Here is a 230686-nt window from a genome sequence, read left to right on the forward strand (position 1 = left end):
TATGAAATTTATCGACAGATAGAATTGATTGAGGACGGCGGGGAAGTGGTACAACAAACCCGGCTTTGGGATACCACTAAAATGCAAAGCAGGCCTATGCGCTCTAAGGAAGAAGCACACGATTATCGCTACTTCCCGGAACCTGATTTACCTCCCATTATTGTAACGGATGCCATGCTGGATGATATCCGGGAAGAATTGCCTGAATTGGCAGATGTGCGCCGCAAAAGATTTATGGAAGATTATGGAATGAGTACAGATGATGCGGTTACTCTTACAGATAGTCGTTATCTTGCAGACTATTACGAAGAAGTAGTAGGATATCTTGGCGATCCTAAAGCTGCTTCCAATATTGTACTAAGTGAAGTGCTTCGGGTGCTGAATGAACAAAGTATTGATATCCGGGAGTTTTCGATTTCAGCGGAAAGAATATCTGAGTTGGTGAAACTGAAAGAAGAGGATAAAATCAATTCTTCGGCAATGCAGCAAATATTCAATGCGATGCTAAAGGAGGATAAGGAACCCGAGATGTTGGCAAAAGAGATGAACCTGATTCAAGTTTCAGACTCAGGATTCCTTGACCCGATTGTTGAGAATATTATCAAAGAAAATCCTGATGAAGTGAAACGGTACAAGGAAGGAAAAAAACAGTTAATTGGATTTTTTATAGGCCAGGCGATGAAAGCTTCTAAAGGCAAAGCAAATCCGAAGTTGGTTAAAGATTTAATTACTGAAAAATTAAACGACTGAAAACAGTTTTTGGGTAAACATGAAAAACTATACACTTATAGCGGCATTAATAGTATTAATGTTGGCAGCGGCTTGTTCAAATGAACCTAAGCCTCTGGAAACTATAGTAAAAGGAACCATCACGGTTTCTGATTCAATAGATAATAGCGGTGATTATTCCGATATAGGAATTACCATTGTTAACAGGGATTCTGTGAATGCGCCGGTTGATACACTTTTTCATACCGTAACTGATGAAAGTGGCTATTTCTCAGGAAATGTGAGATTCCCTGTTAAAAACTATTACATACTTGTAATCAGCCGAAATAATAATGATTTGGCAAATGTAAGGGTAATTCTGGCAGACAATGATACACTTACAGTCAATGCTGAACTTCCCGATATAAGTGAAAATCTGACATTAGATTCTCGGGAACATGAAGCTATGCAGACGCTTTCAAGGGTGGATAGAAACTTTCAAAGAGTGAGTGCATTTGTGAGAGGCGGTGCATTGCCTGACTCACAAATTGTAGATGAAGTTAAAAAGTGGACGAGCCTTTACTGGCAAGTTTATGAAGCACACGAAAATACTATGGCTTCATATATCGCTGCAGAAAAAACAGCAGAGTTATTGAATAGCTGGGATCAGGAAGAAATGTTGAATCGTATTGATGCGGCTTTACCGGAAGATTACATGGTTGCCGTGGCACTTAATCTTGGAAAACCCTATATCGCCCAGAGCAAAGGCTTCGAAGCAGCTTCTGAGTATTTGGATTCTTTGGTGCAGATTTCCAACAGCGAATCGGTTCGCGAGTTTGTAGAACGCGACAAAATTCAAATGTATTTTGACAGTTCAAGAGTCAGGGAAGCAAAGAACTTGTTAGATAAGTATGAGCAAAATTACTCCGAAAAGCCGTCATCAAAAAAATGGGCTCGCAGAATTCGTTATGATCTGAATTATCTGGCACCGGGTGTGACAGCACCTGAGTTTTCCTTTGTTACGATGGAAGGAGATACCATTAATAATCAGGCATTAAAAGGCAGTACATATATTCTTGAAATATCGCCGCTGGCCAATTATGAATATCAAAATGATTATGATCGTACTCTCATCATAAATGAGATTTACAAAAATTACGGCCTAAAGATTTTCACAATTCCGCTTGACCAAAGTGAAGTAACGGTTAATGCATTTTTTGATGAACGACGAAAAGCTTGGTCTGTAGCTGAATTGGGCACTTTTGATGTACAGCAGATCATACAAAAATTTAATGTTGTTCAAGTTCCAACCCGATTGCTGATCGATAAAAACGGTGTTTTAATTCGAAAATATGAGCGAAATGAATTCAGTGATGTAATCCAGGGATTAAACAGAGCTTTCAGAGAAGGAAATTCACCAAGTTAAATAAATTAAACTCACTCCTGCCATGCGAAGATTATTAATAGCCGGTAACTGGAAAATGAATTGTGGCCCATATGATGCCGCTGAATTGCTGGAAGGATTGAAGGCTAAAAAGTCAGAGGTTAACGAAAATGTGGACGTGTTGGTTTGCCCGCCTTTTGTATCTATTGGGATGGCAGTAAAATATTTGTACGATACAGATATTCAGGTGGGTGCCCAAAACTTACATTTTGAAGAAAACGGAGCTTTTACCGGCGAGATTAGCGGGAGCATGCTAACAGAGAGTGGCTGTAATTATGTGATTATTGGTCATTCGGAACGGCGTCAATATTTTGGGGAAACTGATGAGACGGTAAATCAGCGAACTAAAAAAGCACTCGAACATAAGCTAGCTCCAATTATTTGTGTAGGAGAGAGTCTGAGTCAACGTAAGGCGGATGAACATTACGATTTGGTTAAGGATCAAATAACGAATGCCCTGAATGGTGTTTCTGCAGAAGAAGTTTTGGATATTGTCATTGCCTATGAACCTATTTGGGCCATTGGGACAGGAGAAACTGCTTCGCCCGAACAAGCTCAGGAAATGCATGAACATATCCGGAATGTTGTAGCTAATCTTTATTCTCAGGATGCTGCGGATTCCATCAATATTTTATATGGCGGCAGCATGAAGCCGGCTAATGCTCAGGAACTATTAAGTCAGGCTGATGTGGATGGCGGACTGATAGGAGGAGCTAGCTTGGATGCTGACAGCTTTTCTGAAATTATCACTATTGCTGAAGAATTGGCCTGAGTCATGAAATATACTGTTCTTTTATTAGGAAGCGGAGGCAGGGAACATGCACTTGCATGGAGCTTAAAAAAATCAGCTCAACTGAAAAAGCTATTTATTGCTCCCGGGAACCCCGGTACTGCCGAAGTTGGAGAGAATGTACATCTGGATATTTCAGACTTCAACAAGGTGTGGAATTTTATTCAGGAAAATGAGATTGATCTTACAATAGTTGGACCTGAACAGCCTTTGGTTGATGGAATAGCTAATTTCCTGGAAGCTAAACATCACCCGGTTTTTGGGCCTAAGCTACAAGCTGCAATGTTGGAAGGAAGCAAAGAGTTTGCCAAAGAATTTATGCGGCGCCATAACATTCCTACTGCAGCGTATGAAGTGTTTGAGCAAGATGATTTTGATAAAGCTGCCGATTATATCCGTAGTCAGAATAAATACCCGGTAGTGTTAAAAGCCGATGGGCTTGCAGGTGGAAAAGGTGTTTTTATTCCTGAAACAGAAGATGAAGCCATGGGAGTGCTGGAAGAGCTGAAAACCAGTTCTTCTCTTAAAGAAGCCGCCAGTAAGCTGGTGATTGAAGAATTTATGGTAGGGGAAGAAGCTTCCGTTTTTGCAATCTGTGACGGAGACTCATATAAAATAATAGGCAATGCCCAGGATCATAAACGTATCGGTGAAGGCGATACCGGGCTTAATACCGGGGGAATGGGGGCGTATTCACCGGCTCCCGTGGTTACGGATGAAGTTTTGCAAAGGGTAGAGAGTGAGATTATTGAACCTACGGTTTCAGGTATGAAAGCTGAAGGAAATCCCTACATTGGAATTTTATACTGTGGGTTGATGATTACTGAAAACGGGCCAAAAGTAGTTGAATATAACTGTCGTTTTGGTGATCCGGAATGTCAGGTGATTTTACCGCGGCTGGAATCTGATTTGCTGGAAATTATTGTTGCCTGCACACAAGTTCAGTTGAATACGGTTGATATTCATTTTGAGGATGAAGTGAAGTGTTGCGTGGTGCTGGCTTCAGGAGGATATCCTGAGAGTTATGAAAAAGGAAAAGAGATTTCTGGATTGGATACTGTTGAGGACGCTATTGTATTTCATGCGGGAACAAGGGCTGAAAATGACAAAATATTGACGAACGGAGGCAGGGTTTTAAATATCGTGGGTTCAGGAAAGTCATTGGAATCAGCCATAAAAAATACCTACAAAGAAGTAGCAAAAATTGATTTTGAGAAAGCCTATTATCGCAGTGATATTGGTGCTAAAGGCCTCAGGCACTAGAAAATAGGAGCTGAGTATTGAGCCGGGGATCAAATGACGCAGGCCAGAAACAAGTTTATTATTTTCCTCAGGCAAGTTATTCACAATCATAGATAAAAAGTGATGATATCTCCGGCTGAAGTTTTTGACGCTTCAATATCTTTTGAGGAAAAAGCCGTTCAAGTCTTTGAATTTCAGAAAAAAAATAATCCGGTTTACCATCGTTTTTGCGAGGCACTTGGAGTCCGGAAGCATCCGTCTCTATCTGAAATACCATTACTCCCTATACAAGCTTTCAAGGATACCGAAGTTCTCACCGCTGCTGAGAATTCAAAATTTAAAATTCAGAATTTAGAATTCCGCAGCAGTGGAACGTCGGGTATGCAACGAAGCAGACACATTGTTGCAAATCCCGAACTTTACCGCCAATCCATCATCAAAGGGATGCAGCATTTTTATGATCTGGATAAATATGTGATTTGGGCATATACGCCGGGCTATAATTCTAACCCTGAATCTTCTTTAATATGGATGTTAAATACACTGATTGAAAGAGAGGAATCAGGGCTTAGTAAATTTCTGGAATTAGGGAGGCCCCCGGATGAATCAGAACTGAATGAAATTCGAAAATCAGGGAAGAAATTGATGCTTTTCGGTGCCGCTTTTGGTTTGATGGATATTTTGGAACAACAATCTGTCCGGTTGCCCGAAGATTCGATTATCCTGGAAACAGGAGGCATGAAAACGCACCGGCGTGAAGTCACCAAAACAGAACTCCATCACCGGTTAGCCGAGGGCTTCGGTTTAGCAAAGTCGCAGATTCATTCCGAATATGGAATGACGGAATTATTGAGTCAGGCTTACAGTCTGGGAGATGAATGGTTTGCATGCGTGCCGTGGATGGAAGTGAGTATACGCAATCCTAAAGCCCCCATGGAAGAAATGCCGAAAGGCGAAGAGGGGGTGATTGGAGTCATGGATTTAGCCAACCTGTATTCCTGCTCATTTATTTTGACAGGCGACAAAGGTATTCAAAGAGAAGACGGTAAATTTCAAGTATTGGGAAGATGGAACCCCCAAAACCTTCGTGGCTGCAATTTCCTGATCGACCAAGATTAGGATCGCAGATTTCACGGATTACAGGGACTTCGGATAAGTAGTTGTAAACCAGTGTGATTAGAACTCATAAATATTAAATTGCCCATTAATCATATAAGATGTAATCCAAAAATCAGCGCAATCCGTGAAATCTGTGATCGAAATAACCCAAACTGTTAAAAACTGGCTCGATCCTAAGAACCCGGCTCTGCAACAAGCCGTAGATAAAACCGTTTCAGAGGGATTATTCAGCGCCGAAGACATTCAGCATCAGCTTTCTGTTTTAAGGGGAAATGTGGAGTCCGGAGACATTGAAGAGTGGGTAAAACGAGTGGGACTGAGTGACCAAACTCATGCAAAAGGAAATAAAGTCCTCTGTCTTCATGCCGGAAATTTGCCTCTGGTGGGATTCCAAACGGCACTTGGGGTACTCCTGTCCGGTGCTGATTATTATGGAAAGCTCTCCCGCAAAGATCCTTACCTGTTAACTTCATTTTTAGAGGAAGTGGAAAATTCAGGTTTGGAACAGGAAATTCAGTTTTCAACCGATTTGAATTCTTTTGGAGACCTTGAGGCTGATAAGGTAATATTCGCCGGCTCACAGGAATCGGTTCCTGAGGTAAAAAAAGAAATCAACAAGCTTAATGTTGCTAAGAATGATGCAAAATACATCATTCGTACGGCTAAATTTTCGATCGCATATTTGGATCAATGGAATGAATCGACTAAAAGAGAATTGGCGGAGGCCATGCTGCGCTATGGTGGGAAAGGATGTCGTTCGGTGGCTGTGGTTGTAGCTGATTTTGGATTAGAGGACGTAAAAGCAGAATTAAAGCAAGCTATCAGGTCCTTTTGGAAAGAAAATCCCCAACATGAAAAACCGATGCCCGAGCTGAAGTATCAATATGCTTACAACGAAGGGATTCAACGTAATCAGCTTTGGCTGGAGGATTTTTTAATACAGGAAACCGATGAATTGCCCGAAACGGATTTTACGGTGAATTGGGTGAAGGGAGATCAGGAGAAAGCAAGAGAACTCAGGATGAAATTTGGTGAGGTTGTGCAATCAGTTTATACAACAGATACAGAAATTGATGGATTGAAAACAGAACCGTTATCACAAGCTCAAAAACCGCCTCTTTACTGGAAGCCAGATGGGGTGGATGTGGTGGACAAACTTATCGTTTAGTTTTATCAAGTAGTATTTTTTATTTTTGGATAGAATAGGTTGATGCAATACATAGTAATTATTCCATAAAAACTTCTTTCCATTCTTCTTTGAATGTTAAGATATCTATGAAGTCATAATATCCACTAGTATGACTTTTTCTTAGGTCCAAGATCAAATTATTATTTTCAAGACTTAGGTTAACCAACCCAGCGGCATTAAGTCTACTACTTTCTGGGCAATGTTTATCTATGATTGGATAATGATTTAATTTCATATCTATCAAATAAGTACAATATTGGCCTTGTAGTATGATGTGTTCATCTGGCAGTAGTTGAACATTACTACAACAATAATTACTTAATGAGTAATGTTCAAAATGCCAGTATCTTTCCCCGGTATTAACATTAAAAAGTGATAGATCATCCTGTCCTACAACAATAGCAGTATCAAGATCAGGAGAAAAGTTTGTTGTATAAAAAGAATTTAGATCTCTTTTATTAAAAATTAATTCTGCATCATTTGTAATTGAATAATGGTCATAACTGTATTGGAGCCCTGATTGATAAGATATTAATAAAAGATTTTCTCCAGCTTTATCAATTACTAACTGTGGATTATCTGGGCCAATTGAATCACTACTTTCTACAACATGGGTTGTGAGATTAATGGTAATAAGTTCATAACCTGTATGGTCTGTATGAACAGTTGCTACTAATTTGTCTGGGTTAAGAAGCTTAAAATCATATATACCTGAGTATTCTAAATTAACTGAGTCTATGATCGCACCGGTTTCAAAATCATAAACATATATATTAGAGTTTTCATTATTGGTGGTATAGATTTTTGTTTCGTTTTTATCAAAAGCAATTTTATTGGGAAATATTGCTAGATCAAACTTCAATAAAATATTTTCTGTTAGAATATCATAGATTGTAGCTTCTAATCGATCGTAACTTGAGGGAAATACTAATTTGCTCGAGTCATAGCGGTAAGCAAGTCTACCTTCCTCAATAGTAACCTCTGTTAGTTCGTCTGATTCTATGATTGTTTTAACTTGTTCAAAACTTTTAGCGAAGTATACATTTATTGGGTTAGAATCTTCTGAAAGTGCAGTAGAAGCATAATATGTATAAATTTCTGTGGGATCTACTGCGGCGTCAACAAATATCGTGTCACCTTTTTCGACAGTACCAATTTCCTGGAAAGCAGAATTTTTTGTTTTTCTAAAGATGTTAATCTCTCTACGGACTTGAGAGGGGTCAGAAATTAAAACAGTAAATTCGTTAATGGAGACATGTTGAATTTGTTCTAAAGTTGGTGGATCAAGGGTAGTATTTAAAGACTTTGTTACAAATGGTGACAGTAGACTATTGTTACGTGCTTTCAAGCTAACTTCTACTTTGTCATTCATGACAAACTGTTTAGCAAAAATATGAGATGAAACGTCATTTTCTAAAAATACAGTTTCTTCTCCCGTTTGATCAATAAGTGTAAGCTGAAAGCTTTTTTCAAAATCGGATATAGATTTCCATGTGACATGTAAAGAATCAGGGGTTAAAAGTTTCAGTTCTAAGTTTTTTGGTTCGGTGGATAAAAATGGAACTGTATTACTTTCAAATGAAGTTGTATCAGAGCTATAGAGATTAAAAGCAGATAGTTTGAACTCATGAACAAAACCGTCCTGAGGAGTTGGTATTGAATACTGACTGACTGAATTTGGAATAACTTTTTCTAGTTTAAATTTTGAGTCCTTATCAGTTTTTTTTGATAAAATAAATCCATCCACGTTGATAAAAAAGAACTCACTTTGCCATGAAAAATTCACGCTATCATAACCTGCTGAAAATTCAGCTTCAAAATTGCTGATTTTTCCAAAATCTATATTAACTGTTGTGGTATCAGACTCTTTTTCATTGGAGTAAGAAACAATATGATAATGGGTAGGGAAAGCAAATATCTTTGAAGTATCAGAGTATGATGTAGAATTTTCTTCTAGTTCTGCCAACAGTCTAAATGTTTTATTCTCTCCTAAAGATTTATATATCCGATAACCCAATTCAAAGTCAGTTTTATCTTCCCAAAAAAGTGAGACATTGCCATTGTTATCCATTTGGTAATTCAGTCCTGACGGTGGATTAGGTGTAAAGTTTTTAGCTAAAGGATCATTTATATTATCCCGCTCAAAATCAGGCCCTGTGCTACAATTAGCTAAAAAGAGAGAAAACGCTATGACGATCAGTATTCTAAAATACATACTTAAGGGTCATTGAAGTAAAGGGTTGGTCCGAAATTGAGTTTTGTTGGAAATAAAATTCAATGTCAGTTTTTTCCTGGAATCCTGATTCCGGTACATCAAAGAAAGCATCATATAGATTGAAAACGTATAAAAGAGAAGTCAAGCTGAAAAAAGCAATACGTTGATTGTCTACTCGCTTAGTTACTTCTTGTTGGTCTTCCAATTGATCGCCCAGCTTTAAGGCTCTTTCTTCTGTATCAGCAGCGCTGTATAATTTTTCAATTCTGTTGAATTCTGAAAGTTCTTGGTTGTAAAGGTTATTTCTTTGGAGTGTAATGCCCCCTAAGACAAGAAACCCTCCACTAATGAGTGCAGACTTTAATTTTTGGCGCTTATACCACTGGCTGGCTCCGGGGAAAACTCCATACATTCTTGAATATGATCTTAAAGGTTTGGTATAAGCATTTATTACTACAGCTTTTTCTGAGGATATATTGGTAATTTTATCAGTAAAAGCATGTTTTCCGGTCTTCGAATTATTAATTGAAACATGGACCGGGCCGGTACGGTAATTTAACTTTACCGCTCCTGAACCTATTTCTTCTCCATCTATAATTATTTCTGAATCATCGTCAGAAACAATAAAGAGATTTGAGCCATAATGAGGTTTCGTTGCTATATTTGCACTTAGGGTTTCAATGGAAGGTTCCATTAGGTCAAAATTGTGTTCTATAACGGTTGTTTTACCCTCTTCTATTGTTTTTCTTGTGCTCCATTCTTTACTGTAGGGATGTGATATTCTAATGAGTCTATTCCCGGGTTGATATAAAATGGAATCACCGCTCGCTATACGAAGTATGCCGTTTCTATTATTTGAGGATTGTACATAAAATGAATCTGTGTTTGTGTTTACCTTCAAATAGGTACTCATGTAGTCAATTTCTTCGATTTTGTGCCTGTTGGCAAACTGTTGTCGGTTATAAGTACGAATATCCATAAAACCGATTCCTAAACTTGAAGGAGTAATATTTCCAATATCACCGTCTTTTGATTCAATTCGTTTATAAGCCGGATTCACTTCATCCAAAATTAAACCGAATTGCACATTTACAACGTAAATTGAATCTGCTTCAAAAATATTATCAAATGAAATAGTAGGAGCATACTTTGGAATAAGTATAATTTGCTGCTCCACCGGTTCAACCCTCAATAAATCATTTTTACCAGCCTTTATAAACGTAGAATCCTGAATAAACAGAACATAAAGGGAATCAAAATTGGAGGAGATATTGACATAACTGCTATCCGGGTCTGGACCATTTTGCTGGGCATTTGCTTCATTTGTACCAAACAGGAAAAGCAAAACTATAATGCAGAAACCTACAGAAAAGTAAAGATCATAAGTTTTGCACATAAGATTTCTATTAGTGTAATTCCAATATTTTTAAAAGAATAGATAATTTTTTGTAAATAATCACCTAGATTTATTTAAATGTAATTTTGTACTTAAAGTTAGTTCTATTTCATCATTTTCCCTTTGGTGGAAACCGGACGGAGTGGATGTGATAGAAGCGCTAATTGATTACAGCTAAGTAACATTTTGAATCTTAAAACATCCGCAAAAACCATTTCAATGGTTTTGCATTAATGTCTTATCTTTGAGGCTCGCAAAAGAAGAAAAAACTCAAACATTCATTAATGCACTCCTACAATCCGGATAAAATCGAGACCAAATGGCAAAAGTACTGGCTCGAAAATAAAACCTTTGAAACGCCCACCAATACTTCAAAACCCAAATATTATGTGTTGGATATGTTTCCCTATCCAAGTGGCTCAGGACTTCATGTAGGCCATCCTGAGGGGTATACGGCTACGGATATCATCGCACGGTATAAGCGCATGAATGGATTTAATGTACTGCACCCGATCGGATGGGATGCTTTTGGATTACCGGCGGAACAATATGCGGTGAAGACCGGAACACATCCGCGAATTACTACTGAGAAAAATGTGAACAAATTCCGGGAACAACTGCAAGCTATCGGCTTTAGTTATGACTGGGATCGCGAGGTAAATACTACGGACCCGAATTACTACAAGTGGACGCAGTGGATCTTTCTTCAGCTTTATAAAAAAGGGCTCGCATACGAAGATGAAGTAGCGGTGAATTGGTGCCCCGAGTTGGGAACCGTACTTGCCAACGAGGAAGTGGTGGATGGAAAGAGTGAAGTAGGCGGATACCCTGTAGTTCGTAAACCCATGCGCCAATGGGTGCTCAAGATCACCGAATATGCCGAAGAATTACTTCAGGATTTGGAAGATCTGGACTGGCCGGAATCGCTCAAAGAAATGCAGCGCAACTGGATTGGTAAATCCATCGGGGCTGAGATTGATTTTGAGATAGCCGCGCATGATGAAAAACTGCGGGTATTTACGACCCGTCCGGATACTATTTTTGGAGCAACCTATATGGTTTTGGCTCCGGAGCATCATCTGGTAGAGAAAATTACAACGGATGAGCAGAATGAAGCGATCAACAATTACCGGGAGGAAGCAGCCAAGAAATCTGATTTAGAGCGACAGGAACTTAACAAAGAAAAAACGGGGGCTTTTACCGGAGCTTATGCAATTAATCCGGCTAATGGTAAAGAGATTCCGATTTGGATTGCTGATTACGTGCTGGCCAGTTATGGAACCGGGGCCATCATGGCAGTACCGGGACAAGATGAACGGGATTGGGAATTTGCGGAAAAATTTGACCTGGAAATAGTACGTACGGTAGAGCCGCCGGAAGATTTCGAGGGGAAAGCCTACACAGGTGAAGGCCCGGCCATCAATAGTGATTTTCTGAATGGACTGGATATTAAAAAAGCCAAAAAGAAGATCATCTCCTGGCTGGAAGAGAAAGGAGCCGGTAAGAAATCGGTGAATTATAAACTGCGTGACTGGCTGTTCTCCCGTCAGCGTTATTGGGGGGAACCGTTTCCGATCATCCATGTGGATGGCGAACATAAAGCGCTGCCGGAATCCGAATTGCCTGTAACACTTCCAGAAGTTGATAAATATCAGCCTACCGGAGACGGGGAGCCGCCTTTGGCTAATGCTACAGACTGGGTGAATACCACTGATCCCGAAACCGGGAAGCCGGCCAAACGCGAAACCAACACCATGCCTCAATGGGCCGGTTCCTGCTGGTACTACCTGCGCTACATCAGTCCGGAATTTGATGGCGGTCCCGTTGATCCCGATTATGAAAAATACTGGATGCCGGTGGATCTTTATGTGGGAGGTGCAGAACATGCCGTGCTTCACCTGTTGTATGCCCGCTTCTGGCACAAAGTGTTGTATGATATCGGTGTGGTTTCAACCAAAGAGCCGTTTCAGAAATTGGTGAATCAAGGTATGATCCTGGGTGAAATGGAATTCACGGGCCCTGATGGTGAGAAAGTTGCCGAAGACAAAGTGGAGAAAAAGGGCGAAGGATTTGTTCTTAAGGGCACCGATACGAAAGTGGAAGCCCGGGCTCATAAAATGTCTAAAAGCCGTGGAAATGTTATCAATCCGGATAATGTGATTGCACAATACGGAGCTGATTCACTGCGATTGTATGAAATGTTTATGGGTCCATTGGAGCAGGTGAAGCCGTGGAGTACCAAAGGGGTGGAAGGGGTGAACCGATTCTTGAACCGCGTATGGCGCTTACTGGTGGATGACGATTCCGGTGAGATCTCTGATAAAGTGAAAGACATCGAAGCTCAAAAAGAACACCTGAAACCACTGCATGAGGCTATTAAAAAAGTAACAGAAGACATTGAAAGTTTACGCTTCAATACTGCGATTTCTGCACTGATGATCTTTGTGAATGAGGCGAACGGCTGGAAGGAAATTCCCCTTTCGGTAGCCCGGGAATTTGTACAGATCCTGAATCCGTTTGCCCCCCATATTACTGAAGAGTTATGGAGAATGCTTGGTCATGAAGACACCCTTGCATATGAAGAGTGGCCTGAATTCAATGAAGAATTCCTGAAAGCGGATACGGTCACCTATCCGGTGCAGGTTAATGGGAAAGTCCGCGCCGACATCGAAGTGGATGCTGCCAAAGCTAAGGATAAAGATTACGTTTTGGGATTAGCCAAGGAAGAAGAGAACGTAGCTAAATACCTGGAAGAAGGTAATTTGGTAAAGGAGATCTTTGTACCCGGAAGAATCGTTAATTTGGTGGTGAAGTAAAACGGCTCGCTGAGCCGTTTATACTTTTTTTGGAACCGGAGGTTCCGGTAGGTATTCCGAATGGGGACGTTCGGAACGAGTAGAATCCAAACAGGTTTGGTAAGCTCAATAAAAATTGTTTAAAGAAAAACGCTCCGACGCGGAGCATCAGAGCGAGTAAAGTAGGGGCGAATCACATTCGCCCAATAGCTTAATTATTTACCGTTTTTCAACAGGCACCCAATCAAGATGCTTCTCACCAACGTAAAGGGCACGAGGACGAATCAGGCGATTGTTGGCAGCCTGTTCCATAAAGTGACCGGTCCAGCCGGAAACACGGCTCATGGTAAAGATGCAGGTGTAGAGATCTGGCTGAATTCCAATGGAGTAATATACCGTTGCAGAAAAGAAATCCACGTTGGGATCAATGTTTTTCTCACTTTTCATCGTGTTTAACATGTCCATCGACCATGTGTACAATTCCTGATGGCCGGTCTCTTCGGAAAGATCTTCGGACATGTGTTGAAGGAGCCGGGCACGAGGATCAAAGGTCTTATAAACCCGGTGTCCGAATCCGGATATTTTTTCTTTGTTTGCAAGCTTTTCTTTTGTGAAAGCTACGGCGTCGGCTTTGTCACCTTGTTCTTCAAGTTCGAGCAAAGTATTCATAACAGCCGTATTTGCCCCGCCATGTAGAGGGCCTTTCAGGGCACCAATCGCACCGGTTACTGCAGAATACATATCAGACTGTGTAGCACAAATGGTTCTGCAGGTGAAGGTAGAAGCATTCATTCCGTGCTCGGCATGAAGAATCAGGCACAGGTCCATGGTTTTTTCAGCTTGCTCACCGGGTTTCTCACCATTCAGCATATATAAAAAGTTGAATGCAGTGCTTCCGTCTTTAAGTGGAGCAACCACATCTTTTCCGTGCCTTACGCGATCAAAAGCTGCAATGATGGTTGGGATCTTAGCTGTGATGTCAATAGCCTGTCCTTCAAATAAAGTATCATCAAACTTACCTTTGGTATCATCAAAATCAGCCAGCATGGAAACAGCTGTTCTGAGTACGGCCATTGGTTCTGCATCTTTGTCGGTTGCTTTGATGTAATCTAAAACCGGTTGTGGAATGTCCCGGTGTTCAATCAATAATTTCTTTAGACTTTCTAATTCGTCAGAATTTGGAAGGCGGTCATGCCACAGCAAAAAGCACACTTCTTCAAAAGTTGCGTTTTCAGCCAAAGTATCAATCAGGTAACCCGAATAGATTAATTCACCTTTTTGGCCGTCTATAAAACTTTTAGTAGTCGAAAATGCTACGATACCATCAAGACCTCTGTTGATATGGGGATATTGTTGCTCGTCAAAGCCTGTGTGAATGCCTTCTGACATTGTTACTCCAAATTTTGTTAATGATAAATTACTCGATAAGAACCAACTTAACGCCGTTAACGAATTTCACTTCCGGAGCGTTTAAAGCCGGTAAAAAATTCCGATTCTCATATTTGAGAAGAGCACCGAATATACTAAAACCGACGCACAATTTTAAGTCAAAATGATTAAAATCACTTTAATAAAGCAACTGGATTTGAAGAAAATATGAAGATTCGTTGCGGAAATCTTTATCGTGTCTATTATAACGACTTTGCCTCATTCCAATACTTATCCATTTCTTCCAGCGTAGATTCCTTCAGGGTTTTATTCTGTTCTTTTAGCTTCTTTTCGATGTATCGAAACCGTTCTTCAAATTTAGCATTGGTTTTGCGGAGGCTGTCTTCGGCATTCAGTTCAAAGTACCGGCTTACGTTTACGAGGGAGAACAGCACATCACCAAATTCATCCGATAGTTTTTCAAAATCATTTTCCTCAAGAGCTTCTTTGAATTCTTGCAGCTCCTCGTCCAGCTTTTCCCATGCTAGTTTCCATTCCGGCCAGTCAAAACCTACATTAGCAGCTTTCTCCTGCATCCGCTGTGCACGGATGAGGGCCGGAAGTTGTGAAGGCAGTCCGTCCAGTGTCGATTTCTTCCCTTCTTTTAACTTAATGTTTTCCCAGTTTTCAGAAACTTCGCTTTCTCCATTCACCTCGGTTTCACCAAAAACATGAGGATGCCGGCGAATCAGTTTTTCCATGAGTGTATAAATCACATCCCCAATATCAAATGTCTTGGCTTCGGTGGCCATCCGGGAATGAAATATAACGTGAAGAAGCAGGTCCCCAAGCTCTTTTTTGAATTCATCAAAATCTTGATTGTCCAATGCTTCGATGGCTTCATAGGCCTCTTCAATCAGGTTATCTTTGATGGATTCGTGTGTTTGTTTCCGATCCCACGGGCACTCCTTTCTTAGAATAGCTATGAGTTCTACGAGATCTTCAAACTTCCTGCTTGGCTTCATTTTAATTTTAAATGTTAAATTCTAAAATGCTTAATGAAGTATAATTTAACATATAAAATTCATCCATTTAACATTAACTACGTTTTTTTCTTTTTCTTTTTGGCGGCAGGAAACAGGATGTTATTCAGGATTAAACGGTAGCCGGGACTGGTAGGGTGAAGTTCCAAATCGGTGGGCGGATCATTTACACGGTGGGTATAATCTTCAGGATCATGACCGGCATAAAAGGTAAACGTCCCATTTCCATAATTTCCGTGCAGATATTTAACTTGTTCACGGCCCGGGGACTCTCCTAAAATCACAACCGACGATTTTACTTTGTCTTTTTGGAATGCTGTGGTTTGCCCGTAAAACCCACGCACACTGCTTACATGATTTTGGGTAAGCATGGTAGGAACCGGATCCCACTTAGCGGAAAATTCAAAGAGTGTAAAGAAATCAAGAGATTGATCTACTTGATCAATGGTTACTGGTACGTCAATATCGGCATGTTCATATTCGCCGGGGTTAAGTTTAATATCAAAATCTTCAAACGCCAGGGTCTTATTAAAGTCTAGTTTTTCCTGTGCGTTAGGATCTGCAGGGTCTCCGTCAAATTGCTCGGGGGCAATATCAACCCCTTCGGCAGCAAGGGCGATGTCAAAGGTATCGGTTCCGGAACACATTGCGAATAGAAAACCACCGTTACCTACATATCGTTTTATGGTTCGGGCAACTTCTTTCTTTTGTTCACTAACCGATGAGTAGCCTAATTCAGCGGCCATAGCTTCCATTTGTTTAACCTGGGCTATGTACCAAGGCATATTGCGATAGCTGGCCCAAAATTTCCCAAATTGTCCGGTAAAATCTTCATGATGCAGGTGAAGCCAATCATATTCGTCCAATTTCCCTTCCAGCACTTCTACGTCCCATATTTTGTCATATTCTACCTCAGCATAAGTGAGAGCAAGAGTTACGGCATCATCCCATGGCAAAGCCTGATCAGGAGTATAGACAGCAATTTTAGGTGCTTTTTCTAAATTAACGACGGCAGTATTGCTGCTGTTACTTTCGACATCTGCAACAATTTGCCGGGCTTCAGAAGCACTGATGGTTTCCAGGTTTACATTGCGCAAACGGCTTTTTCGGACAATATCATTTTCTACTTGAGCTAAAAAACTGCCGCCCCTGTAGTTAAGCAGCCATTGTGCAGTATATCCATCCGTTATATGATTAAAAATCACACCATACGCTTTGAGATGATTAGTCTGGGAAGCGTCCATGGAAATAAGTACATGCTGTTGCGCTTGAGTTGCCAGAAGTGGTACTAATGCAAATAAACCTATGATGAAAATTCTCTTGAACATATCAGGAGTTTCGGTCTGTTAATTTAGTTAAACGTTCTCGTGCGTAAGGTGCATAAAAACCTTGTGGAAAGGAAAGAATCAATTCCTCATATATTTCTCTTGCTGATACTGATGGCATTACAGCAGTATTTTGAGCTTCAATACAATTTTCCTTGTCTGAACAACCATCTGCATTTACAGAGTAATCGGTTTGTTCTGCAAGTTTAGCCTGTTCCCAAAGTAATTTTTCTTTAATGGGAGTATTGGTGTTTGTGGTTAGAAAATTACTCAGTTGAATAAATTTCTCTACTTTCTCCACATGTGATGATTGTACAAAAAATAACATGGCATCATCCTTAAGCGCATAGAAGTCAGGATCATTGATCATTTGTAAAAATAGCTGGGCGCTTTCAGAAGATTTTCCATTATTTTCTTTAAAAACAGCATCGGCAAACCTCGATAAATTGGTTCCGGTGGTATCTGCTGAAAGTCCTTCTTGTAACCACAGCCTCAGCTCAAGAGCATTGTTTGCGTAATATGAAGTGTTATTTCTGCCAAGAGATTTAAGTTGTATGGTGGCAAATTCATAATCGCCTGAATAGAAGTCGGTGAGTGCGAGAAAATACCGTGTTTTTTCAGCTATTTCACCAATTTCAGCTTCTTTGTTTGCTCTTGTGAAATTGATGCGTGCTTGTGGATATTCTTTTTTAGAAAGATGGATACGACCTTCCAGGTATAGAACTTCAGGAGAGCCATCCGTTCCGGGTATTGACTTCAGTTTGCGCAATGCAGATTCTGCTTTTTCTAAATCAAAGACATAGTCCAGAGCAAGTTCTGCCCTTTTAAGCTGAACATTTTTTCTGCCGCTGTAACTGTTGGTCTCTGTTTCAATAGAATCAAGCATAACGGTAGCAAGTTGAAAAAGACTGTCACGTTGATTTTTGAAATCAAGGTTGTAGTCATCAATGTATTTAGCCCATTTAGAATACGTATCTGAAAGTTCTTCCAATCCCCGCCATTTTATTTCTCCATAGGTTTTATCAGTGTAATAGGTGAAGGCTTCTTCAGCCAGTTCAAATTCATTATTACTTACCAGCTGTTGACCTAAGTTGAATAATGAATAATTATATGATTCAGTGCGGTTTTCATATTCTTTAGCTACTGATAAAGCTCTCCGGTAGAGTTCATTTTCCTGGAGCAGCCAAATTTCAAGCTGATAGAATGTTTGGTACAGCGGGTTGGAAACAGACATAGAAGAAAGACGTTCGTCCAGTTCTATGATTGTAATGTCATATAAAATGGGGTCATTATATCTCAATAAGCTCCGTTGAATAAATGAGATTTGATTTGGAGAATCTTCAAGCAGGGAAAGCCACTCATCGATAGCCAATTCATATTCACCGGCTTGCATATAAGCGTTGGCAATATCACTAAAAAAGATGCGGTTATTCTGAAACGCCTTTCTGGCCTGTTTATAGATATCCACGGCTTCCATGTACTCACGCCGACTAACCATAACCCGGGCAGTTGTTATATAGAGCTGCAGTTGGTTCTGATTTGATTGTAAGTTGGTTTTCCAAATTTCAAGAGCTCTTTCTTTTTCATTTTTATAATGATAAAGTTCTCCTATGCGGACCTGTATCTGACTATCAAACTCCGGATTTCCTTTATACTGATCGGTGATTTCAAGAGCCTTGTCGTATTGTTTAAGCTGAATAAGACAGTCTATCAACTGATTGGCATAGACAAAGGTTTCGGGATTGCTCTCATTAAGCTCTTGAAGAAGAGGTAAGGCCTCGGAGTATTTTTGCTGTTGCATCAGCTGCACGGCTACTTGATATTTACTGTTATTCTGAGCCAACAGATTTAATGACAGCAGCAGTACGGCAAATATGGTAAAAAGTAATTTCTTAAAATTCATCATTTTAATGCCATTAAAGTCAGTTTGGGCATAATTTTTTTTAACTCTCGATAAAATCGGTTCAGGGGAAAGCCGACTACATTATAGTAGTCACCTTCAATCCTTTCTACAAATAAAGCTCCTAAATCGTCTTGGATACCATAAGCTCCTGCTTTATCCAAAGGATTTCCACTTTTTATATATGTATGGATATCCTGTTTATCTAACGTACTGAAGGTTACTTTTGTTTGCTCAAAAAATGTATGACCGCTTTCCTGATGTCCTTTTTTATCACTTTTAACAAGAGCTACCCCGGTATAGACAGTATGAGTAGAATTACTGAGGGATGTTAAAAATTCTGCCGCCTCTTCCTCATTTTCCGGCTTCCCCACAATTTTCCCTTTATGCACTACTACGGTATCCGCACCTATTACTAAACTGTCCTGGAAGCGAGCACTGACTTCCCGGGCCTTCAATAAAGCCAATTCTTTCACTAAAAGAGCCGGATCTTGTTGGGAACTGTTTTCCTCAACGTCACTGGGAAAGACTTCAAATGAAAGCCCAATTTGCTCAAGCAGTTTTTTTCTTCGGGGACTTTGTGAAGCCAAAATGATTCGAGTCATGTGGTGTTTTGTGTTTTTGGGTTTAACAGATAATTAAATAACTTTGCGAGGCGTTTCAATCACAATCATATTATCAAAGTTAAACAAAACAACATGGCAAAACGAAAGGGTAAAACGGCAGATAACCAACCTATGTTTTTTTCTGCTTATAATTATAAAATGATTGGGACAGCAATTTTCTTGATTTTTGCAGGTTTCACCGCCATGTATCTTGAAAACGAAGTAAACGGCTTTATTTCGTTGTTTGTCTCACCTATTGCCATCATGGCCGGTTATATATTGGTTGTATTTGCGATTATGAAACACGACCGTGATGAGGAACCGGAAGCAGCATCGAACTGAACGAGTGCTTGACCGTTGGGTAAATATCTTCTTCACATTAGCTCTGATTTTTGTTTTCATTTTATATGGAGATGCACAAGATCATCAACAAATTCTAACCGGTGTATTTCTCGCGGCTTTATTCTCAATACTTGCCTTTATTATAAATTGGTTGACGATTGACGGAGCCATATCTGCCGCCATATTTGGCAGTATTGCGTATGGTTTAGGAGGGATGCAGGGAGCCGCAATTGTACTGGCATTTTTTATTTCGGGATCTATTCTTTCAAAAGATTTAATTTCAAAGGAAGGATTTTTAGAAAAAAAATTCCGCAGGGATGGAAAGCAGGTATGGGCCAATGGGTTTTGGTTTGCTATCTGGATTTTATGCTGGTTTCTAACTGAGAAGGAGATCTTTTTGATTGCAGGTGTGACGGCTATTGCAATGTCTGCTTCCGACACCTGGGCTACAGAAATAGGGGATAAGCGTATAAAAGGAAAAACCTGGCTTATGACCAATTGGCAAAGGGTTCAGCCCGGTACAGACGGAGGAGTGAGTATTTTCGGAACCTTAGCAGCCCTGCTTGGAGCAGTATTTATAGCTGGAATATTTTGGGTGTTGAAAATGAGTATCAGCTTTTCATCAATAATTGTAATTTCTTTAATTGGGTTTTCAGGTTGTCTTGTTGATTCTTACATTGGCGCCCGATTTCAGAACAGAGATTATAAATTTTCCTGGCTTACTTTATTTGGAAGGGAGAATATGTATGTTAGCAACAATTTTGTAAACTGGATTTCGGCAGGAATCGCTTCATTAATCAGTTTGATATTAATCTTAATTATTGGCGTATGAAATGGTATAGAAAGTTACACTGGCAAATTATAATCGGGTTAATTTTAGGTTTGATTTGGGGACTAGTCGCCAATTTTGCCGGTTTGAATGAATTTACAACCGACTATATCAAACCCATTGGCACTATTTTTATCAAATTATTGGTTTTAATTGCTGTACCGTTGGTGTTGGTATCGTTAGTTACCGGGGTAACCAGTTTAAACGATACTGCTCAGCTTTCCCGGATGGGGGGTAAAACAGTAGCAATTTATGCCATAACTACCGTTTTGGCTATTAGCATTGGGTTGGCGACGGTGAACATTATGAAGCCGGGGAAATCCCTTCCTGCTGAGACACGGGATCAACTGCAGGCCACATACAGTGAAAACATTGATGAAAGGAGCGAGTCAGCCATGGAAGTTATGGATCGCGGGCCTCTGGATTTCTTCGTAGATATTGTCCCTGAAAATTTCTTTAGCGCAGCTTCAGACAATTCTAATATGCTGCAGGTTGTTTTTGTAGCCATTTTATTGGGAATTGGAATTATTCAAATAGGAGGAAAAAAGGCGGAGACATTAACCAATTTCTTTGATGCCTTTAATGATGTCATTATTCGAATTGTTGAATTGATAATGCTGACGGCACCCTATGGAGTATTTGCGCTTATGGCCTCGTTGCTCATAGATCTTGCAGGAGACGATTTAGGCAAAGCCCTTGAGTTACTTTATGCGCTGGGCTGGTATTGTCTTGCTGTGGTGATCGGTTTAACAATTCATGTATTTGTAGTATATGCGAGCTTATTTAAGGCAACCAGTAATATGAAGTTAACTACTTTTTTCCGTGCTATTCAGCCGGCTATGTTATTAGGGTTCAGTACAAGCTCAAGTGCCGCCACCCTTCCGGTAACCATGGAGCGTGTTGAGAAAAACTTAGGTGTTAAAGAGGAAGTAGCAAGTTTTGTATTGCCTATCGGGGCTACCGTTAACATGGACGGAACCAGCCTTTATCAAGCTGTTGCTGCAGTATTTATTGCTCAGGCTCTCGGAATGGATCTGACACTTGTCCAGCAATTGACCATTGTTCTCACTGCCACTGCCGCATCAATTGGAGCAGCAGGGGTGCCCGGAGCCGGTATTATCATGCTGGTTATAGTATTGGAATCTGTGCAGGTACCTACGGCGGGTATAGCGTTAATACTTGGGGTTGATCGAATTTTGGATATGTTCCGGACCATGGTCAATATAACAGGGGATGCAGCTGTATCGGTTGCAGTAGCCTCTTCAGAGGGATTATTAGGGGAAGCACATCTTGATGATTAGAATTTTAAAAATTAGGAAACTTTACATGCCTTTATGCTCTAAAATCTGTTAATTACGGTAAACCAGTACAGATGTAACACAGGTGCCTATGGCTCAAAAGTTACTATCCAATAAAACCCTGAAAAAACTACATATCGCCCTTTTTCTTTTGATCGCCTTATTTGGCTTTCAGGCTAAAGCTCAGTCTGTAATGCTCCCGGGTGATGTGGTAGTGGTGTCTGCTAATGCAGATACCCCCTCTGTCGATTTTATACCTTTAATCGATCTGGATAAAGGAACGACTCTTTATTTTTCGGATGGATTGTGGGATAGTAATACTCAAATTTTAACCGGCAATGAGTTTAAATTAACCTTTTTGGAGTCCGTACCGGCAGGCACTAATATCCATATTAACAATTCAACAGAGGACACTCGGTTTACAATCACCGGTGATCTTAAATTCCGGGGGGATAATTATCGCCTTTTCGTTTATCAGAGAGACCAAAAGGTTTATCGCTTTATTTTCGCAATGGGATGGGGTGAAGGGCCTGTTTGGAATACACAGGAACAGCCTGAAAAGGGATCAGATTTACCAATAAACCTGAGAGAAACCCCTCATACCCAGCTTACCTTAGGTAAAGAACCTAACCAACAATACTACATTAGAAATGGAGCCAGTGGAACCAGAAATATGCTTCTGTCATTTGTTGGAGATGCGACAAATTGGAGAGGCAATGACACTGAACCATTTCCTGTATTTGGAACTTCATTCAACTTAAAAGCCCCTCCTGTTATTGTATTTGATAGCAGCATATCAACCGTTCAGGAAAGTGATTCATCCACTATTTTAAAAGTGGCTATTTATGAACATGATGGCTCTCGAATTTCTGTGGATATGGCCTTTGATTCCCTTCGAAGTATTGCTTCGGCAGAAGATTTTGGCGGTTTTGAAAGAAAAACCATTAATTTCACAGGTTTAGTGGGAGATTATATTCATGAGGTAAGCATCCCTATTATTGATGATGGAATATACGAAGGTCGCAGAACGGGAATATTTACTCTTGAAAACCTTTCCGGAGGTAATTTTGGCGACTTTTTATCCCATAATCTTATAATTGAAGATAATGAACAACCTGAAGTGCTTATTTCTAGAGTTGTAAATGGTATCGGCAGCCCGGGTTTTATTGAAATCAAAAATATGGAAAAAGAGATCGTTTCATTGTCAAATTGGACCCTGTCCGGAAAGGATATGACTTTCACATTTACAGATGATGTGGTTCTTCTCCCGGGAGAACTATTGAAATGGTTTGATACTTCAGAAATTTCATTACCGGATCCCGCTGTAAAAGTAATTGCTTCTGATCTTAATAAACAGTTGTTGGACACTGAAGGGGGGATCTTAACATTAAAAAATTATGCGGGCAAAATAGCTCATCAGGTGAGTTACTCCAGAGCGAGAAGAGTAAATGGAAATGGAGCAGTTGGAAATGATTTGGCCGTGTCGGATGTAAGCAGAAGCAACCAATCCGAACAGGTAACGAGTAATTTATTAAACACAACTACAACGGCTATACAGTTGGCTAATTCCGGTTGGAAAGTAATGCCAAATTCGGAAGATCTTAAAACAAAATTTTCTGATAAAAGCTTTTACGTCTGGAGTGAAGAACAGCAGGGATTTCTAAGAGATGACGAATCGGCAATACCTGATAAGGATCAAGTAGTCTTTGGATACTTTGAAAAAGATGAATCGGATGAGCTGACGACTGTAATCGCACAATCTTTTAAAAAACAAGTAAGCGATGAAGACCTTTCTTTTACTGTTTCAGCAACAGATAAAAATGACAATGGTGTATTAGATGGTTTGGAAGGATTGAATTTAGTTTATAACAATCTTAGCAAAGATATAACAATTCATAGTTTTCTGGAATTAGCTGAATCGGAATATCCCGATCTTCCGCTGAGTGCCGTTGTTTATGGGATAAAACAAGAAGCTTCCGGGGAAATAAACTTCATAAAGTTAGACAAGGAACAAAAAATAGCGGCCAAAACCCCATTTTGGTTAATGCTGGACTCTTCTTATCCTTCCAAAGAGATTTTTTTAAATAAAGATGAATTGAATAGTAACATTGATTTACTTGAAACCTCAAGTGGTCAGGATGAACAGAGGTTATTAGAATTGACACTCAAAACTGAATCCCAAGATGAAGTTGTTCAAGTTCATTTCTCTGAAGAAAAGGAAGTAAACAGAGTTAAAGATTTAAATTCTTATCCGGAATTAATTTTATCAGACCAGTCATTCTTGAATTTTTCCATCAAGCAGGGAGAGGATTTCTTTAATGCTATAACCTTGCCATCAGAAATTGAACAGCCAATAAACCTTCCTGTTCACATCAACAGTTCTAACAGCGGCGAAATAACTTTCTCGGTTACCGAATGGGATTACATACCTGCTGAATGGAATATTACTCTTCGGGACTTAACCACAGATAAAGAATATAATTTGAGAAGAGATTTTTCTGTGACGGTAGCGCATGAGTTTCCGGTTTTAAAGACAAATAATGAAAAAGAAATATCATTTTCAGAATATCAGAGCGGAGATGACGGACGTTTTATATTGACTATTACTCCATTGAATTCAAGTACCGGAAATGACGAAGAGATTTCAGATAAGCCCCGTGAATTAGAGCTTCATCAAAATTATCCTAATCCTTTTAATCCTGTCACAACCATTTCGTTTTATTTGCCTCAGCCTGAAGAAGTTAAACTTTCTGTATTTAATATTGTGGGGCAGCCGGTAGCGGTTATTGTAGAGGGAACGCTTTCTGCAGGGCAGAAACAATTTGAATGGGATGCAACGGATAAACCTAGCGGTATGTACATTTATCAGTTAGAAGTTGGGAAAAAAGTTATGACTCGAAAAATGACATTAGTAAAATAGTGAACATATTTCGTGTGATAACAGTTATTTAAACAACAAATCATAAATCAAAAAAAGGATAGCACTTAATACCAATCATGCAGTTTAAAACAATTCAAGGGGTAGAAGTACCCGAAATAGGGTTAGGAACACATCGATTAATTGGAAGAGAAGGCGAGAATACCATAAAGTTGGCCCTGAATCTCGGGTATCGGCACATTGATACCGCACAAAGTTATAAAAATGAAAGGGAGGTTGGGGAGGCAATAAAGAGATCACATATTGACAGGGAAGAGATTTTTCTAACCACCAAAATTTGGCATACGCATCTTGAAAAGGAAGATGTGTTAAAAGTAGCAGAAGACGCTCTCAGAGTACTTGATACTCCTTATATCGACTTATTACTTGTTCATTGGCCTAACCCGGATGTAAACATCGAGAAAACCATGGAAGCATTTCTTTCTTTGCGTGATCAGGGCAAAGCATTGAATATTGGAGTGGCGAATTACCCGCTGAAATTACTCAAAGAGTTGAACGAAGAGTTAGCGGCACCGCTATTTTGCAACCAGGTGGAATATCATCCATTCCTAAGTCAGTTTGACTTGCTGGATTATACGGCAGAGCATGATTTACTTTTCACAGCCTACTCACCTTTAGCACAGGGTAAGGTAAATGAAAATCCATTACTCAAGAAATTGGGCGAAAAATATGGTAAATCGCCGGCTCAAATTGCACTTCGTTGGTTGATTGAGCAAGAACAAGTAGTGGCTATTCCCAAAGCTTCAACTGAGGAGCATCTTAAGGAAAATATAGATATCTACGACTTTGCGTTGGAAGATGATGATTTTTACGCCATCGATGATATGGACAAATCAACCCGGCTGGTTGATCCTGATTTTGCACCGGAGTGGGATAACTAAATACTTAGCTGCATGTGGCTAGCACCAAAATTTTACCTTCCTGATTTTTAAGCTGATGTCGATAATTCTGATATTCCTCATCTTTGCGCTCTGAGATGATGATATCGCCGAAGTGACTTTCCTGCATAAACATAATATCGAGGTTTTTGATCAGGTAAGCTTTGTCATTGTTATAAGTTTCCATCAGCCATTCTACGAAACGGGCATTATTTACGTGCTTATTCATATCCAGGTCAGATTCACGGACTACAAACTTTTTTTCCACGTTGGTTTCTTCGAAAGGCATGATTCGATCGGATTTAACCGGGAGCACGTGGTCAATATCTGACAGCCTGAGATCTAATACATCTTTGGGCATTCGGGTTGGTTTTCGGGTCTTCAGATTAATCATCATCCAATAGCTGAGACAGACCCCGATCAGGTTGCCTTCTTCATTGAGAATTCGATAGTTGCGATAAGCACGGAGGGCATCGCCGGCAGCCGGCCAGGTTTCAATAGTGATTTTCTCCCGCCAGTTTGGATAACGGTCTATTTTAATATCCATGCGATGCAGTACCCACGTGAGGTTTTGGTCATGAAGCTGAGTAATATCGAAATTGAGCTTCAAGGCATGATTTCCGGCTACTTCTTGAAAAAGAGAACAAATGGCCGGTAAAGTAGCCTTACCATTTTGATCTACTTCACTGGCACGGATTTTAAAAGATTCTGAATGAATGGTGATGTCGTCAGTCATAATTAATGCCCTGAATAAAAAGACTATAAACATAAACCAAAAAAAGCAATGATGTCACATTCGGGGATTAATAATAATTTTCAGAAGAAACGATCTATTTTGCGGCATGTAATATTCGTGTTGCCCAAATTCGAGTGTCATCCAGAATTACATAAATAGACGGAAGTACCAATAAGGTAACGATGGTTGAAAATGTTAATCCCCCAACGATAGCACGAGCCATTGGAAAATAGGGAGGGCCGTTACCGCCAATTTGAGTCGTACCGATACATAAAGGGATAAGCCCCAAAACAGTGGTTGCGGCCGTCATTAGGATTGGACGAATGCGGTCTTTTCCTCCTTGAATCACGGCGTCACGCCTGGAGAGACCTTCCCGTCTTAAGTGATTGATGTGATCAATAAGTACAATGCCGTTATTCACTACAATTCCCATCAAGATGAGTATCCCGATAAAAGCCATTAAATCAAAAGTAGTACCGGTGATGAAGAAGAACCAGAAAATCCCGACTACTCCAAAAAAGATACAGGATAACACACTGGTGGGGTATAACAGGGACTCAAACAGGGAGGCCATGATCAGATAAATTAAAAAGAAAGCAATGGCGATATTAAACAACATCGTGCTCATTACATCTTCATTCATTCCAAAACTTCGGCCATAACTCCAGGAATAGCCGGTAGGATAGGCGATCTGGTCCATTATTTTTGAAATTTCTTCTTTTGCTTCTTCCGAAGTAAGCCCATCCAGGTTTATGGCTATACCAAGTGAAGTTTTTCGGTTTTGCCGGAAAATCCGCCCGGGGCCTTTACTTTGTTCAAATTCAGCCAGGGATGCTAACTTCACTGTTTGGTCGCCAATTGATATTGGTAGATTTTTTAAGTCATCTATAGTCTGGCGGTTCACATCCTGAAAAGCCAGTACCACATCAATTTCCCCATCGGTTCCGCGAATACGTTGCACGGTTTGTCCGCGTACAGAACCGGAAACCATTTGGGCTACGGCCGAGGATGTTAACCCAAAGTTTCGTGCCCGATCATGATTTACGGTGAGGCGGACTTCGTCGCTGCCGGTTTCAGCTTCAGATCGCACATCCGCGAAACCTTCAATTTGTTCCAATCTCCAGGCCACTTGTTCAGCTAAATCTTCCAGTGTTTCCATGGATTCCCCTTGTACAAAAACACGTACCTGCTCGGCATTGTTTCGGCTGATGTATTCAAACGCCGGCCGGCCGATAGCAATTTGCGGGAGGTTTTCCTGAATTTCTTCTTTTATTTGGGTGACCGGTTTCTTTGCATCTTCATCGGGTATTAAGTTCAGGGTAGATTCCGCATGATCAGGAGTGTAATAGGTATAGACAGATTTAATCTCGAAATCTTCCTGATTGTCATAGAGGTATTGCTCAATTCGATCTACCGATTCTTTTACAGTCTCGAGCGTATAGGCGGCATTCAGATTATATTGTAATCTCAATTGCCGTTCTTCAATTCTTGGGAACATATCTACCGACATAAAAGCGGCGGGTATTATACCGCTTAAGAACAGCAAGGTGATAAAAAGGACAGATATTTTTCTTCGTTCCAGAAACCAGCCCAACAAAGCCGCATATTTAACTGAAAGCTTATCGATCAGTGTTTCTTTATTATTTTTTTCGGGCGGCTTGATTTTAGTGGCCAATAATGGAATCACGGTTAATGAAATTACCAGAGAGGCTAAAAGTGCAATAATAATAGCCATTCCGATATAATACATGTGCTGTGAAATGAAGCTCTCGTTCACCACATTCGGAAGAAAAACAATGATGGAGGTAAGGGTGCCGGCGGTAACAGCAATGGAAACTTCCTTCGCTCCCAGAATGGCAGATTTCCAGGCACTGTTTCCCATTCGTTGATAACGGTGAATATTTTCGGTTACCACCACGGCATTATCAACAAGCATCCCAATGGCGAGCATCAATCCCATCATGGATAATATATTCAGGGAAATATCCAGGAAGAAAAAGAAACCGAGGGTGACAATCAGTGAAAAGGGGACAGCGGTAGCTACGATCAGCGTGGTGCTAATCTGACGCAGAAAAATATACAGCACGAAAATGGACAATAAAGCTCCGATCATACCGGCATTAAATAATTCTTTGAGGGAGCTTAAGATGCCATCCGCTTCATTAAACATCTCATAGATTTCAATCCCTTGCATTTCGGGCAGTTTATTAATTTCCTGAATTTCCGCCAGTACTTCATTAACAACCTCAACTGAATTAGCCGTAGATTCTTTTGTGATATCCAGCCCGATGGCATATTTCATATCCAGATGCCGGGCATAATCTCGTTCAGGAGTTGTATGTGAGACTTGTGCAATGTCTTTTACCCGGAGGTTGTTATCGGCTATGATCAGGTTTTCAATGTCTTCTACTCCATTTAAATCACCAATCGGCCGTACCATATACCGCATACCTGAATCGGTGATTTTTCCGGCAGAAATGGAAAAATTGGACCGGCGCAATGTATTGCTGAGCCTGTTAAGGTCAATGTTATATTGGGTGAGACGATCCGGGTCAAGTTCAATGCGGATTTCCTTTTTCTCAACCCCATACAAATTAACCTGTCCAACACCTGAAATGCGTTCAAGGCGTTGCTGAAGGTTTCGGTTCAAGAGTTCATAAGCATCCGACAGGTCTCGATTACTGGAGATGCGAAGCTGAAGAGTGGCATTGGCACCATCGCGAAATTTGTTGATGTTATAATACTCAAAATCATCAGGAAGTTGATTGCGAATACTTTCAATTTTTTCCTTGATTTCAATGGCTTTCAGATCAATGTCATTTCCTTGCTTAAAGGTAATTAGCACCCCGGCATTGTTCTCTCCGGAATTGGAACTGATTTGTTCAACACCGCTGATGGTTGCCAGCACCTCCTCGATGGGGCGGGCTATATTTTCATTCACCTCAGCAGGGGTGGAATTAGGATACGGAATTTGAATAAAAGCACCCGGAAAGGTGATATTCGGCATAAACTCCATGGGAACCATGCGGGTGGCAATGACCCCAACAACCAGCATGCTCACAAAAACCATGAGTGTGGTTACCGGTCGGCGCAGTGATAGTTCGGTAATATTCATGGTATTGAGTTAAACAGTTTCAATTTCCGGTCGAACCGTATATTTTTTTCGGTCAAGGAGGTCGTACATAACAGGAATTACCACAAGGGTAAGAAGGGTTGAAATCAACAGCCCCCCTATAACAGTAATACCCATCGGTGCACGAAGTTCAGCTCCGTCTCCAAATCCAATGGCCAGTGGGAGGAGTCCAAGGGTAGTCGTCATGGTAGTCATTAGAATGGGGCGAAGCCGGGACTTGCCACCTTCTTTAATGGCTTCCAGCTTTTCCATGCCCTTCATACGCATCTGGTTGATAATGTCGATAAGAATGATGGCGTTATTAACCACAATTCCAATGAGTAAAATTAATCCAATGAATACCACAACACTAATGGTGGTTTTTGTGATATATAAAGCAATAATAGCTCCAACCAATGCCAAGGGGATGGTGAACAAAATGATAAAAGGATGAAGGAGTGATTCAAATTGCGAGGCCATGACTAAATACACAAGGAATACAGCCAGTAAAAGAGCGAAAATGAGTGACTGAAATGATTCGGACATTTCTTCGTTTTGTCCGGCTATCTGGGCAAGCACACCGGTAGGCATGGTTACTTCAGCCAGTGCTTTTTCCACTTCTTGTGCGGCTTCACCCAAGTCGCCGTAATTCAAGTTCGCAGAAACAATTGCCACCCGTTGTTGGGCTACCCGGCGGATTTCGCCGGGCCCGTTGGTAATTTGTACGGTTGCAATAGCATTTAAAGGAATAGGACGCTCACTTTCGGGATTAACCACCAATCGCTGAATTTCATCAATCGAGGTCCGGTCAACTTCCCTGGCCCGGACCAAAACATCAATTTTCCGGTCTCTCCACGAGTATCTTGTGGCTACATTACCCCGGATGTTGTTCACAATGCGGTCGGCCACATCATGTACCTGCAATCCGAGAGAAGCGGCTTTATCACGGTCAAATATGATTTGAATTTCGGGGCTTCCCGTTTCCATCGTACTCTTTACATCAGCAAAGCGGTTATTGGAGGAAAGTTTGCGGGCTACGGCATCACCGGCTTCTTTCAGTTTATCTAAATCGAATCCGGAGATCTCAATCTCAATGGGAGTACTGAAGGAAAACAGGGCAGGGCGCTCAAATTTGTATTCCAGTCCGGGAATCTGGCTGAGTGAGGTGCGCAATTGATTCATTGCAACTTCTTCCTCTGCTGCAGAAGAACCGGAGGCGAGAGTAACATTCATTTCTCCCCAGTTTTCGCCGCCTTCATCAGGATTGGCATCCATACGATTACCGGTTCCGGCCACGGCAAAGGTAGTTTGAATGTGGTTTTGATCTCGGGCGGAAGTCTGCACGACCCTCAAGGCAGCATCTGTTTTCTCGATTGGAGTTCCCGGAGGAAGCTTAAATTCTACGGAAAATTCTCCTTGTGAAAGTTGCGGAATAAGTTCAATTCCGATTTTGGGAATTAAAGTTAAGGAACCTGCAAAAATTAAAACAGCTGAAGCCATGACGATGAATTTGTGGTCGAGTGACCAACGCAGCATTCGGGCATATACTTTTTCAACCACCCGGTAGGATTTATCGAACACATACACAAAAGGTGAAAACAGTGCTTTGGTGATTTTAGCAATCCACTTGAAAATAAATTTTAAACCCTTTGTAATAGCAGTGGGGATGGTGTAGAACAAGAACATCCGAATGGAACGTAAGCCCCGCCCAAATTTGGTCTTGGGATCCTCTAGTTGGAGGGACGTGTTTTCAGACTTGGAACCTCCAATAGAAGACATCATCGGAATCAAAGTAATAGCTACGACCAGGGATGCCAGCAAGGAAAATGTTACGGTCAGGGCTTGGTCACGGAATAATTGCCCTGCAATTCCTTGTACAAAAACCAGCGGAAAGAACACGGCTATGGTGGTAAGAGTTGAAGCAATAACCGCCATTCCTACTTCTCCGGCACCTTCACGGGCCGATTCTATAATTCCTTTTCCCATTTCTTTGTGCCTCGCAATATTTTCCAATACCACGATAGAATTATCCACCAGCATTCCGATACCAAGTGCAATTCCACCCAATGACATGATGTTGAGCGAAATATCATTTCCATACATTAAATTAAATGTAGCGATGATGGAAACAGGTATAGAAACAGAAATAATAACTGTAGTCCAGAAATTTCGAAGGAAGAGATAAAGCACGATTACGGCCAAAATACCACCGATAATTCCTGCATTCTTAACTTCATTCACGGCAGAAGCAATGAACACCGATTGGTCATATACTTTCACCATTTTCATTTCATCAGGAAGCATATCCCGGATTTGGGATATGCGGGCTTCTACAGCTTCAGCGGTTGCGACGGTGTTGGCATCCCCTTCTTTATAAATAGCAATTTCCACCGCTTCTGAGCCGTTCAACCGGGTTATGGCTTCCCGTTCTTTGTAAGATTGTTCGACATCGGCCACATCTTTCAGGTAGGTGGTATTTTTGCCATTGTGGCTAATTACCACATTTCTGATTTGATCTACCGTTTTAAATTCATTCAGTGTTCTCACCAGATATTGTTGTGAGCCTTCCTCCAGCCGACCGCTGGAAAGGTTTATATTTTCCGCACTTAGTATCTGTGATACGGTCTCAATAGGGATATTCAGATAGGAAAGTCGGCGCTGATCAATATTTACCTGTATTTCTTCTTGAAGTCCTCCGCTGATTTTGACGGAAGCCACACCAAGGGAAGATTCCAAATTCTTCTTCAGCTGTTCATCGGCCAGAACCCGCAGTGCTTTCAGGCGGGCAATAGCATCGGGACTTGAAAGATCTTCATAAGCAGCATAATCAACCGCCGCGTTATCCGGGGATTTTTGTCCGGCTTCATTGTTATAATAAAGGGCATAACGCATAATGGGGTCAAGAGTGGGGTCAAAGCGCAGAGTAACCGGTTTTTCAGCCTCGAATGGAAGTTGGACAGCATCCAGCTTTGACATCACATCCAGATTGGCAATGTTCATATCGGTACCCCAGGCAAATTCCAGCACTACATCCGACTGTCCGGCGCGGGAAATAGAGCGAACTTGCTGTACACCTTTAACTACCCCCACAGCTTCTTCTACGGGTTTGGTAATCAGGTTTTCAACTTCAATAGGTGCTGCTCCCTGAAATTCGGTACGGATTGTCAGAGTAGGATAACTCAGCTCCGGAAGCAGGTTGACGTTCAGGCGGGAGAGAGAGACAATACCGAAAAGCAAAATCCCTACTGTAAACATAGCAATGGTAACTTTTCGGCGTATAGACAGCTCGATAATTTTCATAGCGGGATCCTGCTTACAGGTTTATAATGTTGACTTTAGAGCTGTCTTGCAGGCTGCTTTGCCCTATGGTGACTACAGTTTCACCGTCTTCAAGTCCGTCGATAACCTCTACATTCAATCCATTGGTGTAGCCGGTTTGAATTTGCTTTTTGAAAGCCAGTGAATCCCGAATTACATATACAGTTTGTGCCAGATCTTCTGACATTATCGCTGACTTTGGAATCATTCGGGTATTTTTGCGGGTATCATATACAATTTTAACCCGTCCAAACATTCCTGGGCGCAGCAGGTTTTTGGTTTCATCCACAAAAACAGTGACTTTGAAAGTTCCGGTTTGAGAATCCACAACGGGGCTGATTCGCTCAACATGCCCGGCAAAAATTTGGTTGGGAAGGGCATCTACACGTAATTCAGCAGGCTGGTCTTTGCGGATTTTCGCCATCTCATGTTCAGGTACATATAAAATAGCCTGAAGCGGGCTGAAATCAGTAACCCTGAAGATCTGCTGATCGGTGCCAATCATATTGCCTCTTTTAACGAAACGCTCAGAGACGACTCCGCCAATAGGAGATTTAATAGAAGTATGCTCCAGGTTCAGTTGAGCCAGGTCGTAAGCGGCTTTTTGGGACTCATACTCGTATTGTGAATTTTGAAAGGTTTCGGCCGCAATCAGATTTTTCTCAAATAATTCTCTATTTCTGCGGAATTCATTTTGAAGGCGGTCGAGCGTAGCTTTGGCGCGAGCGGCTTCAATACGGTATTGTTCGTCTTCAATTTTAGCAATGACTTGCCCCGCTTTTACTTCATCGCCTTCTTCCACATAAATTTCATTTATAATTCCGCGTACTTTGGAAACCACGGTAGCTTCCTGTTCGGCATCAAGGGTGGCTGTGTTGGCATAATAAGCAGAAATATCGCCACGACTGACATTACTGACTTCAACCGGAATGACCAGCTTTTCTTCTTCGTCATTTTCGTTTTGATCTTCATTGTTGTTGCAAGCCGTTGCACCGAACAGCGTTGCAATAAGTAAAAATATTGGCAGTGAGTAGCGTAATGTTTTCATTTGAATTCCAACCGTTTTGATTTTGACTGACAGTAAGCCTTTACGCCGAACTGAATACTTTGTTACGGAAGGAATTTTTAGGATAGAGGTTTTGGCAAATAGCTCTTACTTCCTATAGGTAGATGGTATTTTTATTTATAAATGATGAGTCTAAATGAAAACAGGAAAAGCCCGAAAACGCATATCATTTCGGGCTTTTCCTCTTATGTAAATATTTGATTATAGAATCTGGTCGATCGGTGGATTAGTCCTCGTCTTCATCATCGAAATCTTCTTCGTCGACTTCAACTTCCAGTAGGCCTTCTTTGAACTTGGCACTGAATTCAAGCAGTTCTTCCCGTTCACCCCAGTTATAATCTGTCAGGTTTATAACTGATCCGTCTTCTTGTAGCACCCACTGTGTGGGATCAATGTTGACAGATACAACATGTTCCATGTCTTCAGTGACTTCAAGAGGCGGTTCAAACTCAAGCTCTACTTCGATTTCGGCTTTGGCAAACACCATAAACGCTTGGGATTCACCTCCGGTGGGTGTAAAACTGCCTATAATTATCATACTGGCTTCTTCCGGCCATTCGGGGAACTCCGATCGAATGGAATCGGCCAGCGCCTGGTGATCCTCTTCTTCTTCATCAAATTCAAAGTCGAGATCCTTAACTTCGAATTCAAACTCTTCATAGAACCCGGCTTTTATCTGATTGTTACCAAGATTCAGCGTATCATCCGTGAGTGGCAGATCGATGAAGAACGGTTCTGCTTCAAACTCTTCGTACTCGATTTCAACCGTATCGTTCTCCACATCGGCGGGTTCCAGCTTAAACTTTTCGACAATAAATCGAATATCGTTGATAGTCAGGGTACCGTTCGAGCCTTCCACAATCAGAGAGTCGTGCTGTGACATCAAACTGTTTCCCGAGGCGAGTGCTTTGGCTGCAGTACCTGAAGTGCCGGTGGCCGTTTTGAATTGCAATTTTACATTGCCCTCACTTGATTTGGTATCCGTACTGGTGGTATCGCAACCGGCCATGATGATAATTAAGAGAGTAAATGTGGTAAGTGGTGAAAATATTTTCTTGAGTATCATAGCTTACAGGGTTAATTGGTAATTGAAAATTACTGATGAGTGTTATTCAATTTTTACTTTAATGAGGGGTAAATTCTCTCGTTTTTTTGTATAACTATTGAAAGCTTAGAATGTTCCAGATTTGGCGTCTTCTTCAAAACTTTTCTAATGGGATCAGGGCTCCGCAACTTTAATGATCTTGAACTATAGTATCTACTTTTCTTTTTTATTACACATTTACATTTAAGGTGATTAGCATATTAATGATGATCATTTCATCATCCCTAAATTGCGCATAAATATATTGTTAACCCGGAACTTAAATCCAATATGTTCAACATAGTTGTTCAAATAAAAAAGGAGAAGCGTTTTAAGGCTTCTCCTTTAGAACTTTTTTGATGTTCAGCTTGTATTAATTTTCAATAGGAGGAGCTCCGGCTGCTTCTAGGGCTTCTTCAAGAGGTGGCATTACAGACTCGATGAATGAGTCAATGCGTTGCTTAATGTCTTGAAGTTCCTTTTTGCCTGCTTCTACGGTTTTTTCGTGTGTAGGTGTTGGTCCGTAGGTGGTGCTGAGCGCCCGGAAGCCAACATACATGCGTTGACTTGGCGTTGGCGGATTTCTTTCACCTATTTCACCTTTGGCTTCACTTCCGCTCATTTCTTTGTCGAATTCCAATAGCTGCATTCGAGCTTCGTGAATGCGCTTGCGAAGCTCAGGATCTTCAGTATCAGCACGATTTAAAGCCGTTTTCATTACTTCTATTCGATCCAGTTGCTCTTCCAGTTTGTCAGAGGTTGCAGTTAAATCCTGCTGGAATGCAATCAAATTGTCCATAAATGCTTTACGCTTTTGATTCGGTTTTCGATCCAATGCACCGTCGCGCAATGGCACCACATCAAAATTAATGGGTTCGGAAAGCTCACGAACTTCCCCGTTTTTGACCAGTGACATGCTTGCCGAATACGTTCCAGGCACTACTGGGAAGGCATCACTGAACCATCCGCCCCCACCGGCTGACTCCAGTGTTATTAAATCTTTGGAAGCGTGACGCAACTCCCAGTTCACGCGATGGAATCCTTTTTTGGCAGGACCTTTAACCCGGTTAATCACCGTTCCATTATTATCTTTGATAGTGATTTGTATGTAGGGATCTTCTTCCGCTATTTCCTCGTCGAGCGCATCCCATCCTGGGAATGGAACGTCTTCATCTGCATCAAGCTGTCGTTCACGTTGTTTTCGCTGAGCTTCTTTAGACAAGTGGTCCTCTTTTAGGTAATAAGTAAATACGGCACCATAAGGAGGGTTTTTAGCTACATATTCGGTATCTCCCTGTGAGTCCACTTTACCAGTAGGGACGTACCAAAATGCATCTCGGGTAGAGAATAATTTTGCCTCCTGATTAAGGGTTTCTGAGTTAACTTCACGCAGTGGCGTGTAGTCGTCTAAGATAAAGAAACCACGGCCGAATGAGGCTGCAACAAGATCTTCATGATCCCGCTGTATCGTGATGTCTCGAAAAGAAATGGTTGGGGCACCGCCTTTCAGTTGTACCCATTCGTTTCCCCCGTCAACCGTAAAGAAGATGCCAAATTCGGTGGCTGCAAAAAGTAAGTCAGGGTTTACATGATCCTGAACTACTCGCCAAACCAGGTGCCGGTCAGGCAGGTTATTGGAAATAGATTCCCAGGATCGCCCTCTGTCCGTACTCTTAATGAGATAGGGCGTATAATCTCCGTTTTTGTGATTATCCATTGCAACATATACAGTGTTGGCATCAAATAGGTCAGCTTTAATGTCATTGACAAAAGCAGTGGATGGAATACCTCTTATATTACCTAATTCAATGCGGCGCCAGTTCTCGCCACCATCTTCGGTTACTTGCAGGAGTCCGTCATCAGTTCCGGCGTAAATGAGTCCTTCTTGTTGTGGTGATTCTGCCAGAGAAGTAATAGTATTATAATTGGACATGGCACTGACATCCCACGGATTGTCCCAACTTTGTTGTTTACCCATGATGGGAAGGGTAATTCGTTCCTGATTTCGGGTTAAATCACCTGAAATGGGAGTCCAGCTGTCTCCGCGATCTTCGGTTCTCCACACTCTGTGGGAAGCAAAATAGAGGCGGGTTGGTTTGTGTGGGCTTACCTCAATCGGTGCATCCCAGTTGAAGCGCTCGTAATCTTCTCCCTCAGCCGGTTGGGGCTGAATGAAAACAGACTCACCTGTGGTGCGGTCTACCCGATGAAGGGCTCCTTGTTGAAATTCTCCATATATAATATCCGGATTCCCGGGTTCGGTTGCAGAGTCGTGGCCATCAGCGCCCAGGGTTTTAAAGAAATCCCGGTTTCGAATACCGTCATCATCAGTAGTGCGCGAGGGGCCGCCGTTAGAGCCGTTATCCTGAGTTCCACCAAAGACATTGTAAAATGGTTTGGCATCATCCACGGAAACCTTATAATACTGCATAACCGGCAGGTTTCTGATAAATCTCCATGTCTTCATAAAGTCATGACTCTCAAATAGCCCTCCATCGGTACCGATCATAATGAAATTGGGATCATCTTTTTTGAAGGCGACGGCATGATCATCAACGTGTTTATTTGTGTTATTTATCCTTCTGAAATTAGCCCCGTGATCATCAGAAATAAGGGTGTAATTACTTACAAGAATGATTTGGCCAAAGTTATGGGGCGAGGCGTATAATTCCTGGTAATAATGCGGACCGGTTCCGCCGGATACGGCATCGGACATTTTTTTCCATGATTCACCTTTGTTTTCTGACATATATAAACCACCTGTTCTCCGATCAAGCTCTATGGCGGCATAAACAATATCAGGTTGCTGCGGAGATATGGCTAGTCCGATTTTTCCCAAATTGGAATTTGGCAATCCGCTGTTAAGTTGTTTCCATGTTTCGCCGCCGTCGGTACTTTTATGAATACCGGAGCCTGGTCCACCACCCATATAAGCTGCTACCGTACGGTGTCGTTGCCAGGTTGCAGCATAAAGTACATCGGGGTTACGCGGGTCAATCAAAATGTCAGTAACTCCGGTCCATTCGTTGCCGCTCAATTTATTTTCCCATGTTTCACCGCCATCGGTAGTTTTATAGAGTCCACGCTGACCTCCGCTACTCCAAAGCGGACCTTCTGCAGCAACCCAAACAATGTCAGGATTTTCGGGATGTACAATGATGGTAGAAAGGTGTTCAGATTCTTCAAGCCCCATGTTTTTCCAGCTTCTTCCGCTGTCGGTACTTTTATAGATACCATCGCCGTAGCCAACGTGTCGGCCTCCGACATCTTCTCCTGTTCCAACCCATATAGTGTTTGGATTATTGGGGTCTATGGTAACTGAACCAATGGAATAAGATCCTTCATTATCAAAAATCGGATCCCATGTGGTGCCGGCATTAGTCGTTTTCCAAACATTTCCTGAACCAACGGCTACGTACCAGATATTTTGATCCTTAGGGTGGAAATCGATATCAGCGATACGCCCGCTATTAAGAGCAGGCCCGATATTTCGAAGTTCAAGTGCATTATAATTTGTTTCTGAAACGGTTTTTTGACCTTGTGCTTTCATCGGTAAACTGAATAGCAACAAGAGTAAAACCAATGGTAAATATTTCAATTTCATAGTACAGAAGTTTAATTATGAGTTATAATTGTATAAGGTTGAACTCAAACTTGATGAACAATAGGCTTTATACTACAAAAAATCGTCGATCGCCAATAATTTAGCTTTCAGTCGGGTAAAATCATGTAATTTCAGCAATAAAAAAGCCACAAACTTTATTTCAAATTTGTGGCTTCGTTGTTTTATATAATTAAAAAATCATTCTAAAAAATTAACGCCTTTTTCAGGGATCAATACTTCGGTGTCTGTAAGAGCTTCTAGAATTTCTTTGAATTCCTCAGGATCACTGTCAATAGGCGGCCACGTTCCATAGTGAATGGGAATTGCATACTCACAGCCAATCATTTCGACAGCATAAGCAGCTTCTTCTGGCCCCATTGTAAAGTGGTCGCCGGTTGGCGCAAGTACCACGTGCGGTTGATACAACTCTCCATACAGTTCAAGGTCAGAAAAAATATTGGTATCCCCCATGTGGTATACGCATATGTCATCTTCAAAGGAAAGAATGAGTCCTCCGGGATCGCCGGCATATTTACCTTGATAAGAAGAACTGTGATTGGCTGAAACCAGCGTTACTGAAAAATCTTCAAAGTGTACGGTTCCGCCTTTATTAAAAGCTACGGCTTGGTCTTCAGGTAATCCTTCATCCTTCAGAAGCCCGATAAGTTCTACAATACCAACTACCTTAGCTCCGGTATTTTTGGCAATTTCCACAGTATCACCCACGTGATCTTCGTGTCCATGAGTGAGCAAGACGTAGTCGGCTTCTTTTACCTCTTTGAATTTATCGGGAGTCATGGGATTATTTTTTAGGAAAGGGTCGATATAAATAATTTTCCCGCTTTGGCTTTCTAATTTGAAGGCAGAATGACCGAGCCATTGTGCTTTTATTTGTGTATTCATGGAACTCCTTATATTGATTTTATTAAATCTTTAACTATAACTTGTTAATTAACTAAATGAATTCCGTGCAAAAAAGATTCGTAAAAACTGAAAATAGTTGACAATACATTGATGAGCTTGGGAATTCAATCTGGAATTAATATTTAAAAAGATATAAACGAATGGGCATTTTTAAGGTATTGGGAAATTTATTTGAAGGAGATAATGAAACAGAATCAGTGTTGAATTGGAAGGCCATTTCGGCAAGGGAGGAGATAGAAAATATTCTGGCTGTTTCCAATGAGAAACCGCAGGTTTTATATAAGCATAGTACTCGTTGTGCGACCAGTTATTTTGCTTTAAAAAGTTTGCAGAATATTTCTGATGCAAAAAGGGAGAAGGCCGAATTCTATATGATAGATGTTATTTCCCAACGCGAGCTTTCATTTTATATAGCTGATAAGCTGGGTATAAGGCATGAATCTCCCCAGTTGATAATTTTAAATAAAGGTGAGGTTACCTGGCATGGCTCTCATCAGCTTGTTCAGGCTGATTCATTGCACTCAAATTTGTGATTTTTAAACAAAAAGGGGTATTAAGGATAACTTTTTTAAAATCTCGTTTCTTCTCATGTGTTTCACCTTTGAGAATTGTATATTTTCATCAACAAAATTTCTGAAGCGTTGCCAAATGCTTTAGTCTCAACGTAGTAAAAGATTAGTAAAAACTGGAGTATGAATGGAGGTTAAAGATCAAAATGGTGTAACCCCCCAAGCTTATCAGCCCCTTACCATGGATTTTCTTCTTGGCAAGTTGGGTATAACAAGCGGTAAATTTTTAAGCCTCTTGAGTATTTGGATCCTACTGATTGGGGGTAGCATTTCTTCAGTTTTTATAGTCGAGCATTTTTTTGGTTTTTCTGACATTCTGAATCAAGACAAGATTGGCCAGGTCTTTTTAATTCAGATTCCCATGCTTATCGGCCTGTTGTTAGTGCTTTGGATTGGCTTTGAATGGGGATTCATTCCTGTTTTTGTATCTACCTTTGTTTTGGCTTTTACAGCTTCTATGACTTGGTATTGGTCCCTGTTATATTCGATGTCGTTTACATTGGGACTTTCAGTATATGCGCTTTCCTATTATTGTGTTTCTTTTGATTTGAGCCTCCGAACGCTGAGGAGCTTTACTTTTTATATTGTAGTTTCCCTTTTCGCAGCATTAGCTTGTTCGCTGGGTGCTTTTGTATGGAGTCGGTTTTATAACCTCCCTCTTTTTGAGACCCTTGTGATTTGGAAAAGCTGGTGGGTTAGTTTATTTCTTCAGTCTTTTCTGATCGGGGGGCCGTTATTGTACTTCTTCACTCCGGCTGTATATCGCTTTAGAAATAAACAATTTGATATTCCGCCAAGAAATGAAGTTTCCATAAAGTGGATTTATTCAGCCATTACTACTGTTGTATTGGTTTTAGCTATGTTTATTATTTCCGCGAAGCTTTTGGGGTCGCAGTCTATTGAGCAAGAAATAGCAGGGTCGGGCATGTCTGCCCAGGTTTTTAATAGTATGATGAGTGTGAATGAATCGTTTGAGATTGTAACGTGGATTTCAATTGCACTGGTGTTTTTTATTGGTGTGGGCAGTATTTATTTGGTGGGAAGCTGGAACCGCACACTTCAGGAGGAAGTGGATCAACAAACTCTGACTTTGCGAGAAAATCAGGTAAAATTAAACATAGCCCTGGATGAGAGAGATCAACTCCTGAATGTAATTCATGACAGGGTTCGCACAAATTTGACGATGGTATTGGCTGTGCTCGAATTGCAGCTTAAAAGTGATACAAATAAATCAAATGAGCAGATTCTTAAAGATTCACATTCTCTAATTCGTTCGCTTACCATTGTCCATGAGTCAATGTCACAGACTAAGAAGGCTAATCACGTGGATTTAAAGAACTATGCCATCAAGTTGAGTAATCGCATAGAGCAATCCCTTCGTAAAGATCATAAAAATATACAGCTTATAGTTCATGCTGAGGATGGAATTACATTGGATATGGATCGGGCAATTCCTTTTGCATTAATTGTCAATGAGTTAGTCATGAATGCCTGTACACATGGTTTCCAGTCAGGCGATAAAGGGCATATTGTAATAGATATATTCAAAAATGAAGAAGGGTTGTTTTTGAAAATCACGAATAATGGTACGGCATTGCCAGGTAATTTTGAACAAAAAATTGCTACCGGAATTGGAATGCGTATTATCCGTGCCTTCAGTAAACAATTAGAGGCTGATCTTGACTATTCATCAAACGAGAGCAGTACATCTTTTAAGCTCAAAGTACCGTTTAAAAATAACGAGGGTAAATAGAGATCAATATCAGGTTATAAAACCATGAAAAGCGTACTGATTTGGTTATCCGCTGTTGTTATAGGAGGAGGTATTGGGTACGGGATTGGTGTTTTCAATGACCTGAATATTTATTTGACTGTCGGGTTGGGGATTATTGTAGGAAGTTCAATAGGGGTGACTATAAATATCCACAGGGAGCGAGACTTTGATTTCTTTGAGGATGAAATAAATATTCTTGAAACAGAAGAAAGAAATTCTCCGGAAGAAAGAATCAATCAAAAAGCTTCTTAATATTTTTTTTGAAATTCGGTTCAACAATTCCTTTTTCTGTAATAAATCCGGTTATGTATTTGTTCGGAGTAATATCAAAAGCCGGATTATAAGCTTTGGTTTTCTTTGGAGTAATTTGTGTTTTATTTAGATGGGTGATTTCTTCAGGCTCTCTTTCTTCAATTTCAATTTCCTCTCCGGTATCGGTTTCCAAATCGAAGCTTGAAAGAGGTAAAGCTACATAAAAGGGGATATTGTTTTCTTTGGCAAGTACGGCGAGAGAATAAGTTCCTATTTTATTGGCGGTATCTCCATTAGCCGTTACCCGATCCGCTCCTACAACCACGATATCTACCTTTCCGGTATTCATTAAAGAACCGGCCATAGAATCAGTAATCAGGTGAAAGGGAATTTCAGCTTTTTGTAATTCCCAGGTGGTAAGACGAGCCCCCTGAAGGAGCGGGCGTGTTTCATCTACCCAAACATGAATGTCTTTATCGTCATCATTTGCATGAAGTAACACTGAAAATGCGGTGCCGTAAGCGCCAGTAGCCAAGCCGCCGGTATTGCAATGTGTGAGGATATTCGATCCCTTTTTAACAAGTTTGGCTCCGTTTTGCCCAATTTTCCGACATACCCGCTTATCTTCGGAGTGAATGGTTTCTGCGGTCTTCAGAATAATTTCCTTAATCTCTTCCAGATCCTTGTCTTTATTGGCATACACGGTTTGATTGACTCGCTCTAAAGCCCAGCTGAGATTTACAGCCGTCGGACGGGAAGATTTCAGGTATTCAATCCAACGGTTTAATTCTACATTAAAGCTGGTGAAGTTTTTTGACTTGAGGTCTCGAACGCCAAGATATAGTCCATAAGCTGCTGCAATGCCAATGGCGGGAGCTCCGCGTATCTTCAGCTTTTTGATGGCATCCCAAACCTGACCAACGGTATTTACGTCAGAATAAATTTCACGCAATGGGAGCTGTGTTTGATCTAGAATTACTAAATGATCTTCTTGCCAGGCGATAGATTCGTATGCTTGCTTCATTTATTCTGTATGTTACTTTGCTCTAAAGAGAGTGGTAAAATGGCTATTTAGGATAATTGTTGAAAGAAAATAATCTTAAAGGAAATAAACTAATTTGCGGCATCAAATTGCGTTTTAATATCCAGCCGCATAGCCGTCGCCCCGGGGATCTACACCACTAGTCAGGTTTCCATTTCTATCAACAAATATATTATGTGCCCGGCCTATTGTAGGAAGGGGGAAAATCGTGTGCCCTCTTTCTTCCAACAGCTGTTGAGTATCAGGACTCAAACCAAAATCATCAATGAAAAGTCTGTCAGGAAGCCATTGATGGTGGAAGCGAGGTTGAGCGGTAGCTTGCTGTGATCTCATGTCAAATACAGCACGGTTCAAAAAACTTTGTAACGTGGCGGTTATGATTCTTGGTCCTCCGGCTGCACCAATCACCATTTCTACTTTTCCATCTTTGCTGACAATAGTAGGGGTCATACTGCTCAACATTCTTTTTCCGGGTTCAATAGCATTGGCATCGGCACCCAGTAATCCGTAAGCATTGGGTTCCCCCGGTTGAGCTGAAAAGTCGTCCATTTCATTATTGAGTAAAAACCCAGCTCCGCCCACAGCCACATGGCTTCCAAATGATCCATTTAAGGTAGTTGTGACTGCAACGGCATTTCCTTCGTTATCTACGATCGAGAAATGTGTGGTTTCTGAAGCCTCGGTATATTCGGAAATACGGCCATGTGAAAGGGAGGAAGAAGTAGTCACAGTATCATCCCGAAAACTAACCATACGTTCATTGTTGTATTCCTCACTCATCAATTCATTCATGGGGATGTCAACAAAATCAGGATCACCCAGATAGTAAGAGCGGTCAGCAAAAGCCCTGCGCATGGCCTCACTTACTAAATGCACGTACTCCGCCGAATTATGCCCCATCTCAGCCAGAGGGTAATCATCAATCATTTCCAGAATTTGGGCAAAGGCCACACTTCCGCTGCTGGGAGGTGGCATAATATGCAGTTTATAACCATTGAATTCGACTTCAACCGGTTCTCTCCATTTACTTTCATAGTTTCGAAGATCACGATATCCGATTAATCCATCATAGCGTTTCATTTCATTTACGATGGCATCGGCTACGGGTCCGGAATAAAAACCTTCTCTTCCAAATCTCGCTATCCGCTCCAGTGTTTCAGCTAAATCTTTTTGAATAAATAAATCTCCTTCCTTAAACGAGGTGTTATCCCCGGTAGTGAAATATTTTTCTGAAGATTGATATTTTTTAAATCTATCCTTGCGGTTATTAAGGTCTTCTGCTTGCGAGAAAGAAAGTGGATATCCTTTACGAGCAAGTTTTATTGCGGGTTGAATGACCAGGTCCAGAGGCATTTTACCGTAGCGTTCAATTGCTTTAATCATTCCATCCACGGTTCCCGGAACACCAACTGCCAGAACACCTTCCCAGCTTAAGTCGGATTGAAATTCTCCGTTACGGATGTACATATTCCGTGTAGCGAGTTCCGGGGCTTTTTCCCTGAAATCGAGAGCCGCAGTTTCACCGTTTGCCAAATGGATAACCATAAATCCGCCCCCGCCGATATTTCCTGCCCGGGGCAAAGTTACCGCCAATGCAAACTGAACAGCTACAGCAGCATCCACTGCATTTCCACCTTGTTGCAAAATTTCCTTTCCTATCTCAGACGCATATTTATCGGCCGAAACGACCATGCCGTTTTCATAGGATTTTGAATTAAGGACTTGTGCTGTTAATGAATGGGTAGTGAAGAATAGAGTGAGTATCAGGCAAAGAAAACGAGTAAAGGTCATGAAATAAAATTTTTTAGGTTTAATGCTAAAATAGCAGAAGTAAAAACTTAATGCTGAACGAAAAAATAATCGAATTATTTAGTCTGAAAATTTTAAGCTCGGGGGTGAAATTCTTTGTGCACTTGATGTAGAAATGAACGGTCTACATGGGTATAAATTTCCGTAGTTAAAATAGAAGAATGTCCCAACATTTCCTGAACCGCTCTTAAATCAGCACCACCTTCCAATAAATGGGTAGCAAAGGAATGTCTGAAGATATGAGGATAAACATTTTTCTTAATCTCGGCTTTTTTGGATGCTTTCTCTACAATGTTCCAGATACTCATGCGTGAAAGAGCACTTCCCCGCATGCTCAAAAATACTTTGTTTTTAGCTTTTTTAGGATTATCCGGGTTTAAAAACTGTGGGCGCACAAATTCGGTATAATGAGAAATGGCATCCTGAGCAATTTCACCTACAGGAACAAGTCGCTCCTTATTTCCTTTTCCGACCACACGAATAAAGCCAATTTCAAAAATAAGCCGGTCTTGTTCTAATCCGGTGAGTTCACTTACCCGCATTCCTGTTCCATATAAGGTTTCAAGAATAGCTTTATCTCTTATACCGGCAGGGGTGGTGAGATCGGGGGTTTTTAAAATGGCTTCAATTTCATCCCGGTCCAGAACTTCGGGAAGTTTGGAAGCTTTTTTGGGAAGTTCTACTAATTCGGCGGGATTGGCTTTGGTGATGCCTTCAACTACTGCAAATTCATGAAAGCCGCGAATACTGGAGATATTACGAGCCAATGAGCTGGCAGAAAGCAATTCTTCATCTACCAAAAAATTCAGAAAATCTTCGATATGACTTAAGGTTACACCACCGAGATCGGTAATTTTCTTTTCAGTAACAAGAAATAAAAAGTAACGTTCAAGGTCATTTTTATAGGAAACAACAGAGTTTTTACTTAATCCTTTTTCAAGCTTAACAAACTGTAGATATAAATCCAGTTCCTGCTTGAAGGCCACTTGCTATTCCCCGGTTTTCTCTTCTTTCTGTTGCTGTTTTGAGCCATTCTCAGAGGTTAGTTTATTAGCAGATTTCTCTTCTCTGGCTTTTTCCTCCGCTTCCCTTTCTTTGTCTTCAGGATATTCAACCCGGCTGTGATATACCCCGACTAATATATTCAGGAAGGTTTCTTTAATCACTTGGAGGTGACGGAAAGTAAGGGGAGAGTGGCTAAGCTGCCCTTCGGCTACACGGTCGTCGACCATGCGGTTTACGAGGTTTTCAAGCTTGCTGTAAGTAGGGTTTTTCATGGAACGGGATGCTGCCTCTATACCATCTGCCAATAATAAAATACCGGTTTCTTTGGAAGCCGGAAGAGGACCTTCATAACGGAATTGATCTTCCTGCAGCATACTTTTCAAGTTCTCATCTTCTTTCGCTTTTTCATAAAAATAACGAATAACAGACGTCCCATGGTGAGTTTTGATGAAGTCAATAATAATTTGCGGAAGATCTTCTTCCTGGGCCATTTTAACACCTTCACTCACATGTGCTTTGATAACCATTGCACTCATTTGAGGCTTCAGCTTGTCATGTTCGTTATTTCCCTTGGTTTGATTTTCTACAAAATATTCCGGTTTTACCATCTTGCCAATATCGTGATATAATGCACCTACACGGCAGAGCAATGAATTAGCTCCAATGGCTGACGCTGCAGCTTCTGAAAGATTAGCTACCTGAAGGCTGTGATGGAAAGTACCCGGTGCTTTGTTCATCAATTCTTTCAAAATAGGCTGATTGGTGTCGCCTAATTCGATTAGTGTAAAGTCGGTAGTTACCCCAAAAATTTTCTCAAACAGAAGAATAATAGGATAGGTGAAGAGTATGAAAACGGAACTGATGGCTATATACATTAAGTCTGAGATGAACATCTCAAAACCGCTGAGTGTGGCAACGTTGAAAGATCCAACGACCAGTATATAGGAAATAAAAACAATACCGGGTGTGGTAAAAAAGAATTGAGAACGGTCTTTAATATCTCGTACGGAAAACACCCCTAAGCTACAAGCTGTAAAGGTGGCTATCACAAATTCAAAGCTATTTCCATTAATCAACCCTAAAAGGCTGGCCAACATAATGGAAGAAACCAATCCCACCCGGGAATCAAAAATAATGGTTAGCACAATGGGAGCTATGGCTACAGGAATTATGTAGGGGTCGGCTATATCCAGGTAGTTAATTAACCCCGCTGCAAATGAAACCAAGCCCAAGGTGATAAAAACAAGAAAGAAAAGGGCATTGTTGGAGGTAATGGTACGTCGGTACAAATAAATATACATGAAGAAGACAAAGGTAACGGCAATGATAATGACCAGCTGACCGCCGAAACGAATCCATTTCTCAATATTGCTGGCATTTTCAGAACGAGCTTCAGCAAGGCTTTCTAAAATATTGGCGCGTTCAGGTGAGACAAGATCACCCCGACGGATGATTACTTGTCCCTGAGCAATAGCTCCTTTAGTCTCAGAAATATTGGATAATGCTTCATTTAAGCGATTTTGGGTGTCTTCCTGACTAAATCGAAGATTTGGCTGTATTACCCGGTTATAAATTTCCATTGCAAGGCGAGCTTGCTGTTCGTCAAACATCCGGTTTAAACGAAATTGTACAAACTCATTGGCCTCTTTAAGATCTCGAATGCGTGCAATGTCTACAGATTGCTCGGTACTTGCACGGTTATCTCGTATCGTTATTTTATCGGTTTGCAGGTTGTTTTTGTTTTGATTGATGACTCCTTGATCCATCAGTTGATCTATAAGTAATTCCAGCTGCTGTTTAATACTGACCCCGATAAATTGGCTTGGGGCGAGATCAGAACTCTGCACCCGGTCATAGTTTTCAAGAAGTGTTTGCCAGGATGACTCAGTGAAATCAATATCTGACTCATTTAAAGCCTGTTCAAAATTGGAACTGTCTAAATCAGCGGTTGAAGCAGAGTTACGCACGGCTGACTGCCATTCATAATAGGCTTCCATAACGGGCTGAATTTCCCGATAAATAGAATCAAGTCGGGTTTGTATGGTGATGGGTACATTTGCATCGACCTTAAAAATCGGAGGAGTCTTATCTTGGATTTCTTGTCTTTCTTCTTCTAGCTCAGAAGCAGTTTTATTAATTGAAAAAGTAAATGGAGCTGTTAAGTCGGCATTTCGCCAAGGTTGGCCCTGAGAATAATTTAAACCGGAATGGACCGGGTTTCGGGGAAGTGAAAAAGCACTAATGACAATAAAAAATATAAGAATCAGAATGCGAATGTACGGATTCCTCTTCAGCGAATATTTTTCCTGTTCTTTTTTCTTTTTTTCGCCAATAAGAGGTGAAAGCTCTTTTTTCTTTTGGCCTAAACCGATTTTTTCAAGAAAACTCATTAATTGGAATGTATGAGGATTTACTTAGAAGGTTACTAAGAGTGGGCTAATTTACAAATCTATTTGATAGAATGAGATGTTAGTTTTTAGATGCAAGGTGAAAGGGGTTAGAAATGAAAGTTTGAGTTAAGATTGATAACTACGATCTTAAAACTGTCAACTGTCAACTGTCAACTGTCAATCATACACATTGTCTTTCAAAACTAAAAAAAGTCTCGGTCAGCATTTTCTTACCGACAAAAATATTGTTTTTAAAATAATTGATGCCATAGTCGCAGAAAAAAGCGATCGCATTATAGAAATAGGCCCGGGCACCGGTGCATTAACGAAATGGCTGGTTGAAAAGTTTGATGATGTACATGCCATTGAAATTGATCAACGGGCAGTAGAAGTATTGAAAGAAGAAGTAAAGAACTTAACTCTTCATGAAAAAGATGTGTTGAAGATTGACTGGAATGAAATGATCGATCCGGCTAAGCAAAATATCGTAGTGGGCAACCTTCCCTATTATATTACAACTCCTATTTTGTTTGCCCTGTTGGAAAACCGGACAATTTTTTCAGAGGCTATACTTATGATGCAGAAAGAAGTAGCAGAGCGGTTGGTTTCAGCTCCTTCATCCAAGCAGTATGGTATTTTGAGTGTGCAAACCCAGCTATTTTGCACACCTGAAATATTATTTGAAGTGTCCCGAAATTCATTCAGCCCTCCCCCAAAAGTGACAAGCGCTGTCATTAAACTAAAATTTGATAAGCCTCAACTTTCCTTTAGTGATCAAACCTTAAAGTCTATAGTACGGACGGCTTTTAACCAACGCCGGAAAAAATTAAGCAATTCTTTGAAGCCGGTTTTGGGAGATTATCAACCTGAAGGTTTTAATTTTGATGATCGCGCTGAACACTGGTCTCCCCAAATCTATGCAAAGTTGGCAGAGCATTTAGAACAAACTGACAAGTTATCCTAATAGTTGAGTGCATCTTTCCATTATTCGACTAAAATAGAGTGATTAACCTGCCCTTATCGTTTTTTATTCTGTTTGGTACGGAACTTGCATCAAGTACTGCGAAACGGATAGGGCATAGCCCAATAAAAATTTAACTATTAACTAAAACGAACAGGAGTCATAAAAATGGCTAAGATTAAACCTTTAGGCGACCGTGTGTTGGTTCAGGCAGAACCTGCTGAAGAAAAAACCAGCTCCGGCATTATCATACCAGATACGGCTAAAGAAAAACCGCAACAGGGTACTGTAGTAGCGGTTGGTGCCGGCAAAGTAGAAAACGGCAACAAAATTGAAATGACTGTAAAGAAAGGGGACAAAGTCCTCTATGGAAAATACGCAGGTACAGAAGTAACTCTTGACGGAGAAGAATACCTGATTATGCGCGAATCTGATATTATGGGAATTGTCGCGTAACCCACCTTTTAAAGAAATTAAATCATAAACTTAAAAATATAGATAATTATGTCTGCTAAGTTAGTTCACTACGATATTGAAGCTCGCGACGCACTAAAGAAAGGCGTTGATAAGCTCGCCAATGCTGTTAAAGTTACGCTTGGTCCTCGTGGACGAAATGTTGTTATAGAAAAATCATTCGGTTCACCTACAGTAACCAAAGACGGTGTAACCGTTGCCAAGGAAATTGAGCTGTCCGACAAAGTACAGAATATGGGTGCTCAGATGGTTAAAGAAGTAGCTTCCAAAACCAGCGATAATGCCGGTGATGGTACTACCACAGCAACTGTTCTTGCACAAGCAATCCTCAGCGAGGGTTTGAAAAATGTAACTGCAGGTGCCAACCCAATGGATTTGAAGGCCGGTATCGAGAAAGCAGTTAAAGCGATTGTTGAAGATCTCAAGAAAATGAGCCGTGATATAGATGACCGCAAAGAAATTGCTCAGATCGGAACCATTTCTGCTAACAACGATGAAACCATCGGAAACTTAATTGCCGATGCAATGGAAAAAGTTGGAAAAGATGGTGTGATCACCGTTGAAGAAGCCAAAGGAACTGAAACCTACCTCGAAACAGTAGAAGGTATGCAGTTCGACCGGGGTTATCTTTCTCCTTACTTCGTGACTGATTCTGAGAAAATGATCACCGAAATGGAAGATCCTTACATCCTGATCTTTGACAAGAAGATCTCTGCGATGAAAGATCTGCTTCCGATTCTTGAGAAAGTAGTTCAAAATGGCAATCCATTATTGATCATTGCTGAAGATATTGAAGGCGAAGCGTTGGCTACTCTGGTAGTTAACAAGCTGCGCGGTTCACTCAAAATTGCAGCTGTTAAAGCTCCCGGTTTTGGCGACAGAAGAAAAGCCATGCTGGAAGATATTGCCATCCTTACCGGTGGTACGGTAATTTCTGAAGAGCGCGGTTACAAGCTTGAGAATGCTACTCTTGATTTCTTAGGCCGTGCATCTCGCATTACTATCGACAAAGACAATACCACTATTGTTGATGGAAACGGAAAAGATGACGACATCAAGGCGAGAGTAAATCAGCTTAAATCTCAAATTGAAAACACAACTTCCGATTACGATCGTGAGAAACTGCAGGAACGTCTTGCCAAGTTAAGCGGCGGTGTTGCAGTACTTTATATCGGTGCGGCATCTGAAGTTGAAATGAAAGAGAAGAAAGCCCGCGTAGAAGACGCATTGCACGCAACACGTGCTGCCGTTGAAGAAGGTATTGTACCCGGTGGTGGCGTTGCCCTGCTTCGTACTATTGCCTCTCTTGATAAGATAAAAGGTGATACTGACGATGAGAATGTTGGTATTCAAATTATTCGCAGAGCTCTTGAATCACCACTGCGCACCATTGCAAATAATGCCGGTGCCGAAGGTGCTATTGTAGTACAGAAAGTACTCGACGGCAAAGGCGCATTTGGATACAATGCCCGTACTGAGGTTTATGAAGACCTTATTAAAGCCGGTGTAATTGATCCAACCAAAGTTACACGAACAGCACTTCAGAATGCTGCTTCTGTATCCGCATTAATGCTTACTACCGAAGCCGTAATATCTGAGAAGCCTTCTAAAGGTGACGATGATGATAACGGTGGCGGCGGAATGCCAGGCGGAATGGGCGGCGGAATGCCAGGAATGGGAGGCATGGGCGGAATGATGTAATTCATCCCCTCATAGATCTCTGAGAAGATTTAAACCCCACACATTAAGTTGTGTGGGGTTTTTTTATGTCTTTGATTTCCCTATAATCTGCTCTCCCGTTAAATTAAATCAATATATATGAAACCGTTTTTTAAAAATGCTTTAGCTACATTAGCGGGGATAATAATTGGGGGTGCTGTGAATATGGGTATTATTATGATCAGCGGTGCCATTATTCCACCTCCGGAAGGTGCGGATGTAACCACCATGGAAGGATTACAGGAAGCTATGCACTTATTTCAGCCGCAGCATTTTGTAATGCCTTTTTTAGCTCATGCTTTGGGAACGTTGGTTGGAGCATTTCTAACGGCTTATTTTGTAGTATCTGAACCGAAAAAATGGGCATTTTTTATTGGATGCTTTTTTCTTTTGGGAGGGGTGAGTAATGTGGTGATGCTGCCGGCTCCGCTTTGGTTTAGTATTGTTGATCTTGTTGGAGCTTATATTCCAATGGCGTATTTGGGGGCCATTTTAACAGCAAAAATTAAAGATAAGTACTCATGAAGATTTCAGGAGAATTTGACGTCAAAACAAAACCAATGGATGGATATGTTTTGGGAAAAGATGGAGTCAGTATGAACCGTATGTCCATAGATAAAATCTTTATCGGAGAATTGGATGCAACAAGTAAAGGTGAGATGCTAAGTGCAATGACTCCGGTAAAAGGATCGGCCGGTTATGTTGCTTTAGAACAAGTTCGGGGAAGCTTGCAAGGAAAGAAAGGAAGCTTTGTACTTCAGCATTTTGGTACAATGGACAAAGGAGCAGAACGGCTCATTCTGGAAGTAGTACCGGATTCAGGAACCGGAGAATTGGAAGGATTATCCGGAAAAATGGTGATCATTATCGAGGATGGAAAACATTTTTATGAGTTTGAGTATGAACTTAGTTAGGTTTTTTAAGCCCAAGTTTTCAGAATGATGTTATTTAAAAGTGACTTGATTGGGACTTAATGCTTCTATCTGTGGCGTTCCCTCATGAGATTCGATCCTTCCGGTTACGCATACTTCATTTTTGGGATAGATATTTTCCGGAAGTTGTTCCCATTTCGTGCGATTTTCACCCCAAATAACCACTGTAAAATCCTGATTGGGATTGGGTTGACCAAAGTTGACGAATGTAGGTTGCCCACTAATTTGTGGTATAAAACGGGCGTTAGCCACTTCTCCGCAAACCTCTGCCGCTTCGCCGATATGGTCATTGGCTTCGCTTGCATTGATCTTAACCTCAGGTCTTGGAATACCGGGTTCAGGCTGGAATACTCTTGAAAATATCAATCCTACTACCATGATGAGTATCACAACAGGGAGAATAATTTTGAGGTTTTTGCGGAAAGAAGAGATCATCGGAATGACTATTTCTGATATTTGTCATTCAGTCCAACGCCTTTCTTAATCATGGGGATGATTTTATCCACTCGCCGTTGTTTGGTAGCGTTTTGTTTAGCTGTAGAGATGTACTCCGCATATTCGCGTTGCCGGCCCGGGGTGAGTTTATCAAATTTTGATTTTAACTCGTTATCTTTAGAAAACGATTCTTCCAAAAAAGGAGGGATGTCGGCTTCACGGGTTGGGTTTATCTTCACTTCCTTCCCGGCTTTTTGATTTTTAATGGCTTGATTTACAAAATCCATCACCATGTCATCATGAATCTCCTTAAAAGAGGAAAACCTAAGTTGCCGCATAGCCTTGGTTTTTCCTTCCTGGGCGTTATGCAGGTAATTATGTGGATCATTCAACAAGGCGCCATTAAAAAACCAGATCCCAAAGTGTTCTTTGAATGCTCCAATGGCAAGCACATTTTTGTCATTGAGGGTATAGGTGGGTTGCCCCCATTTGATTGTTTCACTAAGCTCGGTATCGCTGATCAAATCTTTTAAATAGTTCAGGCTTTTCTGCCATTTTTTGTGTCTGGCAATATATTCGTCAACAGACTTGGGTTTAGCCATGATCTATGAATTAAGGGTTGATACGACCGAAAGAAACGAATTCTCTAAAAAAATGAAAGTCTGCAAAAACAAATTGGCAGACTTGTAAGAAAACAATATAGTAATCTTTACTTCAGACCAATGGGTAATCGCTCGATTTGAATGATATTGATTTCAGGATAGATAGTGCCCCATCCTCTCACCGTCTTTTCACCTGTTAGCAGGAAATCTACACGAACGTCCACTTGGTTGGTATCTGGAGAGAAGAGGTGATCAAAAGCGGATTTATCTCCCGGCACCCCATAAGTTTTATTACCGGTATAAAATAATAAACCCGATCCATCCACCTCCGGGGACCCACCCCAACTTAAAGTTCCCGTATGTGCCCGGTACAAAACGGGATATTCAGAATTTGAACTTTCACAAGAATTAAAAACAAGTACAAATAACAAAGCAAAAAGTGTTAGAGACTTTGTCGTATTCATAACTTGTGGGTTTATTTTATGTTCATCGCATCTTCAACGAGTTTGTTTTGCTCTGCTTCATGGATCTTTTTCTGTCCTGCAGCAGGAGACGCAGAAGCTTGCCGGCCGATATAGCTCAATTTTTGACCTTTTTGAAGTAATTCCACAAATCTTGGAGCAACAAAACTCCAGGCTCCCATATTTTTGGGCTCTTCCTGACACCAAACGATGTCTTTCACATTACTAAAATCTTTGAGTTGCTCTTTGATTTCATCATCTGCAAAAGGATAGAATTGTTCAAGCCGGGCGATGGCCACGTTTTCAATCTCATTTTCCTGACGGTATTTGAGCAAGTCGTAATAGACTTTTCCTGAACAGATAACCAAGCGTTTCAGGGCTTTGGAATCCGTAAAATCTTCATCCAAGATAAATGGACTAAACTTACCTTTGGCTAAATCATCAGTATTGGAAGTGGCCATTGGATGGCGAAGCAAGCTCTTTGGTGTCATTAAAATAGCCGGCTTTTTATTTTCTTGAAGGGCCTGGCGCCGCAACATATGATAATATTGAGCAGGTGTGGTCACATTCATTACCTGCATATTATCTTCGGCACAAAGCTGAAGGAATCTTTCAAGGCGGGCGGAAGAGTGCTCAGGGCCCTGGCCTTCATATCCATGAGGCAGGTTCATTACCAATGCAGATTTTTGCCCCCATTTGGCTTCGCTCGAGGAAACAAATTGATCGATAACGACCTGTGCACCGTTGGCAAAATCACCAAATTGAGCTTCCCAGATAACCAAGGCTGACAGTTTTTCGGCACTGTATCCAAATTCAAAACCAAGAGCTGCAAATTCACTTAATAAACTGTTGTGAACATGAAAACGGGCCTGATCATCAGAAAGATTATTTAAAGGCACAAATTTCTGACTGGTATTGGTACCGTGAAGTACAGCGTGCCGGTGAGAAAAGGTTCCGCGTTCCACATCCTGACCGGTAAGCCTAATCGTAGTCCCTGTTTTCAGGAGTGAGCCGAACGCAAGCAATTCTGCAAAGCCCCAGTCGATTTTTTTCTCATTGTTGTTTACAATCTCTGCTCTTTTGGCAAGCTGCTTCAAGAGTTTTGGATTGGCGTCAAAGTCTTTCGGAACGGTGTTTAATTTTACTGCGATTTCCTTAAGATCTTCCGCCGGATAAGTAGTATCCGGATAAGCTTTCCATTCATCCTGAGGAGTTTCAGTACGATCAATCAGCTTGTCGGTTACTTCCAGGTTTGGAGCTTTTTTGGCATCCTCGAAAGCTTCCTGCAAAAGTAGGTCGAACTCATCAAAAATCTGTTGGGTTTCTTCTTTTGTGAGCTCCCCGTTTTTAACCAAATATTCGGTGTAAAGATCTCGTACGGGAGCATGATCATTAATTTCTTTATACATTCCGGGTTGAGTGAAAGCAGGTTCGTCTCCTTCATTATGACCGTGCTTGCGATACCCAATCAGGTCAATGACCACATCTTTACCAAATTTTTGACGGTAATCAAGAGCCATTTGAATGGCATGAACAGCGGCTTCCGGAGTATCACCATTTATATGGAAAATAGGGGCTAAAACGGTTTTTGCGATGTCAGATGCATATTCCGTAGAACGGCCATCCTTGGGCAGGGTAGTAAATCCAATTTGGTTATTTATGATAATATGAACCGTTCCTCCGGTACTGTAACCCTCCAGTTGAGACATGTTAAGTGTTTCAGCAACTACGCCTTGTCCGGCAAAAGCCGCATCACCGTGCATAAGTACGGGTACTACTCGTTTTGAAGCGTCTTCCTTTTCATGGTGATCTTGCATTGCTCTTACCGCACCTTCTACCACAGGGTTTACTGCTTCCAGGTGCGAGGGGTTAGGCATTAACTGCAGTTCAATTTCAGAACCGTTGGTTGCTTTATGTACGCCTTTTGCCCCAAGGTGATATTTCACATCTCCGGAGCCTTGAATAGAATCAGGGTCTATATTGCCTTCAAACTCGGCAAATACCCGGTGGTAGGGTTTGTTCATGATGTTGACGAGCATATTCAAGCGCCCGCGGTGAGCCATCCCAAGGAAGAACTTCTCAATTCCGTGTTCACCGGCTTTTTCAAGCAGGAAGTGAATCATCGGGATTAAAGTATCCGCCCCTTCTAATGAAAAACGCTTGTGGCCGATATATTTTTTGTGCAAAAATTCTTCAAAAGCCATGGCCTGATTTAGCTTATGCAGAATTTCGCGTTTATCATCTTTGCTTAGCTGAGCATTGTTCCCGGTAGATTCCATGGCTTCACGCAACCATTTGCGTTCTTCCAGATCCAAAAGGTGCATGTATTCCACCCCGATATTTCCACAATAGGTATCTCGGAGCAGGCTGATGATTTCACGAAGACTGGCACGTTCTTTTCCGCCTAAGCCGCCACAGTAAAACTCACGATCCAGATCCCAAAGTGAAAGTCCGTAATAATCCAGATCGAGTTCTGGGTTTTTTCCAGGCTCTTTTCCAAGCGGGTCAAGGTCTGCTAATACGTGACCACGCATTCGGTACATATTGATAAGCCTCCAAACACCCACAGAGCGCTGGTCATGCTCCAGGGTGTTTTGGGAACCGGCAAATGGACCTGTATAATTATCTTCACCATAGGGAAGAGGCTCGTAAGGAATATCCAGATCAGAAAAAATCTGCTCATAAAAATCTTCTTGCCCGCTTAACAGATCATCCATCTTCTTCAGAAACATGCCGGATTCGGCACCCTGAATTACCCGGTGATCATAAGTAGAAGAAACGGTCATCACTTTACTCACACCCAGTTGATTTAGAATTTCTTTCGACATAGCACGATACTCGGCAGGGTAATCAATAGCACCGGTTGCTATAATGGCGCCTTGTGTTTTCATCAATCGTGGTACGGAGGAAACTGTGCCAATCGTGCCGGGGTTAGTAATGCTTATGGTAGTTCCCTGAAAGTCTTCAATTTGTAAATTTCCATTTCTGGCTTTATCAATAAGCTCAGCATAAGCGTGTAGGAACTCTTTGAAGTTCATTTTGTCGACACCCTTAATATTTGGAACAACTAAATTCCGGGACCCGTCTTTACCAGCTAAATCTACCGCAATACCCAAGTTTACCGAATCAGGAACTACACGGTAGTGGTTGTTATCTTTGTAAAGATAAGAGCTGTTAAGAGTGGGGAATTCTTTGAGTGCCCGAATAATGGCCCATGAAATAAAATGAGTAAAAGAGGCTTTGGGCTCATTCCTCTTTAATAAATGACGGTTGATGATCGCGCGATCTTCCACCATCATTTTGACCGGAAGCACCCTAAGGGAAGTAGCTGTAGGTACTTCCAGGCTTTCATCCATATTCTCTACAATCTTAGTAGCAACACCCTTGATTTTTTCTAAACTGGCATTTTTCGGCGCCTCAGCTTCTTTTTTTGCTTCTTTCTGAACCGGAGCTTTTTTAGCTGTTTCGGCAGCCTCTTTTCCATTGGGCACCGTTTCTTCTTTTGTTGCCGAGGGTTGAAGTTTTTCAGGTTTTGCCTCATCTACAGGTTTCCCTTCAAGCTCGTCAAAGTAGCGTTTCCAGTGCGGTGGGACCGATTCCGGCTCATTTTGATATTGATCGTATAATTCTTCTACAAGAGCTGAATTGGGGCCGAATACGGCTTCAAGTGATTTCAATGGTTTGTTAACCTCGTACGGTATTTTGGCAGCGATTTTTTATACTAATGAAAATTCCTTTAAAATGGTTCAGAAACAACCAATTTGTTGTGAATTGATCAGCATCAAAATTAAGGATTAGATTCTTAAAAAACGATATTTTCTGAGGACTGTTATTTTTGAATTTTAAGGAGATAATTGAAGCGTATTTTTCTTCAAAATAAAGCTTCATTTCCCCTTTAATTCGCTTAGCTCAAACCCTATATTCAATATCTAAATTTTCAGGTAAGATTACTCACTCGTATATCAAATAATCAAGGAATGAGCGAAACTTCAGCAAAGAAACAAACCGGTGCGGAAAATATAAACTGGGATCTTTCCGATCTCTATTCGTCCAACAACGATCCTCAATTATCTAAAGACAAGAAGAAAGTACTTGAAGAAGCGCAAGCTTTTGCAGATAAATATCGCGGAAAGGTTTCCAAACTTGATGCGAAAGCTTTTAAGGAAATGCTGGATGAGTATGAAGGCATTTTAGATTTGTCCGGAAAGATTGGGTCGTTTGCATATTTGCAATGGTCTACTGACACAGGTAATACCGACTATGGAAAACTGGTTGCTGAAACAAATGAATTATCTTCGGAAATCAGCCAAAAGCTTGTTTTTTTAGATGTTGAATGGCTGAAAATATCAGAAAAGGATGCCCGAAAATTAATCGAAGATGAGCACCTCAAAAAATATAAGCATCATCTGGAGAGTTCGCGTCGATATAAAGACCATGTGCTGGAAGAAAAGCAGGAGCAAATCCTGTCAGCTAAATCAGTGACGGGACGGAGTGCCTGGGTTCGCTTTTTTGATGAGACTTTAGGGGCCGCTAAGTTTGAACTGGATGGAAAAGAACTGAGCGAGCAGGAAGTGTTGAGCAAACTCCATGAAAGCGACCGGGACTTAAGAATCAGGGCTCATGCCTCATTAACAAATAAATTCAGGGACTTAAGCCGACAACTTACTTTTGTTTTTAATACTCTGTTGGCGGATAAGTCTACCAATGATAAACTTCGTAAGTATGAAAGCTGGATAGATTCAAGAAATTTGGCAAATCAAACCGATCATAAAACGGTGAATGCCTTGATTGAATCAGTGACTTCCAAATATGACCTGGTTCAGCGTTATTATAAGTTAAAACGAGATTTGCTTGGACTGGATGAAATGATGGATTACGATCGCTATGCCCCCATACTGAAAAATGAGGCAACGATTGACTGGAAGTCGGCTGAGAAAATGGTACTGGATTCGTATTCAAATTTCCATCCTGAAATGGGGGTAATCACCAAAGAGTTTTTTGATAAGAATTGGATAGATGCTGCCATCAAGCCCGGTAAACGAGGAGGAGCTTATTCTGCAAGCACGGTTCCGTCGGTTCATCCATATGTATTTATGAACTTTGATGGTAAAATCCGTGACGTTCAAACACTGGCACATGAATTGGGGCATGGGGTGCACCAGTATCTTTCTCGGAAGCAAGGGGTACTCCAGTCATCTACTCCGTTAACTACTGCGGAAACGGCATCGGTTTTCGGTGAAATGCTCGTTTTCCAAAAGTTGATGAAGGAACTGGATGATCCTAAAGAAAAACTAGCTCTGCTAATTGGTAAGATTGATGACACCATTGCTACCGTGTTCCGTCAGATATCGATGAATCGTTTTGAGCATGCAATGCATACAGCCCGGCGCGAAGAAGGAGAGCTTACAGCAGAGCGGTTCTCGGAGTTATGGATGGAACAGCAGGAAGCTCTTTATGGAGATTCAGTAACTTTAACTGAAGAGTATGGTATTTGGTGGAGCTACATTCCTCACTTCTTGCATACCCCCGGTTATGTATATGCATATGCATTTGGAGAATTGCTGGTATTGGCTTTATATGAGGAATATATTCAACGTCCGGAGGGGTTTTCTGAACGTTATTTGGAATTACTGAGTGCAGGTGGCTCTGAGTGGCCGCAGGATTTAGTAGCAAAAATGGGGCTAGACATCACTCAACCTGATTTTTGGAATAAAGGCCTCGCATCTTTTGAGCGAATGGTAGAAGAAGCTGAAGAAATGGCGAAAAGTATCTAAGTTGCTGGCCGCAATTTGGTAATCATAAGTAACTATGGGTGAAAATCCATACACTCCAACAGTTTAATCCACTTATTAACTAACTACAGCTAATGTCTTTAGACCGACAAGAAAAGGCTTTACGGGAATTCAAACAAATCATTGAGGATTTGGTTCATCTGCTGCAAACTTCAACCAAAGTAGAGCTTTCCTATATGTGCTGGGTAAATCGGGCCCGAGAACAATTTGTATGGGAGACGAATAGCACCGGCTTGCCAAACGTAATGTTTCAGGATCGCGTAGCATTTGAAAATCATTTTTTAGATGAATTCAAAGACGCTGAGGAAGTCATTCAATTGGTTGTAGGAGAGGATGTTTCTAAAGCTAAGCTGATTCATTACTTTGATTTTGTACAGGCTAAAAACATTTTGATCATCCCCTTTATTAACAAAGGAGAAACGGTCGCACTTACGGTGCTTGAAAGTGAAAATGACATCGATCAAGAGGTGATTCAAGATCAGGTAATGTCATATAATAACGCCTTGGTCAGTGTGCTTGATACGTATCTGGAAGTGGTGGATTTACATGAAAATCAGCAGGAGTGGGAAGAATATGAGGCTTCAGTAAATCGATTGGATTATCGCCTGCACCGGGTCGAGATTTTTGATAAGATGCTGGAAGAAATGCAAAGATGCCTGCCTAATGGCGGCGCCATATTTTTAGCTCCCGGAATGGATTCATGGAATGTGGTGCTACGTGCAAAACAATCAAATCTTGCTCCAAATCTGGGCTTGCAACTCGAGGAAAAAAGCGTTGCATATGAAGCCCTTGAGAAAGGGGAGCCGGTTTTTACGATGCATTTTAACAATAACCCCCGGCGCATTACATCTGCTGAAAGAAGAACCGAAGGGGCTTCATTTGCCATTCCTATTCTGATTCATGACCGCCGGCAAGGAGTGGTAGTTTGTTACGATAATGATCCGTTGACGTTCAAAGAGTCGACAAAGCACAAACTTTCAAATTTGGCGCGTATTGCAGCGCTTAGTATTCAATCTTCAGTAAAAAAATCCGGAATGGTACATGAACTTTTAACACAGAACTTTGGGGCTTTTATGCCTGAGTTGTGGGAAGTTTCTTTAGAAAATGAACTTGCCAAGCTAAAAAAAGGCACAGGAACGGCAACATGGTTTGGCTTGGTAGCTCCGGATGATGTTTCCGGCCTTCGCACGAAATACAGGCTGGAAGACCTTCAGAGTATTCAAACGGATTTCGTGACAGCACTAAATCCATCCCGTTATGGAATACCGGGTTTCATTGGCTATAATTCAGATTATGTGTATTCATTTTTGATTCAAAGTGATGATGAAGAAGCAGTCTCTTTCTGGGTGGAAAAAATGAAATCGAAATTGGAATCGGGAATGGATCTTTCTATCGGCGGCACTATAAGAGCACAGTTTAAGGTAGGATACACCAGAATATCAGATCAATCTGTAAACGCATACCAGGTCAAAGAGAAGGCTAAAAAAGCTCTTTCAAAAGTGATGAATGATGATGAAGCAGAATTAGTGGAAGGGTAATGGGAAATGCTTACGTAATTGTAGTTGATGGATTAGGGGTCGGAGCTCAGGAAGATGCTGATCAGTATGGTGATGAGAGCATGAATACTCTTGGCCATGTATCTGAAGAAACAGGGGTTAAACTTCCAAATTTACAAAAAATGGGAATCGGTAATATCATACCACTTGCTTCGGTTCCTGAAAATGGACAGCCGTTGGCTGCTTTTGGAAAATTGAGGGAAGTATCGGCCGGAAAAGATTCTACTACCGGTCACTGGGAAATAGCCGGGATTCAGCTTGAAAAACCATTTCCAACTTATCCGAATGGATTTCCGAAAGATTTAATTGACGCCTTTTGTGAAGGGACAGGAGTCAAAAAGGTGTTATGTAATAAACCTTATTCAGGAACGGATGTGATACAGGATTATGGAGAAGAGCATATAAAAACCGGGTATCCCATTGTCTATACTTCGGCTGATAGTGTGTTTCAGGTTGCTTGCCATGAAGAGTTGGTATCAATCCAGAAATTATATGAATGGTGTGAGTTTGCCCGTCATAATGCAACTATAGGTGAACACGAAGTGGGGAGAGTAATAGCCCGCCCGTTTACCGGAACTCCTGGAAATTTTGAACGAATTTCTGAGAAACGTCACGATTATTCCTCTATTCCTCCCAAAAACAATCTCGTGCAAAAGCTATATGACTCGGGAATCAAGACATACTCAATTGGTAAAGTGAGTGATTTATTTGCCGAAAATGGGTTTACTCAATACAGGCCCACCAAAAGCAATGCAGAAGGAATTTCACAGTTATTGAGTTTGATGTCGGCCCAACTTGATAACAGTTTTGTATTTGTAAACCTCATTGATACTGATCAATTATTTGGGCATAGGTTAGATCCGGAAGGGTATGCCGGTAGCCTTGAAGAATTTGATCGTGCGATTCCCGCCATTGTTTCAAAAATACGAAAAGAAGATTTGCTCATAATTACCGGTGATCATGGCAATGATCCATGTTCTGCCAGCACCGATCATTCGCGTGAATTTGTACCGCTAATTGTATTTCCAAAAGCAGCAGCAAAAGCTGAAAACCTCGGAACAGGAGATACTTTTTCAAATATTGCTTGTAGTATCGCAGGTTTTTTTGGAATGGATCACGATTTTCCGGGAAAATCTTTTTTAGATTAGATTTTTCAAAGAATGCCTTTGAACCTTAAAAACATGCTTCTGCGTATTTAAAATTGAGTCAATAATTACGTATATTATCCAATTGTATAATTCATTAAGTCGCAGACGCAATATCTAAGCTTTTCACACGTGTTTTTAAAGCTTGAAGGACAATCATCTGCGCAATCGCGTACGCAAACATTCATTAAAAGGTATATACAGTGGCAAAAAGTTCTGGAATCTCTACTCGTGAGTCAGAGTCATTAGATCGCTATCTGCACGAAATTGGAAAAGAGAAACTTATTACCCCGGATGATGAGGTCCGGTTGGCCAAAGAAATTCAAAAGGGAAGTCAGAGAGCACTCGAAGATCTTACCAAAGCAAATCTTCGATTTGTAGTTTCTGTAGCAAAACAATATCAAAATCAGGGGCTTTCTCTTGGTGATTTGATTAACGAAGGAAATCTTGGTTTGATTAAAGCAGCAAAACGTTTTGATGAAACCCGTGGATTTAAATTTATTTCATATGCTGTTTGGTGGATTCGTCAGTCTATTTTACAGGCATTAGCCGAGCAAAGCCGTATAGTGCGTCTTCCGTTGAACCGTGTAGGAGCACTGAACAAAATTGGTAAAGAACTTTCCAAATTAGAGCAGGAATATGAACGAGTGCCATCTGCTCATGAGCTTGCGGAAAGCCTGGAGATGACCGTCGGTGAAGTAGCTGACACACTCAAAATTTCCGGACGTCACCTTTCAATGGATGCTCCATTTGCACAAGGTGAAGACAATCGCTTGCTGGATGTTCTGGAAAATGAAGAGATTCCTAATCCGGATTTCGATTTGATGGGAGAGTCTCTGAAAGTGGAAATTGAAAGAGCACTTTCAAAACTGACTACTCGCGAAGCAGAAGTCATTCGATTATATTTTGGTATTGGGCGCGAACACTCGCTTACCCTTGAAGAAATTGGAGAACGTTTTGATTTGACCCGTGAACGCGTGCGTCAGATTAAAGAAAAAGCACTCCGAAAATTGAGACATCATAACCGAAGTGCTGCATTAAGAGCCTATCTTGGTTAAAATGATTTTATAATACGTGAGATATAGCCCTTCACATGTTTTCATGTGGAGGGCTTTTTTACTTAAAGGCATTTCTACCCTACTAATCTATTCCACTTTACGTTACATTAGGGTAATGAAAAGACTTTTATTCATATCGTTGCTTTTTTTGGGTATCACTGAAACTGTGACGGCTCAAAGCTATCCATTTCGAACATTTTCTATTGAGCAGGGATTAAGCGAGTCAGTGGTCTATGATATAGTCCAGGATAATGAGGGATATATATGGCTGGGAACCGGTTTCGGGTTGAATCGTTTTGACGGTATACGTTTCGAAAATTATTTTGAAGAGCAGGGGCTTAACAGCAGTCGAATTCGTTCACTTTATAAAGATGCTGAGGGCAGAATTTGGATTGGCTCTGAAGCCGGAGTCAATTATATGGAATCGGACAGCATTTACTCCAGCCCGTATCACGAACCCCTGATTAATTCAACTGTGATTAGCATTTTTCAAGACCGAGTTGGAGATATGTGGTTTGGCACGGATGGGAACGGAGTATGGCATTATTCAAATGGTGAACTTGTAGCTCAGTACACAACTTCAAACGGAATGGGGAATGACCGAGTCCGTGCTATAGCGGAAAGTAAAGAAGGTGATTTATGGTTTGCAACCAGAGGAGGGGCAACTGTTCTGAGAGGCGGAAGTTTCAGGACGTATACGGTCAGTGACGGGCTTCCTGCCAATCGGATTCGTGATATAAAAGTAGATGATAAAGGAACCGTCTGGATTGGCAGCAGAAGCGGATTGGTTCGGTTTAATGGGCAAGGTTTTGAGATTTATAATACCTCAGACGGCTTAATAAATAATCTGATTCGCTCAATCACCATTACCAAAAACAATACAGTATGGATTGGTACAGAAGGCGGTGTAAGTTTTTTTAATGGAGAAAATTTTCAAAACTATACGGTAGCATCCGGGCTTTCCAATAACATTATATACTCTTCAATGATGGACCTGGAAGGTAATATGTGGTTTGGAACTTTCGGAGGGGGGGTGAACTTGTTTATCGGAGACTATTTTGCCAATTACAGTACCGCACAGGGCCTCCCAAATAACCTGGTTACCACGTTTACCGAAGACCGGAGAGGCCGAATCTGGATAGGTACCTATGGCGGGGGTATGAACTCAATTAATGATGGGAGATTTGATGATCTGGGGCTAAATGACAAGCTTCCTGATAATCAGATTTATAAGTTATTCACGGACTCTAGGCAACGTATATGGATAGGTATGAGAGAGGGATTAGCCATCCTGGAGGGAGAGGACTTATACGTTTTTAGTGACGATGTTTTTCCATTCAGGAAAGTAAGGGATATCATGGAGGCATCGGATGGAAGTTTTTGGATAAGTACTTATGATGATGGCATTATTCACTACCGGGAAGGGGAATTTGAGCAAATTACTTCGGATGAGGGATTGGCAAGTAATCGTGTCTTAAACTCAGCTGAAGGAGAAGATGGCTCCATTTGGATAGCTACATATGGCGGCATTACACGATATAAAGAAGGAGAGTTTCAAAGTTTTGCTATTCAGGAAGGCCTTCCAAATAATGCGGTCATGAATTTACTTATAGATGATGAAGGACAAATTTGGGCTTCAACTTTTGGAGGCATTGCCTGGTTTGACGGCCTTCGGTTTCAAAGTATTACAACTAGTGACGGTTTGCCCGATGATGTATGCTATTTTATTCACCAAAGTGAAGATGGATTATATTGGATTGGAACTACAAACGGTGTGGTAAGATTCAATGCTGAAGAATATTTTAATTTACCGGATCGTGATCGGACCCGGGCTTTTCAGGTTTTAAATAAGGAACAGGGTTTAGTTGCAAATGAGCTGAACCTGGGGGCAGTTTATGAAGATAGTAACGGTTATTTATGGTTTGGCACGGTAGAAGGTTTCAGCCGTTTTAACCCGGATTCCTATGAAGGGAATCCTGTTCCTCCTAAAGTTCATATTGTAGGGGTGAATGCATCGGGAAGAGAATATCAGGTGGGAAAACGTTTTACACTTTCTCATGATGAGAATTACCTCGAAATACACTATGCTGGAATTAACTTTACTGCCCCAAATCAGATTCTGTATGAATATAAGTTGAGCGGTATTGACCCGGACTGGCAACAAACAACTTCTCGTTCGGTTAAATACCCGTCGTTGCCTCCTGGTGAGTATAAATTTCTGGTTCATGCCCGAAATATTAATGGAGCCTGGAGCACCGAATTGGAAGAGATAAGATTCAGTATTATGGCTCCTTTTTGGATGCAGTGGTGGTTTTGGATGTTAGTTCCGGCAGTGGTGATTGGGATCATATATCTTTTTTATAATTACTATCGTGCCCGAAAAATAATAGATATTGAACGCATGAGAGTACGTATTGCCAGTGATTTACATGATGATGTGGGGGCAAGCCTCACTGAAATAGCTCTTCAATCAGATTTCCTGCAAGCAGGAGATGCAGACAAAGAATTTAAGAAGTCATTGCAGCAAATTGGCCAGCAGTGCCGAAAAATTGTATCTAGCCTGGATGATATCGTTTGGTCGATCGATGCCCGCAACGATACCTTAGGTGATTTAACAGACCGCATGCAGGATTATATCCTTAATACACTTGAATCGAAAAATATGACGGTAAACTATAATTTCGATAATCTGAATATGGATAATAAATTACCGGTATCTGTAAAAGAAAATGTATATCTGATTTTTAAAGAAGCCGTGAATAACATAGCAAAATATTCGAATGGAGACCGCGTAGACATCAGAATGGAAAACCATAATGGATATTTTGAATTCAATATCAGTGATAATGGAACTACCGGCAAAGGAACGAAAAAAACAGGTCATGGATTGCGTAACATGGACATGCGAGCGAAGCGTATTGGCGCAGATTTTAACATTGAAAGTACGGATGGGTTTTCCATAAAAGTGAAAGGGAAACTAAATGCTAACTAAGGAAAAGAGACAATGGCAGTTATAGGAATAGTTGAGGACAATAAAAAAATCAGAGATTTAATACAGCGTTATTTGGACATGCAGAAAGATATGGAATGTCCGGTTGCTGTAGATTCAGTGGAGGAAATGCTGGAACATCTTGAAGAGCATCAAAAACCAAATGTGATACTGATGGATATTCAACTTCCGGGAATGTCCGGCATAAAGGGAATGGAAATTATTAAGTCAAAATACCCTGAAATAGAAATTATTATGCTTACGGTATATCACGACTCGCATAAAATATTTGATTCTCTTAAAGCGGGTGCCTCCGGTTATCTATTAAAACATACTTCACTCCCTGAAATTAAAGAGTCAATTGAAAATTTACTGAAAGGCGGGGCCCCAATGTCTCCTCAAATAGCCCGGAAAGTGATTTCACATTTCAATGAAGAAGCTCCCAAAAAGAATGAAGACAGTATGCTCACAAACAGAGAGCAGGATATTGTAAATGGTTTGGTGGATGGGCTCAGTTATAAACTAATAGCCGATCGTTATGATATTTCCATTGACACGGTTAGAGCACATATAAGGAATATTTATAAGAAACTTCATGTTAACTCTAAAGCAGAAGTAATTGCAAAGTCTTTGCGGGGAGAAATATGAAGCTAACATTAACATGTGATAAAATGTGAGTAGCAAATGACTCATATTCATGGTGTAAACTGAAATGAAGTCCTGAAAAAGGTATTTGTCATGAAAAGTTCAAAAGTCATCAACCGGTTTCTCTTACTAATTGTACCCTTCTTATTCACAGGTTGCTATACCCAGTTTCAAACCTATGACAGGTTTCCTATAACCGATCGTTATGATGGCTATTCTGCCTGGGATGGATTTGAAGAAGGGCGGGATGCGCAGGCACCACGTTCTAATTACAATAATGAACAGGATGAATACCTTGAAGATGAATATGCCCTCGAAGAAGCTGGTATTTATTATAAAGATTATGAAACCGAACAATGGTATAAAGATCATTATGCTGATCGTTATTACTGGAAAGGGTATGATGACGGATTTGATGATGGATATTATAAAGGATACCGAAATGGCATAAATGACAGCTACGTTTACGGCTATACTCCATGGTATCATGACAGCTGGTGGTATAGACATCACCGCTATGTTCATAGAAGTAATGTATGGTTTGGATATGCAGGTTTTGGTTTTCATTACAGCAGTCCGTTTTATGCTTATCACTCACCTTACTGGTATGCTTATCATCCTTCTTATTACAATTATGGATATTACTATTATCCTTTCTACGACAGTTGGGGGTATTATGGCAGACACTCTTATTATTCAAATGTTTACGTCTATAATAATTACCACCGGGAAAAAAAGTATAGGAGAAGTGCAGACTTATACCGAAAAGGTCCCAGAAGCAGTGGCCTGGTAAACAGAAGTGATACAAGAACACGTTCCGGCCTGAAAAGTAATAACTCGGGAATACGGTCTCGAGGTACTACCGGTACGGGTATGACAAGAAGTCGTGGTACTACTAACAGTGGGTCCCGAGTACGAGGATCCGGAAGGTCAGTGGGTAAAAGTTCTTCAGGTTCTGTAGGACGTAGCTCTACTCGTTCTCGAGGTTCTTCTTCAGTTGGAAAGGGCCGAACAAATTCCGGTGGCAGTAAAAGCAGGGGCAGCGGATCATCGGTAGGAAAAAAACGCTCGTCAAGCGGTAATAATGGTACAGCACGTACCCGTGGCTCTGGCTCAAATCTGAGTAGCTCAAGAACAAATTTTTCCCCGAATATATATAAGAACACATATTCTATACCGACCCGTAAGGTTAACGTGAAAAGTAAAATCGAGAGTAAACGCAAAGTTAGTAGAAGTGATTTATTTTCTCCCACTAACAATAGAAGTTCAATATTTGACAGACGTTCAAGTATTAAGTCTCATTCACGCTCTACAAGCCGGGTAAAAAGCAGTTCTTCTTCTCGATCTCGAGTATCCAGAGCTAAATCTTCTTCAGGGACAAAGAGCCGAGGTTCTTCAAGTTCCAGTTCCGGCAAAAAAAGAAGCCGGGGAAATAACTAAAAGTCCGGCCCAACCCTAACAATTTATTTGGTGATACAATGATGAAGAGGACTGTATTATTTCTCTTAGCACCCTTTCTGCTAACTTCAGGAGCTGTTTTAGCCCAAGATGGCAATAACCCGGTTAACTATTCGAATCTTGCTTTACAGTTTAGCGAACAAAGCTTTAACGGTGATGCCGGAACCGGTTTGTTTCCGTCCGTTGCCTCAGCTCACGGTTATGGCAGTTTTGTTGATAATCCGGCAACCGTCGGATTGATTGAAAAAAATTATTTTAGCTTTAGTTTAGCAAATAATCGATATGAATTTGAAAATTCGTATTTAGGTAACACCCTGTCTTCAGAAGATAATTCAACAAGCTTGGGGAATATTGGTTTTGTCTATAAGCTGCCTACTAAACAAGGGAGTTTTGTGATAGGGGGAGGGTACAACAGTACATCAAATCAAAAAGGTTTAGCCCATCTGAGTGCCAGGAATAATGAAAGTACCATTACGGATCAGTTTAAAGATCCTGCAAGTGATTACTATGATATCGCTTTTAATGCCTACGCTATTGATTGGGGAGATGTAGATTCAACATATCTCGAATCTATCTTCCGGATTGGACTGCCAAATTTCCCCGGGATTACTCAGGAGGCTGATATCTCATATAAAATAAATATGGGAGAATACTCAGCCTTTTTCGGTACCGAATTTCAAGAGAATTTATTTTTAGGGATTTCTGCCGGATTAACAACTGGGAATTATACGTATCGGCGAGATTTTCTGGAAGTGGATGATCAAAATGATTACAACTATAACTTCATCCCATCTGATACCCCGGGTGACAGTACCGATATTGATAACATTTTAACTCATGATGAGATTGATGCAGATATATTTGGATTCACTGTACGAACGGGTTTGTTATATAAAGTAAGCCAAAACTTCAATGTTGGCTTGAGCTATCAAATACCGTCTACATTAGTTGTAAGAGAAGGATATTATTCTTCAATAAAGACGGAACTTGACGACGGATCTACTCCTTTTGAATCAGACTTTGCCAGCGAGGTAGATTATGAATATCGCATCAACAAGCCGGGTCAATTAAATGTAGGTATTGCCCTAATTGATATCGGTGGCTTCGATCTTTCTGTTTCAGGAGAGTTCATTAACTATTCAAACTTAAGCCTTGATTTGATTAAGGGTAATGATCTCAATTTTAATGACGAGGTAGAAATAAGAGACCAAGAGGAAGAACTTGACAGTTTCATGAAAGAAAATTATAACTCCGTGGTTAACTATAAGGCAGGCTTAGGCTATCAGATTACAGGCCTAATAAAATTAAAAGCAGGTTACGCCTTTTTTGAAGGGAAAAGTGAAGTATATGAAGCAGACCGCAATGTATTTTCAGGGGGTCTTACAGCAAATATTACCAAAAATATTGTTTTAGACTTAACCGGACAATATTCATTTTGGGACGATCGCTCGGTAGCATATAGCTATTATGATTTCGACACAGGTCAGAATCGTGCAGAAACTATTTCCCATGATATAACAAATACCAGGATTTTAGCAGGTGTAAGGTTTCTTTTTTAAATGATTTTATTCCCGTTAAAGATCAAATAACACTCCGTAGTTAGTATAAAAAAGGCCCCGTGATTGAGGCTTTTTTTATACCTGTCAAAGCCATTTCTTTTTCCTGAAATAGACAACCATGCCTAAAGTTGTTAAAATCATTACTCCCCAAACTGCCGGATATGCCCAGTCCCAGTGAAGTTCAGGCATCTTTTCAAAATTCATTCCATAGACCCCGGCAATAAAAGTAAGCGGGATGAAAATGGTGGCGATAATAGTAAGTACTTTCATGACTTCATTCATCCTGTTACTTACTTGCGACATGTGCATGTCTAACATACCTATTATCATATCCCGGTAGTTTTCAATTCCGTCATTTATTTGAACCAAATGATCATAGACATCCCGGTAGTAGATTTTATTATCATCTTGAATAAGATGAGACTCATCGCGGATTAAAGAATTGAGGCTATCTCTTAAAGGCCAAACCGATTTCCTGAAATAAATAAGTTTTCGGCGAAGGGCATGAATTTGTTCAGGAATGGATTCATCAAAATCTTCCAGAATCTTATCTTCAAGAGCCTCTATTTCATCCCCAAAGTGCTCTAAGACTTTAAAGTAATAATCTACAATAGTATCAATCAGGGCGTATGCAAGGTAATCGGGTCCATGACTTCGAAGCATTGGTGCACCGTTCCGAAGCCGATGCAGAACCGGTTCAAAAATAGGGTAATCACTTTCCTGGAATGACAACACAGAATTTTTGGATAATACAATGCTAACTTGTTCAACATTAAGTTGCCCGGTAGCTTCATTAACCACCATCATACGCAATACAAAAAACATGTGGTTGGGATACTCTTCAATTTTAGCACGCTGATTGGTACTGATGATATCCTCTTGAATGAGTGGGTGAAGCTCAAAGTAATTCCATATTTCTTTTAATTTGTTAACATTGTGCAAGCCGGATACATTTATCCATGTTTTTGAAGGAGAATCCAGGTAAGGTTTACTGGCATCTATGTGAGTAAGGTCATGTTCACTTATTTGCTCACTGTCGTAATCATATAAATTGACATTGACCTGATCCACCCGCTGATCGCCGGTAAAATGAAGTGTACCGGGAGCTTCACCCGGCTTTTTGGATCGCTTTTTATGTTGCAGGAAGGAGGGACGCGGAATTTTCTTAGTAATTTTTTTCATGGATAAAATCGGTATGATTTTTAACTCCTGTTAGGATCGTAATACTTTTTGACAAATAGAAATAAAAAAGGCCCGCATAATAAATATGCAGGCCGTAAAGTATCAATGTATCTAAATTATTTAATCAGTTTCCAATACGACCTTCTTCTGCTGCTTTCTTTAACTCTTCGTTAGCCCAAATGGCAATTTCAACACGTCGGTTTTGCTGCCTTCCCGCTTCTGTATCATTTGTAGCTATAGGCTGATTTTCACCATATCCTACAATGGTCATTCGCTCAGCATCTACTCCTGTAAATGCTGCGTATTCAGCTACTGATTTTGCTCTGTTCTCAGAAAGTTCCTGGTTATACTCCTCTGTACCACGGCTGTCGGTATGTCCACCAAACATAATATTGGTGTCTTCATATTTTTTAAGAACTTCGGCAAGGTTAGCTATATCCTCTTTTGAGGCATCTTTTAAGGCATATGACTCAGTATCAAAAAGGATACCGGAATCAAAAGTAATTTTGATACCTTCACCAACACGCTCAACCGTAGCATTCTCAAGGTCTTCTTCCAGCTCCCGGGCCTGACGATCCATGTAATTACCTATGGCTGCGCCGGTAGCTCCCCCGACGGCTGCCCCAACAATAGCTCCGGTTACAGTGTTACCGGCGGCTTTTCCAATAATGGATCCTGCTAATGCTCCGGCACCTGCACCAATTGTTGTTCCCTTAGCCGTTTTGCTCCAGTTTTGACAAGCTGTGAAGGGTAATAATAAAACTATTGCTGTAACTAAAATTTTTGAACTTAGGGGTTTCATATGGTTGAATTATATTTGTTGTTTATTCTTTTACACATACAATGTAACGTATTGTTCCTTCTAATAATTCTATTCGAAAATTTAGGCCACTTCAGCTCTTAATACTTCTAAAGGTGGTTTGTTGTGTACACCTCGGGTATTCAGGAGTCCAATAATGAGCACCAAAACGGTAAGTATTAATATTTCCATACCAATGATGAAGAAATTGGGCACGAATGAGATATCAAAGTAAAATTGTCCGATAAGAGTGCTGGCTCCTAAAGAAAGGATAAGCCCGGTGATGGAAGCCATCACTCCAAGCAGTACGTATTCTATTACCTGAATTTTAATAACCTGTTTTTTAGCGGCTCCGAGTGTCCGTAACAGAACAGCTTCCCTGATGCGTTGATAGCGACTGGTGGCGGCAGAACCTGCTAATACAATTAAACCGGTTATAATGCTGAAAAGGCCGATAAACTGAATTACAAATGTTATTTTATCTAAAAATGATCGTACTGTTTCCAGAACCTGACCGATATCAATGGCGGAAACATTCGGATAGCTTTGAACCAGTTCTTGCTGAAGCAGCAGAGATGCTTCTCTGCTTTGCGTGTTGATAGTGGTTGCAAAAAATTGTGGTGCGTTTTCGAGTACTCCGTCTGGAAATACTACAAAAAAGTTAGGTTGGGGCTGGTCCCACTCTACCGTACGCGTGCTTGCTATATAGGTATCAATTGGAATTCCCTGTACATCCCATGTAAGTGTATCCCCAAGCGAAACATCCAAATCTTCCATTTGATCTTGTTCTACAGAAATAGGAACAGGAGTATTCATATCGCTTGCGCTGCCTATCCATTCGCCTGATTCCAGGGTTTCTGTGGCAAGCAAAGAGTCTCTATAAGTAGAACGGTATTCACGATTCAGTGCCCAGCCCCGCGCATTCCTTGTGGTATCTCTATCCACTTGTTGTGTATTTTGACCGTTTATTTTCTGCAAACGCATCGTTACGATGGGTACATTTTGTAATATCTGATGACCATTAGAACGAATGATTTCATTTACGCCTTCATTTTGATCGTACTGAATATCATAAAGCGCCAGATTAGGCAAATCCTGTTGGTCGCCAAAGTCAATTTGATCCAGGAGCATATCCTGGATAAGGTAAAGCGAGCTGATCATTGTTACTCCCAGTCCAAAAGTAAGCAGCAAGGTTGTAGTTTGATTGTTTGGCCGATATAAATTTGCCAGTCCTTGGCGCCATTCATAGGTAAAACCGGCACGTAGAAATTTGCGGGATCCTTTCATAATCAGTTTTGCAAAACCGGACAAAAGGACAAGGCAGGCAACCAATCCAAGTGTGAAATAAAGGGCAGGAAGGAATTCACCTATCATTAGCCATGCATATGAAGTCACAAAAACCAGAAGTATGGCAGATAGGGTTATTTTAGTGCCTGAGGTCAGAAGATGAGCTAAATTAATATCTACAGTTCGCAGGGAATAAAGCGGTGAAATTTTTCGTACGGCAAGGAGTGGAAACAGCGCAAAGAGAACCGAAATCACCAGGCCGGTTCCAATACCGATGGCAATAGACGCCCAGGAAATATAGAGATCAATGGCAACGGGGAGAAAATCTTGAACCAAGACCGGCAGATACAGCTGAATTCCGGAACCCAGCACGGCTCCAATTACAGAGCCTGTTAAACCCATAGCTGCTGCCTGGATAAGATAAATCAGTAAAGCCTGATTTGATGACACTCCTACACAACGAAGCACAGCAACGGTATTTATTTTCTGGCGGATATATACGAAAATGGAACTGGCGACTCCTATTCCGCCCAAAAGCAGTGCAATAAAACCAATGAGGTTGAGGAAATTGGATAGGTATAAAATGGCCTCGCCTACTTCTTCTTCACGTTCACGAACAGTGTCAAAGCCGAAACGAATACTTTGGTCATCACGTAGTTTATCCAATCGATCCTCGATGGCATCCATATCGGTGCCATCTGGGAATTTATGCCAGGATACATATTCCAACCGGCTTCCGCGCTGAAGAAGACCTGTTTCTTCTACATTTTCTTTTGGGATGAAAATCCTGGGGCCAAAAAAACTGGCAGCCACCGGTTGTCCGGGGATCTCAATGATGGCTCCCTCAATTTTATAAGTGATTAAGCCAATTTTCACAGAATCACCCGGCTGAATGTCAAAAAGTCGCATTACGGGTTCATCCACCAAAGCGGAACCGTTTTCCTGAAAATTTTGGGCAGCCGATGCAGGTTCAGTAATCAAATCACCGTAAAACGGAAAACGGCCTTCTATTGCTGAAATTTGAGAAAGACGTGTAGTTCCGGATTTGGGAAAGAAGGCCATGGAATTAAATTCCAAAGCGGTAGAAACTTCCCCTCCAAGAGAATCCAATAATTCCTGAAGTTCAGGCTGAAAAGGGGCATTACGATCTACCTCCAGGTCAGCACCAAGCAGTTCTTTGGCTTGACTTTCGATACTGGTATTCAGATTAGCCCGGAAAGAAGTAATGGCAACCTGTGCTGCTACCCCGACAATAATGGCAGCCATAAACAGGAACAGCTTGGAACGGTTTGAGCGCGAATCGCGCCAAGCCATTTTAAATGTCCAGAGCAATGATTTTTTTTGTTTCATATTCTATTGCTCAACCGCTTTTTTCGGTTCCGATTCGGTGAAGCTGTCTTCAAACACGCGGCCGTTCTTCAATTTGATGATGCGGTCACATTTTTTTGCAAGTTCCAGGTCATGTGTTACCAATACAAGGGTAGTGCCTTGTTTCTCATTTAAATCAAAAATCAGATCTTCAATATGCTCTCCGGTTTCAGTATCAAGATTTCCGGTAGGTTCATCTGCAAAAAGAATCTTAGGCTGGTTAATGAATGCTCTTGCAACGGCTACACGCTGTTGCTCACCGCCTGAAAGCTGGGTAGGGTAGTGATGGGTTCGATCGCCAAGTCCAACGCTTTCCAATAGCTCCTCGGCACGCAGTCGAACTTCTTTTGTTGCATCTCCACGCAATTCAAGCGGAACCATTACGTTCTCAAGAGCGGTAAGCGTAGGAACGAGTTGAAATGTTTGGAATACAAACCCCACGTGCTTATTCCTGACATGTGCCCGTTCATCTTCATTAAGAGGATTAAGCGGGATCCCATTGAGGGAAACGGTACCTGAAGTCGGACGATCCAGGCCGGCGCATAAGCCAAGTAAGGTGGTTTTGCCACTGCCTGATGGACCAACAATGGCACAGGAGATACCTTCTTGAATGGAAAAGTTAATGTCGTCAACGACGGTTAAAATTTTTGAGCCGCTTTTAAATTCGCGATATAACTGTTTTACTTCGAGTATATTTGACACGTTTCTGATATTTTGAATGATATCGCTACAAACAACGGTTTATTGCAGAAACATTCCTTTAAAAGTTGAGAAATATTACGGAGGGTTAATTCCAATTACCAAATTCCAAAATTCTTCCTCGCTCCACACGCTCCGCGTTGGAACGAATAAACGATGTCAAAATTAAATTCTTTATGAAATCACTGTTATTCATTTTTTCATTATTTATCACATGTTCGTTGCAAGCCCAGGAGAGTAAAACCATTCTTTTTTTTGGGGATAGTATAACCGCCGGAATGGGAGTTGATCAAAACCAGGCTTTTCCGGCATTGATTCAGAAGAAGATAGATTCTCTTGGGCTGAATTATGAAGTTATTAACGGTGGTTCGAGTGGCGAAACTTCTGCCGGGGGCTTGCGCCGTATCGATTGGGTTCTGCAGCGCAATATTGATATTATGATTTTGGAACTGGGTGGCAACGATGGGCTTCGGGGCATTGACTTAAATTCAACGAAAGAAAATCTTCAGCAAATTATAGACAAGGTGGAGGCTAAGAACCCGGAGGCTAAAATTATTCTTGCCGGAATGCAGGTCCCGCCTAATTTGGGACAGGATTACACCCGCCAATTTAAAACCATCTACCCTGAATTGGCGGAGGAAAATAATCTGCCGTTAATTCCAACGATTATGGACAAGATTGGGGGAAATGAAGAGTTGATGCAAGGTGACGGGTTGCATCCCACCCCTGAGGGACATAAAGTGATTGCAGAGACGGTGTGGGAGGTATTGAAAGGGATGTTGAAGTGACAGTTTTGATCTCGTTCCCAAAAATAGTTCTGGTCGAATCATTGTTACTTCTGTGTGAAGTCCTCCCTTGAGGGTGGTGCCGGACTGAGTGGATGCGAAGTCTGGCGGAGGGTGTTTGTGACAGGGGCACTGTTGAATTGAAATGCGATGGATCTGCCGAAGGCACGCCTTTGGCGGAACGACTCCCGACTGCTCGGTAATGGACGATTTTTGGTGCCCCGGATATCACTAAAGGGTTTCTCCTCCCGGGAGGAGATAAAGAGGAGGGTCGGTGGTGCCATGGGCAATATTGCTTTTAACGATCTCCATTTCCCCAATGACTTTGATTCGGCATTGCATCAAGAGGTAGTGTCTCTGGCTCCAACACCCCTCATCCCGAAAAAATCGGGACAGGAACAGCTGACTGATTTATCCCCCACAAGGGGAGACTTTCCCTACTCAAGTTCTGTCAACGAATTTCCTGCCATCTATAAGGATGTCAATGATGTAAACCTGAAAGTTTTGGGGAGATATTGAAATAAAGGCAACTTAATAGGAAGGTATCACAGGCTGTGTCCAGGCCATTTCGTAAATAATATCTTCAATAGGGTTGGGATGGAGTTTTGAGGAAGTAATTTTAGCTCTTACAAATTGCATGTCTTTGGTAACCTCAAAGCTGGCAGATGTATTTTCAACGGTTTCAAAAACTTCAGGAGCCGCTTCTCCTTCCCGTGCTCCGATAAAAGAAATGGAGTAGGTGACATCCGGCTCGGCATCCACTTCAATGGAAAGTAGGTTATTTTCATGACTCAGCTTAGAAAGGGTTACGCCCGTGCTTGAATAAAAATCTCCGGCTTCCATCGCGGTGATGATAGATGCAGGGCTTAATGAATCGGTCCTGACCATAATCCAACCGCGGCCGGCATTGCTGAATTCCTCGCCATGGTGATGATAGTTGTGGGAGTCATCCGTAGCTAACCCGTAAATAAGGGGTTTGCCGGCTTCCAGGTAAGCAATGTTGATCAGGTCCCACATTTCTTCAGTAGAAACATGTTCTTCATCCCCGGAATTTTGAACCATGTGATGGCCATTATACACCTCGAAAAACCGCTCGCCTTCAAGGGCAGCCATTTGTTCAACTGTTATTGCGTAATAGAAATTCGGATGGTTGATATGCGGGATGATGGGCTTGCCGGTTTCTTCACGCTGTTGCAAGATCTTATCGATGTTTCGCTGAAGCACATCCACCAGGCTGTTGCCTCCCTGTGGCTCAATTTTCGATTGCACATTCGTGACGTTCATGTGCAGCGGCTTCCCTTCAAAACTGTCTGATATTTCCTCGGACTGAATGACCAGAAATTCTTCCTCTTCCTCAAACAGCGTTTTGTATTCTTCAAAGGTTTTCAGTTTTACGCGAATTCCTTCCGGTGTTTCATCATACACCACCCAATCGGAGCCATATTCTTCCAGGTAATTCCGGAAAGCTGCCTGATACACCGAGTCTTCTGAAATAAGCTTCCACTGTTCGCCTTCCGCCAGTGTGTTATGGTCAGATAATGCCACAAACTGGTACCCGTGTGATTTATACCAATCCATGATGACTTCCGGAAATTCATCCCCGTCACTCCAATAGGAATGGGTGTGGAGATTACCTTTATACCATCGCTGGTCGGGCTCGGTTTGGGTGGAGGTACAACCCATCAACAGGATTAAACCTAAAAGCGGTAATATTTTATATACATGCATAGGTTTAAAGATAGGAGTAAGAAAACATTTAAAACTCATTGTAAGGGTCTCTTTTGTATAGATAACCGAAGGCGAGGTGCAGTCCGTTTAAGCGCTGGTTATGCAGCCAAAATACTACTTCTGTGAAGGATCACTATTCCACATGTCAATGACATTCTTCCAGCTACCATCCTCATTCTTCCGCCACACCGTTACCACTTTATTATTTTCGACTACCCGGCTTCCTAAAGAATCGTTAAATGCCATTTGATTTTTTTCTATCAAATATGCCATGCTGCCATCGTTTGATATGTGAGCGCTGAGGGGTTCCCAACTAACTTCAAAACCTGGAACTTGACCGCTGGCTTCAATAAATGAGCGAATGGCTTCTTTCCCTCTGAGCGGTGGCTGATCAGGTGGCATCATTACTGCATCATCGGCCCAATAAGTCATTAAACTATCGATATTTCCTGTGGATGCTACTTCAGACCATTCACGGCTTAGTTGCATCAGTTTTTGTGTTTCTTCTTCCTTATCGAAATTTACTTCAGCACATCCCATAAACAACAACAGTAATCCCACTAATCCTGTGTAAGTCCAGTTCTTTTTCATAATTGATGGATTGATTAAAGATTATATTAGAGAAGCAAGGTAAAAAGGAGACTAAATGCAACTCCTTTGGCTGTATAACATATTATTGATGAATATTTCATCTCCCGTAAAAATATATCTTTCATCCTCAAAATCCAGTCTGAACTTTTTTAAAGGGGACTTCTTCATTGCCTTAGTAAATAACACCCTTCAACCTTTCCAATCTCCCAAATCAACCCTACCTTTTAGGCATATCTTATGCTAAATAACTATTCAATCATGTCAATGATGAAAAAAACTATACTTCTTTCCCTATTCTTGCTCTCATCTTCACTGGTAATTGCCCAGGATTCTCTTCTCAATTATCAACCCAAAGTACTTTTGGTTACAGCGCATCCCGATGATGACGCCCTGTTTTCAGCTACTATTTTTAAAACCACCAAACTACTAGGCGGCGTGGTGGATCTGGCGCTTATGACCAACGGCGAGGGCGGCTACACTTATTCAACACTTGGGAATTATGTGTATGGACTGGAACTGGATAAGGAAGAAGTGGGTCGGCAGTATCTTCCGGGAATTCGAAAAAAAGAATTGATGGCCGGCGGAGACATAGTGGGGATTCGGAATTATTTCTTTTTTGATCAGCCGGATTTTTATTATACGGAAGATGTGGAAGAAACTCTCGGAAAGTGGAATAACGACTGGGTGCATGAGCGGCTGGTGGAAATCATGGAAAAAGGGGAATATGATTTTCTATTCCTGATGCTGCCTTTTGATGAATTTCACGGTCACCACAAAGCCTCTGCCGTATTGGCGTTGAGGGCAATGAAGGAGCTCCCCAAAGAAAATCGTCCAATAGCCTTACAGGCATTTGTACGTAGAGGTGCCGATGATCCTGGTGTTTCATTCACTCAACTGGAAGGCTATCCCGATACTAAAGTGATGGATGGGAAAGTGTTTGAATTTGACCGCAATCAAACCTTTGGAGCCAATGACCGTCTGAATTATAACATCATTGCGAATTGGGTAATTGCGGAGCATAAGTCGCAGGGTACCATGCAGCTGTTGATGCAAAATGATACGGGCATCATTGAGCAATACTGGTACAATGCATTGAATGGGGAAGAAGGACTGGGGAAAACCGCTGAGTTTTTTGAGGTCGTAAATGTCGTTGAGCCGTGAATTGGTTAATGGTTATTCGTTATTGGTAAGAAACCGATTAACGAATAACCAATTCAGAGAATCCATCTGACGGATACCCCGTCTGATGGATGGTAAAGCTTCAGTGCTTAAATGCAACAATCGGTCGGACGGCCTTTGAGCCGTCCGACCGAAATAGATCAACATCACTCGATAAAGTAGCTGATGTTCACATTAGCGGTAACCGAAACCATTTGAGAAAAATCCATCATGGAGGCATCACGAGACATTGCCATCATTTCCATGCCATCAGACCGGAACGGCACGCCTATTTCATGATCGGAAAAATTGATACTTGAAACCGGCCCTAATGTTACCCCTGAAGTTTTAGCAATAAGCTCAGCCTTTTCCTTTGCAGATTCTATGGCTTTTATAAGGGCTTTTTCCTTTCCTTCGGTAATTTTGGTAGATGAAAACTTCCCGTTAAAGGAGTCAAAGTCATTTTCGATCAAGGTCACCTGTATGTCTTCATAAATAGAAAAGTCGCTAAAAGTAATGCTGACAGATTGATTTGTGATTGTGGTGTAAGAGTTTTCGGCATTTGCATTATAGCGATTGTTTTGCTGCCGCTTATTCATGCGGATGGGCTGGTAATCAATATCTTCCTCTTCAATATCAAATTCTTTGAGCAACTCGGCCAATAAGGTTTCTCGCTTTTTATGGATTTCAAATGCCTCCTGAGGACTTTCCGCCTCGGCATTTATTGTAACATTAAAGATGATCAGGTCGGCCGGAAGCAGTTGTGAAGCACTCATATTAATCGTGATTGTACGCTCTGAAACCTGTTGCTGAGCAAGAGACTGACAACTTATCCCGAAAAACATCAGGGAAGCCGCAAGGGTGATTTTTTGAATTCGTTTACCGGTTGATACCATATTCTGTTTTGATTTTTTGAATGTCTGCATAGTTTTTTCCTTGATCTGATTTAAAAATTCGGCTGCCTGAGATACCGGCCTTCTATCAACTCTCCGGTAGATCAAAATATTGCCAAGTATGAATTACGTCATTATTCCTGAATAATTTTAATTACGGTCGGCAACATCTCCTCAATCCACATGGCATACATTTTTGCAGAAGGGTGGAGTTGATCAGAAGCAAGCAGAGAATCATCATCTTCCGCTTCTTCCGATATAGGAGTAATATTCACAAAAGATATTCCGTATTCATTACTGATGTTTTTGGCAATTTTATTATAAAAGGCAATTTCTTCCCCAACAACCTCCGGATTCCGGTACTGCCCAAAAGGGGTGACCCCGTAATTAGGAATAGAAACCACAAATACTTGAGAAGTATCACCCCGGGCAAAAGCAATGGATTGATCAAGAAGTTCCCGGAATTCGGTTCGGTAAAGTTCAATATCCAATCCTTGATATTGGTTGTTCACCCCAATCAAAAGGGAGACCAGATCAAATGAACTGTCAGGAGCAGTTTCAGCGATCCCACTTTTCAGGTCGGTGGTTGTCCACCCATTGGTAGCAATTATTTTAGTTTCTTTTACGGATAAACCTTTGTCTTGCAGTGCTTCAGAAAGTTGTATGGGCCAGCTTTCAGTAGTATCAATTCCGGTTCCAATGGTATATGAATCACCGAGTGCCAGGTAAGTTACAGGCTCATTTTCGGATAAATCAGGAGGCTTAATTTCTGAGCTGCAGTTTGCAGAAAAGAAAAATAGAACGGTTATTTGAATGAGGAGAAGAGTGGAATGGTTCAATAGTTTCATTCTAAGCGGGTTTTTTTGGAATAATAATATATTGTAAGAATACTACATGGTAAGGAATGATGCAGAAATAAAAAGTATTGGAAGCGCTTGCATTTATCCCAAAAACAGACTTTTATTTGGTTTACATTTAATTTGGCCGAAATATAAGAATTTCAATGTGGCTAAAGCTGCAAATTTACAGATGGAAATAATGATGGCCGGTCTAACAATAATTAAAAGGATCAATATAATGAGTAACATGACTCAACGAGTACTTACTTTGTGTATGGTGCTAACCTTATGTTTGTGTACTTCAAACGCGTATGCATCCAATATAGAAGATGAAACTGTAATTTCAGGAATCGTTACTGATACTCAGGGTGAGCCGTTAGCAGGGGTTAACATCCGTGTTGAAGGCAGGGTAGTAGGAACTTCAACCCAACCCGACGGAACGTTCAACCTCACGGTTCAGCAAGATCCTCCGTTAACATTGATCGTTTCTATTGTAGGGTTTCGGTCGCAAAGGATTGACATCACTAATTCAGTGGTAGATGATCTTGAAATTGTATTGGAGGAAGAAACCATCTCAGGTGGCGATTTGGTGATTTCAGCTTCCCGGGTTGAAGAGAGCATTCTTAAGTCACCGGTTTCCATCGAGAAAATGGATGTACTGGATATTCAAACAGCAGCCTCTCCATCTTTTTATGATGCGATCTCAAACTTACAAGGTGTTGACTTCAGTTCTCAGAGTTTGACCTTTAAATCAATTAACACCCGCGGTTTTGGAGCTAACGGTAATACCCGGTTTGTACAGCTGATTGATGGCATTGACAATCAAGCTCCCGGGCTTAATTTTTCCGTAGGTAACATTGTGGGTATTTCGGAACTGGACCTGGAAAGCGCTGAACTGATTCCCGGTGCTGCCTCCGCTCTTTACGGACCAAATGCTTTGAACGGAATTTTGTTAATGAACAGTAAAAGTCCTTTTGAATACCAGGGGCTTTCACTGAATATTAAACAAGGCATCAACCATATTGACAGTCAGGTAGAAGATGCTTCACTTTACCAAAGTTATGATTTCAGATATGGTAACGCGGTGAACAACAAATTTGCCTACAAAGTGACGGCATCTTACCTAAGGGCACAGGATTTTGTAGCCCAGGACTATCGTGATCAAAGCGGTATTGTGGAACGTGGCGATTATCCAAGAGACGGCCGCAGGGTATTTGATGGAGTTAATATATATGGGGATGGTGTGCTGAACCTAGGTGCCATCGCAGATGGCGTAATTGCCGGAGGTGGAGCACAGGGAGCACAAATAGCAGCCATTCGCTCATTGATACCTGATGGACCGGAAGGTGATTTTTCAGCACCCGGTTTTAGGGAAGAAGAATTTGTTGACAATACGACCGAAAGTTTGAAACTGGGTACGGCTTTACATTACCGCATTAATGATAACTATGAGGTTTTAGGGCAGTATAACATTGGATTCGGTAGTACGGTATATACTGCCAACGACCGTTTTGTATTGGATGACTTCAACATCTGGACGGCAAAGCTTGAATTAAGAAATCCGAATTTCTTTTTTAGGGCCTATACTACACAGGAAGATGCAGGTGATACCTACGCGGCGAATACGGTTGCCACCCGGGTAAATCAACTGGCTTACATCACGCCATATTTTCAGACGTTTGCAGGAGCTCGTACTCAGGGTGCTACGGTAGAACAAGCTCATCAACAAGCAGATGCAGCGGCTACGGCTAATCAACAAAATTACCTGCCGGGGACTCAAGGTTTTGAAGATGAAGTAGATCGCCTAAGAGGGCTCTCAATTGCTGAAGGCGGTGCTTTATTTCTTGATAAATCAGACCTTTACCATACCGAAGGGATGTACAATCTCTCTAATGTGATAGACCCTTCTCAGGTTGAAGTTATTGTAGGTGCTAATTACCGAATGTATGATTTGAATTCTGAAGGGACTCTGTTTGCTTATGATGATGTGGCAAATCAGGAAGAATTTAACATTAACGAATGGGGCGCCTATGTACAGGCTTCCAAGAGCTTCCTTGATGACAATGTGAACCTTCAAGGTTCTCTTCGTTATGATAAGAATGAGTATTTTGACGGACAGTTTTCTCCACGTATCTCAGCAACTTTCACTGTCGCTGACGATCATAATTTCAGAGCTTCTTACCAAACAGGTTTCCGAATTCCGACAACGCAAGATCAGTTCATTAATCTTGATGTTGTAAGTCGCTTGCTGATCGGTAGTAATCAAAAACTGGTTGACCGCTACCGGTTTGAGACAAATCGTGTGTACACTGCACAAAGTGTTAGAGAGGCCCGGGAGATCGCCAACGGTGGCGGGACCGCTCAAGATGCACGTGCTGCACTGGAAATTGTAGATTTCGAAGAGTTTGATACCGAAAAAGTTGAAACCTATGAAGTGGGTTACAAAGCTTTGATATGGGATCAGCTAATGGTAGATGCGTACTACTATTACAGCTCTTACAACGATTTTATCGCGGAAATTCAGTTTATTCAGGGTGTGCCAAACGGGTTGACAGAAGATCCCGGAAGCTTTGACTCACAAAGTGAAGCAGGCCAGGATGCTATCATCAACGGTGGTGTTGTGACCCAGGAATACGGTTTTGATGTGAACGCTGACGGGACTGTAGATTCACACGGATGGGGACTTAATCTCGAGTATTCTCTTCCCAAAGGCTATACCCTTGGCGGGAATGTATCTTTCAATAAGCTGTTAGATCAGGATGCATTAATTGAGCAAGGGTTCCGAGCCAGTTACAACACTCCGGAATGGAGATATAATGTTAGCCTGGCAAATCGAAATGTATTCAATAACATTGGGTTCAATGCCACCTACCGCTGGCAGGATGCCATGCTTTGGGAGTCCTCTTTTGGATCAGCCATAGTGCCGGCTTTTGGCACACTTGATGCACAGGTCAGTTATAAACTATCTGACTATAATACCATCCTGAAATTAGGTGGCAGCAATGTATTAAATGAGCGATACACCACATCTTTTGGTAACCCGAAAATGGGTGCTATTTACTACTTTTCGCTCACATTCGATCAATTCCTGAACTAATTAAAAAAGAGATTTTATTATGAAACGCTTAAAACAATTATCAAAATTACTCTTAGTTATTGCAATTGTTTTCACCGGTTGTGAAGGTCAGGAAGAATCCCTGATCGACGACAGGCTTGAAAATAATCCCCCGCCAACCGAAACAGAGGTTAGTGGAACTCAGGGTGCTACTGATTTCACAAAGTTCATTACCATTGGAAGTTCAATTACAGCAGGGTATATGGATGGGGCCCTGTATAATTTAGGTCAGGGAAACTCCATTGCTGCACTTATGGCAGCTCAACTTGAGGTCGCCGTTGAAAGTGATGGCGATACCTTTGACGGGTTCGTGCAACCGAATATAAATTCTGAAGCAGGATATAACACGGTTGTTAGTCAGCCCGGAGGTGTAATCTTGGGTCGATTTAAATTGGATACCAATATTCCCGGGCCTTCTCCCGTAGTTAACGGTGAAGCTATAACAGCTTATACCGGTCCCGATGTTCATAATTTTGGAGTTCCGGGTATTCAAGTCGGCCAGTTATTGACCCCTGCTACCGGCGGGCCCGCAGATCCCGGTAACCCTGCTTTTAATCCTTTTTATCAACGGTTTGCAAGCAATCCCGGATCTTCCACTATCCTAGGTGATGCAATTGCATCCCAACCTTCATTTTTCTCTTTATGGATAGGGAATAATGATGTATTGGGATATGCTGCAAGCGGTGCTTCAAATCCTGCTATTCTTACTTCAAATAGTGACTTTGATACTCGTATTAACGCTACCATCGGTCAATTGATGGGGAATACTTCAGCTGATGGAATTGTAGCGAATATTCCTCCATTACTTGGAGTTGCACTATTTCAGGCCGTTCGATGGAATAACATCACACTAGACGAAGCCACGGCAACGCAATTGAATGGCGGGCTGCAGGGTGTTAATGATGCTATTCAGGCTACAGTTGATTTTCTGGGACATCCACAGGAAGATGCAGACAGAAGGTTTATAAATTACTCTGCAGGAAATAATCCCATATTGGTGATAGATGAAGAACTGGAAGATCTTGGCCCAAAATTTGACCAATTAGAAAGTGCTCAGGCAATTTCGCCGGAGCAACGTGCAGCTCTTGTACCTTATGAGCAATCTCGCCCTCTTACACAAGGTGAACTGGTATTGATAAGTGCAGGTGCTGTCTTAGGCAAAGAAGCTGACGGAGATGCATCTCAGGCAGACACTCCAATAGGAGTTGTAATTCCTTTAGGTTTTGATTTGGGAACGGGCTCCCTTTCCGGAGATCAGTATTACCTGACACTGGCGGAACAACAGGAAATCGAAATGAGTCGGGCTTCGTTTAATGCATCTATTTCAGCCGCGGTTGATAACTATTCGGATCGTTTAGCTTTATATGACACGAATGCACCTGGTGGCGTATTTCTTGATATCTTTGGGATGAGTGATGGGGTACCGGGAATTAGAGTTTCCGGTGTAGACTTACAACCGGATTTCAGCCCCAATGGTGTGCTTTCTACAGATGGCGTGCATCCAAATGCAAGAGGTAATGCCATAATTGTTAATGATATGCTCGAAACCATTGAAAATAAATTCGGCGCAGAACTTCCAAAAATTGAAGTACTTAACCTGCCAAGTGTTCAGATTTGTGCAGGAGACTGTGCGAGTCAGCAAGGTGGAAGTTGATTGTAACGAACTAATAAAACTTATAAACCCCGTATTTTAATTTAAGTACGGGGTTTTTTTATGCCATTTTCAAAAACTGATGTCAGAATGGAGTAACTTTGACATTTCGATATAGCTAAGTTGCAGATGGCATGCTATTTGCACTACTCAGTTCAAAGAAAGAAAATTGTAAAGAGTAAATTTCAGGCTAAGAAGTAAATGAGTAAAGAAAATATTTCAGAAAAGGAAATCTCAACAAATGAAGAGGTTGCCGAGGAGGTTGAGGGCAAAGAACAGGATGTTGACACCGAAGCCAAAGAGGGTGAAGAGCAATCAGATAAAGATGAGAAAGATTTGAAGATTGAAGAGCTTGAAGATGAATTAGCTTCTGCAAAAGATGGAATGTTGCGAAAAGCAGCTGAATTGGAAAATGTGCGAAAGAGAGTGCAACGGGAAAGAGTGCAACTTTTTGAAGAAGCCAAAGCGGGGGCGCTTGAAGATTTTATGCCCATTGCAGACGATCTGATTCGCACCTTAAAAGCAGCTGAAGAATCAGAAATTGAAGACAGCTTTCTTGAAGGTGTACAAATGGTGGCAGACAAATTCAAAAGTGTACTTGAGAAACATGGTGTAGTACGCATTGACGAAACCGGAGTCCCATTTGATGTCAACCTCCATGATGCCATGATGAAGCAACCCGCTCCGGATGAAGAAACCGGAAGTGATGTAGTCCTGCAGGTGTTGGAAAGCGGCTACAAAATTGGAAACAGAACTATTCGTCACGCTAAAGTAATTGTAAGCGAGTAAATAAAACTTATGTCCACTAAAAGAGATTATTACGAAATACTTGGAGTCGATAAGAACGCCTCGGAGGCCGAAATTAAAAAGGCCTATCGAAAAAAGGCGATGAAGTTTCATCCCGACCGCAACAAGGGAGATGCTGAAGCAGAAAAAAAGTTTAAGGAAGCTTCTGAAGCATATGAAGTTCTTAAAGATCCTGATAAAAAGGCACGCTATGATCAATATGGCCATGCCGGTGTAAATGGCCAGGGCGGATTTGGCGGTGGCGGAGCCGGAGTCGATTTCGACAATATGGGCTTTGAAGACATTTTTAGTCGCTTTGGGGATATTTTCGGTAGCGGATTCTTTGGAGAAGAAGCTTTTGGCGGTGGTGGAAGACGCGGCCGTTCCCGGGGAAGGCGAGAGCCCGGGCAACCCGGTTCGGATATGAAAATTCGTATGGCTCTAACGCTTGAAGAAATTGCTTTTGGGGCTGAGAAAAAGCTTAAAATTAAAAAGCAGATTAAGTGTGATGAATGTGGCGGTACCGGCGCAGAAACTAATTCAGATTTTGAAACCTGCTCTACCTGTAATGGGATGGGGGAAGTTCGCCAGGTGACACGAACGATGTTGGGACAAATGGTAAATGTACAGGCATGCCCAACATGTAATGGAGAAGGCCGCATCATCAAAAACCGGTGTAAGAAATGCAGTGGTGAAGGTCGTATAAAAGGGGAGGAAACGATAAAAGTGAATATTCCTTCCGGTGTCTCCAATGGCAATTATATTACACTAAGGGGGCAAGGTAATGCAGGGCGTCGTGGTGGCTCAGCCGGTGACCTGATTGTGCTTATTGAGGAAAAAGAGCACGAGCATTTTGATCGGGATGGAAATAATATTTACTACAATTTAACTCTTAGCATTCCCGATGCGGTACTTGGAACAGAAGTTCAGGTTCCAACTCTGAAAGGAAAAGCAAAACTAAAAATTGAACCCGGTACACAACCCGGTAAAATGCTCCGAATGCGAGGGCGTGGCATAAAAGGGCTAAACAATTCCGGTGAGGGCGATCAATATGTTCGTCTGAATGTTTATATGCCGGAGAATTTAACCGAAGCTGAAAAAGAAGCGATGGAATCGTTCAAAGACTCAGAAAATTTTGATGCGGCTAATGCAGATGGCAGTGAGAAAAATTTCTTCTCAAAAATGAAAGATATGTTTGGGTAATAAATTTGTGTGGTCGTTGTGGCAGAAATGCAAGATTCTGCGTCTCTGCCACAACATTTTTGAACCACCAAATCTATTCGGCAAATACAGCTGTACCGCTGACCGTCACCATCAACATACTTCCGTTGGCACCAATGGTCTCATAATCCAGGTCTATACCGATTACGGCATTAGCCCCAACACTATTGGCTTTCATTTCCATTTCTTCAAATGCAATCTTTCGTGCCGATTGCAATTCTTTTTCATAGGCTCCTGACCTGCCGCCAACTATATCTCTGATCCCTGCAAAAAAATCCCTGAAGATATTGGCTCCGAGAATAGCTTCTCCGGTTACTACGCCGAGATATTTTTGCACTTCTTTTCTATCTAAATGATTGGTGGTCGTCATTATCATGATAAAATCCCATGTTTATTTTAAAGTTAGATAGCGAGGGTATACTGAATTGAAGAGTAAAAGTTACTTTTAAAAATATTGGGGAAATAAAAAAGCCTTCTCCAAAAATGAAAAAGGCTTTAAAATCTTATGAAAAAAGCGAAGGCTAACGACGTCTGTCGTCATTCTTGTTATTTTCTTGGACGATCTTCACGAGGCTTGGCTTCGTTTACCTTAACAGCACGGCCGTCAATTTCTGCACCGTCAAGTTGATCAATAGCAGCTTGTGCTTCTGCATCGTTATCCATTTCAACAAATCCAAAACCTTTTGATCGGCCGGAATATTTGTCACTGATAACTTTTGCTGAGCTTACTTCTCCGTAAGCCTCAAATACTTCTCTAAGTTGGTCGTCTGTAACATCATAACTTAGGTTTCCTACATAAATGTTCATAGTATCTAAATCTGGTTAAAAATTAAAAATCGGAAAGCAAAGTGAAACCAGAACTAAAGTCTGAAAAATCGCTGTAGTCTAAGTACCATTGTCAATCCAAAAATAAAAATACGTTATTTTAGACCTATCACAAAGGATTATGGGAATTTAATTTAATGGCTGAAATGTGGTCAAATTAGTATGGTTAGCATGAAAATTCTTACGCAGATTATTGTATAATTTGAATATCAGTTAAGGTTCTTAGTTTTCTTTATGGATTCATCTGCCATCTCTTTATGATAAGTACCCAGCTTTTCATCCAGTTTCTCATCATCCATGGCTAGCATTCTCACCGCTAATAATCCGGCATTCTGTGCTTTTCCAATGGCTACGGTGGCAACGGGAATTCCGTTTGGCATTTGCACGATAGAGTAAAGGCTGTCTACTCCTCCAAGGGCTGAAGTTTTTACCGGGACACCGATAACAGGCAAAGTGGTATGGCTGGCAAGCATTCCCGGAAGATGAGCAGCTCCGCCTGCTCCGGCTATGATAATTTTAATTCCCCGGTCTCGGGCTTCTTTGCCATAATCAGCCATTAAATCAGGCGTTCGATGCGCTGAAACCACACGTTTTTCATAGGGCACCCCAAAATGTTCTAATATTTCTGTGGCTTGTTTCATGGTAGGCCAGTCGCTGTCGCTGCCCATTACCACTCCTACAATTGGCTTTGAATTACTCATTATATTTACCTGTAATTATTATAATATTGACTGCAGGAAAAGATGCGGAAATAGAAGGAGCATCACAATAGAAAAAGCTAAAGGTATATCGGGATGGCAATCAGGTATAAAATCTTTTTTGAAATCAGCAGAATCTTGATTTTTGCCACGGGGATGATAATTTCTACAAGCACATGGGTACAGGCACAAGACGATAGCCCGGCATTTAGGGAAATAGATGTCATGATTTCGTTACAAGAGAACACAAACCGGAATTACTTTCATGATTACTGGTCGCCGTCTCCCGCATTCCACGTAGAATTTAGCACTCCTTTTTATTTAGGTAGTTTTTTTATTAGCGGTGGATATACGTCATTTACCGGTACAAATGATCAAATGGACTTACCGGATTTTGATAATCTTCAAGCGTCAGTTGGGTGGGGCATGCACTTCAATATTATAAATAGAATCGAAATTGGAAGCTCATTCGGGGCCCTTTTTTCGATGATGAATTTTGAGAACGTAAGTAATGAGCAACAGGAAAGAGCCGAGAAAAGGTTTGGAAGTACCAGCCCGGAAAGTGAAATTGGGTTCAGGTATGGAGCTGATGTAAGTTATGACTTTACCCAAAATTGGGGCGTTCGATTGCAATGGACCCGGAATGTTGTGTACACAGAAACTAAAATGAAGTTAAATTATGTGGGTTTAGGCATTTATCGGACTTTTAATACGCCGGAATGGTTAAGGATGGTGTTGCGATGAGTCTTTTTGTAAGAATGTCCTCGGTATTAGTAATAGCAATGGCTATTGGCTCATCTGTTTCAGCCCAGAAAACCGTGTGGAGGGCCAATGATATCGACAAAATTGAAATACAAACGCTATACGATATCTTTTCCCTTACTTCTGACTGGTCTATTGCCACCAATGATGATGCTACCATCCAGTTTGCACGTAGCAGTTTGGCCGGGCCGGGTGGAGCTTGGTGGCCGGTTTATATAAATGGAGTTCAAATTCACCTGCAAAGCTGGAATTCTCAAAGCTTGTACTTGCTGCCGGTTTCTATTTCACAAATCGATTCAGTGGTAATAGTAGAGAAGCCCATGTTGTATGAGGGCGAATTTACTGAGAAAGGGGGTATTTTTATCTACACAAAGAACGGAAGAGAAGGTTTGCAAGCGCAAGCAAACCTGGCATTAGGTAATAAATCCGGTGATCCGGGGCCATTTGTATATACGGATTTGGCTTCCCGAAATATTGAACGCTTGGGGCCCGTAGCTGATGCTCTCATCTCTTATCGGGATAAAAAATATGGAGTACAAGCTGGTTTCAAACAGTTTGTCCATGCCGTGACCGATGCTTTGGAATTTCGCAGATTAACTCCATTTGAATTTGGAGCGGGAGATTACAGACATGAAAAAATCATAAGTACATCAGCTTTTGTGAAAGGTGATATTACTCATGAAAAATTTACTCATCGATTACAGCTGGGAGCAACTGAAACCGCCGATTTCCTTTATACGGATTTGTATGGGACTGAAATTCCCGTTGATCGAAAATGGGGGTTTTTATCCTTGGATGGAGCCGGAGAGGTCGCTGAAAACCGAACTATTGATTATGGTATCAGTTATAATGTCAACCACATCAAAGAGTATCCGAATAAAGAAAACAGATGGCTGCGATGGGAACAGCAGGTGCTCTCGGGAACAGCTTCTTATACACATAATTTTGAAAAGGGTATACAGAAAGTTGGCTTAAAGGCTGATTTATATGAGCTGGAAGACGAGTCATCATCCGGTAAAACATTAAATGGCGGGCATATTTCAGTTTACCATTTATTGAAGTACAAACTGGCAGAAAAACTAACCGGAACAACCAATCTTACCCTTGTAAATGGAAGTAATATGGCTGCTAAAGTTAATGCCGGATTGCAAACTTACTTGAATAATACACAAGTCCTTTCCTTTGAGGCCACTTATTCTCAAAGGTTACCTGAAGAGGATAACAGCCTTTGGTACTGGATGGGGGAAAAGGGTTTCGGCAGTGATACACTGGCAACTTATCAACCCGGCGAACTTCCGAAGAAATCAGTATTTATGCAGCTAAGATTAGGATGGGAGATGGAGATGTCAAACCGGGTGAGGCTGAATATTGCCACAGCTTACAGCCGCAGTATAGATGAATATATTTTTGATTACGAATTGGAATCAAACGGGCAAAGAATTCAAACCGGTGCGTTTAATTTTATTCCCAATTTACAGTCGTCTTTTATAACCGTACCGGTTAAAATAAATATGCATCTTACTCCCTCCATACGCCAAACTTTAAGCTATACCATGACCCGTCAACTGTCAGGCGAGGAAGCTTTATTTGATATGATACCGCAACATCGGGTTACCATGAACCTGAATTTTAAGCCTGTTGATTCTTTTAAATTATGGACCCGCATTCAGGCACAATCAAAATCAAGATGGGCATTAGCAGAGCAAATAGATGGGATGGAAGTAAGAATTAATCCCCTTCAAACGGAAATATATGAAGCCGAATCAGCTCCGCGATTGCAATGGGATATGGGTATTAAAAAATACTTTTGGCAACAGCGTTTCGCATTTAGCCTGGATATGCAGAATATCACTAATCAAAAATTCAGAGTTCATCCTATAAGCCACAAACATGCTTTTACGGTATTTTTAGGAATGCATTTGAGCTTGGATTAAGTACCTAAGAGCTGAGAAAATTTAGAGTTTTAAATTTCAATATTCCGGGTTACATGCAAGGCATTTTTATAAGTTTCTTCCAGGTTTTCCCCGAGTAAAGTATAATGGGCCATTTTTCGTCCCGGTTTACTCTCAATTTTGCCGTATACGTGTAGATGGCCATTTTCTGATGCAAGGCCTTCCTGAATATTGTCCGGCTTAGCAGGGCGCTTGTGAGTGCCTAATAAGTTAATCATGGCTACTGCAGGCTTGTTTAACTCAGTTGAACCCAATGGAAGTCCTAAAACAGCCCGAACATGATTTTCGAACTGGGATGCGACAGTGCCTTCTATAGTGTAATGCCCTGAATTATGCGGGCGAGGAGCCGATTCATTTAAGAGAAGTTTACCATCTTTAGTCAAGAAAAACTCAAAGGCAAAAATTCCTTTGCCATTAATGGCTTCGGTAGCTTTGACCGCAAGTTCTTGGGCTTGTTTCTGATATTTTTCCTGAACCGGTGCGGGAGATAGAACCGCAACACAAATATGATTTTTCTGTACCGTTTCACAGCAAGGATAAACCACGGTTCCGCTTTCATTACGGGCAACCTGAACAGCCAATTCTTTTGTGAAATCCACAAAAGCTTCAGCAACTATGTCTCTTCCATCATTACCCCCCAGCTTTTCAAAGGCTTTTTTTGCTGATTTTAAATCACGAACGGTTTCATTTCCGTAACCGTCATATCCGCCTTTAGAAGATTTTAACAAATAAGGCCACCCATATTCATCCCCAAAAGTCTTTAAGTCAGACTCCCCGTCAATAAGTTTATAAGGTGTAACCGGAATTCCGGCGGCTTCAAAAGTTTGTTTTTCAATGAGCTTATTTTCAATCAGCGCAAAGCTCTCCGGTGAAGGATAAATTGGAGTACCGCTTTTCTCTTGAACCTGCTTCAGAATATCCGAACTGATAAATTCATTTTCCAGAGTGATAACGTCACAATCTTTGGCAAATGCCACCATGTCATCCACAGACTCAAAAGAGCCGGAAGTTGAAAAAGGTGTCATAAACTGAACGGGTTCATTTTCTGGGCGGTCTGAGAAAACGGCTACTTGTATTCCAAATCGAAACGCTTGAAGGGCGCTCATACGGGCAAGTTGTCCGGCTCCTAGAAAGCCGATCTTAAGATTTGAGGGAAGTGAAGTGCTGGGCATGGAATTTTTTGTTTTTAAGGTAAGGATTTTGAGCTATGATTTTAAAATATGGCTTACAAATTTTGAGGAATGAAAGATTTGATTACTTCTATCAATACAGTGTTGAATTGCTTAATTTCGAAACCATAAAAATTCAGCCTTACACATGGATATAGAAGAAAAGCTAAAGCAGATAAAATCCCGGTTTGAAGAAGTAAATGCAGCTATGAGCGACCCTGCTGTATTTGATGATCCGGAAAAATATACTGAGTTGACCAAAGAGCGCAGCGATTTAGAAGAACTCGTTGAGGACTATGATACCTGGAAAGATCTCAAAGACCGGCAAGAAGGAAACAAAGAACTCATTGAGATGAATGAGGATGCCGAGATTACAGAGATGGCACGTGACGAGAATAAGGAAATCAAAGAGGAATTGGCTGAATTAGAAGAAGCCATCAAAATGAAGCTGATTCCCAAAGATCCGGAAGATTCCAAAAATGCCATTGTGGAAGTCAGAGCCGGAACGGGAGGAGATGAGGCAGCGATATTTGCCGGTGATTTATTTGAGATGTATCGTCGTTATGCAGATAAGATGGGATGGAAAATGAGCATCATGAGTATTAATCATTCTGAGAAGGGTGGATATAAAGAAATTGTGTTTTCGCTGGAAGGGAATGAAGTTTTTGGAAAGATGAAGTATGAAAGTGGCGTACATCGGGTGCAGCGCGTTCCTGATACCGAAAGTCAGGGCCGGGTTCATACCTCAGCTGCAACAGTAGCTGTACTCCCTGAAGTAGAAGATGTAGATATTGATATTAATCCGTCTGATATACGTGTGGATACATTCCGGGCGAGTGGGGCAGGAGGACAGCACGTTAACAAAACGGATTCTGCCATCCGTCTGACTCACGAGCCAACCGGTATTGTAGTAGAATGCCAGGAAGAGCGTTCTCAGCATCAGAATAAAGAGAAAGCTATGACCATGCTTCGGGCTAAGATGTACGACATAGAGCTGGAGCAGAAGCAGAAAGAGAGGGCTGCTGAACGAAAAAGCCAGGTTTCAACCGGTGACCGTTCCGCAAAGATTCGTACCTATAATTTCCCTCAGGGCCGGTTCACCGATCATCGCATCAATCTTACACTCTATGATCTGGATAATATCATGAAAGGCGGGATCGATGAAGCTATTGAAGCACTTCGGGTTCAGGATAATCTCGAAAAACTGAACGCCTTAGCTGAGCAATAAAGCATATAAAAAAAGCCCGATTCAGTTAAGAAACGAGCTTTGAAGATAAACTTCTTAATTAATTAATTAAGTTTTATGCAATAGGGGCAGCGGCTAATAATTCTTCACTCGCCTCATCTTCAAACTGCTTGAAATTGTCTAGAAACATTTGAGCCAGCTTTTTGGCTTTAGCGTCATAGGCATCATTATCAGCCCAGGTTGAACGAGGGATAAGCACATCAGAAGGCACACCATCAACTGAGGTAGGAACCTGAACTCCAAACACAGGGTCTTTTATATACTCCACATCGTTGAGATTACCGGCAATGGCTTCTGCCAACATACGTCTTGTATGAGGTAGTTTCATGCGATGGCCGGTTCCATATTCGCCGCCGGTCCATCCGGTATTTACCAACCAAACTTTGGAACCGTGTTTGCGGATTTTTTCAGCTAATAATTCAGCATAAACAGTAGGATGTAATGGCATAAAAGGAGCTCCAAAACAAGCTGAGAACGTGGCTTGTGGCTCAGTTACTCCACGCTCTGTTCCCGCAACTTTAGCAGTGTATCCACTTATGAAATGATACATTGCCTGCTCCGGTGTAAGTCTGGAAATAGGAGGGAGTACGCCAAAAGCATCGGCTGTTAAAAAGATAATATTTTCAGGATGTCCGCCTTTCCCGGTTTCGCTGGCATTTGGAATGTAGTCCAGGGGATAGGAGCAACGGGTATTTTGAGTGAGGCTCACGTCATCAAAGTCCGGTTCGCGATTTTCATCTAAAACAACATTTTCCAGGATGGTACCCGGCATTTTTGTCGTAGCGTAAATCAAGGGTTCGTTCTTTTCGGAAAGATTGATGGTTTTAGCATAGCAGCCACCTTCAAAATTGAAGGTTCCCTCATCGCTCCAGCCGTGTTCGTCATCACCGATTAATGTTTTATCAGGATCGGCCGAAAGCGTTGTTTTCCCTGTTCCTGATAAACCAAAAAATACGGCAGTTTTACCATTTTCGTCATGATTAGCAGAGCAGTGCATGGCCATGACTCCTTTTTTGGGAAGGAGATAATTCATTACTGAGAAAATACCTTTTTTTACTTCACCTGAATACAGAGTACCACCAATGATGATAAGTTTCTTTTCAAAATTACAAAGTATAAAGGTACTGGTGCGGGTTCCGTCTTCCTCAGGGTTGGCATGCAAATGTGGCGCTGCCATGACGGTAAATTCAGGCTCATGGTTTTTAAGTTCTTCTTCTGAAGGACGGATAAACATGTTATGAGAAAACAATCCATGGTAAGCTGCTTCACTGACAACCCGAACATTCAGGCGATTTTTCTCATCGGCTCCACAAAAAAGGTCTTTAACAAATAAATCTTTATCCTTTAGATAATTAACAGTCTTTTCATATAACTTGTCAAAAATCTCTTCGGAAATGGGTTGGTTGATTTCACCCCAGTCGATATCATCGTGAATGGAGGGTTGGTCAACAATATATTTATCCTGAGGAGAACGTCCGGTATATTTCCCGGTCAGTACTCTTAAAGCATGATCCTTAGTGAGGATGGCTTCGCCGCGGATAATTGCCTGTTCATATAATTCAGCCGGTGAAAGATTCCAAAATACATTTTCGTTTTCGTTTAGACCCAGATAATCGAGTCCTGTTTTACTTTTTGGATGCGACTTATAATCTACGCTCATGCTGTATTTTTTGTTGTTTTTTTAAGGAGTGAGGAAGGTAAGCATTTGATCTGTGAATTTTAACCTTTATGAATGATAATGGTTAATAATGAAGGCATTTATGGAATTATATGGAAGCGCTTTTCATACTTATGCTCTTTTAATAAATTACCTAAATATGATCGTCTATAATGAAGATATAATGAAAATTTAAAGCTTTATTTGTTGAAGTTTAAAGTTAATTCTCGAAAAAAATACAGATCAAATAAAGGTTTGACTAAAAAGCAGTAACCCAAGAAAGGCAATTATATCTCGGCAACAATTTTATCTTCAGGAAGAAGAAGGTTTTGAAAAGAATCTGCTTCTGTATTTAAATTAATTTGCCTGAGTACATCAATTAAGTTATGAATATTACTTTGTATCAGAGGATGATCATTTGGGAAATTGCGTTGTCTGATTGAGAGAGATTCTTTTAATAAAACTTGAGCTTTTTCATGCTCATTTTGAGCCAGTGCTGCTTTTGCCATATTAGTTTTAGCACTGGCGATTTCAGGATGATTCGGTTTGTAGCTGGATTGGAAAATATTTAATACTGCAGAATAAATAGAATCCGCCTTGATATATTCTCCTTTTTGATAATAAAGTGTGCCATATTTTCTTAAATGGTGGGCATATTTAGAGCTTTTCATGCCTGATATGTTACCGGTGATGGCTACAGATCTGTCAATTAGAGTTTTTGCTGAATCAAATTTATGTTCTTCTATGTAAATACTGGAAATATTAGAAGAGAGATTCGCTACTTCAGGATGATTAGGTCCATACAGATTTTCAGCCATGGCGAGTGCCTTTTTATAATGTTTTTTTGAATCTGTTTTCCGGTCCAATATTTTATATAAAGTTCCTATGTTTGAAAGATTAGCAACAATACCCGGGTGCGGCCCCTGAATCATGGCTTCAAGCATTTCCAGTGATGTAAATTGATACTCTAAAGCATCCTGATAATTCCCCAAATATCGATGTATGGATGCAAGTATATAAACGGATTCAGCAATATTTACATCCGGAACTTCATAAATTTTATATTCAATATTCAAGGCTTCTTCAATAAGAACGGATGCTTGCTCATATTCGGAATTTAACCTGAGTACATAAGCTAAGTTCTTTAAAGCTTTGGGATACTCCGGCATATTTGTTTCTTCAACTTCGCGAAACATATTTACGGCCTTCTGAAGATAAATTTTTGATGAATCAAGTTTACCCAGATCCCGGGTTATGACACCCATTACATTATACGTATGTGCCAAATCAGTGTGTTTAGCACCCGCTTCTTCTAATATTTGAATGGATTGATCTAGTATGGGTTTTGCTTTTCTTGGTTCGCCAACGGTATTATATGCGTGCCCGATCACTTGCAGAAGCTTTGCCCTTACCTGGGGATCCTTGTCAATATCTTGAATATCTCGGATGCTTTTATCAAGGATATGACGAACAGTTATGGTATCACCTCTTGAATTTTCAGGGTAATTTTGTTCAAGTAATCCAATTACAAATGAGCTGATTTCTTCCGATTTTTCGGCTTCCAGTTGAGCGGTATTTCTTTCCTGAGTTATTCTATTGGTATAAAAACCGGTAAAAGATACAATCAAAATTAAAATTCCGGCGGCGATACTAATACCCTGCTTGTTACGCTTTATAAATTTTAGAGAACGATATCTAAAAGAATCTTCCTGAGCTGACACTGGAAGGCCTTCCTGAAAATTATTCAGATCTTTTAAAAAATCATTTGCCACTCTATATCTTGAGTCGGGTTCTTTTCTAATAGATTTCAGGACAATAGCATCCAAGTCGCCTTGAAGCTGTTTTTTGAGTTTTGGATCGGAGACTTTATTACTTGGCTTGCTTGGCTCTTCCGAAATTATGGCTTGCTCTACCTGATATTGGGTAAGATCGTCCAAATCAATAGGATCAGAATCGGTAAGCAATTTATATAATACCACACCCAGAGCATAGAGATCGGTAGCAGTCGTTATATTTTCCTGACGGATTTGCTCGGGTGCTGCATATCTAGGGGTTAACAGCCGGGAACCTGTTTTGGTTAATATGGTATCCTCATCATCCAGCAACAGTTTGGAAATTCCAAAATCAAGAATTTTAACGTTGCCGGATTGGTCTATCAGAATATTGTCGGGTTTGAGGTCGCGATGTATGGTAAGGTTTTCATGTGCATTTCGTAACGCCTCCAAAACTTGTTTAAAAAGGGCAATTTTTTGGTTAATCGTACACCGATGTATAATACAATATTCGGTTATAGGCATGCCATCAACATATTCCATGATGATATATGGGAACCCATCGTTAGTTACACCGCCGTCATAAAGGTGGGCAATACCCGGATGATTTAACCGGGCAAGTATTCGCTGTTCTCTTTTGAATCGTTTTATGTTTTCTTTAGTACCCCTTCCGTTACGAATAATTTTTACAGCTACTTGATGCTTGAATTCTCCATCCGAACGTTCAGCGAGATATATTGCTCCCATCCCACCTTCTCCAATTTGTTCTTTAATTGTATATGAGCCAAGTGTGGTGCCGATTAATGACTGTTGAGCTGAAATTTGTTTAATATCCTCAGACAGGTCTTCAAATAAACCTTCTTTAAAGGTTTCGGGATCTTCCAGCCAGCCTTCAGAATCCGAAATTGATTCAAGCAGTTGATAGACTTCATTTTTGAGATTGGGATCATCCCCGCAAGTTTGTTCAATAAATGAATTTCGATCTTTTTTTTTCAGATCGAGAACATGATCAATTATATATTCAATTTTTTTCCACTTGGATTCACTCATATATAAATAGGTAGCAGTCTTTTTAGTTTTAGCCAGCTCTGTTATCAAGGAATACGTATAGCAAAAGTAATTGAGCCCAAGTCAATCGAGTTTAAACTTTCCTTTCAATTCTTTGTAGAGCCATCCACGTGCTTTCATCCAGTCTCGTTTTACCGTACTCTTTGAAATTCCCAAAGCGTGGGCTGTATCTTCAATACTCATCTCCCCGAAAAAACGCATTTCTACAACTTCTGCAAGGCGTTTATTTAATGTTTCCAGTTCTTTTAAAGCGGTGTCAATATTGATGAGTTCTTGAGCTTTTTGTTTTTGTACTGCAAATATTTCATCGATATAAGTAACGTCTTTATTATTACCTCCGCGTTTTTGAGCATGCTTCTTGCGGGCATGATCAATAAGTATTTGGCGCATGCATTTAGACGCAATCGCTAAAAAATGAGTTTTATCATTAAAATTGATCTTAGTCTGATCAATCATTTTTAAGTAGGCTTCATGAACCAGCTCGGTTTTTGATAAGGTGTGATCAGCTGATTGTCTCTTCATATGGCCATAAGCCAATTTCCGCAATTCCCCATAAATAAGTGGGTATAATTCATCATAGGCTTCGTTTTCCCCTGATTTCAGACGCACTAAAAGCTGGGTTACTTCTGCTTTTTTCATTTAATAACTTATTTACAACTCGTTAACGTTATTGGAGTGCTATGTTGCAGGCAACAGTAAAAATTTTAAGGAAACTATATAAAGAAACTTAGCCTTGAATTCAATTCTTGATACATTCTGTTTAAGATAGTTTTTGAGTCGGTTAAATTTTAATTAGCATAGATAATAAAGACAGGGGGATTTCTTTTTTAATTATCCCGGATTGGGAAATTACATGGTAAATAAAATATTTAATTGAAATTTATTTTTAGGCTCACCCGTGCAGGAATCAAATACACACGGTTTTTTGGGCGAAAATAATTGTCTGCCTCATTTTTATACAATCTTTTGGTGATTACTTTCCATAATTTAATACTAAATCAAGGCATATAGCAGAATGGAAAAAGAGAAAATATTTATAGGTTTAGTACAAACAACTGCCTCAGAAAATCCTAAGGATAATTTGTATCGACAAATGGGATTAATTCGAGAAGCTTCCGAGAAAGGTGCGCATATTGTTTGCCTTCAAGAGCTGTTTAATACCCCTTATTTTTGTGTAGACTATAATGAGGAGTATTTTAATTGGGCGGAGCCGGTGAACGGAGATTTAGTACAGAGCTTGAGTGAGTTAGCGAAGGAGCTGGGTATTGTAATTATCGCGCCTTTTTTTGAGAAAAGGGCAAAGGGTGTTTATCATAATTCCTTGGTTGTCATTGATGCTGATGGGAGTGTTTTGGGCAGCTACCGTAAAACACATATTCCTGATGACCCGGGGTTTTATGAAAAATATTACTTTACTCCCGGCGATGAAGATTCAGGGTTTAAGGTATTTGATACCCGATTTGGAAAAATAGGGACCCTGATTTGTTGGGATCAGTGGTATCCTGAGGCAGCCCGGATCACGGCCTTAAAAGGTGCTGATATTTTATTTTATCCAACTGCTATTGGTACACTTTCTTCCGAAGGAAAAAAAGAACAAAAAGAATATCAGGATGCCTGGGAAATAATACAACGAAGCCATGCCATTGCAAATGGCTGTTTTGTGGCTTCAGTAAATAGGGTAGGTAAAGAATCAGGTTCAAAATTTTGGGGCGGCTCATTTATAGCCGGGCCTTTCGGCCAGGTGTTGGCCAAAGCGGGAAATAAGGAAGAAATATTGATTACGGAAATTGACTTAGGGGCTATTGAAAAGCACCGGAAAACTTGGCCTTTCTTTCGAGATCGCAGAATTGATTTATATAAGCCAATTCTTAAAAGAGTGGATGATTAAGTGAGCTCTAAACCAGCCTTTTTAATGCCGCCCGAATGGCATCGTCATTCAGCTACACAACTTCATTGGCCTTCAAATCGAAAAACCTGGCCGGGTGAACGGTTGGAGAGGGTAGAAGAAGTGTATTGTCGGATAATTGAGGAACTCCATTTCTATGAGCCCATTCATCTGTTCGTAGAGAATCTTAAAGTCAGAAACCATGTGATGCAGAAACTTTCACTCAGGGCTGTTGAGCTGGATCGGGTTTTTATACATCAACAAAAAATAAACGATGTTTGGGCAAGAGATTGTGGGCCTATTTTTGTTAAGGAAGGTGATAGATATGTGATCACCGATTGGGGATATAACGCCTGGGGTGAGAAATATCCACCATGGAAAGATGATAATGCAATTCCTGAATTTATAGCCGCTAAGTTTGGAATGAAGCGGATTGAACCCGGGATGATACTGGAAGGCGGGTCCATAGATGTTAATGGTAATGGAGCTTTGTTGACTACAGAGTCTGTATTACTAAATGAAAATCGAAACCCGGAATTTACCAAAGCAGATATTGAGAAAAGGTTGAAAAAATTCTTGGGAGTTGATCAAATTATATGGCTAAAAGAAGGCCTGGCCGGAGATGATACAGACGGCCATATAGATGATATAACCCGCTGGTTAAATGAAGATACCGTTCTCACTATGATCTGTGAGGATAAAGGTGAGGTCAATTATGAGGTGCTTCAGGAAAATCTTAAAATACTTCAGTCTACGAAGCTGAAAAATGGAAAATCATTGAATATTGAAACATTACCCCTTCCCAAGACAAAAATTGAGGGTACTACGGTAGATGGTTCAGAATATGTGCCGGCAAGTTATGCAAATTTTTATGTTGCCAACGGAGTGGTTTTAGTACCCGTTTATGATAAGAAATATGACAATCAGGCTCTTCATCTTCTTAGTAAATATTTTCCGGGGCGAAAAATTATTGGTATTCCTTGTGCTGATTTGGTGTGGGGACAGGGGGCCATCCACTGTATTACACAACAATGGTACGGCATCTAGTGTAAATTATGCTCCTACAGTGTAGAAACAGAATGAGTGTCTAATTGACCGATTCAATGGGAATTCTGGTCGGGGTTTTTTCACCTGAAACAATTGCCTCAACAGCAGTTGCAACTGCCTGTATTGTATTTGTAGTGTGTGGGATATGTAATGTATTAAACTCATCTGTAACCCGGTGGTAATCCTGATCTATATCAATGGGTGTTGTGCTAATGCTATGGGCAGGTACGCCAAGCCGGGCCAGTGTTACGTTATCTGACCGGTAGAACAAATTTTGATTGGGATAAGGGTCGGGGTAGAATTCAAAATCGGAATCCTGAATATTATTTTGCAAAATCTCTCCCAAAGAAGAATACTCAAAACCGGTTATCCAAGCCGTATTGGGTCCTTCAATAGCGGGTTTGCCAATCATTTCTAAATTGATCATAGCCACAATCTCATTTGGATTTAGCTGTTTGCAGAAATACCTGGAACCATACCCACCTACTTCTTCTGCAGTAAAGCCTACAAAGTATAAGGTTCGTTGAGGTTTTGAACGGTTTTCAAAATAACGAGCCAATTCAATTACCCCGGCTACTCCTGAGGCATTATCATTGGCACCATTGGCAATTGAATCTCCACGTACAGGCGACATGACACCAATATGGTCATAATGAGCAGAGAATAGTACAATTTCATCTGTTTTTTCACCTTCAATCATCCCGGCTACATTAAACAAGTCAATCGTTTCTATATCATTTTTTAAATGGATACTCATATTTTGTATTCGTTTGTCATACAAAACAAAGACGTCATTTGGCTGCATGTCCAACTCAAAGGCAAAGTTGGACCGGGTGTAGTAAGAACGATATCTGTGAAACCACTTAGAATGAGCTTTGGAAACTACAATCACTGAAGATTTTGAGTCTTCAGTGAATTCTTGAAATTTTTCACGGTAGGTATCTTCTTTCGAAATATATTTTAAATCTGTATCTCCTGTTTCCCAGTTTATTTGTTCTGTCTTAGCCATACCGAAATAATATTTGCTATCCAGTTCCTCATTATTAATACTAACAGTAGTTTCGGCCGGTTTTATGGAATAGAGGCTGAAATTCTGCCGGAAATCAGTGTTACCGGGAAGGGGAGAGAGTCCGATTTGTTTGAATTCATTAGCTATGAAATCTGCAGCATCCTCTATCTCATTTTCAAAGGCATGCCGCCCCTTCATCTCATCGGAACTAAGGGTTTGTATAATACGGGATACGTTTTGCTCAGTGACTTCAGTGCGTGTGTTGCACGATGAAATCAGCAAGCCAGCTGTTACTAACAGCATTACCAACGTAGAGTGATACATGTAGTTATTTAGTGATTTTTCGTTAATACAGCCTAATTTTAAGCAACCTTTTTCAACCTATTTGAAAAAAAATGATACAAGGGCGTAAAGCTCTGTAAAAATTAGCTTTTTTATTGTTTTAAACACAGGATGAGCGATGTGAGAGAGAAATTTTATGCGCTATTAATTTTATTTAAAATTTGGGTTTCCAAATTTTTTCAATGTGCGGTAATGAGAACCAACAGCTTCCCTGAAAGTGTTATGATGATTGTATGGGATCCCGAATTCCCCGGCTGTTTGTTCAACAATAAGACTCACATCGGGGTAATGAACACTGCAAATTTTTGGGAAAAGATGATGTTCAATTTGGAAGTTTAGCCCCCCTATATACCAAGATAAAGGTTTATTATCCCTGGCAAAGTTATTGGTGGTAATCATTTCATGTATAGCCCAGTGATTTTTAATGACATTATCTTCATTGGGTTCGGGATGCATGGTTTCTTCAACCACATGTGCAAGCTGGAAAATAACTCCCAAAATAAAACCCGCTGTAAGATGAAGGCTTACGAACCCGATTAACCATTGGTACCATGTAATGTCTAAAAGCATCAGAGGAAGGGCAATCGTATACCCATAATAGATTATCTTTGTTACAATTAAAGTAATCCATTCTTTAACCGGATGATTTTTATTTTCATAAGGTCCCAATGGCGATTTGAAGAAATACCAGTAATCTTTAACAAAAACCCAGAAAAAAGTGGCAAAACTATAGGCAAAAAAAGCCAAAATATGCTGAAGCCTGTGTATCGATTTGTGCTCAGAATGAGGCGACAACCGAATGAAGGCTGCTACTTCAAGGTCTTCATCATGTCCGTGGATGTTGGTGTAGGTATGGTGAATAATATTATGTGTGATTTTCCAGATATATCCATTGGCCCCCATCAAATCAAAAGTAAGCCCTAAAAAATAGTTTACAGTGCTGTTAGATGAATAAGCTCCGTGCAGGGCATCATGAGCGATTGAAAACCCGATTCCGGCCATTCCCACCCCCATTACAATGCTCAACAACCACATCGTTCCTAAAGAAAATTGCCCCGTCATTATTAAAGCATAGGCTCCAAAATAAAGGCCTAAAAGTGTGATGGTTTTTAACACCATTGAAAAGTTGGCATGTTTTGAAAGACTGTTTTCTTCAAAGTATTTATCCACCCTATTTTTAACTGTCCGGCTGAATTCCTTATCAATCTTATTATTGAACGTAACTTTATTTACACTCACAGATACCTCTGTTAATGGTTAACCATTGAATTTTAAAATACACATAAAGTAAGAGAAAATTATTTAGGGATTCATTTTAATGAATAACCCCTTGGAAGTCATTCGTTCAATCAATGCATCCCCAAAAGCAGTAATCGGAGTTAAAAAACCATTTTTTTGAGAATCTTTATCTGTTGATTCAAGAAGACATAGAGCTGATTCACACAAAAAGAAAACGGTTGATTTATTACCTGGATCTCCCGGATATGACATTTGGAGCTTCGTTTTATTTCCTTCATAATCATCTGCAAAAGCAGTCATTTTGAAATAACCTTTTTCAATTTTTTTTTCAGATGGCCCTTCTCCGGGTGCAGGCATTACTTTTTGTAAGAGTTTGCGAAACCATTTTTTAGGCCCTAAAACCGTAATTGAAAGCAAGACGATAGAAACCAGAATAAATGGAATAGGATTATACCATTTTCCCAGGGAAGAGTGTTCGCTATATGAAATACTTTTGGCGTAACAAAATTTTGTATCATGCATCATTGAAGCACTTTTATAAACTATTTTTGAGTTAATAGATCCCATTATAAAAGGGGCAGACCACCGATGAATTTTTTTGTCGTAACCAAAAAAATGAGATCGTTTAGGAGTATGAATTTGTTGATTTCCTTTATCAATTAACAATTTCGGATCAGCCATTTTCTTGTATTCACCGGTCTCAAATTTATTCATCATAGTGGCGATCGTTCCCCCATTAAAGCCACCACTGATACTGTAATAAGCTCTGATATCTAATTTTTCAGGACAATCAAACTCTTTACTCAATAGAAATGCTGCGATATCAGCAGGTACACTGTCAAACCCTGAAAAGGGAATAAGTTTTGCCCCGGTCTTTTTGGCTAATTTTTCGTACTTGTTTTTCATTTTCTTTATAAATCCAACTTCCCCGGTAATGTCCAGGTAGTGAGTGCCAAATTTTGCACAAGCTGCAATTACTTCTTCTCCGTACAAAGAAAAAGGCCCAACCGTTGTTATGATGATTCGGGCTTGTTTTACGACCGTTTCTACTTGCTCCCGAATGGTAGTATCTATAGTAAAACACTGGTTTTTAGCAAAATTCAGTTTTTCAGCTATTAGGCCAAGTTTGTCAGGATTTCGAGCTGCAATACCGTATTTCAGGGTGTCCGGTGTATGATCCTTTAAATATTGTGCCGCTCGTTTACCGGTAAATCCGGTAGCACCTATCAGGATAATATCAAAAGGTTTTGGAGGCATAATTAAATTATAAATGGAATTCACAGATATAAAAAAACCCCGCACATAAATTACGTGCGGGGTTTTAAAGTCTCGTTGGCTAGAATTAGCTCACTCGAGAAACTTCCACGGCACTAAGGCCTTTAGGGGTTTCTTCAACGTCGTATTCTACTTCTTCGCCATCAGCAAGCCCCTCTTCAAATCCAAGGTTTTGAATGTTGTTGCGGTGAACAAAGATGTCTTTTCCACCATTTTCAGGTTCGATGAAACCAAAACCTTTCTGTGCATCAAACCATTTAATTTTACCGTATTCCATAATTGTGTTGTGTTGTATTGAGTGCAACCACATGCTATAGTTTTGAGATTGATCAAAGCTATACTAAGTGTAGTTGCTTATTTATTGTTAGTTGTACAAACTATAGAGGGGAAACAAATACTATACTGAAAATACTAATACTGATTCTTACCATACATTTTGCATCACCTATAATATCTGCTTTTATATAATTAATACCAAAAAAGTGAATGTTAATTTCAGATTAGCTATTAAGTATCAGTTAGTTTTGCATATTATTGAGTGTTTAACTGCGTTATAAAAATGCTAATAGGTTAGGCTAAATCCAGTGATTATACTAAAAGCTTTTAAAAAATCTTGTGTCCTTGTGTTGTTGTTGCTTCTGTTAGCAGGTTCTAACATCCTGTATGCGCAGGAATCTACCCCTAATATATTCGAGATTACTCAAAATAAAGACCGGCGGGTAACCATTCCTTTTAAACTGATTAATAATCTTATAGTGGTAGAGGTGCATATAAATAATTCTGTTCCCATGAAATTTATTCTGGATTCAGGGGCGACTGGGAATATAATTACTTCCTTATATGATGAAGAACTTTATTTGAATAATGTAAATACGGTACGGCTTGCAGGTCTTGGAGAGGGAACTGCAATTGAAGCATTTCAGTCATTAGATAATACCATTCAGATTGGAGATAGAATAAGGGCGGTAAATGCAGAAATTCTATTATTGAAGCAAGATGTCTTTCAGCTTGATACTTTTATGGGAACCAGGATCCATGGAATATTAGGGCACGACTTTTTCGAAAGCTTTATCGTTGAAATTAACTACAGTAGAAAATTACTAAGGATCTACGAGCCCAATAATTTCAAGGAAAAATTCAAAGAGCTACCCGAACATCGAAAATGGTATGAGCTTCCCATGTCAGTGCAAGACAATAAATCGTACCTTAATGTAGGATATAAACATAAAAATGGAGATGAATTTATACCCCTTCGGTTGCTCCTCGATACAGGAGCCAGTAACTCATTTTCTTTATATGAGTCTATGGATGAAAGTATTAAAGTACCTGATGTAACCATAAATTCTATTATCGGCACCGGCTTGAGCGGAAAAGTAACCGGAGAGCTTGGGCGGGTACAATCAATGAAAGTTGGAGAATTTATTTTTGAAGAGCCGGTAGTTGCATTTCCTGACAGTCATTCTGTGCGAAGGGTTCTGAGGGTTGAGGATAGAAAAGGCAGTATTGGAGGAGATATTTTCCGAAGATTTAAAGTGATCTTTAATTATGGGAACGAATTGCTTTATCTCCGTAGAAATAGTGATTTCAATGATGAATTTTATTTTAATACCAGCGGCATAGAAGTTTATACGCCTGTTCCCGATCTCCCGTTTTATGTAGTGGCCTATGTAAGGGAAGGCTCACCGGCGTTTTCAGCAGGTGTAAAAGAAGGTGATGTCATCAGAGAGATAAATGGAACACGGGCAGTAGATCTCAAGATGAATGACCTAATCAATTACCTTCAGTATAAAAAAAGTAAAACAATATCCTTGAAGGTTGAAAGAGATTCAACAGTCAAGAATCTCAGTTTTAGAATGGATGCTCAACTTGTGCCGGATAGTTGAATGGAAAATAGATTTTACTGTTTTTGACTATAATTTGATTTCATTATTTACTAACTACACAGTTGTCAAATAATAATTAACCATTTACAAATATGCTTATAAAGATACGAAAGCCTTTACTTCTGATCGCACTTATGCTCTTCTGTGTTTCAGTAGTGGCTCAGGAAAATAACAATGAACGAGTATCAAAAGTTGATTGGAGTAAAACCACCGAGCATCAAGTTACGATAAAAGGACAACGCGTTCCATATACAACTACTGTAGGAAACCAACCGGTCTGGAATGAGGATGGAAAACCCATTGCCTCGTTATTTTATACGTACTATGAACGATCGGATGTAAAAGATAAAACCAAGCGGCCGCTTGTATTTTCATTTAATGGTGGCCCCGGTTCTGCCTCAGTTTGGATGCATATTGGATACACAGGTCCTAAGTTGTTAAAGATTGATGACGAGGGATTCCCGATTCAACCCTATGGAGTCAAGGATAACCCCAATTCCATTCTTGATGTTGCTGATATTATTTTTGTGAACCCGGTAAATGTAGCTTTCTCACGGATTATAGATGAAGAGGCTAAAAGGGAAACTTTTTTTGGGGTAAATGCTGATGTTGAATATTTGGCTGATTGGATAGATACTTTTGTTTCACGGCAAAATCGGTGGCCTTCCCCAAAATATTTGATTGGCGAAAGTTATGGAACTACACGGGTATCAGGGTTGGCAAACCAGCTTCAGTCAGCTCATTGGATGTATCTGAATGGGGTGATATTGGTTTCTCCTACCGGATTGGGAATAGAACGCGGCGGACCGGTAGGGGATGCTCTTCCATTGCCATATTTTGCTGCAACAGCTTGGTACCATAATGCATTAGACAACAGTCTCCAGCAAAAAGATCTGGATCAAATACTGCCGGAAGTAGAAGGGTTTACCGTTAATGAATATATACCGGCACTTGCTAAAGGCGGTTTTATAGAGGAAGCTGAAAAACAGCAGATAGCAGAAAAAGTGGCTTTGTATTCTGGTATTTCAAAACAAGCTGTTTTAGACCGAAACCTAAGTATCTCCACTTCTTTTTTCTGGAAAGAATTGCTTCGTGATCAGAGTTTAACCGTTGGCCGGCTTGACTCAAGATATCGTGGCATAGATCGCGAAAACGGGGGAGAGCGTTATGATTTTGATCCGGCTCTTACGGCTTGGAATCATGCTTTTACACCGGCGATTAACCACTACTTGAGAGATGTATTGGGATATGAGACTGATCTTCGGTATTGGACTTTTGGTCCGGTTCACCCATGGGACAGAAGCCGAGACAATACAGGCGAGAACCTGCGTTCTGCTATGGCTCAAAATCCATTTTTACACACTATGGTACAATCCGGATATTATGATGGCGGAACGAATTATTTTGATGCCAAATACACGATGTGGAATCTAGACCCCAGCGGGAAACTCAAAGACCGGTTGTCCTTCAAAGGTTATCGAAGCGGCCATATGATGTATTTACGAGCAGAGGATTTAACCACTTCTAACGAAGACATCAGGGAGTTTATCAGAAACTCTATTCCCGAAGAGGGAATGCCAGCTAAGTATTAAATACGATATCAGGGAGCTTTCAATGTGTCTGGTTTAGTGTGTTTTTTTCCAAAAAGCCGAACACCCCAGTAAACAAAGAAAGCTCTTATTCGGCTCATTCCGTCATTGACACACATTTCACGAAGGAGTTCATCCGCATATTTTCGATGCTTTCGTTCCAGATATTGTTCTCTAATCAATTGGTATAGAGCATCATGAACCAATGAGCCCTCCATAAAATTTTTGGTATCGATAGTTGGCCCGCTGGGCCCGTCCCATGAGTACCCTTCAGAGAGGAACAAGTGTCCTTCCTCTGTTAAATAGAGAAAATTATTTCCAATCTTATTTGGAGGATAGATTTTTACTTTTCGGGAATAAGACTCAACCATTGTGTATTTATAGGTTCTGCGTTTTTTATATAAAATCATTTTACCGATCTCAATTAACATTTAGGAAAGAGTATCAGATAAAATGGGTTGAATCAAGAAAATATTATATAAAAAAAGAGGGGAGAGAAGAGCATATTGTATGTAATAAAAAAAGCCCGATTTCTTACGAAACCGGGCTTTTAATTTCATCGAATGGTGAATTATTCGAGGATGTAAACTTCAGTGGCGCTAAGGCCTTTATCCGTTTCTTCCACAGAAAATTCAACTTCTTCGCCGTCATTGATACCTTCGTTAAATCCAAGGTTTTCAATGTTGTTGCGGTGAACAAAGATGTCTTTTTCACCATTATCAGGTTGGATAAACCCAAAACCTTTTTGAGTATCGAACCATTTTACTTTACCGTATTCCATAATAAAAATATAAGTGTTGTTTCACAGGCACAGTGTACTGTATGCTTAAATAAATGAGCATACTTCATTTCTTAAATCGGCTGTGAGAATTAATTGTTAGTTATACAAACTAAGAAGGGGAAACTATTACTGTACTAAATAAGAAAATACCGATGTTGCCTTTAATTTGTGTCCTCAAGGTCTCGTTATTTCCGGCCAATAACAAACTTTATTTGGGCAGGCAGAGAGTTGACAGGGTGAATGTTAATCGAGATTGAGACAGTTGCGAACCTATTTTTCCTAATTTAAGTACTATCATCCTGTCAACTATCAATCAATCATAAATCTCATTGATCAAGCCGGCCAGGCGAATTCCGGCCTTGAGTAACCTCATCTGAACAGTATCCCAGTTTTTATAGCTGTATTCGTAGCTTAACTCCTTATTCTCCGGTATGTCATATACTTGAGGTAACAGAGCTTTTGATTCATAAGCCCAGTCAAGTACGGAGCTACTCTGCCATTCTTTAATTTGCTTTTCAGTAGGGTGATTGATAAAGCTTGAGAGTTCAGTGAAACTGAGCTGTTTATCGTCAATAATTTCGCTGTCCCAAACACGGTGTAAATTAGAGTTTTCCCAAAACCATTCAACACGCACATCATTTCCACCTCGGTCTGTGCCATTACCGACGTGCAGCGGCTGGTGTAAGTCACCAACCAGATGAACTAATACTTTTAAATTTTCAGCTTCACGTTTGGCGCTCATGCCACCCTTTTTAAGTTCTTCTGTCATTTTATTAATGGCCCAAATGATGTCGCCGTCTTCTTCTTTTTTAGCAGTTTCATATGTTTCGCCTTCGGGGATGGTAACATAATGCCAGGTTACCATATGGTCATATCCTCCATCCGAACGGACCTCATCCATCCAGGTGCTGACTTCAGCCAAAGATTCATGCCCTAATACCCGCTGTACTTCTGCTGCCGCTTTTTCAGTGAGATATTGTTCGGCAATATGACCGGTAGTGCGATGGCCTATTTGTCCCCAGCGAAGGGTTTCATTGGCAGTTGAAGTAAATCCTAATGCAAAAATAGAAAGGAGGGTAATAAGCTTTGTCATGATGAAGGAAATTGATTAAAATTTGGAGACGAAAGATAACAGCCTGTATGTTACAATTCAGTAATTATTATAAAATAACTTATTTCAGTTCACCCAGTAAATTTTGCACATCCAAAGTTTTGGTAAACATATTTATGGACCCGTCTTCATTACGCGGCCATTCATTTTTAGGGCGATCCCGGTATAATTCTACTCCGTTTTCATCAGGATCGTCCAGGTAAATAGCCTCGGAAACTCCGTGATCTGAAGCTCCTGAAATCGGGTATTTTTTATCCATCAGGCGTTTTAAAATTTTAGCAAGCTCTTTTCTTGATGGGTAGAGGATAGCGGTATGAAACAAACCGACGCTTTGTTTTGGAGCAGGGGGTACTCCTTTGCTTTGCCAGGTGTTCAGTCCTATATGATGATGATATCCTCCGGCAGAGATAAATGCAGCCTGATCACCGTAAGTGGTAATTAATTCAAAACCCAATAATTCACAGTAAAAATCCAGAGAGCGCTGTAAATCTGCTACTTTCAGGTGGACGTGCCCTATTTGAGTTTGATCGGGAATTTTATAGTTATCTTCAATAGACATAGTACCAAAAGTATTTAGTTTTTGATCTCAACATATAAATCATGGTAATTTTCATTACCGGATGGTAAGTATCCGATATCTAATTTAAAATTCCCTGTGTTTATATTGTTTTTTTTAGCCCAGTCATATATTTCACCAAAAGTGGTGGCTATTTCTTTTAAAGGCCCGGGGTGTTTTTGATGAATATAATTTTTAGCCGGTATATGGACAGTTTTCATTCCTTCCGGAGTATCCTCATTTCCTCCGGTAACCTTTGTTCCAATAAATTGTGTATAGATATCATTTTTCACTTCCAGGCTGATATCCAGTAACACATCGTTTTTCCGGTTTTTAATTTCACTATAGCGCTCAAACATTTCTTTCCAGGCTTTGGGCATTTTTTCCCACAATTCATTCCATTTGGCTTGAACGGTAATACCTGTGACCCAAAAGGCTTCTTTCTCTATAATCTGCATAATCTTTTTGTTGAAGGATATTTGTCTGAGTGTTAATTCTCAAGGTTAACTCAAATAACCTTGTTTTTGTAAACCCTCGTAAAACTATTATTCAAACAGGAACAATATATAATTGTTTCGCTTTGAATTTAGAAATATTGGCTAAGTATTCAGCCTGATTTTTAATTAAAGAGAGGAGTTATTATGAATTTTTCAAAAAATGTACTTAAGGGATTCGCAGCAATTTTAATAGCTATGCTGGTTGGTATTGGTGCTGTTCAGGCTCAAGAAAACGTACTTGAAGTTGTAAAGAACAGCGATAACCATGCCGTGTTTACCGAACTGCTTGAGGAAACAGAGTTAGATGAGCTTCTTAAAGAAGAAGGGCCGTATACAGTATTGGCCCCTACTGATAAAGCATTTAAAGAAATGGATACCGATTTAGAAACTCTTAAAGAGAATCCACAGGAATTAAAAAATGTGGTAATTGGACATTTGTTTAATGGAGAAGTTGCTGCCGCTGACGTAGAGCAAAGTAAGTCTGTAAATGTAACTAAAGGTGACATTGAAGCCGGCAACGGAACCGTGCATATTATTAATGAAGTACTGATGGACTAACCTGATCCTTTTGGATTTTGACAATTAATTTTCAAGGTAAAAGCCCGGCTTGGTGCCGGGTTTTTTACGTAAATAATGTTCTGGAATCTTATTGTTTTCCAAAAAGGAAATTTTTAAAATGTGGATAACTTTGTGGGAAAGTTGTGGGAAAATACTTGCTTTTCGGGCTTGACAATAATTTTAAAATTATGCTAATTAATTAGTGAACACAATCAACGAAAGTACTACGGTATAATCGTTGGGAAGGTCGAAATTAAAGTCCGCGGCCTTGTTTTTGTATTCTTTTCAAACCGAAAAAATATAAAAAAGTGTTCCGGGCGATTTTTTTATGTCCCTGAATTTATAACTGAAATTTCTTTATTAATTCAGTCTTCGCCTCTCTTTGGTACCAATCGTTTCCTACGAGTTCGAGTGAATGTATTGTGCTGCTGCCGATCAGTTGTTCATTCAAAGCTTGAATTTTTTTAATAAATAAGGAGGAGTGTTTAAGCTTATTTCTGAATCTCATCGTTGTAATATGCGCGGTTTGTAACAGATAGCGCTTATCGATGGTATGTTCGATAGATGATTTTTTGAATGCTTTTCTGAGGCTATCTCTGATATCGTTAAGTGTATCATTTGCCGGAAATCCACAAACCATGATGGCAGAGGGAGAAGCTGTAAGCCCCCGAAATGAAATTTCAAAAGGGCTGGCTTTATCTAATACGGATTTTATTAGATTGGTATATTCACGTAAATCAATTTGCGATAATCCAAAGCTCGCCTCACAAGAAATGATGGATAAAACCGTAATATGGATATCGGAGACGGGATAGTAGTATTGTTCGGGAGCTACCAATTTAATCTCTTCCTGTATTTTTGAAATAGCGTGTTTTACTTCAACGGAAGGACGAGCAAGAAGCGTTAAACCATATCTTGTATCATTTACATCATCAATAAGAGGATCCGTTTCCTCATTACCGGACTCAAATTTTTGGACAGAATGATCCCAAAGCTGGTTATAATGTTTCTTCAAATTCATGCTTTCACATTTAAAAGTTAGCCGAAGATTATTCCACAAATAGTGGAGGATGTTTTTTATGATGGTCGGTAGCCTCTTGATAAGATTTGGCTACAGTAAGAACGGTTGCCTCATCAAATAAATCACCTATGAAGGTAATACTGGTTGGGTGTCCATTCTCGGTAAAACCATTGGGTAAAACTACACTGGGATGACCGGTTAAGTTTGTGACTAATAAATTTCCACCCCCAAACGAAGGTGATATATAGACATCTACCTCCTGCATCACGGAATCCATCTTTTGGATCAGCTCATAACGGGCACGATTTGCATTAATATATTCCACTGCAGGAATGAAACGAGCGGCACGGAAGGTATTTGGCCATGCATTGGGAGATTGCCACTGCATCAGGTCGTCCTGATCGGTAAGGGTAAGTTGATCAAAAGCGGCGGCGGCTTCAGCGGTTAAGATTATTCTTAGCGGGCCGGCATTAAATTCCGGAAGTTCAAATGGGATCAACTCAACCCCAAGATCTTTCATAGTTTCAAGTACAAGGCTGTCACGTCCTTTATTCCAATAATCCTGCTCAAAAGCTGATTTGAGATATCCGATCTTAAGTGTTGTTATATCTCGGTCTGCTTTATAATTGAACGGCAGATTTACAATAGTCTGATCTTTACCGTCTGAGCCATAAATAGCATTAAAAACCAAGGCTGCATCTTCGACACTCCGGGTGATGGGGCCGACCTTGTCCATCGTCCAACTTAAAGCCATAGCTCCGGTCCTGCTTACACGACCGTATGTAGGGCGTAGGCCGGTAGTTCCATTTCTGGTTGAAGGGGAGACGATAGAGCCTAATGTTTCCGTCCCAATGGCAAAAGGAAACAGTCCGGCGGCTGTGCCTGAAGCTGAACCCGCAGAAGATCCGCTGGATCCTTGCTCTAAATTCCAGGGATTATTTGTACGTCCGCCAAACCAAATATCTCCATAAGCTAAAGCACCTAATGTTGTTTTAGCTATAAGCACAGCACCGGCATCATCTAATTTATTTATTACGGTAGCTGTTTCATCTATTTCCTGCTCTTTAAAAGGTGCGGCTCCCCAAGTAGTTTTATAACCTTTCACTGCTAATAGATCTTTAGCCCCGTAAGGGATTCCATGGAGCGGACCTCGATATACACCGCTTTCCAGCTCCACATCCATTTGTTCGGCTTTTTCCAGTGCCCGCTGCCTGGTAACCGTTATAACAGCTTCAAGTTTATCGTCATGTCGTTCAATACGATCCAGGAAAAACTCAGTTAATTCAACGGAAGAAATTTTTCGATCTTTGATAAGTGAAGCCAGCTCTCCAATGGTATAAAAAGCCAAATCATTTCTGTTTTCGGGCAACTCTACGTTTTCAGGTAAATCCCAGACCTGTGCACGTTGTTGGAAATCAAATCTCTTTCCGGCCGGAATGGGATTGAAATTAAGGGCCGGAGGGATAGCATTATCAAGTTTTAAAGCTCGTAGGGTTTGCAGATCCTCACGGGTATTTTCAAGTGATGCTATCATCGTATCCCGTTCAGTTTGAGTAAACTCAAGCCCAATTAATGAAGCTGCATTTTGAATCATTTCAGAAGTGATGGGTGCGTCCTTGTCCTGGATCAAGGTAAATGCGAGCAAAAAACCAAAGGCAATGCCTCCGGTGAAGAGTATGATTTTATTGAACTTTTTCATAATTCCTTTCTAAACTATATTACTTACAATGTCCTGTTTCTTATAATGTGGATTATTAGCAGAAACAGGCACTAAGTCAATGTTTGATATGGAATTATTTGTTTAATGTTACCAAGCTGCAAAGCGTCAATATTCTAATTTCACGCAAAGCTAAATGACTTTATGACTATGGGCCCCTTGGATATCTTGTAATTGAAAAGAAAAAATAACACTGGTGCCTTCTTCTTTAGTAATTTCATAGCTGGCATTTAATTGTTTTATCAGTGTTTTGATAATAGTAGCGCCTATGCTGGTGCTGTTCATGTAGTCTTGCTCAGATACTCCTATACCATCATCCTTTACTGAAAAGGTAACTTCATCACCGTTTTTATTAACACTTACCCAAATATTACCGGATTCTTGATTTTGGAAAGCATGTTCCAAAGCGTTTGAGACGACTTCATTTAAGATTAGGGCACAAGGAACGGCCTGGTTCACGTTAACTATAATTTCATCACAGTGAATATGAATTTCTATTTCTTTGTATATACTTGAAGATTTCTTGATAGATTTAATTAAGTCTTTGAGATAAGACCGGAATTCAATATTGCTCAGTGATTCTGATTGGTATAATTTTTCATGAATCAGTGCCAGGGACTTTATTCGGGTAACACTGTTTCCCAGAATTTTATTCAGAGCTTCATCTTCCAAATCAAATTGTTGAATCTGGAGCAATCCTGAAATAATAGCCAAATTATTCTTCACCCGGTGATGCACTTCCTGCAATAATACATCTTTTTCGCTAAGAGCAATTTTAAGATCTTTGGTTTTTAAGTCGACCATATTTTTCAAAGCATCTGATCTTTTTGAATTGTACCGTAGCTGATTTACCAGGTATCCCAACCCAAAAAGAAAAGCCAACGCAATAAATTGAAACCACCATGTTTGATGAAAAAAAGGTTTTACAGTAAATAACTGAACTACAACATCTGTCCCCATGCCATTTTTTTCTGCTTTGATTTCAAGCGTGTAGGTACCCGGGTTTTGTATGGCTAAGTGAATGGTTCTTTGATCATCTACATTAGTCCAGGTATCACTTAATTCATTTATGCGATAAGCATAATTGATGTCCTCGGGACTAAGAAAATCAATACTGGTGTAATCAGCTTCCAAATAAGTAATACCTGCCGGTATGGTAATATTTTCTTCCCCGAATATCTCTTTTCCTGCAAAACGCAGAGCTTCAAATTGAATGTTGACGGATTGTTCGGCATTAACCAAATAATCAGGATTTGCAATAGCAACACCATTAACCGTGGGAAACCAGATCTGGCCATTTTGCATTTTCCAGGCAGCCGGAAAAATTGCACCATTTGCTTCCGAATTAGGCATACCATCGTTTTGAGTAAACAAACGAGCCGAGAACGTGTGGTTGGGATCTGTTTTAGCTTCTAAAAACTCTTTGCTATCTACTCTTTGGAGTCCGCTGTTGCTGCTCATCCATAAAAAGCCATTATTATCTTCGGCTATATAATATGCTTCGTTACTATTTAATCCATTGCTTTTGTTAAACGACAACAAAGTATCTTCAAGAATAACACTCAAACCATCGTTAGTAGCTACCCAAACCGAACCATCTTTATCTTCATAAAAATGATAAACTATATTGGTTGGCAAGCCGTCTTCTTTTGTAAAAATATTCATATTGCCATTATGGGATAATTTTAAGGCACCCATACCATTGGTGCCTATCCATAAATTCTCATCCCTGTCTTCGTAGATACTTAGAAACTCAGCGTTTTTTAATTCTTCAGGCACTTTAACCTGCACTATTCTGCCATCTACAATTTTATGGAGCCCTCCTTGACGGGTAGCAACCCAAAGCTCTCCTTGTTTAGATTCAAATACTGCTTGCACGATATTGCTTGCAAGCCCATCATTGGTACTGTAGGATTTATCAAAAGTATTTGACCGGAGGTTAAATCTATTCAACCCATTTGCTGTCCCCACATATATATAATTTTCAGTACCGTAGATACTTAGAATAATTTCGTTGGTTAAACCATGATCCCGGGAGTAATGCGTGAAAGTATCTCCTGTTAACCTATTTACACCACTGCCGGCAGTACCAATCCAAATTTCCCCGTTTGGATGTTGGTAAATGGGTAAAATGATAGAAGAGGATAAAGTATATTTTTTGGGTAAGGTATAAATGTCAGCAGGTTTAAGCTGTATTAAACCGGACCCTGTAGTGCCTAACCAGGTAATGCCTTGTTCAGAAATATGAATACTGCGTATATCATCCTCTAGGGTTTCAAAATCACTGACCCGGGTAAAGATTGAATTTTCCAATCTGTACAAGCCGGAACTCGCGGTTGCAGCCCAAACCTCATCTTCGTGGTCAACCACAATGTCATTAATGGTATTTTCAAGAAAACCATCTTCGGTATTATATTGTGTGCTCTTTTCTTCTGAAAAATGGAATGCACCATGATCAGCAGTTCCAATCCAAAGCTCTTGCTCTTTTGTAATAAAGATTGACCGAATAATTTTTTGTTGAAACAAGGGGAGGGAGGTGATTTCACCGGAAAGCTCATTTATTTTATACAACCCATTATTGGTACCCACATAAATGAAAGGGTTTTGGGCTTCAATAGTCATAATTGAACCTGACTCCCGGGCTTCCCAATTTTCCATCCATTTCAGTGAATCATTCTTTACGGTAAACAACTGTCCGGTATTGGTCCCAGCCCAAATACGTCCATCCGAACCTTCTGCAATATCAGTGATTTGGTCTTCTGAAAAATCACCTAAATGAAATACTGAAGTTTGCTGATTTTGTACTTTTACAATGTCTCTTCGGCTAGCCGCCCATATGCCACCTTGCATGGAAGGTCCAATATCCAGGAAATAGGTAGATTCCAGTCCGGAAATATTAGTTTCATCAAATATCTTGAAATTCATTCCGTCAAAGCGGGCAAAACCTTCTTCCGTCACCAACCACAAATAGCCGACACTGTCTGTAGTAATGCTGAATACCGTATTTTGAGGAAGCCCGCTGGTGTTATCCCAATTGTTTAGTACATACTGCTGCTCAAATTCATTGGGTAAATTTTGTTGGGCATTTAATGGAAATGATATCAAGAAGGACAGTGCAAAACCATACAGAAGATAAGAGTTTGATAAAAAATTCATTAAAAAGTGTCTTATTAACAGCAACGTAATTAGTTGCACCGCATTCACATAGGATATTATTAAATATAATTTAATTAATTATCAGACAAATAAACATTGGTTGTAATTTATTTATAGATATTAAAAATCTTCCTCTTATATAAACCTGCTATGCGCCCCTTTCATATCTTTCAGGGAAAAAGTAAAGCAGAATTCAGTACCATCTTCGGTTTTGACCTCAAGTTTTGAGTTCAATTGTTTAATGAGTGTCCGAATAATAGTTAACCCCATTGATTGTCTTTTACTCTCCATCAGATCTTCCGGAATGCCAATTCCATTATCTTTTACGGAGGCCAATATTTGACCATCTACTTCTTTAAAACTTACCCAAATAGTACCCTGATCCCGGCCCACAAAAGCATGTTCAATAGCATTGGAAATGATTTCATTCAGTATGAGTGCACACGGAACTGCCTGATTAACATTTAATACTATACCGTCACACTCAAGGTCTATTTTAATCTTATCATTATAATAATCGTGCGAATTTAGAATGGTAGAAATCAGCCCATTAATATACTCATCAAATTTCACATGACTCAATGATTTAGATCTATACAGTTTTTCATGGATGAGTGCCATAGATTTAATACGAGAAACACTGTTTCCGAGAATTTTGTTGAGTGTTTCATCATTGGTTTCAAATTGCTGAATTTGAAGTAAGCCTGAGATGACTGCCAGGTTATTTTTTACGCGGTGATGAATTTCCTGAAGCAATACATTTTTTTCATGCAATGATTCTTCAAGATCATACTCATACTTTTTTCGCTCGGTGATATCCCGGGTAGAGGATTGGAGTTCTACCAGCGATTTATCTTTAGAATTAAAGGAAATACGGGTAATAGTTTCCACCCATTTATACTTACCGCTTTTGGTTTTTTTGCGGTATGTAATCGGCTTCGTTTGTTTACGTTCCTTGAGTTCTTTGTGTGCGGCTTTAACTTTTTTGATGTCTTCAGGATGAAAGTATTCAAAGGCATCTTTGCCAATTAAATCTTCGGGGTGGTAACCCAAAACTTGCTTGCAGGACGGGCTGACATATAGATATGTACCATCCAGGGAGTGCCGGGAAATCATATCGGTGGAATTACTCGCAATGAGCTGATGAAGATTTTTCTCTTCCTCCAGCTGCTGCTGGGTTTCTACGAGTTGTGTGACATTATTTTGAATACCTACGAAATGAGTGACCTCACCGTTATTATCTTTAATCGGAGCCATAGAAAGTTCATTCCAAAACATAGAACCATCCTTCTTATAGTTCCTCAGAATGGCACATCCCGCCGTTCCATTTTCGGTAAAGCTGTGTATTTTTTTTATAGCAGGTTGATCCCTGTCATCATTTTGAAGAAAACGGCAATTTTTTCCAATGATTTCATCTCTTGAATATCCTGTGAGCTTAACAAAGCCATCGTTGCAGAAAATAATAGGGCTGTCTTCTTTTTGTTCATCTGTTATAGAAATACCTACTTCTGTAGAATGAATGGCTTTTTCAAGAATCCGCAGTTTATTGTTTTGCCGGGCAATTTTTAGTGAATTTTGTCGGCTGCGGAGTTGGTTTTTTATCCGAAGGCTTAAAATCTTCATGGGAACCGGTACTTCAATAATATCATCAAAAATATCCCATACGGCGGGATTGGTTTTTAACACCCGATTGTCCTCAACCAACAATAAAAAAGGAAGGTAAACCGGCTGAGCCTCATTCTTTTTATTTAGTAATTCTGCTTTGTGAAGCTGAAACGTTGGTAGGTCAGTAATGCATAAATCAAACTGAGTATTGGCTGGGAAAGAATCCGGACCATCAATAACATGGTATTGCTCAGGTATAATCTTCCTGATGAGCTTTCTGTTTGCAGCTCTGCTTATAGATAGCAAAATAGTAGGTTTGCTACCGACGGCCTTTTCATCTATGAACAAATATTGAACCATGTGTTCAGCAGCTTGGCTGCATTGATTATGAAATTTCGGGTATTCCGCTTAAAATTCCTTTTAAGCCGGTTAGTTTTTTACCAACGATAATTCCGTCTTTGGAGATATCGAATTCACGAATTGAACGCTCAAAATCACTTAATCTCTTTTTCAGGATACCAATAGCCTTATGGAGTTCTCCGTTCAGCTCTAAATATCGCAGGAAGATGATATTATCGGCTAAATAACTGGCATGGATGTTGGTTGCTTCGAGCGTCCCGGTAATGCTTTGGGTTTCGTTAATGAGAAAAGTGGTAACACCCATATTTTGAAGATATACCGTCAGGGAGTGCAGGCGCTCCAGGGTATTTTCTTCACGTACAGCCATTCCATACCCGCCTAAAGAATCAATAAGAACGAATTTGGTATTATGCTCTTCAACATCTTGACGAACCATTTTAGAAAACTCATCAGGAGAGTAAGAAAGGGGTTCTACGGATTCAATTTTCAAAAAACCTTTATCAAGCATGTTCCTGACCGGAACATTAATAGACTCCGAACGCCTGATGATAACTTCCTTAGACTCTTCAAAAGAATAAATGGCAGAGCGTTCGCCTCGGTTGGCCGCTTCTTTCATAAACTGAACGGAGAGGTTTGTTTTCCCAACACCACTTGGTCCTGTGACAAGAGAGGTCGTTCCTTGTTCAATTCCGCCATGCAGCATTTGATCCAGAGTATCGATACCCGAGGAGACCGGGTCACTGAAAAACGTCCGGCTATACTGGCTTGGTTTCAGTGAGGGATAAATATCAAAACCATTTCCATTTATTTTAAAGGCATGATACCCGCTTCTGAAATCAGAACCTCGATATTTAGCAACACTTATTTTACGCCAGGAATCTGTGAATTCTACAGTTAGAATGCCATCTACCCAAAAAGTAGCCTCTTTTTCTGTTGACTTTTCAGATAGTTCAGAGGTCATCAATAAGGTTGCTCCACTTTTACAAATATACTTTATAAACGAAAGAGCCATATTTCGTGTTTGGAAGGGATCTTGATTCAGAAACTGAAACATGGTGATAGAATCCAGAAAAACCCGTTTTGGCTTATACTTATCAATCGCCTCTACAATAGGCTTAAAAATGGAAGAGGTTTCTACTTCGGAAGGAGAGAAAACCGAATAAGGTTCAAAATCTTTGGTTACATCAAAATCAGGATTTAAATCCAGAAAGTGAACCCCCTCTAAACTAATACCCAGCTTTTCGGCATTAACCTTTACATGCTCATTACTTTCCCCAAAAGATATGTAAAGAGAAGATTCGTTTTCCTTAACACCTTGTTGTAAAAAATGATATCCAATAGTTGATTTACCTGTTCCGGGTCCGCCTTGAATTAAATAAGATTGTTTGGGAATAAGGCCACCGTCTAAAATTTCATCTAATCCCGTTATTCCTGTTGAGATTTTTTGCACTATGTTCATTGATTTTTGGATTTGAAGCATTTATTGAGAAATCAATAGTTTAAGCACAGCAGATACTATTTATTTCCTCAATTAACTTATACAATTATGATTATAGTCTAAATAGCACAAAACACCTAAATCCTGATATAGGTGTTTTTACCTACTAAATTCTGCAAAATGTGATAAGTAGGTGTTTAAAGAGTGACTGATACTTATTTAAGAGATAAGGTAACTATGTGTTTCAGGTTGAGAATTTTAGGTTTTGAGTTTAACATTCTTTTGACGCTGCCCGGGAATAAGTATTTTCCCTTAAATTTTTAATCCTGTTTTGATACTTATTTATTTGGATAGAGAACTCTCCATTTGAATTATAAAATAATGTGGTTACTTTTAAGTCGAATTAATGATGGTCTCGGGCAGACTTAAAAACGCCCGGAGTTAAAAGGGAATCTCGTGAAAACCGAGAGCTGTTCCCGCAACTGTAATCCGAATCCGCCTGCCGGCGGATGACCTGCAGCCTCACCTTTGCCACTGTTCATATAATTGAGCGGGAAGGCGCTGCCAACGGAAAGCCAGGAGACCTGCCATCATTTAACCGTTGCACCTCTTTCGGGTAAAAAGATGTGCAGATTAAGAACCATGCTTTACAGCCCAAAATTTTATCAAGTTTTTTCAGCGCTAAATTATTAGCCTCAGGAAAAACTGTATCTGTTTGGACTTAAAAGTTTTACCCGCCAAATTATATTCAAAACCTTAAAAACGGAAGATGTATGAAGTCTTTATTTACTATAACATTAATTGTATTACTGGCGGTTTCTCAGACGAGCTTTGCTCAGGTAGCCGACACTCTTGATCTCGGGGAAGTTGTAATTACAGCTTCTAAAACGCCAACCACAGAACGTGAAACAACCAAACCGGTCACTGTCATCGGAAGGGAAGAAATTGAGCGTTACTCCGGCTCTTCAATTTCAGAACTCTTAAATCAGCAAAATGGGGTGCTGATAAACGGTGCATTATCAAGCCCGGGTAAAGATAAATCAGTTTACCTCCGGGGGGCCTCTACTCAATACACGCTTATTTTAATTGACGGATTTCCGGTAACTGATCCCTCAGGTGAAGGGGGGGCTTTTGATTTGCGTTTGTTGCCCCTGGAAAATGTAGAACGTATTGAAATTGTAAAAGGCAGCATGAGTACCCTGTATGGCTCAGATGCGATTGCGGGGGTTATAAATATCATCACCAAGAAACCGGCTGATGGTGATTTTAATTTAAACGGCAAGGCAGCTTATGGATCCTTTAATACCAATGAACTTTCGTTGGGGGCAAATGGGAAAACAGGGATGATAGGTTACTCGGTAAATCTTTCCAGGGAATTTACGGATGGTATTTCGGAAGCTGAACCTGATGAAAATACTGATTTCAATAAAGACGGTTTTGAAAGAAAGGCAGTAAATACACAACTTTCGGTAACGCCATTGGACGGGTTAACCATTACGCCATTTCTGAATTACTCGGATTATGACGGTGACTATGATGACGGGGCATTTGCAGATGGAGACAACAGGTATGAAGCTCATTTGTTAAATACCGGGGCTCGCTTGCGTTATGAAACCGGCCATTTAGAAATTCATGAGGCGGCTACATTCACTCAAACTGAACGTAAATTTACGGATAGCTTCGGAGTGTTCAATCCGGAAGCCTCACTGTTTAATTCTGATTTGTATGCTACCTATAACAAATTTGAGCAAGTTCGGTTTTTAGCCGGCTTTAACATTCAAAGCCTGAACTTTGAACTGGATAATATTGATGAAGGCTCACAGATTATAAGTCCTTATGTAACTACATATCTCGAGTCGGGTTTTGGATTGAATGGCGAGCTTGGTCTGCGGCTTAACAACCATTCCGAATATGGAACCAACTGGACTTTTAATATTGCTCCCGTATATAACTTGAATGATCAAATAAAGTTATTGGCATCACTAAGCTCCGGTTTTAAAGCCCCGACCCTGAATGAATTATTTGGTCCCTTTGGTGCGAATACGGATTTAAAGCCTCAACAAAGCCTTACTTTTGATACCGGCATTGAATTTCAATCTTCTGATGCTCGCCTGAGCGCAAGTGTTATTTACTTTATCCGAAATATTGAAGACCTGATATCTTATGATATGAATTCGGGATATATAAATGTTAACGAACAGAATGATTCAGGGATAGAGGTATCGACGCAGTACAGGTTACCCACTACCCAAGTTGAGTTATTTTATAATTATCTCGATGGAGCCATTACCCAAAACGGTGAGGAAATTGACAACCTTATTCGCCGTCCCGATCACCAATTCGGCGCGACAATAAATCAGACTATAAATGAAAACCTGTTTTTGAATTTAAGAAGTCAGTTTGTGGGAGAAAGGAGCGACCTGTTTTATAATCCCAACACCTTTAGCAATGAAGAAGTAGAGTTAGATAACTATGTCTTGATTGATGCTACTGTACAGTATCAATTCTCGGATGGAAGGATGACTGTATTTGCTTCGGCTAATAACCTTCTTGATGTAAATTATACAGAAGTTTATGGCTTCAATACCCCGGGGGCACACTTTAAAGCCGGTGTGAAGTTTTCTTACTGAACCCATTCATGCCTCATAAAGCTATAAATATTAAATATTATATACTGACCGTTAAATATTATTTAATTTATTCAAATATAAATATGAAAAATTATTTTTTGATGAAGTAAAAATTCATTTAAAATATTTGCCATAAAAATTTGAATATTTTTATCGGTGTGGATAACTCATCCGTTAAAAATGATAGATATGGATGTAAAAAAGCCTTTTAAGTTATTTAGAAGGCTTTTTTTATAACTGGAATAAAATGGGTGAGAAAATATATAATATTATATTCAATAATAATTATAAGATTACGATACTTTATAAAATGAGAGAATTGCAATGTGGATAAGTATTCAATTTTGTGGAAAAGTAATGGATTTTTTTCTTGCTGTGTGTTGCTCTCTCGTCTATATTAATTCGTACTTCTTTAGGAGATAAGTATCGGGAAATTGTTAGAATTGTCTCTCATCTACGAAGGGTAAAAAGGAACATTAACGCTAACGAAGTACGCCAATGAAATTTAATCGCTTTTATACTAAGTCGGACTGGAAAACACCATTTGATAACATAGAATTTGCTACCCGCACCTCTGAAATTAAAAACCCTGACGGTTCTCAGGTATTCCATATGGAAAATGTGGTTGTTCCTGAAAGCTGGAGTCAGGTAGCTACAGATGTAATCGCCCAAAAATATTTTCGCAAAGCAGGGGTGCCGGCGAAACTGAAAAAGATTTCTGAGAAGGGAGTTCCCAAATGGTTACAGCGTTCTGAGCCTGATGAAAAAGCGCTTAAAAAACTGGATGAAGAAGAACGTTTTACACATGAGATAGATAGCAAACAAGTCTTTCATCGTTTGGCGGGATGTTGGACTTACTGGGGTTGGAAACACGACTACTTTGATAGCGAAGAAGATGCAAAAGTATTTTATGATGAGTTAGCATACATGTTGGCGAATCAAATGGCTGCACCTAACAGTCCGCAATGGTTTAATACGGGGCTGCATTGGGCATATGGAATTAACGGACCTGCGCAAGGTCATTATTATGTAGACGGTAAAACAGGTGAACTGAAAAAATCAGAAGACGCCTACACACACCCACAGCCACACGCCTGCTTTATTCAAAGTGTGGATGATGATCTTGTGAATGAAGGTGGTATCATGGATCTTTGGGTTCGTGAAGCGAGACTCTTTAAATATGGCTCCGGAACCGGAAGTAACTTCTCACAAATTCGCGGGGCTAATGAGCCATTAAGCGGCGGCGGAAAAAGCTCCGGTTTAATGAGCTTTTTAAAAATTGGTGATCGTGCAGCCGGTGCTATAAAATCCGGTGGTACTACGCGAAGAGCCGCGAAAATGGTTACACTCGATTTAGACCATCCTGATATTGAAGAATATATCAACTGGAAGGTTCGGGAAGAACAAAAAGTAGCAGCTTTGGTAGCCGGGTCAAAATCCGTACAAAAGCATCTTAAAAAAATTATTCAGCTTTGCCACAAGCCGGTAGAAATTGAAGGCCGCACTTTTAACGGTGCCATGAGCCGTGATCCTCTCAAAAACAAGGAACTGGCGAATGCCATCCGGCAAGCTAAAAGAGAGCAAGTACCTCTTAACTATATAGAGCGTGTAATTCAGCTGGCAGGACAGGGGTTTACCGATCTGGAATTTGACACTTACGATACTGACTGGAATTCGGAGGCTTATTCAACGGTAAGCGGTCAAAATTCCAATAATTCCGTTCGGGTACCTAACTCATTTATGAAAGCGGTGAAAGAAGATAGCGACTGGCATCTTTATGGCCGTGTTGAGCTGGAAGATGCGGAAGAAGAAGGCCGTGATCCAAAGCCGATGAAAACCATGAAAGCCCGTGACCTGTGGGATGACATTGCCTATGCCGCATGGTCGTGTGCCGATCCCGGAACACAGTACCATGACACCATCAACGAATGGCATACATGCCCCGAAGATGGGCCGATTAAAGCAAGTAATCCTTGTTCAGAATACATGTTCCTGGATAACACTGCTTGCAACCTGGCTTCCCTTAACTTGATGAAATATTTCAAAGGGGACGGTGAATACAAAGAATTTGATATGGAGTCGTTGGAATACGCCTCTCGTATCTGGACGGTGGTTCTCGAAATTTCTGTACTCATGGCTCAGTTTCCTTCCAAGGAAATTGCCGAGCTTTCTTATGTATTTCGCACATTGGGACTTGGTTATGCTAATATCGGTGCAGCATTAATGGTACAAGGCCTTCCTTATGACAGTGAAGAAGGAGCCGCTGTGGCGGGAGCTGTTACCGCAACCATGCATATGACTTCCTATGCTACCAGTGCTGAAATGGCAAAAGAACTTGGTACGTTTGAAGGCTATGAGCGCAACAAAGAACATATGTTACGCGTGCTGCGCAACCACAAACGTGCTGCGTATAATGCTGATCCGGAAGAGTATGAAGGATTGACTGTGAAGCCGATGGGAATCGATGCTTCTATTTGTCCTGATTATTTGGTGAAAGCTGCCAGGAAAGCTTCCGATAAGGCTGTGAAGCTCGGTGAGAAGCATGGTTATCGAAATGCACAGGTAACGGTACTTGCTCCAACCGGTACTATTGGCTTGGTAATGGATTGTGACACGACTGGTATTGAGCCTGATTTCGCCTTGGTTAAATTCAAGAAATTAGCCGGAGGCGGATACTTTAAGATTATTAATCAGTGTGTTCCAAAAGCATTGAAAAATCTCGGTTATTCTGCAAAAGAATCTGAAGAGATTATCAATTATGCGAAAGGAGCGGGTTCGCTGGAAGGTTGTCCCCACATCAATGAAGAAAGCTTGAAAGAGATGGGCTTTACGGGTGCAAAATTAAAAGCCATCAACGAAGCCCTGCCCGGAAGTTTTGACATTAAGTTTGCCTTCAATCAGTGGACGCTCGGTGAAGACTTCTGTAAAGAAGTACTCGAGATTTCTGAAGAGCAGCTTAATGACATGAATTTTAATATGCTTCGATTCCTTGGATTCAGCAATGAGCAGATTCAGGAAGCTAACGATTATGTGTGTGGAACCATGACGGTTGAAGGTGCACCGCATCTGAAAGAAGAAGATTACCCGGTATTTGATTGTGCCAACCGCTGCGGACGAATCGGAACCCGGTTTATCTCAGCTAAAGGTCATATTCGTATGATGGCTGCAGCACAGCCGTTCTTATCCGGCGCAATTTCCAAAACTATCAACCTTCCAAACGAAGCTTCCATTGAGGATATGAAAGATGCTTACATGGATTCCTGGGAGATGATGCTGAAGGCAAATGCGCTGTATCGTGATGGTTCTAAACTCAGTCAGCCGCTGAATTCAATGGCGGATGTGCTGGAAGAAATTGACGAAGAGGAAGAAGCTCCGGCTGATGCTGAAACATCAATGGCACAGGATAAAGTCCTCGAAGTAGCGGAGCGCATTATTCATAAATATGTAGCCCGTCGTCAGCGACTTCCATTCCGCCGCGAAGGTTATACTCAAAAAGTAAAAATCGGCGGACAAAGTGTTTACCTGAGAACCGGTGAATACGAAAACGGTCAGCTGGGTGAAATCTTTATTGATATGCATCGTGAAGGCGCCGCTTTCCGAAGCTTGTTGAATTGCTTTGCTATTTCCATTTCTTTGGGACTGCAGCATGGTGTGCCTCTGGAAGAATTTGTGGATGCCTTTGTGTTCACTAAGTTCGAGCCGAGCGGTATGGTAAACGGAAACCCGCATGTGAAAATGAGTACTTCCGTTATCGACTACATTTTCCGCGAGCTGGCGGTTACGTATCTCGGAAGGGAAGACCTGGCACATGTGCCGGCAGATCAGATTGAAACCCGTAATTTACGTCCTACTCAAGATGCCAACCCCGATGTGGATAGCAGTGAATTTGAGAGTTCTGCAAATACGGTAGCCAGATCTCCGGAACCCACACCTGAGCCTGCACCGGCCGCAGTAGATAGCAGTCAAACTGCAACGGAAGCAGCACAACAACAGGTTGTTGGCAAATCTGACAGCTACGAAAGTGAGTACGACAAGGCCAAGCAAATGGGATATACCGGTGAAGCATGCCCCGAGTGCGGAAGCATGACCATGGTGAGAAACGGCACGTGTATGAAGTGTATCACCTGTGGTTCAACTACCGGTTGTTCGTAAACATAATTTAGTCTTTAACGCCAGCAGGGGCGTATCGCGATACGCCCCTGCGATGGTCATTAAAGAAAAATTTCTCATGGAAAACAGGACAAACCCTGATTGGTGAGTAACCGGTCAGGGTTTTTTCTATAAAAGAATCCCCTGGTAACTTTTCCAAAGTTGCCAGGGATATTAGTGGTAGTTCGGATATTAACTAACTTTGGAAAAGTTAGTTAGGGTATCATCTCAGATACCAATAGAAAAAGTTGAAAAGAACTAAAGAGTTCGAAATACAATGTAACAAAGCATCTCTCCGCCAATACTTTTACCTTTGAGGTGAACTTTCAACCACTCACACTTTTCCATTATGGCAAATTTCCCCAATCCCTTTTTCCGGTGGAGGCCACATCCCTGGCATGGGCTGGAAGTCGGTTCCAAACCTCCGCAAACCGTAAACGCCTTTATCGAACTCACCCCGTTTGATACCATTAAATATGAAGTAGATAAAAAAACCGGGTATATGCGGGTTGACCGCCCTCAGCGAAGTTCTTCTTTGCCGCCGTCATTATATGGCTTTATTCCAAGAACATATTGCGGAGATCATGTTGGAAAATTATCAAAACAAGAAGTTCAGGGTGATGGGGACCCGTTGGATATTTGTGTATTGAGCGAACGTCCCATCGACAGAAATGAGGTAATTTTAAGTGCTAGGGTAATTGGCGGCTTGCATATGGTGGACCAGGGAGAAGCCGATGATAAAATTATTTCCGTGCTGGACAATGATACCTATTACAAAGACATCAAGAGTGTGGACGACCTGCCGCCGGTACTTATAGAGCGTCTGCGCCATTACTTTGGCACCTATAAGCTTATTCCCGGGAAAGACACTAACGATGTATTTGTAGAGGGGATTTACGATACTGAACATGCATATAAAGTTATAGAAGCGTCTATTAAAGATTATGAAGAAATGTTTGGTGAATAGGGTGAGGACATCGAACAAGGAACATCGAATTCCGAACGTTTGAACAAGGCAAAAGAAAATATTCGGGTTCAGTGGTTTATTGTAACCGTAGCTGTTGTTCTCTTTGTCATAAAAATCACGGCCTGGTATTTGACAAATTCGGTAGCCATTCTCACCGATGGACTTGAAAGCATTGTAAATGTCATAAGTGGCTTTATCGGGCTATACAGCTTATATCTTTCTGCAAAACCAAAAGATGCAAATCATCCTTATGGGCACGGGAAGGTTGAATTTATTTCAGCAGGAATTGAAGGCACACTGATTACCATTGCGGGTCTGCTAATCGTGTTTGAAGCTGCTGAGAGTTTTATTAATCCGGCTCCATTGCAGAGCCTTGATACCGGTATTATTCTAATAGCCATTTCTGCAGTTATAAACTATGGATTTGGGTGGTGGGCATACCGAACCGGTAAGAGAAATGAATCATTGGCACTTCAGGCCAGCGGCCGGCATCTTCAGACGGATACTTACACCACTATAGGTATTATTGCAGGGTTAGTACTTATTCGGTTTACGCATATTTTATGGCTGGATGGAGCGGTGGCCATTATTTTTGCAGTTTTTATTATGCAAACCGGCTTTCGAATTTTAAGGGAAGCGGTAGCCGGTATTATGGATGAGTCAGATGAGCAGCTGCTGGCTGATTTGATTACATATCTTCATAAACACCGAGATCCAAAATGGGTAGATCTGCATAATCTTCGGATTATAAAATATGGCCGTACTCTGCACACGGATTGTCATTTGACGTTACCGTGGTATTTAACTGTAAAGGAAGCTCATGCCGAGCTGGATAAGATTGAAGCACTTATCACACGGAAGTTTGGAGATCGCATAGAGGTGTTTATTCATACTGATTATTGCATGGAATTTTCATGCAGGTTGTGCCAAATGGAAAATTGCGAAGTTCGTCAGCATCCTTTTGAGAAAGAGATTATCTGGACGGTAGAAAATGTAGCTTCAGACGGAAAACACCGAATAGAATAGAGTAGTAAGGTCAGATGTAATCACTCAAATCAAGATCCAATTCATTCGCATACCTGCGCAATAGTTCTACTTTGTAATCAGGAACCAATTCGGCCTCACCGGCCACAATTTCTTTGGCAAGCCGGTTGGGAAGAATAAAAGATTTGGCATGAGCTCCGAGTTCTTCAGCTATTTTATTTTGGATAGGTTTTAAAAGCTGATCTTTAAGGTTATTGATTTGGCTCTGTCGCCGGCGCATTTCCCGGTATTCATCCCGGGTCATTGTATCACTTGCTTTCCGGGATTTGGATAGGTTCTTGTGTTCAGCTTCTTCAATACTTTGATTGAGCACATTCTTGAGCTCTGTTTTGAATTTTTCATTCTTAAGTTGTCCGAAAATACCTTTCGTGTTTTCCCAGCTACTCGCCTTTTGAGGATTCTGAGCAATGGATTCCACCAGCTTTTTATTCACCAGCTGATATACGGGTTTATTATATTTTTGAGCCACTGAGTCAAAGAATTTCATGAGCTGCTGATACACATGCCACTCAAAAACGGTCATGTTATTTTTATCCTTATCTTTGATCAGGTTATTGTGGTCTTCATTACTGTAATCCAGATGATTAAATACCGCATTTTCCTGTTCAATCCATTCAAGCAAACCTCTTTTTTTGGCTTTTTGCTCAAGCTCTTTTTTAAAATCCAGCAAATATAAAACATCATCAGCTGCATACTGTTTTTGGTTTTCGGTAAGTGGACGCTTGTACCAATTGCTTTGCTGGGAAGAGCTGTTAACCTCTACATTTAAAACTTCTTTGATCAGGTTTGTGAGTGAAGCCGGTTCGAAATTAAGCAGACTGGTAGCTGCATCCAGGTCATACAGGTTTTTAGGGAAGCATCCTAAAGAGTGAAAAAGTCTCAAATCTTCTCCGAAAGCAAAAACTACTTTCTGGATTTGGTTACTTTCAATGGGAGGGAAGATGGTTTTAATGTCCAGATTTCTGCTGAGGGGATCCACCAAATAACAACTTTCACCATCATAAATTTGCAAGAGACACATATCAAAACCATAGCGATACCGGTTTCGGTCAAACTCAAGATCTATGGCAAATTCTGATTTTTTTTCTAATGATGAAGCGAGTTTTTTGAGCTCGTCATGTTCAGTGATGGTATGAATAGTCATAAAGAAATTCGGAGTGGATGTTCGGGGATTAAGGTATCAAGTTTGAATTGGATTTGTAAGCATTAAATCACCGATGTTTTTCATAAGTATTCGGTTCTAATAAATCTGAAATTTCTTTCAACGATTTCCCGGTTACACTCTGCTTAAAATTTTGAATGATCTCGTTAAGTTGATCCTCGGTGCGAATTCCTAATACAGCGGAAGCTACAGCAGGATGGCTGAGCACGTATTGAATGGATGTCGCAATTAGTCCTGTATTCTCGACAGCCGACTGTATTTTTTTAACTTCATTCTTGGAGTATCCGAGATATTCTTGTGCCGGTTTATCAATTAACATTCCTTTTGCAAGGGTGCCGCGGGTAATAACACTGATATTTTGTTCATCAAGTAATTGAAGACAACTTTCCTCCGGTCGCCTGTCCAGCAGGCTATATTGCATCATCACACTGTCAATGTCAGATCTGCTTGCATACTCGCGGATTACATTGGGACGAATCGATGAAATACCATAAGCCCTGATTTTTCCCTGCTTCTTTAACTGCTCAAAAGCCTCAATAATATCATCAATCGGGTCGTCGATAGTTCCGCCGTGGAGTTGATACAAATCGATATAATCTGTTTGGAGTCTGCGCAGACTTTCATTCACTTCAGTTAGAATGTGTTCTTTGGTGGGGTTCCAGTCCCATCCTGCACCATCTTCTCTCCACACATTTCCAACCTTGGTTGCAATCAGTATTTTGTCTCTGATAGGTTTGAGTGCAGTCCCAACTATCTCTTCATTCAAACCCTGATCATATAAATTGGCTGTATCAAAGAAATTAATACCGGATTCATAGGCTTTACGAAGCAAAGGAGAAATCGAATTTTGACCTTTTTCAATCTCTAACGACATGCAGCCAAAGCTGATTTCACTGATGTTAAGATCTGATGTTCCAAGTTGGTTATAGTTCATAAGGCTCCATTGCTGATGTTCAATTCATTAATATAATCACTTGGTTCGGCGAATGATTCCTTTAATAAAATTCATTGGAGAAAGCTGCAGGAGTTCCGGGCCTTCTGAATTAACATTTCAACATCTCAATTTGATTCATTCCTTCAAATACCTGATACTAAGCCGTTATAAAAACTATGGAGGTTACAAAAATGTTGGAACGGGATTTAAAAGGTTATTGGAAAAAGAATCTTAAATACCTTGGAATTTTATTGAGTATCTGGTTTACGGTTTCATATGGGTTTGGGATATTGCTCGCACCTGTGCTCAATGAAATTCAAGTGGGTGGATTCAAGCTGGGATTCTGGTTTGCACAACAAGGAGCCATCTATACTTTTGTCGTTCTCATCTTTGCGTATGTCTATTTGATGAACAAACTGGATCGGGAATTTAAAGTGCAGGAGGATTGATCATGGATGTTCAAGTATGGACCTATATTTTAGTTGGCATTACTTTCGCACTGTACATTGGTATTGCGATCTGGGCAAAAGCAGCTTCAACCAGTGACTTTTACATTGCCGGCGCTCACGTCAATCCTATTACCAATGGCATGGCTACTGCAGCTGACTGGATGTCCGCCGCCTCATTTCTTTCCATGGCGGGACTCATTTCATTTATGGGCTATGACGGTTCAGTTTACCTCATGGGCTGGACAGGCGGATACGTTTTACTGGCACTTTTGCTTGCTCCGTATCTCCGAAAATTCGGCAAGTTTACCATACCTGATTTTATCGGAGACCGATACTATTCCAACTTTGCCCGCACCATTGCAGTTATCTGTGCGCTGATCGTTTCGTTCACCTATGTAGCGGGACAAATGCGCGGAGTTGGACTCGTATTCTCCAAATTTCTGGAAGTGAATATCGATATTGGTGTCCTCATCGGGATGGCGATTGTGTTTTTCTATGCGGTGTTAGGAGGGATGAAAGGGATCACCTATACGCAGGTTGCTCAGTACTGTGTGCTGATCTTTGCCTTTATGGTGCCGGCCTTTTTCATCTCATTTCAGCTGACAGGAAATCCTATTCCACAGCTTGGTTTCGGATCAACCCTGACGGATGGTTCCGGACAATACCTTTTAGAAAAGCTGGATGAGCTTCATACCGAGCTTGGTTTCGCGGCTTATACCAGCGGAACCAAAAGCATGCAGGATGTCTTTTTTATTACCGCAGCGTTGATGATCGGAACAGCCGGTCTTCCCCACGTTATCGTCCGCTTCTTTACGGTTCCCAAAGTTAAAGATGCCCGTATCTCGGTAGGATACGCGCTGATCTTTATTGCGATCCTTTATACAACTGCACCTTCCATTGCTGCCTTTGCCAAATATAATCTAATGGAAACGGTAAATGAGGAAGAGTACACCGAAATGCCTGAATGGTTTAGTACCTGGGAAGAAACGGGATTGCTAACCTGGGTAGATAAAAATGAAGATGGTATAATCACTTACGCTCCGGGCTCTGCCATTAGCGGTCTGCCCGATATTCAGCGGAATGCTGAGGGTGAAATTGTGCGAGGGAATTTCGGAGAAGTAAAAGTAAATAATGCTCCGGCTGAAGGACCTAACGAGCTGTATGTGGACAGGGATATCATGGTTCTGGCAAATCCCGAGATCGCGAATTTACCTGCCTGGGTTGCCGGATTGGTAGCCGCCGGAGGACTTGCTGCGGCCCTTTCAACTGCTGCAGGACTGCTATTGGTGATCTCAACGGCAGTATCTCATGATCTTATCAAAAAGCAGATCAAAACGGATATTTCGGATAAAGCTGAACTCATGTGGGCCCGTATCTCTGCAGCGGGGGCAGTTGTTGTGGCGGGATATTTTGGTATCAATCCCCCGGGTTTTGTGGCCGAAGTAGTGGCTATTGCATTCGGTCTTGCTGCGGCTTCATTCTTCCCCGCTATTATTTTAGGGATCTTTTACAAGAAAATGAATCGACAGGGAGCTATTGCGGGAATGATCGCAGGGTTACTGTTTACGCTTGGCTATGTGGTCTTCTTTAAGATCGCCTTCCCCGAAGTGAATTCTCCTGAATATTGGTGGTTTGGAATTTCTCCGGAGGGAATAGGAACATTGGGAATGATCCTCAACTTAGTGGTTTCATTCGCAGTAGGAATGATTTTCCCGGAACCTCCTGAAGATGTTCAGGAAATGGTGGAGAGTATCAGGTACCCTAAATAATATGATGATCATTTTGTGGCGAATGCCTGAAATCTCGTTGTTTATTTAATCTGACAATGAGATTCCTGCCTCCGCAGGAATGACTTAAATCAAGTTGTGTGATCTAAATCTTAAAACCAGCCAGTACCCAATCCCCGGAAGGGCCATGGAATAGCAGCAATCATGATCAGAAGCCCGATCCCGTAGTAAATAGCTACTTTCTTATGTTTTTGAACAGCTTCAGTGGCTCGTTTTGCGGTACTGAATCCAATGGTTATAAGCGCGATGGAGATAATCATCATAGCTAAATGCTCAACGGTGAAGAAACGTAATAAGGAGCTTTCCATAACGCCTTCCTGAAAAGAAACATTGGGACTGATAAAATAAAGTACAAGCCCTATGAGAAGTTGAATATGTGTGAAAATCATTGCGAGTAAGGCAGATAGCCGATCCGATTTTTGATATTCTTTATTTCCGGCCCAGCCTGAAATAGACTTATATAAAGCCCATACTATTAAAACCAATACAATCCATCGGAGACCTGAGTGTGCGTGTAATAAACCGGTATACATATGCTTATCTGCTTTATTTTAAAATTATGCTTCGAATATAGCGAAGAATTAATTCTTAATCTTATTTTCGTACTTGTTTCTGACAGAGCCAGAACGCTTTATAAGTCAAAGCTGATTAGCAATCTTCTTCAAAATCCACCGCACCCTTCGATTGTTAACACCAAGATCATAGGTCCCAACCCGGCTCGCACTGCGAATATAAACTACAGTTTTAGTGTTTGATTCTTCCATAATCACATCTACATCATCCTTAAAACCCAAAAACGGAATGCGATATACGGCATGAAGCTCTATGCGTTTGGCATCAATGACTTCGAATTTATGAGCTTCCTTTTCAAAAATATATAATAGTCGTTCATAGACTTGTTCTATCCCGGCTTTAAAATCCTTGGAAACTCTTACACAATTTGGGGTGGAAGGGCAGGGAGGAAGCGGATGATTTTGTTTCTTTGAAGCCATTTAATATCCCTCAGGTATTTTGGTGATCCTGTGGCGAACTAAATCAACTCAGTTCAAAAAATCGTTCCAGCTGTTGCAAAAAAGAATCCAGATCTTTACAAACATGGAATAAAGAGAGGCTTTCTTTATGGATGAAATCGTGCTTCACGGCATTATTGGTATACTGCAAAAGCCCGTCAAAGTAACCGTCCACATTTATTAAAAATATGGGTTTATTGTGAATTCCAAGCTGTCGCCAGGTTAAGATCTCAAAAAATTCATCCAGGGTTCCAAATCCACCGGGAAGAACCAGAAAGGCGTCCGATAAAGACTCCATGAGTGCTTTTCGGGTATGCATATCCTGTGTTTCGTGGAGATCGGTCAGGCCTTTGTGGGCGACTTCACGATCTTTAAGTTGGGTTGGGATCACTCCAATAACATCTCCACCCTCGGTTAGGGCCGCATTTGCAATTTCCCCCATGATCCCTACTCTTCCGCCGCCATAGACAATCCCCCAGTCCCTGCGGGCAATTTCCCGTCCGGCTTGTTTAGCTAATTCAGGGAATTTAGGATAGTTGCCTTTTCGTGAGCCGCAATACACACAGATATGTTTTTTCATGCCAGAGAAAACATTCGGTTCAGGACAGCATCCAGTTTGTCAACGAAGTATTGGACGTCCTCTTCGGTATTCTGCTTACCAAAGCTGATTCGAATGCTTGACTTGGCAAGGCCTTCTTCCATTCCAATGCCATTTAAAACATGAGAAGGCTCAACCGCACCGGATGTGCACGCTGAGCCATTGGAAACACAAATGCCTTCAATATCCAAGTTCAGCAACAGCATCTCTCCATCAATATAATGGCCTTGCTCGTCACTGAAAGAAAGATTTACGATGTGTGGTACCCCCTTGTCTTTAGGGCCGTTAACGGTGTAATTGAAATTCAGTTTTTCGTCCATCAATTCCAGCAGGAGAGACCGTAATTTCTCGAAATGTTTTTGATGTTCATCCATTTCTGAAACAGCTAACTCAAGTGCTTTGGCAAATCCTACAATTCCGGGAACATTTAATGTTCCCCCCCGGCGGCGGCGTTCCTGTGAACCGCCATTCACCCAGGGAATCCAGCGAGACCCATTCTTCACATACATGATTCCGGTTCCTTTGGGGCCGTATATTTTATGAGCACTTCCACTTAAGAAATCAATACCTAATTTTTTTACGTCAACAGGTAGCTTACCCAGGCTTTGAACGGTATCTGAATGAAATGGAACCCCATGTTCGTGACATACTTCCGCTATTTCTTTTAGCGGATTAATGGTCCCTATTTCGTTATTGACGTGCATCACAGTGACCAAAGCAGTTTTATCCGTAATCACTTCCTTAACGGCGTCGGCTGTAATAGTTCCGCAATTTTTAGCTTTGGCAAAAACTGGTTTAATCCCATTCATTTTTGCAAGCTCAACAGTGTGCAGTACGGCATGGTGTTCCAGTTCAGAGGTAATAACTTCATTCTTATCTCCCGAAACAGCTAAAACTCCTTTAATGACTGCGTTATCACTTTCCGTGCCGCCACTTGTAAAAACAATTTCCGATGGCTCGGCTCCAATCAGGTTAGCTACTTTTTCGCGGGCATCTTCTACTACCACCTTAGACTTTTGTCCCAGGTGATGAGGAGAGTTGGCATTTCCGTAGTTATCCTTCAGGTAAGGAAGCATTGCTTCCAGAACACGTTCATCTAAAGGAGTGGTTGCGGCATGATCTAAGTAAACCGTTCGCATGAAATAAGATAGATTGGTTAATTTTTTCAGTTAAGGAAAATATTCAAATTATAGATGAAAAGCAGGTTCATCAAAACTTCATTTCGTGATTAGAACTTGGTACCTTCAAGCCGAATTTATAAACACAATATAATTGCTTAATCATGGCAAAACTCACTCTGAACGATATCGAAGTAAAAGGTAAAAAAGTGCTGATGCGCGTGGATTTTAACGTTCCCATAAAAGACGGTAAAATCACCGATGATAATCGTATAGTGCAGGCATTGCCTTCTATTAATCATGTTATAGATAACGGAGGTTTGTTGATTTTAATGAGTCATCTCGGCCGGCCGGCAGGAGAATATGATCCTGAATTTTCTCTCAAACCTGCTGCAGAACATCTTGCTTCTTTGGTGGATGCAAAAGTTCATTTTGCCAAAGATTGCATCGGTGAAAAAGCTGATTCAGTGATTGAAAAAGCTGAGTTCGGAGAAATTGTGGTATTGGAAAATGTTCGGTTTCATCTTGAGGAAAAGAAGAATGATGAAGCATTCAGTAAAAAACTTGCGGCTCATGGTGACCTGTTTGTGAATGACGCTTTTGGAAGCAGCCATCGAGCCCATGCATCTGTTGCAGGTGTTACAAGGTATTTGCAGCCGGCCGTTTCGGGACATTTACTTGATAAGGAAATTAAATACCTGGAAGAAAGTATTAACGATCCTGAACGACCCTTTGTGGCTATTTTAGGGGGAGCTAAGGTGTCAGATAAAATCGGGGTGATTGAAAACCTGATTTCAAAAGTGGACACCATTATTATTGGAGGAGGAATGACCTACACCTTTTACAAAGCCAAAGGATGGCCGATTGGGAATTCCCTGGTAGAAGATGATAAGGTAGATTTAGCCAAAGAGTTACTTAAAAAAGCCGAGGAGAAAGGAATTCGTTTTATGCTTCCTTTAGATTCGGTGGTTGCCAGGGAATTCAAGAATGATGCTGAGCACAAAGTTGTGGATGAAGATGGAATTGAAGATGGCTGGATGGGGCTGGATATTGGCCCGCAGTCATCCATAGCTTTTGGGAACCAAATAAAAGCAGCTAAAACAGTGCTATGGAATGGCCCCATGGGTGTTTTTGAAATGGAGAATTTCGCAGATGGAACTTTTGCCGTGGCCGAAGCCCTGGCTGAAGCCACTAAGTTTGGTGCCACAACAATTATTGGCGGGGGAGATTCCGCCTCAGCCATTAAAAAAGCCGGGCTTAGTGATGATGTTTCTCATGTTTCCACCGGTGGCGGTGCAAGCCTGGAGTATTTGGAAGGAAAAGAATTACCGGGTGTGGCTTCGCTAACCGACAGGTAATCGCATTAATTGAGCAATTGTCCATTATTAAAAAAATAAATATTAAGAAACATCAGGTTATTATTTAGATAAATACTGGTAAGATTATCAAGAAAAATTTACCATCTTATAGTATTCTTACCGGTAAAAAATGACCTATGAATGAATATCCGCTATTATTACGCTCTACTATCCGGCTGGCTTTTGCGTTCTTGCTAGTTGCTGCATTGATATTAACACGTCAGCTGTTAGTGCCTTTATTCCTTAGTGTAATGTTAGCTTATTTGTTATTTCCATATGCCGATTGGCTCGAAAACCATAAAGTGCCCCGCATTCTAACCAATTTGATTGTAGTATTGGGATTTCTTGCATTTTTGGGGGCGATCTTTTTTGCGGTAGGGGCGCTTTCTGCTAATTTCACTGATGACTTTCCAAAAATTAAGGAGCAATTTGAAGATAACCTTCAGTCTATTTTGAGCGGAATCACAGCATTTACAGGTATTTCAAGTGAAGGTATTGATGCATTTATACGTGATTTAGGGGAAACCGGGGAATATATTTCTCAGCTTTTTACGGCTACAACCAACACACTGCTGAGTCTTGGGTTATTGCCGGTCTATACTTTTTTACTTCTTTTCTATAGAGACAAATTTCGGGATTTTATTTCCATGCTTATTAAAGATGACCAGGAACAAGTAGTCCAAAAGATCATTGATCAAGCCTCAGAAGTAGTCCCGAAATATTTAAAAGGTCTCGTTATTGTTTGTTTCATTTTGGTGGGGCTAAATTCGCTCGGCTTTTATTTAATAGGGATTGAGTATGCACTCCTGTTCGGTATTATTGCTGCGATATTCAATTTGATCCCTTATCTCGGAACTATTCTTGGATACGGGGTGGTACTGCTTTTTGTATTAGGGACCCAAAGTCCGTCTTTGGCATTTGCCGTTATTATTCAATTTGTGATTGTACAGTTTTTGGAAAACAATATACTTACCCCGAATATCACCGGATCATATGTGGAAATTAATCCTCTTGTAATCATATTTTCACTTATTGGTGCAGGACTGATTTGGGGGTTGCCCGGAATGCTTATCATAATTCCGTACCTGGGGCTGTTCAAGATCGTTTGTGAAAATGTAGAGGACTTGAAGCCCATCGGGTTTTTATTAGGTAATAGAGGTACTGAACGGCACTCAATTACCATAAAATCATTACAAAGAAGATTCGGTTGGCTGGAAGAGGACTGATTAAATGGCAGGAAGAATTAATTGCAAAACATTCAACAAGTCATCAGGGTAGCGTCATATTATAAATTTCGTGAGCGATGATAGAGGCGGTCAATCGTCCGGTAAAGATAAACAAAAGGGTATAGGCTATGGTTGAATTAGAATATCGAACCACTTGATTGTGTTTGGAGGCAGATGCCTCAATACAAAGAAAATGACAGACAATACGGCTGATAGCCATAGTCCGGTTTCAGGCTTTTTAAAAACATTGATGAAATAGTCGCGGTTATAAATTTCTTCTCCAATTTCGCTGCACTTTTCCTACTTTCCTTTACTCACCAAAGTAAACCTACAACATGGCAGATAATTTAGATTCCATCCGTAAGCAACTGGATGATATCGACCGCACTATTCTAAAGGCGCTGGCGCAGCGACAAGGATTAGTAAAAGAAGTTTCAGATTTAAAACTTAAAAATGAAAAAGGCATCCGGGATTTGGAGCGGGAAGAACAGCTGCTCAATCGTATCCGGGATTTGGCTAATGAAGTGGGACTGGACAGGTATTATGCCGAGCATCTGTTCCGGGAAATCATTACCAACTCTGTGCGGTTTCAAACTCACTCATTGGTGGATCATCAGAATAAAAAGGCCAATGCTGAAACAATTCGGGTATCTTATCAAGGCACGGATGGGGCCTATAGTCATCTTGCGGCAACCCGGCATTTCAGTGAGCGGTATTCCGAAGTAGATGCCATCGGCTATGATACGTTTCAGCAAGCTGCTCAGGCTGTTTTGGATGATAAAGTGGATTACGCTCTGTTACCTATAGAAAACACTACGGCAGGCTCCATTAATGATACCTATGATATCCTTGGAAATGAGAAACTGCACATTGTAGGAGAAGAAATTCTGAAAGTGGTTCATTGTCTGATGGCTGTGGAACCGGTAGACTTGTCCAAAATTCGCCGAATTCTTTCACATCCGCAGGCCATTGCGCAGTGCACTGAGTTTCTTTCAAAAATGCCCAGAAGCAAAGTGGAGTCGTATTTGGATACTGCCATGTCTGCCAAGAAAGTGTTAGAGGATGGAGACCTCTCCCAGGCGGCTATAGCCGGAGCTCATGCCGCCGACCTATATGGTTTGCATGTGATTGAGCATGACATTGCCAATCAACAGGAAAATTATACGCGCTTTGTAGTCGCAACGAGAAAACCCGTTAAAGTTGATTTACAGATTCCGGCCAAAACTTCACTTATGATGGTAACTTCCAATGAAGAGGGCTCACTGATTGAATGCTTAAATATTTTACATAAACACAAAATAAACATGGCAAAATTGGAGTCCAGACCACGATTAAATGAGCCATGGAAGTATTCTTTCTACCTTGATATTCACGGTAATATCGATGCCCCGGAAGTTTCGGCCGGATTGAAGGAGCTTGAGAACGAAGCGGAGGAACTTAAGATTTTAGGTTGTTATGCCAAGCAGGAAAATTGAATCTTGATGTAAAGCCGGGAAAACAATACTGCTCTTATTACTCATTTTATTGAAACCTTTTTTTCTTTCCACTCTATGTCAAAAGCTTCTTTATTGGAAAACTTATCAGCTTGACGGATCCATTTTCCATCCTGCCAGACCCGGGTAAACCCTTTTTCCAAGGGTTCATTGGGATTCTGTTTATCCAACGCATGTAACAAATTGGTGAAGTGCTCTTTTCGGTTTCTTAGCAGGGAGTCGGTGCGGTAAATCAGTTTTTCATTGAGTGTGAGAATTTTTGACCTGGCCGATTCCATTTTTTGTTTAACAGCCAATAGAGCATGAGATTTGGCCATATTGGTTACTTTATCTTTATACAATTCAATGGCTCCTGTTGTATTGATTTCCATCTTTTTGGACAAGTCTTCAACCATAAACCGGATTTCATTGATATCAGGCACTGCAAGTACGGCGGCTTGAGTAGGAGTCGCAGCACGGGCATCCGCAACAAAATCAGAAATAGAAAAATCGACCTCATGGCCAACTGCACTTATAACCGGTATTTCACAATGGAAAACCGCACGGGCTACTGCTTCTTCATTGAAAGGCCAAAGATCTTCCAGCGAACCGCCGCCTCGGCCAATTATAACTAAGTCCACATTTTTATGATTTGTGAAATAGTTAATACCCGCTACAATTTCGGGAGCAGCATTAACACCCTGTACGCTTGCATGATATAATTTCACTGATGCAAGAGGCCATCGCTTTTCTAAGGTAGAGCGGATATCCTGAAAGGCTGCTCCGGTTGCTGATGTAACCACGCCAATCCGTTCGGGAAATTTTGGAAGAGGTTGTTTATGACTATCGTCGAACAGCCCTTCTTCTTTGAGTTTGGCTTTCAGCTTTTCAAAAGCTTGCTGTAGTTTCCCGATTCCGGCTTGTTGAACCAAACTCACTATCATTTGGTACCGGCCGTGCGGGGCATAAACCTGCAAATCTCCTCCAACTACAATTTGTTGCCCATCAGTGAGGTTAATATCCAACCGTTGTGCAGTGGTTCTCCAAATTACGCAGGGCAGGGAGGCTCCAGAATCCTTCAGCGTAAAATAATAATGTCCGTTTCGGCTTTGATTCACATTGCTGGTTTCGCCCTCCACCAGTATATCGGTGAAGTTTTGTTCCAGCAGATTCTTAATCTTATCGGTGAGCTGGGATACGGTGGGAATATCGAATAGAAACGGGATTTGGTTGTCGGGCATAGAATGAATTTCTGTTCAAAATCGAGTTCAAATATAGAGGTTTATATAGAGTGATGAAGTGGTAAAGTAAGTAGTTTTGAGAGTTGATAGGGTGACAGCATTATTTGTTATATTTTTAGGTATGAAAATATACAAGCTAAGCTCTTTAGACCAGCAAATGAATTTCGAATCTTTGAAAATTGAATACCAAGCCAAAGATCTAATCCTTTAACCCAGCGAAGGATTTCAATCCTTCAAGAATATATTTCGATACATATTCCATGACCAAACAAGAAATAGAGCAATATTTATATAAACACATCCCAATAACAAAATCATTGGGGGTGAAAGCCGTGGCTTTTTCCGAAGAGGAGGTGAAATTTGAAGCTCCATTGTCGAATAACATCAATCATCGCTCTACGGCGTTTGGCGGGAGCATAAGCAGCTTGTTGATTACAACCGGGTGGTCATATCTAAGAATGTTGTTTGACGACCGGGACTCAATACCACGAATTGTGATCGGCAGAAGTGCTACCAATTATTTGAAACCTATAAGTTCTGATTTTCTCTCGGAGCTGGTTATACCCAAAAAAGAGATATTGAAGAATTTTATGGAAATGTTTGATCGATTTGGAAAGGCTCGAATTACGTTAAACGCGCAGATTAAAAAAGAAGGGAACGTAATGGCTGAGTTTGAAGGGGATTTTGTGGTGATGGCTAATAAATGAGAATCGCTTTTTCCCGGATATTCTCTCTTTGTGCTTTAGCCTCTAAACACGGTATATTTGCGGTCGAACTTGAAAGCCAAAATCATATTTATGCTCCTCAAAAACCTGAAACCTGTCAGCAATTCCCATAAAGGTAAAGATACCGTTGATATCCGCATTGAGGAGGATGTAATCAAAGAAATAGGAACCGGATTAAAGGCCAAGAAAGGAGAAGATACGCACGATTTCAAAGGCGCCTATGTGTCGCCCGGGTGGATGGATATGCATGTTCATCTGCGCGAACCGGGCTTTGAACATAAAGAAACCATCAAAACAGGATGTGATGCAGCAGCTTTTGGGGGTTTTACAGCCATAGCCTGTATGCCGAACACCAAGCCGGCTACACATACACGTGATGTGGTAGAATTCATTATCAAAAAAGCAGAGAAATTACCGGTTGATGTTCATCCCATAGCTTGCGTTACCAAAGAGCGGAAGGGGGAATCTATTGCCGAAATGGCGGATTTAAAAGAAGGCGGTGCAGTTGCATTCAGTGATGACGGCGACCCGGTGTATAATTCTCAAGTGATGCGAGTGGCCCTGGAGTATTCGTCAATGTTAGGCATGCCAATTATAAACCACGAAGAAGACCTGGATTTATCCAGACCGGGACATATGAATGAGAGCAAAGTTTCGACCCGGCTTGGCTTGGATGGTACACCGGCAATTGCAGAGGAGGTAATGATAGCTCGCGATATTATGCTGGCAGAATATACCGGCGGGCATATTCACGTTGCACATATCAGTACTAAAAATGCTGTGGATTTGGTGCGGAAGGCTAAGAAGAAAGGAATTAAGGTGACCACCGAAGTCTGTGCTCATCACTTTGATTTGACGGATGAAGAAATTGACCGTACAAATTACGATACCAATTTTAAAATGCACCCCCCATTACGCACTCAGGAAGACGTGGATGCGATGGTGGAAGGTTTAGTGGATGGAACCATTGATGCAATTTGTACTGATCATGCCCCACATGCGATTGAGGAAAAAGAAGTAGAGTTTATTTACGCCCCTAATGGAATCATAGGATTGGAAACGGCATGGTCTGTTTCGAATAAACGATTGCTGCAAACCAAGAAATTAAATCTTCAACAATTGATGGAGAAACTGGTATACAATCCTCGTAAAATTCTGAACCTGGAAATTCCGGAAATCAAAGAAGGAGCTAAAGCCAACCTTACTTTTTTCAATTCGGACGAAGAATGGACATTCACACCGAAAAACGTTCGATCCAAGTCGAAGAATTCTCCTTATCTAAATGAAAAATTACAGGGAAGAGCGGTTGGGATTTTTAACAAAGGGCAATTAGTGCTAAACGAACTTCGTTAGTTCAGCGCTTTAAAAACAGAAGTTGATGATACTCGCCATAGAGACGGCCACAAATATTTGCTCGGTTTGCTTTCAGGATAGCGAAGGCAAGGTTTATGAAAAAAGAACTGAACGTAAAGGCTCTCATTCTGAATTACTTTTTCTATTTATCAGGGAATTAATGAAGGAATATTCATTTAAGATGAGTGATTTGGATGCAGTTTTGGTAAGTACAGGCCCCGGGTCTTATACCGGACTAAGAATAGCAGCCAGTGCAGTAAAAGGGATGCTTTTTGGGGTGAATGTGGATGTTTATGCGGCCAATACATTGGCAGGGTTTGCGCAGTCTGCAAAAGAAGGAAATATTCATGCAGTAATCAACGCTCGCCGAAAACATCTGTATTATCAGGAATTTAAGAAAGATAATGTGTTATCAGCCGTTTCTGAGTCACAAATTTTGGAAATCTCCGAAATTCAAGAGAAACTGTCTCCCGGAGATTATATTATTGGAACAGGAATTGAACGATTAGATGCAAAAAAAATGGAAGAGGTAAAAATTATGGATTCGACGGTCATTACCTCAAAAACGTTGATTTCACTTTTTAACGGTGATGAAAAAGAATATTTTTTTGCTAAAACAACAGCTGAGGAACTTGAGTCCAACTATTTAAGTAGCAGTCAGGTAAATAATACCTCTCTGTAAACAGATTCAGAATTAAGCCTCAGAATCTTTATTTTATAAGTCTAAAAAATTCACAAAAAGCAGCATATGTCCTGGTTTAAAAGAAAAGACGAAAACATCCAAACTGACACTCGAAAAGAAATGCCGGAAGGTGTTTGGATTAAAGTACCCACTACCGGTGAAACCATTCATAGGCGAGAGCTTGAAGATAACCTTTGGGTAGATCCGTTAAGCGGCTATCACTTCAGGATTGGAAGTGAAAAATATTTTGATATTATTTTCGATAAAGGAAAGTTTGAGGAATTGGGGCATGAAATTCAGCCTACCGACCCTCTTGAATTTGAAGACCGCAAAAAATACAAAGATCGGCTCAAGGAATATCAGGAAAAAACAGGCCTGTCTGATGCCGCACGGGTTGGAGTCGGTAAAATGAATAAACTCGATATTGTGGTTGCCTGTATGGATTTTTCATTTATTGGCGGAAGTATGGGTTCGGTAGTTGGTGAGCGACTTGGAGTTGCCATAGATCATGCCCGAGAAAATAAATTCCCCTTGATTATTATTTCTCAAACCGGTGGGGCACGTATGATGGAAAGTGTACTCAGCTTAATGCAGATGGCAAAAACTTCAGCTAAACTTGCTCAGCTGGAAGAAGCAAAGGTACCTTACATTTCTTATATGACCGACCCAACCACCGGAGGTGTAACTGCTAGTTATGCTATGCTGGGAGATTTTAATGTTGCCGAGCCCGGCGCTTTAATTGGTTTTGCCGGTCCGCGGGTTATTCGCCAAACCATAGGCCGGGATTTGCCGGAAGGGTTTCAGACGGCAGAATATTTATTGGAACATGGATTCCTGGATTTCATTGTACCAAGAAATGAGATGAAAGCAAAGCTTACCAAGTTGCTGAAACTCGTTCTCCATAAAAAATAAATTAAATTTTAATAACCAATCCTGAAAAGAATGCAATCCGCGTTCTTTTCTTGTTTAAACCCAACTTGATCTTATGAAAGTACTGAAGCTGTCTGTCTTATTACTTGTAATATGTTCTGTTACCTCCGTTGCCCAGGATAAGCAACCGATTGAATTTACCCACCTTTTTGATGGCACTTTTTCTCCTAACAATGTACAAAATGTGCGTTGGATGAATGATGGAGGATATTATTCTGCCACTAACGAAAACAAAATCATCCGTTTTAATATAGTGGATGGAACAGAACGGACATTGTTTGATGGCGCTGATTTTGAAGGAAGTGACGGAGAGCGCCCCTTTAATATTCAGGGCTATCAATTTTCTGCCGATGAATCAAAATTGCTTATTAAAACCGATATTGAGCGAATCTGGAGACGAAGTACCCGTGAAAATTATTATGTGTATGATATTGGGGCCGATGAGCTTTCAAAACTGACACAGTCGGAGGAAAAACAACAATACGCTGAACTTTCACCCCAGGGAGACCGTGCGGCTTTTGTAAGAGACAATAATTTATTTTGGGTTGACCTTGAGACAGGTGTGGAAACTCAAATTACCGATGATGGTGAATTCAATAAAATTATTAATGGAGCTGCTGACTGGGTTTATGAAGAAGAATTTGGTTTTGCAAAAGCATGGTTTTGGTCGCCGGATGGTAATCGGATTGGATTCTATAAATTCAATGAAGAGCGTGTTCAAGAGTTTTTTATGACTGAATGGGACGGATTATATCCGGAAGCGGTTAAGTTCAAATATCCGAAAGCCGGGGAGGATAATTCCATAGTATCTATTCATGTATACCATCTCGATTCCGGGGAAACTGTTACCATGGATATTGGCGATGAAACCGACCAATACATTCCCAGAATTAACTGGACAAATGATAACAACTTACTTGCCATACGAAGGATGAATCGTCTTCAAAACAAGCTGGATCTGTTATTTGCTAATGCGGAAACAGGTTCCTCTGAGGTGATATTGACTGAAGAGAGTGACACTTGGATTGATATTCATGATAACCTGCATTTTTTAAGCAATGGAAAACAGTTTATAACTACCAGCGACAAGGATGGTTATAATCATGTGTATTTGTACAATATGGAAGGAGAAGAACTTCAGCAGGTAACCAACGGTGAATGGGATGTGACAAGTTTGCTCGGTCATGATGAGCGAAATTACCGTTTGTATTATGTGGGAACTGAAGAATCTTCGTTGGAGAGGCATCTATACAGTGTACGGGTAGATGGGAAAAGAAAAGAAAAATTGACGGAAGGCGCGGGTTGGCACAGCATCAATATGAGCCGTGACTTTAAGTATTACATTGATAATTGGGCAGATTATAATAAACCTCCCGTTGTTTCTTTGCATCGTCAAGACGGAAGAGAAGTCCGCACGATTGAAGCAAATACTGAACTGGCAGGAAAAATGGAAGAATACAGCCTGATTCAAAAAGAATTTTTGACACTGGATATAAACGGTGCCCAATTAAATGCATATATGATGAAACCGGTTGATTTTGACTCTACACGACAGTACCCGCTGCTGATGTATGTATATGGTGGCCCCGGCAGTCAAACGGTCACTCGTAGATTTGAAAGTGGTGTACGCCCTATGTGGCATCAATATCTTGCAAACCAGGGATATATTGTGGTTTCGGTCGACAATCGCGGTACCGGAGGTCGTGGTCGTGATTTTAAAAAGCAGACGTATAAGAAATTAGGACAGCTGGAAACAGCCGATCAAATTGAGGCGGCTAAGTATTTTTCTCAACTGTCCTTTGTAGATGCAAATCGGATTGGAATTTGGGGATGGAGTTATGGCGGCTATATGTCTTCCCTGGCCCTGGCAGAAGGAGCAGATGTATTCAGTACTGCCATAGCGGTTGCTCCCGTAACACACTGGAAATATTATGACACCATTTATACCGAGCGGTTTATGCAAACTCCCCAGCTGAACCCGGAAGGTTACAAAGAAGGTTCTCCGTTGACAAAGGCAGAACAAATTGAAGGAAATTACTTATTGGTTCATGGCACCGGAGATGATAACGTACATTATCAAAATGCCGTTGAGATGGTTGATGCCTTGATAGCCGGAGATGTGCATTTTGACCTGATGATTTATCCCAACCGGAATCATGGCATTTATGGGGGAAATACCAGCCGCCATCTGTACCGAATGATGAATGAGTTTATTTTAGAAAATCTATAATTATTACTTTTTACGTGAATGTTACATCTGTACTCAGATGTAACATTCAATACTAATCTTTTAAAATTATCAAATGCGCTTCGCTGATTACGCTAAAATTTATGTGACTGCAGGACGAGGTGGAGATGGAGCTCTTCATTTTCGGAGAGAAAAATATGTACCCAAAGGAGGTCCTGACGGAGGCGATGGTGGCAAAGGGGGCGATGTAAAGCTGGTGGGAAATCCACAGCTCAACACCATTCTTGATCTTAGATACCGGAAATATATTAAAGCTGAGCATGGTGAAAATGGAGCAAAAAGTCGGATGACCGGCTCAGATGGTGATCCTGAAATTTTGGAAGTTCCGCTCGGTACGGTGGTTTATGATGCTGAAACCAAAGAACGATTAGGTGAAATCACCGAAGAGGGAGAAGAATTGGTAATAGCCAAAGGAGGTAAAGGCGGGTTAGGAAACTGGCACTTCAAAAGTTCTACAAATCAAACTCCACAGTTTGCTCAGGAAGGCAAACCCGGTGAAGAGCGTGTAGTTGAATTAGAATTGAAATTGATTGCTGATGTAGGATTAGTCGGATTCCCGAATGCCGGTAAAAGCACATTACTTTCAGTTCTTTCTCATGCAAAGCCTAAAATTGCAGATTATCCATTTACAACATTGGAGCCTAATTTGGGAGTAGTAAAATTTTCGGATTACCGAAGTTTTGTGATGGCAGATATTCCCGGAATTATAGAAGAAGCACATGAAGGAAAAGGTCTTGGAATTCAATTCCTGAGGCACATAGAGCGTAATAATGTATTATTGTTTATGGTAAGTGCCATGACCGATATCGAGTATGAATACAATGCGTTGCTTAATGAGCTTAAGTCATATCGAAAAGATTTGCTGGACAAACCTCGAGTGTTAGCTATCACTAAGATGGATTTAAAACAAGGGTTTGAGTTAGAAGAAGAACTTCACTTTGATGATGAAATTCCCGTTATTCCTATTTCTTCAGCCACCGGTCATGGTATCGATGAGCTAAGAGAGAAACTTTGGGAAATGATTCAACATGCTAAAGAACAAGAAAAGGAACAAGAAAAAACTTAGGGTACTAATAGCGCTTAGTTTAATTCCCGGTTTTGGTTGCCGCCGGGTGTTCAAACTGCTAAAAAAAATTGAAGACCCCGGAGAAATTTTTGCCCTGAGCAAAAGAAAGCTTCGAATGATAGAGGATATTGGAGAAGCTTCCGCACTGTCTATACTTTCTTTTAATAACTGGGATGAGGTTGATGAAATCATTAGAGCTACAGAGAAAAGTGGTTCACAGATTATCACTTTAGCCGACCCTGAATACCCCTCACTTTTAAAGCAAATTTATGATCCGCCGATTTTATTTTGGTTGAAAGGAAATTATGAGGCATTGTCTAAACCCGGAGTGGCTGTAGTTGGCACTCGGAATACATCGCAATACGGACGAAATATGGCGAAAAAACTGACCGGGGAATTAGCTGATCAGGGTTTATGTATTTTTAGCGGATTGGCCTATGGAATTGACTCCATTGCTCATAGAACAGCTCTTGATCATAAAGCTCCCACTGTGGCTGTTTTAGGGTCAGGGATTGATAACCTTTATCCAAAGGAAAATACAGATCTTGCTAATAATATCGTAAAATCAGGTGGCGCAGTAATTACAGAATACCCTTTGGGCACTAATCCCGATGCTGTTAATTTTCCTGTCCGCAATCGCATTGTAAGCGGAATGAGCCTTGGGGTATTGGTGGTTGAATCCGGGATAAAAGGAGGAAGTATGATTACGGCAGATCTTGGCCTCGATCAAAACAGGGAAGTATTTGCTGTGCCTCATCCTTTAGGAAATCCTTCCGGTACGGGATGCAACTACCTTATTAAAAGAGGGGCGGCTAAGTTGGTTCAAACAATAGATGATGTCCTGGAAGAACTTCCCGTTGAATATTCAACGGCAGGTGATTCATCAAGTCCTCAAGAAACAGCAAAACCTGATTGGCGTAAAAGTGAGCTCGATGAATCGGCAATCAAAATATGTGAAGCCCTGGAAAAAAAGGCCTATCAGATCGATAACTTAAGTGAAGAGTTGGGAATTGACACCAGTCGCTTATTGGTCATTTTACTTAACCTGGAAATGGAAAATTTGGTACAACAAAAGGCAGGTAAGGTTTTTGAGTTGAAGTAAGTTTTACATACCATTGTTTGTATCTTAATGATAGAACTTGATTTGGGAACTTAGCTTCACTCGTTACTTTCCCGCTTCAGGATTTAATTTAGAATCAACAGTTTTGGTAAACAGAAGGATCATAGATGAAGAAAATACTCTTAGTATTGATAACCATTTTTTTATTTCAAACAGGAACCGAATTAGCGGCTCAGGTAAAAAAAGAAATCGAATTATCAGGTGAAAATATTGAACCAGGTGTTCAGGTTTATGAATATGTTCGGGAGCAGAACGGTAAATTGTCAACTCTTGGTACCATTACTGAAATGATTAAAAAAACAGGAGATCGCATGGTTATAGTTTACCGGCAGGCTCTCCCAAATATAGTTATTGAAGATAGCCTTGTAGTGAATTCAGAAAATTTTGCCCCGAAGTTCTATCGATCAACCACTGAAACAAGGGAAAATATAACAGTGAAATATAATGAAGCGAATAGTGGTGCTGACATTAGAGTGAAAAGAAGAGGATATGGGTTGAATCAGGATACCAGTTATTCGGCAAACTTTGATCAGCTAAGGTATGATTCACATTGGTTGCCAACTTTATTATATGCCATAGAAAAAGGGAATGCGATAAGTTGGGAAATTCCTATTTACTCATATAACAATAAGGAGGGTGTACTGAGAATAAGAAAAGAGGGAGTGGAGGAAGTAACATTACACGAAAAAATGTATGAAGCCGTGAAATATGAAGTCTCAAGAAAGAATTCCGAAGATATTTATCATTACTGGATTGACAAGGGAAGCAAGAGATTGCTGCAAACTCGTGGTGAGATAAACCCTAACCTTGTTGTTTGGCTTCGAATTAAAGCACAAACTTAAACCTTTCCGGAAATCATGATGGTGTCAGGAAAAAAGTTGGCAGATTCGGTTTGAACCGGTAACCGGTAACCGGTAAATCGAATCTGCCAAAAAACCAGGTGTTTGCTGAACTAAGATTTGTACCTGTAAATAGCGGCAAGACCTGAGTTATTAGGTACTTCTGATTGCGGCAATCCGTATAAAGTACTCCCATTTCTCAATGCAGATATCGCTGCATAATTGATTAAATCTACGGCTTCTCCATTTAGCTTATCAGAGATCTCAACTCTGTTTTTGTTGGGATCGAAAATACCATATTGGTGAAATCCCATAGGCACAAATAAAGTATCTACCTTTCCGAAATATGCTCCTTTTACAATATCACTTACGTCAGTTGAAATAAGTTCGCTTCCCTGCAGGTCGTTAAAGCGTTCGATATCGCTGAGTATTTCTTCTCTAAAATAGGCTTCCACAATATCCCAGGATTCTTCTTCAATTTCCTGAACACTTTTTGTATCACAATTTCCGATAATATGATTATCAAGAAGATTGAAGTATTTATTCGCTTTCTTGTAATAAGAAATCATCTTGTCAGGGCCCGCTAAAACCAATGGCCCATTCACTCTTTTTAAGTATTTGGTGACTTTATTTTCAATATGTTTCAGAAATAACTCAAGCTCTTTTTTGTTCTCATCTACATCGGCACCTTGTCCATGAAATACGGCTCCGCCACCGCTTGTGCCAGTATGATGTTGTACCGAGCGCTCATGAACATGATATTTTAAATGTTCTTCCATACTGGTAGGAACACTTTCAAACTTCACTTGAGTTGTTTCATCCGGCGCCACTTTGAACATCTTTGTTTCACTTTGACTGAGTAATAATACATGATATATGTTGTGATGGTTTTGCAGCTCCAGCAAAGGAGTGATTAGAAAGTTATCAGATATATAAAAATTTTCTTTAGGACTGACGGGTATTTTAAAGAAATCGAAATATTGTTCATTTACATACAAGGCCAATCCTTTATCCTGGTGCAGCCAAAATTGATTTTCTTCTGTTTTTGTATAAACAGGTTTAAAAAGCTCATCAACCCTGTTTTCTTTCCATCCTTTTTCTATAAGTTCATTTTTTGTTTTTTGAATAATATTCTTGAGCCTTATTGAGTCTTGTTTTCCTTCTTCTCCTTTTTTATGAGTGGGGATAAAAATGGTAACATTAACGTCCTGAGTTTCACTGATAAGCTTTTCAATGGTTTCTCTATTTACTACACTCATGATATCTCCTCTTTTTTGTAGATGTGTGATGTATCTATACCAACATTTTTGACACCACAGTGTTCCATCTACCGCTGTTAATTCTTGTCAATAATTAATGAGGTTTACCAATGAAAGTAAAGCTGAATTACTATGGACAGATCAAATTTATAGATGGAAATGATAAATAATAGAAAGGGAGAATGTCAGAGGCCATGATGAATTATCAATTTTGCAAAGCCTCTATCATAACCTCGATTTTTTTATCGAGAGTATTAGCTGCCAACTCGTAATCTTCCGGGCTCATTAGCTTGCTATTTACACTGCAATAAAATTTTATTTTAGGTTCCGTTCCCGATGGTCGGACAGAAACTATGGAGCCGTCTTCAGTGATAAATTGCAGTACATTTGATTTCGGAAGGTCGATATCTGTTATTTGACCGGTAGCAATATTTTTCTCTTCAGAAGTCTGATAATCCTTTACCATAACCACTTGAGAACCCCCAAGTTTTTTGGGAGGATTAGCCCTGAAATTCATCATCATCTGTTGGATTTCTTCGGCTCCGGCTTTTCCTTTTTTAGTAACTGAAACTAAATTCTCTCGAAATAATCCATGTTCTACATACATATCCAGAAGTGCTTCGTATAGGCTTGTTCCCTGATCTTTATAAAAGGCTGTCATTTCGGCAATGATGGCGCAAGAAATTACGGCATCTTTGTCTCTCACATGTTCCCCAATAAGGTATCCATAACTTTCCTCTCCACCGGCTATAAACTGTTTTACCCCTTCGAGTTTCGTCATCAATTCACCAATGTACTTGAATCCTGTGAGAGTATTGAAGCATTCCACACCTTTCGCCTCGGCAACGCGGTCGATGAGGTAAGAGGTGACTACCGTTTTCACAATGTATTCGTTTCCGGTAATTTTACCGGCTTGTTCCCAGGCTGTAAGCATGTAATTGATAATAAGTGAACCGGTTTGATTTCCGTTTAAGAGCACAAAATTATTATCCAGGTCTTTAACGGCGATTCCAACACGATCGGCATCGGGGTCAGTAGCCATCACCAGATCCGCATCAATTTCATTGGCTTTCTCCAGTGCCATGTTCAAGGCTTCTTTTTCCTCCGGGTTGGGGTAAACTACCGTTGGGAAATTACCATCGGGCGTCATTTGTTCATCTACCAATGTCACATTTTCAAAACCATAGCGCTTCAACACTTCCGGCACCAATTCGCGAGAGGTACCATGGATTGGAGAAAACACAATTTTCAAATCCTTTTGTCGCTTAATAGCCTCTTTGGAAACAGACAGTTTAACCAGCTCGTCAAGGTATTTTTCATCTATCTCTTTTCCAATTACCTCAATGAGGCTGTCATCACCATCAAAATTAACTTCATTCACATCAGATATTTTCTGCACCTCTTCCATTACCATTTTGTCATAAGGAGCCACAAATTGCCCTCCGTCAGCACCATATGCTTTATACCCGTTATACTCCTTAGGATTATGAGAAGCGGTAAGCATCACCCCGCTCTGGCAGCCCAACTCTCTTATAGCAAAGGAAAGCTCAGGAGTGGGGCGGAGGCCGTCAAAGAAAAACACATGAATGCCATTTGCGGAAAAAACATCTGCCACAACTTTTGCCAGCGTTTCGGAATTATTTCTGCAATCATGGGCGATGGCTACTTTCAGATCTTGTTCGGGATAATTATTTTTTAAGAAGTTAGCTAAACCCTGAGTCGCAATCCCAAATGTATATTTGTTTACCCGGTTTGACCCGATTCCCATAATTCCCCGGAGTCCGCCCGTGCCAAATTCCAGGTCTTTGTAGAAAGCATCTGTGAGTTCATCAAATTTCTCCTCCTCCAGTTTTTTCCGGATTACGGTTTTGGTTTCTTCGTCATAACTCCCGTTCAGCCATTGGTCAATTTTGGTTTGTACAGCCGAATCTAATGCCTTCATAATCTCTGATAGTTTATAGTGAAATAGTTGATAAATACAGAATTTTATACTGGCGAAATATAAATAATAAAGAAAGGCAATTCAGGAGTTTTGAATATCAAATTAATAAATACCTGATGTTCAACACCCACTTCCAATCATGTTAGAAAATGCCAAAATGAAGCCTCTTTCGCATTCAGCGATATAAGGAAAATAGTTAGTCTTTTCCCTTCACTTCGTCCAAATCATTAAGCGAAAGCCCTTCCATCAATGCATCATAATTGGAAATATCCTTCGGCAAGATTACGCTGTTTTCATCCCGTCCAAGCCCGGATAATACACTGAGATATTTTTCTGAAAGCTGAAGTTTCATGGCTTCTTTTCCTTTGGGCTGGGAGAGAGCGTCAGCTACTTCTTCAATAGACTTTGCAGTGGCTTCGGCTATGGATAAGATTTCTTCAGCGTAACCTTCAGCTTCATTAATACGGCGCTGCATTTCGGCTTCGGAAATATTAATGATTTCCGTTCGCATACCTTCGGCGTCATTTATTTTGGAGCCTTTTACCCCCTCAGATTTGGCTATGATAGCTCGTCGATCGCGTTCAGCAGTCATTTGTCGCTCCATGGCTTTTTGTACGGTACGCGGGGTAACAATATTCTTAATCTCGTAACGGTGTACTTTGATTCCCCAAACTTGTTCAACTTCACTGAGTACTTTCACCACTTCTTTACTCATGGCGGCACGTTCCTCAAAAGTCTGATCCAGTTCCATATTTCCAAGTACAGAACGGGTAGTGGTTTGGGCCAGTTGGACTGCAGCGTATCGATAATTGGTAACTCCATAGCTGGCATTTACGGGATCCATTACACTGAGATAGATTACTCCATCCACTTCTACCTTTACATTATCCTTGGTAAAACATTCTTGTGGTTCCACCTCAATGGTTTCTTCACGCAAATCCTGTTTGTACACTACTTTATCAATGAAGGGTATGAGGGCGTGAAATCCGGGACCAAGCGTTTTATGATAGTTTCCAAGCCGCTCCACAATAAATGCAAACTGATTGGGAACCAGGCGCAGCGAACGTACAAATTGATACATCACATAAATGGAGAACAACCCCAATAAAATTTTACTGATTGTTTCTAAAATTTCCATGATAACTCTTCTTATTTACTCGTTTTTGTTTTACCGGATGGATCTTTTGTGTGATCACTGATGGTGCTTACCCCTTCAAAAAAGGTTTTCAGATTGGCTGTCTCCGTAGGCAAAACAGAGACATTTGATTTCTGAATGATATTTCCAAACTGTTTGATATATTGTTCTACCAGCTTGGTTTTAACGGCTAACTGACCTCCGGGACGTTCAATGGCTTCTGCTACCCGCCGTATTCCCTTTGCCGTGGCCGTTGCAATCAATTCAATTTCCTTGGCGCGGCCTTTTGCTTCATTAATGCGTTTCTGACGATTAGCTTCAGATACCAAGACCTGACTTTGTTGTTCACCTTCCGATTCATAAATACGAGCCTGCCGATGCCCTTCGGAATTGGTGATTTCGGCTCTCTTTTCACGTTCAGCCTCCATCTGTCGCTCCATGGTATCGATAATCTCGCCGGATGGTCGAATATTCTTAAGTTCATACCGCATTACTTTTATTCCCCAGGGGTCAGCGGCTTTATCAATTTCCCGAACAATGTTTTCATTCATTTTCTCGCGTTCCGAAAACGTGTCGTCCAGGGTCATTTTACCAATCTCGCTGCGCATGGTTGTTTGCGCCAGGTTCACTGCGGCTGCCTGATAATCAGAAATGCCGTAACTGGCTTTGTGAGAGCTCATTACCTTTAAGTACACAAGCCCATCTACTGAAACTTCAATATTGTCTTTGGTGATGCAGGTTTGACTGGGAACATCCAGTACCTGTTCACGCATTTCCTGGCTATAAGCCGGGCGATCTACGAAAGGAATCAAAAAGTGAAACCCCGGTTTCAGGGTTTTTTTATATTTTCCCAGCCGTTCCTGGATAACTTCTTCGCGAAACTCAACAATCTGGAATAATCGTGTGAGCACGAAGTACGAAAGTACAATGATAACTAAGAGAGTGGTCCACATATCAGTTTTTGTTTGAGTCTTTAAGTTGATTTTTTGGGGATTCGATGGGATCTGCAGGCTCAACAATCCAGGTAGTGTTGTCTCGGTACTTGATTCGAACCTGACTCCCGGACGGGATTTTCCCTTCCATTGATCGTGCCTGCCAGGAAATGCCCTGGAAGCGAATGCGCCCTTCATTATCCAAGTCATTGATGGGCTCAATCACTTCCGCTATTTGATCCATGGCTTCATAATCTTCATCGGCCAATTTATAAGAGCTTTCTCCTTTGAAGTATTTATTGATGAAGGGTCGTATGGCAATTGTCAGTATGGTGGAGGTAAATAACCAGATAAATGTAGCTGTTAGTGGATCTTCCAGAAAGCCGAAATACCTAAGAACGCCAACTCCAATTCCGGTTATTCCCAAAAGAAAAGCGATGCCGCCGGGCAGAACTGCTTCAAGTATCATTAAAAGGACTCCCCCGATTAAAAATATCCAAGTAAGAATTTCATGATCCATAGCTACAAGCACATATTTTTGTTTACATATAGATAGTGAATTGAGGACAAAAAATCTCGAAAGTTTAGGATTTATTTTAAGGTAAGAATTGAGGGCTTCGTGAAGAGTTCAAGTTGGAGCATTTTGTGCCCATTCTTAATAAGGACTAAACTTAAATCTTTGCAAACGGAACGATTTTTTAGATTCAAAATGTATATTCCAAAATGAGTAAAGAAGAAAAGAAAGAAAATAAATCCATCAAATCACTTTGGCTGACGCTGAAGCAGATTTTTGCACTTAGTAAACCGTACCGGCTGAGGTTTTATACGGCTACTGTTACGGCAATTTTGGCTTCAGCAGTTTGGCTTACCGTACCACTGGGACTCCGGGAATTACTCGATGCTGTATTTGAATCCGGAAATAATGAATTACTGAATTGGCTGGCAATTGGATTATTCGGACTTTTTGTACTGCAGGCTGCGTTCTCTTTTTTCGGAAATTACCATTTAGAATGGGTAGGGGAACGGGTGATTACCGATCTACGCAAGAAAGTATACGAGCACTTGCACCGGTTGGGATTCAAGTTTTTTGCCGAACGCAGGCTGGGTGAAATAACTTCCCGGCTCACCAATGACGTTGGATCAATTCGTACTGCACTTACTGATTCACTTCCTCAGCTTTTAACTATTACTTTTTCCTTAATTGGTTCCGTTTCATTAATGGTGATACTTAATTGGCGGTTAAGTATGGTGATTTTTGTAACGGTCCCATTTGTTACCTTAGCTACCCGTTATTTTGGACATAAGATTCGCCATCTTTCGAAAGATATTCAGGATGAACTTGCGGATTCAACAGCAGTGGCTGAAGATGCTTTGGGAGCTGTTCGCTTGGTAAAAGCGTTTGTCCGGGAAGATTATGAAGTGGGCCGATATAAAGATGCGGTTGAGAAACTCTTTACCACTGCCCGGCGAAAAGTAGTGCTGACTCAACTTTTTTGGTCTGGTGTTGGGATTATGTTCATGAGTACACTGGTGATCATTTTTTGGTATGGAGGAAAAGAGGTTTTAGCAGATCGGTTGACTGCCGGTGATTTAGTAGCTTTTATTATTTATGCCCTGAATATTTCCCGTTCCATCAGTCAAACATCCCGATTATACACAGCTGTAAACACTGCAGCCGGTGCCTCTGAACGTATTTTTGAACTGTTGGACGAAACCCCTGAAATTGAAAATAATCCCAATGCCCATACGGTCTCAACTCTAAAGGGAGAGGTAGAAGTCAAAGACTTATGGTTTAGTTACGAGGGGAAAAAGGATGTATTGAAGGGAATTTCTTTTAAAGCCGAAGCCGGTAAAACAGTGGCTTTGGTTGGTCCCAGCGGAGCCGGAAAAACCACCTTACTGAATCTTATTCCTAGATTTTATGATCCCCAAAAAGGAGCTATTTATGTGGACGGAATGAATATTCAGGAGGTGAAATTCAAGTCGTTGAGGGAACATATTTCCATAGTTCCCCAGGAAGTTCATTTATTTGGCACAACAATTCGGGAAAATATCATCTATGGAAAATTAGATGCTACTGAAGATGAGACGATTCAGGCCGCCATAGACGCCAATGCCCATGAATTTATTATGGAAACGGAAAATGGTTTTGATTCTATGATTGGAGAGAAAGGTGTTAAGCTGAGTGGGGGTCAACGACAACGATTGGCCATTGCCCGTGCCATCCTTAAAAATCCGGCTATTTTGCTATTGGATGAGGCGACTTCTTCATTAGATTCGGAATCTGAAGCACAGGTTCAGGACGCTTTAATGCGACTCATGCAGAACCGAACTACCTTTGTGATTGCTCACCGGCTTTCTACTGTTCAACATGCTGATCATATTTTGGTAATGGATGAGGGAAGAATTGTAGAAGAAGGAACGCATGTAGAACTTATAAAACACCAAGGGCTTTACAGTCATCTTTATGAATTACAATTCAGGGACCTGGATGAGCCTAAAAGCTTGGTTTAAGTATTTCATCAAAAATAAGGGTGAAACGGTTCTGCATATATCAATTATCCGCATTATAAGCGATAATAATATCGGTGTAGTTCATCCCGTCAAGGAGATCGTTTTCGGCCAGCTGATTAATGAAATCAACCGTTACTCCTGAATTGTACATTGCGATGATAGCGGAATAGGAAAAAGTATCCAGGTAGTCATTTTCAGAAAGCCTGTTCAGATAATCTACAGGTACTTCTCCATTGTACATCCCGATGATAGCTGAATAAGAAAACTGATCAAGAAAGCCATTCTCGCTGAGGGCATCCAGGTAATCAGTCGTTACATCCCCGTTATATAAACCTATGATAGCTGAATAAGAAAAATCATCCAGATAACCACTTTCATTCAAGGCATCTAAATATTCAATCGTTACATCACCATTGTAAAATCCAATGACAGCCGAATAGGAGAATTGCTCCAGGTAACCGGCTTCATTTAGCCGGGTCAGATATTCGACCGGAACATCTGTCTGATACAAAGCGATATATCCTGAACTTGAGTAAACTTCTCCAAGCCCGGCAGTATTTATTTCTTCGAGATAATTTATAAAATTTGCATCATTGGCAATATTGGGTATGGGAGGGATATCCGGGATTTCGGGGATATCAGGAATGTCCGGAACGGTAAAAGTAAAACCTGGGGCATCTGCGGTAACCTCTGTAGCAGCTTGATCGCTGCCAAAAACACTGTTCCAGGCCTGGGTGGGACTCCAGTCATTGACCCATAAAAAAGCCGCTGCAAAAACCAAAAAGAACAGAACGGCATTCTTAAATTGAGAAGTATCGTCCTCTTCATGGGAAATGATCGGGGCCGTGTGCTCATGTTCACCCCGGCTTTTCTGACGAATATATTCGTCTAAATCAAAATCCGGATCGTTGTCGTAATCATGACCGGCCCCACGATCCAAATCGTTTTCAAATCTGTATTGCTTGTACTTGTCCTTGTTTTTCATATCAAAAAATTTTTTATGATAGACGAATAAGGTAGCGGGTTTGTTTCATGATTGGGGAGAAAAAATACTGTTATCTGGATTTTTTTGTTTTAATCTTATCCTCGTTCCCAACCACCCGGTTGGGAATGCCACCCAGGACTACTTGGTACAAATGAACAACAGGGATGACGAGACTAAACAAATTCACAAGAAAATATATGATTTTCTGCGTTGCTTATTTTAAAATTCTAGCCTTTTATTAGTTGTTAATTCACACACCACTTAAAGAGTAAAGTTACATGAAAACACAATATTATGCCGCCTCAAGTTTAGATGGATTTATCGCAGCACCTAATCATTCTCTTGATTGGTTACTTCAGTTTGGTGATATAGAAGAAACCAGTTATCCCGACTTTATTCAAAAGGTAGGTGCTATAGCGATGGGATCGGCTACTTATGAATGGATTCTCAACAACCAGATTTTCACTGATAACAATGAATCGAATCCATGGCCTTACGAACAACCGGCTTGGGTTTTTACCTCTCGTTCGTTACCGAAAATAGATGGGGCTGACATACAATTTGTCAGTGGAGATGTACGGCCCATTCACCAACAAATGTCAATAGCAGCAGGGGATAAAAATATTTGGATAATGGGGGGTGGAGAACTTGTTGGTCAATTTTATGATCATGGCTTGCTTGATGAGTTGATTATCCAGGTAACATCTGTAACCTTGGGCGAGGGGTTTCCACTTTTACCACGAAAAATCATTCAACCATCACTCATACTTAAATCTGCTACAACCTATGGGGAAGATTTTGCTGAGCTGCGATATGAAGTTCCCAAATGATTTATGCTGAACTACCTTCAATTAATGTTTTTATGGGGATAAGATCCCAATCACCAGCTGATTTTCCTTTTTATGCTAAATTTTAGCACCTTACCCACACCAACTTTAGGCAAGCTTAAAATCTTATGGCTAAAGCAAGTAAAACAGAACGAGGTAGGGGAGCATTTCGTAAGCAGGCATGGTCGGATGCTTATGCTCTGCTGTCGTCTGCCGACAAGGTAGCTTCGCTTGCCCCTGGCGATCTCGAATTGCTTGCCAAAGCTGCTTATTTGACCGGTAAGTATTTTGATTGTACGGATGCCTGGAATAGAGCTCATCACGCTTTTCTAAAACAGGGTAAAATAAAACGAGCTGCAAATTGTGCTTTTTGGCTGGGCATGATACTTATAAATCAGGGCGATCATGCCCAGGGAAGTGGATGGATTGCCCGGGCCACTCGTTTGGTTGAGGAGAACAAACATGACTGTGTAGAGCAAGGCTTTCTGTTGCTTCCAAAAGGCCTTCAGTCCCTGAGTGCAGGTGAATCCGGGAAAGCACATGATTTATTTAGTGAGGCAGTTGAAATCGGTACCCGTTTTAATAATCAGGATTTAATTACCCTTGGGCGGCTTGGGCTTGGGCAGGCGCTGATCTTTCAAAACAAGATTTCCGAAGGTACCACACTCTTCGATGAAGTTATGGTAGCTGTTTTATCCGATGAAATTTCACCCATTGTTACTGGTATTGTCTATTGTGCTGTCATCGAAACCTGTCAAAAAATTTATGACTTGGGACGTGCCCAGGAATGGACGGAAGCATTAAGCCGATGGTGTGATTCTCAACCGGATTTAGTGCCTTTCAGGGGGCAATGTTTGGTACGGCGCGTCGAAATTATGCAGTTTCACGGTGAATGGAAGGATGCTATGAACGAAGGAGAGCGTGCATGTGACTTACTCTCCCAGCCACCGGGTGAATCTGCCGCAGGTGAAGCCTGGTATCGGCAGGGGGAACTCTTTCGATTGCTTGGGAAATTTTCAAAATCGGAGGAGATGTACCGGCAAGCCAGTAAATGGGGAAGAAAACCACAGCCCGGATTGGCACTTTTACGATTGGCTCAGGGTGAAATTAAGGATGCCGTTACCGCAATTCGTCAATCGGAGGAAGAAGAGAAAGACCTGATAAAGCGCTCAAAAGTTCTTCCCGCATATGTCGAAATCATGCTTGCCGCAGGGGAAATAAGTGCAGCCAGAACTTTTTCTAGGGAATTATCTGAAATTGCAGTCAAACTTCAGGCACCTTTTTTACAGGCAATTGCTGCCCGGGCATCAGGAAGCATTCTTTTAGCGGATGAGGATGCCCGTGGTGCGCACGAAAAACTGAGAGAGGCCTGGACGCTATTCAATAAAATCGATGCAGTGTACGAATCTGCAAAAACCAGGATGTTAATCGGTCGTGCTTGCAGGGAAATTGGGGATAACGATACTGCAGAAATGGAGCTGGATGCTGCAAGATGGCATTTCCAGCAACTTGGTGCTGCTCATGATCTTGAAAAAGTTGAATCTCTTATCCGGAAATCTCCTGCCGATAATATAAATGGCTTAACCTCGCGGGAGCTGGAAGTTTTGCGCTTTCTTGCCACCGGAAAAACAAATAAAGCTATCGCCGCCGACCTGTTTATCAGTGAGAGAACGGTAGACCGGCATGTCAGTAACATCCTGTCTAAGCTGAATATCTCATCTCGTGCTGCCGCTACTGCTTATGCCTATGAGCATGATCTGATCTGATATTTGTGGGTAATATTACCCATCCCACAAAAATATTAAAATTGGGTATTCTCTCCGATTCGCTGCTGTCTTCTCCGTATTAATTTACCTCCGGTTCAACATTCAGACATCTTCAAAACACAATGGAGTAGAAAAATGGAAACTCAAGTTTATGCGGCACGAGATAAATCTACTGAAAACAAAAACCGAGACCAGTTGCTGGCTGCAATTCCTGCTGTAGAACATCGCTTGCAACTTTCCGGAGTTGACACTGCAGTACTCATCGGAGGAGACGGGCCGCCGGTTATATTGTTGCACGGACCCGGGGAATCATCTCTTTGGTGGATGCGGGTAATCCCAAAGTTGGCAAAAACCCATCGGGTGATTGTTCCCGATCTGCCCGGTCAGGGTGAGTCGAAAGTGGACAGTGATTCTTTGGATACGAACCTCATCTTCCGTTGGCTAAGTGAGCTGATTGCGAACACCTGTTTGGCTCCTCCGGCACTGGTGGGGAATATTCTTGGAGGTTCCATTGGAGCCCGCTTTGCAATCCATCACGGAAAGGAAATCGGGAAGCTGGTATTGGTCAATTCACTCGGACTTGGAAAGTTCAGGCCGGCACCGGGATTCGCTTTTGGACTATTCCGTTTTATAATCTGGCCCACCGAGAAAAATTTCAATCGTTTCTTTCCGCAGTGTATGTATGATGTGGGTAACCTGCAAAATCAGATGGGAGAACTATGGGAGCCGTTCGTGGCATACAATCTGGAATGCGCCCGGGACAAGGAACGAACTGATGCCATGAATTTCCTTATGAAAAAGCTCGGTATCCCGAAAATTCCATCGGATCAGCTTGACCAAATTGATGTGCCAACTTCCCTGATCTGGGGGCGGCATGACCGCGCCAACAAACTAAAAATAGCAGAAAAATCCAGTCGGCGCTTTGGATGGCCCCTGCAAATCATTGAGGAAACCCGTGACGATCCCAAATTGGAACGCCCTGAAGAATTTGTACGGGCACTCAACACCGCGTTGGATACGGTTAATTGACATTTATAACATCGAACTATTAAAAAAACTCTGTTATGAAAACACTTAAAATTCTTTCCTCCGTACTGTTTTTGGGCCTGCTGTCCGTTTCCTTGTTCGGACAGGAGCGGCCGCCCATCATCGATATGCATATGCACACAGGAATGCCTCACCATGTACCGGAAGGAACACCGGCCTTGTGTCGCCCCGAACCGTGTCAGGGGGAGGGCGAGGCAACTGCATCATCCGAACTGTTGCAAAAAACGCTTGATATTATGGATCGCTACAATATCGTTAAGGGCTTCCTGAGCGGTGTTGATCTAGAGACAGTAGATCAATGGAAAAAAGCTGCTCCGGATCGATTTATTGCCTCTCCGTTCATTTTTAAACCGGGAACTCCCGATTCCCTGCAGTTGAAAAAAGACATCGCAGCCGGTCGATTCGGAGGTATTGGGGAGATAGGTGCACAGCTTAATGGAATTGCTCCAAATGATCTGGTTCTGGAGCCCTATTTTGCGATGGCTGAAGGGTTCGACGTGCCGCTGCTGATCCACACGGAAGGAATTGGGCCCTATCTTCCAAGCTTTCGCTCTGCTGCAGGCAGTCCCTTAATGCTGGAAGACGTGCTGGTCCGTCACCCTAAGTTGCGAATTTTTGTAGAAAATACAGGGTACCCTTATCTGGATGAGATGATCGCGATGATGTATCAATATCCTCAACTCTACGGAGATATATCTACGATCACCTGGGTTATCCCAAGAACGGCGTTTTATGATTACCTGAGGGCCCTTGTCCGTGCCGGACTCGGTAAGCGGATTATGTTTGGTTCGGATCAGATGGTTTGGCCGGAAAAGATTGGCGAAGGAATCGAAGCTATCGAAGAAGCTGATTTCTTAACCGAAGAACAAAAAAGAGACATCCTGTACAATAATGCTGCCAGGTTTCTAAAAATGAAGACGAACCAGTGAGGAATACACCGGTATTGTGGTAAATGATGCTTGGGTAAAAGAGCAAATAAGTTCATGTAGAATTGCGATTAACCGATAGGCCGAAAAGCTGATTCTCGAATGGAATACCTGACAAAGCCCAAACTCTGGCAGTGAAATGTTAAAAATGGTCGTTTTTAAAAAAACACTGAAAATGAGAATCGAGGGAAATGTGTATAAAACGGTAAATAAACGGGTTTTCCTTGGTATTTAGCGGTATTTAAAATATCATCGATAAGTAATTGTTGGGTTGAATAATCAATCTGATCAAGTTTTAGCATCTGTAACCAAATAAACGAATATGTCCCTTTTTACCGTTACTGTTAAATTTCCGAAGAGGTTTCTGTGTACTGCGCTTTTTTTAATGCTTTTCAATTCCCAGGGAGTTTCGCAAGATATAAAAGCCTTGGTTGGCGGAACATTGATTGATGGATTTGGAAGTACTCCTATCCAAAACAGTGTAATTATAATTGAAGGGGAGCGAATCAAAGAAGTCGGACGGGGCGGAGCCATTGATATTCCCGAATCTGCTGAAATTATCTCCACAAAGGGTATGAGTATTCTTCCCGGTTTGTGGGACATGCATGTTCATTTAATGTTATCCGGCCATACCGATTATGCCCATTGGGATTCAACATATATCGATCAGTTTGAATCGGTGATTATGCCGGCTTCAGCACACCAATTGTTAATGGCAGGGGTGACAAGTGCCCGTGATCTCGGAGCACCGCTTGAAGCTTCTATAAATGTGCGGGATGCCATTAATAAAGGGGAAATTCCCGGCCCAACGATGTATATGTCAGGCCCGTTTTTGCAGCACCAGCCTTATCCGGGTACCGAGAAGTTTAGGTGGGGAATTAACGGTACAGAGGATGCGCGGCAAAAAGTACAGGAATTAGCTAATGCAGGGGTGGATGTCATAAAACTGATTGACCAAGATCAAATGACAAAAGAAGAAGTAATGGCTGTTGTTGATGAAAGTCATAAACAAGGTTTAAAGGTAGTTGGGCACAGCCATCGCCCCGAAGAAATACGACGCGGACTGGAAGCGGGTGTGGATAATTTTGAACATACCGGGCTGTCATCGGCTCCAGAATATCCCGAAGACGTTATGGAAATGATGAAAGAACGTACAGCCAAAATGAATTTAGGTCCACTGTACTGGACTCCAACAATTTCAGTTTTATATAATTATGAATATATGAGAGATCATCCGTTGTTTTTAGGGGATGATTCATGGCATTTAGGTTTGCCTGATAATATCATTGCAGATATAGAAAATTCTCTGGAGCACCCCGACCGATTTTCTTATTTCCAACTGACTCCAATCCGAAAGAAAACGCTTGACCGAAAATTCGAGCAATTGCAAGAAGCCGGTGTAGTACTGATGATTGGTACCGATAGCGGAGTGCCCATGCTTTTTCACAGTCAGTCAACATGGACAGAACTCGATGTCTGGGTGAATGAGCTGGGGGTTGATCCAATAACGGCTATTCGCGGAGCCACTTATTGGCCGGCGCTTTTCATGAATGTTGAAAAGGATTACGGCACGGTCAGTGAAGGAAAATATGCTGATATCATTGCCGTGGAAGGTGATGTCATGCGGTATATCAATCTTTTAAGTGATGTAGATATGGTGTTTAAGCATGGCAAGCGGTATAAATAAGGATGAGTAAATCTTCCCTCACCAAGGCAAATTATCCAGATCCACATTTCCGCCGGTGATGATGATGCCCACTTTCTTGCCTTTCACCTCTACCTTGCCATCAAAAACGGCAGCTACGGGAACGGCGCATGAAGCTTCGATGATCATATTCAATCGTTCCCATACATAGCGCATGGCCTCCACGATGGAATCTTCCGGTACTGTTACAATATCATCGACTTGTTCTTTAATGATAGAAAAGGGGAGCTGGCCAAGGGATGTCCGGAGCCCGTCGGCAACGGTATCAGGATTTTTGACGGGGATGAGTTTTCCGGATTTAAAAGAACGGTAAGCATCATCGGCATTGGCTGGTTCAGCGCCAATTACCAAAATATCAGGTTTAATGGATTTCGCAGCTATGGCCGTTCCACTCAATAAACCGCCCCCACCCACAGGTGCAATAATGATATCGAGGTCGGGATGGTCTTCTAGTAATTCCAGGGCACAAGTTCCCTGTCCTGCTATAATGCGTGCATCGTTATAAGGATGGATGAATGTAGCTCCGGTTTTTGTCACCACTTGTTCTAAAGTAGTTTCACGAGCTTCTAATGTAGGTTCACAGAAGGTGATTTCAGCTCCATAACTTTGAACTGCTTTAACTTTTACTTTGGGTGCATTTTCCGGCATCACCACGTGAGCAGGAATACCCCGCATTTTCGCTGCTAATGCAACGGCCTGTGCATGATTCCCGGAGGAATGTGTAGCTACTCCTTTTTTTGCATCTTCCTCACTCAGTGAAAAAATAGCATTGGAGGCTCCCCGAAATTTAAAAGCGCCTACTTTTTGAAAGTTTTCACACTTAAATAAAATTCGCCCTCCCGTTTTTTGATCTACTTGTTTACTGTTCAGAACCGGGGTTCGATGGGCATATTCACCGATAAGTTGATGTGCTTCTTTAATGTCATCAATAGTAGGGGCAGTTTGTGTAGTATTCATTTTTTATTTAATGGTGTCTTCGATTCCTGATAAAAGTGACTTCCACCAGTAGGCAAAAATTGATTTTCCGTCCTCGCGTTCAAAGGCAATTTCACCCACTCGGGGAGTAGCATTGTCATTATTGGATTTTATCACAAAAGTATTCGCAAGTAAATCACCGGTCCTTTGGAAAAACTTCTCACGGTCCGGGTTTTCTTTGTTTAAAAAAGAAACTTTCAGGTTTTGGTATAAGACCTCGAGCTTACCGGATGCCTTTTCTGAATTAAGCTCGAATTCAGCATCCAAATTTTTAATCAATCCGTCTTCAATACGGACAAATCCTACATTTTCCAGCATATTTCCGGCAGCTTTAGGATCGAAACTTTCGAGCCTGGCTTTAACCGTATGGGTATCCTGCTCGTCAAAAATTGGATAATTTATGTCAACGGTGAGCGGGGTCACATCCATAAATAAAGTTTCAACGTGAAGCTTGAGGGTGTCTTTAAAAAAGCGAGGATGTTCTGCTGTCCTGAATTTAGTTAGCGTGGCATCGATTTCGTTGAAAGAGATGCTTCCGGAAGTATCCGAAGGAGGTTTATGTTCTTCGTAAATGATTGTGGCATCGGAGATAAGCACGTGATCCAAACCAAATGAAAAGTCAAAGGAATGCGCAACTTCATTAAGCAGTGGTTTCGTGGAGATTCCCGGAGCACGATCTATTTGTTTATTTCTAAACACTTCCATCCAGGCATCAGAAACTTTCAGGGAATCTATATCCAAATGTTCCGAAGCAAGCGAATCAAGTTTAAAACCTGAAAGTTCAACACGGGGGATTTTTAGATCAATTCGGTCCAGTTGATAAGCTCTGATTTTGGAGAATTCGTATTTGGGAACTACTGGGGTCATGGCCAGGTTTTCGAGCGAAATACGCTCATTATTTTTATCGAAGCTGAAATTATTTATAGTAAATTGATAGAGTTTATCCTCTAATGACCATTTTAGCCCGGAGCCCGAAATGGTTAAATCTTCAAGAAAGAACAGTTCAGAACCGTCTAAAAGAGCATTTATATCTACATTCCTTGCTTCCAGGGAAATGTCACGGATCACCAAAACTTCCCGTCGATCCGGTTCCAAAAGTTTGCCACTTCCATTTTGAATGATGAGATCAAATTTAGCGAGATTATTGGCTATCTCCGCGTTTTGATTATTACTTGAATTGGAGAAATCTGATGCAGAAAAATTCCGGGTAAATAATTCAACCTCCGGCTCTGTGATCATAATGGTATTGAAATCGGGAAATGATTTATTGAAAAGGGTACGCCATTTTATACCGATGAGAGAGATTGAAGAAGCTTTTATTTCACGAATATGAGGAGCAGCGCTGTCAGGAAGTACTGAAATGGAATCGATGGATATGGAACGGCGAAAAATTCCAATATCAAAAGTAGAAAAGTCGAGCGTGTATTCTTGTTTTGTTTGGACATTGAACTCCTCAATCAGTGCGGATTTGAGATAGTCATTCATCAAATAAGGGCCAATGAAGGCAATTGCACTCATGGCGAGCAGAACCCCAACAAAAAAGATGATCACAATTTTGAGTGCTTTATTCATATCTCAAAATTGATATAAATCTTGAAAAAGCAAAGAGAATTGTAAAGAACTTATCTGAGTATTGGCGGAAGTTTGAGTTTGGTTTCTTTATCGTAAAGTTTTAGTCGTTTTTTAGCGGATTTAATTTTCAGAGTTTAACAAACCCACCCCCCTTATTATATAAATCAATTGTTTACATTTTGATGCAAATATCCTGAGGTCGATAGTCGGTTAAATTGCTATTCAGTAAAAGGAATGAACTTAAAATGAGTCGGTTGATAAATGTGGTTTAAAATTATAAGTAGTTGTCTGTTAGCAATGTTGCTGATGGGAAAAGGTCTGGCACAATCTGCTATTAAAATTCAAAGGTTATCAGAGCCTATCATTCTTGATGGAGTTATAGATGAACCGGCTTGGGAAGAAATAGCCCCTTTTGAGATGGTTCAGTATGAACCGGTTTTTTTAGGGGAGATGAGTGAGCGAACAGAGGTCAGAGCCGCTTACGATGATGGGTATTTATATTTTTCGGCGAAGTTGTTTACTCAAGATCCTTCTACTATTACAGCCAATAGCTTATACCGCGACAGATATAGTGGGGATGATGTTTTTGCGGTGGTACTGGATCCCTTTAATGATAATCAAAACGGGCTGCGCTTTTTTACTAATCCTGCGGGCACCAGGTTTGATCAGTCTATTTCTAATGATGCGAATAGGACTGGAGGCGACAGGCCTATTAACGACAGTTGGGATACGCACTGGGATGTTGAGACTACACAGACGGATAAAGGATGGTTTGTTGAAATGAGGATCCCATTTTCCAGTATCGGTTTTCAAAGCAACGATGGAATTGCGGAAATGGGTTTGATCGTATATCGTTGGTTGTCGCAAATTAATGAAAGGCATATATATCCTGAGATTCCACCGAACTGGAATGAGGGAAATATTAAACCTTCCAAAGCACAGGATATTATCCTTAACGATGTGGATGCTCCAAAACCTGTTTATTTTACTCCTTACATACTAGGTGGTTTTCTCCAGCAAAACACGAATACCCCGAATGAATCAGGTACCGCATTTGTGTATGATGAGGATTTTAAAAATGAGCTTGGGTTCGATATTAAATATAACCTTACCAATAACCTGACCTTAGACCTGACAGCGAATACCGATTTCGCCCAAGTAGAAAGTGATGAACAGCAGTTAAATTTGACTCGTTTTTCACTTTTCTTTCCTGAAAAGAGGCAGTTTTTTCAACAACGTTCAAGTCTTTTTGACTTTAATTACGGAGATACCCGGCTTTTTTACAGCCGAAAGATAGGCTTGGATAATCAGGGCAAACCGGTTAGAATATTCGGTGGCGCCCGGTTAACAGGAAGGGTGGGCGATTTGGATATTGGTTTTTTAAATCTTCAAACGGCATCAAGTCCTAACTTGCCGTCAGAGAATTTCGGGGTGCTAAGATTGAAACAAAGGGTTCTAAACCCCAGCTCTTATACAGGGGGGATTGTCACAAGTCGTATTGGTGCCGACGGAAAATCAAATGTACTCTTGGGCTTAGATACGGACCTGAATTTATACGCTGATGATTATTTAACATTTCGTGTAAGTCAATCTTTTGATACTGATGTACCCGAAAGCAGAAGAAATAACTTTGAGGACAACAGTATATTCAGGCTTGCCTGGGAGCGAAGAGCAAGTACTGGGCTTTTGTATCAATTTTTTGTAAACCGCACCGGGCAGTACTTTGATCCCGGGATTGGTTTCTATAAGACGAGAAATACCTCCGATTATTTTTACAGTTTGGGGTATGGATGGCGGCCGGGTGAAAATTCTGCTTTTAATCAACATTCCATTAATATCGAGAGTAACAATATTTTAGAAAATGACTCTTTTGATTTGAGAAGCCGGTCTGTTTCATTTAGATGGAACAGCAGGTTTAAGAATAGTGCCTTCCTTTGGTCTTCTCTTAATTACAAGCAAGAGCATTTATTACCAACGGAGGCATTTAATTTGGCCGGTAAAATTTATATCCCGGTATCAAATTACGACTTTTTTGAAGGGTTTTTTATGTACAGCTCTCCCCGTACAAAAAGGCTTATGAGCAGAGTAATTTTTCAGTATGGCCAACTATTTGACGGCACCCGAACACAATATAAAATTGAACCCAGGCTTGTGGCCAATGTTCATCTCGAAATTTCAGGAAGCTACCAGTTAACCATGTTACGTTTTCCTGAGATTGAAGGACGAGGCCAAACGGAATTTGATGCACATGTGGGACAGTTAAAAGGCCAATTTGCTTTCAATAAAAAGATTTCAACCAGTGCTTTTGTTCAGTATAGTAACGTGGCTGATTTAATTGGGGCTAATTTTAGGTTTCGGTACAATTTCAGGGAAGGGCAAGACCTGTGGATTGTTTTTGACCAAACCATAAATACTATTTTGGATAGTTCGCAATTTGGAAGTGTCGAGTTACCCAGAAATGAAAATCGTTCAATTCTTATCAAATACACCCATACTTTTAAAATTTAAACCACGATTTATTCTTAGCAAAATACCTTTATTTTAAACACCAATTTAAGTTAAATGGCTTTAACAAATCTCTTCTCAATATGAAATATACAGTTACTGTTCTCACATTCATGCTCACTTCGGTTCTTGCTTTTGCACAGCAGGATGCCTTTGAGCGATTTCAATTTCATCCTGATCTAAATTATAATTCCGGGATAACTTCGCCGGCTGAATATCTTGGCTATGAACTTGGAGAGGAATTCACTTTCCACTATCAAGTTATGGATTACTTTAAGAATCTTGCCGAAGAATCTGACAGGATCTCTTTTCACAAGTATGCCACAACATATGAAGGGCGAGACCTCTATTATGCTGTGATCACTTCAGAAGACAACATGGATAACATAGAATCCATTCGGAATGCGAATGTAGAGCTTGCCAATGATCCGGAATCAACTTCCATTGAGGAGAAGCCTGTGGTAGTTTGGATGAGCTATAATGTGCATGGAAATGAAGCTTCAAGCAGTGAGGCGGCCATGCAAACGGCTTATAGGCTGGTGGCGGGTACAGATTCTGAAACCCGGAATTGGTTGGAAAATTCAGTGGTTATTATTGATCCTATGATGAACCCTGATGGCCGTGACCGTTACGTGTATTGGTACAAATCATCTCAGGCGAATATCCTGAATACCGATGCCAACGATCTGGAGCATGATGAGATCTGGCCGGGTGGGCGTACCAATCACTATTGGTTTGACTTAAATCGTGATTGGGTATGGTTGGTACATCCTGAATCACAGGGGCGAATTGCTGCCTATCAGGAATGGATGCCACAGGTGCACATGGATTTTCACGAGCAGGGTTTCAATAACAACTATTTTGCCATGCCGGGAACCACACCAAGAAACCTGGAACTACCTGATGAGTATGACCGGTGGGCAGATGCTTTTGGACGCGGTTTGATCGAAGAGTTTGATAAGGCAAATGTAAACTATGCCACCCGCGAATCTTTCGATTTCTTCTATCCCGGCTACGGTTCGTCCTATCCAAGTGTGATGGGCGGAATTGGGATGTTGGCTGAGCAGGGCGGACACAGCAGAGGTGGACGTGCGGTCGAAACCGATGACGATTATATCCTTACACTTCGTCAGCGTGTGTTCGATCATTATACCAATGGGGTTTCCATTGTTAAAACCTCTGTGGAGAATAAAGAAGGACTGCTGACTTATTTCAAGAATTCGGTATCACAATCTACCCAGAAAGGAAATACACAAGCTTATATCCTGAAGAATAATGAGAATGATTACACCTATCAGGTGATCAATATGCTGATGAAGCATAATGTGAGGATCGAGCGGGCGACGGAGGATTTCAATCAAAGGAATTCATATAGCTATTGGGATGCAAGCTCTTCAACCCAAAGTTTTGAAGCAGGTGATTTCATTATTAAAACAGATCAGCCCAAGCACCTTTTCGTTAATACGCTATTCCGCAATCAAATGCAGATTGAGGATTCGGTAATGTATGATATGGCTACCTGGTCTATTCCATTAGCTTATAATCTGGATGCAGCCTGGACGACCAATAATGTGGGAGTATCCACTGAGGTGCTGACCAAAGAGCTCAGCTATCCGGCTGCGTTGGAAAATAGCGGGGCACAATATGCTTATGTGATCGACTGGAAACAGCGTCACGCCCCCAAAGCACTGGCAAAACTCTGGGATATGGGATATAACGTTCGCAGTGCCGGAAGAACCTTCACCTATAACGGAACTACCTACACGGAAGGAAGTCTGGTTGTATTGGTAGGTCGAAATTATGAGAAAAGATCCCACATTCAAGCTGATATGAGGCAACTTTCCGAAGGGGTGAGTGTAGTCATTGAAGGATTTGATACCGGACGTATGGATGAAGGGATGGACCTGGCCTCAAGTGATAGTGAGCCCGTTAAGGAACCAAAGGTTGCACTGATGGTCGATACTCCTTTCAGCTCTTATACTGCAGGTCAGCTTTGGTTTTTATTTGATCAATGGACTGAATTTGGTATCGACCGAATCCGGTCCGGAAGCTTTAACGGTATTGATTTGGCTGAATACGACGTGATCCTCATGCCGGGAGCATGGGGTGGTTTGAATGAAGTTTGGAATGATTCCCAGGTCGAAAACCTCAAATCGTGGGTTCGCAAAGGCGGGGTTTTGATAGGAACCGAAGGCAGTGGAGCATGGCTAACGAAAGATCAGTCAGGGTTTACCGATGTTAAACTTTTTGAAGAAGAAGAGGACGACAGCACTGAGGTTGAGGACAAAGCCTATACCAAATATGCTGATCGCACGGATGTATTTGGATTGGAAAGAATCCCCGGTTCCGCATTCAAAGGTATCATAGATAATACAAATCCGCTGGCTTTTGGATTACCTGAGCAGCTCTACTCTCTGAAGTTTGGTGATAATGGGATCGTGCCGAATAACTCCCTTCAAACTGTAGGATATTATGTGAAAGAGGGAGAAGTGATGGCTTCCGGTTATGCCTCAGAAGAAAACAAAGAAAAAGCAAGAGGGAAGGCATTCGCAGCGGTTCAGAATATGGGCAGCGGTAAAGTGGTATTCCTGCTGGATAACACCCAATATCGAATGTTCTGGGTAGGACCAAGCCGAATGGTTCAAAATGCTGTTATGTTGCTTCCCGGATTCTGATAGCAAGATGGGATAACAATAACAGGGGTATTTCCTGTTAAAGAAAGATCATTAAAAACCGGTTCATACATTAAGTTTGGACCGGTTTTTTTGTGTCTGAGGTTTCTGATACCCAATTTTGGTATATGCGGTCAGCTAGATCTTGTTGATTCAGATTTCTGTCTTATATTTATGCAGCTTTAATTTTACTATGCATAAAACAACCCTACTATGAAATTTATTCGTGCTTTTTTGTTATCAATTCTGATCCTTACTTCGATCATTTCTTGTGTGCCGCAAGAAAATGAGTCAGCATTTATATATGCTCCGGATCAGGAAATGATCACTGCTGTAGATGAGGTGATGGAACGCCAGATCGAACTTGGACGAATTGCCGGAGGCGTGGTTATGATATCAAGAGGAGACAGCATCATTACCGAAAAAGCTTGGGGTTGGAAGAACAGAGAGGAAGAAGAGCCAATGGAAACCCACCATCTGTTTCGCATTGCTTCTATGACAAAAGTAATTACCTCAACAGCTATACTACAGCTTTATGAAGATGGAAAGCTATCTTTGGATGATCCTGTTGAAAAGTACATCCCCGAATTTGATGATCCGGTTGTTTTGACCGAATTCAATGAAGAAACCGGTGATTATGAAACCCGTCCGGCTTCCAGAGATATTACCATCCATGATCTCCTCACCCACACATCAGGTGTTGCCTATGGATTTACGAGCAGTACCTTTAGTACGATCTTCAGTAACGCAGGTGTTCCTAATCTTGGCTCTGAAGAAGAACTCACCATTGGGGAATCAATGGCTACTTTGGGAGATCTGCCATTGGCTCACGACCCTGGGGAGCAATTTACTTATGGTTTGAATACAGATGTACTTGGGCGGGTTGTTGAAGTTGCATCAGGACGGACATTGGCTGATTATTTCTCTACACATATATTTGAGCCACTGAATCTGGATGATATTGGGTTCTATCATCCGGGTCGTGAGGAAGATCTTACACGGTTATATACCATCGAAGATAGCACCTTGGTCGTATATCCGGAGGAGGATTATGGAATGATCACTCCAAATTTCCCGGTCAGCGGGGCAATGACCTACTATTCAGGTGGGGCGGGTTTAACGGCCTCCACAAGTGATTATCTGACTTTCTTGTCAGCATTACACAATGATGGAAGTTTCAACGGAACCCGGATTTTAGAGCGAGAGACCGTTGACCTGATGACTGAAAATCAGATCGGAGAGCTTGATCTAAACGGAAATAAGTTTGGTTATGGATTGATGATCACAACTGAGGAAGGGTATGAGGAAGGAAAACGATCAGTGGGAAGCCTGAGCTGGGGAGGAGCTTTTCAAAGCACATATTGGATGGATCCTGAACACGATATGCTGGTTGTGATGATGACACAAGTAATACCGGCTTTGGGGCAGGGTGAGTTTTACGATAGCTTTGAACGAGCGATATATAAATCCATTAAAACAGAATGATGGTATTCATTCTGTTTTAGGAAGAAGCGATATAAATACTATGATTTGGCTTTTTTCTTCCTCTTTTCAAGTTGTTTTCGGTTTTTGCGTTTTGCGAAATAGGGCGTAAAAAATAAGTAGATACCGGTAATCCATAAAATGGTAACTACGAGGCCTGATGGAAGAAATACCCAAAGCTTGGCTGAATTATGAAACCAAGAGCCATCGTGTAGTGATTCAAGTAACTCAGATCGTCGATAAGCAACCTGTAAAATCTCACTGGTTTCAGTATCAATCTGGATTTCCCAACGGTTGTTAGCTCTTACTTTTACAATGCCTTTGTCAGGCCTTACATCTAGCCTGTCAATATCTTTCCATGATTGTATCATGGCTTCAGGGACAGTTTTGGAAGCTGATAAAATATCATCAAAACTGATAGTAGGGACGGCAGATACTCCTGTTTGTGAGGGAGGCTGTACCCAATCTACTTCTTTTTTAACTTGTAAAATTAATCCCGTAATTAGAACTAAAAGAAAGGGCAAGGCTATTAAAGCACCGCCCCATCTGTGAATCTTTCTCAAGTCACGACGTGTATGCCAACTCATCAATACTACTCTCTAATTTTTTAGTAATCCAATCCGGGCTGGGTGATCTTGTAGTTTTCTTCAGCTTTGGCAACTTCAACCATTTCCTGCACATCCTTAAGCAACTGCTTGGCATCAAATACGATCCCATCTTTGATGGTATAGCGAACACCGCCCTTGCGAACCGGCTCATTATCATCATTAACATAGATAGCCCCGGTGCCATACAAAACTTTCAGGTTCTCCATGGGGTTGGCATCCACGATCACCATATCTGCCAGTTTACCAACTTCAATAGTACCAAGTTGATCCTCTACACCGAGTACTTCAGCCGCTTTGAGAGATGCAGATTGGAAAATTTCCAAGGGATGAAATCCTGCTTCACGAAACATCTCCATCTCTTGAATGTACCCGAAGCCATAGAGTTTGTATATGTAGCCCGCGTCAGAACCGAGTGTAACACGCCCGCCTTTGTTTTTGTATTCATTGATGAACTGCATCCAGATGCGAAAATTTTCTTTCCAGGCAATTTCCTGTTCTGTTCCCCATTCCAGCCAGTAAGACCCATGTGAGATCTTGCTTGGTTTATAGAATTCCCAAAGTGAAGGCAATGTATATTTTTCATGCCACTCGGCCCGGCGTTGTGCACTCAGGTTTCTGTTGGCCTCATAAATGGTGAAGGTAGGATTCATAGTATAATCCAGTTCGATCATCTCATCCATTACTGCATGCCATTTCTCAGAACCAGGTGCAGCTGCTTGTTTCCAGAGGTTTCCGGCTTCCTCAAAACGATGTTGTTCGTTATTGTAATTATAATCGAGGGGGTAATCCTGAATGATACGATCCTCGAAAAGAGATTCGGGAAGACCATACCAGTGAGTGAGTGAAGTTGCACCCAGTTGGGCAGATTTAAGCGCATTATTATAAACAACACGGGTTTGAGCATGATGAGTCATAGTTCCCAGATCCCGTTTATTTGCTTCATCAATAGCCGCAGCATATACTTCTGGGGAAGCCCCAAAGAATTTGATCCCATCAGCTCCGGCCTCATCGATCATTTTAACCCACTCTCGCGCTTGTTCTGCGGTGGTTATTTGTTGATCATAATTAGAACCAAAATTGATCCATGCAGAAATTCGGGGTGCTGTGATCTCATTTTTCTCACTCATTTCTTTATGACGCAATGTCCAGTCCATTCCATTTCCTGAACCGGGTTCTCGGATGGTGGTGATACCATGTGCCAGCCAAAGTTTGTAAACATATTCAGGAGTGGTTCCCTGAGCCCCACCGCCGGTATGTGCGTGCATATCAAAAAAGCCGGGAAGGAGATACATTCCTTCAGCATCCAGAACTTTTGTGTTTTCATCGGCTTGAGGCCTGCGGTTTTCGTTGATCGGCAGGCCGGGATAACCAACGGTACGAATGGAGGCAATGCGGTTACCTTCCACTACAATATCAACTGGACCGGTAGCGGGTGAGCCGGTGCCGTCAATTAAATTCACTCCGCGAATAATGAGTCGTTCATAAGGTCCTTCACCCTCTGTGCGTTCTGGAGCATCCGGCATCTGTGCCTGGACCGAAAAAGATCCTAATAAGAGAAATAAGAAAAGTAGCTTTAGTGATTTCATAAATAGATTATTGAATTGCAGAATATTTTTGAATGTACTGCAAAGAAAGCTTCTACATCGTAAAATTAAGTTAGAGCAAAAGAGCTCCTTCATGTTTAAGGAGCCATTCCTTACGTTTTAGTCCACCGGCATAGCCGGTCAATTTTTGATCTGATCCGACCACCCGGTGGCATGGAACAACAATGGCGATCGGATTCTTACCATTTGCCCGGCCGACAGCCTGTGATGCTTTTTCATCTCCAACTTTTTTTGCGATCGAGCCATAAGAAGTAGTTGAACCCTGTGGAATTTCGAGGAGCTGTTTCCAGACCTGCTGTTCAAACTTGGTGCCGTCGGGAAGGAGTTCCAATTGGAATGCCGTTCTGTTTCCTTCAAAATATTCTCTGAGCTGAGTTTTTGCAGATTCGGTGTGAATATCGGGATCTTCAGGTCCGTCAAAATCCATAAATTTTATTTCGGTAATACCCGAACCGTTGGAGAGAATGCGAAGATAGCCGATGGGGATTTCGAGATAGCTAACGTATGTCAATTAATTAAGTATTTTGTGATGTTTATCTAAGGATATCAACTGAACCGGTTTTATCAAAATCAAAACTCGAAAGTTCAAAGTAAGGCAGGTCAGAACCAATGGTTGTTGAACCTGTTAATTTATACTCAAGATCTTCATCTCCACTTAAAATCCGGTACGCGCTCATCCCGGCATTCAAAAAGCTGATGGAAACGGGTAATTTAATATCTTTCGAAGATCCTTCTGCCAGGTTAATTTCTTCAGTCATTAATCCTGAAATAGACTCGAGCCCATTTATTTGAAGATTGTAAGCAAGTCGGGTCATTTGTAACTGAAATGAGTTTGGGTTCTCCACATTCAATTCAATACTCAGGTCTGCACCATTTAATGAAAGTTTATCGACGGAGAAATTATTCAAAGAGATGGCAGGCCTTTTGACTACCGGAATTTTTCCGCCATGCTGAACCGGAACGCTGAGGCGACCAATAATTGGCAGGTCAAAACCAAATTCTACTGCAAAATTAAATTCAGATTCACTTTCATTTCGTAAGCTTTCAATGGTTTGGAGCAGTTCAGAGTAATTTAATTGTAAGGGTATTTTTACACTGCTGCTTTGATGAGCACCGATTTTAGTTTCCCGGTTTTCATTACCTGATAAAAAATTCAAATCATTGATGTCAAGTGCATAGTTATAGGAAGCCAGGTCAATGCCTATGTTATTTGGGTTTTCAATTTCAACATCTGCTGTAACTTCAACAGCATGCAGCGATAGGATCGTCACATTCATGTCAGTTATGGAAACTGTAGGTTTACTGACGTTTGATAACTCCCCGAGTTGAGCACAAGATTGGAAGATGGTTACCCCAGCGAATAACAAGAAGACTGATAAAATTTTAATGCAGTAATTCATTGGGTATTTCATGAAATCATGGATTGAGGTTCTTATTAACATAGCTGAAAGTAAGTAAGAAACGGAGCAGAAATCAGCTTTCCTTTATTTTATGTCTGGTTCTGAAAATTTTATTTGAATACAGATAAAAAAATTTGTAACAAATATTCGCCTTTTCACTCTTGAATATAGCTTAATAGGTGAGATTAATGTTTATACCCTAACAGTTAGTCAATTCTAACTCCTTAAAGCTGAACTCAAAACCCCGGTACTGATACTTCCGGGGTTTTTTTATGTACATGGGTTTCTGCTAAAAATAGACTCGATAGAGTAAACTTACATTAATTCCCGGCTCCGGGCGTAAATCTTTAATGCGGGAAAGATGGTTGTAATATTCTTGATTCAGAATATTGTTCACGTTCAAAGAGAAGGTATGCAACAGTTTTCCGCCTTCCATCCGGTATTGTGCAAAAGCATCTAAGAGCGTATAACTGTCGGTGGGAGTTTCAAATTCGCCGGTTCGATTTTGTTCAGCGGCCATTCGTACTCTCGTGCCGAGCTCCAGTCCGTCTTTGGTATATTTAAAGGAGACTTTGCCCTTGAGTGGAGGAATTTGAGGTAAAGGCCGGGTATCACTGTTGTAACCTGTGGTATCTTGCTCTGCTTGGGGAACATCGCGTTCAGCTAAAGTATAGCTGGCGGATGCATCCAGTACGAAGTTCCTGAACAGTTGCAATTCTCCGGAAAGTTCAGCTCCGTATAATACAGCTTCAGCCCCTACAAACTGATAGTCGTTAAGGTCCGGCCGGCGGTTATTTGGCCTACCGGTATCCTGTGCATATAGGTAATTACTGAATCCATTATGGAAAATAGCTACTTCCGCATTGGCTCTGTCTGACTGGTATCGTACAAAAAGTTCTTTAGCTAATCCGCGTTCAGGATCAAGTTCAGGGTTTCCAATTTCATAAGAATAAGAAGCCAGGTGTGGGCCTTCGGAATACAGTTCTTCAAGAGACGGTGCGCGGAAAGAATGCAAAAGGCTTGTTCCTAACGAAATCCTTCGGTTTATGGAATAAATGACTGCAACCGAACTGGACAGGGCCGGAAAGGTGCGTTCTCTTATGTTTCCGATTCGTGAATCCGGTTCTTCTTCATCAGGTTTGTTAAGCACCCAATCAAACCGGAGTCCGCCTTCTAAATGCAAGCCGCCGAAGTCGGCTTCTTCAATAATGTATGCGCCAAATTTATAGCTGTTAGCATCCGGTGTCCCGGCTCCAATTATAGCATAATCTTCAATTTCACCCCAAAAACCAAAGGACCCTTTATCCAGGATACCCAGCGAGTTATGCTTGGCTTTGAGGTCGGCATTAGTGGTAACCAGCCCGAATTGAGTACCAAGGGCTCCGCTCGATTCTATTTCACGGTGCGTATAGTTCTTTATAGAAAAATCTCCCTCAATTACCTTGAGGAAATCGCTTCGGAGTACAATTTCTGATTTTATGTCATATTGAAATTTCTCCATTTCAATGTCCACTCCATTGGGGTGGCCCTGTGGATCCGGTGGAATTCCATAATTATTGAAATAGGTACTGAACGCGCCGCCTATATATCCCCAGTCCCGAATCCAGCTTATTCCTGCCGCATTGTTGGTTGAATTGTAATAAGTGTTATCAATTCCACCCAGCGGGGTAGATATATCATGAGCTGTTCTGCCATTTAAGTTGAGGCTTAAGGCAAAATTCTTATAGGGTATGGTTGCATCCAAAGCGGCTGAACCGCCTTTGCTTACAGATTCTCCATTCAGCGTAAAATTACCGGTGGTACGGGCAGGTAGGCTGGTTTCAATTTGATTACGGACTACATTAATTACCCCTCCAATGGCGTTTGCCCCATATGCCAGTGCCTGGGGACCCCGGGCAATTTCCACTTCCTGAGCTGAAATAGGATCAATAGTGACTGCATGATCAGCAGACTGGGCAGAGACATCCCCGGAACGAACGCCGTCTTGTAAAATAAGTACACGCTCATCACCCAATCCCCGAATCACAGGCCTTCCCGGTGCGCTTCCCATCTTTCGTTCATCAAAACCGGCAAGGTTGGAAAGGGTTTGTGAAAGGGTGTTACCTAAATTTCTGCGTAAATCGGAACCGAATACTTTTTTGGAAGCGTGCTCAAGGTTAGATCCTTTTAGGTCTTCTCCCTGGCCTACCACTTCCACTGATTGGGAACCAAGTACCGTGGGGCTCAGCTGGATATTAACAACTTCATCCGCTTCTTTAATGGCAATTTCTTTGGTTTGAGTGCGATATCCGATTCGATGAATGGAAAGGGTGAAATTTCCGGCAGGCACATTCTTTATCTGATAACGGCCGTTTGCATCTGCTACCGAGGTACGATTCAGTTCCTCAATATGTACATATGCAAAGGATATCGGTTCTCCGGTTTCGGAGTCCGTAACAGTTCCTGATAATAAATAACTATCTTCGGCAAAAGCATTCCCCGAAGAGAACGCTCCTGCCAAAAACAGTATGGAAAGGATTAAGTATTTCAATTATTGAGCCGCTGCTACATTAATTGGAAAATACTGAGTTGTGAAATCTGAGTGTCCGCTGTGCATTAGCTTTAACCGTAGGTTTGTAGTTCCTTCTGCTTCTGCATGAATGTGGAAACTCCATTTCCCATCTTCAGTATGCTGTTCAAAATTTGCTATACCTTGAGTATCGAATTCATGGCCCAGGCTGTTTTCTGCTTCTTCCGGTTGAAATTCATTACCATCGTGATCAAGGAAAAATATGGTGACAAGATCTGTTTCCTGTCCGGCTGTAAGTTGGAACTCTCCGGTAACTGATTGGTCAGGTAGTTGCTCAACAATAATTTGCCCGTTCATTTTTAGTACAAACCCTTCGGGCTCAGAATGTTCTTCTTCATTACCTGAAGTAGAGTTGGAGCATGCCACAGTAATAGAAATTAGGAGTACAAGGGTAAATAAGAACTTAATCGTGGATAATATTTTAAAATTTTTCATGACTTATAATCTATATTAACTTATTGGTAAATTTGATTTTATAAAATGTAATTCTGACTGAAATACCCAATGTTAAAGTAGCAGAATGGGTAAAACGAAAGAGACAGAATGCTGTAATTTTTTACTAACACTCAGTATCAACTAAGGTTAAGTAAGTAATTAAGCCATGACAGGAGGGGCGCGGCCTAAAAGCGGTACAAATGGTTGAGTGGACAAATAGAGAGGCTGAAGATCAACAGCAATGATATCCTGAAATTTTAACAATCCGTCAAAGGAAGGCTGAGTTTCGCCACCGGTTACGGCAACAATACCCGAAACAGGACATAATAGATCATTTTCTGTAATATGCTGTTCTTCAGCGTGATGTAAACATTCGAGGCCGGCACTGTGATAGTGCAGCATAGACAACATAGTGCCAACCAATGCTGTAGCTAAAAATAATACAGATATGTAATTTCTGATCTTATTCAAGTAATTGCGGTTAATTTGACCTCATCATTTATAATAAACCAAGTATCGTTAATAATCAGTTCATTATTGTATTATTGTTATAAATTATTACACAATTTTAAAAATTGGTAGCAAAAATGGCTGAATTTCTTGAGATTACAAAAGAATGGTTTTTCACCTTGGGAGCAGACTATGGGGTAAATCCAGTGATATTTGGCACTATCTATGTAGGGGCGATTCCCTTTTTTACACTTAGTTTAGTTTGGGTGGTAAAAAATTACCGTTATAAGAAATCTTTGGTTTTGCCATCACTATGCAGCGTATTCTTTTTTATTTCAGCCTACCTGTATTTGATTATTGTGGGTGAAAATGTGCCTTGGTGGGTTTATGGGATAGTAACTCTGTTAATTATTTATGGAGCATATTCCACAATTTTGAAAGTGAAATCAAAAATACAAGAAGAGATAAAGCAATAAATTGTTACTAAGGCGTGGTTTTTGTTAAGACATCACTGTAGTATAAAAATTAATGTAAGTAGGGTAGACTATAGCGTTAAAAGCTATTTAAAATAAGCGATATATATACTTGTTTTTTCATACTTGGATTTAAGTTCAAAGCAAAAGAAAGAGAGAATTTGGCTATTAAAGTTAACTGAAAGTTTGAATTTGCATTGATAGAGATTCATATAAAAGCGCTTTTCCGGGCTACACAAATAATTCACATTAATTTGACATACTAAAACCGTTCGGTTCTCAATTTTAACAATAGTGAGAGGTATTGATATGGGTCTTCCAGACAAATTCGTTTATAAATTCGGCAAATTAACTACTGACGGAAACAGGGGTATGAAGCCTATTTTAGGTGGAAAGGGAGCTAATCTTGCAGAAATGAGCACCATTGGGATACCGGTACCTCCGGGGTTTACCATTTCAACTGAAGCCTGTAAACAGACTATTGACAATCAAATGGAATGGCCTGAGAAGCTTTTTGATCAGGTTGTGGAAGGGGTGAAACATATTGAATCAGAAATGGGATTGAAGCTTGGTGATGAAAAAAATCCGCTTCTAATTTCTGTTCGTTCCGGGGCTGCGGTTTCTATGCCGGGCATGATGGATACGATTTTGAACTTGGGTATCAATGATAACGTGGTGGAAGCCATTATCAGGAAAACAAACAACGAACGCTTTGCATACGACAGTTATCGGCGCTTTATAGATATGTTTGGTAATGTAGTAATGGGCGTGGGTCATGACCATTTTGAAGAAGCTATTGAAAATCTGAAAAAAGAAGTAGGGGTAGAACTGGATGTGGAACTGACGGCAGCACATCTTCGGGAACTCACTGATCGATATAAGGCTATCTATCGAAAAGTAACAGGCCACATGTTTCCGGATGATCCCATGGAGCAGCTGAGATTTGCAGTTAATGCTGTATTTAATTCCTGGAACAGTGCCCGGGCTATCAAATATCGGCAAATAAGCAATATTCACGGGTTGATTGGGACTGCGGTGAATGTTCAGGCTATGGTGTTTGGGAACATGGGGGAAAGCAGCGGAACCGGTGTTTGCTTTACGCGAAATCCGTCCACCGGAGAGTCCAAATTGTATGGTGAGTTTTTGACTAATGCTCAGGGAGAAGATGTTGTAGCTGGAATTCGAACCCCCAGCCATATTGATGAACTGGAGCAAAAAAGCCCTGATATCTATAAAGAACTGTTAAGTTATACGCGTCAGTTGGAAGCACATTACAAGAATATGCAGGATATCGAGTTTACTATACAGGATGAAAATCTATACATCCTTCAAACACGAAATGGTAAGCGTACGGGAACTGCTGCTGTTAAAATTGCCGTAGATTTAGTGCTTGAAGGCGTGCTTTCCCAGAAAGATGCTATCCGCGACCTTGTAGATCCCGAACATATCGAACAGCTGCTGCACCCTCAGTTTAAGGAAGATGCTTTAGGAGAGAATAAAGTAATAGGCACAGGATTGCCGGCATCACCGGGAGCAGCTGTCGGTAAAGTTGTATTTGATTCAAAATTAGCTGAAGACTCAGAAGATCCGGTAATCTTGGTTCGAATTGAAACCAGTCCGGAAGATGTGGGCGGAATGTCTTCGGCTGAAGGTATTCTGACTTCACGCGGAGGGATGACAAGTCATGCCGCAGTAGTAGCCCGCGGATGGGGAAAACCTTGTGTAGCCGGGTGCAGCGATATTGTGATTAACTATAAAACCAAATCTTTTACCAATGGTAAGATAACGGTGAAAGAAGGAGACTGGATTTCATTAAATGGCAGTACCGGAGATGTAATTCTGGGACAAAAAGAACTCACTGAACCGGAATTCGGGGACGAGTACCGTACTTTCATGGATTGGGTTGGAACCGTGGAAGAAATGAAAGTCAGAACGAATGCTGAAACTCCTGAGGACGCGCAACTTGCTCGTTCTTACGGCGCCAAGGGCATAGGGTTGGCTCGCACCGAGCATATGTTCTTTAAGCCCGGACGGGTCAATTTTATGCGCAGAATGATTATTGCCAATTCAAAGAAAGAACGTATAGAAGCCCTTAATAACCTGCTTCCGTTTCAAAAACAGGATTTCATTGAAATTTTCGAAGCTATGGAAGGCCTTCCGGTCACTATTCGGTTACTGGATCCTCCGCTTCATGAATTCCTTCCTCAGGAAAAGGAAGAAATAGCGAAAGTTGCTGACGAGTTGGGAGTCAGTTTTGAAATTCTTATGAACAAGGTGAATCAACTGAAAGAGTTTAACCCGATGCTTGGGCACAGAGGATGTCGCTTAGGCATTACGTATCCTGAAATTACAGAGATGCAGACCCGGGCTATTATCGAAGCTGCTATAGAACTTGTTAAAGCAGGGAAAAAAGTATTCCCTGAAATCATGATCCCACTGGTGGGCAGTATTGAAGAATTCAGACATCAGCGGGAAGTAGTAGATCGAGTGGCTAAGGAAATTCTGTCAAAAGTCGATGAGAATGTAGATTACCTGGTTGGCACCATGATTGAAATTCCTCGCGCGGCTATATTGGCAGATCAAATAGCAGAAGAAGCTGACTTCTTTTCTTTTGGAACCAATGACCTGACTCAACTTACCTATGGATTTAGCCGTGATGATGCTGTCAAATTTTTACCAATTTACATTGCGAAGGGAATGTTGAAACAAGATCCGTTCCAGGTGCTGGATGAAGAAGGCGTAGGTCAATTTGTGCAAGCCGGAACACGGTTAGGACGAATGACCAATCCTGACCTGAAAGTTGGTATTTGTGGAGAACACGGTGGTGATCCAAGCAGCATCAATTTTGCCTACGAAACCGGGTTGAATTATGTGTCTTGTTCCCCATTCAGAGTACCGGTTGCTCATCTGGCTTCAGCCCAGGCCGTGCTCCGTAAAAAAAATATCGAAGAGAAACCGGATGAAGAACTGGTAAGACCCTTCGATCATTAATTGTTTTCTAAACGTACATCAATTAAAAGAAAAGGCGAGACCGTTAAAAGTCTCGCTTTTTTTATAGCTGTCAATGCATAGGGCAATGATTATTGTCCCTGAGTTTCTTCCTGCATTTTTTCCATCATCATTTGCTGTACGCGTTGCTGCAGTTCCTGATCTCGTTGCAGCGCCATATTGATTTCCATAAAACGATCCATTTCCATGCCTTCGGCTTCGACCGCTTCGGCCATTTTGTCTTCTACATCTTGTTGTATAAGCTCAATTTGTTCGGATGCCGCATCAAATTTTTCAAGATCATCGGAGCTTACATCCAGTTCTTCATCAGATTGATCATTAAACCGGGCTTCGGCGATAACATTATAAGTTTCTACATCCAATCCTTCTTCCTCAACAATGGCAAGCATCTCTTGCTGAGACCCCATTTGAATTTCCTGGGCTACCATAGATACTTCCGTGAACTGCTCTAATTCTTCATCGGAAACTTCAATTTCCGGAGCCGGTTGATTGGGCTCAAATTGTTGCTGAGCCTGTTGGTCATCCGTATTTTGTCCCGGTTCCTGAGCTTCCTGATCAGAACTACAAGCCAACATGGTAAGTGCAATCGTTATTGATAAAATATATTTAAGCATTGTATTTTTTTGCTTTATGATTTATTGAATACCATGTTAACGATTGATGGGGAGAGGTGTTCCTGATTTTTTGTTTTTTTAAATGCTTTAACTTCATCGAGGTAATCAATAGAAATGTAGTATTACTTAGTAATGATTTTGATTCAGCCTGATGCAGTGAGGTTCATGTATGCCGTGAGTAATTAGTCTCTGACTTCTATCTTCTCATAGCCAATCATCGTAAGGAAAAAAAGAATTGTCATAAGGCCATGGTTGGTTATTTCGGCGGCCCGGCCTGTATCTCTTCCAACTTACTCATAGCCCGGTCTTTCAGGTTATTAAATTGATCCTCAGGAATATGTCCGGCAGTAAATTGATGGTAAAGCCACACAATGTAGGTGGCCATTACATCTTCGTAGCAATAATGTTCAATAAGGTCGAGCTCGCCACGCCGGAACATGGCTAATACTTCATTTCCTTCCCCGGTTTGCTTGAATGGAATACCGATAAGCTGGCCTAAATGCTTTAGCTTGGGCCATGAACTTGCGCCATAATTACTGAATTCATCCACCAGATCAATATTATGGCGGCTATAGCGGTAGCGTATGTCATAATCGTGCATGCGCAGCGGCATTTGAAGTCCGTGTTTCATAGCTCGATAAGTAAGTACGGGGATATCAAAACCTTTGCCATTGTGGTGGATCAGTCCAAAATCCTTATAAGTGCCAATAGCATCAAAAACCTGCTTAAGGCCTTCCTTTTCATCTTCTCCACTCCAGGCCACTTTCTGCTTGGGGCCGCCTGTATTTTCGATCCACAATCCTACCCAGGAGACCATACGATGATACATGGGAGGAAGGAAGCCGGACGCATTTCTGGCAAGTTCCTCGCTTGCTTTTTCCAGCAGTAATTCTTCATCGGAATCCTGATCGGCCAATACGCGACGAATAAATTCAAAATCCGGAACAGTCTCTACATCAAAAATGAAAAACATAATATTAGGTGCAAGGTTTTAGGTTCAAGGTGCAAGTTTTTAGGCTCAAGAAACTACTTGAACCTTGTGCCTTTCTTTTTGCACCTTTTTTTACAGTTCCCCGACAATGGACTGTTGGAACAACTCCTCAATATCGGTTTTGGAATCGTAATGTGCCAATAAAAACATGAGCTTTGTAAGAGCAGCTTCCAGCGTCATATCGTTGCCGCTGATGGCGCCGTGTTTGAGAGCGGCACGTCCGGCTGTGTACTGGGTCAGGTCAACAGAGTCGAAATCAGCTTGTGAAACAATAGCAACGGTTACATCATGGTCACGACATTTATCCAAAAAGGGAAGCAGACTGTTTTTCCCTTTAATACAGAAGTTTCCGCTTCCAAAAGCACGAATGATAACAGCGCGGATTTTTTTCAGATTCAAACCTTCCAGCAATTCGGGATTTAAATTGGGATGGGCAGTAAGTACAAAAACTTCATCCGAAAACTTTGCTGCATTTTTAAAATCCCCTGATCCGAACTCTGCTGAAACACGCGTTTCAATCTGAATACCGATATCAGCCAATGGAGAGAAGTTGGGCGACCCGAAAGCATCAAAATCTCCTATGCTCATTTTTGTAGCACGATTTCCGCGATACAATGCATCGTTGAAACAAATGCCCACTTCTTTGAAAGGCATGGTTGCCAGTTCAATAGCATTCACCAAATTACGCCGGGCATCACTGCGGATACTGCTCATTGGTAATTGACTCCCGGTAAATATTACCGGCTTGTCCAAATTATTTAATCCAAAACTGAGAGCTGAAGCGGAATAAGCCATGGTATCGGTTCCGTGCAATATCACAAACCCGTCAAAATTTTCATATTCCTGTTCAATGCAATCGGCAAGTTGAATCCAGTGGGATGCATTCAGATCTGAACTGTCTTCGAAAAACAAAGGAATAGTGTTGATTTTTGCGATCTCATTCAGCTCAGGAATCTCTTCATAAAGAATTTTGGACCAGGCCTCGGGATCAAGTTCAACCCCGGCTCCTTTGGCGTTCATGGCTATGGTTCCGCCGGTTTGTATCAATAATATTTTTTTCATGTTGATTTATTCGTGCTTCCGATTATTTTTGATCTTCACATACTGTTCAAGAAGTATGAGTACTGTTCATTGATTTTGTGGCGCAGAGATGTAGCCCTTTGACAAGTTAAAACCTGTTATTAAGAAAACACACTTGAAACTTTGCCACTAAAGCTCGAAAACACTGAGTATAAATTATTTTCGTGCTTTAGTGTTTTGGTGGCACTTTAAAAAGGAGTAACCATGAAAGTATACAATCCTACCCGTATTCGTAATGTTGTTTTGCTGGGGCATTCCGGCTCCGGAAAAACAACGCTGGCCGAAACGATGCTTTTCGAGGCCGGAGCCATCAACCGACGAGGTTCGGTAGAAGAAAAGAATACCGTTTCTGATTATTACCCCTTGGAAAAAGAGAAGCAGAAATCTATTCATTCTTCTTTTATGAATTTAGACTGGCGCGGGCACAAAATTAATCTTATTGATACCCCGGGGACGGCAGATTATATCGGAGAAGTAGCAGGAGCCGTTCGTATAGCCGATACAGCCATTTTTGTCTTAAATGCGGAACAGGGAGTGGAGACAGCCACGAATTCACTCTGGAAATATGTACATAAATATAACGTACCGTCAATGTTCATGGTGAATAAGCTAGACAGTGATCATTCTGATTTTTGGAAAACGGTAGATGAGGCTCGCGAACAATTTGGCCGGGAAGTGACGGTAGTTCAATATCCATTTAGTGAAGGGCAAGATTTTCATGCAATTATTGATGTATTGCGCATGACCATGTATGAGTTTCCCGATGGTGGAGGGAAACCGGATAAACTTCCAATACCGGATTCCCAGCGTGCTCAGGCGGAAAAATTACATCAGGAATTGGTAGAAACTATCGCTGAAAATGATGAAACGTTGATGGACATCTATTTTGAACATGGTGAATTGGATGAGGAACAAATGCAGCAAGGCTTGCATATTTCGTTGGTAAATGGACAGATGTTCCCGCTCTTTTGCTCGAGTGCTTCCCGCAATATGGGCACCGGCCGGGTGATGGGATTTTTGGATGATGTGGCTCCGAATCCTCTACAGGGTAATCCGCCTAAAAAAGAAGACGGGGAAGAGTTTGCATTAGATCCGGAAGGAAAGCCCGTGATGTTTTTATTTAAAACACATTCAGAATCTCATGTAGGGGATTTGATTTACTTTAAAGTATATGGAGGCACCATTCGTCCGGGAATGGATTTGGTTAACAGTTCTAATTCAACTTCAGTGCGTCTCGGAAGCCTGTTTTTAACGGAAGGGCATAAGCGTATTGAAATAAATGAAATTCAAACCGGTGATATCGGTGCTGTGGTTAAACTGAAAGACGGCGAAGTAAATGATACCCTTCATGAAAAAGGGCATGATGTAAAGCTGGAGGCGATTGAATTTCCACCGACAACTATACGCACAGCGGTGAAATTAAAAAAAGAAGGAGAGGAAGATAAACTCGGTCATGCGTTGCACCAAATTCACCGTGAAGATCCTTCGGTGGTGATCGAACATAGCCAGGAACTGCGGCAGGTAATTATTCACGGGCAGGGTGAAGAGCATTTAGGGGTGATTGAAGACCAGCTTAAAAACCGTTTTAAGCTGGATGTTGAGTTCATTACCCCAAAAATTCCATACCGCGAGACGATTACTAAAGGAGTAAGGGCATACTATAAACATAAAAAACAGTCCGGCGGTGCGGGGCAGTTTGCCGAAGTTCACTTGCTAATTGAACCTTATACCGAAGGCATGTCTACCCCTGATGATCTGAAAGTGCGGGATGTGCAAGAGCATGATCTGCCGTGGAGCGGGAAGCTGGTATTCCAGAACTGTATCGTAGGTGGAGTAATCGATAATCGTTTTATGCCTGCCATCCTGAAGGGAGTGATGGAGAAAATGGAAAACGGGCCAATGAGCGGTTGCCGTGCCAGGGATATCCGTGTTTCTGTTTATGACGGTTCCATGCACTCGGTGGACTCTAATGAGGCAGCATTCAAAACGGCAGCCCGAATGGCTTTCCGCGACGGCTTCATGAAAGCGAATCCACAACTTATGGAGCCTATCTATGAGATAGAAGTTAATGTTCCCGCAGATTATATGGGAGACGTGATGAGTGACCTCAGTACGCGTCGAGGACAGATTCAGGGCATGGATGGGGAAGGCTCAATTCAAAAAATCAAAGCTCATGTTCCCCTTGAAGAATTGGATCATTATTCAACTCGACTCAAGTCTATGACACAAGGCAACGCCACATATACCCGGCAGTTTTCTCATTATGCCCAGGTTCCCCATGATGTACAAGAGCGGGTGATCAAGGAAAACTTACAGCCGGAGGAGGCCTGAAGAATATCGAATAATGAATTATCAATATTTAAGGTTGAAGTATTTTTTTAGTCCTTACATACCCAAAAAGCCGGTTAATATGCAGTGAATTATTGGTCTTTTGGCCGTTGGGGTGATTTTTCTTCTTTCTTGGGAAACATGCTCGAAGCACCAATCGAAATGATTAAAGCCAGCCCTACAAAACCAAGGGCGTATGGGGTGGGAACATGGAAAAATTCAGCCAGCAGCATCTTGACTCCTACAAAAGAAAGTATGGCGGCCAGTCCGTAATGAAGATAATGGAACAATTTCATCACCCCGTTTAAGGCAAAATAAAGAGCTCTTAATCCTAATATGGCAAAAGCATTAGAGCTGTAGACGAGGAACTCATCGGTGGTAATAGCCAGGATAGCAGGAATCGAATCGATGGCAAATACAAGGTCAGTAGTTTCAATCACAATCAACACCACAAAGAGTGGGGTGGCCATGAGCTTGCCATCTATTCTGGTAAAAAAGTTCGGTCCGTCAAATTTATTGGTTACCGGGATTAATTTCCTGGTGAGTTTAAGCAGGGGGTTGCGTTCCGGGTGTACTTCTTTTTCAAGTTCAAATGCCATTTTTATGCCGGTATAAACCAGGAAGGCACCAAAAATATAGATGATCCACTCAAATCGTTCAATGAGGGCTACACCTAAGAAGATGAACAGAAATCTCATCACCAAAGCTCCGAATATTCCCCAAAAAAGAACTTTATGTTGAAATTTTGCCGGCACTCCGAAATAAGAGAATACCAGGATAAAAACAAAGATATTATCTACACTGAGCGACTTTTCAATTAAATACCCGGTAAAGAAATCCAGCGAGCTCTGCGGGTCCATATAAAAATAAAGCCCGATTCCGAAAACCACCGACAGGGCAATCCAAATGCCGGTCCAGACCAACGATTCCTTAATGCTTATCTCATGTTCTTTGCGATTGAAAACAGCAAGATCCACGATCAACATAGCTACAATAAAAATGTTGAAGTAGATCCAAAGGGTAAGGCTGTGTTGCATTTTATTCGATAACCATCGCTTTATCCTCAGAAACTAACTCCTTAGGAATGGAATCTTTAATGACCCCGGCAAAAGCCTCTATCAAATTCTTTTTCAAAAACTCCCGGCTATACACCAACCTGATTTTCCGTGAAGGAACCGGATCTTCAAATTCTTTAACAACACCATTCTCACAGCGGGTATCATAGTCGTTCATAGCAAGATAGGGCATTAAGGTTATTCCAAAATCCTGCTCCACTAAACGTTTCAAGGTTTCGAGATTTCCACTTTCAAAAATGATGGGGGCTTTATTGCGCTTTTCATTATTCTTTTTGCAGATTTTCATGGTTTGATCACGAAAACAGTGTCCTTCATTCAATAACCAAAGATCTTCTTTGTACAAATCATCAATGCAGAGTTTATCTTTTTTGACAAGCTCGTGGCTGGAACTTACATAACCCAGAAATGGCTCCAGAAAAAGGTCTTGTTCAAACATGTGTTGCTCGGTGGGAGTAGCGATAATACCCACATCAAAATAATCTTCATTCAAGCCTTTGAGTACTTCAGCAGTCAGGGCCTCCTCAAAAATGAGTTCTACATCCGGATATTTATTTATAAAGGGCTTGAGAAAAAGCGGAACCAGATATGGGGCAATAGTTGGAATGATTCCCACCCGGAAAGTTCCTTTTAATGAATCTCCCTGTACGGCTACCATATCTTCAATATGTTTGGCCCCGCTGAGAATCAGTTTTGCCTGTTTAACAATTTCTTCACCCATGGCAGTGGGAACAACCGGAGATTTCGAGCGATCAAAAATTAATACGCCGAGCTCATCTTCCAGCTTTTGGATTTGCATGCTGAGCGTAGGTTGGGTGATATATATTTTTTGGGCTGCCGTTGCAAAATGCCGGTACTTGTCAACAGCAACAATGTAAGAAAGTTGGGTAAGAGTCATTTTTTTAAACTAATTGAACTATAAAGTAAGGAATCCTTTTTTAATATTACGAAGCGATAAAATAGAACTTTAAAAATTAAAAGTAAGATTCTTGAAGAAGCATATTTTTATATCAGGCCGGGTTCAGGGAGTAGGCTTTCGTCATTTTACCAAGAAAAATGCAGAAGCATTGGGTGTAAAAGGGTGGGTTAAGAATTTACCGGATAAAAGAGTAGAAGCCATTTTCCAGGGCAGTGAAGAAAAGGTGGATGATCTTATTCAGCGCTGCAAAAAAGGCCCGGTGGCGAGTTTCGTTCAGGATATTAAGGTAAGGGATGCAAAAGATGAAACTGTCTATAAATCATTTGAAGTGAAACTATAGCAAAAAAAGAGTGGGTTTGGTAAAAGATATATTTATTTGATCTGATCGTAATACTTCAGAAGTGTTACCACATCCTCTTCCGACTTGAGGCGGAGTTTATTCGATTTGGCAAAATCGTCAAGAGCATTTTTTTGATCACCTATGTCATTTAGGATGTTTCGTTTACGTAAACGGGTTTTGGTCAGTTCACCGTCTTTCATCAAAAAATAGGTAATGGTTTCATCATATTCGCTGTAACGCTTGTTGGTAATGAGGTCACGCCCGCTGTTTCGAACAAAGATCGTTTCATGTTGGGCCAAAAACCTGGTTTTACCGTTATATACCACACGAAGCAGATCGAAAGGATGAATCCCAAATTCTTGATCTGATATGCCTGTAACGAATTCCTGAGTCTTGTTTCCTGATTCATCCACAAATTGAAAACCACGAACCTGGTTTGGATCATAAGCTTTCATCACGTCTCCGTCTTTGAAGATGATCTTATTTTCATACGTATTGTAGTTGATATTGTGAATTTCAGTGAGGCTGTTATCACGTAAAATAACTCTTCCGGGTGTCCATTCATCCCGATACCACTGGGTCCCTCTCACTTCCTCATTGCTTCCCTGTACGATCGGTGTCTCGCTGTTCCAGATATCCACATGTACGTTGGTACCTACCGTAGACTGGGCAAATACCGATGATCCCATCAGAATAAAGAACAGGATAAACACAGTAGTTTGGGAGGATGGGTAATGCTGAGGAGTAATCATTTGGCTTTTATTTGTGTGATCACTTATTGTAGTACCTTCATAATAAATAAAACATAGTTAGAAGAGAAATATTTCAAAATGTGGATAACTCGTTTGTAAATAACTTCGACTTGTAGACTAATGAATAGTATATTCAAACTCAGAAGTTCTACTCCAACAAAGGGATTACATGTACCTGATTTTTGATACAGAGACCACGGGATTACCTCAAGATTTTTCAGCCCCGATCACTGATTTAGATAACTGGCCACGGCTTGTTCAGCTTGCATGGCAGCTCCATGACCATACCGGGAAGCTCCTCAACAGCGGGAACTATATTGTGAAGCCGGAGGGGTTTACCATTCCTTTCAACTCAGAGAAAATTCACGGTATCTCCACTGAACGTGCCCATGAAGAAGGGGTAGAGTTGGATTTTGTGCTCAAAGAATTTTCCAAGGATATCAATAATGCGTACTTCCTGATCGGGCATAACGTCAGTTTTGATGAGAAGATCATGGGGGCAGAATATCTTAGGAAGAAGATCTCGTCTGCCATCTTAGATAAACCCAAGATCGATACCAAGATCGATGGGACAGATGTGGCCAAGATCGAAGGCGGAAGGGGCGGAAATTATAAATGGCCGTCCTTAGGTGAACTGCATCACGCCCTTTTTGATGAAGGTTTTGAAGATGCCCACGATGCTGCTGCTGATGTGGAAGCTACCGCACGGATTTTCCTTGAGATGGTTCGGACCGGTGCTACTAAAATCAATTTCCCGATGGATGCCAAACTGTATGAGTCGGCACAAAGCTACATGAAGCGGGAAGAGTATATCGATCTTGTTTCTCCTTCAAGATTCAAAACAAAGCAGTCAGAGGAACAGCTGGCGGCTCAAAAAAAAAGTGGAAGCGAAGAAGAGACAACTGGTAGCGAGGTAATTGAGCAGGCTACCTTTACGCATCTCCATAATCATTCCAAATATTCGGTACTTCAGGCAACAGCCGGAATTAAAGAACTGGTAAGCAAAGCCAAAGATGAAGGTATGAACGCGGTGGGCCTGGCGGATCTTGGCAATATGTACGGGGCTTTTGCCTTTGCTGCCGCGGCTCATAATGAAGGCATCAAACCCATTATTGGATGCGAGTTTTATGTGGTTGAAGATCGTCTTCAAAAGAAATTCACCCGCGATAATAAAGACCGACGCTATCAGATTCCGATGTTTGCCAAGAATCAAAACGGGTATAAAAACCTCTCCAAATTAAGTTCTATTGGTTTTACCGAAGGGTATTACTACAAATATCCGCGGATTGATAAGGAAGTGATTGCAAAATATTCGAAAGATGTTATTTGTTTGAGCGGTGGTGTTCGGGGCTGGCTAGCCGACCTTATTCTTAATAAAGGACAGGAGTTTGCCGAAGAGGAACTACAATGGTGGATGGAAACATTCGGGGATGACTTTTATCTGGAGGTACTGAATCACGAGCTGGAAGAGGAAAAGCGTGTAAATGAAGTGTTCAAGTCTTTTTCCGAGAAATATGGGGTAAAGTTGGTTGCCACCAACAATGTGTTTTATCTGGAAGAGGAAGATGCCAAAGCACATGATGCCCTGATCTGTATAGATGATGGCGAACTCATGAGCACTCCTAAGGGCAAGGGGCGGGATTTCCGTTATGGTTTTCCAAACGATGAGTTTTATTTCAAAACACAGGAGCAAATGAAAGAGCTCTTCGTGGATATGCCGGAGGCTATTGCCTCTACCCAGGAGATTGTTGACAAAATTGAGCCCATCAAGCTGGAACGGGAAGTTATTCTTCCGAATTTTGAGCTTCCGGAAGGTTTTGAAACGGAAGATGAATATTTGCGCCATCTTACCTATGAAGGAGCTAAACCAAGGTATAAAGAGATTGATGATGAGGTAACTGAACGCATTGAACGAGAGCTGGGTATCATTGAGAAAATGGGTTTCGCCGGCTACTTTCTGATTGTACAGGATTTTATAGCTGCAGCGCGGGATATGGGGGTTTATGTGGGGCCGGGACGTGGTTCGGCAGCAGGTTCAGTTGTCGCGTACTGTACGGGCATCACTAATATTGATCCGTTGGAATACGACCTGCTTTTTGAGCGATTCTTGAACCCCGAGCGTGTGTCGATGCCTGATATTGATATTGATTTTGATGATGACGGCCGACAGCGTGTAATAGAATATGTAGTGAATAAATACGGCAAAGATCAGGTTGCTCACATCATCACTTTTGGCTCGATGGCTGCCCGTTCTTCGGTGCGTGATGTAGCACGGGTACTTGATTTACCTTTGTCTGATGCCGACCGTATTGCCAAGCTGGTACCCGAACGGCCCGGTACAACTTTAGATGATGCATTTTCTGAAGTCAAAGAACTGCGCCAAATCAGAGATGGGGAAGGCCTTGAAGCCGAAACCCTCAGAATGGCACAGGTACTGGAAGGATCAGTCCGGAATACAGGTATTCATGCAGCCGGGATTATTATTGCCCCTGATAAGCTGACCGAATACATCCCTGTAAGTACGGCTAAAGATGCTGATCTCTACGTAACCCAGTTTGACGGCAGTGTAATTGAGAATGCCGGGATGCTGAAAATGGATTTTCTGGGTTTGAAGACACTGTCTATCCTGAAAACAGCCATCGGCTATGTAAAAGAAAATTTCGGAAAGGAATATGACCTGGATACTATTCCGCTGAACGATGAAAAGACCTATAAGCTGTTTCAGCAAGGCGGAACTTCGGGAATTTTTCAGTTTGAAAGTGAGGGGATGCGCAAGCACCTCAAGAACCTGAAGCCCACCGGCATCAATGACTTGATTGCGATGAACGCCCTGTACCGCCCCGGCCCGATGCAGTTTATTCCGGATTATATTGAACGAAAACACGGGCGTGAAAAAGTAGAATACGATCACGAAGATTTGATTGAGCTGCTGGAGCCGACCTATGGTATCATGATTTACCAAGAGCAGATCATGAAGGTGGCGCAGCGGATGGGGGGCTACTCGCTGGGTGAAGCGGATGTACTTCGCCGGATCATGGGTAAGAAAAAACCGGAACTGCTTCCGCCTGAAGAAGAGAAATTCGTAAAACAAGCGGTCGAGAAAGGCTATGATGAGAAAACAGCTAAACAGGTGTTTGATAAGATGGCCATGTTTGCGGGTTATGGATTTAATAAGTCCCACTCGGCCGCTTATTCGGTAGTAGCTTATCACACCATGTATTTTAAGGCGAATTATCCCGCTGAATACATGGCGGCAGTGATGACGCACAACATGAGCGATATCAAAAAAGTAGCGGCATTTATTGAGGAATGTCAGCGCATGAATATTCCGGTAGATCCTCCGAATATTAATACTGCCCGTGGGAAGTTCAGGGCGAAAGACGGACGGGTTCAGTATGGAATGTCGGCGATTAAGGGAGTGGGATCATCGGCCATTCAGCATATTGTAGAAGAACGGGAGGAAAATGGAGATTTTGCATCCATCTTTGATTTTTCCACCCGTGTTGATTTGAAAGTCTGTAATCGAAAAACACTGGAAAGCCTGATTATTGCCGGCGCCTTTGATACGCTGAATGAAAACCGGGCTCAGCTTCACCATTCAGTTGAGGATATCCTTTCTTATGCTGTGCGCAAACAGGAAGAAATTCGATTAAATCAGGGAAATTTGTTTGGAGGGGAAAGTGGTGGAACCGGATCGCAGGAACCGAAATTGAGGGAAGTATCACGGTGGACGCAAATTGAACGCCTCAATAAAGAAAGAGAATTGATCGGGTTTTACCTAAGCGGACATCCGTTAAGCCGGTTCAAAGAAGAGATAAGGTTATTTGGCAAACAGAATTTAAGTGATGACGTGTTTGGACAATTGTCTGACCGCTCCACGATTCGATTTATCGCTATTATAACAGGGGTAAAACGTGTGACCGATAAAAAAGGCCGGCCTTTTGCTTTCCTTCAGGTGGAGGATTTAAATAATTCCACCGAAGTTATTGCCTTTAGCAAAACCTATGACCAATACATGGGATTGCTTCAACCTGATAATGTTCTTTTTATTGACGGAGTGGTAGATACCCGGGGCGGGGAACCTAAAGTAATTGCCAATTCCTTTGAACGGGTTGAAAACCTTCGTGAAAAATTTCAGGAGCAGCTGAACCTGAGAATTGACTTAAAAACTTCAGACCTCAAAAAAGATGACCTGAAGCAGGTAGAGACCTTGTTTTCCCTGAATAAAGGAAATACACAAGTACGATTTTCGATACACAGTAAAGAAGCAAATGCGCCCATTCGCATGAACGTTCGGAATTTTGTGGTAGAGCCAAATGATGAGTTACTTCGGGGATTGCGGGATGTGCTGGGGGAGGAGGCCGTCCAATTGGTTCATGGAACATAACCTTCACACTCTTTGCGGCAGAAAAGCCGGAAAGATAGGAGAATCGTTTCAGTAAGTGATATTTCTTTAACCCACAGTACCAATAGTGAAAAAGAACTCATAAACCCCCGCTATCAACCTAATAATTTAAAAGAATGTGTATTGTTGAATGAATTATCCCGATATTTGTTAACAGATTATAGAAAACCCAATAAAGTTAAACTAAAAGCATTATGGCGAAACCAATTGAATTTACAGACAGCAACTTTGACGAAGAAGTACTGAAATCAGATAAACCGGTTTTGGTTGATTTCTGGGCAGAGTGGTGTGGTCCATGCCGAATGATTGGTCCGATTGTTGAAGAATTGGCCGGTGAATATGAAGGCAAAGCAAAAATCGGCAAAGTAGATGTAGACAGTAATCCTGAAATTTCTGTGAAGTATGGAATTCGCAGTATTCCTTCTTTGCTCATTTTTAAGGACGGTGAAGTAGTGGATCAGATTGTGGGCGCAGTTCCAAAATCACACCTGACCAAGCAATTGGAAGCTCAGGTAGCATAAACAGTACCATTTCTTAAAAGAAATTAAAGCGATACGGGCCGTATCGCTTTTTTTTGTGCATTTTAACAATGCTTTTTAAGCGAAAGAATGCTTAGCCCTCGTTAGCATTCATCTTGTGTATTATTCAAATATATCTGCTGAAAGCTCTGTGGTGGAGCGCCCTACGGCTTCACAGGATTACTGGCCTCATCCCCAATCACGGTAACCCATTCGCGTACTTCCCACTTTTCAACCAGTCCGTTTTTTACGTAAGGGTCATTTTTGGCAAAATTTTCAGCTGCCTCGGGAGAATCTCCTTTGAACAATAAAACAGCTCCATCCACAGGATCTTTCAGGGCTCCGCCTTGAATTAATTCTCCCCGGTCATAAGCATCCCAGGCCAGTTGTAAATGTTCGGAACGGAATTCTCCCCGGCGTTGGAGGTAATCGGGGGTAGTATCGTAAATAAGCAGGTAGTGCATGGTTCTTATTATTCAGGCAATTCAAAAACCAAGGTAAGCTTGGTACCGTCCTCGGAGTAACTTACTTCATCGGCATATTCTTCCATTAGGAATACTCCACGCCCGCCGGTTTTAAGCAGGTTTTCTTCAGCAAGGGGATTGGGGAGTTCGTCACGATCAAACCCTTCTCCCTGGTCCTCGGTATTAAAAAGTAATTTATTGTTGTCTCGATATGCTGATATTTTCACGGTTTTGGATTCATCCAGCTGATTTCCGTGAACAATGCCATTAGTAGCCGCTTCTGAAACAGCAAGCATCATTCGGGCATAGAGTTCGTCATTAAAGCCAAGATCATCTTGTAAACCGGTAAGAAGCCCTTCAACTTTTTCTACTTCTTCATAAGTAGAATTTAGAGTAAGTGTCTGTAATAATTTCATCCTTTAAGCATAAATACCACGCAATTTCAGCGTTGTGGCCACTCGGTCGATGGCATACACATAAGCTGCCTGACGTAGTGTTATACTATACTTTTCACTTACCATAAACAAGTTGTCGAACGATTCTCTCATCATACGGTTGAGTCTGCGATTAACACGTTCCTCCGTCCAAAAATAACCGTGTCGATCCTGAACCCACTCAAAATAAGAAACGGTTACTCCGCCCGCATTTGCAAGAATATCCGGAATTACCATAATTCCTTTTTCTTCCAAAATCTTATCCGCATTAGCAGTTACCGGTCCGTTGGCACCTTCAGCAATAATTTTAGCATTTATTTTAGGGGCGTTTTCTTTATTGATCTGATCTTCTTTGGCGGCAGGGATCAATACTTCACATTCAAGTTCTAAAAGATCTTTATTGGAGATCTTTTCCGCTCCTTCAAATCCTTCCAACGAATTTCCATGCGTTTGGGTGTAATGAATGGCTTCAGGAATATCGATGCCATCTTTGTTGTAATAACCACCGCTAATGTCGCTAATGGCAATAATTTTTGCTCCTTGTTCATACATTAGTTGAGCCGAGACAGAACCTACATTTCCAAATCCCTGAACTACAACGGAAGTATCACTGGGAGATATGTGCAGTTTACCAAGAGCAGCTAAGGTACAGGTTACCACTCCCCGGCCGGTGGCTTCTTTACGCCCCTTTGATCCTCCCAAAATAATTGGTTTTCCGGTTACCACGGCCGTTTCCGTTTTTTTCTGCTTCATACTGTAAGTATCCATGATCCATGCCATGGTTTGCTCATTGGTATTCATATCGGGAGCAGGGATGTCTCGATCCGGACCAAATACATCCAGCATATTTGCGGTATAGCGACGGGTTAGGCGCTCTAATTCAGATTGGGAAAGCTCTTTTGGGTTAACCCGGACACCACCTTTTGCTCCTCCGAATGGAACATTTACGACTGCACATTTCCAGGTCATCCAGGCAGCCAGGGCTTTTACTTCGTCAATGGTGACATCATCGGAATAGCGGATACCACCTTTTGAAGGGCCTAAAATACTGTTGTGAATTACACGGTAGCCTTCAAATACTTCGATGCGTCCGTCATCCATAGTAACAGGAATAGAAACCATAATTACTTTTTCGGGACTGGATAGATATTTGAATACCCCTTCGTCTAAATCAAGAATTTCAGCTGCAAAACGAAAGCGTTCCATCATGGAAGCAAAAGGGGAGTCATGTGCTATATGAGGAACTGGTTCTTTATAATAACTGCTGGAGATAGAGTCTTTTTTTGACATCGTCTGTATTTGAATAAAATTTGTTTATGAATCGCTGAAAAAGCGGTTCCAAATTTAAAAAAGAATCTGCAAAACTATTGCAGTTTTCTGTAAAAAAAGACGATGAGATTTTACGGCAACTAAAATTTCATAGATAAAGCAAGTCCGGGTGTGGTGGTTTGAGTAGAAGGATCGTAAAGCTGTGCCGCGGTTACATTAAATCTTGAAGGCTCTTCCTGTTTTCCGGCTTTGAAAAAACTATACCCGTTAAAAACCACATGATCATGCTATTTTTATTTAAGGATAAAAAATAAAATCGGAAGCATGTTTCATTGTTATCTAATTGTTAAGTATCCGGTTTTTTGGATTCTCATAACACTGTCTTAACATTTAATCTTTACCCTTGCCTGTAAATCAGCACACATAGTAATAAATTAATGTCAGATACGCAGCCTAAACCAAATGATCAGAGCCCGATTGAAACCTTCATTCCTACGGGGTTCTATGATGTTATAAAACAAGAGCGCAATTTCATTGGCTTAATCGGCCTTTTCTTTTTCATTTCCGGAGTTGTATTCCCTTATGCTGAACTTGCCATGTGGGTAGGTTTTGTTTTTGCAGGATATTCCGCCATTGCTAACGACAGTATACAAACCATCGGTACCTTCCTGGCTTCCAATATGGATAAAAAGTGGTGGGTACTTTGGCTTTGGATTGGAGGGATCTTTCTGGTTACGGTAACAGCCAGTTTCTATATTTATGATGGGGATGTAACTTATCAGCGGTTGACCTCCAAAGGTTTTTCCGATGCCCCAACCGAGTTTTCATTTTTACAGGTAGCGGCTCCGGTCTTTCTATTGATATTGACCCGAATGAGGATGCCGGTTTCCACTACCTTCTTATTATTGAGTTGTTTTGCTACTTCAGCAGAAGGTATTACATCGGTACTGGGTAAAAGTTTACAAGGTTACGGACTAGCGTTAATAGCAGGTTTAGCCGTTTGGTTGATTGTTACCAATACCCTCGAAAAGAGATTTAATGGTAAGCCACATAAGATTTGGCTGCCTCTGCAATGGATAATATCAGGAACATTATGGGCTGTTTGGGTAATGCAGGATGCGGCTAATATTGCCGTATACTTGCCCCGGTCACTTGATTTCTCCCAGTTTTTAGGCTTTAGTTTATTCATCTTTTTTGGATTGGGGTTATTATTCTACTTGAGGGGCGATAAGATTCAAGAAATCGTTACAGAAAAATCAAGAGTAACGGATGTTCGTTCAGCAACCATTATTGATTTCGTATATGCTATACTCTTAGTCTATAAACTAACGGTGAGCACAGTACCGATGAGTACAACCTGGGTGTTCCTGGGACTGCTTGCCGGCCGTGAGATTGGAATGAGTATTATGGATGGTAAAGAAGAAGGAAGGCCCATGGGTAAAGTATTTGCGATGGTATTTAAAGATCTGAGTTATGCTTTGATCGGACTGATTGTTTCCATTGTTCTGGCCATTTCAATAAATGACAGTGTAAGGCAGGAATTGTTGCAAATGATTGGGTATTGATATTTAAAAGCAAATATCTCATACTAAGGCGTGCTCGCATCGGCGAGCACGCCTTTTTTTTGTTTTGTAAATTACAGGCTTAATGATAGCAATAATTGATATATCATCAACGGTAACTAAACTGAACTCACAATGAATGCGAATGTATTGGTTCTTAACCAAGATTATCAGCCTTTGAGTATTTGTTCTGTTCAGCGCTCAATGAAGTTGATTTTCCTGGAAAAGGCTGAATTACTTCATGATGACCCGGAGAAGGAACTGCGTACCACACGTAAGTCTTTTCAGTTTCCATCCGTAATCAGGCTTCGGAATTATATCAGGGTGCCGTACGCAAAGATCGTTTTATCCCGAAGAAACGTGATGCGCCGAGATGATTTTATGTGCCAGTATTGCGGTAAAAAATCGGATCTTACAATTGATCATATCATTCCTAAAAGCCGGGGCGGAAAAGATTCATGGGAGAACCTGACGACGGCATGCGATAAATGTAACGTCCGGAAGGGAAACCGCACACCCAAGGAAGCACAAATGCCGCTTAAAAGTAAGCCGTACCGACCCATTCCCATTACCTTTTTTCGGGATTCAAATGGTGGAGTACAAGAGCCCTGGAAACCTTACTTATACATGACCTAGATTCAATCTTCCGGAATCAGTCAAATACCAAAGGCTTATACCCTTTATTCATATATGTGGTAAACACGGTAAGCATCGAGAGCCCTTTTGTTACTTGAGGGTTAATCTCATCAAATCCATATTCACGGGCAAGTAACGATTGTCCGCATACATAAATCTCTACTCCGGCTTCATTTAAAGTATCAATTAACTCGAGATTTGGGTTATTCAGCTTATACCGTTTCTGATAGGCTTCGTTATTAATTACGATGTCAGTGGCCCCGCCATGAACTACAACAACCACACTCAGGCTCTCCTCTTTAACTCCACCTAAACCATGTAAATTCATCATTCTGGCAACATTATTAAGTCCTGGGTTCAAACTCTCTTTATCTTGCTGTAAGGTCTTTAGGTCGATCACAATATTATATTCCATGTCTGGATTTGGATTGACCGACTCCGGAATCTCGTAAATTCCACCAAAGTTTTTAATAATGGGAAAGTGGGCTTCTTGAGCAAATATGTTTGAAGTAAATAAAAATAAAGGAAGCAATAGAAGGAGGGTTCTCATGAAACAGTGATTTAACAGTTTTTTGAATTTGGAACAGTTTACTGAATTCAGTCTATGATATCCATAGTCACTAACAATTATCAGGGATCGTCCTTCACAAAAAAAAGTCTTATCTTTAGACTTCACTTACGTCAAGAAGCAGTTTAAAATAACCTTTTCTATGAGTAAAAAAGGCAGAGTATTAGTAGCCATGAGTGGCGGTGTTGATTCCTCCGTAGCAGCAGTTATGTTGCAGGAGCAAGGCTATGAAGTCATCGGCATCACGATGAAAACGTGGGATTACCATCGCAGTGGCGGTAAATCAGACAAAGAAACCGGATGTTGCACGGTAGAGTCTATGAACGATGCTCGTCACATCGCCGTAAATCATGGTTTTAAGCACTTCATTGTAGATATAAGGGAAGAGTTCGGCGATTGGGTGATTGACCGTTTTGTGGACGATTATTTAGGCGGAAGAACCCCGAATCCATGTGTGCTTTGCAATACCCACATCAAGTGGGCCGCTTTGTTGAAGCGAGCTGATAATTTAGGATGTGATTTTATTGCAACCGGTCATTATGCCAAGGTGCGTGAAGAAAACGGACGCTATGTTATATCGCGCGGGCATGATCCTAAAAAAGATCAATCTTATGCATTGTGGGGAGTAGCGCAAAAACATCTGGCTAGAACTATTTTTCCGCTTGGAACGTACCCAAAAACTGAAATCCGTCAGATTGCGGAAGATCATGGATTACTCAATGTGGCAAATAAGCCGGACTCCTATGAAATTTGTTTCGTACCCGATGACGATTATCGCCGATTTCTACGCGACCGTGTAGACGGATTGGAAGAAAGAGTATCCGGCGGTAAATTTGTGGATAAAAATGGAAATGTGGTTGGAGAGCATGAAGGTTATCCATTCTATACCATAGGTCAAAGAAGAGGCCTGGATTTGGCTATGGGGAAGCCGGTATATGTAACCCATATTGATCCTGTTACCAATACTATTACCATTGGTGAAAAAGAAGATCTGGTCAGCTCTACATTGATAGCAGGTGAAATGAATCTCATTAAGTATGACAAGATTCCTGAAGATGAAATGGAGATTACAGGAGCGATTAGATACAATGATGACGGAGCTATAGGATATCTATCACAAATCAGTGAAAATCAAATGAAAGTACACTTTCCGGCGGGTCGTGAGGCGATTACACCGGGGCAAGCCATTGTCTGCTATGAAGGGAATGATGTAGTAGCCGGCGGTTGGATTAAGAAAGTGAATGTGGGTATGGATGATTTAATTCCGGCCTGAGTATTTTATTTGCGTAACAACTTCTACCTTTGAACGTTACAAATCCATCTAATTAATCAAAAAAGAATTACAATGATAAAAAGACGCTTATTTATTTCTGTATTTGCACTGTTTATGGGCATGTTTTCAACGACCATTTACGCTCAGTTTGAGGGGCAAATTTCTATGAATGTGTATAGTGAAGATGACGGAGAAACTGAAGTAAATGAACTGAATTTGTATGCCACGGCTGATCGAATTATGATCAAAGGAGAAGAGAATTTCGATGTTATGGATAAAATGAGCACAGACGGTTTATTGATTCGAAACGATCTGAAAGATTTTATAATAATGACCGGGAAAAATCAGGCTTTGCAGGTAACTAAAGTTGAAATTGAAGGATTGGTTGAAATGCTGGCCAGCTGGAGCGGAGAGTCTGAAAAATCAAGTAATGCTCCATCAAAAACCGATTACAGTTTTTCAGATAGAACTCAAACGATTCTTGGTTACGAGACAGCCGAAATGATTGTTCGGGATACTGAAAACCCGGAAAAACACCTGTCAATTTGGTTAGCACCGGATATTGATATTGACTGGGGGATGATGGCCGAGCGATGGAATAACATGCCGGAAAGTGTAGACGCTGAAATCAATGGAGTTACTCAGGACGTTATTTTTAAAGGAAAAAACTTCCCTTTATTAATAGAGGCAGTTGACGGGAACGAGAGGACCAAACTGATGGAAGTAAGCAAGGTAAATAAATCAAGTGTTGCCAAGGCGATGGTAGAAATTCCGTCCGGCGTGACATTGATGAGTTTTAAAGATTATGTTTTTAAGATGATGATGGAGCAGTAATTATCATTTTTTCCAAAATGGAGGGAGCTATTCAGATTGAGCAGCTCCTTTTTTTATTTCAATACTTTTTGAATTTCCTCAGCGCCTTTTATGGGTTGTTCGCAGGTGAAGCCTTCACAAACATATAAGGTTGGTTCACCTTCAATCTTTTGTTGGGAAGCAGTATAGGGTGCACAATCTGCTAATTCATTACGGTTATCCTTGTCTATTATATGGTTAACAGAAAAGGGCCTGAAATGGCTTTTCAGGGCTTGCAAGAGCGTTGCCTTTTCATTTGAGTCAACAATCAAAGAAAGCTCTTTGGTATCAGCATTTAAAAACTGAATGGATTGGATTCCCTGACAAATGCTTGCACCTGAACGGATTAAATCGGCTGAAAAAGCTTTCCCGATTTTGTCGGCGTATTCCTCTAAATTTGTATTCCCCGTTAAGCGACTCAAGCGTATCAAATTCATCATCGCAACGGAATTTGAGGAGGGAATAGCTCCGTCAAAGATCTGCTTTTGCCGTCCATAAACCTGGTCTTCATCTGAAACACTAAAATAAAAACCACCTTTATCTTCATCCCAAAATAAATCCAGAAAATGCTGATTCCATTTCAGTGCCTTTTGCAAATACTCGGGTTTAAAGGTAGTCTGGTATAATTCAATTAAGGCCCAAATAAGAAATGCATAATCATCCGCCATGGCAGGAATAGCTGCTTCTCCATCTTTAAAGCGATGTAGCAATTGCCCGTTTTTTATTAAATGTTTCTGAAGAAAACGGTATGCGGTTTCAGCCGTTTCTTTAAGTTTCTCTTCATTGAGGGCAAACCCGGCTTTAGCTAGGGCGGCAATCATGAGCGCGTTCCAGTCGGTAAGAATTTTATCATCCAATAAAGGATTAATACGTTGCTCTCGTTTTTCAAACAATGTTTTTCTGATATCCGTGAACCACGAATATTCATCATTATTCAGTATTTCAGGCAGGTGAGGGATGTTTTTTCCGGTCAGTTTTTTTGTGGCTTCATCCTTGAAATTTCCCTCTTTGGTGATACCGAATAATTCTGCAAATTTTTCATAATCATTTTTGGTAAGCACTGACTCCAGTTCATCATTTTCCCATACATAAAATTTTCCCTCTTCGTCCTCAGTGTCTGCATCTTCAGCCGAGTAAAAAGCTCCGTTTGGATGTGTTAAATTTCGCTCCAGGTATTCAGCTATTTCATATACCGTTTGGTGAAAGAGGGGATGCCGGGTGGCTTGCCAGCCTTCGGTATAGGCCATCATCATCAAGGCTTGATCGTAAAGCATTTTTTCAAAATGAGGGAGCAGCCATTCCCGATCAGTTGAATATCGATGAAAGCCAAATCCAATATGATCCCAAATACCACCTAAACGCATTTGAGTTAATGTTTTGGAAACCATTTTCAGTAAGCGATCTTCTTTCTTTATTTTCCATTGGCGAAGTAAAAACATCAGGTTGTGTGGGCTTGGAAATTTTGGAGCTTCTCCAAAACCGGCATATTCCTGATCAAAACGTTTAACAAGTTGTTCTGCAGCAAAGTCCACGGCTTCCATACCCGGGAAATTTCCACTTTCAAAGTCCTGTGATTTTGTAAACCCTTCCCTGATTTTTGCGGTGGCTTTTTCAACACGCTTTGGTTCGTTCTTCCACATCCCGGCTACTCCGGGGATCAGCTGGCGAAGCCCAATGCGATTAAATCGCGCTTCTTTAGGAATATATGTACCCGCAAAAAAAGGTTCCTTGTCGGGGGTCATAATAATGGTTAACGGCCAGCCGCCGTGGCCGGTAAGCATCTGGCAAACCGTCATATAAGTACTGTCAATATCCGGGCGCTCTTCGCGATCTACTTTTACATTCACAAAAGCATCGTTCATGAGTTTTGCGATTTCCGGGTCTTCAAAACTTTCATGCGCCATTACGTGGCACCAGTGGCAAGTGGCATATCCAATAGACAAGAAGACGGGCTTGTTTTCTTTTTTGGCTTTTGTAAAGGCTTCCTTGCCCCATGGATACCAATCCACCGGATTATCAGCATGTTGTTGTAAATAAGGACTTTTTTCTGAAGCGAGTTTATTCGGCATCAAAATCTTTTTTAAAACGTTGGCTGTAATCTACAATAAAGCGGTCGTATTTGGATCCCATCAGTGGGGATGTAATCAGAAAATCAGCTGAAGACCGGTTACAGGCCATCGGGATGTTATACACAATACTAATTCTCTGAAGTGCTTTCACATCCACATCATGGGGTTGGGCTTGCAAAGGATCCCAGAAAAAGATCATCACATCGATCTCGTTTTGAACTATAGCAGTTCCGATCTGAAGATCGCCTCCCAAAGGACCGCTTTTAAATCTGAACACAGGCAAGCCTGTTTTTTCTGAAACCAATTTTCCGGTAGTTCCGGTCCCAAACAGGTTGTGATTTGAAAGATGTTCGCTGTTATATTCAGCCCAATCCAGCAGGTCCATTTTACGATGATCGTGAGCGATTAGTGCGATATTTTTCTTGGGCTTCATGGGCTGAACGGAATCAGCAATGGAGGGATGCATTTTTTTTGCAGACATAATGTAATCTTGTGTGAGTAATGATCACTCAAATATGCGAAGAGCTGGACAATTAAAAAAACCTATGAAGATAGAATTAGGGATAGTTGTAATTTGAGTAAAAAACTGGCTCCATCAATTTATAAAATAAGTAAAGAATTAAATTAAAAATGGGTCAAGACAACTTAAGGAAATTTAAAAATCCGTAAGTTGTTGAATGCCAATTAATAACAAATATGTTTACCGTTCAAGAATTACAGAGGCCAAATTCAGGCAGTTTTTGAAGCTTTTTTGTCTGGATTTGACAGCCACTCAGATAGCTGAATTGACCCATCTGAGTCGTAATTCTGTGAACAAGTATTTGAAGGCGATTCGTGGTCGCATTGCTGAGCTTTGCGAGAGCGAATCTCCTTTTAGTGGCCAAGTTGAAGTCGATGAATCTTACTTCGGTGCCCGTCGGGCCAAAGGCAAACGAGGCCAAGGAGCCCGAGGTAAAACCATTGTCTTCGGAATCTTTAAACGTAATGGAAACGTGTATACAGAAATTGTCCCAGATGCCTCGAAAAAGAGCCTTCAACGTGTTATTCGGGGTAAAGTGAGTCCCAATAGCATCATACACTCTGACGGGTGGAGAGGCTATAACGGACTGGTGGATCTGGGCTATGCCAAACACCTTCGGTTTAATTATCGTAAAGAAAATATTTATCCAAAATTGTTAACATACATCCGTCAAGAACCGCTTAAGTTGTTTTGACCCTTAAAAATTTATTTATAACATACTTAATGTTAATCAAATATTTGTTCAATTTTTGAATTCATGTTATGATTAAAATCCTTAATAGATTTATAGGATGAAAGCCTATAAAGTAAAGAATCATTTCTTTCAATGTTCATAATACCGATAGTTGAGGCATTAACATGAAATTTATTCTTTAATATTAATACCTGAGGGATAGCACCTTCCCCGTCAAATTTATTCCATATATAATTATCTACTCCTAAATTATACCAACCAGCTCCAGCTATAATTTCATCGTAAGGTCCTGATTTATTTAAGAATTCCACGCCCCTAGTACTATTAACCTCAACGGAAATACCAGTAGTCATCAATCTAAAATCATGAAGTTTAGAAACTTCTCTTAATCTATCCTTCATTACTTTTATTTCTTTATGAAGTGAGTCATTACAAGCAGCACAATCAGCAGAACCTATATATACGAGATGAAAATAATCTCCTCCAGTAAAATCGGTAATATCGGTTTGTGCATAATTCTGATCTGTAGATTGATTAAAGTATATGGTACCGAAAAGTAACCCTATTATAAAAATTAATATAAATAATATTTTATCTTTCATTTTAAAATGTAATTATGAATTGATAAAGTATCGTTTTTTAAATGCATAATATTATGTTTGCTAAACCATATATTTTCATCATTTAAATCTATACTGCCAAGAAATGAATATTTGTCTTTTAACAAATCGATTAGGTAGAAGTCTTTATTCTCGTCCCAAATTATTCCATATTCATTTAAAGATCTATTGGATAAATGGCGAATTGAAACAATTATTTTGCCATTATTGAGGACTGTTATGTTATCCAGAAAACTCCAGTCTTCAACATTAACAAATAATTCATGATTTTGAGTATTGTATTTATGTTTGGAATTCACAAAGTCCTTAAAAATGTATCTTTTGAAAAGCTCTTTATTTTTTAAAAAATACAATTCAGGAATTTTATCATAATAATGTAGATAAAAATGTTGATTGTCTATTTTTATATTTTTAACACTCCCTTTTTCAAAAGGTTGTATTAACATCCAGTTATTTTTTGTTTTATAAAACTCTCCAAAAGAGTTCATTATCTCACCACTTTTATTTATAAAGTGTAGGGGATTAATTGAATTGGAACTTGAATTTTCCCCCTGAGATAATGAACTAAATAGACCGAGGACTAAAAAATTTTCGTTATAAGTAGTTAAAGAACTTGGTTGTATTTTATTTAAACTAATTGATTTTTCAAATTCACATGAAGGGTTTTGACAATCAAAAATATTTATTCTCGAATCCTTTGTTGAGACATATATTTTTTGATTTTTTATATGGAAATCAGTTGGAAACATTAATTCACCAGGACCTCTACCAGATTTAGCTATTGAACTCCATAGTTTATTTTTTGAATCATACTCTAAAAAAGTATTACTAAGAGGATTTAATATTATTCCTCTTGTGGAATTTAGGCTACTATACTTAATAGAATTTAAATCGATTTCAGGCTTTTCAATGATAAAAGTGGAATCAAAATCGAAGTATTTTTTAAATGTTTTTTTTCCTAAAATACTCTCATCGGGCTTAATAATTTCTTCCTTTATGTCACTACTATACTCACGATTTATTTCAACAATGGGTACATCTATGCTTTCATAGGGAAATCTTTCTGGCATTGGATGAAACTCAAATGTTTCATTTTTGCAAGAAAGAATTACAAAAGATAAAAAGATAACTATGACTAATAATCTTGACATAACTTCCAATTTTAATAAAAAAAGTACCTGTACTAGGTACAGGTACTTTTAAATCTTATAGGTTTATTATTCTACCTCTGGGTCAGTTGGGCGATCCCCACATGGTTTAGTACTTGTACATGGTTCTTCACCATTTATTCCATAACAATCGGTGCCATTTTGGTTAGCATAACACTTTCCATTGTATTCATAACAATATTGATAGGTACAGGTACTTCTTGCTTCTGTATGTTGGTAGTTTGTAAAGCCAAAACTAAGAGCTATACCAAAATAAGTGAAGCGAAAAATTTGGCTACATTTGTTTTATTTAGTTTCATAATATCAATCTTTTAAGGGTTAAAGATTGATATTTAAATAAGAAAAAAAAAACAAAACTGGCAAATATTAAATTAGTGTATTCTTGCATTGTGGATATGTAATTTTATTTTAATCACAAACTCTTCAAATGAGATTAAGCGACACTATTGGGGAGCTGATAGCTTAGTATCATTTACTAAAGACTTGAAATAAAATCTTAGACACCCGATTCTCTACTTTTAACTGGTACATAAACGGGGAGGGGCTCAATCCCGTAACCGAACTCTAAATAACCAAGCGCATAGGGGGGCGTTCCAGGCGAATTTGTTTCACTTTAAACTCTTCATCATCAAAGCCTTTTAGTTCTTTTAAGCTTTCTTTTACAAAAAATGTATCGGAATGCTGGTCAAGATAAAGCTGTACATCAGGATGGTTGAAAACAGCTTCCGACACCATGATTTCTTTTTCAGAAGCCGCATCAACCAGGCGGGAAGCAATATTAACGGTGGTTCCAAAGTAATCAATGCGGCCGTTGAGATTTACAGCGGTACAATCTCCATAGTGAACCCCGGCTTTAATCTTAAATGCATTGCCAACCGAAGAGGAAGTAGTAAAAATTTGTTGAATACGTTGTACAGCTTTTAATGCCGATACCGGTTCCCAAAACACCGCCATCACAGAATCTCCGATGGTTTTCACAATACCACCTCGTTCTTCAGCCACTATCTGCTGTATAATTTTAAAGTGTCCCATCACTCTGCCAATAGCTGATTCATCGCCTTCTTTCACATACAGTTCGGTAGAATTCATTAAGTCGGTAAATAACATGGTAACTTCAGATGCTTTTACCTTACTTGTTTCTTTTAAGGTTTCCCTTGAAAACAGAGAGGTGAAATCTACTGATGAACTTACTTCGCTGGCGTAAATAGCTTCTTCTTTCCAGTTTAGCTTGTCAATAAAACATACCAGATTTTTGGAAGAATAATTACTGATGCTCAGATTGGGGGTGCGGGATATGACTATTTCCTGCCCGTCCAGTTCTTCATCTGTAATGAAAAATTTAACATTGTCGGCACCGTCATCCCTGACATGGAGTTTCAAATGCCCCTCATGATTATGTGTACGAAATAGATAGGTGCCCACTTCGAGCTCGAGTTGGGGATAGCGTTCGTCTCCGATACCTAAAGTTTGTTGAATTACACGGTGAGGTTTAGAACCCGGCCCTCCCAGGCAATACATTTTATCCGGGATTGTACGGATAAGGGGATGAGGTCTGAAAACGAGGTGCGTGTTTCGGTTAAAATCCATGGTATAATCGGAGTCGCAATCTTCACAGAAAAGATGGACTCTCGCTTTTTTCATTTTACGAAAATTATTTTTTGGAGACTTGCATTTAGGACAGCATACATCCCAGCTGAAGTCAAGCAAATCAAGCTTTGAGGCATGCAGAAATACATTGAGTACCGAATATTTTTTTTCACCCCAGTATTCGGCAAGAGCATAAGGGTGTATGCGTTTCAGATCTTCATCTTCTGCATACCTGATAAGGTGAATAAGCCGCTCAACGATACGCTTTCGTTTACTTTCTTCAATAAGCCTTTCTTTGAGAGTCTCTAATTTTCGATTTGCTCCACGGACTAATTTTTTGGGTTTAGATAACTCATACGGCTTTACATTGCCTGTAGCACTTTTTTCTATCTTCTGTAAATACTTATTGAGTCTGATTTTTATGACATAGTTGATATAAAATTTAACCAGATATGATAGGGCCACATTGGATGGAGTTACCCAAATTTTAACTATTAACTTTGTGCCTTCATCGGTAGGTATGCATTCTGTGTACAGTCTTAATTCTTTAAGTATACCCAGCTTGTAGTTTCTCTTCACTTCGTACCGATAAGGGGTTTCCCATGAATAGGGCTCCTCTGTCCACGTCATGTACGATTTTAAGCTATGATTGCTAAGTTCTAAATATCCTTTTGGAGTATTGCGAGATAGTGATGTTGTTTGGACAGGAGTTGCCCCAAGTTTTCTGAAAAGCCGATTAGTATCTGAGATATAGGGCCACAGCTGGTTGGGTGATGCCGCCAACTTGAAATTCCAAATATGTAATTGTTGTTGTCCTTCCTTCATAAATACTAATCGCGGTAACTCTTAAAGTAAAGTACTTAAAGGTTCGAAACTTGATGAATGAACCCGTATCTTTACGGAACATGTAATAGAGACACTGTAAGACTAAATGTTACAAAAATTTAATACACAATAATAATGGCAAAAGAAAGAACACTGACTATTCTAAAACCTGATTGCGTCCGAAAAGGACTGATTGGAGAAGTAACTAAGAGAATTCAAGAAGCCGGTTTTAAGATTCTGGCGATGAAAATGACTCGTTTAACTAAAGATACTGCCGGTGGTTTTTATGCAGTACACAAAGAGCGTCCATTTTATGAGGAGCTGTGTGAGTTCATGAGCAGCGGAGCATGCGTACCAATGATTCTTGAAAAGGAAAATGCTATTGCTGATTTTAGAAAATTAATTGGGGCTACCAATCCGGCAGAAGCAGATAAAGGAACTATACGGGCTGACTTTGCAGACAGCGTTGGAGAAAATATCGTTCACGGTTCTGATTCGGTGGAAAATGGCAAGATTGAAGCTGCTTACTTTTTTGCAGAGTCTGAAGTAGTAGCAAATCAAGCTTAAATTAATTGCGATAATCATACTACATTTGAGCCTCGTTTAAATTATTTGAACGAGGTTTTTTATTGTCCTTAATCTAAATCCATTGTCATGAAAACCCTTTTTTTTCTATTGCTGACCGGTATCATTTTTCTGAGTTGTGAAGTCCATGATGTAGAATCCCAGGCGAAGGTAAAGCTTGGAGCAGAGGTTCTTTTGGATAAACATCTTTTTGAATTAGAAGGAAAAAAAGTCGGACTTTTAATGAATCCTACCTCCCGGGTAGATGGTGTTCACATGTTGGATACATTATTAAGTTTGGGGATAGATATTACAGCACTTTTTGCCGCAGAGCATGGATTTAGGGGGGAATCGGGAGCAGGAGAAGTGATCAAAGACGGGATAGATCAGGAGACCGGTTTACCGGTATTTTCATTGTATGGTTCCGATAAAAAGCCAAATCCTGAAATGCTGGAAAATGTGGATCTTATTCTTTTAGACCTTCCTGATATGGGGGTAAGATTTTACACATACAATGCCACTATGGGATTAGTAGTGGAAGCAATTGCAGAAAACAATAAAGAACTTTGGATTTTAGATCGCCCTAATCCTTTGGGGGGAGAATACGTAGCCGGATGGACTTTAGAGGAGCAATATAAATCCTTTGTAGGATTTTATCCCATGCCGATAGCCTATGGGCTTACAATGGGTGAAATTGCACAAATGGCAGTGGGCGAAGAATGGCTGCACTTGCAAGCCAAACCGGATTATCGGATCATTAAAGCAGAAGGCTGGGAAAGAGATATGCTCTGGCCAGAAACAGGTTTAGAATGGATCCCGCCTTCACCAAATCTTCCAACTTTTGAACACGCCTTTGCATATACGGGAACAGTTATTTTTGAAGGCACAAATCTTACGGAGGGCCGGGGGACCACAGATCCATTTTTAATGATCGGGTCGCCGAATTTACAGTTCCATGCATCTGAATTGGATGCTATTGAAGAAAAGCATTCAATAAAACTGGATTCAGTATCATTCACTCCAATATCGATTCCGGGTAAGGCTATTTCTCCGAAACTTGAAGGAGAATTATGTATGGGGATTAAAATATCTTTCACTGACGAGTACTCTCAAACGGATCCGTTAAATTTGGGGCTCGACTTGCTTGAATTCGTCCGAAATCACACTGCTGATTTTGAGATTACCCCCTTTGCCAACCAGTTGTTTGGCATTGATCTGAAATCCGTTATCGAAAATGAGCGGGACATTCCTTCTTGGGAATCAGATGTAGAGGCGTTCAAAAAGCAAAGAAGCAGATATTTATTGTACTAAAGCCAATAATTTATTTGCGGCGTACCCATTCATAACACACCAAGGCGGCACTAACAGAGGCATTCAGTGATTCCACATTATTTTCCATGGGGATTTTGATGAGGGAGTCGCAACGTTTGAGGTTTTCCGGGTGTATGCCTTCGCCCTCACTCCCAATTAAAAAAGCTATAGGTCGATCCAAGTCGGCTTCCCACAAGCTTTGCGAAGCGTTGCCATCGAGCCCAACAATGGAAAAACCGGTAGCTTTTAAGTCTTTTAATCCCTGATTTAAATTATGGACCCGGATAATGGGAATTCGCCCGGCAGTACCCGCTGAAGTTTTAAATACAGTCGCATTTACAGGAGCTTGATTTTGCATGGGTATAATTACGGCCTCAATGCCGGCAGCAGCAGCTGAGCGCAAAATTGCGCCAAAATTGTGAGGATCTTCAATTCCATGAAGAAGCAGTACAGCCGGATTTTTAGAAAGGATCAAAGTTTCAACCCAATTAAAAAAGTTCGTGTATTTGGCGGCACTTAACTGGGCTACAAATCCCTGGTCGTTTACTTTACCTACGAGGTTATAGATTTTAGCTCCGGGAACCTTTACTAATGGAACCTCGTTTTCTAGTGCAAGATCATTGATATTTTGGTAAGTGCTTGCTTTGATATTATTTTTTACAAACACTTTATCTACCTCATTAGGCCGGTTCTGTAAGGCTTCTTCTACAGGATTGCGTCCATAAATGAAAAAATTCTCTGATTTTGGCATAAATTATTTTAAAGTCGTTTTACTTTCATTATAATAAATACAGGTTAGCTCATAGATTATCTAAATAATAAAGGACATGTTTGAACAAGAGGAATATAAAAATTCAACAGTTAGTGATGGGTTAAAGAAGTTAAATAATACTGACCAGAAAACGTCCGGGATATCTTTATTCATGGATCGTGTGCATTCCTTAAACGGTTTGCATTTTATTTCAGCTGCCATGCAGATTTTTTTAGGCACTTCTGTGGTAGCGCTTTCATTGTTAAATAGTATACAGCCTCTTTGGTTAGCAACTATCACGACAGTATTCGGAAGTATAACAACAATGGTCGGCTTATATTTTATGTACCGTACTATTACACAAACAGGCGCTTTCGATTCTTTGTTACACAAAGCAATTAAACGTGTGATAAATTCCCAAAATTAACTTTTTGACAGTTATTGTACTTCAATTATAAATGAACTCATGCTCATTGGAAAGATGAACTGTGGGTAAACTAAAGTAACAATAAAAATTGAGAATCTATTTTGTATTGATTGCTGTATTTATGGGGAGTTATAATTTGTCAAACGCTCAACCCAATATGCCCGAGCTCCCAATTCAACTATATTCAGATGATGGTGACGGATTTGTAATAATCGGCCATCGTGGTGCAAGTGCTTATCATCCGGAGAACACTATGTCTGCCTTTCGTGCCGCTTTTGAGATGGGAGCCGAGATGATTGAATTGGATGTAACACTCAGTAAGGACGGTATTCCTGTTGTTATTCATGATGAGACACTCGAAAGGACAACAAATGGAAAAGGCAAGGTTTCATCATTTACACTCAGTAAACTAAAAAAGTTAGATGCCGGATCGTGGTTCAGTAATACGTACCGTGGCGAGCAGATACCAACTTTGGAAGAAGTACTTGAGTTTGCCAGGGATAAAATTTCGGTGAACATTGAAATTAAGCCGGAAGCGGTAACAGATGAACTCACAGATGGTATAGAGGAAAAAGCGTGGGAACTCGTGAAAAAGTATCAGATGAATGAGTATGTATTGTTCTCAAGCTTCGATTACCGGGCAATAACTCATTTGAAGGAATTGGATGTGGACATCTCAGCGGCATTGCTTTATGAAAAACAACAATCTAAGGGGCGTTCACCGTCCCGGCTGGTTACCGATTACAGTGCGGACGCCTTTAACTGCAGTTATCGGGAATTTTCCAAAAAATGGGCCGATGAAGCGGATAGTGAAGGTTTTCCGGTCTTTGTTTATACCATAAATCATGAACGTCGCATGAAAAAAATGATCAAGAGAGGAGTGAGTGGTATTTTTTCAGATAAACCGGACTTACTGAAAAAAGTTGTTGATAACATGTGGAAAACAAAGTAGGTTTTCTCACCCATCTTGATTGAATAGGGAGAAGGAACCTCCTATATTTTACATCCATCAACTACACTCACATCCTGCATGTCTACTAAATATATTTTTGTAACCGGAGGGGTTACGTCATCACTTGGAAAAGGTATAATTTGTGCATCTCTTGGGCGTCTGCTCGTAGCGCAAGGCCTTAAAGTTACCATTCAAAAACTGGATCCATACATTAATGTAGATCCGGGAACCATGAATCCTTACGAACATGGGGAAGTTTACGTAACTGATGATGGTGCTGAAACAGATCTTGATCTGGGACATTACGAACGTTTTTTGGATATCAAAACCTCTCAAAGTAATAATGTAACTACCGGCAGAATTTACTATGATGTCATTTCCAAAGAGCGTCAAGGGGCATATCTTGGAAAAACGGTTCAGGTAATTCCACACATTACGGATGAAATTCAATCCCATGTTTTAAAACTGGGGCAGTCAGGTAATTATGATGTGGTAATCATAGAAATTGGCGGAACGGTGGGTGATATCGAGAGTTTACCCTATATCGAGGCTGTTCGTCAATTACGTTATAATGTGGGGCGACAGAATACACTTTCTATACATCTCACTTTGGTTCCTTATTTAGCAGCCGCAGGGGAACTGAAAACCAAACCTACTCAGCATTCCGTAAAAACACTTTCTGAAAGCGGACTTCAGCCTGATATACTTGTATGCCGTACAGAACAACCCTTAGATGAAACTATTAGAAGAAAGGTAGCTCAATTTTGTAATGTGGATTTAGAGGATGTGATTGAGTCCATAGATGCACGAAGTATCTACGAAGTCCCTCTTTTAATGCAGGAAGAAGGACTTGACAAGCGTGTAATCGAAAAGCTGAAATTAGAAACTAAAGAGCCAAATCTTGATAACTGGATTGGTTTTGTGGAGGCGGTTTGCAATCCTTCCGGGGAGATCAATATTGCGCTTGTTGGAAAGTATGTAGAGCATCACGATTCCTATAAATCCATCGTAGAAGCTTTTATTCATGCCGGGGCTGTAAATGACTGTAAAGTAAATATCAGGTGGATTCAATCTGATATTCTTAATAGAAAAAATGTAGCTGAGGAGCTTAAAGATATTTCAGGTGTGTTGGTAGCTCCCGGATTTGGAGGCAGAGGTATTGACGGAAAGTTAGCAGCCGTTGAACATGCTCGTGTAAACAATATTCCTTTTTTTGGAATTTGTCTGGGAATGCAATGTGCAGTTATTGAGTATGCAAGAAATGTATGCGGTTGGGAAGATTCTAATAGTACTGAGTTTAATGAAGACACAGAGTATCCTATTATTGATATTATGCACGACCAGAAAGACATTGAAAATATGGGCGGTACAATGCGGTTGGGTAAGTACGCTTGTAAGCTTGATAAAAGCTCAAAAGCATATGAAGCTTATGGAACAGAAAATATTGAAGAAAGGCATCGCCATCGCTATGAAGTGAATAATAATCTGCGCTATAAGTTGACTGAGAATGGGATGATTTTAGCCGGAATGAATCCCGAACGCGATTTAGTTGAAATCGTTGAAGTTCCCGGGCATCCTTGGTTTGTAGGGGTTCAGTTTCACCCGGAATTAAAAAGTACGGTGAATAATCCACACCAGTTGTTTGTTGACTTTGTAAAAGCCAGCTTAAAGCATGCAAAGTCTTTGAAGTTGTACAAACCATTGAAAAAAACAAAAGCAGTTGCAGATAAATCATGATCTCCGGCCGCTACTCGAATAAGCTTAGGGTTCGTTCGTGTGGCTTATTGGTTGAAACAAACAAACTGCTTCTTGTAGAGCTAAATTCGCCTGTGACCAATCAATGGACCTGGATTCCTCCGGGCGGAAAAGTTGAGTTTGGGGAAACTTTAGAGGAAGCACTAATTCGTGAGTTTCGGGAAGAGACAGGCTTGCGGGTATCAGTTGTGAAGCTTATGCATGTCAATGAGATCATAAAACCACCTATTCATGCCGTTGAGTTTTATTATCTGGTACAGAGAGAAGAAGGTGAGTTAAGATTAGGTGCTGATCCGGAATTAAAGGAAGAGCAACAGATTCTTCGAGATATCGGATTTTTTTCGAGACAAGATTTACAGAAAATGGCGGTATCTCCCAAATTTGTAGAGGATGAATTTTGGGAAGCTATGAAGAATGGAACCGATCAACGTTAGCCGGAAGCGTAAAACAAAAAGTACTTCCTTTTCCAACTTCACTCTCAGCCCAAATCCGGCCCTTATTTTTGGAAATAAAATCTTTGCATAGCATAAGTCCTAAACCGGTTCCTTTTTCATCATTGGTCCCGTCAGTGGTATAAAAACTGGTTTCATCAAAAAGCATATCAAGTTGTTTGCCGGATATACCAACCCCATTATCTTGAATACAGAATCGAACAATATCTCCTTTTATCTCTGACCAGACTTTAATTACCCCATTTTCCGGGGTGAATTTAATGGCATTGGAAAGAAGGTTTAAAATTACCAACCCGATCATATTTTTGTCAGCGTAAACTGAAATTTCAGGAGTTAGTTTATTTTGAATATCAATATTCTTATTACTTGCCTGGTACGATTGTATCTTTTGGTTTTCTGAAAATTGAGTACTCAAATTAAATTGTTCAGGTGCAACCTTATAGCCATCGAGTTGGCTTCGTGCCCAGTTTAAAAGGTTATTCAACAGGGTAGAGGTATATTTAAATTTATCAGCCAGTTCAGGAATTAAATCCTGGATTTGTTTTTTGGAAAGCTGATTCATTTCGGTGAGTGTGATGAATCCATACAGAGAACTCAAAGGGCCGCGAAGGTCGTGGGAGATTATGGAAAACAACTGTGTTTTTATTTCATTCATCTCCTTGAGCCTTTTCGCCTGATCTTCAATTTGAGTGTTTTTCTCATAAAGCAATTTATTGGCTTTCTTGCGGAGGGCAGAATTTCGATTTTGTCCATAGGCTACAAGTACGGCAATAACCAATAAAGAAAGTGTCAGGATAATCAGCATATTGCGATTACTAATCTGCTCTGAAGTTCTCAAGTTTTTTTCTCTTTGAGCTTCCCTTATGGCAAGTTCACGATCTTTAAATTGGTATTCAGCCTCCAGCCTGCCTACTTCCCGGCTTATCTCATTATTATTCAGGCTGTCTGAAAAAGCTTTGAATTTCTCATGAAAAGCCAAGGCATTTTTAACATCCCCTCTTTCCTTATGAATTTTATATAAGGTCTCTGAGGAAGTACTTTTTTGGGGTAATCCATTAAGTTTTTCAGCAATTTGGAATGCACGTTCTGCAAAATTGAGTGCCTGTTCAAGATTCCCCATTTGAAGATATGTAAGTGCAATACCATTCAAAGACTGAACTTTTTCAAGCTCATTTTCGAGAACATCATACACTTCAATCGACCGCTTAAAGTATTGAAGGGCGGTGCTATACTCCTTTTTTAACAGGTAAATTTCTCCCAGCTTAAAAGTAGATAACCCAATAGCACGCTGATCAAATGTTCCTCCATCAAAATTCAATACCCTTTCCAATTGTTCTTCAGCTTTGTCGAACTGCCCCAACTCATAATAAATAAAACCAAGATTTACGGGTATAGAAATAGTAGCGGGCTCTAATGTTTTTAAGGAATTTAGTTCAAGAAAGATTTCAAGAGCCCGGTCGTAATTTTCCAGCTTCAAATAGCTTACTCCAATATTATTCAGATTTTGAAATACACCGTTTTCATTACCCAACTCTTCAAATAAATTACGGGCTTCAAAAAAGTGCTCCAACCCCGGTTGGTAACTTCCTTGTGAGGCGTAGGAAATTCCTATGAGTTGATTTAGCAGTGCACGTTCCTCTCGAAATGCATCTGCTCCAGCTTCAGTAAGAGAAGAACTGGCAACTTCAAAAGCTTGTTGGTATTCACCTCGGTTAAAATGTACCGTTGCTATTAAGTAATGTGCGTAAAGTAATCCCTTGGTATATTTTACTTCTTCCGCTGTAACTGATGCTAACTTGGCGTAATACATGGTACTGTCAAGCTCAGTGAACCGGTAGGCCGTTCCTATTTTATTTAGAATGTTTACAGTCGAGCTGTCGGCCTTTAACTGCGCATTCTCAGAATATGGAAGTGCTTGTCGAAGGCTGTCTATCTTTTGTGATTGAGACACAGCAATATCCGGCAGAAATAAAAACAGCCAAAAGAAAAAGGGGAGTTTTAAGATTATCGTATTCAAGTTTGTGCGTATGTCTCTTATTTTTAGGACTAAATAGATGTATTCTGGTAATTTTTCAATTTGAAAAAGGGATTATTACACAACATTAATAAACTTCATAAGATATCTGCCTTAAAAGTTATCAAAACGCAGGGCTTTCCTTATATTCAAGAAATTCTAATCAAAAACTTAATATGAAAAAACTACTAATAACCTTATTTGCTTTAGCTGTCACAATAGCGAGTTGCACTAATAACGAAGATGTTAAGACGTTTGTGAATGCTAATGGATATACTCTTCTGGGAGATTCCCTGATTACTTTTGAAACGCTGATTATTGAAAATGGGAAAGTCCGGGAAATAGGAGGAAGTGAACTCTCTGAAAAATCAGCAGTTGGCGAGGTGATAGACCTGCAAGGAAAAACGGTACTTCCGGGGCTGATTGATGCCCATGGACACGTAATGGGACTAGGTTATCAAGAACTGAATGTAAATTTGTCCGGAATCAATACTCTTGAAGCAACTTTGGACACTATCAAAGCTTATGCTGAAGCCAATCCGGAATTGGAATGGATTCAGGGAAGAGGGTGGAATCAAACGCTATGGCCGGAAAATGAATTTCCTACAGCCGCTGATTTAGATAAAGTAGTGGATGATCGTCCTGTTTGGTTAACAAGAGTTGACGGACATGCGGCTTGGGCTAATACTAAAGCCATGGAACTTGCAGGCATTAGTAAGGAAACTCCTGATCCACAAGGCGGAAAAGTTATACGTGACCGAGCGGGCAATGCCACCGGTGTTTTTGTGGATGCGGCAGAAAACTATATAAACCAAATTGTTCCGGAACCTACTGAAACAGAAATGCGATTGGCTTTGGAAAAAGCGCTTGATCAAATGGCCAAAATGGGTCTTACCTCCGTTCATGATGCCGGAATTGGGATTGATACGTGGAACCTCTACAAAGAATTTGCGGATTCAGGAAAAATGACCACTCGAATTTATGCTATGATACGTGGAACCGGGACAGCTTTCGATGAACTTTCCAAAGCGGGTCCCATTAATTCTTATGCCGATGATCGATTGGCTCTTCGCAGTGTAAAGATTTCTGCTGACGGCGCATTGGGAAGTAGGGGCGCAGCTATGAAGGAACCCTACTCAGATGATCCCGGAAACAGGGGGTTACTATTTTATGAACAGGAGGAGCTGAATGAGATGGTGAAGAAGTCTGTATCAAATGGGTATCAAACAAATATACATGCCATTGGTGACCGCGCCAATGATGTAGTGCTCGATGCTTTTGAAATGGCCCGGGAAGAATTTGGTGACCAGGGATTACGGCACCGAATTGAACATGCTCAAATTGTTTCACTGGAGGATATTCCTCGCTTCAAAGAGCTGAATCTTATTGCTTCCATGCAGGCTACTCATGCCACCAGTGATATGAATATGGCTGAAGACCGGGTTGGGTCTGAACGAATAAAGGGGAGTTACGCCTGGCAGAAATTTTTAGATCAGGGTACCTTAATTGCCAATGGTTCCGATTTCCCGGTAGAACATTCCAATCCTTTTTATGGATTATATTCTTCAGTAACACGGCAAGATCATGAAGGAAACCCTCCCGGAGGCTGGTATCCTGATGAAGCATTAAGCCGTAAAGAAACGCTCAAATCTTTCACCATCGATGCCGCTTATGCTGCACATCAGGAAGATATTCTTGGAACACTTGAACCCGGTAAATGGGCTGATTTCATTGTTATTGACCGAGATTTCTTTGAAGTACCCGCGATTGAAATATGGCAAATCGAGGTATTGCAAACATGGGTAGCAGGAGAAAAAGTACATCCTAAATAACTTTAGGAAAGAGGAACAACCCGGCCATTGGAAAGTTAAAGGATTGAATACAAATCAATCCTTTAACAAACCATGAATTCAGTAACAGCCAGGTTTATTAGTGTGATAATAGCTGTTTTATTGTTCTCCGTGTCGTGTCATAGTTTTAAAAAGAGCAGTGATATGTCTCCTGTTTCACCTGTAATGCCTTCCGAGGAATCGATGAAAGTGGATTTTTCAGAGATAAAGGATAAACAGGCCAGTAATTCCACGGCATCAGGAGAATCAAATTTTGCTGTAGCTACAAAAGCAGCAACGGTTATGAAAGCCATTTTGGACCTCAATGTGGCCATACCGCGAACCTTAGTTAAGGCTGCACAGCGACATAACCCGGAATACATATCGGCTGGAGAATGGGAATGGAATTATTCGACTGAGGCCGGGGGAGATAATTTCGGAGTTCGTATAACCGCCAAAACAAATCCCAACAATGATGTAACATGGAGATTTTTTGTTACGAATTCTGCAACCGCTCCTCCCCTTAAAGATGCACTTTTTTTTGAGGGAAGGTCTGATTTTTTAGGTACTTCGGGTAAATGGATGTACTATAATCCTACAGCTGAAGACTATGAACAGGTTTCGCTGATAACATGGGAGAGAAATGAAAATATTGAATCTGTTGACCTGGAAGTAACCAGCGACAGAAATGACAATATGGGGGATATCATAGAATTTAACTTTGACGGGACAGTTAAAAAAGCCATTTATAGGGATGTTTCTTCAGGTGAAACGGCAATAATTAGTTACAACACAGAAGCAAACACAGGTTCAATTTTAGCTCCAGGATATAATAACGGCAATCGAGCTTGTTGGGATGAAACCCTGAAAAATATCTCCTGCCCGAAATGAAAATTATTTCAATAATGCTCAACCTTCGTTGAATTTATTTGGCAGGGCTTTTTTTGTTTTTGTTGTCATGCATGAATCATTATATTATATGTGTAATATATGTAATATAAATAAGGAAGGACATGGCAGATTCACAAAACCCATTGAGGGGGAGAGGGGCATCAGATAATCCAGTAAACCGGTTTGAGGGAAATTATATTGATTATGATTTGGATGAGGAAACCGGGGAAAAGCCGGCTCCAAAAACTCAGCTGATACGGGATGCTACCCAATCAGTAATCACTTATAACAAGAGCGAGGATATTGGATTCAATGCCAGCATAAACCCGTATAGAGGGTGTGAACATGGCTGTATTTATTGTTATGCGCGGCCTTATCACGAGTATTTGGGATATTCATCGGGGTTGGACTTTGAATCAAAGATTGTGGTGAAATATGATGCTCCCGAGTTGTTAAAGAAAGAGCTCAGCTCCCCCAAGTGGAAGCCTCAGGTGATTGCAATGAGCGGGGTAACGGATATCTATCAACCCGTAGAGAAAGAGTTAAAGCTGACCCGGGGTTGTCTTAAGATATTGGCAGAGTTTCGAAACCCCGTGGGACTTATTACTAAAAATCATCTAATTACACGTGATATTGATCTGTTGTGTGAGTTAAATGACTACAACTGTGTAAGTGTTACAATTTCGGTTACTACCTTAGACAACGACTTAACGGGGGTAATGGAACCAAGGACTTCCCGACCAAAGCGCAGATTGGAGGCAATCCGTAAACTGGCGGATGCTGGGATTCCTGTTGGGGTTAATGTAGCTCCCATTATTCCGGGCCTCACTGATCATGAATGTGCCGATATTTTGGAAATGGCAGCCGCAGCCGGGGCTTCCCATGCCGGCTATACCATTATTCGATTGCCTTATAAGGTTAAGGATATGTTTGTGGAATGGCTGGGGCAACATTATCCTGATCGAAAGAAGAAAGTTCTGCGGAAGATTATGGATATAAGGGATGGAAAATTGAATAATTACGAATGGGGAACCCGGATGAAGGGGGAAGGAAATTTTGCGAAACAAATTTCAGACCTTTTTAAGGTACAAACCAAGAAATTGGGGTTAAATGAGCAAAATCGCTATCTAACAACCGAACATTTTGTTCGCAGTACCGGCTCTCAGCTTAATTTATTTTAAAGAATTATTTTTTTTACAATAAAAGCGAAACTATTTCGTCTGTTATTCGTCTTTATGTATGAAAGTAGTTTATACCCGGTATCCTTAAAAGGTAATATAAAGACGTAGCTTTCTAAACATGCCTCTTTGATTTGGATATCGGGTTTTTTTATGTCTTTGAATTTTCCTGTTCATCCAATCTTCAAAATAGATTTGTATTTCTAATTTGACATTTGAACACCTGCAAATTACAATACAGATGCCAATCTAAAATCTCAGTTAAGGAGGATATACGTTATGAACGAAGAAACATTTCTTGAAGCCGCAGAAGCCGGCGACTTTGAAATCATTTCAGGGTTGCTAAGTGACGGAGTTGATGTTAATACAAAAGACCATCATGACCGTACAGCATTACTGAAAGCAGCTAAGCATGGCCATAAAAATATTGTTGAGTTTTTGGTTAAACATGGAGCTGAAGTAGATCATAGAGACAATCGCGGGACTTCAGCTTTATATTGGGCATCTACAAATGGCCACTATGACATTGTTCAGTTTTTGATAGAGCACAGTGGAGATGTTGACGTACATGATGACAGGGGCTGGTCAGCTAAAGATCAGGCAATAACACATCATCACGATCAGGTGGTTGAGTTATTAAATGCTGCCGGTGCGCATTGAGTTATAGACTGTTAGGAAAAGAATACATAAAAAAAGCAGTGATAATTTCTTATCACTGCTTTTCTAATTTTATAACTTAGTTAATCAATTTTCTATAGGAATGGAGCGTTGCTCTATCTCCTGAATTAAATCCGGTAATTCTCCTTCAAAAATTGGGGCAATACGCTCAAATTGCTCATCTATTTGAGCAGCAAGATCAACATAAACTTCATATTGCTGTTGTGTCGGACGACCATCTCCGGTTGCAACAGTACTGGCTAAAGAAGCCAATTTGTTGTTAAGCTTGATAGGGAAGTTTAATACATCCTGATATGATTCTGCTTTGGTTTGCATTAACTCACTTTCTACTTCTTCCAAAACTTTCAGCATGGCATCTGCCCGTTCCTGAATTTCAGTATTAGCTGAAAAATCAGCTTTCACGTCATTAATTTCATCACGTACTTTACGGATTCTGTTAATGGTTTTATGAGTCGTATCCAGCTTGGCAATAATGGTCTGGTGGAGATCAAACTGCGCCTGGAAGTCTTCTTGAGTAGTTTCGATGCGTGGATCTTTTGTTATTTCAAAAGTTTGGCTTCCCACTACTTCATCATCCACCAGCAAGCGAACTTCGTAAGAACCGGGGACGGCTCGGGGACCAATAGTAGAGCCGGACCACAGGATTTGACGCCCGTCTAAATCTGTAGCTCCTGGATATCTCATATTCCACTCAAAAGAATTATTTCCTTCTTTAGTTGTCAGAACATCAGAAGGAACATTATGTTCTTTTTCATAAAATTCTTCAGATTCTTTAACCGGTTTGCCTTCCAGGTTTTCCTTGTTGGAAAATGTTCGAATTACTGAACCTTCAGGCTCAACAAACTGAAGCTTAACTTCGGCATCAGGTACATTGTTGAGGTTGTAATAAACGACTACACCGTCTTTAGGATTTTCGCCGAATGTTTCTCCAGGCTCTACTTCGGTATGTCTTCCGAATAAATAGGTAGTTTCGGGCTTGAAAAGGTGGTAGTCAGAATTTTTGACGTCATTACTGAGTTGATGCAATACCGCCAGATCATCAAGAACCCAAAAAGAGCGACCTTGAGTAGCTACAATTAAATCTTTGTCCCTTTTATGAACATTCAAATCAGTTATAGGTACATTAGGAAGGTTTAACTGAAGTGGTTGCCATTTGTCTCCATCATTGAAGGAAACATACAATCCGGTTTCTGTTCCTGCATATAGCAGTCCTTGTTTGTTAGGATCTTCCCTAATTACCCGGGTAAAATCTCCTTCAGGAATACCGTTGGTTATTTCCGTCCAGCTTCGTCCATAATTTGTTGTTTTATAAAGCATGGGTGAGAAATCGTCGAATTTATAACGATTAGCTGCCAGATAAGCAGTTCCCGGATCATGCGGAGAAGGGTCAATAATACTTGCCATAGCTTCCGGCATGCCGTTTGGAGTCACTTCATTCCAGGTCTCGCCATTGTCTCGGCTGACGTGAATCAGTCCGTCATCTGCTCCTGTCCATAATACACCCGGTTGGATAGGTGATTCAGCAAAGGTGAATACTGTGTTGTAGTATTCTACACTGGTGTCATCTTTTGTAATCGGTCCGCCCGATTCACCTTGTTTAGATTTATCGTTTCGGGTAAGATCATCACTGATGGTTTCCCAACTCATACCTTCATCAGTAGATCTGTGTACATACTGAGAAGTTGCATACAATATGTCGGAGTTGTGAGGGGAAATATAAATTGGGAAGGTCCATTGAAATCTATATTTCAGATCCTCGGCACCGGCACCCATGGGGTTATCCGGCCACACGTCAATACGGTCACTTTGATTAGTAAAGTCATTAAACTTATTAAAGTAACCTCCATAACTACCGCCGTAAGTTACATTGGGATCGTCAGGATCGGGGGCAATATATCCGCTTTCGCCACCGGCTACAGGAGCCCATTCTCTTTCAGTGATGCCACTGCCTGCTGTTCGGCTCAATATTCCAACGGTACTGTTATCCTGCTGTGCACCGTATATTCGGTAAGGAAATTGATTATCTGTGATCACCTGATAAAATTGAGCTGTTGCATATTTATGATATGAAGACCAGCTTTTTCCGCCATTATATGTTACTTGCCCACCGCCGTCATCAGCAATAACCATACGTTCAGGATCAGTTGGAGAGATCCATAAATCATGATGATCACCATGAGGTGTGCCTATTCTTTCAAAACTGCTTCCACCGTCTGTTGATTTATGGAAACTCACATTCAATACATATACTTCATTTTCATCTTTTGTACCTGCAACTACGTGAGTATAATACCAGGCACGCTGGCGAAGATTACGATCTGCACTGGTTCTTTGCCAGGTTTTTCCACTATCATCCGAGCGGAATAAACCACCGTTTTGGCTTTCGATAATAGTCCATACACGGTCTGAATTCAAAGGAGAGATTGCCACTCCAATTTTACCTTTGATGCCTTTTGGCAGTCCCGGTCGTTGAGAAATATTTTCCCAGGTTTCGCCACCGTCCACACTTTTGTAGAGTCCACTTCCTTCACCACCACTCGACATTTCCCATGCATTACGGTAAGCCTCCCACATGGAAGCGTACAAAATTCTTGGGTTATTTGGATCGATTTCTATATCAACGGCACCGGTTTTTTCATTATGATAAAGTACTCGTTCCCAATTTTCACCACCATCTGTGGTTTTGAAAACACCTCTTTCGGTGTTGCCTTCATTTCCAAAAGCATGGCCCATTACGGCAACCCATGCTACATCTTCATCGTCAGGATGAACTACAATTTCACCTATGAAGTGAGAATCACCAAGGCCGATATGTTCCCAGCTGTTTCCGCCATCAACAGAGCGGTACATTCCATCACCGGCTGACATATTACCACGGATACAGGTTTCACCCATCCCGGCATAAATCACATTACTGTTCGAAGGGGCCACAGAAATTGCACCCACCGATCCGGTTTTAAAATATCCATCTGATACATTATACCAGTTGTTTCCACCATCTGTGGTTTTATAAACACCACCGCCGGTAAAGCCCGCATAATATGTATGTGGGTGATCTTGATGGCCGGTAACTGCAACTGAACGACCGCCTCTAAAAGGCCCGATGTTTCGATATTCTAATTCTTGAAATAAAGACTCTTCGTAATCTGGATTAGAAATTTCTTCACCATGTCCAAAAATCTGAGCTTGAACTGATGTTGAAAATCC

At 40.9% G+C, this 230686-nt stretch carries 182 protein-coding genes and 1 riboswitch (2 of these 183 cut by a window edge); of the genes, 90 read left to right on the plus strand and 92 right to left on the minus strand.

Going from position 1 to position 230686, the window contains the following annotated elements; genetic code table 11:
* The 6 genes from gatB to HUJ22_RS01040 form a co-directional block, all read left to right on the plus strand.
* Positions 1 to 750 carry the 3' portion of an Asp-tRNA(Asn)/Glu-tRNA(Gln) amidotransferase subunit GatB gene (gene gatB / locus HUJ22_RS01015; protein WP_290872417.1) on the plus strand. 699 nt of this gene lie to the left of the window's left edge, so the window shows 750 of its 1449 coding nt (coding positions 700-1449); the start codon falls outside the window, past its left edge; the stop codon is at positions 748 to 750.
* A gap of 19 nt (positions 751 to 769) precedes the next feature.
* On the plus strand, positions 770 to 2134 hold the full coding sequence (locus tag HUJ22_RS01020; RefSeq protein ID WP_290872420.1) for a hypothetical protein: 1365 nt from the start codon (positions 770 to 772) through the stop codon (positions 2132 to 2134).
* Positions 2135 to 2156: 22 nt separating this feature from the next.
* Positions 2157 to 2924: a triose-phosphate isomerase gene (gene tpiA, locus HUJ22_RS01025; protein ID WP_290872422.1), complete on the plus strand. Its 768-nt coding sequence runs from the start codon at positions 2157 to 2159 to the stop codon at positions 2922 to 2924.
* 3 nt (positions 2925 to 2927) lie between these two features.
* Positions 2928 to 4205 (plus strand): phosphoribosylamine--glycine ligase, encoded by a 1278-nt coding sequence (purD, locus tag HUJ22_RS01030; protein ID WP_290872425.1) that lies wholly within the window; start codon positions 2928 to 2930, stop codon positions 4203 to 4205.
* 102 nt (positions 4206 to 4307) lie between these two features.
* Positions 4308 to 5303: a hypothetical protein gene (locus HUJ22_RS01035; protein WP_290876617.1), complete on the plus strand. Its 996-nt coding sequence runs from the start codon at positions 4308 to 4310 to the stop codon at positions 5301 to 5303.
* A 124-nt stretch (positions 5304 to 5427) separates the two neighbouring features.
* Positions 5428 to 6471 (plus strand): acyl-CoA reductase, encoded by a 1044-nt coding sequence (locus HUJ22_RS01040; RefSeq protein ID WP_290872428.1) that lies wholly within the window; start codon positions 5428 to 5430, stop codon positions 6469 to 6471.
* A gap of 58 nt (positions 6472 to 6529) precedes the next feature.
* Here the strand turns inward: HUJ22_RS01040 and HUJ22_RS01045 are convergent, their stop codons facing one another.
* A complete protein-coding gene (locus tag HUJ22_RS01045; protein WP_290872431.1) occupies positions 6530 to 8707 on the minus strand; it encodes a hypothetical protein in 2178 nt (725 codons plus the stop codon).
* Complete coding sequence (locus HUJ22_RS01050; protein ID WP_290872434.1) at positions 8697 to 10103, minus strand: DUF5683 domain-containing protein; 1407 nt, start codon at positions 10101 to 10103, stop codon at positions 8697 to 8699. The genes HUJ22_RS01045 and HUJ22_RS01050 overlap by 11 nt, the downstream gene beginning before the upstream one ends.
* A gap of 284 nt (positions 10104 to 10387) precedes the next feature.
* Here HUJ22_RS01050 and leuS point away from each other — a divergent pair, with 284 nt between their 5' ends.
* Positions 10388 to 12919 (plus strand): leucine--tRNA ligase, encoded by a 2532-nt coding sequence (leuS, locus tag HUJ22_RS01055; RefSeq protein ID WP_290872437.1) that lies wholly within the window; start codon positions 10388 to 10390, stop codon positions 12917 to 12919.
* A gap of 198 nt (positions 12920 to 13117) precedes the next feature.
* On the opposite strand, the gene HUJ22_RS01060 is transcribed toward leuS, so the two are convergent.
* The 5 genes from HUJ22_RS01060 to HUJ22_RS01080 form a co-directional block, all read right to left on the minus strand.
* Positions 13118 to 14287, minus strand: a complete 1170-nt coding sequence (locus HUJ22_RS01060) for a citrate/2-methylcitrate synthase (RefSeq protein ID WP_290872440.1) — start codon at positions 14285 to 14287, stop codon at positions 13118 to 13120.
* 242 nt (positions 14288 to 14529) lie between these two features.
* Positions 14530 to 15291: a nucleoside triphosphate pyrophosphohydrolase gene (gene mazG / locus HUJ22_RS01065; protein ID WP_290872443.1), complete on the minus strand. Its 762-nt coding sequence runs from the start codon at positions 15289 to 15291 to the stop codon at positions 14530 to 14532.
* A 77-nt stretch (positions 15292 to 15368) separates the two neighbouring features.
* A complete protein-coding gene (locus tag HUJ22_RS01070) occupies positions 15369 to 16637 on the minus strand; it encodes an asparagine synthetase B (RefSeq protein ID WP_290872446.1) in 1269 nt (422 codons plus the stop codon).
* Between the two features lies 1 nt (position 16638).
* Positions 16639 to 18540 (minus strand): tetratricopeptide repeat protein, encoded by a 1902-nt coding sequence (locus HUJ22_RS01075; RefSeq protein ID WP_290872449.1) that lies wholly within the window; start codon positions 18538 to 18540, stop codon positions 16639 to 16641.
* On the minus strand, positions 18537 to 19139 hold the full coding sequence (locus HUJ22_RS01080) for a Maf family protein (RefSeq protein WP_290872452.1): 603 nt from the start codon (positions 19137 to 19139) through the stop codon (positions 18537 to 18539). The genes HUJ22_RS01075 and HUJ22_RS01080 overlap by 4 nt, the downstream gene beginning before the upstream one ends.
* A gap of 93 nt (positions 19140 to 19232) precedes the next feature.
* On the opposite strand from HUJ22_RS01080, the gene HUJ22_RS01085 reads away from it, so the two are divergent.
* The 5 genes from HUJ22_RS01085 to HUJ22_RS01105 all read left to right on the plus strand — a co-directional run bounded on the left by HUJ22_RS01085 (position 19233) and on the right by HUJ22_RS01105 (position 25427).
* Positions 19233 to 19481: a hypothetical protein gene (locus tag HUJ22_RS01085; protein WP_290872455.1), complete on the plus strand. Its 249-nt coding sequence runs from the start codon at positions 19233 to 19235 to the stop codon at positions 19479 to 19481.
* Positions 19453 to 20313, plus strand: coding sequence for a DUF92 domain-containing protein (locus HUJ22_RS01090; RefSeq protein ID WP_290872458.1), 861 nt, complete (start codon positions 19453 to 19455; stop codon positions 20311 to 20313). Before HUJ22_RS01085 ends, HUJ22_RS01090 begins: the two co-directional genes overlap by 29 nt.
* On the plus strand, positions 20310 to 21611 hold the full coding sequence (locus HUJ22_RS01095) for a dicarboxylate/amino acid:cation symporter (RefSeq protein ID WP_290872461.1): 1302 nt from the start codon (positions 20310 to 20312) through the stop codon (positions 21609 to 21611). The genes HUJ22_RS01090 and HUJ22_RS01095 overlap by 4 nt, the downstream gene beginning before the upstream one ends.
* A gap of 88 nt (positions 21612 to 21699) precedes the next feature.
* Positions 21700 to 24528, plus strand: coding sequence for a T9SS type A sorting domain-containing protein (locus HUJ22_RS01100; RefSeq protein WP_290872463.1), 2829 nt, complete (start codon positions 21700 to 21702; stop codon positions 24526 to 24528).
* A gap of 77 nt (positions 24529 to 24605) precedes the next feature.
* On the plus strand, positions 24606 to 25427 hold the full coding sequence (locus HUJ22_RS01105; protein WP_290872466.1) for an aldo/keto reductase: 822 nt from the start codon (positions 24606 to 24608) through the stop codon (positions 25425 to 25427).
* Between the two features lie 4 nt (positions 25428 to 25431).
* On the opposite strand, the gene HUJ22_RS01110 is transcribed toward HUJ22_RS01105, so the two are convergent.
* From HUJ22_RS01110 to HUJ22_RS01140, 7 genes are all read right to left on the minus strand, one after another.
* Positions 25432 to 26160, minus strand: coding sequence for an acyl-ACP thioesterase domain-containing protein (locus HUJ22_RS01110; protein ID WP_290872469.1), 729 nt, complete (start codon positions 26158 to 26160; stop codon positions 25432 to 25434).
* A 94-nt stretch (positions 26161 to 26254) separates the two neighbouring features.
* Complete coding sequence (locus HUJ22_RS01115) at positions 26255 to 29275, minus strand: efflux RND transporter permease subunit (RefSeq protein WP_290872473.1); 3021 nt, start codon at positions 29273 to 29275, stop codon at positions 26255 to 26257.
* A 9-nt stretch (positions 29276 to 29284) separates the two neighbouring features.
* The gene (locus HUJ22_RS01120) at positions 29285 to 32572 is read right to left on the minus strand and encodes an efflux RND transporter permease subunit (protein WP_290872476.1); all 3288 of its coding nucleotides are present in this window, start codon (positions 32570 to 32572) and stop codon (positions 29285 to 29287) included.
* 13 nt (positions 32573 to 32585) lie between these two features.
* Complete coding sequence (locus tag HUJ22_RS01125) at positions 32586 to 33638, minus strand: efflux RND transporter periplasmic adaptor subunit (protein WP_290872479.1); 1053 nt, start codon at positions 33636 to 33638, stop codon at positions 32586 to 32588.
* Between the two features lie 244 nt (positions 33639 to 33882).
* On the minus strand, positions 33883 to 34722 hold the full coding sequence (locus HUJ22_RS01130; protein ID WP_290872482.1) for a hypothetical protein: 840 nt from the start codon (positions 34720 to 34722) through the stop codon (positions 33883 to 33885).
* 391 nt (positions 34723 to 35113) lie between these two features.
* Positions 35114 to 38344, minus strand: coding sequence for a hypothetical protein (locus HUJ22_RS01135; RefSeq protein ID WP_290872485.1), 3231 nt, complete (start codon positions 38342 to 38344; stop codon positions 35114 to 35116).
* Positions 38345 to 38542: 198 nt separating this feature from the next.
* Complete coding sequence (locus HUJ22_RS01140; RefSeq protein ID WP_290872488.1) at positions 38543 to 39247, minus strand: metal-dependent hydrolase; 705 nt, start codon at positions 39245 to 39247, stop codon at positions 38543 to 38545.
* A 161-nt stretch (positions 39248 to 39408) separates the two neighbouring features.
* On the opposite strand from HUJ22_RS01140, the gene ytxJ reads away from it, so the two are divergent.
* The 3 genes from ytxJ (at position 39409) to HUJ22_RS01155 (ending at position 41863) form a co-directional block, all read left to right on the plus strand.
* Entirely contained in the window at positions 39409 to 39801 is a 393-nt protein-coding gene (ytxJ, locus tag HUJ22_RS01145; RefSeq protein WP_290872491.1) for a bacillithiol system redox-active protein YtxJ, read from the plus strand.
* Positions 39802 to 39964: 163 nt separating this feature from the next.
* A complete protein-coding gene (locus HUJ22_RS01150; RefSeq protein WP_290872494.1) occupies positions 39965 to 41590 on the plus strand; it encodes a histidine kinase dimerization/phosphoacceptor domain -containing protein in 1626 nt (541 codons plus the stop codon).
* 24 nt (positions 41591 to 41614) lie between these two features.
* On the plus strand, positions 41615 to 41863 hold the full coding sequence (locus HUJ22_RS01155) for a hypothetical protein (protein ID WP_290872497.1): 249 nt from the start codon (positions 41615 to 41617) through the stop codon (positions 41861 to 41863).
* Here HUJ22_RS01155 and mtnA read toward each other — a convergent pair.
* From mtnA to HUJ22_RS01175, 4 genes are all read right to left on the minus strand, one after another.
* Complete coding sequence (mtnA, locus tag HUJ22_RS01160) at positions 41844 to 42887, minus strand: S-methyl-5-thioribose-1-phosphate isomerase (RefSeq protein WP_290872499.1); 1044 nt, start codon at positions 42885 to 42887, stop codon at positions 41844 to 41846. The two genes, HUJ22_RS01155 and mtnA, sit on opposite strands and share 20 nt — an antisense overlap.
* Before the next feature lie 114 nt (positions 42888 to 43001).
* Positions 43002 to 44696, minus strand: a complete 1695-nt coding sequence (gene ggt / locus HUJ22_RS01165) for a gamma-glutamyltransferase (protein WP_290872502.1) — start codon at positions 44694 to 44696, stop codon at positions 43002 to 43004.
* A gap of 92 nt (positions 44697 to 44788) precedes the next feature.
* The gene (gene xerD / locus HUJ22_RS01170) at positions 44789 to 45700 is read right to left on the minus strand and encodes a site-specific tyrosine recombinase XerD (RefSeq protein WP_290872505.1); all 912 of its coding nucleotides are present in this window, start codon (positions 45698 to 45700) and stop codon (positions 44789 to 44791) included.
* Between the two features lie 3 nt (positions 45701 to 45703).
* Positions 45704 to 48109, minus strand: coding sequence for an HDIG domain-containing metalloprotein (locus HUJ22_RS01175; RefSeq protein WP_290872508.1), 2406 nt, complete (start codon positions 48107 to 48109; stop codon positions 45704 to 45706).
* 190 nt (positions 48110 to 48299) lie between these two features.
* Between HUJ22_RS01175 and rsmA the strand changes: the two genes are divergently transcribed.
* From rsmA to HUJ22_RS01200, 5 genes are all read left to right on the plus strand, one after another.
* A complete protein-coding gene (gene rsmA, locus HUJ22_RS01180; protein WP_290872511.1) occupies positions 48300 to 49073 on the plus strand; it encodes a 16S rRNA (adenine(1518)-N(6)/adenine(1519)-N(6))-dimethyltransferase RsmA in 774 nt (257 codons plus the stop codon).
* Positions 49074 to 49238: 165 nt separating this feature from the next.
* On the plus strand, positions 49239 to 49526 hold the full coding sequence (gene groES, locus HUJ22_RS01185; RefSeq protein WP_290872513.1) for a co-chaperone GroES: 288 nt from the start codon (positions 49239 to 49241) through the stop codon (positions 49524 to 49526).
* 48 nt (positions 49527 to 49574) lie between these two features.
* Positions 49575 to 51245, plus strand: a complete 1671-nt coding sequence (groL, locus tag HUJ22_RS01190; RefSeq protein ID WP_290872516.1) for a chaperonin GroEL — start codon at positions 49575 to 49577, stop codon at positions 51243 to 51245.
* 117 nt (positions 51246 to 51362) lie between these two features.
* Positions 51363 to 51788, plus strand: coding sequence for a hypothetical protein (locus tag HUJ22_RS01195; protein WP_290872520.1), 426 nt, complete (start codon positions 51363 to 51365; stop codon positions 51786 to 51788).
* Positions 51785 to 52177, plus strand: a complete 393-nt coding sequence (locus tag HUJ22_RS01200) for a DUF3224 domain-containing protein (RefSeq protein WP_290872523.1) — start codon at positions 51785 to 51787, stop codon at positions 52175 to 52177. The genes HUJ22_RS01195 and HUJ22_RS01200 overlap by 4 nt, the downstream gene beginning before the upstream one ends.
* Before the next feature lie 30 nt (positions 52178 to 52207).
* On the opposite strand, the gene HUJ22_RS01205 is transcribed toward HUJ22_RS01200, so the two are convergent.
* From HUJ22_RS01205 to HUJ22_RS01220, 4 genes are all read right to left on the minus strand, one after another.
* The gene (locus HUJ22_RS01205; RefSeq protein ID WP_290872526.1) at positions 52208 to 52630 is read right to left on the minus strand and encodes a hypothetical protein; all 423 of its coding nucleotides are present in this window, start codon (positions 52628 to 52630) and stop codon (positions 52208 to 52210) included.
* A gap of 8 nt (positions 52631 to 52638) precedes the next feature.
* Positions 52639 to 53232 (minus strand): DUF1801 domain-containing protein, encoded by a 594-nt coding sequence (locus HUJ22_RS01210; protein WP_290872529.1) that lies wholly within the window; start codon positions 53230 to 53232, stop codon positions 52639 to 52641.
* A 107-nt stretch (positions 53233 to 53339) separates the two neighbouring features.
* Positions 53340 to 53696, minus strand: a complete 357-nt coding sequence (locus HUJ22_RS01215) for a hypothetical protein (protein ID WP_290872531.1) — start codon at positions 53694 to 53696, stop codon at positions 53340 to 53342.
* An 11-nt stretch (positions 53697 to 53707) separates the two neighbouring features.
* Positions 53708 to 57370, minus strand: a complete 3663-nt coding sequence (locus tag HUJ22_RS01220) for a multifunctional oxoglutarate decarboxylase/oxoglutarate dehydrogenase thiamine pyrophosphate-binding subunit/dihydrolipoyllysine-residue succinyltransferase subunit (protein ID WP_290872534.1) — start codon at positions 57368 to 57370, stop codon at positions 53708 to 53710.
* Positions 57371 to 57670: 300 nt separating this feature from the next.
* Here HUJ22_RS01220 and HUJ22_RS01225 point away from each other — a divergent pair, with 300 nt between their 5' ends.
* From HUJ22_RS01225 to HUJ22_RS01260, 8 genes are all read left to right on the plus strand, one after another.
* Positions 57671 to 59467 (plus strand): M3 family oligoendopeptidase, encoded by a 1797-nt coding sequence (locus tag HUJ22_RS01225; protein WP_290872537.1) that lies wholly within the window; start codon positions 57671 to 57673, stop codon positions 59465 to 59467.
* A gap of 92 nt (positions 59468 to 59559) precedes the next feature.
* Positions 59560 to 61023, plus strand: coding sequence for a GAF domain-containing protein (locus HUJ22_RS01230; RefSeq protein WP_290872540.1), 1464 nt, complete (start codon positions 59560 to 59562; stop codon positions 61021 to 61023).
* Positions 61023 to 62189 carry a phosphopentomutase gene (locus HUJ22_RS01235; RefSeq protein ID WP_290872542.1) on the plus strand — a complete coding sequence of 389 codons (1167 nt, stop codon included), beginning with the start codon at positions 61023 to 61025 and terminating at the stop codon, positions 62187 to 62189. Before HUJ22_RS01230 ends, HUJ22_RS01235 begins: the two co-directional genes overlap by 1 nt.
* Before the next feature lie 200 nt (positions 62190 to 62389).
* Positions 62390 to 63244: an RNA polymerase sigma factor RpoD/SigA gene (locus tag HUJ22_RS01240; RefSeq protein ID WP_255132498.1), complete on the plus strand. Its 855-nt coding sequence runs from the start codon at positions 62390 to 62392 to the stop codon at positions 63242 to 63244.
* Positions 63245 to 63359: 115 nt separating this feature from the next.
* Complete coding sequence (locus HUJ22_RS01245) at positions 63360 to 66236, plus strand: sensor histidine kinase (protein WP_290872547.1); 2877 nt, start codon at positions 63360 to 63362, stop codon at positions 66234 to 66236.
* A gap of 12 nt (positions 66237 to 66248) precedes the next feature.
* Complete coding sequence (locus tag HUJ22_RS01250; RefSeq protein WP_290872550.1) at positions 66249 to 66881, plus strand: response regulator transcription factor; 633 nt, start codon at positions 66249 to 66251, stop codon at positions 66879 to 66881.
* Positions 66882 to 66971: 90 nt separating this feature from the next.
* Entirely contained in the window at positions 66972 to 68318 is a 1347-nt protein-coding gene (locus tag HUJ22_RS01255) for a hypothetical protein (RefSeq protein ID WP_290872553.1), read from the plus strand.
* Between the two features lie 38 nt (positions 68319 to 68356).
* On the plus strand, positions 68357 to 69895 hold the full coding sequence (locus HUJ22_RS01260; protein WP_290872554.1) for an outer membrane protein transport protein: 1539 nt from the start codon (positions 68357 to 68359) through the stop codon (positions 69893 to 69895).
* 84 nt (positions 69896 to 69979) lie between these two features.
* Here the strand turns inward: HUJ22_RS01260 and corA are convergent, their stop codons facing one another.
* The 4 genes from corA to HUJ22_RS01280 form a co-directional block, all read right to left on the minus strand.
* Positions 69980 to 71077 (minus strand): magnesium/cobalt transporter CorA, encoded by a 1098-nt coding sequence (corA, locus tag HUJ22_RS01265; RefSeq protein WP_290872557.1) that lies wholly within the window; start codon positions 71075 to 71077, stop codon positions 69980 to 69982.
* Positions 71078 to 71201: 124 nt separating this feature from the next.
* On the minus strand, positions 71202 to 71879 hold the full coding sequence (locus tag HUJ22_RS01270) for an OmpA family protein (protein WP_290872560.1): 678 nt from the start codon (positions 71877 to 71879) through the stop codon (positions 71202 to 71204).
* Positions 71880 to 71960: 81 nt separating this feature from the next.
* Complete coding sequence (locus tag HUJ22_RS01275) at positions 71961 to 74513, minus strand: FtsX-like permease family protein (protein ID WP_290872564.1); 2553 nt, start codon at positions 74511 to 74513, stop codon at positions 71961 to 71963.
* Between the two features lie 3 nt (positions 74514 to 74516).
* Positions 74517 to 75233, minus strand: a complete 717-nt coding sequence (locus HUJ22_RS01280) for an ABC transporter ATP-binding protein (protein WP_290872568.1) — start codon at positions 75231 to 75233, stop codon at positions 74517 to 74519.
* A gap of 173 nt (positions 75234 to 75406) precedes the next feature.
* Here HUJ22_RS01280 and HUJ22_RS01285 point away from each other — a divergent pair, with 173 nt between their 5' ends.
* Positions 75407 to 76018, plus strand: coding sequence for an arylesterase (locus HUJ22_RS01285; RefSeq protein WP_290872571.1), 612 nt, complete (start codon positions 75407 to 75409; stop codon positions 76016 to 76018).
* Between the two features lie 147 nt (positions 76019 to 76165).
* A complete protein-coding gene (locus tag HUJ22_RS01290) occupies positions 76166 to 76534 on the plus strand; it encodes a hypothetical protein (protein WP_290872575.1) in 369 nt (122 codons plus the stop codon).
* Positions 76535 to 76546: 12 nt separating this feature from the next.
* Here HUJ22_RS01290 and HUJ22_RS01295 read toward each other — a convergent pair whose 3' ends face one another.
* Positions 76547 to 77743: a hypothetical protein gene (locus tag HUJ22_RS01295; protein ID WP_290872577.1), complete on the minus strand. Its 1197-nt coding sequence runs from the start codon at positions 77741 to 77743 to the stop codon at positions 76547 to 76549.
* Between the two features lie 114 nt (positions 77744 to 77857).
* Complete coding sequence (locus HUJ22_RS01300; RefSeq protein WP_290872580.1) at positions 77858 to 78334, minus strand: nuclear transport factor 2 family protein; 477 nt, start codon at positions 78332 to 78334, stop codon at positions 77858 to 77860.
* A 264-nt stretch (positions 78335 to 78598) separates the two neighbouring features.
* Here HUJ22_RS01300 and HUJ22_RS01305 point away from each other — a divergent pair, with 264 nt between their 5' ends.
* Entirely contained in the window at positions 78599 to 79495 is an 897-nt protein-coding gene (locus HUJ22_RS01305) for a PIG-L family deacetylase (RefSeq protein ID WP_290872583.1), read from the plus strand.
* Positions 79496 to 79659: 164 nt separating this feature from the next.
* Here HUJ22_RS01305 and HUJ22_RS01310 read toward each other — a convergent pair whose 3' ends face one another.
* Together HUJ22_RS01310 and HUJ22_RS01315 are read right to left on the minus strand one after the other, a co-directional pair.
* Complete coding sequence (locus tag HUJ22_RS01310; protein WP_290872586.1) at positions 79660 to 80418, minus strand: SIMPL domain-containing protein; 759 nt, start codon at positions 80416 to 80418, stop codon at positions 79660 to 79662.
* Between the two features lie 101 nt (positions 80419 to 80519).
* Entirely contained in the window at positions 80520 to 81233 is a 714-nt protein-coding gene (locus HUJ22_RS01315) for an SGNH/GDSL hydrolase family protein (protein WP_290872589.1), read from the minus strand.
* Between the two features lie 229 nt (positions 81234 to 81462).
* On the opposite strand from HUJ22_RS01315, the gene HUJ22_RS01320 reads away from it, so the two are divergent.
* The 4 genes from HUJ22_RS01320 to dnaJ all read left to right on the plus strand — a co-directional run bounded on the left by HUJ22_RS01320 (position 81463) and on the right by dnaJ (position 87979).
* Positions 81463 to 84321 carry a TonB-dependent receptor gene (locus HUJ22_RS01320; RefSeq protein ID WP_290872591.1) on the plus strand — a complete coding sequence of 953 codons (2859 nt, stop codon included), beginning with the start codon at positions 81463 to 81465 and terminating at the stop codon, positions 84319 to 84321.
* Positions 84322 to 84340: 19 nt separating this feature from the next.
* A complete protein-coding gene (locus HUJ22_RS01325) occupies positions 84341 to 85993 on the plus strand; it encodes a hypothetical protein (RefSeq protein ID WP_290872594.1) in 1653 nt (550 codons plus the stop codon).
* Positions 85994 to 86191: 198 nt separating this feature from the next.
* Complete coding sequence (grpE, locus tag HUJ22_RS01330; protein ID WP_290872597.1) at positions 86192 to 86779, plus strand: nucleotide exchange factor GrpE; 588 nt, start codon at positions 86192 to 86194, stop codon at positions 86777 to 86779.
* Positions 86780 to 86788: 9 nt separating this feature from the next.
* Positions 86789 to 87979, plus strand: coding sequence for a molecular chaperone DnaJ (gene dnaJ, locus HUJ22_RS01335; protein WP_290872600.1), 1191 nt, complete (start codon positions 86789 to 86791; stop codon positions 87977 to 87979).
* Positions 87980 to 88052: 73 nt separating this feature from the next.
* Here the strand turns inward: dnaJ and HUJ22_RS01340 are convergent, their stop codons facing one another.
* The 3 genes from HUJ22_RS01340 to purE all read right to left on the minus strand — a co-directional run bounded on the left by HUJ22_RS01340 (position 88053) and on the right by purE (position 89523).
* Positions 88053 to 88373 carry a heavy metal-binding domain-containing protein gene (locus tag HUJ22_RS01340; RefSeq protein ID WP_290872628.1) on the minus strand — a complete coding sequence of 107 codons (321 nt, stop codon included), beginning with the start codon at positions 88371 to 88373 and terminating at the stop codon, positions 88053 to 88055.
* 170 nt (positions 88374 to 88543) lie between these two features.
* Positions 88544 to 88804 (minus strand): RNA-binding protein, encoded by a 261-nt coding sequence (locus tag HUJ22_RS01345; protein ID WP_290872631.1) that lies wholly within the window; start codon positions 88802 to 88804, stop codon positions 88544 to 88546.
* A gap of 227 nt (positions 88805 to 89031) precedes the next feature.
* Positions 89032 to 89523, minus strand: a complete 492-nt coding sequence (gene purE / locus HUJ22_RS01350; protein WP_290872634.1) for a 5-(carboxyamino)imidazole ribonucleotide mutase — start codon at positions 89521 to 89523, stop codon at positions 89032 to 89034.
* A 93-nt stretch (positions 89524 to 89616) separates the two neighbouring features.
* On the opposite strand from purE, the gene HUJ22_RS01355 reads away from it, so the two are divergent.
* Complete coding sequence (locus HUJ22_RS01355; protein WP_290872636.1) at positions 89617 to 90264, plus strand: outer membrane beta-barrel protein; 648 nt, start codon at positions 89617 to 89619, stop codon at positions 90262 to 90264.
* A 14-nt stretch (positions 90265 to 90278) separates the two neighbouring features.
* On the plus strand, positions 90279 to 92216 hold the full coding sequence (locus HUJ22_RS01360; protein ID WP_290872639.1) for a hypothetical protein: 1938 nt from the start codon (positions 90279 to 90281) through the stop codon (positions 92214 to 92216).
* 29 nt (positions 92217 to 92245) lie between these two features.
* Here HUJ22_RS01360 and HUJ22_RS01365 read toward each other — a convergent pair whose 3' ends face one another.
* Positions 92246 to 93406, minus strand: coding sequence for a 5-(carboxyamino)imidazole ribonucleotide synthase (locus tag HUJ22_RS01365; RefSeq protein ID WP_290872642.1), 1161 nt, complete (start codon positions 93404 to 93406; stop codon positions 92246 to 92248).
* A gap of 151 nt (positions 93407 to 93557) precedes the next feature.
* On the opposite strand from HUJ22_RS01365, the gene prfA reads away from it, so the two are divergent.
* Positions 93558 to 94631, plus strand: coding sequence for a peptide chain release factor 1 (gene prfA, locus HUJ22_RS01370; protein ID WP_366870992.1), 1074 nt, complete (start codon positions 93558 to 93560; stop codon positions 94629 to 94631).
* Between the two features lie 73 nt (positions 94632 to 94704).
* On the opposite strand, the gene HUJ22_RS01375 is transcribed toward prfA, so the two are convergent.
* The 3 genes from HUJ22_RS01375 to HUJ22_RS01385 form a co-directional block, all read right to left on the minus strand.
* A complete protein-coding gene (locus HUJ22_RS01375; protein WP_290872648.1) occupies positions 94705 to 96309 on the minus strand; it encodes a phosphoenolpyruvate carboxykinase in 1605 nt (534 codons plus the stop codon).
* A gap of 284 nt (positions 96310 to 96593) precedes the next feature.
* Entirely contained in the window at positions 96594 to 99128 is a 2535-nt protein-coding gene (locus HUJ22_RS01380; protein ID WP_290872651.1) for a serine/threonine-protein kinase, read from the minus strand.
* 81 nt (positions 99129 to 99209) lie between these two features.
* On the minus strand, positions 99210 to 99785 hold the full coding sequence (locus HUJ22_RS01385) for a sigma-70 family RNA polymerase sigma factor (protein WP_290872654.1): 576 nt from the start codon (positions 99783 to 99785) through the stop codon (positions 99210 to 99212).
* Positions 99786 to 100161: 376 nt separating this feature from the next.
* On the opposite strand from HUJ22_RS01385, the gene HUJ22_RS01390 reads away from it, so the two are divergent.
* The gene (locus tag HUJ22_RS01390; RefSeq protein WP_290872656.1) at positions 100162 to 101034 is read left to right on the plus strand and encodes a carbon-nitrogen hydrolase; all 873 of its coding nucleotides are present in this window, start codon (positions 100162 to 100164) and stop codon (positions 101032 to 101034) included.
* The gene (locus HUJ22_RS01395) at positions 101035 to 102078 is read left to right on the plus strand and encodes an agmatine/peptidylarginine deiminase (protein ID WP_290872659.1); all 1044 of its coding nucleotides are present in this window, start codon (positions 101035 to 101037) and stop codon (positions 102076 to 102078) included.
* Between the two features lie 40 nt (positions 102079 to 102118).
* Here the strand turns inward: HUJ22_RS01395 and HUJ22_RS01400 are convergent, their stop codons facing one another.
* The 4 genes from HUJ22_RS01400 to HUJ22_RS01415 all read right to left on the minus strand — a co-directional run bounded on the left by HUJ22_RS01400 (position 102119) and on the right by HUJ22_RS01415 (position 106220).
* Positions 102119 to 103411 carry a M20/M25/M40 family metallo-hydrolase gene (locus tag HUJ22_RS01400; RefSeq protein ID WP_290872662.1) on the minus strand — a complete coding sequence of 431 codons (1293 nt, stop codon included), beginning with the start codon at positions 103409 to 103411 and terminating at the stop codon, positions 102119 to 102121.
* A 168-nt stretch (positions 103412 to 103579) separates the two neighbouring features.
* Entirely contained in the window at positions 103580 to 104668 is a 1089-nt protein-coding gene (locus HUJ22_RS01405) for an acyl-CoA desaturase (RefSeq protein WP_290872665.1), read from the minus strand.
* 63 nt (positions 104669 to 104731) lie between these two features.
* Positions 104732 to 105925, minus strand: coding sequence for a saccharopine dehydrogenase NADP-binding domain-containing protein (locus HUJ22_RS01410; protein WP_290872668.1), 1194 nt, complete (start codon positions 105923 to 105925; stop codon positions 104732 to 104734).
* 85 nt (positions 105926 to 106010) lie between these two features.
* The gene (locus HUJ22_RS01415) at positions 106011 to 106220 is read right to left on the minus strand and encodes a cold-shock protein (RefSeq protein ID WP_290872671.1); all 210 of its coding nucleotides are present in this window, start codon (positions 106218 to 106220) and stop codon (positions 106011 to 106013) included.
* Between the two features lie 307 nt (positions 106221 to 106527).
* Between HUJ22_RS01415 and HUJ22_RS01420 the strand changes: the two genes are divergently transcribed.
* Entirely contained in the window at positions 106528 to 107826 is a 1299-nt protein-coding gene (locus tag HUJ22_RS01420) for an aspartyl protease family protein (RefSeq protein ID WP_290872673.1), read from the plus strand.
* A gap of 92 nt (positions 107827 to 107918) precedes the next feature.
* On the plus strand, positions 107919 to 109418 hold the full coding sequence (locus HUJ22_RS01425) for a carboxypeptidase (RefSeq protein ID WP_290872675.1): 1500 nt from the start codon (positions 107919 to 107921) through the stop codon (positions 109416 to 109418).
* An 8-nt stretch (positions 109419 to 109426) separates the two neighbouring features.
* Here the strand turns inward: HUJ22_RS01425 and HUJ22_RS01430 are convergent, their stop codons facing one another.
* From HUJ22_RS01430 to HUJ22_RS01450, 5 genes are all read right to left on the minus strand, one after another.
* Positions 109427 to 109825 carry a DUF1353 domain-containing protein gene (locus HUJ22_RS01430; protein ID WP_290872678.1) on the minus strand — a complete coding sequence of 133 codons (399 nt, stop codon included), beginning with the start codon at positions 109823 to 109825 and terminating at the stop codon, positions 109427 to 109429.
* A gap of 161 nt (positions 109826 to 109986) precedes the next feature.
* Entirely contained in the window at positions 109987 to 110196 is a 210-nt protein-coding gene (locus HUJ22_RS01435; RefSeq protein ID WP_290872680.1) for a cold-shock protein, read from the minus strand.
* Positions 110197 to 110509: 313 nt separating this feature from the next.
* A complete protein-coding gene (locus HUJ22_RS01440) occupies positions 110510 to 111289 on the minus strand; it encodes a S1/P1 nuclease (protein WP_290872683.1) in 780 nt (259 codons plus the stop codon).
* Between the two features lie 79 nt (positions 111290 to 111368).
* Positions 111369 to 111866 (minus strand): VOC family protein, encoded by a 498-nt coding sequence (locus HUJ22_RS01445; RefSeq protein WP_290872685.1) that lies wholly within the window; start codon positions 111864 to 111866, stop codon positions 111369 to 111371.
* Between the two features lie 14 nt (positions 111867 to 111880).
* Complete coding sequence (locus tag HUJ22_RS01450) at positions 111881 to 112321, minus strand: effector binding domain-containing protein (RefSeq protein WP_290872688.1); 441 nt, start codon at positions 112319 to 112321, stop codon at positions 111881 to 111883.
* Positions 112322 to 112504: 183 nt separating this feature from the next.
* Here HUJ22_RS01450 and HUJ22_RS01455 point away from each other — a divergent pair, with 183 nt between their 5' ends.
* Entirely contained in the window at positions 112505 to 112918 is a 414-nt protein-coding gene (locus HUJ22_RS01455; RefSeq protein WP_290872691.1) for a fasciclin domain-containing protein, read from the plus strand.
* A gap of 340 nt (positions 112919 to 113258) precedes the next feature.
* On the opposite strand, the gene HUJ22_RS01460 is transcribed toward HUJ22_RS01455, so the two are convergent.
* The 5 genes from HUJ22_RS01460 to HUJ22_RS01480 all read right to left on the minus strand — a co-directional run bounded on the left by HUJ22_RS01460 (position 113259) and on the right by HUJ22_RS01480 (position 122236).
* Positions 113259 to 113939: a hypothetical protein gene (locus HUJ22_RS01460; protein ID WP_290872694.1), complete on the minus strand. Its 681-nt coding sequence runs from the start codon at positions 113937 to 113939 to the stop codon at positions 113259 to 113261.
* 28 nt (positions 113940 to 113967) lie between these two features.
* Entirely contained in the window at positions 113968 to 115638 is a 1671-nt protein-coding gene (locus tag HUJ22_RS01465; RefSeq protein ID WP_290872697.1) for an amidase, read from the minus strand.
* A gap of 150 nt (positions 115639 to 115788) precedes the next feature.
* Positions 115789 to 118812, minus strand: a complete 3024-nt coding sequence (locus HUJ22_RS01470) for a two-component regulator propeller domain-containing protein (protein ID WP_290872700.1) — start codon at positions 118810 to 118812, stop codon at positions 115789 to 115791.
* A gap of 135 nt (positions 118813 to 118947) precedes the next feature.
* Positions 118948 to 120777, minus strand: a complete 1830-nt coding sequence (locus HUJ22_RS01475) for a PAS domain S-box protein (protein WP_290872703.1) — start codon at positions 120775 to 120777, stop codon at positions 118948 to 118950.
* A gap of 25 nt (positions 120778 to 120802) precedes the next feature.
* On the minus strand, positions 120803 to 122236 hold the full coding sequence (locus tag HUJ22_RS01480) for a gas vesicle protein GvpD (protein WP_290872706.1): 1434 nt from the start codon (positions 122234 to 122236) through the stop codon (positions 120803 to 120805).
* A 372-nt stretch (positions 122237 to 122608) separates the two neighbouring features.
* Positions 122609 to 122822, plus strand: a riboswitch (cobalamin riboswitch).
* A gap of 166 nt (positions 122823 to 122988) precedes the next feature.
* On the opposite strand from HUJ22_RS01480, the gene HUJ22_RS01485 reads away from it, so the two are divergent.
* The 4 genes from HUJ22_RS01485 (at position 122989) to HUJ22_RS01500 (ending at position 130987) form a co-directional block, all read left to right on the plus strand.
* Positions 122989 to 124845 (plus strand): TonB-dependent receptor, encoded by a 1857-nt coding sequence (locus tag HUJ22_RS01485; RefSeq protein ID WP_290872709.1) that lies wholly within the window; start codon positions 122989 to 122991, stop codon positions 124843 to 124845.
* A gap of 498 nt (positions 124846 to 125343) precedes the next feature.
* Positions 125344 to 128997 carry a vitamin B12-dependent ribonucleotide reductase gene (locus HUJ22_RS01490; protein WP_290872711.1) on the plus strand — a complete coding sequence of 1218 codons (3654 nt, stop codon included), beginning with the start codon at positions 125344 to 125346 and terminating at the stop codon, positions 128995 to 128997.
* A gap of 346 nt (positions 128998 to 129343) precedes the next feature.
* Complete coding sequence (locus HUJ22_RS01495; protein ID WP_290872714.1) at positions 129344 to 129961, plus strand: inorganic pyrophosphatase; 618 nt, start codon at positions 129344 to 129346, stop codon at positions 129959 to 129961.
* 39 nt (positions 129962 to 130000) lie between these two features.
* Positions 130001 to 130987 carry a cation diffusion facilitator family transporter gene (locus tag HUJ22_RS01500; protein WP_290872717.1) on the plus strand — a complete coding sequence of 329 codons (987 nt, stop codon included), beginning with the start codon at positions 130001 to 130003 and terminating at the stop codon, positions 130985 to 130987.
* A gap of 10 nt (positions 130988 to 130997) precedes the next feature.
* On the opposite strand, the gene HUJ22_RS01505 is transcribed toward HUJ22_RS01500, so the two are convergent.
* Together HUJ22_RS01505 and HUJ22_RS01510 are read right to left on the minus strand one after the other, a co-directional pair.
* Positions 130998 to 132149 (minus strand): ribonuclease D, encoded by a 1152-nt coding sequence (locus HUJ22_RS01505; protein WP_290872720.1) that lies wholly within the window; start codon positions 132147 to 132149, stop codon positions 130998 to 131000.
* Between the two features lie 67 nt (positions 132150 to 132216).
* The gene (locus tag HUJ22_RS01510) at positions 132217 to 133101 is read right to left on the minus strand and encodes an aldo/keto reductase (RefSeq protein WP_290872722.1); all 885 of its coding nucleotides are present in this window, start codon (positions 133099 to 133101) and stop codon (positions 132217 to 132219) included.
* 191 nt (positions 133102 to 133292) lie between these two features.
* Between HUJ22_RS01510 and HUJ22_RS01515 the strand changes: the two genes are divergently transcribed.
* Positions 133293 to 133550, plus strand: a complete 258-nt coding sequence (locus HUJ22_RS01515; RefSeq protein WP_366870994.1) for a DUF4212 domain-containing protein — start codon at positions 133293 to 133295, stop codon at positions 133548 to 133550.
* A gap of 2 nt (positions 133551 to 133552) precedes the next feature.
* Positions 133553 to 135319, plus strand: coding sequence for a sodium:solute symporter family protein (locus tag HUJ22_RS01520; RefSeq protein WP_290872727.1), 1767 nt, complete (start codon positions 133553 to 133555; stop codon positions 135317 to 135319).
* A gap of 110 nt (positions 135320 to 135429) precedes the next feature.
* On the opposite strand, the gene HUJ22_RS01525 is transcribed toward HUJ22_RS01520, so the two are convergent.
* The 4 genes from HUJ22_RS01525 to HUJ22_RS01540 all read right to left on the minus strand — a co-directional run bounded on the left by HUJ22_RS01525 (position 135430) and on the right by HUJ22_RS01540 (position 138084).
* Positions 135430 to 135870 carry a cytochrome B gene (locus HUJ22_RS01525; RefSeq protein ID WP_290872730.1) on the minus strand — a complete coding sequence of 147 codons (441 nt, stop codon included), beginning with the start codon at positions 135868 to 135870 and terminating at the stop codon, positions 135430 to 135432.
* Between the two features lie 105 nt (positions 135871 to 135975).
* Positions 135976 to 136329, minus strand: a complete 354-nt coding sequence (locus tag HUJ22_RS01530; RefSeq protein WP_290872732.1) for a DUF1499 domain-containing protein — start codon at positions 136327 to 136329, stop codon at positions 135976 to 135978.
* Between the two features lie 43 nt (positions 136330 to 136372).
* Positions 136373 to 136927, minus strand: coding sequence for a TIGR00730 family Rossman fold protein (locus tag HUJ22_RS01535; RefSeq protein ID WP_290872735.1), 555 nt, complete (start codon positions 136925 to 136927; stop codon positions 136373 to 136375).
* Positions 136924 to 138084 (minus strand): cysteine desulfurase family protein, encoded by a 1161-nt coding sequence (locus HUJ22_RS01540; protein ID WP_290872738.1) that lies wholly within the window; start codon positions 138082 to 138084, stop codon positions 136924 to 136926. Before HUJ22_RS01540 ends, HUJ22_RS01535 begins: the two co-directional genes overlap by 4 nt.
* A 143-nt stretch (positions 138085 to 138227) precedes the next feature.
* On the opposite strand from HUJ22_RS01540, the gene HUJ22_RS01545 reads away from it, so the two are divergent.
* Together HUJ22_RS01545 and HUJ22_RS01550 are read left to right on the plus strand one after the other, a co-directional pair.
* The gene (locus tag HUJ22_RS01545) at positions 138228 to 139421 is read left to right on the plus strand and encodes a phosphoglycerate kinase (protein ID WP_290872741.1); all 1194 of its coding nucleotides are present in this window, start codon (positions 138228 to 138230) and stop codon (positions 139419 to 139421) included.
* 137 nt (positions 139422 to 139558) lie between these two features.
* Entirely contained in the window at positions 139559 to 140647 is a 1089-nt protein-coding gene (locus tag HUJ22_RS01550; RefSeq protein ID WP_290872744.1) for an AI-2E family transporter, read from the plus strand.
* A gap of 126 nt (positions 140648 to 140773) precedes the next feature.
* On the opposite strand, the gene HUJ22_RS14950 is transcribed toward HUJ22_RS01550, so the two are convergent.
* Entirely contained in the window at positions 140774 to 140932 is a 159-nt protein-coding gene (locus tag HUJ22_RS14950) for a CPBP family glutamic-type intramembrane protease (protein ID WP_366870996.1), read from the minus strand.
* 50 nt (positions 140933 to 140982) lie between these two features.
* Between HUJ22_RS14950 and pheA the strand changes: the two genes are divergently transcribed.
* Complete coding sequence (gene pheA, locus HUJ22_RS01555) at positions 140983 to 142122, plus strand: prephenate dehydratase (RefSeq protein ID WP_290872746.1); 1140 nt, start codon at positions 140983 to 140985, stop codon at positions 142120 to 142122.
* Between the two features lie 41 nt (positions 142123 to 142163).
* On the opposite strand, the gene xseA is transcribed toward pheA, so the two are convergent.
* Entirely contained in the window at positions 142164 to 143360 is a 1197-nt protein-coding gene (gene xseA / locus HUJ22_RS01560) for an exodeoxyribonuclease VII large subunit (protein ID WP_290872750.1), read from the minus strand.
* Between the two features lie 260 nt (positions 143361 to 143620).
* Here xseA and HUJ22_RS01565 point away from each other — a divergent pair, with 260 nt between their 5' ends.
* The 8 genes from HUJ22_RS01565 (at position 143621) to HUJ22_RS01600 (ending at position 152326) form a co-directional block, all read left to right on the plus strand.
* Positions 143621 to 144067, plus strand: a complete 447-nt coding sequence (locus tag HUJ22_RS01565) for a YiiD C-terminal domain-containing protein (RefSeq protein ID WP_290872753.1) — start codon at positions 143621 to 143623, stop codon at positions 144065 to 144067.
* Between the two features lie 90 nt (positions 144068 to 144157).
* Entirely contained in the window at positions 144158 to 145438 is a 1281-nt protein-coding gene (locus tag HUJ22_RS01570) for a dihydroorotase (RefSeq protein ID WP_290872756.1), read from the plus strand.
* A gap of 25 nt (positions 145439 to 145463) precedes the next feature.
* Positions 145464 to 146120 (plus strand): tRNA (adenosine(37)-N6)-threonylcarbamoyltransferase complex dimerization subunit type 1 TsaB, encoded by a 657-nt coding sequence (tsaB, locus tag HUJ22_RS01575; protein WP_290872759.1) that lies wholly within the window; start codon positions 145464 to 145466, stop codon positions 146118 to 146120.
* 66 nt (positions 146121 to 146186) lie between these two features.
* Positions 146187 to 147032: an acetyl-CoA carboxylase, carboxyltransferase subunit beta gene (gene accD, locus HUJ22_RS01580; protein WP_290872762.1), complete on the plus strand. Its 846-nt coding sequence runs from the start codon at positions 146187 to 146189 to the stop codon at positions 147030 to 147032.
* Positions 147033 to 147105: 73 nt separating this feature from the next.
* Entirely contained in the window at positions 147106 to 149280 is a 2175-nt protein-coding gene (locus HUJ22_RS01585) for a S9 family peptidase (protein ID WP_290872764.1), read from the plus strand.
* Positions 149281 to 149353: 73 nt separating this feature from the next.
* Positions 149354 to 150364, plus strand: a complete 1011-nt coding sequence (gene obgE / locus HUJ22_RS01590; protein ID WP_290872767.1) for a GTPase ObgE — start codon at positions 149354 to 149356, stop codon at positions 150362 to 150364.
* Positions 150327 to 151466 (plus strand): DNA-processing protein DprA, encoded by a 1140-nt coding sequence (gene dprA / locus HUJ22_RS01595; protein WP_290872770.1) that lies wholly within the window; start codon positions 150327 to 150329, stop codon positions 151464 to 151466. Before obgE ends, dprA begins: the two co-directional genes overlap by 38 nt.
* A 125-nt stretch (positions 151467 to 151591) precedes the next feature.
* On the plus strand, positions 151592 to 152326 hold the full coding sequence (locus HUJ22_RS01600; protein ID WP_290872773.1) for a hypothetical protein: 735 nt from the start codon (positions 151592 to 151594) through the stop codon (positions 152324 to 152326).
* Between the two features lie 110 nt (positions 152327 to 152436).
* On the opposite strand, the gene HUJ22_RS01605 is transcribed toward HUJ22_RS01600, so the two are convergent.
* From HUJ22_RS01605 to HUJ22_RS01625, 5 genes are all read right to left on the minus strand, one after another.
* Positions 152437 to 153582, minus strand: coding sequence for a hypothetical protein (locus HUJ22_RS01605; RefSeq protein ID WP_290872774.1), 1146 nt, complete (start codon positions 153580 to 153582; stop codon positions 152437 to 152439).
* Positions 153583 to 153787: 205 nt separating this feature from the next.
* Positions 153788 to 155524 carry a phospho-sugar mutase gene (locus HUJ22_RS01610; RefSeq protein WP_290872777.1) on the minus strand — a complete coding sequence of 579 codons (1737 nt, stop codon included), beginning with the start codon at positions 155522 to 155524 and terminating at the stop codon, positions 153788 to 153790.
* Positions 155525 to 155720: 196 nt separating this feature from the next.
* A complete protein-coding gene (locus HUJ22_RS01615) occupies positions 155721 to 156662 on the minus strand; it encodes a stomatin-like protein (protein ID WP_290872780.1) in 942 nt (313 codons plus the stop codon).
* Positions 156663 to 156673: 11 nt separating this feature from the next.
* Positions 156674 to 157612, minus strand: a complete 939-nt coding sequence (locus HUJ22_RS01620) for a stomatin-like protein (protein WP_290872782.1) — start codon at positions 157610 to 157612, stop codon at positions 156674 to 156676.
* A 1-nt stretch (position 157613) separates the two neighbouring features.
* Positions 157614 to 158111 carry an NfeD family protein gene (locus HUJ22_RS01625; protein ID WP_290872785.1) on the minus strand — a complete coding sequence of 166 codons (498 nt, stop codon included), beginning with the start codon at positions 158109 to 158111 and terminating at the stop codon, positions 157614 to 157616.
* Positions 158112 to 158314: 203 nt separating this feature from the next.
* On the opposite strand from HUJ22_RS01625, the gene HUJ22_RS01630 reads away from it, so the two are divergent.
* Positions 158315 to 160105 (plus strand): ABC transporter ATP-binding protein, encoded by a 1791-nt coding sequence (locus HUJ22_RS01630; RefSeq protein WP_290872788.1) that lies wholly within the window; start codon positions 158315 to 158317, stop codon positions 160103 to 160105.
* A gap of 40 nt (positions 160106 to 160145) precedes the next feature.
* Here HUJ22_RS01630 and HUJ22_RS01635 read toward each other — a convergent pair whose 3' ends face one another.
* Positions 160146 to 161090 carry a hypothetical protein gene (locus tag HUJ22_RS01635; protein WP_290872791.1) on the minus strand — a complete coding sequence of 315 codons (945 nt, stop codon included), beginning with the start codon at positions 161088 to 161090 and terminating at the stop codon, positions 160146 to 160148.
* Between the two features lie 278 nt (positions 161091 to 161368).
* Here HUJ22_RS01635 and HUJ22_RS01640 point away from each other — a divergent pair, with 278 nt between their 5' ends.
* From HUJ22_RS01640 to HUJ22_RS01660, 5 genes are all read left to right on the plus strand, one after another.
* The gene (locus HUJ22_RS01640) at positions 161369 to 161920 is read left to right on the plus strand and encodes a dihydrofolate reductase family protein (RefSeq protein ID WP_290872793.1); all 552 of its coding nucleotides are present in this window, start codon (positions 161369 to 161371) and stop codon (positions 161918 to 161920) included.
* A gap of 125 nt (positions 161921 to 162045) precedes the next feature.
* A complete protein-coding gene (locus HUJ22_RS01645; protein ID WP_290872796.1) occupies positions 162046 to 163683 on the plus strand; it encodes a LuxR C-terminal-related transcriptional regulator in 1638 nt (545 codons plus the stop codon).
* A gap of 135 nt (positions 163684 to 163818) precedes the next feature.
* Positions 163819 to 164712, plus strand: a complete 894-nt coding sequence (locus HUJ22_RS01650; protein WP_290872799.1) for an alpha/beta hydrolase — start codon at positions 163819 to 163821, stop codon at positions 164710 to 164712.
* Positions 164713 to 164747: 35 nt separating this feature from the next.
* Positions 164748 to 165659 (plus strand): amidohydrolase family protein, encoded by a 912-nt coding sequence (locus HUJ22_RS01655; RefSeq protein WP_290872801.1) that lies wholly within the window; start codon positions 164748 to 164750, stop codon positions 165657 to 165659.
* Positions 165660 to 166041: 382 nt separating this feature from the next.
* Positions 166042 to 167343 carry an amidohydrolase family protein gene (locus HUJ22_RS01660; RefSeq protein ID WP_290872804.1) on the plus strand — a complete coding sequence of 434 codons (1302 nt, stop codon included), beginning with the start codon at positions 166042 to 166044 and terminating at the stop codon, positions 167341 to 167343.
* 18 nt (positions 167344 to 167361) lie between these two features.
* On the opposite strand, the gene HUJ22_RS01665 is transcribed toward HUJ22_RS01660, so the two are convergent.
* Together HUJ22_RS01665 and HUJ22_RS01670 are read right to left on the minus strand one after the other, a co-directional pair.
* Entirely contained in the window at positions 167362 to 168318 is a 957-nt protein-coding gene (locus HUJ22_RS01665; protein ID WP_290872807.1) for a pyridoxal-phosphate dependent enzyme, read from the minus strand.
* A 3-nt stretch (positions 168319 to 168321) separates the two neighbouring features.
* Positions 168322 to 169908: a hypothetical protein gene (locus tag HUJ22_RS01670; RefSeq protein WP_290872809.1), complete on the minus strand. Its 1587-nt coding sequence runs from the start codon at positions 169906 to 169908 to the stop codon at positions 168322 to 168324.
* A gap of 306 nt (positions 169909 to 170214) precedes the next feature.
* On the opposite strand from HUJ22_RS01670, the gene HUJ22_RS01675 reads away from it, so the two are divergent.
* From HUJ22_RS01675 to HUJ22_RS01685, 3 genes are all read left to right on the plus strand, one after another.
* Entirely contained in the window at positions 170215 to 172416 is a 2202-nt protein-coding gene (locus tag HUJ22_RS01675; protein WP_290872811.1) for a DUF5916 domain-containing protein, read from the plus strand.
* Between the two features lie 80 nt (positions 172417 to 172496).
* Complete coding sequence (locus tag HUJ22_RS01680; protein WP_290872813.1) at positions 172497 to 175088, plus strand: M14 family zinc carboxypeptidase; 2592 nt, start codon at positions 172497 to 172499, stop codon at positions 175086 to 175088.
* Positions 175089 to 175298: 210 nt separating this feature from the next.
* The gene (locus HUJ22_RS01685; RefSeq protein WP_290872815.1) at positions 175299 to 176570 is read left to right on the plus strand and encodes a serine hydrolase domain-containing protein; all 1272 of its coding nucleotides are present in this window, start codon (positions 175299 to 175301) and stop codon (positions 176568 to 176570) included.
* A gap of 38 nt (positions 176571 to 176608) precedes the next feature.
* Here HUJ22_RS01685 and HUJ22_RS01690 read toward each other — a convergent pair whose 3' ends face one another.
* From HUJ22_RS01690 to HUJ22_RS01720, 7 genes are all read right to left on the minus strand, one after another.
* Positions 176609 to 177154 (minus strand): PepSY-associated TM helix domain-containing protein, encoded by a 546-nt coding sequence (locus HUJ22_RS01690; RefSeq protein ID WP_290872816.1) that lies wholly within the window; start codon positions 177152 to 177154, stop codon positions 176609 to 176611.
* Positions 177155 to 177174: 20 nt separating this feature from the next.
* Complete coding sequence (locus HUJ22_RS01695) at positions 177175 to 178761, minus strand: amidohydrolase family protein (RefSeq protein WP_290872818.1); 1587 nt, start codon at positions 178759 to 178761, stop codon at positions 177175 to 177177.
* A 70-nt stretch (positions 178762 to 178831) separates the two neighbouring features.
* Entirely contained in the window at positions 178832 to 179290 is a 459-nt protein-coding gene (locus HUJ22_RS01700; protein WP_290872820.1) for a methylated-DNA--[protein]-cysteine S-methyltransferase, read from the minus strand.
* Between the two features lie 22 nt (positions 179291 to 179312).
* Complete coding sequence (locus HUJ22_RS01705; RefSeq protein WP_290872822.1) at positions 179313 to 180056, minus strand: LEA type 2 family protein; 744 nt, start codon at positions 180054 to 180056, stop codon at positions 179313 to 179315.
* Between the two features lie 412 nt (positions 180057 to 180468).
* Complete coding sequence (locus tag HUJ22_RS01710; RefSeq protein WP_290872824.1) at positions 180469 to 182709, minus strand: TonB-dependent receptor; 2241 nt, start codon at positions 182707 to 182709, stop codon at positions 180469 to 180471.
* Positions 182710 to 183183 (minus strand): hypothetical protein, encoded by a 474-nt coding sequence (locus HUJ22_RS01715; RefSeq protein ID WP_290872826.1) that lies wholly within the window; start codon positions 183181 to 183183, stop codon positions 182710 to 182712.
* Between the two features lie 159 nt (positions 183184 to 183342).
* On the minus strand, positions 183343 to 183654 hold the full coding sequence (locus HUJ22_RS01720) for a hypothetical protein (protein ID WP_290872828.1): 312 nt from the start codon (positions 183652 to 183654) through the stop codon (positions 183343 to 183345).
* Between the two features lie 116 nt (positions 183655 to 183770).
* Here HUJ22_RS01720 and HUJ22_RS01725 point away from each other — a divergent pair, with 116 nt between their 5' ends.
* Positions 183771 to 184109 (plus strand): hypothetical protein, encoded by a 339-nt coding sequence (locus tag HUJ22_RS01725; RefSeq protein WP_290872830.1) that lies wholly within the window; start codon positions 183771 to 183773, stop codon positions 184107 to 184109.
* Positions 184110 to 184415: 306 nt separating this feature from the next.
* Entirely contained in the window at positions 184416 to 187097 is a 2682-nt protein-coding gene (ppdK, locus tag HUJ22_RS01730; protein WP_290872832.1) for a pyruvate, phosphate dikinase, read from the plus strand.
* Between the two features lie 89 nt (positions 187098 to 187186).
* Here ppdK and HUJ22_RS01735 read toward each other — a convergent pair whose 3' ends face one another.
* The 3 genes from HUJ22_RS01735 to HUJ22_RS01745 all read right to left on the minus strand — a co-directional run bounded on the left by HUJ22_RS01735 (position 187187) and on the right by HUJ22_RS01745 (position 189782).
* On the minus strand, positions 187187 to 187729 hold the full coding sequence (locus HUJ22_RS01735; RefSeq protein WP_290872834.1) for a DUF4168 domain-containing protein: 543 nt from the start codon (positions 187727 to 187729) through the stop codon (positions 187187 to 187189).
* 256 nt (positions 187730 to 187985) lie between these two features.
* A complete protein-coding gene (locus HUJ22_RS01740; protein WP_290872836.1) occupies positions 187986 to 188702 on the minus strand; it encodes a ribonuclease H-like domain-containing protein in 717 nt (238 codons plus the stop codon).
* 90 nt (positions 188703 to 188792) lie between these two features.
* A complete protein-coding gene (locus HUJ22_RS01745) occupies positions 188793 to 189782 on the minus strand; it encodes an asparaginase (protein WP_290872838.1) in 990 nt (329 codons plus the stop codon).
* A 222-nt stretch (positions 189783 to 190004) separates the two neighbouring features.
* On the opposite strand from HUJ22_RS01745, the gene HUJ22_RS01750 reads away from it, so the two are divergent.
* A complete protein-coding gene (locus tag HUJ22_RS01750) occupies positions 190005 to 192131 on the plus strand; it encodes an elongation factor G (protein WP_290872840.1) in 2127 nt (708 codons plus the stop codon).
* An 89-nt stretch (positions 192132 to 192220) separates the two neighbouring features.
* Here HUJ22_RS01750 and HUJ22_RS01755 read toward each other — a convergent pair whose 3' ends face one another.
* Together HUJ22_RS01755 and HUJ22_RS01760 are read right to left on the minus strand one after the other, a co-directional pair.
* Positions 192221 to 193165: a TerC family protein gene (locus tag HUJ22_RS01755; protein ID WP_290872843.1), complete on the minus strand. Its 945-nt coding sequence runs from the start codon at positions 193163 to 193165 to the stop codon at positions 192221 to 192223.
* Position 193166: 1 nt separating this feature from the next.
* Positions 193167 to 194099 carry a hydrogen peroxide-inducible genes activator gene (locus HUJ22_RS01760; RefSeq protein WP_290872846.1) on the minus strand — a complete coding sequence of 311 codons (933 nt, stop codon included), beginning with the start codon at positions 194097 to 194099 and terminating at the stop codon, positions 193167 to 193169.
* 91 nt (positions 194100 to 194190) lie between these two features.
* Between HUJ22_RS01760 and HUJ22_RS01765 the strand changes: the two genes are divergently transcribed.
* Positions 194191 to 194460, plus strand: coding sequence for an acylphosphatase (locus HUJ22_RS01765; RefSeq protein ID WP_290872848.1), 270 nt, complete (start codon positions 194191 to 194193; stop codon positions 194458 to 194460).
* 32 nt (positions 194461 to 194492) lie between these two features.
* Here the strand turns inward: HUJ22_RS01765 and HUJ22_RS01770 are convergent, their stop codons facing one another.
* Positions 194493 to 195212, minus strand: a complete 720-nt coding sequence (locus HUJ22_RS01770) for a hypothetical protein (protein ID WP_290872851.1) — start codon at positions 195210 to 195212, stop codon at positions 194493 to 194495.
* A 169-nt stretch (positions 195213 to 195381) separates the two neighbouring features.
* Between HUJ22_RS01770 and dnaE the strand changes: the two genes are divergently transcribed.
* Together dnaE and trxA are read left to right on the plus strand one after the other, a co-directional pair.
* Positions 195382 to 199599: a DNA polymerase III subunit alpha gene (gene dnaE, locus HUJ22_RS01775; RefSeq protein WP_290872854.1), complete on the plus strand. Its 4218-nt coding sequence runs from the start codon at positions 195382 to 195384 to the stop codon at positions 199597 to 199599.
* 212 nt (positions 199600 to 199811) lie between these two features.
* A complete protein-coding gene (trxA, locus tag HUJ22_RS01780) occupies positions 199812 to 200138 on the plus strand; it encodes a thioredoxin (protein WP_290872857.1) in 327 nt (108 codons plus the stop codon).
* 161 nt (positions 200139 to 200299) lie between these two features.
* Here the strand turns inward: trxA and HUJ22_RS01785 are convergent, their stop codons facing one another.
* Genes HUJ22_RS01785 through HUJ22_RS01795 form a run of 3 tightly spaced genes read right to left on the minus strand, consistent with a single transcriptional unit; the run spans position 200300 to position 202323 of the window.
* A complete protein-coding gene (locus HUJ22_RS01785; RefSeq protein ID WP_290872860.1) occupies positions 200300 to 200599 on the minus strand; it encodes a YciI-like protein in 300 nt (99 codons plus the stop codon).
* A gap of 8 nt (positions 200600 to 200607) precedes the next feature.
* Entirely contained in the window at positions 200608 to 201015 is a 408-nt protein-coding gene (locus HUJ22_RS01790; RefSeq protein WP_290872863.1) for an ATP-binding protein, read from the minus strand.
* Between the two features lie 3 nt (positions 201016 to 201018).
* Complete coding sequence (locus HUJ22_RS01795) at positions 201019 to 202323, minus strand: Glu/Leu/Phe/Val dehydrogenase (protein ID WP_290872866.1); 1305 nt, start codon at positions 202321 to 202323, stop codon at positions 201019 to 201021.
* Positions 202324 to 202739: 416 nt separating this feature from the next.
* On the opposite strand from HUJ22_RS01795, the gene HUJ22_RS01800 reads away from it, so the two are divergent.
* Both HUJ22_RS01800 and HUJ22_RS01805 read left to right on the plus strand, forming a co-directional pair.
* A complete protein-coding gene (locus tag HUJ22_RS01800) occupies positions 202740 to 203867 on the plus strand; it encodes a hypothetical protein (RefSeq protein ID WP_290872869.1) in 1128 nt (375 codons plus the stop codon).
* 201 nt (positions 203868 to 204068) lie between these two features.
* The gene (locus tag HUJ22_RS01805; RefSeq protein WP_290872871.1) at positions 204069 to 204500 is read left to right on the plus strand and encodes an HNH endonuclease; all 432 of its coding nucleotides are present in this window, start codon (positions 204069 to 204071) and stop codon (positions 204498 to 204500) included.
* Positions 204501 to 204516: 16 nt separating this feature from the next.
* Here the strand turns inward: HUJ22_RS01805 and HUJ22_RS01810 are convergent, their stop codons facing one another.
* Positions 204517 to 205050 carry a DsrE family protein gene (locus HUJ22_RS01810; protein WP_290872874.1) on the minus strand — a complete coding sequence of 178 codons (534 nt, stop codon included), beginning with the start codon at positions 205048 to 205050 and terminating at the stop codon, positions 204517 to 204519.
* A gap of 160 nt (positions 205051 to 205210) precedes the next feature.
* On the opposite strand from HUJ22_RS01810, the gene mnmA reads away from it, so the two are divergent.
* Both mnmA and HUJ22_RS01820 read left to right on the plus strand, forming a co-directional pair.
* Positions 205211 to 206341: a tRNA 2-thiouridine(34) synthase MnmA gene (gene mnmA / locus HUJ22_RS01815; protein ID WP_290872877.1), complete on the plus strand. Its 1131-nt coding sequence runs from the start codon at positions 205211 to 205213 to the stop codon at positions 206339 to 206341.
* Between the two features lie 72 nt (positions 206342 to 206413).
* Positions 206414 to 207175: a DUF4412 domain-containing protein gene (locus tag HUJ22_RS01820; RefSeq protein WP_290872880.1), complete on the plus strand. Its 762-nt coding sequence runs from the start codon at positions 206414 to 206416 to the stop codon at positions 207173 to 207175.
* A gap of 53 nt (positions 207176 to 207228) precedes the next feature.
* On the opposite strand, the gene HUJ22_RS01825 is transcribed toward HUJ22_RS01820, so the two are convergent.
* A complete protein-coding gene (locus HUJ22_RS01825) occupies positions 207229 to 209262 on the minus strand; it encodes a thioredoxin domain-containing protein (RefSeq protein WP_290872883.1) in 2034 nt (677 codons plus the stop codon).
* Entirely contained in the window at positions 209252 to 209695 is a 444-nt protein-coding gene (locus HUJ22_RS01830; RefSeq protein WP_366870998.1) for a methylglyoxal synthase, read from the minus strand. The genes HUJ22_RS01825 and HUJ22_RS01830 overlap by 11 nt, the downstream gene beginning before the upstream one ends.
* 244 nt (positions 209696 to 209939) lie before the next feature.
* Here HUJ22_RS01830 and HUJ22_RS01835 point away from each other — a divergent pair, with 244 nt between their 5' ends.
* The gene (locus HUJ22_RS01835; RefSeq protein ID WP_290872889.1) at positions 209940 to 210476 is read left to right on the plus strand and encodes an IS1595 family transposase; all 537 of its coding nucleotides are present in this window, start codon (positions 209940 to 209942) and stop codon (positions 210474 to 210476) included.
* A gap of 32 nt (positions 210477 to 210508) precedes the next feature.
* On the opposite strand, the gene HUJ22_RS01840 is transcribed toward HUJ22_RS01835, so the two are convergent.
* From HUJ22_RS01840 to HUJ22_RS01850, 3 genes are all read right to left on the minus strand, one after another.
* Positions 210509 to 211078 (minus strand): hypothetical protein, encoded by a 570-nt coding sequence (locus tag HUJ22_RS01840; protein ID WP_290872892.1) that lies wholly within the window; start codon positions 211076 to 211078, stop codon positions 210509 to 210511.
* Positions 211075 to 212247, minus strand: a complete 1173-nt coding sequence (locus HUJ22_RS01845) for a hypothetical protein (RefSeq protein ID WP_290872895.1) — start codon at positions 212245 to 212247, stop codon at positions 211075 to 211077. Before HUJ22_RS01845 ends, HUJ22_RS01840 begins: the two co-directional genes overlap by 4 nt.
* A 582-nt stretch (positions 212248 to 212829) precedes the next feature.
* Positions 212830 to 214677 (minus strand): adenylate/guanylate cyclase domain-containing protein, encoded by a 1848-nt coding sequence (locus tag HUJ22_RS01850; RefSeq protein WP_290872898.1) that lies wholly within the window; start codon positions 214675 to 214677, stop codon positions 212830 to 212832.
* A gap of 135 nt (positions 214678 to 214812) precedes the next feature.
* On the opposite strand from HUJ22_RS01850, the gene ndk reads away from it, so the two are divergent.
* Positions 214813 to 215244, plus strand: a complete 432-nt coding sequence (gene ndk / locus HUJ22_RS01855; RefSeq protein WP_290872901.1) for a nucleoside-diphosphate kinase — start codon at positions 214813 to 214815, stop codon at positions 215242 to 215244.
* Positions 215245 to 215331: 87 nt separating this feature from the next.
* Positions 215332 to 216552, plus strand: a complete 1221-nt coding sequence (locus HUJ22_RS01860) for a DUF1343 domain-containing protein (protein WP_290872903.1) — start codon at positions 215332 to 215334, stop codon at positions 216550 to 216552.
* Positions 216553 to 216562: 10 nt separating this feature from the next.
* On the opposite strand, the gene rlmB is transcribed toward HUJ22_RS01860, so the two are convergent.
* A complete protein-coding gene (rlmB, locus tag HUJ22_RS01865) occupies positions 216563 to 217303 on the minus strand; it encodes a 23S rRNA (guanosine(2251)-2'-O)-methyltransferase RlmB (protein WP_290872906.1) in 741 nt (246 codons plus the stop codon).
* Positions 217304 to 217379: 76 nt separating this feature from the next.
* Between rlmB and HUJ22_RS01870 the strand changes: the two genes are divergently transcribed.
* From HUJ22_RS01870 to HUJ22_RS01885, 4 genes are all read left to right on the plus strand, one after another.
* Positions 217380 to 217730 carry a hypothetical protein gene (locus tag HUJ22_RS01870; RefSeq protein WP_290872908.1) on the plus strand — a complete coding sequence of 117 codons (351 nt, stop codon included), beginning with the start codon at positions 217380 to 217382 and terminating at the stop codon, positions 217728 to 217730.
* 88 nt (positions 217731 to 217818) lie between these two features.
* Positions 217819 to 218682: a glycerophosphodiester phosphodiesterase gene (locus HUJ22_RS01875; protein WP_290872911.1), complete on the plus strand. Its 864-nt coding sequence runs from the start codon at positions 217819 to 217821 to the stop codon at positions 218680 to 218682.
* 78 nt (positions 218683 to 218760) lie between these two features.
* A complete protein-coding gene (locus HUJ22_RS01880; RefSeq protein ID WP_290872914.1) occupies positions 218761 to 220419 on the plus strand; it encodes a CTP synthase in 1659 nt (552 codons plus the stop codon).
* Positions 220416 to 220871: an NUDIX hydrolase gene (locus HUJ22_RS01885; protein WP_290872917.1), complete on the plus strand. Its 456-nt coding sequence runs from the start codon at positions 220416 to 220418 to the stop codon at positions 220869 to 220871. The genes HUJ22_RS01880 and HUJ22_RS01885 overlap by 4 nt, the downstream gene beginning before the upstream one ends.
* Here the strand turns inward: HUJ22_RS01885 and HUJ22_RS01890 are convergent.
* Entirely contained in the window at positions 220843 to 222906 is a 2064-nt protein-coding gene (locus HUJ22_RS01890; RefSeq protein ID WP_290872920.1) for a tetratricopeptide repeat protein, read from the minus strand. The genes HUJ22_RS01885 and HUJ22_RS01890 overlap by 29 nt on opposite strands.
* Before the next feature lie 173 nt (positions 222907 to 223079).
* Here HUJ22_RS01890 and HUJ22_RS01895 point away from each other — a divergent pair, with 173 nt between their 5' ends.
* The 4 genes from HUJ22_RS01895 to HUJ22_RS01910 all read left to right on the plus strand — a co-directional run bounded on the left by HUJ22_RS01895 (position 223080) and on the right by HUJ22_RS01910 (position 227461).
* Complete coding sequence (locus tag HUJ22_RS01895) at positions 223080 to 224735, plus strand: amidohydrolase family protein (protein ID WP_290872923.1); 1656 nt, start codon at positions 223080 to 223082, stop codon at positions 224733 to 224735.
* A gap of 162 nt (positions 224736 to 224897) precedes the next feature.
* On the plus strand, positions 224898 to 225623 hold the full coding sequence (locus HUJ22_RS01900) for a hypothetical protein (protein ID WP_290872926.1): 726 nt from the start codon (positions 224898 to 224900) through the stop codon (positions 225621 to 225623).
* 122 nt (positions 225624 to 225745) lie between these two features.
* Positions 225746 to 226804 (plus strand): PA0069 family radical SAM protein, encoded by a 1059-nt coding sequence (locus tag HUJ22_RS01905; protein WP_290872929.1) that lies wholly within the window; start codon positions 225746 to 225748, stop codon positions 226802 to 226804.
* 276 nt (positions 226805 to 227080) lie between these two features.
* The gene (locus HUJ22_RS01910; protein WP_290872932.1) at positions 227081 to 227461 is read left to right on the plus strand and encodes an ankyrin repeat domain-containing protein; all 381 of its coding nucleotides are present in this window, start codon (positions 227081 to 227083) and stop codon (positions 227459 to 227461) included.
* Between the two features lie 84 nt (positions 227462 to 227545).
* Here the strand turns inward: HUJ22_RS01910 and HUJ22_RS01915 are convergent, their stop codons facing one another.
* Positions 227546 to 230686, minus strand: partial view of a glycosyl hydrolase gene (locus HUJ22_RS01915; protein WP_290872935.1) — the 3' portion only. It continues 69 nt past the right edge of the window; only the last 3141 of its 3210 coding nucleotides appear in the window; the start codon falls outside the window, past its right edge; the stop codon is at positions 227546 to 227548.

Origin of the sequence: Gracilimonas sp., from assembly GCF_014762685.1 — a bacterium.
GTDB lineage: Bacteria > Bacteroidota > Rhodothermia > Balneolales > Balneolaceae > Gracilimonas.

What these genes read in the sequence shown, in the direction of transcription:
- HUJ22_RS01880 (WP_290872914.1), top strand. Translation starts at nt 218,761, where the DNA reads ATGTCTACTAAATATATTTTTGTAACCGGAGGGGTTACGTCATCACTT.
- HUJ22_RS01140 (WP_290872488.1), bottom strand. Translation starts at nt 39,247, where the DNA reads ATGAATACACAAATAAAAGCACAATGGCTCGGTCATTCTGCCTTCAAA.
- HUJ22_RS01080 (WP_290872452.1), bottom strand. Translation starts at nt 19,139, where the DNA reads ATGACTCGAATCATTTTGGCTTCACAAAGTCCCCGAAGAAAAAAACTG.
- HUJ22_RS01565 (WP_290872753.1), top strand. Translation starts at nt 143,621, where the DNA reads ATGACCAAACAAGAAATAGAGCAATATTTATATAAACACATCCCAATA.
- purE (WP_290872634.1), bottom strand. Translation starts at nt 89,523, where the DNA reads ATGAGTAATTCAAAGCCAATTGTAGGAGTGGTAATGGGCAGCGACAGC.
- HUJ22_RS01835 (WP_290872889.1), top strand. Translation starts at nt 209,940, where the DNA reads ATGCCAATTAATAACAAATATGTTTACCGTTCAAGAATTACAGAGGCC.
- HUJ22_RS01600 (WP_290872773.1), top strand. Translation starts at nt 151,592, where the DNA reads ATGAAGAAAATACTCTTAGTATTGATAACCATTTTTTTATTTCAAACA.
- HUJ22_RS01895 (WP_290872923.1), top strand. Translation starts at nt 223,080, where the DNA reads ATGAAAAAACTACTAATAACCTTATTTGCTTTAGCTGTCACAATAGCG.
- HUJ22_RS01755 (WP_290872843.1), bottom strand. Translation starts at nt 193,165, where the DNA reads ATGCAACACAGCCTTACCCTTTGGATCTACTTCAACATTTTTATTGTA.
- HUJ22_RS01215 (WP_290872531.1), bottom strand. Translation starts at nt 53,696, where the DNA reads ATGAATACGACAAAGTCTCTAACACTTTTTGCTTTGTTATTTGTACTT.
- HUJ22_RS01480 (WP_290872706.1), bottom strand. Translation starts at nt 122,236, where the DNA reads ATGAACATAGTGCAAAAAATCTCAACAGGAATAACGGGATTAGATGAA.
- dprA (WP_290872770.1), top strand. Translation starts at nt 150,327, where the DNA reads ATGCTAAAGAACAAGAAAAGGAACAAGAAAAAACTTAGGGTACTAATA.
- HUJ22_RS01885 (WP_290872917.1), top strand. Translation starts at nt 220,416, where the DNA reads ATGATCTCCGGCCGCTACTCGAATAAGCTTAGGGTTCGTTCGTGTGGC.
- HUJ22_RS01485 (WP_290872709.1), top strand. Translation starts at nt 122,989, where the DNA reads ATGAAGTCTTTATTTACTATAACATTAATTGTATTACTGGCGGTTTCT.
- HUJ22_RS01250 (WP_290872550.1), top strand. Translation starts at nt 66,249, where the DNA reads ATGGCAGTTATAGGAATAGTTGAGGACAATAAAAAAATCAGAGATTTA.
- HUJ22_RS01495 (WP_290872714.1), top strand. Translation starts at nt 129,344, where the DNA reads ATGGCAAATTTCCCCAATCCCTTTTTCCGGTGGAGGCCACATCCCTGG.
- HUJ22_RS01020 (WP_290872420.1), top strand. Translation starts at nt 770, where the DNA reads ATGAAAAACTATACACTTATAGCGGCATTAATAGTATTAATGTTGGCA.
- HUJ22_RS01095 (WP_290872461.1), top strand. Translation starts at nt 20,310, where the DNA reads ATGAAATGGTATAGAAAGTTACACTGGCAAATTATAATCGGGTTAATT.
- tpiA (WP_290872422.1), top strand. Translation starts at nt 2,157, where the DNA reads ATGCGAAGATTATTAATAGCCGGTAACTGGAAAATGAATTGTGGCCCA.
- HUJ22_RS01550 (WP_290872744.1), top strand. Translation starts at nt 139,559, where the DNA reads ATGAATGAATATCCGCTATTATTACGCTCTACTATCCGGCTGGCTTTT.
- HUJ22_RS01090 (WP_290872458.1), top strand. Translation starts at nt 19,453, where the DNA reads ATGAGGAACCGGAAGCAGCATCGAACTGAACGAGTGCTTGACCGTTGG.
- HUJ22_RS01245 (WP_290872547.1), top strand. Translation starts at nt 63,360, where the DNA reads ATGAAAAGACTTTTATTCATATCGTTGCTTTTTTTGGGTATCACTGAA.
- purD (WP_290872425.1), top strand. Translation starts at nt 2,928, where the DNA reads ATGAAATATACTGTTCTTTTATTAGGAAGCGGAGGCAGGGAACATGCA.
- tsaB (WP_290872759.1), top strand. Translation starts at nt 145,464, where the DNA reads ATGATACTCGCCATAGAGACGGCCACAAATATTTGCTCGGTTTGCTTT.
- HUJ22_RS01470 (WP_290872700.1), bottom strand. Translation starts at nt 118,812, where the DNA reads ATGAATTTTTTATCAAACTCTTATCTTCTGTATGGTTTTGCACTGTCC.
- ndk (WP_290872901.1), top strand. Translation starts at nt 214,813, where the DNA reads ATGGCAAAAGAAAGAACACTGACTATTCTAAAACCTGATTGCGTCCGA.
- accD (WP_290872762.1), top strand. Translation starts at nt 146,187, where the DNA reads ATGTCCTGGTTTAAAAGAAAAGACGAAAACATCCAAACTGACACTCGA.
- HUJ22_RS01355 (WP_290872636.1), top strand. Translation starts at nt 89,617, where the DNA reads ATGGCAATCAGGTATAAAATCTTTTTTGAAATCAGCAGAATCTTGATT.
- HUJ22_RS01625 (WP_290872785.1), bottom strand. Translation starts at nt 158,111, where the DNA reads ATGGATCATGAAATTCTTACTTGGATATTTTTAATCGGGGGAGTCCTT.
- HUJ22_RS01525 (WP_290872730.1), bottom strand. Translation starts at nt 135,870, where the DNA reads ATGTATACCGGTTTATTACACGCACACTCAGGTCTCCGATGGATTGTA.
- HUJ22_RS01045 (WP_290872431.1), bottom strand. Translation starts at nt 8,707, where the DNA reads ATGTATTTTAGAATACTGATCGTCATAGCGTTTTCTCTCTTTTTAGCT.
- HUJ22_RS01705 (WP_290872822.1), bottom strand. Translation starts at nt 180,056, where the DNA reads ATGAATGTGACGATCCTATCGCTGCATGCTGTTGAAGTTACAGCAGAT.
- leuS (WP_290872437.1), top strand. Translation starts at nt 10,388, where the DNA reads ATGCACTCCTACAATCCGGATAAAATCGAGACCAAATGGCAAAAGTAC.
- HUJ22_RS01610 (WP_290872777.1), bottom strand. Translation starts at nt 155,524, where the DNA reads ATGAAGGCATTAGATTCGGCTGTACAAACCAAAATTGACCAATGGCTG.
- HUJ22_RS01450 (WP_290872688.1), bottom strand. Translation starts at nt 112,321, where the DNA reads ATGCAGATTATAGAGAAAGAAGCCTTTTGGGTCACAGGTATTACCGTT.
- HUJ22_RS01695 (WP_290872818.1), bottom strand. Translation starts at nt 178,761, where the DNA reads ATGAAATCACTAAAGCTACTTTTCTTATTTCTCTTATTAGGATCTTTT.
- HUJ22_RS01425 (WP_290872675.1), top strand. Translation starts at nt 107,919, where the DNA reads ATGCTTATAAAGATACGAAAGCCTTTACTTCTGATCGCACTTATGCTC.
- HUJ22_RS01820 (WP_290872880.1), top strand. Translation starts at nt 206,414, where the DNA reads ATGATAAAAAGACGCTTATTTATTTCTGTATTTGCACTGTTTATGGGC.
- HUJ22_RS01445 (WP_290872685.1), bottom strand. Translation starts at nt 111,866, where the DNA reads ATGTCTATTGAAGATAACTATAAAATTCCCGATCAAACTCAAATAGGG.
- HUJ22_RS01255 (WP_290872553.1), top strand. Translation starts at nt 66,972, where the DNA reads ATGAAAAGTTCAAAAGTCATCAACCGGTTTCTCTTACTAATTGTACCC.
- HUJ22_RS01830 (WP_366870998.1), bottom strand. Translation starts at nt 209,695, where the DNA reads ATGAAGCCCAAGAAAAATATCGCACTAATCGCTCACGATCATCGTAAA.
- HUJ22_RS01365 (WP_290872642.1), bottom strand. Translation starts at nt 93,406, where the DNA reads ATGCCCAGCACTTCACTTCCCTCAAATCTTAAGATCGGCTTTCTAGGA.
- HUJ22_RS01195 (WP_290872520.1), top strand. Translation starts at nt 51,363, where the DNA reads ATGAAACCGTTTTTTAAAAATGCTTTAGCTACATTAGCGGGGATAATA.
- HUJ22_RS01320 (WP_290872591.1), top strand. Translation starts at nt 81,463, where the DNA reads ATGAGTAACATGACTCAACGAGTACTTACTTTGTGTATGGTGCTAACC.
- HUJ22_RS01410 (WP_290872668.1), bottom strand. Translation starts at nt 105,925, where the DNA reads ATGCCTCCAAAACCTTTTGATATTATCCTGATAGGTGCTACCGGATTT.
- HUJ22_RS01675 (WP_290872811.1), top strand. Translation starts at nt 170,215, where the DNA reads ATGGGAAAAGGTCTGGCACAATCTGCTATTAAAATTCAAAGGTTATCA.
- HUJ22_RS01390 (WP_290872656.1), top strand. Translation starts at nt 100,162, where the DNA reads ATGGAAAAAGAGAAAATATTTATAGGTTTAGTACAAACAACTGCCTCA.
- HUJ22_RS01725 (WP_290872830.1), top strand. Translation starts at nt 183,771, where the DNA reads ATGGCTGAATTTCTTGAGATTACAAAAGAATGGTTTTTCACCTTGGGA.
- HUJ22_RS01105 (WP_290872466.1), top strand. Translation starts at nt 24,606, where the DNA reads ATGCAGTTTAAAACAATTCAAGGGGTAGAAGTACCCGAAATAGGGTTA.
- HUJ22_RS01270 (WP_290872560.1), bottom strand. Translation starts at nt 71,879, where the DNA reads ATGAAACCCCTAAGTTCAAAAATTTTAGTTACAGCAATAGTTTTATTA.
- dnaE (WP_290872854.1), top strand. Translation starts at nt 195,382, where the DNA reads ATGTACCTGATTTTTGATACAGAGACCACGGGATTACCTCAAGATTTT.
- HUJ22_RS01535 (WP_290872735.1), bottom strand. Translation starts at nt 136,927, where the DNA reads ATGAAAAAACATATCTGTGTGTATTGCGGCTCACGAAAAGGCAACTAT.
- corA (WP_290872557.1), bottom strand. Translation starts at nt 71,077, where the DNA reads ATGAAAAAAATTACTAAGAAAATTCCGCGTCCCTCCTTCCTGCAACAT.
- HUJ22_RS01800 (WP_290872869.1), top strand. Translation starts at nt 202,740, where the DNA reads ATGTCAGATACGCAGCCTAAACCAAATGATCAGAGCCCGATTGAAACC.
- HUJ22_RS01805 (WP_290872871.1), top strand. Translation starts at nt 204,069, where the DNA reads ATGAAGTTGATTTTCCTGGAAAAGGCTGAATTACTTCATGATGACCCG.
- HUJ22_RS01050 (WP_290872434.1), bottom strand. Translation starts at nt 10,103, where the DNA reads ATGTGCAAAACTTATGATCTTTACTTTTCTGTAGGTTTCTGCATTATA.
- HUJ22_RS01635 (WP_290872791.1), bottom strand. Translation starts at nt 161,090, where the DNA reads ATGAAAAACAAGGACAAGTACAAGCAATACAGATTTGAAAACGATTTG.
- HUJ22_RS01465 (WP_290872697.1), bottom strand. Translation starts at nt 115,638, where the DNA reads ATGAAAAAGTTCAATAAAATCATACTCTTCACCGGAGGCATTGCCTTT.
- HUJ22_RS01810 (WP_290872874.1), bottom strand. Translation starts at nt 205,050, where the DNA reads ATGAGAACCCTCCTTCTATTGCTTCCTTTATTTTTATTTACTTCAAAC.
- ppdK (WP_290872832.1), top strand. Translation starts at nt 184,416, where the DNA reads ATGGGTCTTCCAGACAAATTCGTTTATAAATTCGGCAAATTAACTACT.
- HUJ22_RS01115 (WP_290872473.1), bottom strand. Translation starts at nt 29,275, where the DNA reads ATGAATATTACCGAACTATCACTGCGCCGACCGGTAACCACACTCATG.
- HUJ22_RS01620 (WP_290872782.1), bottom strand. Translation starts at nt 157,612, where the DNA reads ATGTGGACCACTCTCTTAGTTATCATTGTACTTTCGTACTTCGTGCTC.
- HUJ22_RS01455 (WP_290872691.1), top strand. Translation starts at nt 112,505, where the DNA reads ATGAATTTTTCAAAAAATGTACTTAAGGGATTCGCAGCAATTTTAATA.
- HUJ22_RS01900 (WP_290872926.1), top strand. Translation starts at nt 224,898, where the DNA reads ATGTCTCCTGTTTCACCTGTAATGCCTTCCGAGGAATCGATGAAAGTG.
- HUJ22_RS01130 (WP_290872482.1), bottom strand. Translation starts at nt 34,722, where the DNA reads ATGATACTCAAGAAAATATTTTCACCACTTACCACATTTACTCTCTTA.
- HUJ22_RS01310 (WP_290872586.1), bottom strand. Translation starts at nt 80,418, where the DNA reads ATGCAGACATTCAAAAAATCAAAACAGAATATGGTATCAACCGGTAAA.
- ggt (WP_290872502.1), bottom strand. Translation starts at nt 44,696, where the DNA reads ATGACCTTTACTCGTTTTCTTTGCCTGATACTCACTCTATTCTTCACT.
- HUJ22_RS01505 (WP_290872720.1), bottom strand. Translation starts at nt 132,149, where the DNA reads ATGACTATTCATACCATCACTGAACATGACGAGCTCAAAAAACTCGCT.
- groL (WP_290872516.1), top strand. Translation starts at nt 49,575, where the DNA reads ATGTCTGCTAAGTTAGTTCACTACGATATTGAAGCTCGCGACGCACTA.
- HUJ22_RS01175 (WP_290872508.1), bottom strand. Translation starts at nt 48,109, where the DNA reads ATGAGTTTTCTTGAAAAAATCGGTTTAGGCCAAAAGAAAAAAGAGCTT.
- groES (WP_290872513.1), top strand. Translation starts at nt 49,239, where the DNA reads ATGGCTAAGATTAAACCTTTAGGCGACCGTGTGTTGGTTCAGGCAGAA.
- HUJ22_RS01870 (WP_290872908.1), top strand. Translation starts at nt 217,380, where the DNA reads ATGTTTGAACAAGAGGAATATAAAAATTCAACAGTTAGTGATGGGTTA.
- HUJ22_RS01070 (WP_290872446.1), bottom strand. Translation starts at nt 16,637, where the DNA reads ATGTTCAAGAGAATTTTCATCATAGGTTTATTTGCATTAGTACCACTT.
- dnaJ (WP_290872600.1), top strand. Translation starts at nt 86,789, where the DNA reads ATGTCCACTAAAAGAGATTATTACGAAATACTTGGAGTCGATAAGAAC.
- HUJ22_RS01790 (WP_290872863.1), bottom strand. Translation starts at nt 201,015, where the DNA reads ATGAAATTATTACAGACACTTACTCTAAATTCTACTTATGAAGAAGTA.
- HUJ22_RS01760 (WP_290872846.1), bottom strand. Translation starts at nt 194,099, where the DNA reads ATGACTCTTACCCAACTTTCTTACATTGTTGCTGTTGACAAGTACCGG.
- HUJ22_RS01660 (WP_290872804.1), top strand. Translation starts at nt 166,042, where the DNA reads ATGCTTTTCAATTCCCAGGGAGTTTCGCAAGATATAAAAGCCTTGGTT.
- HUJ22_RS01305 (WP_290872583.1), top strand. Translation starts at nt 78,599, where the DNA reads ATGATGAAAAAAACTATACTTCTTTCCCTATTCTTGCTCTCATCTTCA.
- HUJ22_RS01290 (WP_290872575.1), top strand. Translation starts at nt 76,166, where the DNA reads ATGGATCTGCCGAAGGCACGCCTTTGGCGGAACGACTCCCGACTGCTC.
- pheA (WP_290872746.1), top strand. Translation starts at nt 140,983, where the DNA reads ATGGCAGATAATTTAGATTCCATCCGTAAGCAACTGGATGATATCGAC.
- HUJ22_RS01840 (WP_290872892.1), bottom strand. Translation starts at nt 211,078, where the DNA reads ATGAAAGATAAAATATTATTTATATTAATTTTTATAATAGGGTTACTT.
- HUJ22_RS01770 (WP_290872851.1), bottom strand. Translation starts at nt 195,212, where the DNA reads ATGATTACTCCTCAGCATTACCCATCCTCCCAAACTACTGTGTTTATC.
- HUJ22_RS01200 (WP_290872523.1), top strand. Translation starts at nt 51,785, where the DNA reads ATGAAGATTTCAGGAGAATTTGACGTCAAAACAAAACCAATGGATGGA.
- HUJ22_RS01345 (WP_290872631.1), bottom strand. Translation starts at nt 88,804, where the DNA reads ATGAACATTTATGTAGGAAACCTAAGTTATGATGTTACAGACGACCAA.
- HUJ22_RS01750 (WP_290872840.1), top strand. Translation starts at nt 190,005, where the DNA reads ATGAAAGTATACAATCCTACCCGTATTCGTAATGTTGTTTTGCTGGGG.
- HUJ22_RS01585 (WP_290872764.1), top strand. Translation starts at nt 147,106, where the DNA reads ATGAAAGTACTGAAGCTGTCTGTCTTATTACTTGTAATATGTTCTGTT.
- HUJ22_RS01795 (WP_290872866.1), bottom strand. Translation starts at nt 202,323, where the DNA reads ATGTCAAAAAAAGACTCTATCTCCAGCAGTTATTATAAAGAACCAGTT.
- HUJ22_RS01035 (WP_290876617.1), top strand. Translation starts at nt 4,308, where the DNA reads ATGATATCTCCGGCTGAAGTTTTTGACGCTTCAATATCTTTTGAGGAA.
- HUJ22_RS01670 (WP_290872809.1), bottom strand. Translation starts at nt 169,908, where the DNA reads ATGAATAAAGCACTCAAAATTGTGATCATCTTTTTTGTTGGGGTTCTG.
- HUJ22_RS01340 (WP_290872628.1), bottom strand. Translation starts at nt 88,373, where the DNA reads ATGATAATGACGACCACCAATCATTTAGATAGAAAAGAAGTGCAAAAA.
- HUJ22_RS01680 (WP_290872813.1), top strand. Translation starts at nt 172,497, where the DNA reads ATGAAATATACAGTTACTGTTCTCACATTCATGCTCACTTCGGTTCTT.
- HUJ22_RS01850 (WP_290872898.1), bottom strand. Translation starts at nt 214,677, where the DNA reads ATGAAGGAAGGACAACAACAATTACATATTTGGAATTTCAAGTTGGCG.
- HUJ22_RS01125 (WP_290872479.1), bottom strand. Translation starts at nt 33,638, where the DNA reads ATGAAAACATTACGCTACTCACTGCCAATATTTTTACTTATTGCAACG.
- HUJ22_RS01650 (WP_290872799.1), top strand. Translation starts at nt 163,819, where the DNA reads ATGGAAACTCAAGTTTATGCGGCACGAGATAAATCTACTGAAAACAAA.
- HUJ22_RS01415 (WP_290872671.1), bottom strand. Translation starts at nt 106,220, where the DNA reads ATGGAATACGGTAAAATTAAATGGTTTGATGCACAGAAAGGTTTTGGT.
- HUJ22_RS01275 (WP_290872564.1), bottom strand. Translation starts at nt 74,513, where the DNA reads ATGAAACAAAAAAAATCATTGCTCTGGACATTTAAAATGGCTTGGCGC.
- HUJ22_RS01540 (WP_290872738.1), bottom strand. Translation starts at nt 138,084, where the DNA reads ATGCGAACGGTTTACTTAGATCATGCCGCAACCACTCCTTTAGATGAA.
- HUJ22_RS01740 (WP_290872836.1), bottom strand. Translation starts at nt 188,702, where the DNA reads ATGTTTTTCATTTTTGATGTAGAGACTGTTCCGGATTTTGAATTTATT.
- trxA (WP_290872857.1), top strand. Translation starts at nt 199,812, where the DNA reads ATGGCGAAACCAATTGAATTTACAGACAGCAACTTTGACGAAGAAGTA.
- HUJ22_RS01120 (WP_290872476.1), bottom strand. Translation starts at nt 32,572, where the DNA reads ATGAAAATTATCGAGCTGTCTATACGCCGAAAAGTTACCATTGCTATG.
- HUJ22_RS01520 (WP_290872727.1), top strand. Translation starts at nt 133,553, where the DNA reads ATGGATGTTCAAGTATGGACCTATATTTTAGTTGGCATTACTTTCGCA.
- HUJ22_RS01510 (WP_290872722.1), bottom strand. Translation starts at nt 133,101, where the DNA reads ATGAACTATAACCAACTTGGAACATCAGATCTTAACATCAGTGAAATC.
- mazG (WP_290872443.1), bottom strand. Translation starts at nt 15,291, where the DNA reads ATGAAGCCAAGCAGGAAGTTTGAAGATCTCGTAGAACTCATAGCTATT.
- HUJ22_RS01075 (WP_290872449.1), bottom strand. Translation starts at nt 18,540, where the DNA reads ATGATGAATTTTAAGAAATTACTTTTTACCATATTTGCCGTACTGCTG.
- HUJ22_RS01745 (WP_290872838.1), bottom strand. Translation starts at nt 189,782, where the DNA reads ATGAAAAAAATATTATTGATACAAACCGGCGGAACCATAGCCATGAAC.
- HUJ22_RS01605 (WP_290872774.1), bottom strand. Translation starts at nt 153,582, where the DNA reads ATGAGTGTAGTAAATAGAGAAACCATTGAAAAGCTTATCAGTGAAACT.
- HUJ22_RS01380 (WP_290872651.1), bottom strand. Translation starts at nt 99,128, where the DNA reads ATGAGTGAATCCAAGTGGAAAAAAATTGAATATATAATTGATCATGTT.
- HUJ22_RS01060 (WP_290872440.1), bottom strand. Translation starts at nt 14,287, where the DNA reads ATGTCAGAAGGCATTCACACAGGCTTTGACGAGCAACAATATCCCCAT.
- HUJ22_RS01690 (WP_290872816.1), bottom strand. Translation starts at nt 177,154, where the DNA reads ATGAGTTGGCATACACGTCGTGACTTGAGAAAGATTCACAGATGGGGC.
- HUJ22_RS01515 (WP_366870994.1), top strand. Translation starts at nt 133,293, where the DNA reads ATGTTGGAACGGGATTTAAAAGGTTATTGGAAAAAGAATCTTAAATAC.
- HUJ22_RS01110 (WP_290872469.1), bottom strand. Translation starts at nt 26,160, where the DNA reads ATGACTGACGACATCACCATTCATTCAGAATCTTTTAAAATCCGTGCC.
- HUJ22_RS01490 (WP_290872711.1), top strand. Translation starts at nt 125,344, where the DNA reads ATGAAATTTAATCGCTTTTATACTAAGTCGGACTGGAAAACACCATTT.
- HUJ22_RS01860 (WP_290872903.1), top strand. Translation starts at nt 215,332, where the DNA reads ATGAAAACCCTTTTTTTTCTATTGCTGACCGGTATCATTTTTCTGAGT.
- HUJ22_RS01440 (WP_290872683.1), bottom strand. Translation starts at nt 111,289, where the DNA reads ATGACAAAGCTTATTACCCTCCTTTCTATTTTTGCATTAGGATTTACT.
- HUJ22_RS01400 (WP_290872662.1), bottom strand. Translation starts at nt 103,411, where the DNA reads ATGTATCACTCTACGTTGGTAATGCTGTTAGTAACAGCTGGCTTGCTG.
- HUJ22_RS01235 (WP_290872542.1), top strand. Translation starts at nt 61,023, where the DNA reads ATGGGAAATGCTTACGTAATTGTAGTTGATGGATTAGGGGTCGGAGCT.
- ytxJ (WP_290872491.1), top strand. Translation starts at nt 39,409, where the DNA reads ATGGGCATTTTTAAGGTATTGGGAAATTTATTTGAAGGAGATAATGAA.
- mtnA (WP_290872499.1), bottom strand. Translation starts at nt 42,887, where the DNA reads ATGAAGCAAGCATACGAATCTATCGCCTGGCAAGAAGATCATTTAGTA.
- HUJ22_RS01645 (WP_290872796.1), top strand. Translation starts at nt 162,046, where the DNA reads ATGGCTAAAGCAAGTAAAACAGAACGAGGTAGGGGAGCATTTCGTAAG.
- HUJ22_RS01230 (WP_290872540.1), top strand. Translation starts at nt 59,560, where the DNA reads ATGTCTTTAGACCGACAAGAAAAGGCTTTACGGGAATTCAAACAAATC.
- HUJ22_RS01295 (WP_290872577.1), bottom strand. Translation starts at nt 77,743, where the DNA reads ATGCATGTATATAAAATATTACCGCTTTTAGGTTTAATCCTGTTGATG.
- HUJ22_RS01100 (WP_290872463.1), top strand. Translation starts at nt 21,700, where the DNA reads ATGGCTCAAAAGTTACTATCCAATAAAACCCTGAAAAAACTACATATC.
- HUJ22_RS01300 (WP_290872580.1), bottom strand. Translation starts at nt 78,334, where the DNA reads ATGAAAAAGAACTGGACTTACACAGGATTAGTGGGATTACTGTTGTTG.
- HUJ22_RS01260 (WP_290872554.1), top strand. Translation starts at nt 68,357, where the DNA reads ATGATGAAGAGGACTGTATTATTTCTCTTAGCACCCTTTCTGCTAACT.
- mnmA (WP_290872877.1), top strand. Translation starts at nt 205,211, where the DNA reads ATGAGTAAAAAAGGCAGAGTATTAGTAGCCATGAGTGGCGGTGTTGAT.
- HUJ22_RS01545 (WP_290872741.1), top strand. Translation starts at nt 138,228, where the DNA reads ATGGCAAAACTCACTCTGAACGATATCGAAGTAAAAGGTAAAAAAGTG.
- HUJ22_RS01150 (WP_290872494.1), top strand. Translation starts at nt 39,965, where the DNA reads ATGGAGGTTAAAGATCAAAATGGTGTAACCCCCCAAGCTTATCAGCCC.
- HUJ22_RS01135 (WP_290872485.1), bottom strand. Translation starts at nt 38,344, where the DNA reads ATGAAATTGAAATATTTACCATTGGTTTTACTCTTGTTGCTATTCAGT.
- HUJ22_RS01640 (WP_290872793.1), top strand. Translation starts at nt 161,369, where the DNA reads ATGAAAACACAATATTATGCCGCCTCAAGTTTAGATGGATTTATCGCA.
- HUJ22_RS01085 (WP_290872455.1), top strand. Translation starts at nt 19,233, where the DNA reads ATGGCAAAACGAAAGGGTAAAACGGCAGATAACCAACCTATGTTTTTT.
- HUJ22_RS01845 (WP_290872895.1), bottom strand. Translation starts at nt 212,247, where the DNA reads ATGTCAAGATTATTAGTCATAGTTATCTTTTTATCTTTTGTAATTCTT.
- HUJ22_RS01630 (WP_290872788.1), top strand. Translation starts at nt 158,315, where the DNA reads ATGAGTAAAGAAGAAAAGAAAGAAAATAAATCCATCAAATCACTTTGG.
- HUJ22_RS01435 (WP_290872680.1), bottom strand. Translation starts at nt 110,196, where the DNA reads ATGGAATACGGTAAAGTAAAATGGTTCGATACTCAAAAAGGTTTTGGG.
- HUJ22_RS01905 (WP_290872929.1), top strand. Translation starts at nt 225,746, where the DNA reads ATGGCAGATTCACAAAACCCATTGAGGGGGAGAGGGGCATCAGATAAT.
- rlmB (WP_290872906.1), bottom strand. Translation starts at nt 217,303, where the DNA reads ATGCCAAAATCAGAGAATTTTTTCATTTATGGACGCAATCCTGTAGAA.
- HUJ22_RS01205 (WP_290872526.1), bottom strand. Translation starts at nt 52,630, where the DNA reads ATGATCTCTTCTTTCCGCAAAAACCTCAAAATTATTCTCCCTGTTGTG.
- HUJ22_RS01155 (WP_290872497.1), top strand. Translation starts at nt 41,615, where the DNA reads ATGAAAAGCGTACTGATTTGGTTATCCGCTGTTGTTATAGGAGGAGGT.
- HUJ22_RS01655 (WP_290872801.1), top strand. Translation starts at nt 164,748, where the DNA reads ATGAAAACACTTAAAATTCTTTCCTCCGTACTGTTTTTGGGCCTGCTG.
- HUJ22_RS01735 (WP_290872834.1), bottom strand. Translation starts at nt 187,729, where the DNA reads ATGCTTAAATATATTTTATCAATAACGATTGCACTTACCATGTTGGCT.
- HUJ22_RS01615 (WP_290872780.1), bottom strand. Translation starts at nt 156,662, where the DNA reads ATGGAAATTTTAGAAACAATCAGTAAAATTTTATTGGGGTTGTTCTCC.
- HUJ22_RS01315 (WP_290872589.1), bottom strand. Translation starts at nt 81,233, where the DNA reads ATGAAACTATTGAACCATTCCACTCTTCTCCTCATTCAAATAACCGTT.
- HUJ22_RS01530 (WP_290872732.1), bottom strand. Translation starts at nt 136,329, where the DNA reads ATGGCTTCAAAGAAACAAAATCATCCGCTTCCTCCCTGCCCTTCCACC.
- HUJ22_RS01475 (WP_290872703.1), bottom strand. Translation starts at nt 120,777, where the DNA reads ATGGTTCAATATTTGTTCATAGATGAAAAGGCCGTCGGTAGCAAACCT.
- HUJ22_RS01375 (WP_290872648.1), bottom strand. Translation starts at nt 96,309, where the DNA reads ATGAGCGTAGATTATAAGTCGCATCCAAAAAGTAAAACAGGACTCGAT.
- HUJ22_RS01715 (WP_290872826.1), bottom strand. Translation starts at nt 183,183, where the DNA reads ATGAAAAATTTTAAAATATTATCCACGATTAAGTTCTTATTTACCCTT.
- HUJ22_RS01685 (WP_290872815.1), top strand. Translation starts at nt 175,299, where the DNA reads ATGAAATTTATTCGTGCTTTTTTGTTATCAATTCTGATCCTTACTTCG.
- obgE (WP_290872767.1), top strand. Translation starts at nt 149,354, where the DNA reads ATGCGCTTCGCTGATTACGCTAAAATTTATGTGACTGCAGGACGAGGT.
- HUJ22_RS01430 (WP_290872678.1), bottom strand. Translation starts at nt 109,825, where the DNA reads ATGATTTTATATAAAAAACGCAGAACCTATAAATACACAATGGTTGAG.
- HUJ22_RS01825 (WP_290872883.1), bottom strand. Translation starts at nt 209,262, where the DNA reads ATGCCGAATAAACTCGCTTCAGAAAAAAGTCCTTATTTACAACAACAT.
- HUJ22_RS01210 (WP_290872529.1), bottom strand. Translation starts at nt 53,232, where the DNA reads ATGGCTAAACCCAAGTCTGTTGACGAATATATTGCCAGACACAAAAAA.
- HUJ22_RS01325 (WP_290872594.1), top strand. Translation starts at nt 84,341, where the DNA reads ATGAAACGCTTAAAACAATTATCAAAATTACTCTTAGTTATTGCAATT.
- HUJ22_RS01665 (WP_290872807.1), bottom strand. Translation starts at nt 168,318, where the DNA reads ATGAATACTACACAAACTGCCCCTACTATTGATGACATTAAAGAAGCA.
- HUJ22_RS01225 (WP_290872537.1), top strand. Translation starts at nt 57,671, where the DNA reads ATGAGCGAAACTTCAGCAAAGAAACAAACCGGTGCGGAAAATATAAAC.
- HUJ22_RS01385 (WP_290872654.1), bottom strand. Translation starts at nt 99,785, where the DNA reads ATGAAAAAAGCAGAAGTAACCCAGCTTTTAGTGCGTCTGAAATCAGGG.
- grpE (WP_290872597.1), top strand. Translation starts at nt 86,192, where the DNA reads ATGAGTAAAGAAAATATTTCAGAAAAGGAAATCTCAACAAATGAAGAG.
- HUJ22_RS01570 (WP_290872756.1), top strand. Translation starts at nt 144,158, where the DNA reads ATGCTCCTCAAAAACCTGAAACCTGTCAGCAATTCCCATAAAGGTAAA.
- xseA (WP_290872750.1), bottom strand. Translation starts at nt 143,360, where the DNA reads ATGCCCGACAACCAAATCCCGTTTCTATTCGATATTCCCACCGTATCC.
- HUJ22_RS01910 (WP_290872932.1), top strand. Translation starts at nt 227,081, where the DNA reads ATGAACGAAGAAACATTTCTTGAAGCCGCAGAAGCCGGCGACTTTGAA.
- HUJ22_RS01785 (WP_290872860.1), bottom strand. Translation starts at nt 200,599, where the DNA reads ATGCACTACCTGCTTATTTACGATACTACCCCCGATTACCTCCAACGC.
- HUJ22_RS01285 (WP_290872571.1), top strand. Translation starts at nt 75,407, where the DNA reads ATGAAATCACTGTTATTCATTTTTTCATTATTTATCACATGTTCGTTG.
- HUJ22_RS01360 (WP_290872639.1), top strand. Translation starts at nt 90,279, where the DNA reads ATGTCCTCGGTATTAGTAATAGCAATGGCTATTGGCTCATCTGTTTCA.
- HUJ22_RS01460 (WP_290872694.1), bottom strand. Translation starts at nt 113,939, where the DNA reads ATGAATTTGAAGAAACATTATAACCAGCTTTGGGATCATTCTGTCCAA.